The following is a 230,686-nucleotide window of genomic DNA, read 5'->3' as shown; positions in this document are numbered from 1 at the left end:
TGGTCGGTGCGGCGAACGTGGTGTCGGCGGCGGCGGGGCTCGTTGCGTATCTCGATCCGTTTGCGCCCGGCCAGGCTGCGTCGGGCGCGGCGTCGGCGGCGGTGTTGTCGGCGAGTGTCGACGAGATTCGCGCGATCCTGCGCATTGCCGGCGAATACCGCATTCCGCTCTGGACCGTATCGACCGGTCGTAATCTCGCCTACGGCGGTGCGGCGCCGCGTCTCGCGGGGTCGGTGGTGCTCGATCTACAACGCATGAACCGCATCATCGAGGTCGACGAGACGCTCGCGTATGCGCTCGTCGAACCGGGCGTCAGCTATTTCGATCTGCATACCCACTTACGCGAACACGGCCACAAGCTCTGGGTCGATCCGCCCGCCGCGGGCTGGGGCAGCGTGATCGGCAACACACTCGAGCGTGGTTTCGGCTACACGTCGTATGGCGATCACGCGGCACAGCAGTGCGGCATGGAGATCGTGCTGGCCGACGGCACGGTGGTGCGCACCGGCATGGGCGCGCTCGGCATGGGCGAGGGGCCTGGTTCGGCTTGGCAGTTGTACAAGGCGGGCTACGGTCCGTCGTTCGATGCGATGTTCATGCAGTCGAATTACGGCGTCGTCACGAAGATGGGCGTGTGGCTGATGCCCGCGCCACCGGCGTGGCTGCTTGGCGAGATCCAGTTTCGTCGCGAAGAGGATCTCGAAGCGATCGTCGAGATTCTGCGGCCGTTGCGCCTCGATGAAACGATTCGCAACCAGGCGGTGATCGAAGGCGGTTTGCGTCGGGCTGCGGGCCTGTCGACACGCAAGCAGTGGTACGACGGCGATGGGCCGATGCCCGAGCACGCAATTGATGCGATGCTCGACGCGTTGCACGTCGGTCGATGGAATCTGCATTACGCGATCTATGGCGAGCCCGAGCTTATCGAGGTACGGCACAGGCGCATCGAGCGCGCGTTTTCTCGCATACCGGGGGCGGTTTTTTCATCGGCGAACTATGCTGGCGATGCACAACCTGCAGGCGGCAGCGATCGCAATCTTTCCGGCATTCCTGCGATGAGCGCGTTCCGTATGCTCGACTGGCGCGGCGGTGCAGGCGCGCACGTCGATTTCTCGCCGCTGTGTCCGGCCACCGGCCGCGACGCGATGCGTCAGTACACGATGACGAAGGCACGTGCCGCCGAATACGGCTTCGACTACTACGGCGGCTTCACTGCGGGCGTACGGCATCTGCATCATGTGTTCGCGGCGATTTTCGATCGCAACGATCAACGTCAGACCGAGAGCGCAGGTGATCTACTTCGCGCATTGATGAGCGACGCACATGCAGCCGGGTACGGCGAATATCGCGCGCATCTTGCGTACATGGACTATGCAGCGGCACAGTACAGCTTCAACGACGGCGCGCTGCTCAAGCTATCGGAGACGATCAAGGACGCACTCGATCCGGCCGGTATCCTGTCGCCGGGCAAGCAGGGCATCTGGCCACGTGCGTGGCGGGACCGGCGCGGTTATACGACGTAACCGGGTTTCACGATCAGAGGAGTGAGACGTTGGATCGACGGACCTTCGTTGCTAGCAGTGCGTGGCTTGCAGCCACTGCGGGTTACACGTGGCCCGCGTTCGCGCGCGTTGGCGCTTCAAGTGGCACGCTCGCGGTGGTTGACATGAACTTCGCGCATGGCCGCGCATTTGCACAGCATGCAGCGCATGTGGGTATGACAACGCTGGAAATCGGCGACGACATCGGCGCGTTGTGGCACAGCGTGCTGGCTTCTCATCTCGCCAGCACACGCGGTTCGCTTATCGGCATTGCGCGCGCATCCGACAGTTTCGTCCTCGCACACCTCGCGAGCCGTACATGCCGAATCTCGCAGCAGACGCTAAAGCAAAACGGCGAGCACACATCGCTCGCCGTCTTCATGATCGTGCCTGCAACAAACTGCGCATAACCTGCGCACGTACCCGTCGTCGCAGACCTCGCAAGTTAAAACTTATACGCCGGATTCTTCGGATCGAACGTCGAGTCGTCGAAGGTCTTCGGCTCGATCGATTCGATGATGATTTTCTCGAAGATCTTGCCGTCGTTATCGTAGGACTCGACGGTGCGGAACCACGGATGCCGCAAATCGAGCCCCAGCGTTTCCTTCTTCGCATAGAACGCAGGGCGACCGGTCGGCGTATCCCACGTGAATGCGACGACACGCACACCGTCGATCGTCTTCACCTCGGTCTGGTTCGGCTTGATGAGACCGGCTTCCGCGTACTTCTTGCCCTCGGTCAGGTACTGGTTGACGATGTATTCGGTGCCGAGATCGCGCACCGTGTGGTTCGATTGCGCACGCGCGAGAGAGCCAGTGATCGATGTCCACAGCGGCATCACGTTCAGCAGGCCGCCAAGGTGGCCATACATTTCATCGGTGCGCTTCGACTCGTCGTAAATAATTTCCTGACCCGAGTGGGCGCCGTCGGGCAACCACTTTGCATAGACGCGCAACGGATCGTGCGCGACCCGCACGAGCATATGGTCCGGCTTGTCGGGCCAGTTGCCGCGAATCCGCTCCGTGCGCGACATCGTGAACTCGTACGACGGATAGCCGTTCGGCCCTGCATGAATATAGGCCGGCACCGTGAGCGGATCGAGCGACTGGAACAGCGACACGAGCTGCGTGTCGTCGAGTTTTTCGAGCGTGCCGCTTTGTGCTGCTTGTTGCAGCCATTGCACCTGTTTCTCGACCGGCAGCTTGCCGACCTGCGCGGCTGGTGTGCTGGGCGCGCTAACAGTCGCGCTTTCGGCGGGTGCCGGGGCACTCGTTTGCGCGCTCACGCCGCCGGCCGCACAGCCGATGGCGATACAGGCGAACAATTGCGTCAGGATACGGGTACGGCGGGGCATCGAAGGCAAAGGGTGCGTCATTACGCGTTCTCCGGAATCGTAGAAAATCAGGCAGCGTTCTGTTTGGCAATTTCCTCGTCGCGCAGTGCGCGTCGCAGGATCTTTCCGACATTGGTTTGCGGCAGCTCGTCGCGGAACTCGACCACTTTCGGCACCTTGTAGCCGGTCAGGTTCTTGCGGCAATGCTGGATGATCTGCTCAGCGGTGAGTGACGGATTGCGCGAGACGACGAAGACCTTGATGCGTTCGCCCTGCGCGACATCGGGCACGCCGATCGCCGCAACTTCGCGCACGTCCGGATGCATCGCGATCACGTCTTCGATCTCGTTCGGATAGACGTTGAAACCCGACACCAGGATCATGTCTTTCTTGCGATCGATCAGACGGATAAAACCGCGCGTGTCCATCACACCGATGTCGCCGGTCGCAAGCCAGCCTGCTTCATCGAGCACCTTGGCGGTTTCATCGGGGCGATTCCAGTAGCCTTTCATCACCTGCGGTCCTAGCACGCACAGTTCACCCGGTTCGCCGATGCCTGCCCAACTGCCATCTTCCTTGCGAAAGCGCACCTGGGTCGATGGCGCAGGCAGGCCCACCGAGCCTTCGAAATCGCGCATGTTTTTCAGGTCGACGGGGTTCATCGAGACGATCGGTGAACACTCGGTCAACCCGTACCCTTCGACGATCGGCTTGCCGGTCACCGCCTTGAAACGGTCGGCAACGGCTTTCTGTGTGGCCATGCCGCCCGCCATCGCGAGTTTGAGATCGGAGAAGTCTCGTTTGCGGAATTCTTCGTTGTCGAGAAATGCGTTGTACAACGTGTTGATCGCGGTAATGCCGGTGAATTTCTCGTGGCGGATGATCATCATCACGCGCTTCGTGTCGCGTGGATTCGCGATCAGGATGTTTCTGCCGCCGAGCCCGAGAAAGATCAGCGCATTCACGGTCAACGAGTAGATGTGATAGAGCGGCAGCGGCGTCAGCACCGTTTCGATTTCGCCGCTCAGTTGGCCCGCGGACCACACCTTCGCCTGCAGCAGGTTCGCGATGATGTTCCGGTGCGTGAGCATGGCGCCTTTCGCGACGCCGGTCGTGCCACCGGTGTATTGCAGGAACGCGATGTCACCGTGAGTCGGGCGCACCGGGGAGAGTGGTCGCGCGTAGCCGATGGCAAGCGCGTCGAGCAGCCTGACCGCCTGCGGTATCCGGTACGCGGGCACCATTTTCTTGACATGCTTCAACACGAAATTCAGCGCACGTCCCTTGAGATTCAATCCATCCGCCAGCAGATCGCCGAGCGCCGTGACGATCACGTTCTGCACGCGTGTGCCTGGCAGCGAATCCTCGACGGTCTTCGCGAAGGTCTCGAACACGATGATGGTTTGCGCGCCACTGTCCTTCAACTGGTGCGAGAGCTCGCGTACCGTGTAGAGCGGGTTCACGTTGACGACGATCGCGCCTGCCTTCAGCGTGCCGAACAGCGCGACCGGATACTGGAAGGTATTCGGCAGCATGATCGCGACACGGTCGCCGGGCTTTACGCCGATGCTCTGCAGGTAGGCCGCGAACGCGTTCGCCTTGCGGCCCAGTTCGCCGTACGTGAGGCTCGCGCCGACGCTGACGAACGCGACGCGCTCGCGAAACTGTTCGATGCACTCGTCGAAGAACTGCGGGATCGATTCGTACTGGTCGACGTCAATATCGTTCGGCACATCGGGTGGGTACGACGCGTACCAGATGCCGTCGGTGTTCGGTGCGGCTTGCGCAGCAGTGCTTCCGCCAGGCTGCGTGGCCGCGGGTGCACTGGGTTGCAATTGCGTGGGCTGGTTCATCGGTTGTCTCCCTCATGTTCCTGCATGGTCTGACTGAGCAGTGCGGCCGTACTCTGCCGGTACGGGTGGCCGCAGCTGCAAACATTAACGCTAACGTTCGAGAATCGCGACGACTCCCTGGCCGCCTGCCGCGCAGATCGAAATCAGACCGCGCGCGGTGCCGGCCGGTTTGTCGAGTTGCGACAGCATTTTCGCAAGGCCGCCGACGATCCGTCCGCCGGTCGCCGCAAACGGGTGACCCGTCGCAAGCGAACCGCCATTCACGTTCAGCTTCGTGCGATCGATCGACCCGAGCGGGCCGGGCAGGCCGAGCGTCGTGCGGCAGTATTCGTCGTCCTGCCACGCTTCGAGCGTGCAGAGCACCTGCGCGGCAAATGCTTCGTGAATCTCGTACAGATCGAAGTCCTGCAGCGTGAGTCCTGCACGCGCGAGCATGCGCGGCACGGCATACGCCGGTGCCATCAGCAGGCCTTCTTTCTTGTCGAAGAAGTCGACGGCTGACGTCTCCGACCAGCTGAAATACGCAAGCACCGGCAGGCCGCGCGCGGCGGCCCATTCTTCGCTGGCGAGCAATACCGCCGACGATCCATCGGTAAGCGGCGTCGAATTGCCCGCGGTCATCGTGCCGGCATCGCGATCGAACGCCGGCTTCAGGCTGGCGAGCTTTTCGAGCGTCAGGTCACTGCGCAGATTGTTGTCGCGTGCGAGACCGCGGTACGGCGTCATCAGGTCGTTCAGGAAACCGCTCGCATACGCCGCGGTCAGCTTGCGATGGCTGTCGTAGGCGAGTACATCCTGCGCCTCGCGCGAGATGTTCCAGCGCTTGGCCATCAGCTCGCAATGCTCGCCCATCGACAGCCCCGTACGCGGCTCGCTATTGCGCGGCAGTTGCGGTTTGAACAGCATGCCGGGGCGCAGTTTCGACAGCGCTCCGATGCGCTGGCCTGTGGTCTTGCCGCGATTCGCTTCGAGCAGGATCTTGCGCATCCGCTCGTTGACGCCGATCGGTGCATCGGAGGTCGTATCGACACCGCCCGCGATAGCCGCGTCGATCTGCCCGAGCGCGATCTTGTTGGCGACCAGGATCGCTGCTTCGAGTCCGGTGCCGCAGGCTTGCTGCACGTCGTAGGCCGGAGTTTCTTTTGCGAGTGTGGTCGACAGGACGGCTTCGCGTGTCAGGTTGAAATCGCGCGAATGCTTGATCACTGCGCCGGCCGCGACTTCGCCGAGCCGTTCGCCGTGCAGGTTGTAGCGGTCGATCAGACCTTGCAGCGTGAACGTCAGCATGTCCTGATTCGATGCGGTCGCGTACGCGGTGTTCGAGCGCGCGAACGGAATCCGGTTGCCGCCAATGATAGCGACGCGCCGCACGGCGGGAAGCGGGTGGGACATGCTGGGCTCCTTGAGGTCGTTCCCGGTTAGCGGATTGTGATGTACGGATGAGCCGTGCACGAAGCGCGACCCATCGCATAGCGTATTGCGACAAACCTGTATTGCCTGCTGCGAGCGGCGTGGTTCATTGCAGCACCCACTCAAAGCGGCCGCGTAGATGCGGCTTCTCGCCGGTCTTGTCGCGTGCTTCGAACTCGCGCTCGACGAGCGAAGGCGCGGCGCTCCACAGCGTGGCTTCGCCGGGCAGCAGCATCGGCAGTTTGAATTCGGCGCTCAGCGACGCTTCGGCGAGCGGTTTGGCCGGTTGCAACGCGGCGGCGGCGCGCGCGAGCGACCACATGCCATGCGCGATCGCACGCGGAAAACCGAAGGCCTTCGCGGACAGCGCGCCGAGATGGATCGGGTTGTAGTCGCCGGATGCGCGCGCATAGTCGCGGCCTAGTTGCGCGTGCAACTGCCAGCGCGCCTGGCGCGCCAATGCCTCGCGCTCGATCTCGATCGGTTCGAGTGCCGCGCCGCGTGCGGGAATGCCGCGCTTCAGATACACACTATCGCCGTCCCACACGGCTTCGCCGCGCCGGTACAGCCGTGAGTGCAGCACGAACGCCTGCCCCTTGTCGTGCTTCAGCAGCGCACCGTATTCGACTTCGACGCGCAGCGTATCGCCGATGGCAAGCGGCCGGCGCAAACGCACGTTGTTCGCGAGATGCACGAGCCCGAGTGCAGGCCACGGGAAAGCCGGATCGGTCAGCATCTGCAGATGCAACGGGAAGGCGAGCAGATGGGGGTAGGTGAGCGGCACGCCATGTTCCGGAATGAAGCCGCAGACGCGCGCATAGCGGTCGATATCGGCGGCATCGAGCGCAACGGCCGGCCGCACGAGTCGCTGCGGCGGCAGTTGCGTTGCGCGACCGCGCTTGAAGACTCCCGGGAGCGCACGCGCATAGCGTTTTGCCGGCGCGGGCAGACGCTCGACGACGATCGTCTTCACGCGTGCCGGGTCGCCGGTCGGTTCGCTCATCGTCAGGCTCCGAGCAGGCTTTGCCCGCACACACGGACGATCTGTCCAGTTACGCCCGCGGAAGCCGGTTGCGCAAGCCACGCGATGGTCTGCGCGACATCGACCGGCAGACCGCCCTGGCTCATCGAGTTCATCCGCCGGCCGGCTTCGCGAATCGTGAGCGGGATTTTCGCGGTCATCTGCGTTTCGATGAAACCCGGCGCGACTGCGTTGATCGTGATGCCCCGTGCGCGCAGTTGCGGCGCCATGCTTTGCACGCGGCCGATCACACCGGCTTTCGACGCCGCATAGTTGGTTTGCCCGAGATTGCCGGCAATACCGCTGATCGACGACACGCAGACGATGCGCCCGCCGTCGCGCAAGGTGCCGGCCGCGAGCAGCGCGTCGTCGATGCGTTCCTGTGCGCTCAGATTGATGTCGATCACGTTATGCCACCCGATCTCGCTCATCTTCGCAATGGTCTTGTCTTTCGTGATGCCGGCGTTGTGGACGAAGATGTCGACGCCGGTTTCGTCGAGCGCGGCGGCGATCTGCGCGGGCGCATCGTCGGCGGCGATATCGAACGATAGCGCGGTGCCCGCAAGCGGTCGCATGGTGTCGACGAGCGCATCGTGTGCCGACGGAATGTCGATGCCGATCACCTGCGCGCCTTGCGCGGCGAGCACACTCGCGATCGCCGCACCGATGCCGCGCGCGGCGCCGGTGACGACGGCATGCCGTCCTGCTAGCGGCTGCGCCCAGTCGATTGCATCATCTGCTGCACCGCTGCCTGCATCGATCCGCACCACCTGACCGGACACATAAGCAGAACGCGCCGACAGAAAGAAACGCAACGTGCCTTCCAGCTGATGTTCGGCGTGCGGCGCGACATAGATCAGGTTCGACGTGATGCCGCGCCGCGCTTCCTTGCCGAGCGAACGCACGAGCCCTTCGAGCGCACGCTGCGCGGTCCACTGACGCGGCGTATCGCAGGTCTCGGGCGTGCGTCCGAGCACGACGATCCGGCCGCATTTGCCGAGCGAGCGCAATGTGTCGTGAAAGAAGGCGTAAAGCGCATCGAGCTTTGCGCTGTCTTCGATGCCGCTTGCATCGAACACGAGCGCCGCGACGCGCGCATGCGCGCCGGGTTCGGTCGGTTCGAAGCGGCCCGTCATCAGGCCGTGGCGATTGGCGAGCGCGATCCACAGGCCCGCGCTCTCATGCGCGACGCTCGTCAGGCCGGTGCTCTTCACCACGTCGGCGAGGGCATCGAGCAGTTGCGGCGCACGGCCCGCGCCGATCGCAATCAACCCGTCGAACTCGGGAGCGTCCGCGCGGTAGCGCCGCAACACCTCGGGTTTCGGTAGCCCGAACGAACGCGCGACGCGTCCGCCGAGCGGCGAGTTGACGAACTTCAGGTAAGAATCATTCATCGTCCGCAGCTCCGCTGGCGAGGCTCAATGACGTCAGTGTGCACGGTGCGTGAGTCAGGCGGCAAGTTGCATCGCCTTGTCGAGCGCTTCCTTGCGGCGTTGGAGATCGCCGAGCAGGCCGAAATCCTGATCGAAATCGTCGACCTTCACGACTTCAGCACCGTAGCGCGCATAGTCGTTGAGCACCTTGCGCTCGTCGGCATCGATCAGGCCACGCTGCAAGACGGTTTCGGTCCAGTCGCCGAGATCGGGGAGACTTTGCGGCATCGGTGGGATCAGGCCGCGCTTGACCGCATCGCGCAGCTTCTGGTCGATCTCCGTCACGCGCGGGTTCAACGCGAAAATCAATTCGCCGTAGCCGAGCGGATCGACGTCCACATGCGGCACGTAAGAGTCGGAGACAAGCCGCTCGCGTGCGGCGCTGGGCGTCTGCATCAATTCGGCGATCGCGGTGCCGAGACTGTCGGACGGCGCACGATGCCGCATGCCGAACGGGAACGCACACACACGCACGAAGGCCGCGGCGGCGCGATTCGGATAATTCGCGAGCACGCCGTCGAGTGCCTGTTGCGCCTGGTACAGCGAGTCTTCGACGCCCCAGCGCACGAGCGGCAGGTCTGCTTCCTGACGACCTTCATCTTCGAAGCGCTTGAGCGTCGCGGAGATCAGATAGAGCTGCGACAGCACATCGCCAAGCCGTCCCGAGATCCGTTCGCGGCGCTTCAGATCGCCGCCGAGCACGAACATCGACACATCGGCGAGCAACGCGAATGCCGTCGATATCCGGCTTGCCGCGCGATAGTAGTGGGTGAGCGGCGCATACGCCTGCTGCGGTTTCGCGATCAACGCACCGCCTGTCACACCGTCGACGAAACTGCGCACGACGTTCGACAGCGTGAAGTTCACATGCCCGAAAAACGCTTCGTCGAAATCGACGAGGGCTTTCGCGTGATCGGTCTCGCGCGTCGCGGTCATCTCTTTCAGCACGTACGGATGGCAGCGAATCGCCCCCTGACCGAAGATGATCAGGCAGCGCGTCAGGATGTTCGCACCTTCCACGGTGATCGCGATCGGCACCTGCTGGTAGGCGCGCGCGAGAAAGTTTGAAGGGCCCATGCAGATGCCCTTGCCGGCGGCGACATCCATGCCGTCGTTGACGACTTTGCGGGCGCGTTCGGTGATGTGGTACTTGGCGATCGCCGAGATGACCGAGGGCTTCTCGCCGAGATCGACGGCGTGCGCAGAGAGGCGCCGCGCGGCATCCATCACGTACAGGTTGCCGCCCATGCGACCGAGCGCTTCCTGCACGCCCTCGAACTTGCCGATAGCGGTGCGGAACTGACGTCGCACGGCCGCATATGCACCGGTGCCGCGCACGGCGATCTTCGCCATACCCACGTTCGATGACGGCAGCGAAATCGCACGGCCCGCGGCGAGACATTCCATCAACATGCGCCAGCCGTTGCCGACCTGCGCGCGTCCACCGATCACCCAGTCGAGCGGAATAAACACGTCCTTGCCGGAGTTCGGACCGTTCTGGAACACCGCGTTCAGCGGCCAGTGGCGCCGGCCGATATTCACGCCAGGGTGTCGCGTCGGAATCAGCGCGCAGGTAATGCCCGGTTCATCGACGGAACCGAGCAGATGGTCCGGATCGTGCACGCGGAAGGCGAGGCCCAGCACCGTCGCGATCGGACCGAGCGTGATGTAGCGCTTATCCCAGGTCACACGAAAACCGAGCGTCTCGCGGCCTTCAAAGGTGCCTTTGCACACGATGCCGAGATCGGGAATCGCTGCGGCGTCGGAGCCCGCATACGGATTGGTCAGCGCGAAGCAGGGGATCTCATCACCGCGTGCGAGACGCGGCAGATAGTAGTTTTTCTGTTCGTCGGTGCCGTAGTGCATCAGCAGTTCGGCCGGGCCGAGCGAGTTCGGCACCATCACTGAGACGGCCGCTGCCGAGCAGCGCGTAGCAAGCTTCATGATCACCTGCGAATGCGCATACGCGGAAAACTGCTTACCGCCGTACTGCTTCGGAATGATCATCCCGAGGAAGCCCTTGTCCTTGACGTACTGCCACGCCTGCGGCGACAGGTCCTGCCAGACGGCGGTGGTTTCCCAGTCGTTCGCGAGATCGCACAGCTGCTGGCATTCGTTGTCGAGGAACGACTGTTCTTCGGCGGATAGTTTTGCCGGGCCGTGTGCGAGCAATGTGTCCCAGTGCGGCCGGCCGGAGAAGAGCGCAGCGTCCCACCAGACCGTGCCGGCTTCGATCGCGTCGCGCTCGGTGGGCGACATCTCGGGAAGAATCTTGCGGAAGATGTTGAGTACGCGCTTCGACAGCAACGCGCGCCGCAACGGTTTGATCGCGAGGACGAGCGCGGGCAGGACGAAGACGATCGTGAGCAGTGTCGTGAGGAAGCCGCCGGCGGCGCCGGTCAGATGCGCGGCCGCGACCCAGACGATCATGAACGTCAGCCACCACGACGCGCGGGCCCGAAGATAGACGAGCGCCGCACCGGCGACTACGAGCGCAACGATAAACCACGACATGTCGACTCCTCCTTTCTATTTCTACGGACGTGCATATCCCACACGTCGCCATCCAGCGGATGGCTCGCGGGTTGTTGTTCGTTGACGGGTGCATCGCACCCGTCGGGCATGTTGGACCGGACCGCCGGCACGCGGTCCGTGCGGTAGACGAGCCCGCGCTCAGGCCGCGCCGTGCGCAACCTGCGGCGTGGACAGATTTTCCGCGGCTTCGCTGCGGCGTTCTGCAACAACGGGCACCTGGTTCACGGCCGCCGCGGGCTGGACCGGACATGCGGCGCTCGCAGGCCCGTCCGGCATGCCGACCTCGGATGCATCGCCAAGCACGGCCGCAAAGACCGCCAGTTGCGTCGAGTCGGGCAGCGGCGCTTTCAGCGCAGCCACCATCAACGACGCAAGCCGTGCGATCAGTTGCAGATCGTTCATGTCCTTGCCCTGCGAGAACTCGGAGATCAGGCTGTCGGTATCGGTGCCGGCCAGCACACCCGATAACGCGCCGATGGCGAAATGCAGACGCCAGCCGAGTTCTTCGCGCGGCAGATGCGGCAGCGCGCGCTGGAACGCCTCGAAGAAGCGCTCCGCCACCGACGCATAATGCGCGCCGAGAAAATCGCGGATGAACGATGACGGGTCGGTGTACGCGCGGCCAAGCAGCCGCAAAAACGCCTTGCCGCCTACGCGCGGTTCGCGTGACAGACGCAGTGCCGGAATGAACATCGCGCCGAGCACGTGCTCGCAGGTGAGACGACTACCGAGCAACGCATCGAAACGCTCGAGCAGCTTTAAACGCTCTTCGTTCAGACGATCGAGGCGGCGCGACAGCATCGCGTGGATCAGTGCTTCCTTGTTGCCGAAGTGATAGTTGACCGCGGCCAGATTGACCTCGGCGCGCGAGGTGATCTGCCGCAGCGACATTGCTTCGTAGCCGCACTCGACAAAGAGCGCTTCAGCCGCGTCGAGGATGCGTGACTTCGTATCGCCGGCAGGCCGGCTCAGTGTGCGAACTACCATGTTGCGTCTCCCAATGCCGGTCGCCCGGCCGCAAACGAGCGATTCAAATACGTATTTGAAACAGCTGTTTTTTCAGGATAAGAAGGATAGGGTCGAGCGGGCAAGCATTGTGTGTGGATAGACTCCTCTAAAAGTGCAGCCGCTGCCGTGATGCGCCCTTGCGGCCGCAGACAAAAAAGGCCGTTCCGACAGGAATCGGAACGGCCTCGTATTGCATTGCTGGTAGCCATCGCCGGCAGGTCATGCCTGCCGTCATATTCGTGCCCGGCACGCCGTTAGACGGCTTGCCGGGTCATACCGCGGGTCGCGATCAACTGACGGTCGCGACCTGTTCCGCTGATTGTGTCATATCTATGCCGCGTCGTTCACGACTGAACAAAATCAGCACGGCGATCGCGACCGCCACGATGCCGATCACGGTGGCCATGACCACCGCATAGTTGTTGCCGTGCGTTTCGGCGAACCCTGCCTGCAGCGGCCCGTTGACCGATGCAATCAGGTTGCCGAGCTGGTAGACGAGGCCCGGGAACGTCGCGCGAATTTCGTCCGGCGAGATTTCGTTCAGGTGCACCGGGATCACGCCCCACGCGCCCTGCACGGAGATCTGCATCAGGAACGCGCCGGCCGCAAGCAGGAACGGCGTGGTCGAAAACGCCCACAGCGGCAACACCGGCAACGCGATCAACGCCGCGATGAAGATCGCGCGTTTGCGGCCGATCTTTTCCGACAGCGAACCGAAGAACAGACCGCCCACCATCGCACCGATGTTCAGCGTGATCGTGATCCACGACACCGTGTGCGCATCGAATTGATGCTGGATGCGCAGGAAGGTCGGGTACAGATCCTGTGAGCCGTGCGAGAAGAAGTTGAACGCGGTCATCAGGACGATCGCATACAGCGACAGCGTCACATTCTTCTTCAATGTCGCGACGAGGCCCGGATGCTCTTTTTTCTCGAGCGTCTTGAAGGCCGGCGATTCCGGCACGTGGGCTCGCACGTACAGCACCAGCAGCGCAGGCAGAACGCCGACGAAGAACATGCCGCGCCAGCCGATGTATTGATAGAACACACCGAACACGACGGATGCGAGCAGATAGCCGCTCGGATAACCGGCCTGCAGCAGACCCGATACGAAGCCCCGCGCTTTGGTCGGCACGGTTTCCATCGTTAGTGCGCCGCCGACGCCCCATTCGCCGCCCATCGCGATACCGAACAGCGCGCGCAGGATGAGCAGGGTGGTCAGATTCGGCGAGAAGCCGGACAGCAATTCAAGTAACGAGAAGCAGGCGATGTTGACCATCAAGGTCGGGCGGCGACCATATTTGTCGGCGAGCCAGCCGAAGATCAAGGCGCCGACCGGACGCATCATCAGGGTCAACATGATCCCGAAAGCGACGGACTTGATATCCGTGCCGAATTCCCCCGCGATATCTTTCAGAACGAAAACCATCAGAAAGAAATCGAATGCGTCTAATGTCCAGCCCAGATAGGCGGCAATAGTGACGTTTCTCTGTTCCCGAGTCCAGCTCATTGGTTGTTCTCCTGTCTCCGATAGCCGTGCAATAAATGCCGGACCGCGCCGTGCGATACCGGTATGACCCCGTGCTCCGCCGGTTTGAAGCGAGTGTACGCCGACCGTTAAGCGACTGCATGGATGAAAGCGGTTATCGGTGGTAATCCCTGGTTGAGACCTCTTTGATTCCGGTTTGAATGTTTGCTAAATGAAAGATTTTTATTGTCTGAAATTAATTTTGTATGATTTTTGTAATGTATTTTTGGCAATGATTGGGAGGCTCATCGCTTTAGAAAAACTTAACGATGGCGCAGCGTTACGCCCCTGTTCGTCGTGTTTTTGAGTTCCTAAGCTGGGTCACGGTCGACAACCGGCCGCAGATAAATCACCCCACGTGGAGCGCTCATGAGAAACGCGATTGCTGGTCTGGCATTGCTGTTGGCCGCATTCTGCGCCGACGCTAACGCGAGCGATATGACACGGCTCCGGTTCGGCGTCGATCCGACCTACGCGCCGTTTGAATCGAAAGCCCCTTCCGGGCAACTGGTCGGTTTCGAAATCGACCTCGGCAATGAAATCTGTCGGCGTCTGAACGTGAAGTGCGTCTGGGTCGAGACCGCGTTCGACGGCATTATTCCGGCGCTGCAGGGCAGGAAATTCGAGGCGATTCTGTCGGCGATGTCCGTTACGCCGCAGCGCGAGACTCAGGTCGCGTTCACGACACCGCTCTTCAACACGCCGAGCCGGCTGATCGGTTTGCGTGGACGCGATATCAAACCGACCGTCGATTCATTGCGCGGCAAGCGAATCGGCGTGGCCCAGGGCTCCACGCAGGAGGCGTACGCGAAAGCGTATTGGGCGCCGGCGGGTATCGACATCGTGTCGTACGCGAATCAGGAGCAGGTGTATGCGGACCTGCGGCCGGGCCGCATCGACGCGACGCTCACCGACATGATCGCCGGTAGCCAGGGGTTTCTAAAGACCCCTCAAGGCGCCGACTATGCGTTCCTCGGCGCGCCGGTCAACGACGAGAAAACACTCGGCAAAGGCGGTGCGATCGGTTTGCGTAAAGACGATGTCGCGTTGCGCGAAAAAATCGATGGAGTCATTGAGGCGATGCGCAAGGACGGAACCTATCGGAAGATCGAGCAGCGTTACTTCGACTTCGATATTTCGGGTCCCTGAGCGGAGCCATGAGCCGAGCCGCTATTGCAGCATTGCGTCGTTGATCTGCTGTTGTTCTCGCGCACGCGTCAGTAGCCAGCGATGAAAACTGCGGCATTGCGGCTGATCGAAGGCGCTTTTCTTCCACGTGAGGAAGTAAGGCCACGGCAACGGAAGCCCGAGTTTGAACGGTACGACGAGGCGGCCGGCGGCAACGTCGTCGCAAATCATCGAAGACTGCGCGAGTGCGAAACCATGACCGTCGATGGCAGCCTGGATCGCGACGCTCGACAGCGAGTAGACATGTCGAGGGTTAGGAAGCGTGCTGCAGTCGACACCGTTAGCCTCGAACCAGTCGCGCCACGAAGGTGGCGAGGTGAATTTCGGCAACCAGTCCACGGCGATCAAGGGATGCGGCAAGAGGTCCGCGGGCGCGGTGAGCAGTGTCTTGTCGCTGAGCCATGCGGGACTGCACACCGGTACGACAGTGTCGCGAAAGAGTTCGATGGCGTTTTCGGCTTCCGCTATGCGGTCGCCATAGCTCACACGAAAATCGATCTCATAGCCTTCGGGCGAAGGCTCCGTATGCGTGCCGTCGAGATAGACGCTCAATTCCGGATGCTGCGTTTGCCACGCCATGACACGAGGCGCAAGCCACTTTGACAGCAGCGAAGGTAATGCGCTGACGCTGAGATTGCGGGCGTTTTTTGCGCGTTCTATCTCTGCGTGAGCCACGCGCAGGCTCTCGAATGCGGCCGCACAGCTCTCGTGATAGCGACGTCCAATCGTGGTTAGCCGCAAGCGCTTGCCGTCCTTCTGCATCAGGCTCATACCAAGCGTGTCTTCGAGCAGTTTGATCTGCTGGCTGACGGCGCCGGCCGAAATGCCGAGACGTTTTGCGGCTTCGGCGACACCGCCGCAGCGGCCCACGGCTTCAAAAACCTGCAACGCGCGCAGAGGGGGCAGCGTGCTCATGGCGATTCCTTCGTTGAGGAAGAGGGGCATGGTGAAGCGTGGTGAAGCATTGTGAGTTTAGAAATTCTAAAAGAACCGCCAGTTCCAGACACCTGTTCTTTAATGTTTTGGCCTTTTACTCTTAAGACATGCTGCGAACGCAGAACCGCTAAAGCGCAGACAGGACGAACCCACCGGAGTCAGCGGAGATGTTCTTAAAGAACGCATGGTACGTAGCAGCACGCGATCAGGAAGTGACGCACAGTCTGTTGCCGGTCACGATTCTCGATGAGCCGATCGTGCTTTACCGCAAGACGGATGGCACGCCGGTCGCACTCGAAAACGCGTGCCCTCATCGGATGCTGCCGCTATCGATGGGACGTCTGATCGGCGACGAACTCGAATGCGGTTATCACGGCCTCACATTCGATTGCTCCGGCGCATGTGTGAAAGCCCCTGGCGCACAACGCATTCCCGCGTCGGCACAGGTGCGCAGTTATCCGCTGGCCGAACGCTACGGTCTGGTGTGGATCTGGATGGGCGAGGCGCAGGCAGCCGACCCGAATGAAATCGTGCAGATCGACGAGTGGGACGATCCGGCGTGGGGCATCAATCACGGCGATGCGATGACGGTGGATTGCCATTACCTGTATGTCACCGACAATCTGCTCGATCCGTCGCATGTGGCGTGGGTGCATCGTTCGTCATTCGGCAACGCTGCGTGCGAAGCGGAGACTTTGAAGACCGTCGTGGCTAACAACGGCGTAACGGTTTCACGCTGGATGCGCGATGTAGAAGTCGCGCCGTTCTATGCCAAGTTCGTCAAGTTCGCTGGGCACTGCGATCGCAAGCAGCATTACGAAGTGCGCTTTCCGTCGCACGCCGTCATCAAGGCGATTTTCACGCCGGCCGGCACCGGCGGAGACGATGCGCCGCAGCACCCGCAGGTGTTCCTGATGAATTCGTATAACTTCATGACACCGGTGAACGAATCGCAGACGCGCTACTTCTGGTTCCAGACGCGCAACTTCGATCCGCACGACGAGAACGTTTCCCGTCAGTTCGATGAAGACGTGCGCCATGCGTTCGAGGAAGATCGTGCCGTACTGCAAGCCGTGCATCAAGGTATGGCACGGCGACGCAAACCGAACATCGATCTCGCGATCGACTCCGGACCACTACGCTTCCGGCGTGCACTCGGCCAGATGATCGAGCGCGAACGGGCCGCAGAACCGGCGGCCGTGCCGGTGTATGTGGTCGGCCGGCAGCAAGCGGGAGGTTGAGGTGGCGCTGCCGGATGTGAACGCGTCGACGAGCGCCGGTCGCGGCTTTGAACGCTTTCGCGTGGTTCGGCGGACTCAGGAGAGCGAGTCCATCGTGTCGTTCGAACTGGTTCCTGTCGATGCCGGGCGCTCACTCGCGTTTATCGCAGGTCAGTTTGTCGCGCTACGTCTGACGATGCCGGAGGGCGAGACACTGCTGCGCCACTACAGCTTGTCCGGCGACCCCGCCGACACCACGCATTGGCGCATCTCCGTCAAACTCGAAAGCACACCGCCGGGACGAGCATCGAGCTGGCTTCATCAAAACATCGATGTGGGCGACGAGCTTGAACTGGCTGGACCAGCCGGGGCTTTCATCTGCGATGAAGACAGCGAGCGGCCGGTGATTCTGTTGAGCGGTGGTGTGGGCGTGACGCCGTTGGTCAGCATGCTGCATCGTCTGGCGCGCAGCGCTACGCGACGTGTGTATTTCGTGCACGCGTGCGAAAACAGCGCCGTGCATGCGTTTGCTGACGAAGTCGATGCACTGGCTGCCGTAAGGCCCGGTATCGCTGTCCATGTCTGCTACCGCAATCCGTTTGGCGGCGACGAGGCATGGGGCGCATGCGACAGCAAGGGACTGTTGACGAAGGCGACCTTGCAGGCGCTGCTCCCGCTCGACGATTACACCGTCTATCTGTGCGGGCCACCGGGCTTTATGCAGGCGAACTGGCGACTGCTGTGCGAACTGGGCATTGCGCGCGAACGCATTCACTACGAGTTCTTCGGGCCAGCGACGGTACTGGAAGATGAGGTAAGCGGCGCACGCAGCATGCCAGCAAAAGAATCGGTCGCCCCACCTGTGTCTGACGCAGTTCCGGACACCGGCACGGTTACCGTCCGATTCGAGCCACACGGAGATCCGATCCCCTGGGACCCGTCGTTTCATTCGCTGCTCGAGATGGCCGAGCATGCGGGGTACGCACCGGCCTTCAATTGTCGGGCGGGTCTTTGCAATGCCTGCACGACTCCGCTATTGTCGGGCCGCGTCCACTATGTCGAAGACCCGCTTGCGCCACCCGCCGACGGCGAGTTGCTGCTGTGTTGCACACGGCCGGTCACGCCGGTCACACTGGCGGTGAAATCATCGCCAGCATGATTCACCGAACCCGTGCCGCAGAGGCACTGCGACCATCACGATGAGGATGAAATGAAATACGGTTTTCCAGACCAACCTGGGTTCGATCGACAACGCACACAGTTTCTGCATGCAGCCGACGCAGCGGGTGCCACGGTGACGTCTTATCCGCATCCGCTGAATGGCCCCACTGGCGAGTCGCTTGCTACGGATGTCGCGTGGCTTGGCGAGCCTGACGCACGGCGTGTGCTGGTGGCGATTTCGGGCACGCATGGCGTCGAAGGTTATTACGGATCGACCTGCCAGAGCGAATGGCTGGACGGGTTCTCCGCACGCGACCTTCCCGATGGCGTGGCGGTGATGATGGTGCATCTGATCAACCCGTGGGGCACCGCGTGGATGCGCCGCGTGAATGAAGACAATGTCGATCTGAATCGCAACTACGTCGACTTCGAGGCGGCATTGCCGCCGAATCCGCGTTACGAAACGATTCACGCTATCTATACGTGCCGCGATTTCGACGGCCCACAGCGCCGGCAGGCGGACGGCCTTTTAACCGCGCAAATCGAATCGATCGGTTGGGCCGAATATCACGCGATCGTCGGAGCTGGCCAGTATGTGCATCCCGATGGACTGTTTTATGGCGGTACGCAGGCCACCTGGTCGAATCGGACGCTACGGAGTATTGCTGACCGCTTCCTTCGTCCTACGCAAGTCGCGATTGCTTTCGATCTGCACACCGGCGCGGGCGCCTATGGTCATCCGATGCTGATGGCGATCGCGCAAACCCGTTATGCGGCGCTCGCCGATGCCGAAGCGCTGTATGGCGCGTGGCTTTACACATTGCTCACCGGGGCGGACGCCGGAATCAGCGACACCGGTGTAGTGGCGCGCGCCACGGGGTACACGTCGCAGGCGCTTCTCGACGCGCTGCCCGACACCCACCTGATGCAACTCGTCATCGAATGCGGAACCTACGCTGAAGCACCGATGCACACCGCGTTGCGCGACGATCACTGGCTGCATCTTTATGGCGACCCTGGCGATGCACTCGGCAAGCAGATCAGCCAGACCTTGTTCAACTCGTTCATGCCCGCCGACGAGGACTGGGGCGAGATTGCGTGGCAACGTACGCGACAGGCGTGGGAGCGTGCACTAAAAGCGCTGCCGGAGATTCAACCGGCGGCCGTCGGCTGACTACTACTGCGGGTAACGCAGCAACACCGCTATAGTGCCGGCACCCACTCAGGAATGTTATTCGCGGAGAGATTCCGTATGCTGCCGTCACTCGATACCGCCCGATTGCTCTTGCGCCCGCGCACGCTCGACGATCTCGAAGCCTGCATGGAGATGGACCGCGACCTGGAGGTCACGCGTCACATTCCAGGGCCATGGCATGACCCGGTTGCGCATCGACGGTTTGTCGAAGAACGCACGACGTGTGCGTATCCGGCCGGTCTCGGTTACTGGTCGATCTTCGAGCGGCAGGCGCCGGGCCGCTTCGTGGGTTGGGTACTGCTGATTCCCGAGAATGCTGTTGGCCCCGATGTCGAGATTGGCTGGCGCCTCGTACGCGACGCGTGGGGGCGGGGGATTGCGAGTGAGGCCGCAGCCGCAGTGATTCGGCACGCGTTCGAGACGATGGGGTTAAACGAAATCGTCGCGGGTATTGCGCAGGGCAACGCAGCATCGCGGCAGCTTGCCACGAAACTGGGCATGCGCTGTGCGCCGGATGCCACACCCGATGCCGAGGGCTACATCTACTACCGTCTTGCACGGACGTTGTCGCGTTAAAGGAATCCTGCCTTCGATCAACCGTCCAGGCCTCGCTTGCGCGCGGCATCCTGCAGACATGAAATGAATCGCGCAATAGCCGGTGTCGGCAGCAGATCGCGCCGCGAAATGATCCGCAGATCATAGGCGGGCATCGCTTCCTCGATGTTCGCCACGTGGACGCCGAGTGGCGCCACCATCGTCGCGAGTTCCTTCGTGAAGCAACCGATCATGTCCGTCTGCGATATGAGTCCGAGCGCCACTGCAAACGACGACGGTGCGTGCAGCACGCGTTTGGGCACGGGCAGGCCGTGCGCGGTGAACATCGTAGTCAGGAGGCTTTGAGAGAAATGATCGAAGCCCCCCGGGGCGATCCATTCCGCGTCGAGCAAATCGTGTAACCGCTGCGCGTTGGCGAGCGGATGACCGGTCCGCATTCCGATGACGAACTTCGTCGAATACAGCGGCATCTGCACCAGATCGCTTTCGAGGTCAGGGACGTGGCGAATCGCCGCGATATCGATCTTTCCGGTGCGCAGTTGCGCGATCGCGTCGAGCACCGTGATTTCCTGAAAGTGCAACCTGACGAGCGGCATGGCATGACGAAACGCTGCTGCAGCCTGCGGCAAGACGGTGAGCGCGATCGACGGCATGGTCCCGACGCTGACCCTGCCGGCCAGATCTCCCTTCACCTGTTCCACCGCCTCCAGTGTGCGTTGCATGTCGTTCAGCAATTGCTCGGCACGCGGCAACAGCGTGCGCCCGCATTCAGTCAGTTCGATACCGCGTATGCCGCGTGTCATCAGCTCCGCATTCAGCACGCTTTCCAGTTCATGGATCGTCCGTGTGATCGCCGGCTGGGTCAAACCGAGTTCGCGCGCCGCGCCTCGCAGGCTGCCGTGGTGGGCCGCGGCGACGAATGCCTGTAGCTGTTGAGGTTTCATAGGGTTAACGAGGGCGATAAGAGGCTGTGATCGGGATAAACAAAAAAACATCTTATTTGAAAAAATCGTCGCCGATATATTGAGCGCCAATCTTCCTGTCACCGCCCCCGATGTCCCATTCAACGAACGATCCGAGCATGTCGACCACAATGAAAAAAACAGTCATCGCAATCGCCGCGCTGGGAATACCGCTCACGTTCGCCATGTCCGCGTTCGGACAAAGCAGTATGTCGTTGTCAGGCGTGATCGACGAAGGTTTCGACATCACGAACAACACTAATCCGCACGGCGATCCCCTGTATCAGTTTCAGAGCGGCTATCTGCAGAGCAACATCATCACGCTGGGCGGAGTCGAAGATTTAGGCGGTGGGAAAAAAATCACGTTCGTGATCAAGACGACTTTCGATGTCAACAGTGGCCGGTCCGCACCCGGTCGCTCGTTTATCGGCTTGTCGGACGAGAAGCGGGGGACCGTGACCGTGGGCCGTCAGTACGACTCGATCATCGACTATCTCGCGCCCACGACCGCCAACGGCAACTGGGGTGGTTGGCTGCTTTCGCATCCGATGGACAACGACAATACCGACGGTTCATTTCTGGTGAACAACGCGATCAAATACGCGAGCCCGGAGTTTGCCGGCTTCAAGTTTGGCGGCATGTACGCGTTCAGCAACAACACGAAATTTGCGAATGACCGTTTGTACAGTCTCGGTGCGCAATACCTGAACGGTCCACTTCTGGTCGCGGCAGCCTACCTGCAGACCAACAATCCGGGTGCACCGAACAGCGGCGCGACGCCAGCCGGTAACGCCAGTTTCACCGCCGCGCGCCTGCGTATCTTCGGCGCTGGCGTCAACTATACGATCGGTTCCACGACACTCGGCTTCGTGTATTCGAATACCGATGTGCGGGACCCGGTGAGTTCGAGCTATCTGAGCGACCCGTCGGGCAATCCGCTGCCATTGGAGATCGCCGGTGTCGCGTTGAACCGGTTGAAATTCCAGAATCTCGAGGTCAATGGCATGGTCCAGGTGACGCCGTTTTTCTTCCTGGGTGCGCAATACGTCTACACGCTTGTCGAAGGCGATGCGTCCGGAGCAAGCGTGAAACCGCGATATCACACCGTCGGCCTGATGGCGGATTACATGCTGTCGAAGCGCACCGACATCTATGTGCAGGGCGCGTATGAAAAGGTGACCGGTGACAGGAGCGGCAACGTGCTCGATAGCGCCGCTATCCCTGGGGCAGGCGGGATCTCCTCGACGGCGAGTCAGCTCGCGTTCCGCACGGGGATTCGCCACAGATTCTGAATTGCATGAAACAGCTCGCTCGCGACATTCACGACATTCCCGACAACCAGAATTTCAGAAGATCCCATGAATCGCACATTCGCTACTTCTTTACTGCTTGCTTCCTCGGCGCTCGCCACCGGCTGTGCGCAGACGCCGCAGCCTGACCCGATCGCGGCTCAAAAGGTGCGTATCGATCGCGATGCGATGGGTGTGCCCCATGTCTTCGGCAAGACGTCTGCCGCGGTCATGTTCGGAGCGGGCTACGCCGAAGCGCAGGACCGGCTCGCGGACATGGAAACGTTTCGCCGTCGGGCGTTGGGACGTACTGCCGAGATACTCGGTGCGTCAGCGGTTCAGTCGGACATCATTTCGCGCGACCGGAAACTCGACGGCGCCGAATTGATGCGCATGTATCGCGCGATTCCGCTCGAGCACCAGCGCATGATGCAGGCCTATGTCGACGGTATCAACCGCGTGATCGACGAGATCGACCGCGACCCGCAGCATAAGACGCCTTATGAATTTACACGCTGGGGTGTGACGCCGGAGCATTGGTCGCTGCTCGATTTTCTCTCGATGGCGGCGGGTTTTCCGCGCGATCGCGGCGGCTTCGAGCTGCAGAATCTGGCTTTCTACAACGCTATGGTGACGCGTTACGGTGAGACGACCGGACGCAAGATCTTCGACGACGTCGTGCCTGTGAGCGATCCCGATTCGCCGACTGCGATACCGGCGGGAGAGGATCTTGCCCCGGTACGTCCGATGCCGAAAGCGACCTATCTGACACTGGCTTCAACGCAGCAGGGTATGCCGCCCACGGCGGCACCCGCACCGAGCAACAATCACAGCCGATGCCTCGTGATCGGACCGCAGCGATCCGCGAGCGGTAGGGTGCTGATGCTGGAATCGACGGCGGATGGCCCAGAGATTCATCTGCATGGCGGGGGTTTTGACAGCGCGGGTTTCACCATGCCGTCGTGGGGCATTCCGATCATGGGACGCGGCCCGAATCATGGCTGGCTCGTGACTTCTGGCCAGGAAGATACGACAGATACCTTTGCCGAACAGCTGAATCCGCTCGATCCTCATCAATACTGGTACCAGGGCAAGTGGCAACAGATGGACGTGCATAACGAAACCATCGTGGTCAAAGGCGCCGCGCCCGTCGAGCACGAAGTCGCGCGCACGATACACGGCACCGTGGTCAGTTGGGACAAACCGCACGGCGTAGCCTACACGCAGCGTTTCGCGGAACGCGGTCACGAACTCGACAACTGGGTGGCGGTCGTCGAGATGCAGCGGGCACGCACGCTCGCCGATTTCGAGAGCAAGGGGATTGCGCGACTCTCAACCGATTTCGGTGTGTGCTACGGCGACGAGAGCGGCCAGATCGGCTTCTGGGAGACCGGTTTGCAACCGAAGCGTGCGCCCGGGGCCGACCCGCGTCTGCCTACACCGGGCACGGGCGACTACGAATGGCGGGGCTTCCTGTCGCTCGCCGAGCGGCCGCACATGCTCAATCCGAAGCAGGCCTATATCCATAGCTGGAACAGCAAGGCGACGACGTGGTCGCGTGAAGGAGACGAAGGACGATTCGGCGCAACCTTCCGCACGTGGTTGGGCAATCGCCAGGGCGCGTCGTCCTCGTCGACGACGCTGCTCGACATGGAGGACTACAACGGACAAATCTGGAATGCGTTTGGCGCGCGCGACCGTAGCCAGACATCGCCTGACTTCTTTGCACCGTTCCTGAAGGCTGCGGCGGCCGAAGCGCACGATCCGCAGATATCGCAGGCCGTGAGCCTGATGGTTTCATGGAACGGCCTCTACCAGGATCGCGATGGCGACGGCTACTACGACAACGCTGGTCTGACGCTGTTCAGGACATGGCTGGAAGTCGCGCCGAAGATGATCTTTGACCACGCCATCGGAAACACGTGGAAGACGATCGATGACGATCGCTATCTGAAGTATCAGACGAGCTTGTTGTATCGCACGTTGCAAGGACCGCAAGCGGGTTTGCCGGTGAAGTTCGACTACTTCGACGGTCGGCCGCGCGATGCGGTGGTTGCCGACACGATCCGGCAAACCATCGAGTTGACTCGCAAGAAATTTCCAGGTCGCCCGATGGAGACCTGGCGTATGCCCATCTACTGGAAATATTTCACCGACGCGGCCGACGACCCGGCGCGTCCGTCACTTCCCGACGACGATGAGCGCAGTAGCACGACGTGGGCAGAACTCGGTCTCGGACCGAAGATGGTGCCGTTAAACGGCGGTGAGGAGTGGACCGGACTCATGGAACTCGGCGGCGGTCACCCGGTGCTGTACACCGTTACCGAGGCCGGCGGACAGAATCAGTTCATCGATCCGTCTGGACATGGCACGCCTCATCTCACGGACCAGGTGCAGATGCATGCGCAGAATCATCTCAAGCGCATCGATCTCGGGCCGGAGGATAGTCAGCGCGATATCAGCTCTTCGGTAACGCTTGAGTACGGTGGGGCAGAGTCAACGCTTCCTTGAGATGGCGAGGTGAGGGCGACGGCCGCCTTACTTCACCTCTGGCCAATCTCAGCTCACTACTTGAGCGGCGAGAAATCCGTCGGCCGCACAATGCGCGATTCCATCTTCACGAAGATATCGAGCGCTTTCACCTTGCGGCCGAACTCCTGCCAGCGGCTATCCTCCGCCATCCGGTCGCGACGCTGGATGCGGTCGTCGAGGCCCTGATAGCCCCAGATATGCACGACCTCACTCAGATTGCCGATCTCGGTGGTAAAGAACCCAATCAGTTCGCCGAGATATTCCTGCTGGATCGGCAGGCCCTCGCTCTTGTATAAGGCGATCCATTCGGCGGCCCGTTGGGGCTTGAACGTGTAGGTGCGGATTTCGTAAAGCATGGTTGTCTCCGTGGCGCAAGGGTGCGGACAGGTCTAGATTATCGCTAATGCGTGACGCTAAGTTGCCGACCGCATATGGTTGTGCCGATTTATTCGTGGCGCAATGCAAGGCAACGGATGAGAATCGTCCGGTTCATCACCTTCCGGAGTGCCGTCTGTCATGAGCCGCGACCTTCTTTTACTGCTTGAACCGGGCTTTGCCGATCCGAAGTATCCTGGCGAGCGTTTTGTGTGTCCGCACGGCGTGCCGATCGAGGGACTGCTTGCAAGCGATCCCTCGAAGGCTGCCAGCCTCGATATTCAGCGTTTGCCATTTGCGCGTCCGCGCGAGGTAGTCGTCAAGGCGCTCGACGCGGACCATCAGGGCTTGCCGGTATTGATACTCGGCGACGAAGCGCCGGTGCCCGCCGATGCGCAGACGCTAGGCGACAAGCGTTTCGTCACGGACACTAAGCGTATTCTTGCGTTACTGGCCGAGCGCCACGGGTTTCCGAAAGTCCACTGACACTGCCCGGAATGACCACCCTCCACAATGAAATCGACCTCGATGCCGATGGGCGTCACGTCGGTTACCTGCGTCTGCCGTATTCGGTCCATCGCTCTGCGTACGGATGGATCCCGATTCCGATCGCATCGATTCGCAACGGCGATGGCCCTGTCGTGCTGCTCATGGGCGGCAATCACGGCGACGAGTACGAAGGGCAGGTGCTCGTTTCCAGCCTGATCCGCGAAATCGAGCCGCAATGGGTGCGCGGACAACTGATCTTCCTGCCGATGGCGAATTTCCCCGCCGCAGCTGCGGGCCTGAGGACATCGCCGCTAGACGGCGGCAATCTGAACCGCAGTTTCCCGGGTGATTCGCAAGGCTCGCCGACCGCGGCGATCGCCGACTATATCGAGCACACGTTGCTCGCCCGTTCGCAGTATCTGATCGACATACACTCGGGTGGCAGTTCGCTTCTCTACGATGGCGCCAATATGCTGGCTATCGCGCCACGCGACCCCGACGAAGAGCGCCGACTTAAAGCGCTGCTTGCTGCGTTCGGATTGCCGCGTGCGTTTCTGCATCCGCCGAATCCTGTGCATGCGGCGACCGCAGCACGTCGTCAGGGCGCGCTCTCTATCCTCACGGAACTCGGTGGCGGCGGTACCGTGCAGGCGCGGCTGCTGCGCGATGCGCGACACGGTTTGCTGAATCTGCTCGGGTTCATCGGGCTGTTGAGCGGACCGCTCGTACCGGATGGTCCGCCTGCGCAGACCCGCTTCTTCTCGGTGTCCGGTTCGCGCCATTACGTCTATGCCTATGACCGCGGCGTGTACGAACCGCTAGTCGAGCTGGGCGAGCAGGTCGTGGCCGGTCAACCTGCTGCGCGGATTCACTTTCCCGATACACCCTTACGTGAACCGGTCACGACGTTTTTTGCAGCAGCGGGGGAGGTGGTCTGCAAGCGCGTACCGGCCTCAGTTGAACGTGGCGACTGCCTGTTTCATCTTGCCGAACCCGTTTGAACGCCATACGGATTGAATCGATGGTCAATATCGCGGCAGTTTCCATGCTTTATTCGCGGGCGAATAGCGTGACGAATGGTGTGACCCATGGCGTTGCTGGATCGTAAGCATGACGTGAATTAAGTATGCGGAATTCACGTCATAACGATACGCAAAATGTTTGGTTCGATCCTCATTAAGCGCCTGCTATCTTGGATCTGGTTCGACAGTGACTAAGGTCGGACGCAATAGCGACTCCACGATACGATCAACGGGAGCAGGTGCGCTCCCCATCTGCCATGACCTACGAAATCATTGATACCACTCTGCTGGATCCCGTTGCGCGACCGCTACTGGATGCGCTCGAGGTCGAATATGCAACCCGCTATCGCGAGTTTCGCCCGGACAGTTCTGCTTCGGCGAGTGAAGAGATGGCGCGTTATCCGGCTGAGTTATTCGCGCCGCCCGAAGGCGCTTTCATCGTTGTCATACGCGATGGAGAGACGGTTGGCGGCGGCGCATTCAAACGCTATGACGCGACGACGGCAGAACTCAAGCGTATCTGGACGCATGCGAGCCAGCGTCGTCAGGGGCTGGCGCGCCGCGTCGTGCAGGAACTCGAGGAGCGGGCGTTGCGGCAGGGATATCGCCGCGTTTATCTGACCACGGGCTTCAGACAGCCCGAGGCAACCGAACTCTATCTCAACGCGGGCTACGAAGCGCTGTTCGATCGCTCGATCGCACCCGAGGTCCATTTCCGTCTGCCGTTCGGCAAGGACCTGCTGGAGCCGGGACGCACCGATTCATTGCAGGATCTGATCCAGCACGAGCCGCTCGGCGTTCGCTAATAACGCATGCAACGCACGTAACGCATCGAATCAACGGTCCATTTCAACGGGGCACAACAAGTCATGAAGCAAGGTCGGCATATTCTTTCGGCGGTTGCCGGGACGTTGTTCGCACTGGCGATCGGCGTAGCAGGCACAGTGTGGGCAGCGAACATCACCACGTTCAATCTGAGCCCGGATCAGCACGACCGCGTGCGCACCACGCCCGATGCCGCAGCAATCAAGGGCGTACCCGCTGCCTTTCCGTTCGCTGAAAAGGGCGAACTGGTCGTCGGTATGACACTGGCGGCACCGCCGCTCGGCACCTACGCGACCGATGCGAAGACGGCCGTGGGTTTCGATCCGGACCTCGCACAACTGGTCGCTGACGGCCTCGGGCGCAAGCTGAAGATCGTCGCGCTCGCGTGGGCAGACTGGCCGCTCGCTCTGCAATCAGGCAAGGTCGATGCAGTGCTGTCGAACGTGACGGTGACCGAAGAGCGCAAGCAGAAATTCGACTTCTCGACCTATCGGCGCGACGTGATCGGATTCTATGTAACCGATGCGAGCCCGATCAAGACGATCCGTGAACCGAAGGATGTTGCCGGGTTGCGCGTGATCACCGACTCGGGGACGAACCAGGAAAAAATCCTGCTCGAATGGGATCGGCAAAATGTCGCGCATGGATTGAGGCCGGTGCAGGTTCAGTACTACGACGACCTGGCCGTAAGGGCGTTGGCGCTCAGTTCGGGGCGTGCCGATGTGATCCTGAGCGTCAACTCGCAACTTGCCTACGAGGCTGTGCAGAAAGGCAAGATACGCGCAGTGGGCGCGATCAGTGGCGGCTGGCCGATTCTGGCCGATGTCGCGATCACGACACGCAAAGGAAGTGGGCTCGCCGCGCCACTCACGTTGCTGCTGAACAATCTGATCAGCAGCGGGAAATACACCCAGGTGCTCGACCGCTGGAGTCTCGGTAGCGAAGCAATCGATCAGGCCAGAACGAACCCGCCAGGGTTGCCAAAGAGTTAAGCCAGTCGCGCGGATGTGAGTCCGCCGCATCTCGCAGTCAATACCAGGAAAGCACGATCCACACTGCTCGTATCGAGCGGTGGGAGCAGTGCTGTGTTCGCCGACCATCAACGGGGCAGTCGATGCGCAGGAAGAGCGGAAAGAATCAGATCGGTTACACCGACACGGGCGTTCGCAGGACGATGTTATCGGTCGCCGCGCTGGCGATCACATGCAATGGCACGGCGTGGGCGCAAAGCGCGACTGTGCCGGCTGCGGCGACGGGAGCGACAGAGGTTAAGCCTGCGGAAACATCCGCGACGACTGCACCCTCCGCGCCAACGCGACCACCCGAACTGCAGCTTGCGTCGAGGCAGGCTGGCGCGACCAGCGTCGTGCTGCAGGATGCTGTGGTCGTGACCGGCACACGTACCAGCACGAAGGCGAGCCAGAGCCTGACGCCGATCGATGTGATCAGCGGTGCGCAGTTGCAGGCCACGGGGCAGAGCAATCTGCGGGACGCGCTCGTCAAACTGTCGCCGTCGATCACACGTGAGGCCTATGCCGGCGATACGGCGCAACTGACCGACGCGCTGTCGCTGCACGGCCTGACGCCGGACCACGTGCTGGTATTGATCAACGGCAAGCGTCGCCACACCACGGCCAATATCGCGCTCGACGGCGGCCTGAACCAGGGGTCGACCGGTGTCGACATCGACATGATCCCGATTGGGCTCATCGATCACATCGAGGTCCTGCGTGACGGCGCGTCGGCGCAGTACGGCTCGGATGCGATTGCCGGCGTGATCAACATCATCCTGAAGACCAAGGCGCACGGCGGCGCACTGCAGACGACAAACGGCCAGACCTATGCAGGCGATGGTTTCAGGAATGGCGAGTCTGCCAATCTCGGTCTGAATCTCGGCGACCAGGGCTACCTCGATCTGGCCGCAGAATACGACCGCCAGAATCATACGGTGCGCACCGGTCCCGACGATTACTTCGGGACCTTTAAGCCGGGGCATGGCTACTACAACCCGATCGAAGGTAATCCGGCCAGTACGCGTGAATCGGTGGGTTTTAATGCTGGCTACCATCTGAACGACGACGTCGAACTGTACGGCTTCGGGACCTATGCGCATCGCGATGCACAGGCCTATCAGAACTATCGCCCGCCTTCAGTTCTTCCACAGATTTATCCAGGCGGCTTCGTACCGACAGAGACCGTCAGCGAGAACGACTATTCGATTACGTCCGGTATCAAAGGCCAGCAGAACCTGTTTGGCTGGTCGTGGGATCTGAGCACGACCTATGGCGGCGACCATGAGCGCATCGGAATGAACAATTCGGCCAACACCGGGTTGTTCGCCGCGCAAGGCTACACGCCGACCAGTTTTCACCTGGCAACTATCAGCAACACGCAACTGACGAATAACCTCGACTTCTCGCGCGCATTCAACGTTCCGCTGCTGCCGGCGCCGGTGAATGTATCGGTAGGCGTCGAGCAACGACGTGAGACCTACAGCGTGGGCGCCGGTGACGAAGCGTCGTATCTGGATGGCGGTTCCCAGGCGCTCCCGGGTCTCGCGCCCGTCAGCGCGAGCGACAACTCGCGCAATGTGCTCGGCACGTATATCGATCTGTCGACCCACCTGACACCGAAGTGGACCGTCGATCTGGCAGGGCGCTTCGAGCACTACAGCGACGTCGGCGATACGACGAACGGCAAGGTCTCGACACGCTACGACTTCACCCCGCAGATCGCGGTGCGCGGCAGTGTGAGTACGGGATTTCGTGCGCCGTCGCTCGCCGAGGAGTACTACAGCAACGTCAGCGAATCGCCGGCATCGGTCTTTGGTCTGCTCGCGGCCAATTCGGCGGCGGCGAAGCTGATCGGCGCGCAGCCGCTAAAACCAGAACAGTCGACCAACTACAACGTCGGTCTCGTGCTGACGCCGACCAGAGACCTGCATCTGACGATCGATGCTTACCAGATCAACATCCGCAACCGGATCGTCGAAGGCGGTACGGCGTCGGGCGCGTCCGCGATTGCAGCGATGGAGGCCGCAGGGCTGTCGGTGCCGGGTTCGATCCCGGCGTCAGCGGTGTCCGCGAGTTACTTCACGAACGGCGCGAGCACGCGCACGCGTGGCATCGATCTGTCAGGGACCTGGCACACCAGTTTCGGCGTGTATGGCCAGGTGGACTGGGATCTCGGCGTGAACCTGAATACCACTTCAGTCACGCAGGTGGCAACCGGTGCGAACGGCCAGCCGGAACTCAACGCGCAGCAGATCAACTGGCTGAGCACGTCGACACCGAAGAACAAGATCATCGTGGGTGGTACGTGGCATCTCGACAAGTGGGGTGTGAGCCTGCACGAAACGCGCTTTGGTTCGACCTCGAGCGAGCAGACCTACATTGTCGGACCCAATGCGTTTTCGACGACGCAGTTCCTCCATTTCGACAACGCAGCGAAGTACATCACCGACGTCGAGGTTCGTTACGACGTAACGAAGAAGTTCGAGATCGCCGTGGGCGCGAATAACCTCTTCAACGTGTACCCAAGCAAATTGCCATATCAGGCGCAACTCGAAGGGAGCCAGTACAGCGCCTATGCATCGACGATCGGCGAGGACGGCGGTTTCTATTATTTGCGGGCACGCTACGTGTTCTAGGCGTGTTCCAGGCGCGTGCTAAGCGTTCCGGAATTCTTGTCATATGCATAGCAAAATTTGCTCGAACGATGCGGCGTTTCGCTAGCGATAATGGAACGAGCGGGTGTCACCCGGCAAATTTCCCACCACTCTTTCCTACGTGCCTTCCGGTGCGGCGGCAGGTATCGATATGTCTTATTCCCTTTCGATTCTCGACAAAAGTCCGATTGCAGAAGGCACGACTGCGCACGATGCGTTGCGCTTCACGATCCGGCTCGCACAGCGCGCAGAGGCCTTAGGCTACCAACGTTACTGGATCGCCGAGCATCATGGCGCGTCGGCGCTTGCAAGCTCTGCGCCGGAGATCGTCGTATCGCATCTGCTCGCGCATACGTCGCGGATTCGCGTCGGCTCCGGTGGCGTGATGCTGCAGCATTACAGTCCTTTCAAGGTGGCCGAATCGTTCCGGGTGCTCGCGTCTCTCGCGCCGGGGCGGGTCGATCTTGGTGTCGGCAAGGCGCCGGGTGGATTGCCGCTCACCACGCGCGCGCTGCAGTGGTTTCACGACAAGGCGAAGAAACCCGATTTCGCTAACCAGCTTGCTGAACTCGATGCGTTCCTCAAAGCGGGTGTCGCTGTGGATCATCCTTTGGCAGGCGCAGTCGCATTGCCTACGCCACCTGAAGCACCGCAAGGCATTTTGCTCGGCGGCAGTCCTGAAAGCGCAGCGCTCGCCGCGAAACATGGCTGGCAGTTCTGCTATGCCGGTCACTTCAATGGCGATAGCGACAGCATCGAGCGCTCGATTGACGTGTATCGCAACGCGACAGGGCGCACGCCGCTGCTCGCGCTCTACGCGTTTACCGCGCAATCGAAGGCCGAAGCACAACGCCATGTCGGTCCATTGCGCATTTTCAAGCTGCGACTTGCCACGGGGCAGAGCGTCAATCTGCCGAGTCCCGAAGCCGCTGCGGAGTTCGCGCGGCAAACCGGCGTGACCGACTATCGGCTCGACGAACTGCACCCGCATGTCATCACCGGCACACCGGATGAGGTGCATCAGGAACTCGACACGTTGCACGAACGCTTCGGCATCGAGGAGTTCGTGATCGATATCCCCGTAGCGGACTACGCGTTGCGCCTTGCTTCGGTTGAAGCACTGGCCGTTGCGCAACAGGACGCGCGCGTCTGATCTTTTCGCTCCTTACTTTTTTTACCGGATCCCATCATGACCCAGCGAAACCTTACTTTCGGCATCATGCTGCACGGCGCAGGCGGTCACATGAATTCCTGGAAGCATCCCGCCGGACCCGCCGATGCCAGCGTCAACCTCGATTTCATCACCGGTATCGCACAGAAGGCGGAGGCCAACGGCGTGGCGTTCGCGTTCGTGGCCGATGGTCTGTATATCAACGAGAAGTCGATCCCGCACTTCCTGAACCGCTTCGAACCGATCTCGATCCTGTCGGCGCTGGCGGCCTCGACGTCGAAGATCGGTCTGGCCGGCACACTCTCGACGTCGTACAGCCATCCGTTTACGGTGGCGCGACAGTTCGCATCGCTCGACCTCATTAGTGGTGGTCGTGCGGGATGGAACGTCGTGACTTCGCCGCTCGAGGGTTCCGCGAAGAACTACGGGGGTGAGCACCCCGATCACGAACTACGCTACGAAATCGCCGACGAATATCTGGAAGTCGTGCAGGGGCTCTGGGATAGCTGGGACGACGGCGCATTCGTGCGCGACCGCGAAAATGGCCGTTTCTTCGATCGCGAGAAACTGCATACGCTCGATCACAAAGGCCGGTTCTTCGAAGTTGCCGGACCGATCAACATCCAGCGTTCCCCGCAAGGGCAACCGGTGATCTTCCAGGCTGGCGCGTCGGATTCTGGCATCGCGCTGGCCGGCAAGTATGCGGATGCGGTGTTCACGCATTCGCCGTCGCTCGAAGAAACGCGCGCGTTTTCGGAGAGCGTGCGGCAGAGCGCAGTTGAGCACGGGCGGCTCGCCACCGACGTCAAGATTTTCCCGGGCATCGGCCCGATTGTCGGCGCAACGGTGGCCGAGGCTGAAGCGAAGTATCGCGTGATCCGCGATCTGCTCACCATCGATGAAGCGCTCGCGTATCTGGGCCGCTTCTTCGAACATCACGACTTTACGCAATATCCGCTCGACGAACCGTTCCCGGATCTCGGCGATCTCGGCAAGAACAGCTTCCGTTCGACCACCGACCGCATCAAGGCCGAGGCGCAGAAGAAGGGCTCGACGCTGCGCGAAGTCGCGCTGGAAGTCGCGACGCCGAAGACGCAGTTCATCGGCACGGGCGAGCAGATTGCAGATGAACTGATCCGCTGGTTCGACGCGGGCGCGGCCGATGGTTTCATCCTCGGTTTCCCGGTACAGGCCGAAGGTTTCGACGATTTCGTCCGCTACGTGATCCCCGCGCTGGAGGCGCGCGGTCGCTATAGCCGCACGCTGGCCGGAACGACGCTGCGCGATCATCTCGGATTGCCGCGACGCGAGAGCCGCTACGCGACTGCAGAAACGGCGTAACCCACAGCTGGCACCGCAGGAAGACAGACCATGAGCGATACCACGCACCAGTTTCCCGGCACGGTCCATGTGGGCCGCCCAGGTCACCCGGGCCACCCCGGCCACCTGACCGACGATACAGCCGGTCCGGAATACGCGCACTACCGGATCGTTCCAGCAAAGCACCATGCACGAACGGCGGGAACCGTGCTCGCAATCGTGCTGATCGGGATCGTGCTGAATTCCGTGCTTGGCAATCCGCGTTGGGGCTGGGGCGTTTTCGTGGAGTGGTTTTTTGCCGCGCCGGTGCTCTCGGGTCTCGCCCGGACGCTCGTGCTCACGGGGCTGGGTGCGCTGTTCGGTTTTGCGCTTGCCGTCCCGCTCGCACTGGCGCGCGTATCGCGCTCGCCATTGCTGGCCGGTTGCGCGTGGGCGTTCATCTGGCTATTCCGCTCGATTCCGCCGATCGTGCTGCTGCTTCTGCTCAACAACCTCGGCTATCTGTACGAGACGATCTGGATCGGCGTGCCGTTCACCCACATCACGCTACTGAATCAATCGACCACCGACCTGATCAGTCCGTTCTTCGCAGCGGCGCTCGGACTGACGCTGAACCACGCGGCGTTTTCTGCCGAGGCGATTCGCGGCGGGATTCTGTCCGTCGACCACGGCCAGCGTGAAGCGGCTGCTGCGCTCGGTTTGCCGGGGACGCGTCAGGTGCGTCGCATCGTGCTGCCGCAAGCGATGCGCGCGATCCTGCCGACCGCGTTCAACGACGTGATCGGACTTGCGAAGGGCACGTCGGTGGTCTACATCCTCGCGATGCCGGATCTGTTCTACACGGTGCAGATCATCTATCACCGCAATCTCGAAGTCATTCCGTTGCTGATGGTCGCGACAGTCTGGTATCTGATCATTCTCACGGTGTTGTCGGCGATCCAGGTTCACATCGAGCGGTACTACGCGCGCGGTGCGACGCGCGAGCAGGTCGCGGTGTCGCCGTTGGCGGCGCTGTTCAAGCACTGGCGTAACGTGCGCGCTGCGGCACGAAGCGAAAGCACTGCGGCTCGACTGGCGGCACACGCGCGAACGACATCCGATGCGGGCACAACAACCGGCTGGGCGCAGCGGCGCGTAGGCGGCAAGGTGGGTATTCACAACGTATCGAAGAGCTTCGGAACACTGAAGGTACTCGATAACATTTCGATCGCGTTTCCGTCGGGCAGTGTGACCGTGATCCTTGGGCAATCGGGCTCGGGAAAATCGACACTGCTGCGTTCGATCAATCACCTCGAGCGTGTCGACGACGGTTTCATCGACATCGATGGCGATCTGATCGGCTATCGCCGCGAAGGACGCACGCTCTACGAGCTCAAGGAGAAAGACATCCTGCAACGGCGCCGTGCCGATGTCGGCATGGTGTTCCAGAGCTTCAACCTGTTCCCGCACCTGAGCGTGCTCGACAACCTCGTCGAGGCACCGTTGGCATCAGGTGTGCCGCGTGAACAGGCGCAAGCCGAAGCGCGCGAATTGCTCGCACGGGTGGGGCTCGCCGATAAGGCCGATGCGTGGCCGCGCCAGTTGTCGGGTGGCCAGCAGCAGCGTGTGGCAATTGCGCGCGCACTGGCGCTCAAGCCGAAGGTGTTGTTGTTCGATGAACCTACCTCGGCGCTCGACCCAGAGCTTGTCAATGAGGTACTCGACGTGATTCGCCAACTCGCGCGGTCGGGGACGACGCTGATCATCGTGACACACGAGATCGGTTTTGCACGCGAAGTCGCCGACACGATCGTGTTCATGGAAGGCGGACGTGTCGTCGAATCGGGTCCGCCGGCGAGTGTGCTCGGCGACCCGGCTCAGGCTCGTACGCGTGAGTTTCTCTCGAAGGTCTTGTGAAACGTATGCGACGTGGACAACGCTATGACCTGGGGCGGCCTGTAATTCAACGGCGTACGTTCCTGCTCAATATGACCGCGCTGGCTGCAATACCGCTTGCGTGGCCAGTCGGGAATGCACAAGCCGCAACGCAGTCTTTCGACTTCAGCGCCGAGCAGAAAGGGCGTGTCCGTGCGCCGAAAGATTCCGCGGCATTGCAGGGGCTTGCAGACTATCGCTTCGTTACACCCGGCGTGTTGACGGTGGCGATCGCGCCGTTCGCCGCGCCTATCGCTACGTATGCAACCGATGCCCGGAGCATCGTCGGCTCCGATCCTGACTATGCGCAACTGGTCGCCGATGCACTCGGTCTGCATTTGCAACTGGTGCCCGTTGCATGGGCAGACTGGCCGCTCGGTCTCGCATCGGGCAAATTCGACGCGGTGATTTCGAACGTCGGCGTCACCGAGAAGCGCAAGCAGAAGTTCGATTTCACGACCTACCGGCTCGGACTGCATGGCTTCTTTGTGCGGACTGACAGTGCGATCAGGTCGATCCGCGAACCTCGGGATATTGCGGGGCTGCGCATCGTCACGGGCTCCGGGACGATCCAGGAGCGCATCCTGCTCGAATGGAACCGGCGCAACGCGGCGCTAGGGTTGAAGGAAGCGACGCTGCAGTACTACGACGACGATGCGTCGGGGCGCCTCGCGCTGCTGTCGAAGCGCGTGGATGCGATCTTTAATCCGGATGCACCGCTTGCCTATGAAGCCGCGACACAAGGACAGATTCGCCAGGTGGGTACCGTCAACGCGGGCTGGCCGTTCAAGGCCGATGTCGCAATCGCGACGCGTAAGGGTAGTGGTCTTGCGCCGACGTTGACCGTTGCGACCAACGGGTTGATTCATGGTGGGCAGTATCGCGCCGCACTGGCGCGCTGGGGTCTGCAGACGGAAGCCATCGATCGCTCGGAAACCAATCCTCCGGGCTTTCCGGATGCGTGATCGAAGGTACCTCCGGCCAGTACCACGCTGCCGGTTGCCGATGCATCGCCAGCACAACCTCAGAGGCAAAGTATGTGTGCCATCCGCATCGATCACCTTGCTTTCCTGATGCCGGGCAATTACCCGGACGACGCGCCGCTCGCCGGCTTCGAGCAAACGCTTGAACTGTTCGGGGTGGGCGAGGCACTCGGTTACGACAGCGCGTGGGTGCGTCAGCGGCATCTGGAGCGTGCGGTGTCCTCGTCGGCGACGCTGCTCGCTGCGGCGAGCCAGCGCACGACGCGAATCGGACTCGGTGCCGCGGTGATCCAGATGGGCTATGAGAATCCGTTCCGGCTTGCCGAAGATCTCGCCACTGTCGATGTACTGTCTCGCGGGCGCCTGAATGTCGGACTGAGCGCCGGTACGCCCGCACATGGCATCCTGCTCGGCGACCGGCTGTTCGATGCGAATCCGGAGCTGATCGATTTCTCGCACGCGCGCATCGAGCGTCTGCGGCGCAATCTTGCGGGGGAATGGCTCGGTGATGAAGACGCGTTCATCGAATCGGCGGCAGGTCGCGTGCGGCCGCGCGTGACGCCCTACGCGGCAGGGCTCACCGAACGGCTCTGGTATGGCGGCGGCTCGCAACGCTCGATCGAATGGGCCGGTCGTAACGGGTTCAATCTGCTGCTCGGCAATATCACGTCCGGTGAAGGAACTGACGATTACCGCGCCGCGCAGTTACGGCAACTCGATCTGTTTCGCTCGCTGTGGAGCGAAGCGCGAGCGCCGCGGATCGCGTTGGGTCGCGTGATCGTGCCGATCGACGGCGCCGATGCATCAACACGGCAGCGCTATCGCGAGTTGGCTGAAAGGCGCCATGCGCGCACGCTGACACCGCATGGCGAGCGGCGCACATTGTTTGCGCCCGATCTGGTCGGTACCGCCGATGAAATCGTTGGTCGCCTGCTCGACGATCCGGTGGTGGGGCAGGTGCGCGAACTGCGACTTGAGCTGCCGTACGACCTGCCGTTTGAGAATTATCGGCAGATTCTTGAAGACTTCGTTACGCGGATCGCGCCGGAGCTGGGGTGGCGGCCGGAGGTTGTGCGTGAGGCGGTCGCGGCTGGGTAGCGTGGCGAAAGTTTGACGCAGACGCCTTCCGCGCGACCCAAAAACAAAACGCTCGCCTTTGCGAGCGTTTTCATCAACACAAGTTCGGCAACTGATCTGAATCTATTTCGCTGGTGCCCAGGAGAGGACTCGAACCTCCACGGTGTTGCCACCGCTAGGACCTGAACCTAGTGCGTCTACCAATTCCGCCACCTGGGCATCCTTCAGGCCAAGCCGTAATTTTAGCGGGATGATGCATTGTGTCAATTGGAAGTTGAAAGCGTCCAACGCAACTCAACACATCTGCCGCACGCGACGAAGTCAAAACCCGAATTCAAAAACAAAACCGCAAACAGAAAAGCCGCCCGAAGGCGGCTTTCCGATGTCTGGTGCCCAAGAGAGGACTCGAACCTCCACAGTGTTGCCACCGCTAGGACCTGAACCTAGTGCGTCTACCAATTTCGCCACCTGGGCAGGTGTCTGTCTTTGCCGTGTTACTCAGTCAGTCGTGTTGCTTGTGACCAGCAGCAAAGAACGCAATTATAACCGTCGGGCGAACGCTGTCAAGCGTTTCGAACACGACTCAAGGTGTCGTCCGGCTCCGCCGGTTGCCACAACGACTACCGCCGCGTGGCGCGGAATACGGGTGTTAGAATGCCTCGCAGAAGTCTTTGGGTCGGCGCGCGGGCGCCTTGGGCCCACCTCCGGGCGAGCCGGTTCGGTTGAGCGCTGTAACGAGCCGCGTCATCTCGCCACGACGTTCACGCAACGAGAACAAGATCATCGACAAGCCCTTGAGCAAATATCCGTACCCGATTCCGAGCCGCGAAGAAATCCTCGGCGTGCTGCGCACGAGCGAAACACCGCTTGCCGCGAACGACATCGCCGAAGCGCTGTCGATCAAGCGCCAGGAGCGCGAAGGATTTTTCAAGCGCCTCGGCGCCATGGAGCGCGACGGCCAGATCCGGCTCGACCAGCGCGGTCATTACCAGCTAACCCATCCGTCCAACTTCGTCGCCGGCCGCGTGCAGGGGCATCGTGACGGTTACGGTTTCCTCGTGCGCGACGACGGCCAGGACGATCTGTTCCTGCCCACCGGCGAAATGCAGAAGGTCATGCATAACGATCGCGTGCTCGCACGCATCGTCGGCTACGACCGGCGCGGGCGGCCCGAAGGCCATATCGTCGAGGTCACCGACCGCGCGAACCGTCGCGTGATCGGCCGTCTGCTGAGCGAGAACGGCGCCTTGATCGTCGCGCCGGAAGACAAGCGCATCGGCCACGACATCCTCGTCACGCAGAACACGAAGAAGGCGAAGGTCGGGCAGGTGGTGGTGGTCGAGCTGACCGATTTCCCAAGCCGTCATTCGCAGCCGCTCGGCCGCGTGGTCGAGGTGCTCGGCGATATCGACGACCCCGGCATGGAGATCGAGATCGCGGTGCGCAAGTATGGTGTGCCGCACGAATTCGATCGCGCCGCACTCGACGAAGCCGCCAAGCTCCCCGACGAAGTCCGCCCCTCAGACCTGCGCCATCGCGTCGATCTGCGTGACGTGCCGCTCGTCACGATCGACGGCGAAGACGCACGCGATTTCGACGACGCCGTGTACTGCGAGCCTGTCACGGTCGGACGCGGCGAGGGCTTCCGCCTGATCGTTGCCATCGCCGACGTGTCGCACTACGTGCGGCCCTTGGGCGGCCTCGATGCCGATGCCATCGAGCGCAGCACGTCCGTGTATTTCCCGCGCCGCGTGATTCCGATGCTGCCCGAGAAGCTGTCGAATGGGCTCTGCTCGCTGAATCCGCACGTCGATCGTTGCGTGCTGGTCTGCGACATGATCATCACCGAGCGTGGCGAGATCAAGGGTTACCAGTTCTATCCGGGCGTGATGCATTCGGCCGCGCGGCTCACCTATACCGAGGTGGCCGCCGTCCTGAAGAACACGAAGGGTCCCGAGGCGACAAAGCGCGCCGCGCTGCTGCCGCAGCTGCAGAACCTGCACGGTGTCTACAAGTCGCTGTTCGCCGCGCGCCAGAAGCGCGGCGCCATCGACTTCGATACGACCGAGACCTACATCGTCTGCAATGCGCAGGGCAAGATCGAGCAGATCGTGCCGCGCACGCGCAACGACGCGCACAAGCTGATCGAAGAATGCATGCTGGCCGCGAACGTCTGCGCGGCCGACTTCATGAAGCGCAACAAGCACCCCGGTCTGTATCGCATCCACGCAGGACCGACCGCTGAACGGCTCGAAAACCTGCGCACGTTCCTGCGCGGCATGGGGCTGGCGCTCGGCGGCGGCGAGTCGCCGCATGCAAGCGATTACGCGGCGCTGATGGCACATATCCGCGACCGCCCTGACGCGCAGATGCTGCAGACGATGCTGCTGCGCTCGATGCAGCAGGCCGTCTACAGCCCCGACAACATCGGCCACTTCGGGCTGGCTTACGAGGCGTACGCGCACTTCACGAGCCCGATTCGCCGCTACCCCGATCTGCTGACGCACCGCGCGATCTACGCGATCCTGCAAGGCAAGAAGTACAACCCGGAAGCACCGGAAGGCGTCGTGCTGAACACGGCGCTGTCGCCGCGTGCCCGCGCGATGCAGCAGGCTGACGACGAGAAGCGCGGCAGCCGCCGTCGCGAGAACACGGCGATCTGGGAAGAACTCGGTCTGCATTGTTCGGCCAACGAGCGGCGCGCCGACGAAGCCTCACGCGATGTCGAAGCCTGGCTCAAGTGCTACTTCATGCGCGACAAGCTCGGCGAGGAATACGGCGGGATGGTGAGCGGCGTGACCTCGTTCGGCATTTTCGTGCAGCTCGATGCGCTCTTTATCGAAGGGCTCGTGCATGTCACCGAACTCGGCTCCGATTACTTCCAGTACGACGAGATCAAGAACGAACTGCGCGGCGAGCGCACGGGCATTCGTTACCGGTTGTCCGATCGCGTGCGCGTGCAGGTGAGCCGCGTCGATCTCGACGCACGCAAGATCGATTTCCGGCTCGTCCGCGACACGCCGGTCAAGCCGCAGGCAAGCCGCGTGGGACATGCGGAGAAAGCGGTGCTCGAATCGGGTGGTGGGGCGCGTGTGCGTTCGTTGCCGCCGGTTGAAGGGGCGCGTCGCAAGAAGCCCGCACCCGCACAAACGGCCGAGGTGAAAGAAGCACGTGCCGCACGCGGGGCCGCGAAGAAGCGCGGCGTTGCGCAGAAGTCCGCACCGAAGTCGGCGCCGAAGCCGCAGACGCGCAAGAAGCGCTGAGGTTGTTTTCAGTTTCACCGCGCGCAGCCGGTATTCGTACCGCGCTGCGCGCGTTGTGCATTTTTCAGCAGGTTTTTTACCAGAACTAGAAGCGCATCGTCGATCGCTTAATCAAAGGTTGTTCAGTCATGTCACGTCTCAAGGTTCTATACGGTTTCCATGCAGTGACCGCGCGTCTGCGGCACGACGCGTCGACGGTCGAAGAGGTCTATTACGACGCGACGCGGCGCGATCGCCGCATGCAGGAGTTTCTGAATGTGGCGAAGGAGGCGGGCGTCCGTCTGATCGCCGCCGATGAAACGCGTCTGTGGGGGCTCTCGCATACCGAGCGCCATCAAGGCATCGTCGCGCGCGCCGGCGATCTGCCGCTCGCGCAGAATCTCGCGGAACTGCTCGACAGTATCAATGGGACGGCGTTGCTGCTGGTGCTCGACGGCGTGACCGATCCGCACAATCTCGGCGCGTGTCTGCGCGTCGCGGATGCGGCCGGTGCACATGCGGTGATCGCGCCGCGCGATCGCGCCGTCGGACTCAATGCGACCGCTGCGAAAGTCGCGAGCGGCGCTGCGGACACGGTGCCATACATCACGGTGACCAATCTCGCGCGTGCCTTGCGTGAACTGAAGGACGCGGGCGTGTGGGTGATCGGTACGGCCGGCGAGGCAACCAAGAGCCTCTACCAGACCAAACTCGATGGACCGGTCGCGCTCGTGGTCGGCGCCGAAGGCGAGGGGATGCGGCGTCTGACAGGCGAAACCTGCGACGAAGTCATGCAGATTCCGATGGCGGGAAGCGTGGAGAGTCTGAATGTGTCGGTGGCGAGTGGGGTGTGTCTGTTTGAGGCGGTCAGGCAGCGGGCGGTGAAGCCCAAGGTCTGACGGATCGGCCACCTACGTTCGCGCCAGAGCGGCAACAGTGCGATGGGCCTGCCCGAAAAATCCAGGCAGGCTGCACCGCACTCTTATTACCTCGCGTCCTACTTTTTAGTCACATCGAACAGATAACCGGTCTTGCGGTCGCTCGTCGTCAGCATCCCTCTGAGCGACCGATCGGTGCTGTTGAAGTACGCCATACCGCTCAACGACTGCCCGGCGAGTGCACAGTCAGCACCGGCGAACGTCGCCGTGACGTTGTACACGTTGCCGCGTGCCCGGGTCGCCACCGTCCCGGTAGACGAGCACAGCACGCCGGAGAAATTCGCCGCGCCGCCTCCTGCCAGCGTCAAACTCACCGGCGCAAGACTGCCTCCTTGCCCGAAGCTCGCCACAAAGAACCCCGAGTACGATCCAGCGATCGACGTGAGCGTCGGCGCTTTCTCATAGTCGGCATCGTAATTCCCGGTGAAGGTCGCGCTTCCTGTGCCGTTCGTGTACGCGATCGTGCCGTTCAGCGACTTCTTCTGTGTGTACGACGCGCTGACGTTACCGGGCACGATACCCAGCCCTTCCAGGTTGAAGTCGCGCGCATTGTCCGACGAGAACGATCCGCTCTTCGACGTGCCGCTGCCCACCACGACGCCGCCAGGCATTTCGTTGTGGCCGGACACCGAGTACATGACGTAGTACGAGCCGTCATCGAGTACGAACGCATCGATTTGCCGGTTGTTCGAGGTGGTCCCGTGATACATCCCTTCGGCGCTGGTTGCAGGAGCAGGGCTGCTGTTATCGCCACCGCCACCGCCGCCGCATGCCGTGAGCGCAACGGCTATCCCCAGTGTGGTTACTGCTGTTTTCATGCTTCCCTCGTTATAGGAATGTAATTGCCGCGTAATCTCGGCGGAAGCATGTTAGCCGTGGCGAGCGATTCCCGTGAAGAGGAGCAGGTCTAATTTAGTTTTAAATTTTCGCCAGGTCGTTAAATGGCCAGCGGTGGCACGCTCGAAATCCGGCGACGAGCCGCGACTCCGGTAAACTCGATGCTTTTCCGCCTCCCGCTCTCTCCATGACTCAAGACGAACTCAAGCAACTGGTCGGCCGCGCCGCCGCCGACTACGTCAACGCCAACGTGCCCGAAGGCGCCATCATCGGTGTCGGTACCGGGTCGACCGCGAACTGCTTTATCGATGCGCTCGCCGCTAGCCGCCCGCGTTATCGCGGCGCGGTGTCCAGTTCGGTCGCGACGACGGCGCGTCTGCAGTCGCATGGTTTCAAGGTGTTCGATCTGAACGAGATCGATTCGCTGCCGGTCTACGTCGACGGTGCCGACGAAATCGATGCGAGCGGCGCGATGATCAAAGGCGGTGGCGGTGCGTTGACACGCGAGAAAATCGTCGCGTCGGTGGCCGATGTGTTCGTCTGCATTGCGGACGCGTCCAAGCGCGTGGCCGTGCTCGGCCAGTTTCCGCTGCCGGTCGAAGTCGTGCCGATGGCACGTACCGCCATCGGTCGGCGCGTCACGGCGCTCGGTGGCGTGCCGGTGGTGCGCGTCAAGCAGGACGGCACGCCGTTCATCACCGACAACGGCAACGAGATCATCGATGTGAAGGGTTTGCAGATCCACGATCCGCGCGCGCTCGAAGCGCAGATCAACGCATGGCCCGGTGTCGTGACGGTGGGTCTATTCGCGGCGCGCGGCGCCAATCTGTGTCTGATCGGTGCCGAACACGGCGTCGAGACGATCGAATACGGCCAGCGTTAAGCGTATTCGCGGGTGCCTGCAACGGACGCTAGTTGCAGGACGTCGCACTGCCGACCGTCGTGCAGTGATGCTCGGACCAGCGGCTCACTGCGGACAATCCCTCCCGCGGACGCGATCCGAAACGCAGGTCGATACGCGATACCGGTGCGCCGGTCGGCGCATGCGGCAAAGGAGACGCGGCAGCGATCGCCTGCGCGGCCAGCGTGTCCCATGCAGCGTCGCCGGTACTGTGCAGCAACTGCGCCGACACGACGCTTCCATCCGGCGCAAAGCGTACCGATACGATCGACTCCGGATACCCGTCACGATCCTTCGCGGCAACTTGCAGATTGCGGCCGATCAGGCAGCCGGTATAACGCGACCACTGCGGGCGACTGAGCTGGTCGAGCGAGTCGGGTGCGGGTTGACCTGTCTGGCTTAGGCCCTCGCGGCATAACCGCGCGATGGTCGCGCTGTCGGGCACGCTCGGTCCATCGTTTGCGCAGGCGGCCAGCATGACTAGCCCGAACGCCAATATCATTCCCCTCAACGCGTGCTGTTTCATTGTCGTTCTCATCGCCGGTTGATCGATGAGGCGATTATAGGCGCTGGATTGACAGGTGTAGCGTGGGCGGGGTGCAGAGCCGGATGGGCCGCCTATGCGCGGTGTGCGCTTATTGCGCCGCACGCGTAGCGCGTGCGGATGCACAACTCCGTCGTATCGTCAGTGCACGGTATCCGCGATCGCGGCGATCATTTTCCGCACGTAGGTGCCAAGCGAAAAATCGCGCTGCGCATCGACCTGCGCCTTGTCGGCGAGACGTTGTGCAAGATGCGGTGACGCACGCAACGTCCGCATCGCTCCGGCAAGCGCCTCGACATTGCCGGGTTCGACGAGCCAGCCGTTGCGCAGGTGTCGCACGATCTCGATGACGCCGCCCGCCGCGGTGGCGATGACCGGTCGCCCAGCCGCCATCCCTTCGACGATCACGCGACCGAACGGCTCCGCATCCGTCGACGTATGCAGCACAACGTCCATCGCTTTCATCCATGCCGCCATGTCGTCGCGAAAGCCCATAAAGTGCACGCGCTCGCTTACGCCGAACTGTGCTGCTAGTTCATGTAGATGCCGGACATAGTCATTCTCGCCGAACAGCGCCGCGCCAACTAACACGAGGTGCGCATCCGGCACACGGGCGAGCGCAGCGATCGCGACATGCTGGCCTTTCCACGGCGCAAGCCGGCTAAAGAGTCCCGCGAGCCACGCGTGTTCGGGTAGCCCGAGGCGCTGGCGCAACGCGACGAGATCGTCGGCATTCAATCGACCCGCTACATTGAACGCATCGGTGTCGATGCCGTTGTGCACGACCGGCGGCAGATCGGCGACGCGTCCGGTGAGCAAAGCAAGCGATTGCGCGGACGCATGCGAATTCGCGACCACACGATCGACCGCCAACCGCACGAGCCACTTCACCACTAGCCGTTGCACGAACCCGAAATGCTCGGGCGACATGATGTCGTGCAGATGCCAGATCACGGGCCGCCGATGCAGCGGCTTGCCGAGCGCGCCGATCACGAGCGCCTTCTGCGTATTCAGAAACAGCACGTCGAAGCGTTTCGCCTCGGCTGCGACCGCATGTACCTGACGCACGATGCCGGGCAATGCACGCAACCACCCGAGCCGCAGCGACTGCCTGCTAATACCCGACACACGCGCATTGCCGATGACTTCAACAGTTACGCCGAGTGTTTCGAGCCGCGTGAGAAACGGGCCATCCGACAGCAGCACCACCTTGCCGCGCGCTGCACACACTTCCGCGAGCGGCAACATCGAAAACTCTGCACCACCGAGTTGACCGCTTTGATCCACAAATAACACCGACGGTGCGTCGGTGTCGTCGCGAACGGATGCGTCGCGATCGGCGGCACGGGCGAGTGGAAACGGCGAAGCGATGCGAGGACTGTTCATCGTTAGATAAATTTAGCCAATGAGAAAAGCGAGAGAGACAGACGAGTGCCGGATCGTTCGACAAATCGGCCCACCCAGGCGACCAGTGAGTCCTCATTATTCGCGCGTTGTCTCATGCGCAGTGTGGCCGCGCGCACGCACGGCCACAGACGTGCCCCGTACACTCGGTTGCGTGGCGAGGGGTTTGTCCGTGCGCCGTCCTACAGGTACCGAGATGATGAGAGTGGCGATCGTGCATGACTGGCTCGTGGCGCCCGGCGGTGCGGAGAAAGTGCTGGAGCAGATCATCCAGTGCTTTCCCGACGCCGATCTGTTCAGCCTGGTCGATTTTCTCGAGGACCGGACACCGGTGCGCGGCAAACCGGTCACGACGTCGTTTATCCAGCGTCTACCGTTTGCACGGCGCCGCTATCGCGGCTACTTACCGCTGATGCCGCTTGCCATCGAGCAGTTCGATCTGTCGAGCTACGACCTGATCATCACGAGTTCGTATGCGGTGGCGAAGGGCGTGCTGGTCGGCCCCGATCAAACGCACGTGAGTTACGTGCACTCGCCGATGCGCTACGCGTGGGACCTGCAGCATCAATATTTGCGCGAAGCGCACCTGATACGCGGACCGCGTTCGTGGGCGACCCGCGCGCTGCTGCATTATCTGCGCGGCTGGGATGCGCGTTCGGCGAACGGTGTCGATTGCCTGATCGCGAATTCGCATTTCGTCGCGCGGCGGATGCTCAAGACATATCGCCGCAACGCCGTGGTGATCGCGCCGCCCGTCGACGTGCACAACTTCGAATTGTGCGAGCAGAAAGACGATTTCTATCTGACCGCCTCGCGGATGGTGCCGTACAAGCGCATGGATCTCATCGTCGAGGCATTCACCGCGATGCCGCAGCGCAAGCTGGTCGTGATCGGTGATGGCCCGCAGATGGCCGAGCTGCGCGCGAAGGCCGGCCCGAATGTGCAGATACTCGGTTATCAGCCATTTGCGGTGCTGAAGGACCATATGCAGCGTGCGCAGGCATTCGTGTTTGCCGCCGAAGAGGACTTCGGCATCGCAGTCGTCGAGGCGCAAGCCTGCGGCACACCGGTCATCGCTTACGGCAAGGGCGGGGCGCTTGAGACCGTTGTGCCGCTCGGCGAAGCGCAACCGACCGGTGTGCATTTCGCGCAGCAGAGCGTCTCCGCAGTACTCGATGCCGTCGATCGTTTCGAGCGTCACCGTGCGGCGATTTCACCGGCTGCGTGCCGTGCGAATGCCGAGCGGTTTTCGGCCGCGACATTCCGGCGCGCGTTCATGGTCGAAGTGACGCGCACCATCGCGGCCGCGGGTGCCCGAGAGCGCAACAGTGCATCGCGGCCCGCGGACCTCGCGTGGCCACGCGATTCCGCACCGGGGAGCATGTGGGGCCGGTGAGCGCGGGCACCGAAAGCAGGTTCATTAATCAAGTAATCTAGACCAACAGACAGCCGTCATTCGTTCGTGGGGAGACTCAAGTGGACTGCAGGCGGCGCGTGGACGAGGACGAATCGACGCATATGAATGCCGATCGCATTGCGGGACCTGCGGGACCGCTTTCCGCCATCATCGAAGCCTGGGCCGCATTGCAGGCCCAGGTGCCGTTAAAAGCCGTGCGCAGCGAGACAGACTTCCAGAGGATGACGCGGCTCGCAAGCGAACTGAATGATCATCTGCAAGGCGACGCACAGCATCCGCTTGCGGATCTGCTTGGCGTCGTCACCGATCTCGTGGGTGTGTGGGGCACGCGACACGTCGTGGAACTACCGGAAGCCGCGCCGCGCGACGTGCTGCGTCATCTGCTCGAGACGCACAAGCTGCGGCAGAAGGACCTGTCCGACATCGCTTCACCGACCGTGATCAGCGACATCCTGGCGGGCCGGCGCGCGATCAGCAAGAACGTTGCGAAGGCGCTCGCTGTGCGTTTTCACACGGACGTGGCGCGGTTTCTGTAACTGCGCGGTCCATCAGAGCAGCAGCATAGCCAACCACAGAAAATGAATTCGCCGGCAGTACACGCCTGAAAGCGTGTGCTACCGGCGTTCGTTCGATGCGTGCCTGAACTGAAAACTAGCCAGGCCTATTCGTGCCGAGCGGATCGCTTGCCGTGTACGTATAAGCGTACGCATAGTCGTACGTGCCGTAGCGCCCACCGCTTTTCAGCGGCACGGCATTCATCACGCCACCAATCAAACGCGCCCGTGCGCGTCGCAACTTCTTCAGCGATTCGTCGATATTGCGTTCGCTGTGCGCGCCGGCGCGCATCACGAGCACGGTCGATCCGGCGATGTGCGCAATGATCGTCGCGTCGGCGACCGCGAGCAACGGTGGCGTATCGATCATCACGATGTCGAACTGCTGCTCGAGACGTTGCAGGATCTCGCCGAAGCGCGCCGAGGTCAGAATCTCCGATGGATTCGGCGGATAGGCGCCGGCCGCGATGAAGTGCAATCCCTCCACACCGGTCGGGCGCGCGACCACATCGAAATCGGCCTGACCGGTCAGCAGTTCGGTGAGGCCGCCGTGCGGCGAGCGACCGAGATACTGCGCGAGCCGGCCGCGTCGCAGGTCGGCGTCGATCAGCAGCACACGCTTGCCCGATTCTGCGAGCAGCACGGCGAGGTTCGCGCACAGAAAACTCTTGCCGTCCGACGGCGCAGGGCTCGTGATCGCGACGATGCGGTTCGGTGCGTCGATCAACCCGAACTGCAAGGTCGCGCGCAAGCCGCGCAGACCTTCCACCGAAATATCGAATGGCCGGGTCGTCGCGAGCAGCGAACGGGTCGGCGGTTTCGCACGCGGCACGACGGTTTGCGTGCCGGTTTTCACGCGCGTCGGCGCGTGCGGTGCGGCGGACGTCGCGCGCGGGCGTATCAACCGCGCGAAGCTGCCGGGTAGCGCCGGTAGCCCGACGCCGGCGCCGGCGCGTCGCGCGGCGACGCCCGGCAACGCAGGACGTGCGCTTGCCGAGAGCCGGTCGCTATGCGCCTGCTCCGCGCTGAACGGAATCGACCCGAAGATTGGCATCTGAAAGCGCCGCTCGACGAATTCCGGATCGGTGACGCCGGTAAAGAACGTGCGTCGGCAGAACGCGAACAGAATGCCCGCGATCACACCGAGCACCGTCCCCGCCGAGATAATCAGCGCTGCTTTGGGCCGCACCGGCGCGGCTGGCAGCAACGCTTCGTCGATGATGTGCACGTTGCCGATCGTCCCGGCCCGCGAGATCGACAGTTCCTGGGTTTTGTTGAGCAGCGCGACGTAGATTTCTTCGGCGACTTTCGCGTTACGCTGTAACGCGACCGCGTCGCGTTCGGAACTGGGCAGCGTCTTGAAGTGATCCTCGAAGCGGTCTTTTTCACCGGTCATCGCGGCGAGTTGCGCATCGACGGTTTTCACTTCGGGACTTTCGGCGGTGAAGCGTTGTAGCAACTGCGCACGCGTAATGCGCAGCGCCGCGATCTGCTTCTCGTAGTCGAGCCCACCCGACAGATACACCGAGGCTTCCTGGGTCGGCTGGAACGACCCGACGCGCGCCTGGTACTCAGACAATGCAGTTTCGGCGTGATGCACTTCGTCGCGCAGGCGCGGCAGTTCGCTGTTAAGGAACGACAGCATGCGGCTCGCTTCTTCCTGCGCACGTTCGGTGCGTTGCTGCAGATACGACGCGGTGATTGCATTCGCAATCGCGGTGATCGCGTGCGGATCGGTGCCCATGTACGACAGCTGCACGACGCCCGTGTCGCGACCTTTCTCGGCCACCTGCAAACCGGACGACAGACGCGCCACTGCGTCGAGCGGGTTATAGCGCGTGATGAAGAACTCGGTGCCGGGCCGCGCGATCAGCGTGCTGACGCGCATCGTGATGCCGCTGCCGCTGGCTGTGACGCCCACAATGCCGGTCACGAGCGACTGGCCGTACGGATCGAGCAGCATGTAACGCCCATCGCCGAGTGCACGCAGGACGAGCTGCGCCCCTTCGAGCGGCTTGGGCACGCTGATCGAATCGAGCGAGAGCTGTTCACCACCCCATGCGTAAGCGTGCATACCAAACAGCGCGGGCAACGGATGGCCCGGCTGCGCGAAGAGGGCGGTGAGCTTGCCGAGCAGCGGCATCGTATGCGGCCACGCAGCGATGTTCAGCTTGAACTGCTCGACGACGGGCTCGACCACCGCACGGCTCTTGATGATCTCGATCTCGGCGTCGGTGTGCATCGCCCCCGCCGACGGCACGAGCGCAGCCAGCGCCTGGCTGGCCGAATTCGTGCTGGTGCCGGTCTGCGATTCGACCTGGATCAGCGCGTCGGCGGAATAGATCGGCGTGGCGATCTTCGTATAGATCACCGACGCGACGATGACGCACGCCGCGATGCCGATCACCCAGCCGATCTGATCGAGAATCAGCCGCAGCAGATCGCGCGTTACGGCGTCTTCGTCGTTGCCCGAAGCAGGGGAGTGCTCGAGCATGTCATAGGTACTCATTGTGTTACTCCGTCCGGTAGGGTGACTTAGCGGCCCAGCTCTCGGGTATAGAAAAGCGTTTGCAGCGTCGGCGAGATCTGGTCGAGCGCACGGTTAAAGCGCGCGGAACTCGCAACCTGCACGTACACGACATCCTTCGCCTGCAATTCGAATTTGGTCATCAGCATCAGCGCGTCGACCTGGGTCATGTCGAGGCGATAGACGTCGGGGTTGAGCGTCTTGTCGGCGCCGCGAATTACGTAGACGTAGCGTGGATCGCCCGTTTTCGGATCGAGGCTGCCCGCGCCGGTCATCGCGTCGGCGAGCGTGAGACGGCCGCGATTCATCGGTAACGAGGTGGGTTTCATCACTTCGCCGAGCACGAAGATGCGGCTGTTCGAGCGGTCCGGCACATCGATGATGTCGCCGTCCTGTAGCAGCACGTTCTGTTGCGTGTCGCCTGTCTCGAGCAGGGCGGCGACGTCCACCGTATAGCGCCTGCCGTCGCGCGTAACGCCGACGTTCTGCAAATCGGCGTCCGGCAGTGCACCGCCCGCGCGATTGATCGAATCGAGCACGGTGAGCGGCGCATCGCTGATCGATTCGAGCGTCGGGTTGCGCAGGTTGCCGGTGACCTGCACGGTCTGGCTGTTGTAGCCCGACACGCGCACGTCGATCTGCGGCGCGCGGATCGTGCGGGCAAGCGAACGCGCCAGCATCTCCTGAACCTGCTGCGCGGTCCTGCCGGTCACGCGCAGTCGCCCCACACGCGGAAAGAAGATCGTGCCGTTGTTCGCGACACGCACGGTCAATCCGCCTTCCGCAGCACCGTTTCCTGGCGTCGTCGCACCAGGCCCGGTCGTGCCGCTCGCGCCCGCGCTCGCCGTGCCGTTCACGCCCGCGCTCTGTCCGACCGCCGGCAGCGGCGGCAGCGTGACCGCATTGGCGAAGCCGGAGCCGGTCAGCTCCGGATGGTCCCAGACGATGATCGACAGCTGGTCGCCGATACCGACGCGGTACTCGTACTGCCTGCGCGTCTGCTGCGTGAGACACGTGAGCGGACAGATAGCCGGCTTGTACGCCGCACGTTCCGCCCGAAAATAACCGACGTCGATTGGCCGCACGACGTAGCGTGCCGCGCTGCGCTGCGGGATCGCCGTCGTGTCGAGCCGGTCGTTGTCGAGATACGGTCCTGGTGCCAGCGAGCATGCGCCAAGCGATACGCTCGCAAGCATGCCGGCAAGTATTTTGATGTTCATGTCGTAATCCCCCGCGTGAGCCTCCACGCTGTCTGTTTCTAGCGGATTGCCTCCTGCCAGGCTCCGCGCATTGCCTGCAAGCCGACCCACCATTTGCGCAGTGCAAGCCCCGGTCCGTCGCCGCGAATGGCTAGCGACAGGGCTCGCGCGAGTCCAGGATCGGCCCGGTTGCCGATCAATGCGGAGTACGCGACGAACGCCCATCTGCCTGGCGGCGACAGGTGTTCGCACATGATGAGACGGAGGTTGAACGACGCGTTGTAGAACGCGGCGTCATTGAACGTGTAGCGCTGGTCTTCATCGACGCGCGGCGCCGGGTAGTGCTCGACAAGCAGCGTCGGGTCGTACACGAGGGTCCAGCCGCGCCGCAGGATGTCGAGACTGAAGGCCATTTCGCAGTGCACCTGCGCGCCGCTGCCGCGCAGGCGCGGATCGAAGCGCAGCGTGCCGATCGCTTCGCGGCGAAACGCCATGTTGACGCCCTTCAGTACGTGCACTTCGCGTGGTGCGCCATGGCCGATGTGGTGGTTGCCGATCGCGCGTCCATACCAGCGCACGAGGCCGACCACGGGCTGTTGCCCCTGCAGGATGCCGTTGTGCTCATGGACGATGTCGCGGCCGCCTAGACCACCGAGCGCGTGGTCCGCTTCGAAAGCGAGTGCGATGCGCTCGATCCAGTCGGCGTGCGGCGCGGCATCGTCGTCGGTGAAGCAGACGAGGTCGCCGGTCGCGGCATCGATGCCGTGGTTGTAGGCGGCCACCACGCCCGGTCGCTGCACGAGCGCGACGACGAGGCGCGCATCGGGCCGCGTCGCAGTGCGTGCACGCAACCACTCGATCGTCGCGCGGTCTTCGTCGCGCGCGATCACGATCACTTCGTCCGCACGCCGGCGCTGTGCATCGAGTGCTTCGATGCAGCGCGCGAGGTCGGCGGTGCGCCGGTAGGTCGGCACGATCACGGACACTTTCACGATCGGATCCCCGAAATGCTGGCGTGGTTCAGTAGGCGTTGCGGCTGACGAAACCCTTGAAGATCGTGATGAGCACGATCCGCATGTCGAAGCCGAACGACCAGTTGTGGATATAGAACAGGTCGAACTTCACGCGCGTTTCCATCTTCTCGACTTTCGTCGTCGCGCCGCGATAGCCGTTCACCTGGGCCCAGCCGGTAATGCCGGGCTTGATGCGATAGCGGTGCATGTAGCCGTACACCTGGTCCTTGTACAGATCGTCGTGTTCGAGCGCGTGCGGACGCGGACCGACCACCGACATCTGACCGAGCAGCACGTTGACGAACTGCGGCAACTCGTCGAGGCTTGTGCGGCGCAGGAACGCACCGAGCTTCGTCACGCGCGCGTCGTGACGCGAGGCCTGAGTCAGTTGTCCGTGCGCTTCGCGATGCAAGCTCATCGAGCGGAACTTGTAGATGCGAAACGGCCGCCCATCGACACCCTTGCGCACCTGCGTGAAAAACACCGGCCCACGCGAGCTCGCCTTGATCGCCACCGCGAGCACCGCGAACAACGGCGCGAGCAGCATCAGCGCGACGAAAGCAAACAGCCGGTCGAAGATCAGCTTCGGCCACATCTGCACCGGCGACACCGGTGGCGCCGTGAGGTTGATAGTCGGCAGACCGAGTACGTCGACGAGCGAATGATTGAACAGCGACAGGCTGCGCACGTCCGGCATGAAACGAAGATTGACGAAGTCGTGGCGAAACGCGCGCGTGAAGCGATAGATCGTGTGCTCTTCGGAGAGCGGCAACGCGAGCCAGACTTCGTTGATGCCATCGCTGCGCACTTTTTCCGCGAACGCATCGATATCGGTCAGCACCGCGAGGCTGCCCATGCGCGCTGCTGGAGAATGGGCGGTTTCCGCACTCGTGTCGAATATGCAGACGGGTTTGAAACCCGCTTGTGGCGCGTTTTTCAGGTGCACGAGCAGCGTGCGGGCGAAACCCGGGGCGCCGACGATCGCCACTGTCCGGTAGTTCATGCCGCGGCGCCGCGCCACTCTCAACAGCAGATGCGCAATCAGCTTGGTCACGACAATTAGTGCGCCGGAAATCAAGGTCGCGTAACCAAACCACAACCGCGACAGCGCATCCATCCTATGCAGCGTGAACACCAGCACGAGTCCCGCTGCGACCACCACGAGCCATGCGCTGGCGACGCGCGCGAGCATCGACGGTAGCGGCTTGCCGCGCCAGGTGTCGTACACGCCGAAGCCCGGAAACAGCAGCAGCGTGAACACGCAGTTGAAGGCGATCAGCAGCTTCTCCTCGTCGGAGAGTTCAATCGGCGTGGCAAAGCGTAGCCAGTGAGCGATCAGCGCGCCGGCGATGACGAACAGGGCGTCGAGGCAACGCGCAGTGTTGCGGAACATGATGGGTCTCTACGTTGGGTTACCGTGGCAGCGGTCGGGATGCCCGCGGAGGTGTCCGCGGCACAGCGCTGTTTAGTTCACCGCGGTTCAGTTCACCGTTTCCGACTGGTGCAAACGCGGCAGCAACCGGTCGAACTCGCGCTTCACGAGCCCGTAGCATTCGCACGCACGCGCTTCGAGACCCTTGCGATCGAGCACCTTGATGTGACCGCGGCTGTGATGGATCAGGCCTTCGTCGTGGAGCTTGCCGGCCGCTTCGGTGATGCCTTCGCGACGCACGCCGAGCATGTCGGCGATCAGTTGCTGCGTGACTGTCAATTCGTTCGACGCGACACGGTCGATCTCGATCAGCAGCCACCGGCACAGTTGCTTGTTCAGCGAGTGATGGCGGTTGCATGCGGCAGTTTGTGCGACCTGGGTGAGCAGGGCGTGCATGTAGAGCAGCATCAGACGACGCAGGAAATCGGAGCTGGCGAACTGCTGCTTGAGCACCTGGGCGCTCATCCGGTACGCGAAGCCCGAGCATTGCACCTGCACGCGGTTCGGCATGGTTTCGCCGCCGGTCAATACCGGCACGCCCGTCATGCCTTCTCGGCCGACTGCGGCGATCTCGACGGAGCCGCCGTCTTCCATCGTCGACAGCATCGAGATGATGGCGGTGGTGGGGAAGTAGACGTGGTGGATGCGTTGTCCCGAATCGCAGAGCAGCTGTTCGGTACGCAGATGAACCAGTTCCAGGTGGGGGGCCAGTGCCTGCCACTCATACGAAGGCAGTGCACCTAGCAAATGATTGCCGTGCAGGTCTGATTGAAGCATCAACATGATCGGTCCTCGCAAAGAGCCGCCTTTGAACGGCTCCGTTCCTAACCCCCGGTTACCGCATCCGTTTGCATATGCCGCCTGGCAAGCGGCGATGGATTGCAGTACCGGCCTCGTATTGCTCTGTTTGTATGTCTTTGCGTTTATGTCGCGGAAGACCACATAGCGAGGACTGTGCCAAAGGGGCTGGAAGTCAATACTGGTGCGGTGCAGCGAAAGATCCGATGTTTCGATACGCGGCAAATCGTGCGTTTTTGTTTCAAATCTGTACAACAGGTCAGGATTCGCGCGGCACCCGAAAAGCGTTTTTTTCTTCGATGCAAGTCCTTGATCGGATTGGATAAGGACCGTTTAACACGATGCATTCCAGATGGCAGTTGACGTTTGAAGCACCTTCGCAGACTGGCCTGGCAATGCTGCGTCGATAACGCGGAAATGATTCAGATGTGTTCAACGGTCTGCGTGTGTTGTCGAACAGAAGGCATTTTGCGAAGCGCGCGCGAGATGTTCGACGCGGCATGACGACATGTGTGCGCACGCGTGCGAGCCCCACGGCGCGGACCTCTACGCATATTGCGAAGAACAGTGGGAGGTAACGGAATGCAGCGGCGTGGGTCAGCGATAGAAAATAGTTGCGTGCGCATTGATCGCGCGCACTTCGCCTTCAGGTGCCGGAGTTGTATCGTTCGCGTTCAGCGGATCGCGCGCGATGAGGGGAATGGCGAGCGGCCGATGCGGAGCGAGATGAAACCAGTCTCGCATCGCGCGATAGTTCTGATCGGCAATGTGCACGAAACGCGAGAAACGGCGTGCTTCGACGATCAGTTGCCAGCCCGACACAGTGCGTTCGGGACGTGCTGTCAGGCCCAGATCGTGACGCTCGTGGACCTGCCGGTCGGGCAGATGAAACGCTTCGGACCAGACCTCGCCGGTGTTCGCGTCGCGCAGCGTCACGATAGTGACATCGTGCGCGCGCGGGCCGAAGCGATACGCATAGGTGAAGTCGAAGAACTGTCCGACGCAGGTCGCGGCTTCGATGCGTTGTCGGCTGTGGGGTGCCAGTTCTACTGCGCAACTGCCTGATGCGACCTGTACCGCACCGTCGCGCAGGCAGACCAGATCCAGTTGTCCGTGCAACGTTTTCGCAGTGTCGTTGATGACGTGCAGATCAAGGCCGTTGAGGCCCTCGTCGGTGATCACTACCTGGACAGGCTTTAGTACGGCAGCGAGCGCGTGCCACGCGCTTTTGGGCCGCCCCAGCGCATCCACGAGGCCCCAGCCGGCCCCGGCTCGCAGGTCCTGAAACTGCCAGACCAGCGCACCGCCACACGACGAATGCGTGCTGCGCCATTCGGCGAAGGTGTCTGTCATGAGTTCGGCTACGACCGCACGCGACAGATCCAGATAACGTGATGGATCCGCATAGCGCAACTGCGCCGGATCGACACCGTAGAGCGTGCGCAGGTAGTAATCGCGGACGTCGTCGAAATCCCAGCCCGCGCCAGGATCGCGCGGCACGGCCGCTTTCCAGCGCGGATCGTGAACGTGAATCGTGCCGGTTGCATCGTGCAGCGTCGCATCGTCGGGGACGTTGGCGAACGCGAGGCACTCCGCCGCGAAGCGCACATTCGCGCGCCGTACGTCTTCAAGCGGGCGCTGATAAGCCCCGACGCCGTAGTAGTGCGTGATGCCGGTGCGCGTCGAGAACGGCCAGATGCCGCCGCTCGGGGAATGCGCGACATAGGGCACATCGGGCCGCTCTCCGGCGACGATGGCGGGCAGCTGCTCGGTGAACCACGGCTGGGTTCGCAGCGCCGGCGGCAGACCGAACATCGCTGCCTGCTGCTCGATCTCGCTGCCGCCGCAAAGCACCGCAAGCGATGCGAAGCGGCGTGTGCGGGCAAGAAACTGTGTGGCCTCGCGCGTGATCGAGGTGATGAAATCCGCATCGGTCGGATAGTCGAAATTGGCGAACGCGAAGTCCTGCCAGACGAGGATGCCGTAGGTATCGGCGAGCGCGTAGAACGCGTCGGACTCGTAGACCATCGTGCCACCGATACGCAGCATGTTCATGCCCGCATCGCGCGCCAGTGCGAAGGCATGTGTCAGTTGTGTTTCCGTGCCCGCTAGTGTCGCGAGGTCGGCGCTCGTCCAGCACGCACCGCGGCAGAATACGGGCGTGCCGTTGATGCGCAACGCAAAACCGGCGCCGTCGCCGCCGTGATTGACTTCCAGTGTGCGGAAACCAACCCGGCCCAGTTCGCAGGCGCTGCCGTCGAGTTCGAGTGTGACCGCGTGTAGAGCCGGTGTGCCATGCGTATGCGGCCACCAGCGCGGCGCGTGCGGCACGCGCAGGGTGCCGGTGAGCGTTCGCGCGTCGCGCCATGCGAGCGGTGCGCGTGCGTCGCTGCAGGCGAGCGACGCTGGGTGGGTGTCGTCCTGCGGTTGCACGAACGTCAACGTCAGATGTACGAGGCCGTCGTCGCCGTCGACTTCGGTACGTAGATCGACGGCATCGAAAGCGCTGGGCGTACCGCCGAGCAGTTCGACGGGCCGCCACGGGCCGACCGCCTGCAGTGGCGGGCACCAGCCGGGCATATGGCCGAGCAGCGTCGTGCGGACGTTGCGCAACGTCGCGGGCGATGCCAGACGTGGTCGCCAGCGTGCACGCGTGCGGCGCGCCGCGAGCGCAGGCGCGAGTGAACGGAAGCAGAGCGCGAGCGTGACGGTTCCGTGCAGCTCGATGTCGAGATCGTGCGCGATGAACATCGAGTCCGATTCGAGGCGCTTTTCGCCATCGAGCCACACTTCCGCGAGCGTTGCGAGGCCATGCAGCCGTAAACGCCGCGGGCCGTCGCCGGTGAGCTGCAGGCGATACCAGTGGTCGTCGAACGCGAACGGCGGCGGGCGGTCGGGATCGAGCCGGCCGGCCGCGCGCCATGCCGCTGCGACGGTACCTGGGACGATCGCATCGAGCCAGCCGCTCTTCGGCCATTGTGTCGGCGAAGCATAGGCTCCGGCTGGCGTGCTCAGGCATTGCCAGCCTTCGTCGAGGCGCAGCGGCCAGAAGGGGTTCAACGCAGCGTCTGTACGCTCCGCACGCGCTGCTGTCGGCATCGCGTTGGCGACTGCGGTCGCATTCGTCGTGATCCAGGCAAGCACACCGACAGCGGCATCTGCAATCACATCGGCGGTTACCGCGGCAGTTGCGCCGGCAATCACGTCGGCAGTCGCATCCGCAATCACATCGGCGGTTACCGTGGCAGTTGCGCCGGCAATCGCACCGACGCCCGCCCCGTCAACCCCAGACACCCGTGCAGTCACAGCACCAGCGCGGCAAGCGGCGTGATCGTGTCGTCGTAGGCCGCTTCGAGCACGTCGAAGCAATCGTCGCACCGATCGCGCCGGCCGCGCGCAATCGCGCGTACGAGACGGAACTGCATCACCATCGCCTCGGAGGCGATCGTCTGCGCGGCCGCCGGAATCGAGGCGGGGATATTGAAGCCCTGCGCATTGAGCCACAACAGATACTTCGACAGAAACTCGAAGTTCGCCCCGAGCTGCCGCATCAGATTGAACGAGTACGGATGAAAGTACGCTTCACCGCGCGCCAGCAGCCTGTCGAGATGCGCGGGAAACGCGGCGCGCCACTGTGTGACCGGATTGCGCAGCGGCCGGCGCGCGAGATGCGCACACAGCAACTCCGCCGATGCATCCGCGAGCGCGGTACCTTCCAGCGCCGGTCTTGCCTGTTTTGCGAACTCGACATACGGGAACAGCAGATCCGGCTGATGCGCGAACTGCGGCAGCTTGCGAAACACGCCGTCGTAGTCCTCGCCATCGAGGCGGTGATAGCCGGTATTGTGGAAATAGCCGAGCCGGCGCGCGTCCGGGTCGATGAAATCGACGCCGATCGTCGTCTTCGGATGTTCGCGCCGGTACGACGTCGCACGCGTATTCGGCAGATAGTAGCCATCGACTTCGACGAGCACCGTGTGGTTGCGCTGCGTCTGCGCGAGCACGCGGTCTTCGAGCGAGTCGTAGATGGCGAGTTCCTGCACCTGGGTGCCGTACAACCGGTCGAGGTCTTCGAGCGGAAATTTGAAGAACGTGAACTGATCGCCTTCGAAGTCCTGCGTCACGGTAAAAGCGAATGCCGCGCGCGGATCGAGCCCGAAGCCGTGCAGCAGTTCGATCCACAGATCGACGTAGCAGTTGGTTTCCTGCCAGACGCGATCGCCCTGGTGGAGCGCGTGCGGTGCGTGCTGGCGCGGCTGCGTGGGCATTGGCGGCACGAGCGGCATGACGAGCCCCGCGACACCCGCCGTATGGCCGCCAGCCGCACCAGATGAACCGATAATCGGCGCCGACTCCGCTTCGCCGTTCCAGACAGTCGTGAGCGGCGGGTTCATCGCGCGGCTCCGCGTCCGCGTGCCTGCTGCGCAAGCCCTTCGGCAACACGTGCATACGTATCGCCCCACAGCAGCGCACGCACATCGTCGGGCCATGCGTTGACATCGAGCCCGTGATGCCGGAACAACGCGAGCGTGATGCGCTCCATGCCGAAGCCGACGCAGCCCGTGTGCGCCACCGAGCCATCCGCACATTCGATCTTCCAGATCGCGCCGAAGTGGTCCATGTGATAGTTGAACGACAGGCAGGCGGTCTTGCTGTCCGCATTCGCAACGGGGATCAGCAGTTCGAACTTGAGCGCCTGGGCGCGCTGGCTGTCGGCGATGATCTTGCCGCCGCGGCCGAAGAACGGATCGTTGGCCAGATCGACGTCGACCGGCAGGTCGAGCAGTGTGACGAGCAGCGAACCGCGCTCGATCCACATCTCGCGGAACGCCATCACCTGGTCGGGTGTGCCGAGGCGCACGTATTCGCGCTGGCGGAACATCTGCATGCGAGCGGGATCGAGCGACGGTTCGTGGCGGAAGCAGTACGACAGCACATCGATCGTGCGGCCGTCGGCGGGTAGCGGTCCGCGTCGCGCCATCACCGGGTAGATCGGATAGCACGCGGCGGGTGTCAGCACGACGCGCGTCGGCTTCTGCTGGGCCATCCATTCGTCGCTGCGGTCGTCGTCGCGTTCCGCGATTGCATCGTCGAGGCAGCGCAGCAGCCGCTGGTGCCCCATGTCGTTGCCGCAGAACGAATGAATCGTCCCCGCGAGGTTGGGGAAGCTCTTCAGGTACTCGCTGTCTTCGAAATCGGTGCGACGCATCGCCGGTGGAAAGCGCAGCACCTCAGGCGTCTGGTCGGCGCCGAGATGCGTGATCGCGACGTTCAGGCGGTCGACGACGTCTTCGAATACCTGGCTGCGTCCGTACAGGCCGTTTTCGCCGGTATCGATCAGCAGGCCCTGGGCGAGTAGTGCGTCGCGAAAGGTCGGGGCAGCGGTGTCCCCGTCGGGAACGGCCGCGAGTGCGGCCATGTCGGTCATCGTGTTCATCTCAGGCTCTCCCCGAAGCGGTCGGACGCTGCGCCAGCAGCAGGCTCGCCGTGTTCTGTGCAATGCGGTCGTTGTTGATCATCAGCGGCGCCGAGTACAGGTCGCGCAGGTGGCGCCCGACGCTGTACTCCGACCCGTTCTTGTAACCCGCCATGCCGCAGATCATCAGCACTTCCTGCACGACCTGCAGCGCCGTCGACGAAATGCTGGTTTTCAGCGTGTTCATATCGGATGCAAAGCCGAGCAGGGCAGACAGCGGTGCGTCGGCGCGGTTGCCGCCGTGTCTCGCCTGATGGGCGGCACGCGCAGCGTCGAGCGACACCGACAGACGCGCCTGCATCATCTGCAGCAATCCGACTGCTTCGGCGAGTCGCCGGCCCGAGGGCGGCACGGCGCCAGGTTTCCCGCGTGCCTGCGCGCGAAAGAATGCCTTCGCGCGATTCACGGCGTCGCTGGCGATGCCGGTCCAGACCGCCGCCCACAGCGTGTGCGACACGGGCAGCATGGTCTGGTCGGCGATATCGGCGAACGGTACGGACAGAATCTGTTCGACCGCACCGCTCGCGACGAGGCGAAAGCCTTCGCTGCAGGTGCCGCGCATGCCCATCGAATCCCAGCCGCCGCGCCGCTCCAGTTGCGTGTCGGCGCGTAGCGCGACGATCAGCACCTGGTCCGCAGCGGGCGATTCCGCTGTGCGACGCGCCGTAACGAGAATGCCGTCCGCGTGCGCGCCGTAGGAGATGGTCGGTGCGAGCTTCTCGATGCGAAAACGGCCCGCGTCGATTTCGACCGCACACGCACTGGTGCGCATATTGCCGCCGATGGTTTCCTCGGAAGTCGCCGATGCGAGCAGCCACTGATGCTCGACCAGCTGCGCAAGCAGCGCGCGTTGCCACACTGAATCGCTGCCATGGGCCTCGATACACGCGACCTGGATCTGGTGCATCGCATACACCATGGCCGTCGACGCGCAGGCCTGGGCCAGCGTTTCGCAGATCGCGGCGATATCGGCAAGCGATAGTCCGGCACCGCCTGCTTCAACCGGCACGAACGCGGACAACAAACGCTCGCGACGCAGCGCGTCGAATGCTTCGACCGGAAAGCGTGCTTCACGATCGACCGCATCGGCGTGTTGTGCGGCCACTGTGGCCACGCGTTGCGCAGCCGCGCGCCAGGCCGGTTCGGATTCGACGGCAGCGAGGGCGACTGGCGTTGCCACCTGCAACGCCGTTGGGTCAGGCGCCGAGGCGGCGGCGCCGTGCAGCAGCGGCGCGTTCATGCTGCCGCCTTTGCCTGCTGCAATTCGCCGACCGCGGCCGCGAGCGAATCGATACTCGAAAAGAGTCGCCGGGTCAGCATCCGGTCCGGGATCTCGATACCGAACTCATCTTCGATCGCGAGCATCAGATGCACCGTCGCCAGCGACGAGAGTCCCGCCGCATAGAGATCGGCGTCGTCGGCCAGCGTATCGGGCGGCACATCGAGTCGTGCCGATTCGGAAAGAATGCGTCGTAATGCGTTTTTCATGAAATGTTGCCCCCTTTATTGGTCATGTCTTCGGAGTTGGCCCCGCCACCTCTGTCTGCTACCTGCTGTCCCGTCTCTGTCGCCTCGGTTCTGTTCGCGCATTCTGGGGCGCACCTGTCTGCAGTGCGCCTCGCTTGACCGTATTTAACGAATTGCCATGCACCAGCGTCAGTGCGATGCCGCACGGAAATACGCGGGTTGGCGACGTAACGTGTCGCCATGGGAACGGGCCATGCCCGTCGAATGAATCGCTGGGGGCGCCTGGGGGAAGTGGCAATGAACTGGAAAACGCTGGAGTTCGAAGCGCTCACTGCGCGGGAGATGTATCTGATCCTGCGAGCACGCAGTGCGGTGTTCGTGGTCGAACAGTCGCATGTGTGCCTCGATGCGGACGGTCACGACGACACCGCGCTGCACGTCTTCGCCACCGAAGACATGTCGCGGCCGATGCCGGTGCTCGCGTATGCGCGCATCAAGCCAGGCGACGCCGAAGATCCTGAGGCGACGATCGACAAGGTACTGACGAGCCCCGCGCGGCGTGGCGACGGCACGGCGGAAATTCTGATCGAGCGGGCGTTGCATGCGATCGCCGAGCGCTGGCCCGGATGGGTCGCGCGCGTCTCCGCTCCGGTTGGGTTGCGTGGTTTTTACGAGCAGTTCGGTTTTCGCAAGAGCGAGGGGCCGTTTCTCGAGCACGGTGTGCCGTTTATCGGGCTCACGCGACCGGCGCGTGGTGTGCCGCCGCGCTTGCGTGGCCCGCGTCGTGAGCGCGATGGTCTCGTGCTCGTCAATACGTTCGAACTGCTGTGACGGTGCGCGCCGATCGTGGGGAGGCACGCCGTCCGGGCGCGCCGCAGACGGAGTGCTGCCGCCGATGAATACACCCTCTACATGGCTGGGTGCATCGGCTGCGCCGCTTGTGACACCTTCTGGTGTTGCCGGCCGCGGTGAACCCGCACCCACAACCGCGCGGCGAGCAAGAGCGGGATCGGGAGCAACCGCACCGCGCGGCATGCGCTACCCGCTACCTTTGCCACTCGCCTTCTTCGGCATCACGCTGCTACTGATCCTCGCCCATCAGGGCCGCGCGATCGAGCTGTTCTACCCGTGCGGTGCGTTCCTGATCGCCGTGTATTTCTATCGACGCTCACCCGCGCATCATCTCGGGTTCGTCTGCTGGCTGTTCTTTCTCTCGCCGGAAGTACGGCGTCTCGCGGATTTCATGAACGGGTCGTTCAATCCGCAGAGCTTCGTGATGGTCGCACCGATGCTCGCCGTCGCGCTATGCGGTTTCTCGCTGCTCAGGCATGTGCATGTGCTGGGCCAGCGTCGCGCCGCACCGATCGTGCTGATCGTGCTTGCACTGTTCTATGCGTACATCGTCGGTATGGTGCGGGCCGGTCCCGCGGCCGCGACGTTCACGCTCGTCAACTGGCTGCTGCCGGTGCTGATCGCGTTTCGGCTCGTGGTGACGTGGCGCGACTATCCGCTCTATCGGCGGGTGCTGCTCAGCACGTTCACGTACGGCGGTCTCTTTATGGGCGCCTATGGTGTGCTCGAATATATATCGCCATTGCCGTGGGACGCGTTCTGGCTGATCGCGTCGCAGATGGAGTCGGAAGGGCGCCCGGTGCCGTTCGCGATGCGCGTGAGCAGCACGATGAATTCGTCGGGTGTCTTTGCGATGACGATGATGTCCGTCTTGCTCATGCTGCTGGGCGCGCCCGGCAAGATGAAGATGGCGACCGGCCTCGTGGCGATTCCCGCGCTGCTGTTCACGTCGGTGCGCGGCGCGTGGGGGGGCTTCGTGATCGGCCTGATTTATCCGCTTGCGATGCTCGACGGTCGCAGCCGACTGCGGATGATCGGCGGGTTGCTCGGTTTCGCATTGCTCTGCGCGCCGATCGCGATGATCGGCGATGTGTCGGACAGCATCGTGCAGCGTTTCGATACCGTGCAGAACCTCGGCAAGGATGACAGCTACCAGGCGCGCGCCGAGTTCTATCATAACTTTCTCGCGGTGGCGCTCACCGATATCGCCGGTCAGGGGCTCGGTACGACCGGTCTCGGCACCAAGCTCTCCGACGATTCATCGCAACAGAACCTCGTATTCGATAGCGGCCTGATGGAAGTGCCGTTCGTGATGGGCTGGCCGGGCACGTTGCTGTATACGACCGGCATTTTCATGCTGATCTGGCGCGCAGTCCGCGCGAGCCTGTCACGCTCGCACGACCGCTTTGCGATTTCGGGTGTTGGGCTCGCACTGGCGATCTTCGCGATGATGATCCTTGTCAACACGCTGATTGCGCTGCCGGGCATGTTGTTTTTTATCGGAGTCACGATGCCGGTAATCGGTCTGCGCCATGCGCGCGAAACGCGTGCGGTGCAACAGCGAACGCTGCGCGCAGCCGGAGCAACGCGATGAGCGGCCGTGCATTGCGTATCCTGATCGTCACGCACGTCGTCACGAACAACGACGGACAGGGCCGCGTCAACTATGAGATTGCGCGTGCGGCACTCGCGGCCGGGCACCATGTGACGTTGCTGGCATCGAAGGCGGCGCCGGAGCTGGTTGCCCATCCGCACGCGTGCTTCGTGCGCATCGACGCGAGTCGGCTGCCGACGCGTCTGCTTCAGTACCAGCTGTTTGCGTGGCGCTGCGGCGCGTGGATCCGCGCCCATCGCGACGCGTTCGACGTCGTGCACGTGAACGGCTTTATCGCGTGGGCACGCGCCGACGTCAACGCGGTTCACTTCGTGCATGACGGCTGGTATCGATGCGGCTTCTATCCGTTTCGTTTCCTGCGCGGTCCGTATGACGCCTATCAGGTCCTCTATACGCGGCTCAATGCCTGGTGTGAGCGCTGGGCGTTACGGCGCGCGGACACCATCGTGCCGGTATCGGAGAAGGTCGCGCAGGAAGTGCGTGCGGTAGGTGTCGGCCGAGCGAACCTGCGCGTCATTCACAACGGTGTCGACGTCGATGAGTTTGCGCCGGGCGCGTCGCAACGTGCGCGTTTCGCTTTGCCGCAGGCGCCGTTCATGCTGCTGTTCGCGGGCGATCTGCGTGTGTCGCGCAAGAATCTCGATACCGTGCTGCGCGCCTTGACGCAGACGCCACCGCATGTGCATCTCGTGGTAGCGGGAATTCTGCGCAACAGTCCTTATCCGGTGCTGGCCGCGACGCTCGGCGTTGCGCAGCGGGTGCACTTCACCGATCTCGTCAAGGACATGCCCGCGTTGATGCGTTCAGTCGACGCGTTCGTGTTCCCGTCGCGCTACGAAGCGATGAGCCTCGTGCTGCTCGAAGCACTTGCCACTGCGTTGCCGGTCGTGACCGTGCGCACGGCGGGCGGCGCCGAAGTGATTGGTTCCGACTGCGGCATCGTGCTCGATCAGCCCGACGACGACATCGCGCTGGCCGCGGCAATCTGCCGACTTGCTGAGCATCCTGTCGATGCGCGCCAGATGGGCGACGCAGCGCGCGAACTGGCGCGCACGCTGAGCTGGCAGACGATGGCGAACCGCTATCTCGCGCTGTATGGGGAGATTGCGGCGCGCAAGGGCTCGCGGAGGCCGTTGCCGGGTGAATACGTGCACGAGCACGAACTCGACGGAGCCGAACCTTCCGCAACCCGTACGACTGTCGTGGCGGAATCGTGAGCGCGACAATCGATTCATTGCAGATCGGCATGCACTGGTTCGGCGAGCGCCCCGGCGGACTCGACCGGATGTTTATGGCGCTTGTCGATGCATTGCCCGCGCAAGGCGTGAACGTGCGGGGACTCGTGGCCGGCAGCCCGGCGGTACTCGATGCGTCGGGTGGTCGCGTGCATCCGTTTGCGACGACTCAGGATGGACTCGGCACACGCCTGTGGCGCGCCCGCACGCGTTCGCGCGAATTGAGAACGGCGCGCATGCCCGATGTCGTTGCGACGCATTTCGCGCTCTATACGGCGCCGACGGTCGGCGTGTTCGGCAGCGTGCCGCGGGTCGTCCATTTTCACGGGCCTTGGGCCGAAGAGTCCGGGTCGGAAGGACGTGGCAGCGTATCGCGGGTGCTGCGTCGAACGCTTGAACGCTTCGTGTATCGCGGCGGTACGCGGCATATCGTGCTGTCGCAGGCATTCGCACACGTTCTGCAGACCCAGTACGGCGTGCATGACGACAGCATTCGCGTGGTGCCGGGCTGCGTCGATGTCGGCCGTTTCGATCGCGATGGTTCGAAGCGCAGCGCGCGCAAACGGCTTGGTCTGCCGCTCGACCGGCCATTGCTGTTCTGCGTGCGCCGGCTCGTGTCGCGCATGGGTATCGAGGATCTGATCGATGCGCTATTCGTGGTCCGGCAATCAGTGCCCGACGTGCTGCTAACGATTGCGGGTAAAGGGCCACTCGAAGCGCAACTGCAGGCGCGCATCGTCGCTCGCGGGCTCGAGCGGCATGTGCAGCTTGCAGGCTTCGTTCCCGATGATGCACTGCCGCTGTGGTACAAGGCCGCCGATATCACGGTCGTGCCGACCGTCGCGCTGGAAGGCTTCGGACTGACGACGATCGAATCGCTGGCGGCCGGCACACCGGTGCTGGTTACACCGGTGGGTGGATTGCCCGAAGCGGTGGCGCCGTTGTCGCCGGATCTCGTGTTGCCGTCCGGTGGCTTTCAGGCGCTAGGCGGCGGTATCGCCGACGCGTTGCTCGGTCGTCGCGTGCTGCCTTCGGCCGCCGAGTGCAGTGCGTATGCGCGTGCGCACTTCGACCATCCTGTCGTCGCCGCGCAGGTCGCGCAGGTCTATCGCGAAGCGATAGACGCGTTCTAGAGCCTGTGCGACGACCATGTCATTTCGCTCGCAGGCGCGGCGCAGGTTCGAGCGGCTTGTCTGTGCGGCGGTACTGCTGTTGCCGGTGTTTGCACTACTCGTCGCGCTTGATCAAGGCGGTGTGACGATCGGACGTGCAGCTTCGGCGGAAGTGGAGCAAGGGGCGGGTGCCATGAGTGTTTTGACAAGCGCGCTCGCCGAACCGGCCGCACAACATCCCGCGTTGAACTATCGCACCTCATGGATTGGCAACACCTGGGGCTATGCGAAGCAGCGCTGGATGCAGATCGACGTGCAGGCCATTGCAGTCGCGCCCGATGGCGATATCTACACGAATGCGCTGTGGGACGAAGGCGGCGGCGAGATCGGCCACTATCGCGACGGCCAGTTGCTCGGCTACGGCGGGCGCTCGCATGGTTGGGGCATGCTCGGCGGCGACGCGATCGCGATTAACGACCGTTACGTGTTCACCGCACAGATTGTGGAGAGTATCGGCAATGCACTCGCCGCGCAGAAAAACCTGCCGCCACAAGGCACGCGGTGGTATGGCGTGGCGCGCCGCAGCCGCGCGGACTTCACGCAAGGCGTGCCGTTTGCCGGCCAGGTGCATTGGCCCGATAGCACGCTCGCATTTCGTCTGATCGCGCAATCGTCCGATCACGACGACGAGGCGATCCGTGGACTCGCCGCGGACAACCGGACGCTTTTCGTATCGAATCTGCGCGACAACCGCATCGAAGCCTTCGATGCAGACTCGATGCAGCCGGCCAGCCAGTTCCCTGCGCGCGAACCAGGCCGGCTTGCGATCGCACCGGACGGCTCGTTATGGATCATCGAGCGCAGCCGCACAGACGGCGCGCGACGCATCGTCCACCATGCACGCAACGGGACGCGTCTCGGCGCATTGACGCTGCCGGCTGGCAGCGTGCCGGTCGATCTGACCTTCGATGCGAACGGGCGTCTGCTGGTGGCCGACAACGGGCCGCGTCAGCAGGTACTGATTTTTAGCGCGTCGCGCGACGCGGGCGCGCAGGTCGGCGCGGCTCCACTTACACGGCACGACAACAGGGATGTTTCCATGCAACTGACCGCGACGCTCGGCGAAGCGGGCGGCCTCTATGCGGGCCGCCGCGGCGCGCCGGGGCCACTGCGCTTTAACGGGCTCACCGGTGTCGGTGTCGACCGCGTGGGCAATGTGGTTGTAGCGATGAACGGCACCGGGCTGCGTGGTGATCGTGGTGACGGCAATCGTGGGCCACAGAACGGCGATGGTGCGGTGCTAGAGAGCTATACGCCGGATGGCGCGCTGCGCTTTAGCCTGCAAGGGTTGCTGTTTGTCGACGCGGCGCAATTCGTCGATGGGGAGTCGCCGTCGTTACCATCGGTCTATAGCGGCAGTAAGCGCTTCACGCTCGACCTGTCGCGTCCCACTGGCCACGAATGGTCGTACGCTGGCTACACCGTCGACCGTTTCCGCTATCCCTACGATCCGTTCCTGCATCTGAAGCAGGGGCAACGGGGCACGCCGATCGTGCGTGACATCGACGGGCGGCGCCTGCTGTACACGCTCGATATGGAGTCGTCGTATCTGCGCATCTATCGCTTCGAGAAGACGAGTGAAACGGCGATTCCGGCGGGATTTTTTGCACCTGAGCACATCGATGGCGCGTGGCCGCCGGGGCAGCCGTCACAGGGTGCATGGATCTGGCGCGACACGGCGGGCAAGGGCCGCTTTGCTTCCATCGATTTCGATCAACCGGTTGCGCACGATTCACCGCGCGTGACAACGTGGTGGGTCGATACGCATGGCGACGTGTGGCAGGGCACGCTATCGCAAGGCATTCGACGTTTTCCGCGGCAAGGGTTCGACAACAGCGGCAACCCCGTGTACCGCTACTCGGCGATGCAGCGCTTCGCGGTACCCGCACCGCTTACGCGCATCACACGCGTCATCTACAACCCCACCGACGACACGATGTTTCTCGCCGGATCGACCGCGGCGCGACCGTTCAACGAGCATAACTGGAACAGCGCGAGTTCGACGCTCGCGCGTTACGACCACTGGCTCAAGGGATCGCCTGTGCTGCGCTACACGATCGATCTGCCGGACAGTGGCCCACCGGACACGCAGGCGATCAACGGCATCGCGGAAGCGGGCGACTACCTGTTCGCCGCTGAAACGATGACCGGCATCGTGCGCGTCTACGACCGCGACACGGGCCGCGACGTCGGACGGCTCGCGCCAGGTCCGGAAGTCGGTGCGGCGAGCGGAATGATCGACGAATCGATGCCGATCACCGCGCACCGGCTTGCCAGCGGCGAATACCTCGTGCTCGTCGAAGAAGACTGGCACGGCAAGGTGTTGATGTATCGCTTCACGCCACCTGTGCGTGCGTCTTCGACTGTGTTCGCTTCACCTTCTTCGTCACTCCATTGAGCTTGTCCACAATCATGAAAATCGTTCACCTTGCGAATCACGCGCTGAACGCCGGCAACGGCATCGTCAACATGATGGTCGATCTGGCCTGCACGCAGGCACGCGCCGGTCACGAGGTGACGGTGGCATCGGCGGGCGGCGAGTTCGAGCCGTTGTTCGCGCAGCATGGCGTGCGTCATGTGCTGCTTGCGCAATCGCGCAAACTGTCGCAGGTGCCGTCGATGATCGCCGGCTTCAACCGGTTGCTCGCACAATGCGATCCCGACGTCGTGCACGCACACATGATGACCGGCGCATTGATCGCGCGATTCGGCACGCTGCGGCGCCGCTATGCGTTGATCACGACGGTTCACAACGAATTCCAGAAGAGCGCGTCGCTGATGCGCTTCGGCGACCGCGTCGTGGCGGTTAGTGCGGCAGTGGCGGCATCGATGGCGCGGCGCGGCGTGCCGCGCGAACGGCTGGTGGTGGTGCGCAACGGGACGATCGGTACGCCGCGCTTCGCGGACCTGCCTGCCGCGGTTTCCCCGCAACTGGCACAGCCTGGCATCGTGACCGTGGCGGGGATGTACCGGCGCAAGGGGATTCAGGATCTGCTGCACGCGTTTGCGCGACTGAGCGAGCGCTTTCCGGCGGCAATGCTGTATCTGGTCGGCGACGGGCCCGATCGTGTGGAGATGGAAGCGCTCGCGCAGGAACTCGGTGTTGCGGCTCGCACGCAGTTTACGGGCTTTGTCGCGAATCCACGCGCGTATCTGGCCGAGGCTGAAGTGTTCGTTCTGGCGTCGCATCGCGAGCCCGGTGGTCTCGTGTTGTGCGAGGCACGCGAAGCAGGTTGCGCGATCGTGGCGACTCGTGTGGACGGCAACCCGGAGATGCTCGACGACGGTGCAGCTGGTCTGCTGGTGCCGCCAGCAGACCCGGTAGCGTTAGCCGATGCAATCGAACTCATACTCACCGACCGGGCTGCGCGTGCGTCGCTGGTGGCAGGCGCGCGTCGCAACATCGGGACTTTCCATGTGCAACATGTGTGCGATGCGTACCTGGCGGTTTATGAGCAGGCGTTCGAAGCGGTGCGGTCGCGTCGCCGTGTCGCAGGGAACGCTCAGGGTGTGGCGGTGGATGGGATCGTGCGTTGAAGAGGAGCCAATCGCTTTCTAGCAACGACGGATGACAACCCACCCCGGTGCTGTATCACCCCATCCGCAATCCCAACCGCCCCCACACCCGCCGCACCAGCTCGCGCAGCATCGCCGACTCATACAACGACCACGCGAGGTTCGCCGCGACCAGCACCCACGCAGCGGCGACCATCGCGGGCAGCGTCGACAGCTCGCTCGCGAGAAACAGCGCCGCGCCAAGAAACGCGATATGCGTGACCATATTGCCGGCGATCGAGCGCAGGTGCAGCTCCGCGAAATACAGAAACGCGGCGTAATCGCACAGCGCCTTGATTACGACGACCACGGCCGCGCCCATCACACCGAACTGATGGATGCCGAACCATAGCCCGGCGGCGAAGAACGGCAACTGCACCCAGCTGACGCGGGCCGCCTGCGCCGGATGCGACTGCGCCTGAATCAGGATGCCGAGTATGCTCGATTGCCCCGCGAGCCACACGCCGACGATCAGCACGCGCCCGAACGGCGCGGACATCGTCGCCATGTGCGCGCCGAGCCATACGTGCATGAACGGTTCGAGTGCGAACATCGCGACGATCACGCAGGGCGTGAACACGCCGTTCAGCAGCGCCAGCGCGCTGCGGGCAAGTTCGTCCGCATCTTCGCGCGTTGATGCCGACAGGCGCGGAAACAGCGTGCGCAGCATTGCGCCGGGCAGGATGTTCAGGCGTGTGACGAGGTTCTGTGGTGTGGCGTAGTAAGCCACTGCGCGCGCGCCGAGCAGCGTACCGACGAGCATCCGGTCGAGCGTCTGCGCGATCATCCCGGCGCCGCTAAACAGCAGTTGCCAGCGGCCGTAGCGAAACAACGAGACCACGGTTGGCCAGTCGGGTTTGCGCACACACCGGATGTGCAACGCACGGAACGTCGCGACGCCGAGCAGCACGCCAGCAATCACGCGCGCGCATACGGCCGCTGGAATCACCACCGCAAGCGACGGCGAGAAACACCAGATCGCGCCGAGCGGCAACAGTTGAAACAGCAACGTGCCGATCGTCTGACTGGTATTGAAACTCGTAAAACGCTCGACTGCGGTAATCGCGCCGGCAAAGACCCACGTGACGTTTGCAAGCGGTACGGCCGCTGCAATCCACGGCAGGCTCGCGATCACTTCGTGCTGGAACTGCGGGTCGACCTTCGTACCGTGCGTGACGTACACATACGCCGCGACGTAGATGATCGCGCCGCCGATCACACCGCTCACGAAATTCAACGCGCACGCGCTCCAGAAAATGCGTTCGACCGAACCATCGTTGGCATGGCGCACGCGGGCGATCTGGTTTTCGGTGGCGATGCTGGTGCCGAGTTCGAGCACGCTGAAATAGCCGATCAGCGCCCACACGAGGTTGAGCACGCCATATCGCTCGACGCCCATCGAATGCAGATACGCCGGCACCGTCGCAAGCGAAATGAAGACCGGCACGACCGAGCCGACGAAATTGATGGCGATGTTCTTGACGATCCTTTTTTCCATGGCGGGGAGCAGGTGCGGGCAAGGGGCAGCAGGCGCGGCTGCCGCAGCGCGGTGTACGGACAGATAAGCGGGACGGGGCAGCAACGGGGCGCAACGGTGAGCGCGGCGATCAATCCACGAAAGACGACAACGTTATCGACAACGCCCCGATAGTGCCTCGAGACGGCTTTTGAATGTGTGCGGGCCCGTACAGATTCGCACGACGGCCGTTGATTAAATGACCGTCAAGATCAGGCGTGACACGCCTGGACTAACTAATCAACTATTCAACTATTGCGTGGGGACCATCAATGAGACCAGTCGTCTTCGACGGCTGCTTCGGCTGGCTGCATCCCGCGGCCGGCGAGCAGGGCGTCGTCCTGTGCAATCCATTCGGCTACGACGCGCTATGTACGCATCGCGGCTGGCGCAAGCTTGCGGAACGGCTCGCCGCAGCCGGTATGCCGGTGCTGCGTTTCGATTACCCGGGTACGGGCGACTCCACTGGCTTTGAAGACGATCCGCAGCGGGTTGCAGCCTGGCTCGATAGCATCGTGGCTGCGACGCGCCGGCTGCGCGAGAGGACTGGTGTAACGCGCGTGTCGCTGGTGGGGCTGCGCCTCGGCGCGACGCTTGCAGCGCTGGCCGCGCAACGGGCCGGCGATATCGATGCACTTGTGCTGCTCGCGCCTGCAATGCTCGGGCGTAACTATTTGCGTGAGTTGCGCGCACATCGGCAAAGCTGGTTGAGCACGCCCGCTGGCATGAACGCCGATCCGCTCGACGAGCGCGATAACTACGTCGAAGCGTTCGGATTCGGTTTGCATGGCGACGACATTGCGCGGCTCGGCGAGATCGATTTGCAACGCGACACGCACGCGCCCGCCGCGCGCGTGCTGCTACTCGAGTCGAACGATCGTAGCCGTACGGCAGCGCTTGCCGCGCACTATGCACAGCATGGTGTCGAGGTCGAACGGCAGGGTTTCGACGAATGCGATCGCTTCATGATCGAAGCGCTCTACAGCGAAGAACCCGTCGATGCGTTCGCGCGTGTGACGGCATGGCTCGCACAGGGCACGTCGTCGCGTGCGCTCGATCATGCAGTTGGCACCGATGCAATCAATGAACCACTACTCCAGCTCCCCACCGAAACCGCCACCGAACGCCCAGTCGTCTTCGGTCCGTACTTCGGCATCTACTGTGATCCCACGGTGCCGCGCACCGACGCACCCGCCGTGCTGTTCTTCAACACGGGCGCGAGCCACCACATCGGTGACGGCCGCATCTTTGTGCTGTTTGCGCGGCAGCTTGCTGCGCTCGGCATTGCTTCATTGCGGATGGACCTGGGCGGCCTTGGCGATGCACAGCCCGCCGCCGACACCATCACACTCGACTCCGTCTACTCGGAAGCCGCCTGCCGCGATGCGATGGCCGGTGCCGACTGGCTCGTCGCACACGGTCACGCGAGCGTCGCGACGTTCGGCGTTTGCGGCGGCGCGTTTGTCGGATTGCAGGTGTGCGCACGGCATCCGCGGGTGGTGGGTGCGTTTGGCGTCAATCTGCAGAAGTTCGTTTGGGATGGGACCGCGCGCATGCCCGGTGCGCATCAGTTCGCTTCATCGAAGGTGTACTGGCGCGCCGCGCTGACGCCCGGAAAGTGGCTGCGGGCGTTGCGTCGGCAGAGTCATCCGTTGCGTGTTGCCGCTGTGATCGGCAAACGTATCGCGCGCCGCGGCTGGCTTGCGGCGTCGGGCTGGATCGAAGATCGCACCGGCTGGCCGGTTGCGGTCAACGAGGTCAGAACGCTGCTGCGGACGATTCACACCAAAGGCGTGCAGTTGCGCCTCGTGTACGGCGAATACGACGTTGGGCTCGACGAGGCGCGCGTCCAGTTTGGTCCGCGGCTGGGCGGGTTGCGCCGCTATCCGCGGGTAAGAGCGATGACGCTGCCGAAGCTCGATCACGCGCTGTTCACGCGGCCCGCGCGCGAAGCCGCGATGGCCGATGCGCAACGCTGGCTGTTCGCCGATGTGATCGGCCATGCCGCTCCGCATACGGTGCCTGTGGTCCGGCCTGGCGCGCGGACCGCCCAGGAAGGACCATCGGCTACCGCGCCCAACTGGTTCGACGGAGTCAGCCCATGAATCTCCGCACGACTCCCCGTCGATCACACACCGGCTTCGCGCCGCGTGACGCGACCGACCCACGTACCCAGACACGATGGAACTCAAGATGAACCGGATCGCAGAACCCTCTACGCTCGAACTCGACGACCCGACCGATGTTGCGCAACTGGTCGTGCAGCCGGTCATTCTGGCGGGCGGTTCGGGCACGCGGCTGTGGCCGTTGTCGCGGGAACGCAGCCCGAAACAACTGATCGACCTGCTCGACGACGAGTCGCTGCTGGAGGCGACCGTGCGCCGCGTTGCCGAGGCCATGAGCACCACCTGCGCCGGCATGACCGGAGCCAAAGAGGGACCCACGCAGCTACCGATGACGTTATGCGCGCCGCTCGTCGTCTGCAGCGAAGCGTTGCACCTGTTGACCGCAGACCGGCTCGCGCGATGCAACGCCGGTGCGCGCATTGTGCTCGAACCGGCCGCGCGCAACACCGCGCCTGCGCTTACGGTTGCAGCGCTTACCGCGCTCGCGGCACAGGCAGAACGCGGTCTGAGAGACGACCCTGTGCTGGTCGTGACACCCGCCGATCACCTGATCGCCGATCGCGCGGCGTTTGCCACCGCACTCGCGCAGTCGGTCGTACACGCGGCCCGCGGCGCAATCGTCACGCTCGGCGTGCCGCCAACACACGCCGAAACCGGCTACGGCTATATCCGCACCGGCAACGCGCTCGATGCAAACGGAGCGCGCACGATCGGGCGCTTCGTCGAGAAACCCGACAGCGAACTGGCGGCCCACTACGTCGCATCAGGCGAATACTGGTGGAACAGCGGCGTGTTCGTTGTGCGCGCATCGGTCTGGCTTGCCGCAATCGACGCCTGCCGCCCGGCACTCGCAGCCGCATGCGCAGCAGCCTGCCGTCACGCGTCGACCGATCGCGACGGCACACTGCATCTGGATCGCGCGGCCTTCGCTGCATGTCCATCGGATTCCATCGACTACGCCGTGATGGAGCGCATCGGCACCGACGCGCGGCTAGCGGGTGTCGTCGTTCCGCTGGTGGCCGGCTGGTCCGACGTCGGTGCGTGGGACGCCGTGTGGCAGGTATCGGAGAAGGATTCGGCCGGGAACGCTGCGCGCGGACCGGTACTGTTCGAAGGCACCACGGATAGCTTCGTGCATTCCGACGGACGACTCGTGGCCTGCGTTGGTCTCACGGACGTCGTCGTGATCGAGACCGCGGACGCGGTCCTTGTCGCCGCGAAGGACCGGGTGCAGGACGTGAAGGCGATCGTCGGCAGGCTGAAGGCGGAGCAGCGCAGCGAAGCGCAGGACCATCGCAAGGTGCAGCGGCCCTGGGGCTATTACGATTCGCTCGAACACGGAAAACGCTTCCAGGTGAAGCGCATTGTGGTCAATCCTGGCGGCCGGCTGTCGCTACAGATGCATCATCATCGCGCGGAGCATTGGGTCGTCGTGCGCGGCACCGCGCGTGTGACGCGCGGCGACGAATCGTTCCTGCTGTCGGAAAACGAGTCCACCTACATCCCGCTCGGCACCACGCACCGGCTCGAGAATCCGGGCAAGACACCGCTCGAAATCATCGAGGTGCAATCGGGCTCGTATCTCGGCGAAGACGACATCGTGCGTTTCGACGATCAATACGGCCGCGCCGAACACGACCAGGGGAGCGGCAATGAACGCCAGGCTGCTACCCGCCAGTGATGTGTGCATGGATGTCGAGCCCGGCGGCGAGGATAGCGCGGCCGGATTCGACGAACGGCGCTTTCGCCATGCACTGGGGCGCTTTGCGACCGGCGTCGTGGTGATTTCCACGGGCAGCGGCGACACGCTGCACGCGATGACTGCGAACGCGTTCATGTCGGGCTCGCTGAAGCCGCCGCTGATCGTCGTGTCGGTCGGTACGCGGGCGCGTATGCACGAGCGGCTCATGCGAGCGACGAGTTTCGGTGTCAGCGTGCTGTCGAACGAACAGGAGCCGCATAGCCGGCATTTCGCCGGCGAGCTTCAGAGTTGTTTCGCGCCGCGTTTTGCAGCGGTGGATGGGATGCCGGACGTTGCGCTGCTCGAACATGCGCTCGCCCGGTTTGCCGCTCGCGTTGTCGACCGGCATCCGTGTGGCGATCACACGCTGTTTGTCGGCGAGGTGCGGCTGTTTTCGCTCGGTGAGCAGGCGCCGCTGGTTTTTTTCGGTGGGCGTTACGCGTCGGTGGCACATCCGGTGGGTTGAGCGGCGCCTGGGCCGCAACAGCGTGTGGCGCGCGCGAGACACACCGCCGCACCGCGCGGTGCAATTTTCCCCGCCGCGGTGCGCTTGCCACGCCAGTTTGTGCGTTTTACAGGCAAGGACGTTACATAGACGAAACAATTCCTCAGAGGGATAACCCTGTCAGGAAGTTTCCCAACTGGCGCAACGGTATTTGTGCAAGCAACGTATCGACAAGCGGCATGAGACATAGCGAGGGCGCAGGGATTAGCAGGACTACACAGGCGACAGCGCCGCATCGGGGAGGGTGTCATGGAACACAGCAATAAAGACCGCTCGCTGGTTAGCAGGGTGATGGATGGACTGGTCACCGGCATTGTCGAGGAGAAGTACGGGGCGGTGCTGCCGCCCCAGGATGTGCTGTCGAAAGAGTTCGACGTGAGCCGGACGGTGATGCGCGAGGCGCTGTCGATGCTGCTCGCGCGCGACATGCTCGATGTACGCCCGAAGGTCGGCACACGTATCAAGCCGATGCACAACTGGCGGATGATTGACGAGGATGTTGTCAACTGGCGCTTTCGTGCGAAGCCCGATCCGCTGTTTCTGCGCGATGTGATCGAATTCCGCATCCTGATCGAGCCGCGCGCGGCGGCGCAGGCGGCCGCGCGTGGCAGCGCCGCCGATATCGCGGCGATTCGCGATGCGTACGATGCGTTCTGCGCAATCCGTCCGGGCGAGCCCGGGTATCAGTCCGCGGACGAACTGCTGCACACGCGTATCGTGACCGCGAGCGGCAACCAGTTTTTCGGGCAGATGGCGGCGATCGTTCGCGGCGCGTTGTCCGCGGTCGGTCAGACCATCTATCACAAGGATCGCGTGTGGGAGACCGCAGTGCGCTCGCACGGTCGCGTCGTTGAAGCGATCGAGCGGCGCGATCCAGAAGAGGCGGAAGCGGCCATGCGGGCGCTGATCGACTCTACGGTGGAGGAAGTGGGGAGTGCATTGGCGGCGGATCCGCTGCATCGTTGAGCGTAGCGATCGATCGAGCGTGAACTGGCGGCGGCGCAAATGCCGCCCCCGGGATGCGCGACAATACGGGCCTGCCACTAATCGCACCAGGACCCGAACGATCGATGAATGACACTACCGTAATCCGCTGGGGCATTGTCGGTACCGGCCGCATCGCGCGCCGCTTTGCCCAGAGCCTCGCCCATGTGCCGGGCGCACAGCTCGCCGCCATCTGGTCGCGCCGCCCTGAACCGGCGGCCGCGTTTGCGCAGGAGTTCGGCGGCGCAGCGTGCGCGAGCTTCGCGGCACTACTCGACAGCGGCATCGACGCCGTCTATATCGCAACGATGCAGGACAGCCACGCCGACTACGCGATCGCCGCGCTCGAAGCGGGCCATCACGTGCTGTGCGAAAAACCGGCAACCATCAACGCGGCGCAACTCGAGCGCGTCGTCGCGACGGCGCGCCGCACGCAACGGCTCTTCATGGAAGCGATGAAGCCGCCGTTCTATCCGCTTTACCGTCAGTTGCGCGCGCATCTAGCCGCCGATCCGATCGGCGTGCCGGGACTCGTGCGCGCCGGCTGCTCGGTGCCGGGTGTGCCCGACGATCATCCGTCGCTATCGTTTGAACACGCGGGCGGCGCACTGCTCGATATCGGCATCTATGAAATGTTTCTCGCCGTCGACTGGCTCGGTGCGCCGCTCGATGTGCAGACGCTCGGCCGGGTCGGCGCGACGGGTGTCGATCTGTTCGCGAGTCTCAACAGCCAGCACGAACGCGGCATCTCGCAGCTCTTTTGCGGGCTCGATCTGTATGGCAAGGGCGATGCGCTGATTGCCGCGCCGGGCGGTCACGTGACGATTCACGAGAACTGGTGGAACCCGACGCGCGCGACGATTCGTTATGCGGATGGACGGGTTGTTGAACTCGATGCGCCGTTCGAAGGCGGCGGCCTCAACTACGAAACCGCACACTTCTGCGAATTGATCCGTGCAGGAGAAACCGAAAGCCCGGTGATGACGCATGCGGTGTCGCTGCAGATGATCGCGATGGCCGATGCTGCGCGCGCGGCGCTCGGTGTGAAGTTTGCGGGGGAGTGAGCGTGCCCGCGTGGCGGCGCAACGCCACGCGCGATGATACGATTTGCACCGGCAGGGGCATTGGTCGCGATGCTTTCAATTGCCTTGTGCCGTTCATATTCTTGCAGGAGCTGTCCCTGATGCGCATGCTGGCCAGGTTGTGGCGCGAGTACCGGAGTCTCGTCGCTTTTCTCGTTCTGATGGTGCTGTTTCGCAGCGCAGTGGCCGACTGGAATGTCGTGCCGAGCGGGTCGATGCTACCGACCATTCGTTTAGGCGACCGCATCTTTGTCGACAAGATGGCCTACGACTTGCGCGTGCCGCTCACGCATATCGCGATTGCACATCTGCACGATCCGCAGCGCGGCGATATCGTGACGATCGATTCATCGGCCGCGCACGATCTGATCGTCAAGCGTCTGATCGGTTTGCCTGGCGACCGCATCGCGCTGCGCGACAACGTGCTGTATGTGAACGGCGTGCGCGCCGATTACCAGCCGCTTGGCATCGGCCCGCTGGCTAGCGACGCGGGTTCGCCGGGCGAATACTACGTCGAGCGCTTCGACGGCGTCGCGCATGCGATGCGGTTATCTGAAGATGCACCGAGCCCGCGCCGTTCGTTCGGTCCGCTGGTCGTGCCGCCCGGTGAATATCTGATGCTCGGCGACAATCGCGATGACAGCGCCGATTCGCGTTACTTCGGGTTTTTCCCGCGCAGGGAATTGATGGGCCGCACGCGCCGGGTGGCGTTTTCGCTGGACCCGGATCATTTCTACAAACCGCGTTTCGATCGTTTTGGCGTTGCGCTCGATGCGGTTGCGGCCAACGCGCCGCTAGCTGCGCGCTAGCGCCTGCGCGCACTCGGCCACGAGTGACGGCCCACGATAGATGAACCCCGTGTAGAGCTGCACCAGCGATGCGCCCGCGGCCAGTTTCGCGCGCGCATCGTCGCCGGAAAAAATACCGCCGACACCGATAATCGGCACAGTCTCGCCGACTTCGCTACGCAGCTTGCGGATCACTTCGTTCGATGCATCGAACACCGGCCGGCCCGAGAGGCCGCCCGCTTCATCGGCGTGCGGCAGACCAGCGACAGCATTGCGCGCAAGTGTCGTATTAGTCGCGATCACGCCTTCGAATCCATGTTGCAACAACGTGCCTGCAATCGACTTGATCTGCTCGTCGTCGAGATCGGGCGCGATCTTCAGGGCGAGCGGCACGAGCTTGCCATGCAGATCGGCAAGACGCTGCTGCTTGTCCTTCAGCGCGGCGAGCAGTGCATCGAGTTCACCGGCGCCCTGCAACTGGCGCAGGTTCTTCGTGTTCGGCGACGAGATATTGATCGTCACGTAGCTCGCAAACGGATACACGCGCTCAAGACAATACAGATAGTCTTCGGCCGCACGCTCGATTGGCGTGTCGGCGTTCTTGCCGATGTTCAGGCCGAGCACACCGCGATAGCGGGCAGCCTGCACGTTCTGCACGAACTGGTCGACCCCGGCATTATTGAAGCCCATCCGGTTGATCAGGGCGTTCGCCTGCGGTAGCCGGAACATGCGCGGCCGCGGGTTGCCTGGCTGTGCGCGCGGCGTGACCGTACCCACTTCGATAAAACCGAAGCCAAGCGCTGCGAGGCCATCGACACACGCGCCGTCCTTGTCGAGCCCGGCTGCGAGACCGACCGGATTGCGGAAGTTCAGGCCCATCACTGTGCGCGGTGCATCGGGTACGTGCGGCGCCAGCGTGCGGGCGAGGCCGGTGCGACCGGCGGCGCCGAGCAGCTTGAGCGTCAGATGGTGAGCGTCTTCCGCGTCCATGCGAAAGAGTTGGGCGCGTACGAGCGGGTAGAGGGAACTGAACACGGGGCGGAGCCGGAGCGGCTGGAAAATGGGAACCCGCCATTTTACCGGGATTGGTGTACCGGCCCGCCGCGCGTGAAATTAGAAGCGCACCGGACCGCGCCGTCCGTGCAACGCCGCATCGACGGGCGGCAATTCGACGTGCGCGGTATCGAGCGGTTTCCACACACCATCGAAGAGCCCTTCGAGCGGCCGGAAATTCGCCTTGTACGCCATCTTCGGACTTTCGCGTATCCAGTAGCCGAGATACACATACGGCAGCTTCAGGCTGCGTGCCTGTTCGATCTGCCAGAGGATGTTGTAGGTGCCGAAACTCGTGTGCGGTGTGTCGGGCTCGAAAAACGTATACACCGACGACAGCCCGTCACCGAGGATGTCGATCATGCTGATCATCCGCAGGATGCCCGGCGCCTGCGGATGACCTGAAATCGGTTCGCGGAATTCGACGAGGCGCGAGTTAATCCGGCTTTGCAGCAGAAACTGTTCGTACTGGTCGCGGCTGTCGCGATCCATGCCGCCGCCCGCGTGCCGCGCAGACTGATAGCGCATGTACAGCGCATAGTGCTCTTCGTCGTAGTGCAGCGGCGCCACGCTGGCGACGAGTTCGCCATGCTTTTTCCATATGCGGCGCTGCGTGCGGTTCGGCTCGAACGCGTCGACCGGCACACGCACGGGGACGCACGCACGGCAACCGTCGCAGTAAGGGCGATAGGTGAAGACACCGGAGCGCCGGAAACCGGCCTTGACGAGATCGGTGTAGACGTCGGAGTTGATCAGATGGCTGGGGGTGGCGACCTGCGAGCGGGCGATACGTCCTTCCAGATAACTGCAAGGGTAAGGCGCCGTTGCATAGAATTGCAGCGCGGAAAGCGGTGAAAGCGGCAGCTCATTGGGGTGAGTCACGTTGGCAGCTCTCGAAGCGTCTCGGTCTAGTGCAAAACCCGCCGCCAATCCGTCATTGCAGGCGGTCCGGTCATATGCCGGCGCGGATTCGTCCATCACGCCGCGTGCGCGACGACGTCGGACAGTACGGTCTTGTCGAAACGCCAGGGAATCGGCGGTGCATCGACAGACGCGCGAACATGTGCGACGAACGCCTTGCGCGCTATCTCGCGGCCGCCCAGCGACGCCAGATGCGACGTGTTCTGCTGGCAGTCTATCATTTCTATATCGTGACGTCGCAAGTGCGCGACGAGCGCGGAGAGCGCGATTTTCGAGGCATCGGTGACTTCGGCGAACATCGATTCACCGAAGAACATGTGCCCGAACGACACCCCGTAGAGCCCACCCACGCGCCGGCCGTCGTGCCAGGTTTCGATGCTGTGCGCGTCGCCCCGACGATGCAGCGACGCGTAGGCGTCGACGACATCGGCGGTAATCCAGGTGCCGCGCTGGTCGCGCCGCGGTGTCTGCGCGCAGGCACGCATCACGGCGACGAAATCGTGATCGACGCGAATTTCCCATGCATCGTCGCGTAGCACGCGGCGCAGCGTCTTTTTGAGCGAGGGCGAAACCTTGAATTCCTGCGGATGCAGCACCATCCGCGGATCGGGGCTCCACCAGAGCACCGGCTGGCCGTCCGAATACCACGGGAAGATGCCGCGCCGGTAGGCGTCGATGAGCCGTGAGGGCAGCAGATCGGCGCTTGCCGCAAGCAGGCCCGGCGCACCGCTCGTCGCGCCGAGCGCGCGCTCGACGGCAGGAAACGGATCGTCGGGTCCGAGCCAGGGAACCATGCGCGCGCCGGTCAGCCTTCGCGCAGCGAACGGAAGATGTCGCCGGTATGCAGACCGTAGTTGCCGGTCGTGCGATCGGCGAAGAAAAAGCGCAGTGTCTGGCCGACCGTCGGAAACGCGATGTCGTTCCAGGGGATTTCGTGTTCTTCGAAGAGGCGCACTTCCAGACTTTCCTCGCCGGCCGCAATGTCGATATCGAGCAGCCGCGCGAGATAGAACAGATGCACCTGGTGGACGTGCGGCACGTTGAGCAGCGAGAACAGTGTCTGCACTTCGACGCGTGCGCCGGCTTCTTCGAGCGTTTCGCGTGCGGCGGCTTCGGAAGTCGTTTCGCCCATCTCCATGAAACCGGCTGGCAGCGTCCAGTAGCCGTAGCGCGGTTCGATCGCGCGGCGGCATAGCAGCACCTTGTCTTCCCATACGGGAACGGTGCCCACCACGTTGCGCGGGTTCTGATAGTGCACGGTGCCGCACTGCGGGCAGACGAAGCGTTCGCGGTTGTCACCGGGCGGAATGCTCAGACTGACCGCGTGACCGCAGACGGAACAGAATTTCATAGGGAGACGGCAGAGAAGGGTGACGCCGAGTTTATCATCCGGCGGCGTTCGCCGATAAGCGGCGTGTGGCGAGTGAGTGCGGCGCAGGAACGATGCAGAAAATCTGACGCACAAAACAAAAAAGGCCTGCCGGAGTGGCAAGCCTTTGCTGTGGTTTCGACCTGAGTTTTCGACGTAAGCGCTGCTTGGTTGCGGGGGTAGGATTTGAACCTACGACCTTCGGGTTATGAGCCCGACGAGCTGCCAGACTGCTCCACCCCGCGTCCGTCGAAGAAAAGATTATAGGACAATTCGCATACCCGTGCAACACCTTTGACACGAACGTACGATCGGGCACGCTTGTTCTCGTGCCATGTGGCGCCAGAAACCATACAGGGGGCCGATCTGCGCAAGACACATCGAGTGGCTGCGCTAGAATCGCCGTTCCGTTCATCTGCGATCGACAGATCGTTTTTCTGATCGTGTCATCGCAGCGCATTCTTCTTCGAGTTCCCGGTGCCCATGGATATCGCTCACGATCTGCAGTCGATTGCCGCGCAGGAAAAAGCGCTTGTATTCCCCCATTTCGATACCGATCGCGCGTGGCAATTCGGCGTCGCGCTGCGCGAGATGGCGACCACGCGCGGGCTGGCCCTCGTCATCGATATCCGGACGTTTGGCCAGCAGCTGTTTTTCAGCGCGCTCGAAGGAACGACACCGGACAATCTCGACTGGGCACGCCGCAAAGGTAATGTCGTGGCGCAGTTCCGGCGTAGTTCGTACTCGGTTGGTTTGCGCATGCAGCAGGCGGGCTCGACGCTCGCCGAGAAGCACGGTCTGTCGTTTGCCGATTACGCGTCGCATGGCGGCGCATTTCCATTGACGGTGAGTAGCGCCGGTGTGATCGGTTCGGTGACGGTATCGGGTCTGCCGCAGCGAAGCGACCACGAGCTGGTTGTCGAAGCGCTGTGCGCGCACCTCGGTCACGACTACGGCAAGCTCGCGCTTGCAAAGGTCTGAGCCGATGCGCCTGCCTCCCTATGCGTGGCTCGCGATCGCCATCGTGGCCGAAGTTATCGCGACCTCCGCGCTGCGTGCGTCGGAGGGATTCTCCCGTCTGGTGCCCGCCGTGTTCGTCGTGATTGGCTACGGCATCTCGTTCTACTGTCTTTCGCTGACGCTGCGTAGTGTGCCGGTCGGGATCGTGTATGCGATCTGGTCGGGTGTCGGCATCGTGTTGATCACGTTGGTCGCCATGGTGATGTACCGGCAGGTGCCGGATCTGCCGGCGATCGCCGGGCTGGGTCTGATCGTCGCGGGGGTGGTCGTGTTGAACCTGTTCTCGAAGATGCAGGCTCACTGAAGCCGCGCTTATTTGCAGCGGACGATCATCGAGCGGTTCTTGACGTTTGCCGACACGACGTTGGTGACGCCGCCGCCCGAGGCACCCCCCTGGTCACCGTCTTTCGACACGACATCGTAGCCGCCCGCGCCGCACGCCGTGCCGGCCTGCACGTAGCAGGAAGCCCAGCTCGATCCTGCATCCGCGCCGCTGCAATTCACCGCGAAGCCGGTCGTGCCGTCCGGCAGATTGATCAGCGAGGTCGTATTCGACGATGCGCATGCGGTGAGACTGCAAGCAATGACGATCACCGCGCCGAATGCGCCGTTGCGCACGCGCGCGGCTGTGTCAAAGTCAAACCGGGCAGGTGGATGAAAGCGCTGTGTAAGGTGCTTCATGATTCGTCCTCTTACTTGATCGATCCCGCGACGTTGCATTCGATACGGATACCCGCACGCTCGACGATATCGCGGCTTTCGGTGCCCGCATCGGTGGCTGCGTCCTCCCAGATGTTGATCGCTCGCGAAATCTCGATGCCGTGATTGCCGGCGTAGGTAAACCACAGCGTCGCAGCTTGCGGTTCCGGCACGGCGTGATCCTTAACGAAATAGGTTCCCATATCGCAATCTCAGGTTAGATTTGACTTTCAGTTTGTCAACCGGACAATGCCCGACATGGGCACCACCGAACGAAAACGCCGTCAGAAGCAGCCGCTGCGCGAACGCATCCTCGATGCAGCGCGACTCATCGTGACGCGCGACGGTTTCGCCGCGCTGTCGATGCGCAAGATCGCCGATGCCATCGGCTACGCCCCTGCGACGCTGTATCTGCACTTCGACAGTCGCGACCAGATCGTGCGTGCGCTGTGCGCCGAAGGCTATGCGCAATTGCTGGAACGCTTCGCACCGCTTGCAGCAATCGCCGATCCTGCTGAACGCCTCAAGGGTCTGTGTCGCGCCTATGTCGCATTCGGCATCGAGCATCCGCAATCCTACCGGCTGATCTTTATGGAAGATCAGTCGCATACCGATGCTGCGTTTGCCGGTACTGCGCAGGCAGTAGACGATTCCAGCGACACCGCATCTGGCCTGATCGCCAGGTCGCTCGCGCAGATGAAGACGGCGGGGCGCCTACCGGCGTCGGCGGACGCCGCGGCCTGGGCCGAGGCGCTATGGGCGACGCTGCACGGCATCGTTGCGCTGCATCTCATGGATGCGACGTTTCCGCGCACGCCGCTCGACACGCTCGTGGATACCGCTCTCGACGCGTGGTTCGGATCTGCGCGCGAGCCGACTCCTGCAGCACCCTCTGCTGCAGGAGTAGCACTTGACGTGCCCGCTGCGCCGGCGCCGAAGCGCCGTTCCACGAAGCGTCCGGCGGTGAAACCGAAAGCCGTGCAGCCGTGATAACGTTCTGCTTCCGCCGTTCGCCGGTCACCCGCTTTTTCAACGATTCTTTCCGTCATGTCCTCCGCCGCCCCCGTCACGCCCAGCGACGAAATTTCCGCCTACGTTGCAAACCGCATCGGCTTCATCGAACTGGAGCGCCCGAAAGCGCTGAATGCTTTATCCACGGCGATGATCCGCGCGATTCGCGCCGCGCTCGAGCGCTGGCGCGACGACCGCGAGGTGCTCGCGGTGGTGGTGCGCAGCCAGCACGCGCGCGCGTTCTGTGCGGGCGGCGATATCCGCTTTCTGTATGACGCGGCCCAGCGCGGTGAGCGTGCGGCGCTCGATACGTTTTTCATCGAAGAGTACCAACTCAATCACGCGATCTTTTCCTATCCCAAGCCTTACATTGCCTTGATGAACGGCGTCGTGATGGGCGGCGGCATGGGTATTTCGCAAGGCGCGTATCGCACCGGCGGTCTGCGCGTCGTGACGAACTCGACAAAAATGGCGATGCCCGAAACGCGCATCGGGCTCTTCCCGGATGTCGGCGTGGGCTGGTTTCTCGCGCGCACACCGGGTGCGCTCGGACGCTATCTCGCGGTAACGGGCGAAACGATCGGCCCCGCCGATGCGCTGTATGCCGGTCTCGCCGACGCGTACATCGACGATGCGGCACTGCCCGCACTCATCGATACGCTGAAGAGCGAGTCGTTTGAACGTGGTGCCGACGTGACGGCCTGTGTGTCGCGTGAGACCGCGTCGCACAAGGTCGCGCCTACTCCGGACACGTCGACGCTGGCGGACGCACGTGCGTTGATCGACCGGCATTTTGCGAAGCCCGACGTGGCGGATATTCTCGCGTCGCTTGAAGCGGAGCCGGAGTGCGAAGGGGCCGAGTGGGCCGAACAGACGGTCGGTGTGCTGCGTGAGCGCTCGCCGCTGTCGATGGCGGTATCGCTGGAAATGGTAGTGCGCTCGGAAGGCACGATGGCCGACTGCCTGCGCCGCGATCTGGATCTGACGCGCTCGACCTTCGAGCAGGGCGATGTGATGGAAGGCATCCGCGCGCGGATCATCGATAAAGATAATCGTCCGCAGTGGCGCTTCGCGCGCATCGAAGACGTTTCGGCCGTGGACGTCGAGCGGATGTTCGAAAGCCCGTGGTCGCCGGCGGATCATCCGCTGCGGGATCTGCAGGGCTAGATCACCGCTCACGGCGCGCCGCGTATGTTGCGCGGCGCGGGACGGAGCTCAGTCTTCGTCGTCGAACGCCATGAACGCGCGCATGAACACGAGCGCGCCCCAACCCCACATCGCATAGGCTGCGAAGCCGACCGCCAGGCGCGGCAGCATGTTGCCGCTCGGCCAGATACCGCGCAACGGATCGATCAGGAAGACGCTGGCCGCCGTCAACACGATCCCGCCGAACACGAACGCCTGAACCCAGGGCGCGGCACGTTCCGGCGAAACCCGCAGCAGCCACGCCATCAACACCGCCAGCACGGCACTCCAGAGCGCGTTCACGATGAACTCGGGCATCCCGAGCGGCAGGAACGGCGCGGTCGAGAAGCCGCTTGCATCGATTAACGCCGCGGCGTGCAGTAACGCAAGCGTCGATTCACGAAAAAACAGCGAAGCCAGAAAACCGGATACGAACGGCAAGATGATCTTTTGCATGCATTGCACCGCCAGAGGCACCGGCGGCGCAGCGTGCGCGGCCGGGGCGGATTATCGGAAAACGTGCGTCATTATATAGACCGGCCGCACCCACAGACGCGGCGCACGGTTGGGCGGGCCGTATGCTAAAGCGTCGGGCTAATCACGAAAGTGGAAAACCTAAGCTTAAAAAAATCGTTCAAAAGCGAAAGCCCCGTCCATAGACTGTTTTCCCATGTAGACGGCATTGCCGTTGCCCCGTCACCGGGCGCGCACTGCGCGCATGTCTCGCCGAGGAAGCTGTCGCGATGTCCTGCCTGTTTTCGAGTGTCGTTCAGAGCGTGAATCCCCCTGCGACGCCGCGTCCCATGTGTTCTGCCGTCTTGCCGACGCGCTGTCGGTCCTGAGCGCGCCGTCCCGCCTCGTCGCCTGTCGTGCGGCCCGCTGCCCGTCACCGCGGCCGCGGGTGTTGTGCATGCGCGCAGTGTGCCGCGTGCCGCGGCGCGATCGACGGGCGCACCCGTCCACCCGATCCATCCAGTCTCGAACAAGCAGGAGCAGCAAATGAATGTGTTCTGGTTCATCCCGACCCACGGTGACAGTCGCTATCTCGGCACGTCACAGGGCGCGCGTGCAGCCGACTACGACTACTTCCAGCAGATCGCCGTCGCAGCCGACACGCTCGGCTACGAGGGCGTACTGCTGCCCACGGGCCGCTCGTGCGAAGACGCCTGGGTGGTCGCGTCGAGCCTGATCCCGGTTACACGACGTCTGAAGTTCCTTGTCGCGATCCGGCCGGGCATTGCATCGCCGGGACTGTCGGCGCGCATGGCCTCGACGTTCGATCGTCTCTCGGGTGGACGCCTGCTGATCAACGTGGTGACGGGCGGCGACCAGGCCGAACTCGAAGGCGACGGACTGTTCGCCGACCACGACACGCGCTACAAGATCACTGACGATTTCCTGCATATCTGGCGCAATCTGCTCGCCGCGTCGCACACCAACGAAGCGATCAACTACGACGGCGAGACGTTGCAGTCGAAGGGCGGCAAGGTGCTGTATCCACCGGTCCAGCATCCGCATCCGCCGCTGTGGTTCGGTGGATCGTCGCCGGCGGCGCACGAGATGGCGGGGCAACATATCGATACGTACCTGACGTGGGGCGAGCCGCCCGAAGCGGTGGCGAAGAAGATCGCCGACATTCGCGCGCGTGCAGCGGCGCATGGCCGGCAGATCAAGTTCGGCATTCGCCTGCACGTCATCGTGCGCGAAACCGAAGACGAAGCATGGGCCGCCGCCGACAAGCTGATCAGCAAGCTCGACGACGAAACGATCACGCGCGCGCAGGCATCGTTTGCGAAGATGGATTCGGAAGGGCAGCGTCGCATGGCTGCGCTGCACGGCGGCAAGCGTGGCGGCCGCGAGCAACTCGAGGTGTATCCGAACCTGTGGGCGGGCGTGGGGCTCGTGCGCGGTGGCGCGGGCACGGCGCTCGTCGGTAATCCGGAGCAGGTGGCTGCGCTCATGAAAGAGTACGCGGACCTCGGCATCGATACGTTCATCCTGTCCGGCTATCCGCACCTCGAAGAGTCGTACCGTTTCGCCGAACTCGTGTTTCCGCTGCTGCCGAACCGCAAGCGTGCAAGCGCGAGCGGTCCGCTGTCCGGGCCGTTCGGCGAGATCGTCGGTAACAACTATCTGCCGAAGGCCAGCGAGAGCTGAGCCATACATAGCGCTGACGAATCGAGGAGCAGCCCGTCATGGCCCAGTTCAACGTGAATCCAACGAAACAAGGTGTGCTGCGCCGGCTGGCCACGCACGCGGCGCCGTGGATCGCACCGCTTGCCATCCTGCTCGCGTGGGAATTCGCCGCGCGCAGCGGCGTGCTGTCGACGCGCGTGTTGCCGGAACCGATTGCGGTCGTGAAGGCCGCGTGGTCGCTGATCCAGTCGGGCGAAATGTGGGCCGACGTGAAGGTCAGTACCTGGCGCGCGGTGTCGGGTTTTGCGATCGGCGGCAGCATCGGCCTCGTGCTCGGACTCGCGACCGGTCTCTTCAAACCCGCGGAAGTCGCGCTCGATTCGACGGTGCAGATGATCCGCAACATCCCCGCGCTCGCGATGATCCCACTCGTGATTCTCTGGTTCGGCATCGAAGAAGAGGCGAAGGTGTTTCTGGTCGCACTCGGCGTGTTTTTTCCGATCTACGTGAACACGTTTCATGGCATCCGCTCGGTGGATGCGAACCTGATCGAGATGGCGCGCAGCTATGGCGTGAAGGGGCTCGCGCTGTATCGCCACGTGGTGTTGCCTGGTGCGTTGCCGTCGATACTCGTCGGTGTGCGTTTCGCGTTCGGCCTGATGTGGGTCACGCTGATCGTGGCCGAAACGATCTCCGCGCAATCGGGCATCGGCTATATGACGATGAACGCACGCGAATTCTTGCAGACCGACGTCGTGGTGGTCGGCATCCTGCTGTATGCCGGGCTCGGCAAGCTCGCGGACATGCTCGCGAAGACGCTTGAGCGCGTTACGCTGCGCTGGCATCCCGCGTATCAACGAGGAGCGAAGACATGAGCGCGACTACATGGGCGTCGTCGTGGGGCGGGATTGCGGGCAGCGATCTCGAAGCCGAACTGGCGCAGCCGCGCACGCACGATACGCACGATAGCGACGCGGGCGAGGTTTCTGCGCCGCACGCGCATCGTTATGAGCCTGGGCCACCTACGCCACTCACTCGCGATGCTGCCAAGCCCGCCGATCACGCGGTCGAGTTGCGCGGCGTCGGCAAGCGCTACGGCGAACGCACCGTGCTCGAGAACTTCGATCTGTCGATCGAGCGCGGCAGTTTTGTTGCGATCGTCGGGCGCAGCGGCTGCGGCAAGTCGACACTGCTGCGCCTGATTGCCGGACTCGAAGCAACCAGCGCGGGCGTGCTCGAAAAGCGCTCGGAAGACGGTGCACCGCTCGACACGCGGATCATGTTTCAGGACGCGCGATTGCTACCGTGGAAAACGGTCATTCAGAACGTGATGCTTGGACTCGGCCGGGGTGCCCGCGATACGGCGCGCGCCGTGCTCGCAGAAGTTGGCCTCGAAGCCCGTGCGGACGACTGGCCTGCGCAACTTTCCGGTGGCCAGCGACAACGTGTTGCGCTGGCGCGCGCGCTGGTTCATCGGCCGCAACTGCTGTTGCTCGACGAGCCGCTCGGCGCGCTCGATGCGCTGACGCGCATCGAAATGCATGCGCTGATCGAACGGCTGTGGCACGAACATCGTTTCACCGCGTTGCTCGTCACGCACGACGTGCACGAGGCCGTAGCGCTCGGCGACCGGATTCTGCTGATCGAAGAAGGGCGCATCGCACTCGATCAGCCGGTGCCGCTCGAGCGTCCGCGGGCGCGGGCATCGGCTGGTTTTGCGGCGCTCGAGGAGCATGTGCTGCAACGGGTACTGAAAACGACCGTGCACGACGACGCACTGCCTTACCACGCATATGACGCACACGACGCGCGCCGTACGGACCGCATCGCGCGCCCGACCGAGGTTCGTTGGGCAGTTTGATGCGCTGTCTTACGCGTTGTCTTATGCGCAGTCACAGGATGGCAGGGGACGCCTCGTCTACCTGACCTTTTATCGATCCACTGGAGTCACACGCTATGAGCATTTCCGCAATCAACGTACGCAATCAGTTCAAGGGCAAGGTCAAGGAGATCATCCGTGGGCCGGTGGTGTCCGAGGTCGACGTCGATACGCCGTTTGGCGTCGTCACGTCGGTGATCACGACGCGCTCGGTCGACGAACTCGAACTCAAGGTCGGTGCGGAAGTGGTCGCGCTGGTCAAGTCGACTGAGGTGTCGATCGCGCGGCTTTGATGCCGCTGACGGGTGCCACCTGGCACTCGCCGTGGACCACAAACGATAAAGCCCGGTGTTCGTCATGAACACCGGGCTTTATCGTTAATACCCTGTGGCTAACCGGTCATCATCGACCGGCCATTTGCGTACTGCCTGTGCAAATTAATGGCCGAAGAACACTGCGCCCGGGCCGCTTTGCTTGACGTACGCACCACGCGTACCGGCTTGCGACGACGTGTCGCTGACACCGCCGTACGAATTCGCGACGCCGCTTTGCTGTTGCTCAGCAGCGACCGTTTGTGCGCTCTGGCCTTGTTGCGAAGCCGGCGCGCCAACTGCGGGGCGATAGAACGGTGCCGGGCCGTAGCCGCTAGCGAAAGCAGGAGCGGCGAATGCAGCGGAAGCGGCGATCAGTGCAGCAGCGATAAGTTTGGTCTTCATGATGTGACTCCAATCAGGTTTCGTTCGGGATGGCGCTGCGACTAAGTTTTGTTTCCGGTTGCAGCGTCGATGGAACTCAGTGTATTCCCTTACTATCAAAAATCTATGCCGATTATCTGAAATTACTTTTCTCTAAAACGGAATAATGCTGGGGGCCGGATCGGGAGGGCCCGGTGGGCGGTTGAACCCGGGGAAAGGGGGCTGGGTTGGTTTGCGGTAAAATCGCGTTTTGAGTCACCCCCGCCCCGCCCGGCAGTCCCTATGTCTCCAGTTCTACCCGCCAGTCCTCGTCGCGTCTCGGTAGCCCCGATGATGGACTGGACCGACCGCCACTGCCGCTCGTTCCACCGCGCGCTCTCGCGCCACACGTGGCTTTACACGGAAATGGTCACGACTGGCGCGCTGATCCACGGCGATGTCGCGCGCCATCTCGCGTTTACCGCCGACGAAGCGCCCGTGGCGCTCCAGCTCGGCGGCAGCGAGCCGGACGACCTCAAGCGAGCCGCAAAGCTAGGCGAGCAGTGGGGTTACGACGAGATCAATCTGAACTGCGGTTGCCCGTCGGAGCGCGTGCAGCGTGGCGCGTTCGGCGCATGTCTGATGAATGAGCCGACGCTCGTTGCAGATTGTGTGAAGGCCATGCGCGACGTCGTGTCGGTGCCGGTCACGGTCAAGCATCGGATCGGCGTCGACGCCGTCGAGGACTACAGCTTCGTGCGGGACTTCGTCGGCACGATCGCCGATGCCGGGTGCGATGTATTCATCGTGCACGCGCGCAACGCGATTCTCAAAGGATTGAGCCCGAAAGAGAATCGCGAGATCCCGCCGCTCAAGTACGACTACGCGTATCAGTTGAAGCGCGATTTTCCGCATCTGGAGATCATCCTCAATGGTGGTGTGAAGACGCTCGATGAAGTGGACGCGCATTTGCAGCACGTCGACGGTGTGATGCTGGGACGCGAGGCGTATCACAACCCGTACGTGCTCGCGGATGTCGACGCGCGTTTTTACGGCGCATCGACCGAAGCGCTGACGCGCGAGCAGGCCGAAGCAAAGCTCATCGAGTACTGCGCGAAAGAAGTGGCGCGCGGCACGCCTCTCGGTTCGATCACGCGCCATGCCCTCGGTCTTTATCGCGGTGTCGCCGGCGCACGCGGATGGCGAAGAGTGCTGTCCGACAACAAAAAGCTGGCCACCGGCGATCTCGCGATTTTTGACGAAGCGCGGCAGTATTTGCGCGAGTCCGCTGAAATGTGTGAATAAAGGGCTAGGCAAACACGAATCATGTTTGTATAATCTCGCTTCTTGATCGGTAAGCCAGTTCTTGGCAAGCCAGACAGATGTTTCCAGTGGTGGCTGTAGCTCAGTTGGTAGAGTCCAGGATTGTGATTCCTGTCGTCGTGGGTTCGAGTCCCATCAGCCACCCCATCTAGCCTTTCCGAATCAATTCCCCTTCAGCGTCTATTTGTTTCCGCATAGCGGCGCGGTGCTTCGTCTCGCTTGATGTTTTCCGCTTTCGTCAATCGTGGCGTTGTTGAGTCGCGTCCATCTTCATGCGAATCCCGCGTTGAATTGACACGTCAGAACGAGCGAGACTCGCGCCGTGTCACGTGCGGATTGCCGCGACCCATTACGCGCAATCGGCCATGATAGGATCAAAAAAATCCGGTCGAGAGCGTGATGAACACCAACGAACGCCGAACCTCGAAGCAAGCAAGCGTCCACCAGCGGCGCGATGCGATGATCGCGTTGGCTGGTTTCGCGCTTGGCCTGGTCCTCGCGGCGGCGCTGACGCACATGCCCGGTGAGTCCACCGCATGGGCTGCCTGGATTCAGGCGTTTGGTTCGATCGCGGCGATCATCGGTTCGTTTGCGGTGGTTCGTTATCAGTTGAAGCAGGAGCGCGCGCGTGCGCTCGAAGAGGCTGCAGACCGGGATCAACGCAAGAAGAACGGCATCCTCGAACTCTGCGATCTGGCGCAGGAGCAGGCGGACGCGGCGGCCGCCGGCTTTCAGGGACACGTCGTCGACGAACTGCTATTGCTTGGCTCTTACAACGAACGCTTCTTCAACGAAACGCTGCACGCGCTCAATTCCCTCAATCTGTATCAGTTCGGTTTTCCCGAAGCGGTGTCCGATCTGATTCGGTTGAAGCTTGCGTACGGTGCGATCGGGCGGGCGATCAGCGCGTCGCGCTTCGGCGACGGCACCGAGCAGATGACCGACGAGGCGCTGTGCCTCGATATCCAGGCGAGCCAGCGTCTGGTCACCGAACACATCCAGGCGTTGCGTCAGATCCTTGGTTAGGCGAAGGCGCATCAATGCGCTGCCGATCACTCAGCGCCTGCGCAACGGCTCCAGCAAACTCTTCAGTCCGTTGTGATCGATCTCGTGCATCAGTGCAATCAACCGCCCGATTTCGCCGGGCGGGAAACCCTGACTCGCGAACCAGTTGAGGTAGTGTCCCGGCAGATCCGCGATGACGCGTCCCTTGTACTTGCCGTAGGGCATCACGCGTGTCAGGAGCAGTTCGAGGTGTTCGGGATTCATCGTGCGTCCGGATGAAGGTGGCGCGGTAGTGCGGCGTATGTCATGCGCTACGCCCGCCGTGTCCGCTGACATGCGCGCCAGCGTCGCGATCGAGTGTGAACACGTCGACGATCGCCACGATGCCGACTGCGGCGACCAGCAGGAACGCGACGCTGAAGTCGGCGGGCGTGATGGATTGCGTGCCATGTCCATGCAGCCAGGCCGCGACGCGCAGCGCGATCGCGCCGAGTGCAACGCCCATTCCCATCGTCATCTGACTGAGTGTGCTCGATAACGTCGAGGCGTCGCTCATCTGCGGTTTCGGCACGTCGACGAAACTCAGCGTGTTGATCGCGGTGAACTGCAACGATCGCGCAAGCCCACTGACGAACAGCACGATCACGATCCACGCATACGGCGTAGTGGGCGTGAGCAGGCTCATCGCCGCCAGCGACAGCGCAGCAAACGCACCGTTCACGAGCAGCACGGACCGGAAGCCGAAGCGGCGCATCACGGGCGTGGTGACGACTTTCATCGCGAGATTGCCGGCGAAGACCGCGAGCGTCAGCAGCCCGGAGCGGAACGCGTCCATGCCGAAACCGACCTGGAACATCAGCGGTAGCAGGAAGGGGACCGCGCTGATCGAGATGCGAAACAGCAGACCGCCGCTCATTGCTACTGCAAAAGTTTTCACACGAAACGCGGTCAGATCGACAACCGGGTGCGAAGTGCGCCGCAAATGAAACAGCGCCGCCGCACCGGTCACCACGCCGGCGAGCAGGAAGGCGAACGTTTCGAGCCAGGATGCGTCCGTGCGCCCGGTCAATTCCATCGCGTACATCACGGCCGTACCGGCGATTCCGCACAACGCGAAACCAACGCCATCGAACGGACGTTTTTCCGGATCCCTCGCCGTATCGAGAAAGCGCCATGCGAGCACGATGCCGATCAGTCCGAGCGGCAGATTCAGATAGAAGATCCAGCGCCACGATGCATGCGTCGTGATGAGCCCGCCGAGCGGCGGCCCGATAACCGGCGCGACGAGACCGGGCCACGTGATGATCGAGATCGCGCGCATCAGGTTGTCTTTGGAAGTCGCGCGCAATACCGCGAGCCGCCCGACCGGTACCATCATCGCGCCGCCGATCCCCTGGACGATCCGCGCCGCCGTGAACGGGACCAGCCCATCGGTCATCCCGCAGACGACCGATGCGGCCGTGAACACCGCGATCGCAGTCGTGAACACCGCACGCACGCCGAACCGGTCCGCCACCCAGCCGCTGGCCGGGATGAATACCGCGAGCGTCAGCAGGTACGAGGTGATGCCGATGCTCAGTTCGACCGGCTGCACGCCGAACGAGCGGGCCATCTGCGGCAGCGCGGTCGCGATGATCGTGCCGTCGAGGTTCTCCATGAAGAACGCGGCGGCGACCAGCGTCACGATCAGCGACGAACCACTGGGGCGGGCTGCAACGGATGGCGAACCTGACATCGGGATAACACTCCGGAAACGGCACTGCGTCGGAACGAAGGCACAGACAAGAAAGATATGCGCTCGTGATACCGAGCGACATTCTAGCGGTGCTGCACGTGTCGCGCCGTCATGTTAATTTCGACGTTTTCCGATTGACTCAATCAACAGGGACCGTTCGATGGAATACCGCAGACTTGGCAATACGGATGTACAGGTCAGTCTGATCGGCCTTGGCACGATGACGTGGGGCGAACAGAACACCGAGCAGGAGGCGCACGCGCAAATCGACTATGCGCTGGCCCAGGGCGTCACGCTGATCGACGCGGCCGAAATGTACCCGGTACCGCCGCGACCGGAGACGCAGGGCTCGACCGAGCGTTTCATCGGTACGTGGATCGCACAGCACCGCAGCGCACGCGACAAGATCGTGCTGGCCACCAAGATCGCCGGGCCGGCGCGTCAACCGCACAACCCGCGGCACATCCGCGGCGAGGGCAACCAGTTCGATCGCAAGAATCTGACCGAGGCGCTGAACGACAGCCTCAAGCGCCTGCAGACCGATTACGTCGATCTGTACCAGCTGCATTGGCCCGATCGCAGCACGATGACCTTCGGTCGCAGCGCCTACCCGTGGATCGACGATGCCTACACGGTACCGATCGAGGAAACGCTGGCGGTGCTGGCGGATTTCGTGAAGGCCGGGAAGGTGCGGCATATCGGTGTGTCAAACGAAACGCCGTGGGGTGTCGCGCAGTTTCTGCGCGCCGCAGAGAAAGCGGGACTGCCGCGTATCGTCACGATCCAGAATCCCTATAGTCTGCTGAATCGAACGTTCGAAAGCGGTTTGTCGGAGTTCAGCCATCGCGAGCACGTCGGTTTGCTCGCGTATTCGCCGCTGGCGTTCGGCTGGCTGTCGGGCAAATACGAGGGCGGCGCACGGCCGGCCGGTGCGCGCATCACGCTGTTCGAGCGCTTCCAGCGCTACAGCAAGCCGCATACGGTGCAGGCCACCACGCGTTATGTCGAGCTGGCGCGACGTCATGGGTTATCACCGGCGCAGCTCGCACTCGCGTTCATCAACAGCCGGCCGTTCGTGACGAGCAACCTGATCGGCGCCACTTCGCTCGAGCAGTTGAAGGAAAACATCGCGAGTATCGATGTGAAGCTCTCGCCCGAGATCCTCGCGGAAATCGACACGCTGCACGAATTGCAACCGAATCCGGCGCCGTAGTCGCACTTGTACGGCATGGGATCGGAAGGCTCGGGATCCCATGCCGTCTGCTGGATTTTCGGGTGCCCGGTACCTGCAAATCTCCATGGGCGATCGCTGAATCACGACCTAAACTGATGAAGGCGGTAACGCGCAGGTCGCACGCTGGCAGCCCACAGGCAGGGCACAGCGCGGCTGCCTGCAGCGGCTATGGTTCGCACCGATGGTACGATTCACCCCGCGAAACGTATCACCGGGCCGTGCCTGGCGCCGGGCTGCGTTTCGCTGCTGCCACATAGCCACAGGACTCAGGACATCGAATGGCCCAACAAAAAACGAATCCGAAACTCGAACAGGCGCTGACGCGCGGCGATCTTGCAATCCGCCACGCGAACTCGGCACGGGCTACCGCGCTGCTACGCGCATTGGGCAAGATGATCGTCGAAGCATCGGCGACGATCGGCGTCGAGGCGTTCACACTGATACAGGATGGGGATCGCATTTACGATCCGGCCGACGGCCTCTGGCCGCAGGCGCTGCTGATTTCGCTCGACGGTCCGGTCGAAGAGAGCGATCCGGACGAGTTGCGTACGATCCGTTTGGTCGCCGACGACCCGTCGACCGTGTTTCGCGTCGAATGGCAACGGGCGGATGGGAAGCTCGGTCGCCAGGACGGCGGACCCTTCGCAACCGTCGCGTTCATTTCGGACGTCGACATTCCGTGGACCGACGACGAAGACTGACCCACCGCACACCGGCGCCGCGCGCGGCTGGCGCTAGCGCATCATCCGCCGTTTGAACAGCATCGCCGAGATGCAGAACGGCACGATGACATAGCCTGTCAACACGGCGATGTGCAGTACCGCGTGCTCGGCTGGCCGGTCGAGCATGGCAGGCCGGATCAGCTCAACTGCATGCGAGAGCGGCAGTAACTGTGTGATCAGCCGTGCAGCAGCCGGCAATTGTGCGATCGGAAAGAACACGCCGGAGAGCAGTAGCATTGGCGTGATCACGAGCGTCTGATAGAACATGAAAAAATCGTACGACGGCGCGAGCGCCGTCACGATCATCGCGACGCTCGAGAACGCCATGCCTGCGAGCACGATGACAGGCAACGCGAAAAGCATCGACGGAAAGCTCGCGTAGCCGAGCGCGCCTGCCACCAGCATGATCGCGACACCCGACAGCACCGACTTGCTGCCTGCCCAGATCACTTCCCCGAGCACGATATCGCCGAGCGTGAGCGGCGTGTGCATGATCGCCTCCCAGGTGCGCTGCACGTGCATGCGCGAGAAACCCGAGTACATCGATTCGAAGCTCGCCGACATCATCACGCTCGATGCCACCGTGCCCGCCGCGAGGAACGCGATGTACGACACACCGTCGACGTGCCCGACCATCATCCCGAGGCCGAAGCCGAGACCAAACAGATAGATCATCGGATCGGCGAGGTTGCCGAACATCGAGGCGAGCGCGAGCTTGCGCCAGACCAGATAGTTGCGGCGCCATACGGCGACCCAGTTCACGGCGTTGGCGGGGAATGCGGCGAAACGTTCGCGGGTCGGCGTCGTTTTGCTCGCAGAGTCCTGGCTTCGTGCATCCATGGTGCGGTGTTGTCCCGGTGTCGGTTGCGGTGCGGGCGGGCCGCCTGCATCCGCTTGTTGTTGTGTTGGGTAGCTGATCTAGTCCTGCATCTCGCGACCCGTCAGGCGCAGGAACACATCTTCGAGATTTGCGGGCCGGTGCAGGTAGCGCAGATCAGTGCGTTGCTTGAGTTTCGCGTGGACCGGTTGCGGATCGTCGACATAACAGAACAGCGTCTCGCCGCTGATCTCGGTACGCACCGCGAGTGGCGCGAGTTCGTCGCGCAGCGCGAGCGGCTCGGGACCATAGATCTCGATCACGTCACAACCGATCTCCGAGGCGATCAACGCAGCCGGCGCACCTTCGGCGATCTTGCGTCCATCCTCGATCACGCATAGCCGGTTACAAAGCCGCTCGGCTTCTTCCATGAAATGGGTGGTCAGCAGGATCGTCTTGCCGCGTGCGAGTAGCGAGCGCAAGCGTTCCCAGATCAGATGACGCGCCTGCGGATCGAGGCCCGTGGTCGGCTCGTCCATGATCAACACATCGGGGTCGTTGACGAGTGCGCGTGCCAGCGTCAGACGCCGGCGCATCCCGCCCGACAGCTCGCTGACACGCGCGTGAGCCTTGCTTTCCAGCCGTGCGAATTCGAGCAGCGACGGCACCAGTGCACGCGTCTCTGCTGCGCTCAGGCCGAAGTAGCGGCCGAACACCAGCAGGTTTTCGCTGACCGTGAAATCCGGGTCGAGGTTATCGAACTGCGGCACGACGCCGACGCGCATCCGCGCAAAGCGCGCGCGTTCGGGGATCGGCTCGCCGCACAGGCGGATCGTGCCTGCATCGGGCGACGCGATACCGAGCAACATGCGGAGCGTGGTCGTTTTGCCGGCGCCGTTCGGTCCGAGCAGACCGAAGCATTCGCCGGCCCGAACATGAAACGACAGACCATCGACGACGATCTTGTCGCCATAGCGTTTTTCAACCTGCTGAAACTCGATTGCAGCATCTGACATGGACGACGAGGGCTCCGGCAACAGAAACTGGAACGGCGAGTGGGCGATATACGCGCGATGCAGGCCATGCGTAAGGCATGGGGGCCTATTCTAGGGTATCGATGCGTTCGTCGTGGCCGCATTGGTGCTGTTTTTGCATCGTTTTGCACCGCCGCGTGCCCCATGACAGGGCTTCGGATACCTGGCGTTTTCCATCCCTTGCAACCTGAATTGCGGTGCACCATGATTGAATCGAACCCCGCGATGGGCGCGGATGGGAGATGACGATGGCGAGCTACCGAAAGATTCTGTTGTGCTACGACGGCTCGCGCGAGGGCCGCAAGGCGTTGCGTTGCGGCGCGGACCTGGCACTGGACCTGAAAGCGGAAACGCATTTGCTGTCGGTGGTAGACATGCGCTCGAGCATCGCGCAAAGCGCAGGGTTGCTAACCGATGTCGCGTGCGGCAGCTTCGAGAAAACTGCGCGCGACATTCTTCAGGAAGGCGTCGACTGGCTGACCGAGCGTGGTGTGAATGCGCAAGGGCATTTTGCATTCGGCCATCCCATCGATGAGATCGCGAATCTCGCGAACCAGTTACAGGTTGATCTGCTCGTTGTAGGACATCGATGCCGCACTGGCCTGTCGCGCTGGTGGATGGGTGCAGGCAATACACCGCTGCTCGATCGTGTGTCGTGCAGCATCCTGGTGGCGTGTTCATCGGTGCAGGAGCAGCAGCAACAAGAGGCTGCCTGAATCTCAGGCGGCACTAGCGTCCGTTCAGATCGACAGCGGACAGCTTCCACGAAAACAGACCGTCGCGATGCAGAATGGCTGAATAACGCGTATCGCCGACACCGTGCTGATACGTGACGACGAATTCATTCAGCCCACGATAGCCGGCAGTGGTTTGCGGCGGTTGGGGAGGCTGAGTGGGCTGCGGCGTTTGCGTTGACGGTTGCGGCGCTGTTCCGGGCGCCGGTGCAACGTCGTTTGCCGCACTCGATGCCGCTTGCGACGGCACAGGGGGCCGCTCTCCAGGTTCACCGCGCGGCGGTATACCGTTTAGCAACGCGGCAACGCCATCCGGCGTTGCATACGCATCGACCAGCGGACCAATCAACGCCACTCCGATCATCGCGCCCAGTGCGGCGAGTGGATTGCCGTTGCTCTTCGCATCGAGCCGCTGGGCGAGCAGGGCGGTGACCTGCTGTTTCAGGCTGTCGCGCAACGCGGGGAAATCGACGTATTGATCGACGGTTGCCGCATCGCGAGCGTCGGCAGCGCGCTTTAAGCGGTCGAGCGTCATATAGGGCGACGCGTAGCTGAATCCCAACGTTACGACGATCGCAATCACGATCACGACGATGACCAGTGGTTTGCGGATGCCGCCTTGCTGCGATCTGCGTCTGCTATTGATTGTCCCTGCCATTGCCTGTCGTTCTCCCTTCAACACGATCGCCCGTAACAGTGTGGACAACGCCGGCTGCGAAACGATCCCATATCGATCCCATCTCAATCCGATATCGCCCGTCGAGAGTCATGTCGTATTGTGCAGTCGATCGTCAGGCAGTTATTCGAACAGCGCGCCCTGAATGTCGGCGCGTTCTTCGGCGATTGCGCGATCGATCATCCGGCATACAGCGTCCATCGTACCGACCATGATGAGCCGCTTTGGCCCGTGATAGACGCGCACCGGGGCACGGCGCGCCGGTTCGGTGTTGAGACCGGCGTTCAGCGACACACGCGCGAACGCCGGCAACGATGACGGCAGCACGGACGAATCAACCGGGTTCTCATCGAATAGCGAGGGCGCGCCGTCTGCTTCGAGCGGGGCACACGGGACGACACCACGCAAATGGCGCAGACGTCCGAACTGGCGGAAAGGCAGCAGGCGGGCAAGGCGTTCCATGAATCTCTCCAGGCGACAAGTTCAGAATTCGGTAGGCCGGATCAGCCCTACCGCGATGCCTTCGAGCGCGAAGTCGTCGCTCCCGGCTTCGACAAAGATGTTTTCGTAGTCGGGGTTCTCGGCGATCAGCTCAATACCGTTCGGTCGCCGCTTCAGACGCTTCACCGTCACATCGTCGCCAAGCCGCGCGATGATGATCTGGCCGTCTTTCGCCTCGCTTTTTTTCTGCACCGCGAGCAGATCGCCATCGAAGATGCCGGCGTCGCGCATCGACAGCCCGCGTACCTTGAGCAGGTAGTCCGGCTTGCTCGAGAAGAGCGCCGGGTCGCAGGCGTAGTGCTGAGAGATATGTTCCTGGGCGAGGATCGGGCTACCGGCCGCGACGCGGCCGACCAGCGGCAGCGACAGTTGCATCAGGCTCGCATGCGGCAGCGTGAACTGATGCGGTGCGTCGTCGGGGCTGCGTACCAGGCGGATGCCGCGCGACGCGCCCGCCGCCAGTTCGATCACGCCTTTGCGCGCAAGCGCCCGCAGGTGCTCTTCGGCGGAATTGGCCGAGCTGAAACCCAGCTCGGCGGCGATCTCGGCCCGGGTAGGCGGGAAGCCGGTGCGCTCGATGGCGCGCTGGATCAGTTCGAAAACCTGTTGCTGTCGTGCGGTGAGTTTGGTCATAGCGCCACTGTATGGATAGACAGGTGACTGTATTTTTATACAGTATTCGGCACATATCAAGCGTTACTTTAAGTTCGTCCTCTAGAGGGGCCGCTGCAGCACCGCAATTGGCTGTCAAAACACCCGTTTGCGTGCCGCAACGCCGCGTCCAGCCGTCATTACCACTTTTGAGTATTAAAGAATGAGGAAACATTATTTTTAATGATGAAAGCCGTTCGATAGACTGGCCTCGACCTGATCGTCATCAGGCGCACAACAACATAGCCAGCACACCACACCGCACGGAGAAACTGGATGGTCTATCGCATCACGGGGTTTGCAGACAGGACGAAACATCTCGTTGCCGCACTGGCGCTGGGCGCCGCAGCGGCAGTCGGCATCGTGTCGCACGCGCAGGCAGCAGATACCACGCTGCTGAACGTGTCGTATGACCCGACGCGCGAGCTGTATCAGGACATCAACCAGGCATTCGGCAAGCAGTGGAAGGCACAGACCGGCGAAACGATTACCTTCAAGCAGTCGCACGGCGGCTCGGGCGCCCAGGCGCGCTCGGTGCTGGACGGTTTGCAGGCAGACGTCGTGACGCTCGCGCTGGCCTACGACATCGACGCGCTCGCGAACAAGGGCCTGCTCGACAAGAACTGGCAGAAGCGTCTGCCCGACAACGCGTCGCCGTACACGTCGACGATCGTGTTTCTCGTACGCAAGGGCAACCCGAAGCAGATCAAGGACTGGAACGACCTGACGAAGCCGGGTGTATCGATCGTTACGCCGAACCCGAAGACCTCGGGTGGCGCGCGCTGGAACTATCTCGCCGCGTGGGCCTATGCGCTGCATCAGCCGGGCGGTAACGAGCAGACCGCGAAGGAATTCGTCTCGAAGCTCTATAAGAATGCGGGTGTGCTCGACTCGGGTGCGCGCGGCGCGACGACGAGCTTCGTACAACGTGGGATCGGCGATGTGCTGATCGCATGGGAAAACGAGGCGTTCCTGTCGTTGAAGGAATTTGGTCCGGACAAGTTCGAGATCGTCGTGCCGTCGGTGAGCATTCTGGCCGAGCCGCCAGTTGCCGTGGTCGACAAGGTCGTCGAGAAACACGGTACGCGCAAGCTCGCCGAGGCTTACCTGAACTTCCTGTATAGCGAAGAAGGTCAGGAGATCGCCGCGAAGAACTTCTACCGTCCGCGTTCGAACAAGGTGCCGGCCGCGCTGACCGACAAGTTTCCGAAGCTGAAGCTGTACACGGTCGACGATACGTTCGGTGGCTGGACGAACGCGCAGAAGACGCACTTTGCCGACGGTGGCGTGTTCGATTCGATCTATGCGCCGCAGTGAAGAGCAGGCAGGTACCTGAGCGTAGAGCACAAAGACAGGCAGATCGCGGAGAACTGGCGCAAGCCGATGTAACGACGCGGTGACATCAGCCAAGCGCGCCCCCGGGCGCGCTTTTCGGCCAGATGGAACCGGACCGTCGCATCGCTAGCCGGACCCGACAGGTCTGCAGCGGATAACCCTGACAGAGCATTCAGCATGACGACGTTCACCTTCCGCAAACCGAGCGCGTTGCCCGGTTTTGGCGTGACGCTCGGCATCACGGTGGCGTATCTGAGCCTCGTGGTGCTGATTCCGCTCGCGGCCACTTTCCTGAAAACCGCGACGCTCGACTGGGCGCAGTTCGTGCGCGCCGTCAGCTCGCCGCGTGTGCTGGCCTCATACCGGTTGACCTTTCTTTCCGCATTCGGCGGTGCGCTGATCAATGCGGTGTTCGGCTTTCTCGTCGCGTGGGTGCTGGTGCGCTATACGTTCCCGTTCAAGCGGATCGTCGACGCTATCGTCGATCTGCCGTTTGCGTTGCCGACGTCGGTGGCGGGTATTTCGCTGGCGGCCGTGTATGCGGGCAATGGCTGGATCGGTCAGTTCCTCGAGCCGCTTGGCATCAAGATCGCGTTTACGCCGGCTGGCGTGCTCGTTGCGTTGACGTTTATCGGTTTGCCGTTCGTCGTGCGCACGGTGCAGCCGGTGCTCGAAGAGTTCGAACGCGAACAGGAAGAAGCGGCAGCCTGCCTCGGTGCTTCGCGCTGGCTCACGTTTCGGCGCGTCGTTCTGCCCGCCGTGTTTCCCGCACTGTTGACCGGCTTCGCGCTCGCTTTCGCGCGTGCGCTTGGCGAATACGGCTCGGTGATTTTCATCGCCGGCAATGTGCCGATGAAGTCCGAGATCACCTCGCTCCTGATCATCACGAAGCTCGAACAGTACGACTATGCGGGTGCGACTGCGCTCGCGGTCGTGATGCTCGTCGTGTCGTTCCTGATGCTGCTGCTGATCAACACGCTGCAATGGTTCTTGCAGCGGCGCACGGGGCGCGGTACCGCTGCGCCGCGCGCACCGCTTGCAACAGTCACAACGGTCGCAGGAGGCACGCCATGAGTCGCGCTTCTACTCCGTCAAACGTCCGCCCGGGCGCACCGCGCCGTCCCGATCCGGTCACCGAATCGCGCGTCGTGCGCTGGCTGCTGACCGGCATCGCGCTGCTGTTTCTCGTGCTATTTCTCGTCGTGCCGCTGGCCGCCGTATTCGTTCAGGCGCTGAGCAAGGGCATCGGCTTCTATTTCGAATCGCTTGCCGATCCCGATGCCATCTCCGCGATCAAGCTCACGCTGCTGACAGCCGTGATCGCCGTGCCGCTGAATCTCGTGTTCGGGCTCGCGGCATCGTGGGCGATCGCGAAGTTTGAATTCCGCGGCAAGGCGCTATTGACCACGTTGATCGATCTGCCGTTCTCGGTTTCGCCGGTGATCTCGGGTCTCGTCTACGTATTGCTGTTCGGTGCGCAGGGCTGGTTCGGCCCGTGGCTGCAGGCGCACGACGTACAGATCATCTTCGCCGTGCCCGGCATCGTGCTCGCGACGGTCTTCGTCACGTTCCCGTTCGTCGCCCGCGAACTGATTCCGCTGATGCAGGCGCAGGGCAACGACGAGGAAGAGGCCGCACACGTGCTCGGCGCATCGGGCTGGCAGATGTTTCGCCGCGTGACGCTGCCGAACGTGAAGTGGGGTCTCCTGTACGGCGTGATCCTTTGCAATGCGCGGGCGATGGGCGAGTTCGGCGCGGTATCGGTCGTGTCGGGCCACATTCGCGGGCAAACCGACACGATGCCGCTGCACGTCGAGATTCTCTATAACGAATACAACTTCGCGGCGGCGTTCGCCGTGGCGTCGGTACTGGCGTTGCTCGCACTCGTGACGCTCGGCCTGAAGCTGCTTGCGGAACGTCATCTGTCGGCAGAGCGCGACGATGCGCAGGTCGTGCCGGCGCATGCGGGTCCGGCGAGCCAGCCGGTCAGCGCGCGAGCGGCCGCGAGCTCGGCGACATCGCTAAACAAGGTCACGCCGCAACCGGTTCAGCAAGGGGAGTGGTAACACATGGGCATCATCGTTCGTAACCTGCAAAAGCGCTTCGGCGATTTCGTCGCGCTAGACGACGTTTCACTCGATTTCCCGCCCGGCGAACTCGTCGCGCTGCTTGGGCCGTCCGGCTGTGGCAAGACAACGTTGCTGCGTGTGATCGCCGGCCTTGAATATGCGGACGCGGGCCAGGTCGTGCTGCAAGGCCAGGACGTTGCAACGGTTGGCGCACGCGAACGCCAGGTCGGTTTCGTGTTCCAGCATTACGCGCTGTTTCGTCACATGACGGTGTTCGAGAACGTCGCGTTCGGCCTGCGCGTGAAGCCGCGCAAAGAGCGTCCCAGCGAAGCCGTGATTCGCGAGAAAGTGCATGAACTGCTGAAACTGGTGCAGCTCGACTGGCTTGCGCAGCGCTATCCGTCTGAACTGTCGGGCGGCCAGCGGCAGCGGATCGCGCTGGCGCGTGCGCTTGCGGTCGAACCGAAGGTACTGCTGCTCGACGAACCGTTTGGGGCGCTCGATGCAAAGGTTCGTAAGGAACTGCGCGGCTGGCTGCGGCGCCTGCACGACGATCTGCACATCTCGACGATCTTCGTCACGCACGATCAGGAAGAGGCGCTCGAAGTCGCCGATCGCATCGTCGTGCTGAATCACGGGCACGTCGAACAGGTAGGCAGCCCGCAGGAGGTGTACGACCATCCGCAGACTTCGTTTGTCTACGAGTTTCTCGGCGCGGCAAACCGGCTGCATGGCAATGTCGCGCAGAGTGGCTTTGTCGTCGATGGAGCGGCGCAGCCGATCGCGATCGACGCGGAATTCGAAGGCCCCGCGTTTGCCTATGTGCGTCCGCACGATCTCGTGCTGTATCCGCAGGCATCCGGTCATCGCGACGGCATCGTGGTCGACGTGCGGCGCGTGGTGACGCTCGGCGGCTCGGTGCGCGTCGAACTCGAAAGCCGTGCGGGCAATGTGCTCGAAGCGGAACTCGACCGCGAAACGTGGCGCGAACTGCAACTCGGTGTCGGCGACGGCGTCACCGCTGTACCACGTGCGCTGCGGGTGTTCCCCGCACAATGATGAGCAAGGATATGATTTCGCTTAATTACACTCTGGCTGACCCGGAGACACACACATGAACTTCCAGCAATTACGCTTCGTGCGCGAGGCCGTGCGCCAGAACATGAACCTGACCGAAGTGGCGAACGTGCTGTACACGTCGCAGTCGGGTGTATCGAAACAGATCAAGGACCTCGAGGACGAACTCGGCGTCGACATCTTTATTCGTCGCGGCAAGCGCTTGACCGGCCTGACCGAGCCGGGCAAGGCGGTGCATCAGCTGATCGAGCGGATGCTGCTCGATGCGGAAAACCTGCGCCGCGTCGCGCGCCAGTATGCGGACCAGGACAGTGGTCACCTGGTTGTTGCGACGACCCACACACAGGCGCGCTACGCGCTGCCGAAGGTGATCCGGCAGTTCACCGAGGTATTCCCGAAGGTGCATCTCGCGCTGCGCCAGGGTAGCCCGCAACAGATCGCGCAGATGATCATTAACGGCGAAGCGGACATCGGTATCTCGACCGAAGCGCTCGATCGTTACCCGGATATCGTCACGTTCCCGTGCTATTCGTGGCATCACATCGTCGTCGTGCCGAAGGGCCATCCGCTGGTGGGCCGTCCGAATCTTTCGCTCGACGAAATCGCGGAATACCCGATCGTCACCTACGACCAGGACTTCACGGGTCGCTCACATATCGATCAGGCGTTTGCGAAAGCGGGCGCCTTGCCCGACGTCGTGCTGACCGCGATCGATGCCGACGTGATCAAGACCTACGTCGAACTCGGTATGGGGATCGGCGTGGTGGCGGCAATGGCCTACGATCCGAAGCGCGACAGCGAACTCGTTGCGCTCGACACCCAGCATCTGTTCGAGGCGAGCACGACGCGCGTCGGGTTGCGCAAAGGTGCGTTCCTGCGTGCTTACGCGTACCGGTTGATCGAGATGTTCGCGCCGCATCTGAACGAAGCTGAAATCGCCGCGCAGTTGCGCGAAGTGGCGTAACGGCGGCGGTGGGCCGCGACTGACCGGGCCGCGGCCCGGTAGTCCGTTACGGTGGAGCTGCGCATATGACGGCGCACCCGTGACTATGTGAAGCGCGCAGCGCTTCGCTTACAATCGCGGCCATGAACTCATCGACTTCCTTTCCCTCCCACGCAGCGCCGGACGCGCTGCCGTGCATCGCCGTGCTCGCGACCGGTGGGACGATCGCCGGTTCGGCGGCCAATCCAACCAATACCTCCGGCTATCAGGCGGGTGTGGTCGGTGTAGAGCAGCTGCTGTCCGCGGTGCCCGCCTTGTCGTCCGTGGCACGCGTGCAGGCCGAACAACTGGCGAGCGTCGACAGCAAGGACATCTCGCTCGCGTTGTGGAGCACGCTCGCACAACGTGTGAACGCCTTACTCGCCACCGACGGTATCGACGGCGTAGTCGTGACGCACGGCACCGATACGCTCGAAGAAACCGCTTATCTCCTGCATCTGACGGTGAAAAGCACGAAACCCGTCGTGCTGACCGCAGCGATGCGACCGTCAACCGCGTTGTCCGCAGACGGCCCGCTCAATCTGCTTAACGCCGTGACCGTTGCGGCGAGCGCCGCGGCACACGGGCAGGGCGTGATGGTTGCGTTCAACAACCGGATTCATGGCGCGCGCGATATCACCAAGACGAGCACCTATACGGTCAATGCGTTCGAATCGCCGGAAGTCGGTGTGCTCGGCTGGGTGCAGGACGGTCGGGTCGAGTTCCAGCGCAAGGTCGTGCGGCCGCACACCGTCGATACCGAATTCGTCATCAGCGCGAACTGGCCGCACGTCGAGATCGTCGCGAGTTATGCGGGTGCGTCGCGCATCGCGGTCGATGCACTGGTGACCGCCGGTGTACGCGGCATCGTCGTGGCGGGCACCGGCAACGGTTCGATTCATACGACCGTGCAGCAGGGCCTCGCCGATGCAGTCGCGCATGGCGTTGCCGTCATACGGGCATCGCGCGTGGGGTCGGGCCATGTGATGCGCAACGGTGCGGCATCCGACGATGCGCTCGGCTTCGTCTCGGCCGGTACGCTCAATCCGTACAAGGCGCGCGTGCTGCTGATGCTGGCGTTAGCTGCGGGTGCGACGGGGCCGGTGGCGTTGCAGCGCGTGTTCGATACGTATTGATCGATGCATTTGCGCAACGCAAGACCTGCGGCTAAAAGAAGGCTTTGAAATCCGACAGCCGGACACCCGACGACGACGTCTGACCGACCAAGGCTTCCCCGGCGCCGCCGGGTGCCGCTGCGGACCCCACTGACCGCTCTCAGCCCAGAGCGGTCCGATTTACCCGTTGCGCCATGCCTGACGGCTAGCCGCAACGGGCGCCCCACCTGTCGCTCCAAAGGCGCGATGCGCCAGCGGAACATACCTATAGTCGATCGCTCCGCTCAGGCCGCCTTCGCTTCCTGCGGCGCCTGCGCGATCTCAAAGTTGCCCATCAGTTCGAGCGCACGAATCATCGCGGAGTGATCCCACGCCTTGCCGCCGTTCGCTGCGCACACGCTGAACAGCTGCTGCGCGCTCGCAGTGTGCGGTAGTGCGATGCCAAGCTTGCGCGCACCATCGAGCGCAAGATTCAGATCCTTTTGATGCAGCTCGATGCGAAAGCCCGGATTGAACGTGCGCTTCGTCATGCGCTCGCCGTGAACTTCGAGAATTCGCGACGATGCAAAACCACCCATCAGCGCACGGCGCACGCGTTCCGGATCGGCACCCGAGCGTGCGGCGAACAACAAGGCTTCCGCAACCGCTTCGATGTTCAGCGCAACGATAATCTGGTTGGCGACCTTGCAGGTCTGGCCCGCGCCGTTGTCGCCAATCAGCGAGATGTTCTTGCCCATCAGATCGAACAGCGGCTTCGCTGCGTCGAACGATTTTTGCGGGCCGCCGACCATGATCGTCAGCGTCGCTTCGCGCGCGCCAACTTCGCCGCCCGACACCGGCGCATCGAGGTAGTCGCAACCGAGCGCGTTGATCTTCTTCGCGAAAGCCTGGGTGTCGAGCGGCGAGATCGAACTCATGTCGATGACGAGCTTGCCCTTCGTCAGACCCTTCGCGACGCCGTCGTCGGCGAACAGCACGTTCTCGACATCGGGCGTGTCCGGCACCATCACGATGACGATGTCCGCAGCCTGCGCGACAGCCGTCGAATCCGCGACGACGGTAGTCGTTGCACGCAGATCGTCGGGCACCGGATACGCGCCGTTGACGAACAGCGTGTGGCCGCCCTTCAGAAGATTGCGCGCCATATGCGCGCCCATGATGCCGAGTCCGATAAAACCGATTGTTGCCATGTGTCTCTCCAGGAATAGGTTCGTGCCGATCCGTTACTTGACGGCTCGATGACGGTTCGACGGCAGCGCATGCGCCGCGCGTTCACGCCGTAGCATGTGTGCGGCCGGCGATGTGTTGCAGCCAGCCGAGGCCCTCGGATGTGGTCGTGCGCGGTTTGTACTCGCAACCGACGTAGCCGTCGTAGCCGAGCGAATCGAGCAGATCGAACAGGAACGGGTAGTTGATTTCGCCGGTGCCCGGTTCGTTGCGCCCTGGGTTGTCGGCGAGCTGGATGTGGGCGATCTGCGGCAGGTTCTTTTTGATCGTGGCCGCGAGTTCGCCTTCCATTCGCTGCATGTGATAGATGTCGTATTGCAGGAACAGATTGTCGGAGCCGACGGCGCGGATCACATCGAGACCTTCCGCCGAACGGTTCAGCGCAAAGCCCGGAATGTCGTACGCGTTGCATGGCTCGACGAGCAGTTTGATGCGCTCGTTCTTCAACGCCTGCGCGGCGAAGCGCAGGTTATCGACGATCGTCGCACGGGCGGTGTCGCGATCGACGTCGGCGGTCGGGATGCCGACGAGGCAGTTCAGTTGCGGGACCTTCAACGCTTTCGCGTATTCGATCGCGCGGCCGACGCCTTCCTGAAACTCGGCGATGCGTGCCGGCAGACACGCGATGCCGCGCTCGCCCGCTTCCCAGTTACCCGCTGGCAGGTTGTGAAGGACCAGCTTCAGCCGATGCTGTTCGAGACGTTCGGCCAGTTCCGCGGCCCGGTAGGGATACGGAAACAGGAATTCGACTGCACTGAAGCCGGCATTTTCCGCGGCCGCGAAGCGGTCGAGGAACGGGACTTCGTTGAACAGCATCGTGAGGTTGGCTGCAAATTTCGGCATGTTGCGGGTTCTCTGTGGTCGGTCAAGGGTAGTGCGGGCGCTGCGCTCAATCTTGCAAGGCAACAGCGGTCGGTGCGTCTTCGCGAGTGGTGGCCAGTTCCTCGAACTCATTGATCGCGTCGATTTCAGCGCCCATCGAGATATTGGTTACGCGCTCCAGAATCACCTCGACCACCACCGGCACGTTGAACTCGGACAACATCGATTGCGCCTTCTTTAGCGCCGGCGCGATCTCTTCGGGTTTGAACACGCGCAGTGCCTTGCAACCGAGGCCTTCGGCCACTGCCACATGATCGACACCGTAACCGTTCAATTCCGGCGCGTTGATGTTCTCGAAGGCGAGCTGCACGCAGAAGTCCATATCGAATGCGCGCTGTGCCTGGCGAATCAACCCGAGGTACGAGTTGTTTACGACAACATGCACGTAGGGCAGCTTGAACTGCGCGCCAACCGCGAGTTCTTCGATCATGAACTGGAAGTCGTAATCGCCGGACAGCGCGACGATGGGCCGCTGCGGATCAGCAGCACGTACGCCGAGTGCCGCCGGAATCGTCCAGCCGAGTGGGCCTGCCTGGCCGCAGTTGATCCAGTTGCGCGCCTTGTACACGTGCAGAAATTGCGCACCGGCGATCTGCGACAGACCGATCGTGCTGATATAGCAGGTGTCGCGACCGAATACCTTGTTCATCTCTTCGTACACACGCTGCGGTTTGATCGGCGCGTTGTCGAAATGCGTTTTGCGTTGCATCGTGCGCTTGCGCTGCTGGCATTCCTCGGCCCATGCACGGCGGTCTTTCAGCTTGCCGTCACGCTTCCATTCCTCACCGATCTGAACGAACAGTTCCAGCGCGGCCTTCGCATCGGACACGATGCCGAGATCTGGTCCGAACACGCGACCGATCTGTGTCGGCTCGATATCCACGTGCACGAATTTACGGCCCTTCGTATAAACCTCGACGCTGCCGGTGTGACGGTTGGCCCAGCGGTTGCCGATGCCGAGCACGAAATCCGACGCGAGCATCGTCGCGTTGCCGTAGCGATGCGATGTCTGCAAACCGACCATGCCGGCCATCAACGGATGATCGTCGGGAATCGCGCCCCACGACATCAACGTCGGCACGACCGGCACACCGGTGAGTTCGGCGAAGCGCACGAGCAGGTCTTCCGCGGCGGCGTTGAGCACGCCACCACCAGAGACAATCAGCGGGCGGTCCGCGTCGTTCAGCAGCGTGAGCGCCGCTTCGATCTGCTTGCGGGTTGCCTGGGGCTTGTAGATCGGCAGCGGTTCGTAGGTGTCGATGTCGAATTCGATCTCGGCGAGCTGCACGTCGATCGGTAGATCGACCAGCACCGGGCCGGGTCGGCCCGAGCGCATCAAATGGAATGCCTGCTGGAAAACACGCGGCACGAGCGCCGGTTCGCGCACGGTGACCGCCCACTTGGTCACGGGCTTGGCGATCGATTCGATATCGACGGCCTGGAAGTCTTCCTTGTAAAGCCGGGCGCGCGGCGCCTGGCCCGTGATCGCGAGGATCGGAATCGAGTCGGCCTGCGCCGAATAGAGGCCCGTGATCATGTCGGTGCCGGCCGGGCCGGAGGTGCCGATGCACACACCGATGTTGCCCGGCGCGGCCCGCGTATAGCCCTCGGCCATATGCGACGCCCCTTCGACGTGGCGCGCCAGCACGTGGCTGATACCGCCGGCCTTGCGCAACGCCGAGTAGAACGGGTTGATCGCGGCGCCGGGCACGCCGAACGCGGTGTCGATGCCTTCTTTCTCGAGCACCAGTACGGCTGCGTCGACGGCTCTCATCTTGGCCATGAAATGTCTCCTTCCTGAATGTCGCGGATGGTGCAAATACCGGGAATGCCTGCAAAGGCTGGTGGAGCGACTTTAGGCTCCACCGAAAGGTTTGATAAGATCAGCGCGGGTCGCTTGTTTCGAAACAAAAAGTATTGAATGATGGCGGCACTCCGGCAGCCGGTTCAGGTAGACACGGGCGCCAGGGCACACAGGAAGAGGAGACGACGATGGACCGCTTCAAGCAGATCGAAACCTTCGTGCGTGTCGCAGACGCCGGCAGTCTCGCGGCGGCGGCGCTGGAGGAGGGTGTGTCGCCGGTGATTCTTGGGCGGCGCATCGATGCGCTCGAACAGCGGCTCGGCGTGAAGCTGATGTACCGGTCGACGCGGCGGCTCGTCGTCAGCGAGGAGGGCGCGGCGTTCCTCGAACGCTGCCGGGGCCTGCTGACGGAATGGGATCAGGCGGAAAACGAGCTGACGGCGGGGCGCCGCGCGGTGAACGGTCATCTGATCGTGTCGGCGCCGGCCGCTTTCGGGCGCAAGCACGTCGCGCCGCTCGCGCCCGCATTTCTGGCCGACAAACCGGATTTGCAGGTGTCGTTCAACCTGACCGATCGCGTGGTGGATCTGGTGCGCGAGGGCTACGACCTGTCGATCCGGATCGGCGGATCGGTCGATCCGAATTTCGTGGCGGTGAAGCTTGCGTCGAACCGGCGCGTGGTGTGCGGCACGCCGGCGTATTTCAGGAAACACGGCAAGCCGAAAGCACTCGATGACCTGCCGCAGCACAACTGCCTGGCGTTTAACCTGCAAGGCGGCCAGAACCGCGGCTGGTATTTCCGGCGCAACGGCAAGCTGGTGACTGTGCGGGTGGGCGGGACGCTCGACTGTAACGATGGCGAGCTACTGCACCGCTGGGTGTCCGAAGGGCTCGGGCTCGGCTGGCGCTCGACCTGGGAAATCCAGCAGCAGCTTGCGCGCGGCGAACTCGAAACCGTGCTCGACGACTACGCGCTGCCGGACTACGACATCCTCGCGGTCTACCCGCAGCAGCGGTACGTACCGGCCAAAGTGCGGTATTTCATCGACTACCTGAAGGCGGCCTACGCCCGGGCCGACTACTGGAGCAGCGTCGAATAACCGGGTTCCGATCGCATAAAACCCGCAAGTCGTTGAAAATACGGCCGAATTCACCGTCGATTTGGGGATATCAGTTGCATCAGCCCCCCGATCCGGTTAAACTCTCGGGCTTCTCTCTTGCTACACCGGTTCGACGCCCGGGTGGCTTTAATCCACAAGGAGTGTGTATGCGTCATTACGAAATCGTCTTTATCGTGCACCCCGATCAGAGCGAGCAGGTGCCCGCCATGATCGAGCGTTACAAGTCCACGATCACGTCGCACGGTGGCCAGGTCCACCGCATCGAAGACTGGGGCCGCCGTCAGCTGGCCTACATGATCGAGAAACTCGCGAAGGCTCACTACGTCTGCATGAACATCGAGTGCGACCAGACCACGCTCGACGAACTCGAACACGCGTTCAAGTTCAACGATGCCGTTCTGCGTCACCTGATCGTCAAGATGAAGAAGGCCGAAACCGGCCCGTCGCCGATGATGAAGGAAGTGCAGCGCGAAGAAGCCAAGAAGGCGGCTGCCCAGCCGTCCGAAGCGCAGGCTTAAAGAACCAAGCCATCAGGGAAGCATATCGCTGACGTGAACAGGCTGCAGCTCAAGGCGAGCGTCGTTGAACGCGAACCGGTGCGGTACACCCCCGCCGGCGTTCCGATCGCAAGCTGTACGCTGCACCACCGTGCCGAAGTCGTCGAAGCGGGCATTGCCCGACAGGTTGAACTGACGATGCAGGCGGTGGCAGCCGGTGAAGCGAGCGGCAAGCTGGAAAACTGCGAGATGGGCGTCGAAACGCTCTTCACCGGTTTCCTGGCGAAAAAAAGCCGCAATGCGAGAACCCTGGTGTTTCACATCACAGAATTGCAGGACACAGGAAAGGACTAATCATGCCCCGCCCGACTGGTAAGAAATTCGACAAGCGTCGTCAGCAACAAAACCCGCTCTTCAAGCGCAAGAAGTTCTGCCGTTTCACGGCTGCTGGCGTCGATCAGATCGACTACAAGGACATCGAAACGCTGAAGGACTTCATCGGCGAAAACGGCAAGATCACGCCGGCGCGTCTGACGGGTACCAAGGCCCACTATCAACGTCAGCTGGATACGGCTATCAAGCGCGCGCGTTTCCTCGCGCTGGTGCAGTACACCGACCAGCACAAGGCCTAACCCGACGACGCTACAAGGAGCATCCGAATGCAGATCATTCTTCTCGAAAAAGTCGTCAACGTGGGTAACCTCGGCGACATCGTCAAGGTCAAGGACGGTTACGCACGTAACTTCCTGATCCCGAAAAAGCAGGCTCGCCGTGCCACGAAGACCGCGATCGCTGAATTCGAAGTCCGCCGCGCGGAACTCGAAAAGGTCGCCGCTGAAAAGCTGGGCGCCGCTCAGGCTCAAGGCGAAAAGCTGGCCGGTTCGACCGTCCAGATCGCACAGAAGGCTGGCGTCGACGGTCGTCTGTTTGGCTCGGTCACGAACGCCGACATTGCCGAAGCACTCGGCAAGCAAGGCTTCGCTGTCGAAAAGTCGCAAGTGCGTCTGCCGGACGGTCCGCTCAAGCTGGTCGGCGACCATCCGGTGCAAGTCTCGCTGCACACCGACGTGCTGGTCGACGTCACGGTGTCGGTGCTGGGCGAACACGTTTAAGCCGGTTCTGGCTGGCGCGCGCCGACCGGGCAGTTTGCCCGGGCCGTGCGGGCGTAGCTGGGTGCGGTAAGCAGTAATAGCGTTGGCCTCAGGCTGGCGCAGAGGCAGGGGCCGGGAAACCGGCCCCTGCCTTTTTTGTTGGTTGCAAGGCCTGGAACCGTTCCGCGCGGCGCCCGTTTGCCCGATAATTCCTCTCCATGAACGCACCGAAAGATCCCCAAATCGAATCGCTGAAGGTTCCGCCGCATTCGATCGAGGCCGAGCAATCGGTACTCGGCGGTTTGCTGCTGGACAACGCCGCATGGGACCGCATTGCGGATTTTCTGTCGCAGGGCGATTTCTATCGCTACGACCACCGGATCATCTACGAACATATCGGACGCCTGATCGCGGCGACCCGTCCCGCGGACGTGATCACCGTCTACGAGGCGCTCGGCACGGCCGGTAAGGCAGACGACGTTGGCGGGCTGGCCTACCTCAACGCGCTGGCGCAGAACACGCCGAGCGCTGCCAATATCCGGCGTTATGCGGAAATTGTGCGCGACCGCGCGGTGTTGCGCCGGCTCGTGTCGGTGGCGGATGAAATTTCCGCTGATGCGTTCAATCCGCAGGGCAAGGAAGTCCGGCAATTGCTGGACGAAGCGGAATCGAAGGTGTTTTCGATTGCCGAAGATGGTGCCCGCGGTACTCAGGGTTTTCTCGAGATCGGGCCGCTGCTCACGCAGGTCGTGGAGCGGATCGATACGCTTTATCACACGGCGAATCCCAGCGACGTGACCGGTACGCCTACCGGCTTCGTCGATCTCGACCGGATGACGTCGGGGATGCACGGCGGGGAACTGATCATCGTGGCGGGTCGACCGTCAATGGGAAAAACCGCATTTTCCATGAACATCGGCGAATACGTCGCAGTCGAGTACGGACTGCCGGTCGCCGTGTTCTCGATGGAAATGCCGGGCACGCAACTGACGATGCGGATGCTCGGCTCGGTCGGCCGGCTCGATCAGCACCGCATGCGCACCGGCCGGCTGACCGACGAAGACTGGCCGAAGCTTACGCACGCTGTGCAGAAGATGAGCGAGGCGCAAATGTTCATCGATGAAACCGGTGGTCTGAACCCGATGGAATTGCGCTCGCGCGCGCGGCGTCTGTCGCGGCAATGCGGCAAGCTCGGGTTGATCATCGTCGACTACCTGCAGCTGATGAGCGGATCGTCTTCGGCGGGCGAAAATCGCGCGACTGAAATCTCCGAGATCTCGCGCTCGCTGAAGAGCCTTGCCAAGGAGCTCGACGTACCGGTCATCGCACTGTCGCAGCTGAATCGCGGACTCGAACAGCGGCCCAACAAACGCCCGATCATGTCGGACCTGCGCGAGTCGGGCGCCATCGAACAGGATGCGGACATCATCCTGTTCATCTATCGCGATGAAGTCTACAACCCGGACAGTCCCGACAAAGGCACGGCCGAAATCATCATCGGCAAGCAGCGGAATGGTCCGATCGGTCCGGTTCGCCTGACGTTCCACGGTCAATATACGAAGTTCGATAATTTTGCGGGTGCGCAGAATTTCTACGGCGGGGACTAGCCAGCGCGTCGAGAGCGGCGCGAACAGCCGCTATGCAGGGTGAATGGCCACGATGGAGTGACACAGAGCGTGCCGCAACCGGCTCACACCGGTACAATGTTGCGGTTTTATGTCAGCCATCACGTGACCATTTACCGGGATTTCCATGTTCGGTCGATTTATGCCCACCGAGGGCAAGTTCTTTGAAATATTTAATGAGCACGCCAAGTACATCGTTTCGGCGAGCCGCGAACTCGAACTGCTGATCGACAATCTCGCTGACGCGGAGATCCACAAGCAGAACGTCCAGACCGCCGAGAAAGCCGCCGACAAGCTCACGCACGAAACCATCGACCTGCTGCACAAGACCTTCATCACGCCGCTCGATCGCGACGAAATCCACAAGCTGATCACCACGATGGACGACATCCTCGACTTGATGGAGGACGTTGCCACGACCATTTCGCTGTACGACGTGCAGGCGGTCACCTCTGAAGCGAGCCAGCTCGCGCACATCTGCACGGCGACGGCTGAGCGTGTGCAGGCCGCGGTCGCGATGCTGTCCGACATGAAGCAGGCGAGCCAGATTCTCAAGGTTTGCGAGGAGATCGACCGGCTCGAATCGGAAGCCGACAGCGTGCTGCGTTCCGCGATGTCGAAGCTCTTTCGCGAGGAAGACGACGTCAAGACGCTGATCAAGCTGAAGGCCGTCTACGAACTGCTCGAGCTGATCACCGACAAATGCGAGGACGTCGCGAACATCCTTGAAGGCATCGTGCTGGAAAACGCCTGATGCATTCGATTCAACTCGCCATCGGAGTGGTGGCCACGCTCGTCGTCGTCGCGCTCGTCTTCGATTTCATGAACGGTTTCCACGACGCGGCGAATTCGATCGCGACAGTCGTGTCGACCGGCGTGCTGAAACCCCAGCAGGCCGTGGCGTTTGCAGCCGCGTTCAATGTCATCGCCTATTTCGTTTTCCACCTGAAAGTCGCGCAGACCGTCGGCAAAGGGACCATCGATCCCGCCATCGTCGATCACTACGTCGTGTTCGGCGCGCTGATCGGCGCGATCGGCTGGAACATCGTCACGTGGTACTACGGCATTCCGTCGAGTTCGTCACATGCGCTGATCGGCGGCCTGGTCGGTGCGGCGCTTGCCAAATCGGGGTGGGGCGCGCTTAACGTTGACGGTCTGCTGAAAACCGTTGCGTTTATTTTCCTGTCGCCGCTGCTCGGTTTTGTGCTCGGCTCGTTCTTCATGCTGGCGGTCTCGTGGATCTACTTCCGCACGCCGCCCAGCAAGGTCGACCGGCGGTTTCGCCGGCTGCAGCTCATTTCTGCGGGCCTCTACAGCCTCGGCCACGGTGGCAACGATGCGCAGAAAACCATCGGCATCATCTGGATGCTGCTGATCGCCACGGGCTACGCGGCAAGTACCGCCGACGCGCCGCCGTTGTGGGTGATCGGTGCGTGCTATCTGTCGATGGGGCTCGGCACGCTGTTCGGCGGCTGGCGCATCGTGCGCACGATGGGGCAGAAGATCACCAAGCTGAAACCGGTCGGCGGCTTCTGTGCCGAATCAGGTGGCGCGATCACGCTGTTCCTGGCTTCGTGGCTTGGCATTCCGGTGTCGACGACGCATACCATCACCGGCGCTATCGTCGGTGTCGGCGCAACGCGGAAGCTGAGTGCGGTGCGTTGGGGAGTTGCGGGCAATATCGTCTGGGCCTGGGTGCTGACGATTCCCGCGTCTGCGCTGCTGGCGGCGGTCGGGTGGTGGCTCGCGCACCGGTTGCTGTGAGTTTCCCGCGGGTTCAGTAAGGCGGTACGGTAGCGGACCGGCGTCCTGTCCAGGGCGCCGGCCACCATCAACATCAGATGAGCGGCGTACTCCCGCCATCCATTGGCACGATCGCACCGGTCACGTAACTCGCGCGGCGGCTCGCGAGAAACAGCGCGACGTCCGCAATTTCCTCCGGCTTCGCATAGCGCCCGAGCGGCACACGTGCTTCGCTGCGCGCCTGGGCCTCCGCGACCTCGATGCCTTGCTTGTCGGCGTCCATCTTCAGTACTTCTTCGACCCGCTCGGTCAGCGTGGCGCCCGGGTTGATCGCATTGATCCGGATGCCGTAGCGCGCGTAGTAATGCGCGAGCCCGACAGTCGCGAGCATCAGTGCGGCATTCGCCGCGCCGCCCGCGATGTGGATATCGCTCGCGACCTTGCCGCCCATCCCGATGATATTGACGATCGTGCCAGGCTCCTTCGCCTGGCCGCCCTTGACCCGCTCGGCCATCCGGCGCAGCACTTCCTGCTGCGGGTAGATGTAGGGAAAGTACTTCGCCTCCATCGTCGCGCGGAACGCGTCGGCATCGAGCGATTCTGGATCGTAGCGGCGCGCGGCACCGGCGCTGTTAATCAGGATGTCGATTGGACCGACCGCGGTCGTCGCGTCTTCGACGACATCGGCGGCGCTGTGCGGGTCGTGCAGGTCGGCGCGCGTGAGGTGTACGTGCAGCCCTTCGCTCGCGAGTTGCTCGCGGGCCCGTGCGAGATTGGCGGGATCGCGCGACACGATCGCGACTTTGGCGCCTTCCAGTGCGAAAGCGCGCGCGCATGCGAGGCCGATGCCCTTGCTGCCACCGGTAATCAGAACCACTTTGTTTGTCAGCCCGAGATCCATCGCCGTTGCTCCGCAGTCTAGGGGAATAACGAAAACGATAGCAGAGCTACGGTGAGTCCGTACGCCAACCAGTCGGCCAATCGGCCGGCTGCGCGTCAGTCGCTGCCGTTGGCGAAGCGGGCGATTGGGTCGTCGCCGGTCTGGGTGGGAGCGGGGATCGGGCGCGAGGCCGTCGATGCACGCATGATCTGTACGCTTTCTGCTGTACCGGCCCGGCGCGCTTGTTGCGCCTGGCGGACTGCGACAGAGGCGGGTGGGGGTGGCTCGAATGCGTCGGCGGCGGCGTTGATCGGATCGGTGGGTTGCTGAGCAGCGGTGGCCAACGCCGGACGGGCTTGCACCGCCGTGCTGGCGGCAGGTGTGGTTTCCGCGGCGGCCAGTGCGTTGCTGTTCGGCATCGAAGAAGGCTCAACTGGCGGTGCAGATGCCGATGCCGTCGGCGGTGTCACGGCACCCGCAGCACGGGCCTGCATCTGCGCAGCACTCATGCCCGGAGGAGGCGGCTCGAATGGATCGGCAGATGCTGATGCGGATGCCGTGGCGGCAGTAGGCGCCACACTCGCTGTCAGCGGTTGCGGGCTGGACACGGCACGCATCGTCGGCGCAGCGGGTGGCAGAACCGCTTGCGGCACGGCGGCAGCCACCGTAGCTTGCGCCACCGGTGCGACACGCTCCGGTACCGTCGATGCCTGATACACCGGCGTATCGAACGGCGCAGTCTTCGCCGGCGCAACCCGGCGGATGCCGTCGAAGTGCTTGGCCCAGTACGGATTGGTCAGATAGTCGATGCGCACCGTGCCGCCCGTCGACGGCGCGTTAACGAAGCGCAGCTTGCCGACATAGATGCCCACATGCGAATGCGGGCGGCCGGTCGTATTGAAGAAGATCAGGTCGCCGGGCGCGACTTCGTCGGGTTCGATCGTCTCACCGCGGCTGCTCATATCGGCCGTCGTGCGCGGCAGATTCACCGAGGCGGCTCGATCGACCACATAGCGCACCAGCCCGCTGCAATCGAACCCGGCCTCCGGCGTGTTGCCGCCCCAGCGGTACGGAATGCCGACGAGGCTCATCGCCTGGATCGAGATTTCCTCGCGTCCGACGCTGTGATCGACGAAATTAGGGAAGCCGGGCGGGGTGGTGCGGTAGGCGTTGCCGGCTACCGGCGCACTGGATGGGCTGCGCGAAATCCGCTGCGGTGCACTGGAGCACGCGGCGAGCAGCACGACGATCAGCAGCGAAAATCCGAGTCGGCGCATGAAAAGCACGGGCGAGCTAAACGCTCGCTTAAGGCGGACGATGAGCGGATGGTAGCCCGTCCGGGGCGGCTCCGGCAAGAAAAGTTGATAAATTACTTGAAGTTTACGCGCTAAGTGTTGCTCGGTGGTTGGTCAAATCGGCGGCTGTAAACAAAAAAACCGCGCCCGGCATCACACCGGGCGCGGTTTTGCATGGCTTTCCAGCCGCGACTACAGGATGTCGGACGCGTAATCGGCCAGCCGCGAGCGCTCGCCGCGGGCGAGCGTCACGTGACCGCTGTGCGCCCAGCCCTTGAAACGATCGACCACGTACGTGAGCCCCGAACTACCTTCCGTCAGGTACGGCGTATCGATCTGCGCGATATTGCCGAGGCAGATGATCTTCGTCCCCGGACCGGCCCGCGTGACCAGCGTCTTCATCTGCTTCGGCGTCAGGTTCTGCGCCTCGTCGATGATCAGGTACTTGTCGACGAAGGTCCGGCCGCGCATGAAGTTCATGCTCTTGATCTTCAGGCGCGAGCGGATCAGCTCCTGGGTGGCGGCGCGGCCCCATTCGCCGGCGGCATCGTCGGTTTTCTGCAGGACTTCGAGGTTATCGTCGAATGCGCCCATCCACGGCTGCATCTTCTCTTCCTCGGTGCCCGGCAGGAAGCCGATGTCTTCGCCGACGGGCACCGTGGCGCGCGTGACGATGATCTCGTTGTAACGCTTCTCGTCGAGCACCTGCGCAAGACCTGCGGCCAGCGCGACCAGCGTCTTGCCGGTGCCCGCCTGGCCGAGCAACGTGACGAAATCGATGTCCGGATTCATCAGCAGGTTCAGCGCGAAGTTCTGTTCGCGGTTACGCGCCGTGATGCCCCACACGTTGTTCTTGTGGTGGCCGTAGTCACGCAGCGTCTGCAGCAGCGCGGTCTTGCCGTTCAGTTCGCGCACGAGCGCATGGAAGGCCGGTTCGCCGTTCTGCGGTTCGAGAAAGACGAACTCGTTGACCAGCATCGACGCGCACAGCGGGCCGGTGACCCGGTAGTAGGTCGTGCCGGTTTTCGTCTCCTGCCAGCTCTCCATCCCCTTCGCGTGCTTGGTCCAGAAGTCCTGCGGCAGCGCGCGGATACCCGTATAGAGGAGGTCCTTGTCTTCCAGAACCTGGTCGTTGAAGTAGTCTTCGGCGGGCAGGCTGAGCGCGTGCGCCTTGATGCGCATGTTGATGTCTTTCGACACCAGCACGACCTGGCGATCGGCCCGGTCGCGTTGCAGCGCGCGCACGACACCGAGAATCTGGTTGTCAGCCTTGCCTTCCGGCAGACCTTCGACCGGCTCGATGTGCGTCAGCTCGGTCTGGAAGTACAGATTGCCGGCGGCTTCGCGGCTACCGAGGCGCGACAGCGGAATTCCCGCGGAAATCTCGCCCGAGTTGGCCACCAGCGCATCGAGCGTGCGGCTCACCTGACGAGCGTTGCGCGCGACTTCCGACATCCCCTTCTTGTGGTTGTCGAGTTCTTCGAGCGTCATCATCGGTAGATAGACGTCGTGTTCCTCGAAACGGAACAGGCAGGTCGGATCGTGCATCAGCACATTGGTGTCGAGCACGAACAGCTTGCGGACTTCGACTGCGCCAGTCTGCTTGCCGTTTTTCTTCTCGGTGCCGCGCGGGGCCGGGGCCGGTGCGCGGGCCGCCGGCGCTTCAGCCGCCGGTTGCCGGGCCGAGCGCGCGACGACGGGTTCAACGGCCGGTTCGGCTTCCGGGCGTGCAGCCGGCACCGGTTGCAGCAAGGCGGCGGTCTGGCGGGATTTCCGCCCGCGAGCCTGCGTGGCCGGTTCGGCTGCAGCGGCGGGTACCGGGTGCAACGTGGTAGCGGCGTTGGCCGCATGGGTCATCGGAGCGGCGACGTTCGCCGGAGCGTATTCGGCTGACGTCACGGACGTGGCCGGCTCGGCGGCGTTGCCCGGCTTTCTGGCGGATTTGGCCGGCTGGGCTTTGGCCTTGTATTCGTCAGGCGGCAACAGATTGCCGAGCTTGCTGGGCGGGGTAGGCAAAGGCATGGTTTCCCTCGAAGAAATCGGGTCGCATATCGTGCGCCGCCTGTCGCATTCTGCCGGTGCCCATGATGCGCACGCAGTTTGCGCCCGGAGGCGCGCTTCGGTTTAGAGATGCCGGTTCGCCTGGTCTTCGATCGTCTCCTTGACGAAAGTGCGCTGGCGCATGAAAGAACGGCTACGCACAATTAAAAAAGCCGCCGTCCCGGCAACCGGGACCAGCGGCTCGACTTCGATCATCACGGTGCGCCTCGTAGTTCCAGCGCTATCAGCGCGAAACCTGGCGCAGCGGAGAAGAGAATAGGGTAGACAGGCACTCATTGCAGCCCAATATAACGCGCCTCATAGCGCTTGTACAGCCTCCAGAATAGCGTCGACATGGCCGGGTACCTTGACGCCGCGCCATTCTTGACGCAGTACGCCGTTGCCGTCGATCAGAAACGTGGAGCGTTCGATTCCACGTACCTCTTTGCCATACATTTTCTTCATTTTGATGACGTTGAAGAGCGTGCACAGCGTTTCGTCGCTATCGGAGACGAGCGGAAACGGCAATTCCAGCTTGGCCTTGAAGTTGTCATGCGAGCGCACGCTGTCGCGCGATACGCCGATGATTTCCGCGCCGGCCTTCTTGAATTTCGGGTACAGATCGCGAAACTGCAGACCTTCGGTCGTGCAGCCCGGCGTGTTGTCCTTCGGATAAAAATACAGCACCACCTTTTTGCCCCGCAGACCGGACAGCGTGAAATCTCCGCCGGTTGCCGGTGCGGTGAAGTCGGGGACGGGTTGGTCGACTGCAATGGGCACGAGGTTCTCCGTTTGTTATGGTCTGCGCCGTCGTCTGCGTGCGACAGCACTGGACCTGAGCGTCGAGGCGGGGAGGGTCTGCCCGGTAGCGGATGGCTGAGCGATCAGCCGGGCTGCACGATCAGTTCGCCGGAGCGGCCGGGAATTTCACCCCACGTGACAGGGTACGTTGGCAGCGAGTCGCGGTCCAGCGCGGCATGATAGTCACCCATCGTGGCAAACGTGTGGCCCTGCGCGCGCCAGCCGTCGAGCAACTGTTCGAAGATGGGCGCGAGCTTCTGTCCTTCGAGTTCCGCATGCAACGTGAACACCTGGTCGTGCGGATTGTTCTCGGTGCGCTTGAGGAGCCACGCGGCCACCGTGTCGGTGTCGACACCATCCACGCCGAGCACTTCGTCGAGCGTGGGCAGCGTGGTCGGCATCTGCACATGGTTCAGCGTCTTGCCGTCGACCACCGGAAAATACGGCGTATGGCCGCGCCCATCGGACGCGTAGCGCATGCCCCATGCGTCGATCTGCTCGAATGCGTGGCCGTTCATCTGCCAGCCGGCTGCGCCGTGCGTGACGGGCGGCGTACCGAAGATCTCGACGAAGCGCGCATGGCTCTTCTGCATCTGCGCGACGGTCCATTCGCGCGTTCGGGTACGGACGTTATCTTGCCAGTACACGTGGTCCCACGTGTGAATGCCGCATTCGAAGCCGGCTTCGTGGATCGCGCGCATGTTCGACGCCGCGCGCGCACCGATATCCGGACCGGGCAGCAACACGCCGTACATCAGCTGTTTGAGCCCGTAGTGCTCGACCACCGACGTGCGCGACACCTTCTGCAGAAAACCCGGCCGCAGCACGCGCCGCATCGCCCAGCCGGTATGGTCCGGCCCGAGGCTAAAGAGAAAAGTGGCGCGCGCCTTGAAGCGGTCGAAAATACGCGCAAGGTTCGGCACGCCTTCGCGGGTGCCGCGCAGCGTGTCGACGTCGATCTTCAGAACGATACGGGCCAAGAGTGCGCTCTGACGGTTACTGTTCGACGAGTGCGCGTGCTTCGGCAACGTGGCCGCGATACGCTTCGAAGATCTTGCGCAGCGCTTCGTCGAAGGTCGACTTCGGCGCCCAGCCGAGTTCCTGCATCGTGTTGTCGATCTTCGGTACGCGGTTCTGCACGTCCTGATAGCCGGCGCCGTAGTACGCACCCGAAGTCGTCTCGACGAGTTGCACTTTCTTCGCCGTTTCCGCGTACTCGGGGATGCCTGCCGCGAGCGTGAGCATCTTGTTGGCGAGTTCGCGCACCGAGAAATTGTTCTTCGGATTGCCGATGTTGTAGATCTTGCCCGAAGCAACGCCGTCGCGGTTTTCGATGATCTTCATCAGCGCGTCGATGCCGTCGTCGATATCGGTGAACGCGCGTTTCTGTGCGCCGCCGTCGACGAGGCTGATGTTCTCGCCACGCACGATATGGCCGAGGAACTGCGTGACCACGCGCGAGCTACCTTCCTTCGGCGTGTAGATCGAATCGAGGCCCGGGCCGATCCAGTTGAACGGACGGAACAGCGTGAAGTTGAGCCCCTCCATGCCGTAGCCCCAGATCACGCGGTCCATCAACTGCTTCGAGCACGCGTAGATCCAGCGCGGCTTGTTGATCGGACCGTAGGTGAGCGGCGACGCGTCCGGGTCGAACTCTTCGTCGGGGGACATGCCGTAGACCTCGGAGGTCGACGGGAAGACCAGGTGCTTGCCGTACTTCACGGCCGAGCGGACGATCGGCAGGTTCGCTTCGAAGTCGAGTTCGAATACGCGCAACGGCTGCTTCACGTAAGTCGCGGGCGTAGCGATCGCGACGAGCGGCAGGATCACGTCGCACTTCTTCACGTGATACTCAACCCACTCCTTGTTGATCGTGATGTCGCCTTCGAAGAAATGCATCCGCTCGTGGTTGACGAGATCGCCGAGACGTTCGGTCTGCATGTCCATGCCGAACACTTCCCAGTCGGTCGTTTCGAGAATGCGTTTGGACAGGTGGTGGCCGATGAAGCCGTTGACACCCAGGATCAGGACTTTTTTCATGAATGACGGGGGGAGTGAGTGAGCTGCGTAAATTCGGCTGGGGTGACGACGGTCTTGCTGCCGTCGTGCGGCAGTTGCCGTTCGCGCCAGAGTTCGTGGATTGCGATCGACCGGCCATCGCCGCATATCGCAAAAAGCGCATTATCGCTTACGTGCAGGCCGACGGGCAAATCTGCGCGGAGGGCGCCCGGCGGCACGAGGCGGGCGCGCGCGACGATGAAGCGCTCGGTGCCAGACGTTGTGTCGACCTCGGTAAACGCGCCGGGATAGGGCGGCGCGACCGCGCGGATCAGGTTGTAGACCTGCTGCGCGGGCTGCGTCCAGTCGATCCGGCCGTCTTCGGGTTTGCGTCCGCCGAAGTAGCTGCCGTGCGCGAGATCGTTGGGCAGATGCGGCGCTTCGCCGGCGAGCACGGCTGGCAGCACGCGCCACAGTGTCTGTTCGGCGGCGACGGTGACCTTGTCGAAGACCTGTGTAGCGGTGTCGTCGGGCAGGATCGGCACCGGCGTCTGCGCGATGATTGCGCCCGCATCGGGCTTCGCGGCCATCTCATGCAACGTCGCGCCGGTTTCCGTTTCGCCGTTCAGCACGGCCCAGTTGGTCGGCACACGGCCACGGTATTTCGGCAGCAGCGACCCGTGCATGTTGTACGCGCCGCGTGCGGCGAGCGCGAGCAGATCGACGGGCAACATGTGGCGGTAGTAAAACGAGAAGATGAAGTCCGGGCGCGCGGCGCTGACTGCTGCGCGCAATTCGGGGCTGCGCGGATCGGCCGGTGTGATGGTCGCAATGCCGTGTTCGGCGGCCACCGACGCGACGCTGCCGAACCAGATGTTTTCTTGCGGATTGTCTTCGTGCGTGACGACGAGTGCGACGTCGACGCCGCGTGCAAGCAGCACCTGCAGGCAGCGCACGCCGACGTTGTGATAGGCGAAAACGACCGCACGCGGTTTCATCGCGGCGGCTCCGAGTCGAGCACCTGGGCGGCTTGCACGCCCTGCACGAACGACTGGCGTGGCGCGCTCGCCACCGCTTCGCCGTCGCGTTGCTCGAGGATCGTCTGCACGAGGTAGCGTGGCCGCGCGCGCACCTGCTGATAGATCCGCCCGATGTATTCGCCGAGCAGACCCAGCGCGAAGATGATCACGCCGAGCAGGAAGAACGTGATGGCGAACAGCGTGAACACACCTTGCACTTCCGCCCCGACGATAAAGCGGCGGATCAGCAGCAGGACGAACAGCGCGGCCGAACCGATCGACAGGATTACGCCGATAAACGACAGCCATTGCAGCGGCACAACCGAAAAGCCCGTGACCAGATCGAAGTTCAAACGGATCAGGCTGTACAACGAATACTTCGATTCGCCGGCGAAGCGCTCTTCGTGCGCGACGTCGACTTCGACCGGATTCTGCGCGAAGGTGTACGCGAGCGCCGGAATGAAGGTATTGATTTCGCCGCAGCGGTTGATCGTATCGATGATGTGGCGGCTGTAGGCGCGCAGCATGCAGCCCTGGTCAGTCATCTTGATGCGGGTGATGCGTTCGCGCAGCCGGTTCATCACCCGCGATGCCTTGCGGCGCCACAGGCTGTCCTGCCGCTGCATGCGGATCGTGCCGACGTAGTCGTAACCCTCACGCATCTTGTTGACGAGCTTGGCGATTTCTTCGGGCGGGTTCTGCAGATCGGCGTCGAGCGTGATGACGATCTGGCCACGCGACTGCTCGAAGCCCGCGAGAATCGCCATGTGCTGGCCGTAGTTGCCGTTCAGCAGGATCGCGCGAGTGGTATCGGGTCGCGCGCGGAATGCATCGGCGAGCAGCATCGCGGATTTGTCGCGGCTACCGTCGTTGATGAAGATCACTTCGTAGGGCGTGCCGAGTGCATCAAGCGCCGGATAGAGCCGGGCAAACAGCGCGGGGAGCCCGGCCTCCTCGTTGTAGACCGGGATGATGACCGAGACCTCGGGTTGCGTTTGACTCATATCCGCTTATTTTCCGTATTGTTCGCAAATTTCGTTGACGGCGCGACAGACGCGTGTGACATCGCCTTCGTTCATCAATGTGAAGAGCGGCAACGTGACCGTCGTTGCGCCGAAACGCTCTGCATGCGGGAACATGCCTTCCTTGAAACCGCGTGCGCGGTACAGCGAAAACAGGTGGATCGCTGGATAGTGGACGCCCGAACCGATGCCGCGCTCCTTCAGTTGCGCCATGAAACCACCGCGGTCAAGCGAGAGTTTCTCGAGCGGCAGCGTGATCTGGAACATGTGCCAGTTGCTGTTCTCGAAGTCCGCGAGCGGCAGGCCGATACCGAGCCGCACGGCGGCACCGCCTTCGAGACCTGCGAAGTAGGCGCGCGCGAGTTGTTTGCGCTGCGCGAGAAAGCGCTCGAGATGTTTGAACTGGCCGAGACCGACGCGCGCGGCGACATCGGTGAGGTTGTACTTGCCGCCCAGCACATCGCAATCCATACCGTCGTAGCCGGTGCGCGTCACGCCCTGAAGACGGTACTTCTGTGCGAGCAGCGCTTCGTCCTCGTTGTTCAGCACGAGGGCGCCGCCTTCGATCGACGTCAGGTTCTTGTTCGCGTGGAAGCTGAACGACACGATGTCGCCAAGCCGGCCGATGCGCTCGCCGCGCCACGTCGAACCGAACGCCTGCGCCGCATCTTCGATCACGCGCAGCTTGTGCGCGCGCGCAATCTCGTACAGCCGGTCCATATCGACGGGCAGGCCCGACAGGTAAACCGGAATGACCGCCTTCGTGCGGCTCGTGATGGCTTTTTCGAGCAGATCGAGATCCATGTTGCGGGTACGCGGATCGATGTCGACGAAGACCGGCGTCGCGCCCGTTTCGAGGATCACGTTGCTGGTCGCGACCCAGGAGGCGGGCGTCGTGATGACTTCGTCGCCCACGCCGACGCCTGCGATCCGCAGACCGACTTCGAGGGTCGCCGTGCCCGAGTTGAACGTGCGCACCGGACGGCCGCCGCAGAACGCCGACAGCGCAGCCTCGAACTGCTGGTTCTGCGGGCCGGTCGTGATCCAGCCTGAACGCAGCACCTCGGCGACGCCCTCGATGGTTTCCTCATCGATTTCGGGGCGGACGAACGGCAAAAACGGAACGGTTGACTCGGACATGAAGGCTTCGCTCAATGAAAAGGCTGCAATGTATATGGATGCTTAAGTCGCGTCGGCAAGGGCGCAGTTCGTGCTCAGTTGCGTGCTCAAGTGTGTGCTCAACTACGCGCCAGCACGAACACGCCGATAAGGATGATGCCGATGCCGATCAGCCGCTGCATCGACAGCACTTCGCCGAATAAATACCACGCGGCGAACGCGTTGACGACATAGCCGAGCGAGAGCATCGGATACGCAATCGATACGTCGACCCGCGACAACCCGACCACCCACACCCCAACGCTCACCACATAACAGGCAAGCCCGCCGATGATCGGCAACTGCGTCGCGAGGCGAAAGCCAATGGGCAGGATGTTCGCACGGGTGAATTCAAAGTGTCCAACGGCATTCGTGCCGGCTTTCAGCAGCAATTGCGCGCAGGCATTCAGCGCGACGCCTGCGAGGATGCAAAAAAGGGAGATCGGATTCATCGAAGGTTCGTATAAAGGGTCATGGCGGCGCTTACGGCTGCGGCTTCTCGACGATCACGCGGCGCGGATCGCGCACTACGACCTGCATCGGTACGTGCTGCGCGAGCAACTGGTCGTAGCGCGCCGGCGACATGAGCGCTAACGCGTAGCGGTCGGCTTCCCAGCGCGGGATCCAGGCCTCGACCGTCGGTACCCACTTCTGCGGCTCAACCGAGATGCCGAAGGCCAGTTCGTCGGCATGCTGGACCATGATCATCGTGTGATCGATATAGAACGGCAGTGTATGGTCGAGCACGTCGACCGAATAGAACGGTGTGTCGGGCGGCAGTTTCGCGATTGCCGCCTTGATGGCCGGCGCGATCGGCGCACCTGAACTCAGGCGGCCGAACACCTCGTGCCCGGTGCCCCCAATGGTGCCGAACAGCAGCCACGCGAACCCGAACGTCGCCGTCGCACCGAAGATGCCGGCCCGGCCGCGGCGATTGATCCAGAGCGCGACCAGCGTCAGCACGAACGCAACGCCGAGCGCTGCGTACACCCAGAGCTGGAACTCGCGATACAGCGCGTTCGGGTTACGCGCATCGCCGGCCCAGTGCAGGAAGATCGCACCGAACGCCGCGACCACCAGGAACACCGCGTAGCCGGCGAGATGCCGGCGGAACGTCGCGCGTGGCACGAGCGGCAGATACATGCCGATCAGCAGCGCGAGCGCGGGCGCGATCGGCAGCGTGTACGAGACGAGCTTCGAATGCGACACGCTGAAGAACACGAAGATGAACGCGGACCACACGAGCATCGCCAGCGCGGGCGAGAAGCCGTTCGGCTGGCGCGGCATGCGCAGCGCATGGCGCACGCTCTGCACGGCCACCGACAGCCACGGCAGGAAGCCGACCAGCATCACGGCCGCGAAGTAGTAGATCGGGCCCGGGCGATTCTGTTCGGGCGTCAGGTAGCGGTCGAACTGCTGGACGATGAAGAAGAAATTGAGGAACTCGGGGTTGCGTTGCTGCACTAGCACGAACCACGGCGTCGCGACCGCGAAGAACAGGATCAGGCCGCTCACCAGATAGAGGCGCTTCCATAGCGCCCAGTCGCGGGCGACGAGCGTGTAGATCACCAGCACCGCGCCGGGCAGGATCACGCCGATCAGCCCCTTCGACAGCACCGCGAGCGCCATCGAGATCCAGCACACCCACATCCAGAGCCGCGCGCTCGAGCCCGGCAGGTTGGGCCGCTGCGCGAGCAGCAGCGCGCACAACGTCAGCTCCATCCAGAACGACAGGCCCATGTCGAGCGTGTTGAAGTGGCCCATCAGGTTCCAGTACGGCGAGCTGGCGAGCACGACGGCTGCGAACACGCCGGTCGCGGCGTTGAACACACGCGCGCCGGTAAAGCCGATCAGCAGCACGCCGGCGAAGCCGGTCAGCGCCGTGTACAGCCTCGCCTGCCATTCGCCGATGCCGAACCACGCGAACGTGAGCGCGTTCGCCCAGGTCTGCAGCGGCGGCTTTTCGAAGTATTTGTAGGCGTTGTAGTGCGGCGTGATCCAGTCGCCGGTCACCAGCATTTCGCGGGCCATCTCGGCGTAGCGGCCCTCGTCGCTGGGAATCAGGTGGCGCAAGCCGAGCGGCACGAACCAGATGACAGCGAGTGCAAGGACGAGCAGCAGGATCGTCGTACGGTTGAGCGGTAGCCTCGACGGCGTATCGTTCATGGGTTTACCTGTTCTGTCGACGCCGCCTCACGCGGACGTACGGATGTTGTTGAAAGCATGGTCACTGCCTGCAAACGCACGATCGGCACGACCGGCGCGCTTGTGGGCGCTGCATACCGCGGGCCTTGCGACCTGGCCCGGCGCACGCAGCCGCGCAGTGTACTGCATCGACCTTAGCCCGGCCTTAGGGCTTCGGGTTCTGCGTTCCGTGTTCGTGCGGCGTTGCGTCGCTGTGGGGGGCTCCGTGGGTTTACCAGCGCAGCCAGCCCCGGTTCAGCCTTCGATCAGCAGCGCGACCGCTACCTTGCGGCCCTCGGCCATCAGAATGTTGTAGGTTCGGCAGGCGGCCTTGAAATCCATCGTTTCGACGCCGATGCGCTGTGCGGTGAGCGCGGCTGTCAGGCGCGGATGCGGAAAGCGCAGCCGGCCGCCGCTGCCGAATACCACGACTTCCGGGGCCGGTTCGACCAGCAGGGCGAAGTGTTCGGGGGTGAGCGCGTCGAACGATGAAACCGGCCACGCGATGACCGGTGCGGCTGGCATCACGATGATGCTGCCCAGATGGCGCTCAAGATTGATTTCGACATAGTCGGCGCCGTAACCGGTGACGGTGTTGAGCGCGCCGCTGGAATCCTGGTGTAATTTCAAATCGCTGTTCCGAGATCGTCGTGAGGCGTCGCGTGCGAGGCGGCTCGTTAACCGGGTACATACGCGGTACACGCGCGGTACGTGTGAAGCGGGTCAGGGCGAGCGAGCCGTGCGCAGCGGACACGGACAGGGCCGAAAAGGCTTGCCGATGCGGTTGGTGCATTGCGGAAGTCGGCCAAAATCCGCTAAATTATAGCTTTTTAGCCGCCCTGCGGCGCCCCTCGCACCTGCGCTGTCACGAGCCGCGCGCAAAATGCCGGCAAACCCGCCCGCCGGCGCTCCCGCGAGTCGCTGGCGCCAGTGGCGGATCTGCAGGTGCCGGATCGCCTTGCCAGGGCCCCGGCACACCGGTCCTGGACCCCGGAGTTCATATAAGAGCGCGCTGGGCGCGCCGCTCCTCACGCTGTGTCCGTCCTTCGGCAATGCCCGGCCCGACTTGGCCAGGGCGAGTCGCCGAACGATACGCTGAACGCTTACCCTAGATGAATCACCTGGATGAAGTGCCCGCCGTGAAACCGATCCTTAAATCCAACAAGCTGCTGAATGTCTGCTACGACATCCGTGGGCCCGTGCTCGAACACGCGAAACGCCTCGAAGAAGAGGGCCACCGCATCATCAAGCTGAACATCGGCAACCTCGCACCGTTCGGCTTCGAGGCACCCGACGAGATCATCCAGGACATGATCCTGAATCTGCCGGGCTCGTCCGGCTATTCGGATTCGAAGGGCGTGTTCGCCGCGCGCAAGGCGATCATGCATTACGCACAGCAAAAAGGCGTGCAGGGCGTCGAACTCGACGACATCTACATCGGCAACGGTGCGTCTGAGCTGATCGTGATGGCCCTGCAGGGTCTGCTCAACGACGGCGACGAGGTTCTGCTGCCCGCGCCCGACTATCCGCTCTGGACAGCGGGCGTGAGCCTGTCCGGCGGCACTCCGATTCACTATATCTGCGATGAAGCCAACCGCTGGATGCCGGACCCCGACGACATCCGCGCGAAGATCACGCCAAACACCCGCGCGCTCGTCGTGATCAACCCGAACAACCCGACCGGCGCGCTGTACTCCGACGATCTGTTGCGCGAGTTGATCGCGATTGCGCGTGAACACGGTCTCGTGATCTTCGCCGACGAGGTCTACGACAAGATCGTCTATGACGGCAAACAGCACACGGCGATCGGCTCGCTTGCCGAGGACGTGCTGACGGTCACGTTCAACAGCCTGTCGAAAAGCTACCGCTCGTGCGGCTACCGGGCCGGCTGGATGTTCGTGTCGGGCATGACCGGCGAGAACCGGCGCCGCGCGAAGGACTACCTCGAAGGGCTCGGCATTCTCGCGTCGATGCGGCTGTGCCCGAACGTGCCGGGCCAGTACGCGATCCAGACCGCGCTCGGCGGCTATCAGAGCATCAACGAGCTGATCATGCCGGGCGGGCGCCTCTACCGGCAGCGCGAACTCGCGTACGACATGCTGACCGCGATTCCCGGCGTGACCTGCGTGAAACCGGAAGCGGCGCTCTACATGTTCCCGCGACTCGATCCGAAGATGTATCCGATCGAGAACGATCAACAGTTCATTCTCGATCTGCTGCTCGCGGAGCGCGTGCTGCTCGTGCAGGGCAGCGGCTTCAACTGGAAGACGCCGGACCATTTCCGCGTCGTGTTCCTGCCGAACGTCGACGATCTCGCGGACTCGATCAACCGGATCGCGCGTTTTCTCGACGGCTATCGCAAGCGTCACGCGGCGTGACGACGGGGCTGACGGAACGTCTATTCCGTCAGCCTGGTTTCCCTTAATTCATTACTCGAGCACACACGCTGCATGGAACCGATCAAAGTGGGACTGCTGGGCTTCGGCACGGTGGGCAGCGGCGCCTTTACGGTATTGCGCCGCAATCAGGAAGAAATCAAACGTCGCGCGGGTCGCGGCATCGAGATCGCGCGCATTGCAGTGCGTAACCCGGCCAAGGCTGCGGCTGCGCTTGGCAGCGAAGCCGGCAGCGTCGCGATTACCGACGACTTCAACGCGGTCGTCGACGACCCGTCCATTTCGATCGTTGCGGAAATGATCGGCGGCACCGGGCTCGCACGCGAACTCGTGTTGCGCGCGATTGCGGCCCGCAAGCACGTCGTGACGGCCAACAAGGCACTGCTCGCGGTGCACGGCACGGAGATTTTCGAAGCGGCAAGCGCAAACGGCGTGATGGTCGCGTTCGAAGCGGCGGTCGCAGGCGGCATCCCGATCATCAAGGCGCTGCGCGAAGGGCTCACGGCGAACCGCATCCAGTACATCGCGGGCATCATCAACGGCACGACCAACTACATCCTGTCCGAGATGCGCGACCGCGGTCTCGATTTCGCGACCGCGCTGAAGGCCGCGCAGGAACTCGGTTATGCGGAAGCGGACCCGACTTTCGATGTCGAAGGCGTCGACGCCGCGCACAAGGCGACGATCATGAGCGCGATCGCGTTCGGCGTGCCGGTGCAGTTCGACAAGGCGTATATCGAAGGCATCAGCAAGCTGGCCGCCATCGACATCCGCTACGCGGAAGAACTCGGTTACCGGATCAAGCTGCTTGGCATCGCGCGTCGTTCGGACCGCGGCATCGAACTGCGCGTCCATCCGACGCTGATCCCGGCCAAGCGTCTGCTTGCCAATGTCGAAGGGGCGATGAACGCCGTCGTCGTGCATGGCGACGCGGTGGGTACGACGCTTTACTACGGCAAGGGCGCGGGCGCTGAGCCGACGGCATCGGCGGTGGTGGCCGATCTGGTCGACGTGACGCGGCTGCATACCGCCGACCCGGAACATCGCGTGCCGCATCTGGCGTTCCAGCCGGACCGCCTGTCGAACACACCGATCCTGCCAATCGACGAAGTGACGAGCGGTTATTACCTGCGTCTGCGCGTGGCCGACGTGACCGGCGTGCTGGCCGATGTCACGCGGATTCTCGCCGACCGCGGCATTTCGATCGATGCGCTGCTGCAGAAAGAATCGGAACGCGTCGACGCGTCCCACGCGGGCGAAACCGACATCATGCTGATCACGCACGAAACGGTCGAAAAGAACGTCAACGCCGCGATCGAAAGCATCGAGGCGTTGCCGACGGTGGTATCGAGCGTGACCAAGCTCCGTATGGAAGCACTGAACTAGGCCAGACTGATGAACTACATTTCCACCCGCGGCGCCGGTGCCGGCGAACGCCACACGTTTTCGGACATCCTGCTCGGCGGTCTCGCGAAAGACGGTGGCCTGTATCTGCCGGCCGACTATCCTCGCGTGTCGGCGGACGAACTCGCGCGCTGGCGCACGTTGTCGTATGCGGACCTCGCGTTCGAGATCCTGTCTAAATTCAGCGACGATATTCCGGCGGAGGATCTGCGTGCGCTCACGCGCCGTACCTATACCGCACAGACGTATTGCCACGTGCGCGATGACGACGCTTCCGGCGCACTCGCCACGCAGATCACGCCGCTGAAAACGCTCGGTGTCGAGAACGGCGCAACGCTGTCGCTGCTCGAACTGTCGAACGGACCGACGCTCGCGTTCAAGGACATGGCGATGCAGTTGCTCGGCAACCTGTTCGAGTACACGCTCGCGAAGCACGGCGAAACGCTGAACATTCTCGGGGCGACTTCCGGCGACACCGGCAGCGCCGCCGAATACGCGATGCGCGGCAAGCAGGGCGTGCGCGTGTTCATGCTGTCGCCGCATCTGAAGATGAGCGCGTTTCAGACCGCGCAGATGTACAGCTTGCAGGATCCGAATATCTTCAACGTGGCGGTGGAAGGCGTGTTCGACGACTGCCAGGACATCGTGAAAGCGGTGTCCAACGATCACGCGTTCAAGGCGCAGTACAAGATCGGCACCGTCAATTCGATCAACTGGGCGCGCGTCGTGGCGCAGGTCGTTTACTACTTCAAGGGCTATTTCGCCGCGACGCAATCGAACGATGAGCGTGTGTCGTTCGCGGTGCCTTCGGGTAATTTCGGCAACGTCTGCGCGGGACATATCGCGCGGATGATGGGCTTGCCGATCGAAAAGCTCGTTGTTGCGACCAACGAGAACGATGTACTCGACGAGTTCTTCCGCACGGGCATCTACCGGGTGCGCAAGGCCGCCGAGACGTATCACACGAGCAGCCCGAGCATGGACATTTCGAAGGCGTCGAACTTCGAGCGTTTTGTGTTCGATCTGCTCGGTCGCGATCCGGCTCGCGTGCTGCAACTGTTCCGCGATGTCGAAGAGAAGGGCGGCTTCGACCTGGCGGCGAGCGGCGACTTTGCGCGCGTGCAGCAATTTGGTTTCGTGTCGGGACGCAGTAGTCATGCGGATCGCGTCGACGCAATTCGTGACGTGTTCGAGCGTTACGACACGATGATCGACACGCATACCGCCGATGGCCTGAAGGTTGCGCGCGAACATCTGCAGCCGGGCATTCCGATGGTCGTGCTCGAAACCGCGCAGCCGATCAAGTTCGGCGAAACGATTCGCGAGGCATTGCTGCGCGAGCCGGAACGTCCGGCGGCGTTCGCGGGGCTCGAGGCGTTGCCGCAGCGTTTTGAGATTCTGCCAGCGGACGTGCAGCGGGTGAAGGACTTTGTCGCTGCACATACGGGCGATTGAGCGGGCATTGGAGTGTGTGCGGTGATTCGTCGATAACGGTGTAGGCGGTTCGGGCGGTCATGATGCGATTCCCATTCAAAGGGAGCGCGCCATGACCGCCTTGTCGTTTGAGCGGCCACCTTCGAGCCATTTAATCCCGGCAGTCGCCAGCCCAACAAAAGGCGCGCATAACGCGCCTCGCGCCCGCCTTGCGCTGTCGACCGCTACAATAGTTCTTTCAGTCCCCGCCTACCTCCGATCGATGTCCACACCTACGTCTTCGGCGCCTCCCGCGCCGCGTGCACCGATGCTCTCGACCGCCGAGGCGCTCGCCACATTGCTCGGCGCCGCGGCGCCGGTAACGGACACCGAATCGTTACCCACGCTCGATGCACTGAATCGCGTGCTCGCCGCCGAGGTCGTATCGCCACTCGACGTTCCGCCGATGAACACCAGCGCGATGGACGGCTACGCGGTACGGATCGCCGATCTGTCGCACGGCGACCGCCGTCTGCCGGTCTCGCAGCGCATCCCGGCCGGCCATGCACCAGGCCCGCTCGCAGCGGGCACGGCCGCGCGCATTTTCACCGGCGCGACGGTGCCGCCCGGCGCGGATGCGATCGTGATGCAGGAGCAGACCGAAGTCGCCGGCGACGAGGTCACGATTCTTCACGCGCCCAAAGCCGGCGAATGGATCACGGCGCAGGGCGCGGACATTCGCAGCGGCGCCGCGATCTTGCCCGTGGGCACGCGGCTTACGCCGCAGGCGCTTGGGCTCGCGGCATCGGTGGGATGTGCGGCGCTGACGGTGGTGCGGCGCGTGAAAGTAGCCGTGTTCTTCACCGGCGACGAACTGACGATGCCCGGCGAACCGCTAAAGCCCGGTGCGATCTACAACTCGAATCGCTTCACGCTGCGCGGACTGCTGGAGAAGCTCGGTTGCGAAGTGACCGACTACGGCATCGTCCCCGATCAACTCGACGCGACCCGCGCGACGTTGCGTGAAGCGGCACAGGCGCACGATCTGATTCTTACATGCGGTGGCGTTTCGGTGGGCGAGGAAGATCATGTGAAGCCGGCGGTTGAAGCAGAAGGCCGGCTGTCGATGTGGCAGATTGCGATGAAGCCGGGCAAGCCACTCGCGTTCGGCGCGGTGCGGCGAGCAGGTGCTGGTGAGCCCGCTGGTGGTCCCGCCGAAACGTTCTTTATCGGCCTGCCGGGCAACCCCGTATCGACCTTCGTGACCTTCCTGCTGTTCGTGCGGCCGTTCGTGCTGCGTCTCGCGGGCGTGCGAACGGTGGCGCCGCGGGCGTTATCGCTGCGCGCGGATTTCTCGCAGCACAAGGGCGACCGGCGCAACGAATTTCTGCGCGCACGGGTCAATCCGGCCGGCGGGCTCGACCTGTTTGCGAACCAGAGTTCGGCGGTGCTGACGTCGACGGTGTGGGGTGACGGGCTGATCGACAATCCACCGAATCACGCGATCAGCGCTGGCGAGACTGTGCGCTTCATTCCGTTTTCCGAGCTGCTGAACTGAGCGGGCTCGGCGAGACACAACCCAGGCGGCGAACACCGCCGATAGTGCAGATGAAAATCCAGCTGAAATATTTTGCGAGCGTGCGTGAAGCACTCGGTACCGCGGATGAATCGGTCGATCTGCCCGACGGCATCGCGACGGTCGGCGACGTGCGCGGATGGTTGCGCGTGCGCGGCGGCGTGTGGGCCGACACGCTGGCCGAAGGCCGCGCGCTGCGGATGGCCTGCAATCACGTGATGACCGATGCGGGCACCCGCATCACCGACGGTTGCGAAGTTGCGTTTTTCCCGCCCGTGACGGGCGGCTGACGAGCCACGGAGAAGACCCCATGACCGTGCGCGTTCAAACCGCAGATTTCGATCTCACCAGCGAGGTCGCGGCGCTGCGCGCGCGCAATCCGAAGATCGGCGCGGTGGCGTGTTTCGTCGGTACGGTGCGCGATCTGAACGACGGCAGCGCCGTCGAAGCGCTGGAACTCGAACACTATCCGGGGATGACGGAGAAGGCGCTCGAAGCGATCGTCGAGACGGCGCGCGAACGCTGGCCGGGCACCGACGTGCTGATCGTCCACCGGGTCGGCAAACTGATCCCGCTCGACCAGATCGTGCTGGTCGCCACGACGTCCATGCATCGCGGCGACGCGTTCGCATCGTGCGAGTTCGTGATGGACTACCTGAAGACCCAGGCGCCGTTCTGGAAAAAAGAAAAGACGGAGCAGGGCGAGCGTTGGGTCGATGCCCGCACAAGCGATGAGGCCGCGCTCGCGCGCTGGAATACCACAGACGGTAACGTCGACAAACGCGGCTAAACACAGGTAGCTGCAACGCTCTCTCTCGCGCCGCCATCACCGCCTGATCATTCGTCGGTCGAGCGACCGATGATCCGGGTCGGAAAAGGTTCGCCGCGGGTGTTCGCGGGCACGTGACGTTCCGCATCTTCGCCCGTGCGCGGACGCCTTGGCGCGACACGTTCCAGCAGCGCCTGTTGCTCGGGCGGAATCGGATAATCCCAACCAAACCGGCTCAACTGCAGGCTCTGCGCGATGCGCAATGCGGGCTCCATGAAGCGAACCGCGGCGGCGGGTTCATAGCGCGACTCGACGGTATCGAGAAACAGATACAGCCAGTGGCTGAAATGCTTCGGCTCGATGCCCGGCAACGGTTGATGAGCCTGCTGCACATTGCCGCGATACTGCTTCGCGCCGAGCACGAGGCCGGCCCAGAACGCACACATCTTCGGCAGATGTTCGTCCCAGCGCCCCGCGAGCTTTTGCTCGAAAACCGGCCCGAGCAGTGCGTCCGCCCGAATCCGGTCGTAGAACGCGTACACGAGCGCGCGGATATTCGCTTCGGTCGGTTCGGCGTCGCGTGGGGCGGGAGTGGGCGTGGCTGAGGTCATTGCCTGTTACACAGAGAGAACGGATCGTGCCCGGCAGTCGCACGCTGTGCGTGCAGGCGGGTATCAAAGCAACCGACAGGCAACCCGCAAGCAACCCGGACGGGCTGCACTAAAGTACGACACAATAAGCGGCAGCCGGGCGGCTAACATGCGCGAATTCTGCATGTTATGAGCAAGTCCCACGGCCGGCAACCCTTGCGGCGGTGCGGTCATGTCGCGGTCCGTACTTCCGCTGTTCGTTTTTCGCGAGCCACAGCGCCCATGAGACTGACCGACTATACCGACTACTCGCTGCGCGTCATGGTTTATCTCGCCGTCCGCCGCGAAGGGCTTTCGACGATTCAGGACATCTCCGACGCGTACGGCATTTCAAAGAATCATCTGATGAAGATCGTGCAGCGGCTCGGCGACCTCGGCTGGGTCGAGACGGTCCGCGGGCGCAATGGTGGCTTGCGGCTCGGGGAGCACGCGGACGCGGTAACGGTCGGCGAGGTGGTGCGCGCGATGGAGGGCGATTTCGCGCTCGTCGGCTGTTTCCCCGACGAGACCGGCCTGCATCGCCCGTGCGCGATCCAGGCCGAGTGCCGGCTGCAAGTCGCGCTCGCCGCCGCCCGCGACGCGTTCTTCGCCGAACTCGACCGCCATACCATCGCCGACGTCGCGCAACCCGCGGCACCGCTCGCGGTGTTGCTGGGCATCCCTTCGGTCATCGCGATCGCGCCCGTGGCAGCCGACGGCTGACGATGACGCTGCCACGGCCATTGCCGGGTCAGATGGCAGAATTTCATTAGAAACGCAAAAAAGCGCTTGAAACCGGCATAAAACGCCTCATTTTGGTGATATTCGAAATTGGAGTCTCTTGATGAGAATCGACAAACTCACCACCAAATTCCAGGAAGCGCTCGCGGATGCGCAGAGTCTGGCAGTCGGTCACGACAATCAATATATCGAACCCGTTCACCTGTTTGCGGCGCTCGTCGCCCAGCAGGACGGTTCGGCTCGCTCGCTGCTGTCGCGCGCGGGTGTGCATGTGCAGGCGCTGCAAACCGCGCTCAACGACGCGATCACGCGTTTGCCGCAGGTGCAGGGCACCGACGGTAACGTGCAGATCGGGCGCGATCTGACGGGCCTGCTGAACCAGGCCGACAAGGAAGCACAGAAGCTCAACGACAGCTACATCGCCAGCGAGATGTTCCTGCTCGCCGTCGCCGACGACAAGGGCGAAGCGGGCCGCATCGCACGTCAGCACGGCCTGACGCGCAAGTCGCTCGAAGCGGCGATCGTCGCGGTGCGCGGCGGCTCGCAGGTGCATAGCCAGGACGCGGAAAGCCAGCGCGAAGCGCTGAAGAAGTACACCGTCGACCTGACCGAGCGCGCCCGCGCTGGCAAGCTCGATCCGGTGATCGGTCGTGACGACGAAATTCGCCGCTCGATCCAGATCCTGCAACGCCGGACCAAGAACAACCCGGTGCTGATCGGCGAACCGGGCGTCGGCAAGACGGCGATCGTCGAAGGGCTCGCGCAGCGTATCGTCAACGGCGAAGTGCCGGAGTCGCTCAAGGGCAAGCGCGTGCTGTCGCTCGACATGGCGGCGTTGCTGGCCGGCGCGAAGTATCGCGGCGAGTTCGAGGAACGCCTGAAAGCCGTGCTCAGCGATATCGCGAAGGACGAAGGCCAGACCATCGTCTTCATCGACGAAATCCATACGATGGTCGGTGCCGGCAAGGCCGAAGGCGCGATGGATGCGGGCAACATGCTGAAGCCGGCGCTGTCGCGCGGTGAACTGCATTGCGTCGGTGCAACCACGCTCGACGAATACCGCAAGTACATCGAAAAGGACGCGGCGCTCGAACGCCGGTTCCAGAAGGTGCTGGTCGACGAGCCGTCGGTTGAAGCGACGATCGCGATCCTGCGTGGTCTGCAGGAAAAGTACGAGCTGCATCACGGCGTCGACATCACCGATCCCGCAATCGTCGCGGCCGCCGAACTGTCGCATCGCTATATCACCGACCGTTTTCTGCCGGACAAGGCGATCGATCTGATCGACGAAGCAGCCTCGAAGATCAAGATGGAGATCGATTCGAAGCCCGAGGAAATGGACCGGCTCGATCGTCGGCGCATTCAGTTGAAGATCGAACGCGAAGCGGTGAAGAAAGAGAAGGACGAAGCGTCGCAGAAGCGGCTGCAGCTGATTGAGGAAGAAATCGACCGGCTCGATCGCGAGTACGCGGACCTCGAAGAAATCTGGACCGCGGAAAAAGCGACGGTGCAGGGCAGTGCGCAGTTGAAGGAAGAGATCGACCGTGCGCGCGCCGAGATCGTCCGGCTGCAGCGCGAAGGCAAACTCGAGAAGGTCGCTGAACTGCAGTACGGCAAGCTGCCGCAACTCGAAGCGCAACTGAAGCAGGTCACGCAAGCCGAAGCGCAGGAGCAGAGCAATCCGACGCGGCGGCGCCTGCTGCGCACCCAGGTCGGCGCGGAGGAAATTGCAGATGTCGTGTCGCGCTCAACCGGCATCCCGGTCTCGCGCATGATGCAGGGCGAGCGCGAAAAGCTGCTGCAGATCGAAGAGAAGCTGCATGCGCGCGTGGTCGGTCAGGACGAAGCGATCAGCGCGGTCGCCGATGCGATTCGCCGTTCGCGCGCGGGTTTGTCGGACCCGAACCGGCCGTATGGCTCGTTCCTGTTCCTTGGCCCGACCGGTGTCGGCAAGACGGAGCTGTGCAAGGCGCTCGCGTCGTTCCTGTTCGATTCGGAAGATCATCTGATCCGTATCGACATGAGCGAGTTCATGGAGAAGCACAGCGTCGCGCGGCTGATCGGCGCGCCGCCGGGCTATGTCGGCTACGAGGAAGGCGGTTACCTGACCGAAGCGGTGCGTCGCAAGCCGTATAGCGTGATCCTGCTCGACGAGGTCGAGAAGGCGCATCCGGACGTGTTTAACGTGCTGCTGCAGGTACTCGACGACGGCCGCATGACCGACGGGCAAGGACGCACGGTGGACTTCAAGAACACGGTGATCGTGATGACGTCGAACCTCGGGTCGCAGGTGATCCAGTCGATGGTCGGCGAACCGCAGGAAGCGGTGAAGGACGCGGTGTGGGAGGAGGTCAAGCTGCACTTCCGCCCCGAGTTCCTGAACCGGATCGACGACGTCGTCGTGTTCCATGCGCTCGACCGCGCGAACATCCAGTCGATCGCGAAGATCCAGTTGCAACGGCTGCACGAGCGGCTCGCCAAGCTCGACATGCAGCTGGTCGTGTCGGATGCGGCGCTCGAGCAGATCGGTAAGGTCGGTTACGATCCGCTGTTCGGCGCACGGCCGTTAAAGCGGGCGATCCAGCAGGAAATCGAGAATCCGGTCGCCAAGCTGATTCTGGCCGGCAAGTTCGGTCCGAAGGATGTGATTCCGGTTGAACTGAAGGACGGGAAGCTGGTGTTCGACAGAGTCGTGCACTAGGCGCGGAAGGTTTCCGGCCAGCCTCTTCGGAGGCACGGTGAAGCGGGCAACGAAGTCATTGATTCGTTGCCCGCTTTTTTATGTCCTGCATGGAAGACGCATGGGCTGCGCCTTCCGTTTCCGCACTTACGACGTCTTGCCAGCGTCGCCGCCCTTGCCGAACAGCGACGTGAGGCCGCCCAGCGCGCCGAGCACGGTTTCGGTGTTCAGCTGTCCGCCGGCAGGTACTTCACCCTGCGGCGTAGCGGTATTGACGATGTGCGGCAACACCTGCGACAGCAGCCCGGCAGCCTGTTCCGGTTGCACGCCCACTTTCGCGGCGAGACTGCTGACCACGTCCGAACCGAGCACGCTGTGCAGCGCGTCAGCCGAGATGGCCTGATTTTCGCCGTTGCCGACCCAGGACTTGATGACGTCGCCTGCGCCGTTTGCCTGGAACTGCTGGATCAGGCCGTTCAGGCCGCCCGGCTGTTTGTTGACGAGTTCGAGTGCTGCGGAGATCAGGGCTTGCTGGCCGCCGCCGCCGTCGGGCGACTTGCCAAGCAGGGAACCGAGAGTGTCGAGTAGGCTCATGGCGGTCTCACTGGATATCCGGCTTGCAGGTTTCGCTCTGCGAAGTGCGAGCCGGCGGGGGAAAACGCCGCGCGGATGCGCGGCACGGGTGATTCGCGGGGCTAACCGGATGGACCGCAACGCGCCGCCGGTTCGCCCCCTTGATGCAGTTTGCAGTGGCTACGTGTCAGGCGCCTGAAGCGGCTGCCGCCGACGCTGCTTTGCTCTTCTTCGACTTCTTCGTTTTCGCGGGCTTGGCGTCCGATGCAGCTGCGGCGGTTGCCGGCGCTGCGGCCGGAGCGGAAGCGGCGGCGGCTTCCGAAGCTGCGGCCTTGCTCTTCTTCGAACGCTTCGTCCTGGTGGCCTTGCCGTCCGAGGCCGCTGCTGTGGTTGCTGCCGGCGGAGCCGCTGGTGTGTTGGCGGCCGGTGCTGCCGGGGTCGTTGCGGCCGGTGTCGTGGACTTCGTCGATGCGGCTTTGGCGCCGGTCGGTGCGCTTGACGAGCCGTTGATGGTCAGACCCGCTGCTTCGAGATTCACCACGGATTTCGTGCCGATTCCCTTGACGCGGGTCGCGAGATCGTCAGCGTCCTTGAACGGACCGTTTTTCGCGCGCTCGTCGAGGATCGCTTTTGCATGAACCGGGCCGATGCCCTTTACCGATTCGAGTGCGGTTTGATCGGCGGTATTGACTTCGACAGCCGCCGCAAAACCTGCCGATATCGACAGGACCAGGGCAACACACAGCATCAACAGCTTTTTCAGCATGGCAGGCACTCCATTGAGGGCAAAGAAAGTTAGCCGGGAACGGATCGCGCATCCAGTCAGCAAGCGCTGCGCTTAAGCATAGGACAAATTGCGCGCCCTTTTTATGAAAAGGCCGTCGATTTATACCGATCGATTAATCGTAAGTAAATCACTTCGCGCGATATTTAACATTCGTTGAATCTTGGGGTTTATGTTTTTCAGAGGTTTCCTGCGATTCCGCATACGCGCTTTTTCTTTTTAATCTGTGCGGTGCAAGCCAGTCCGGGCGGGCGTTTCGACGCGCTGCGGGCGCACAGCGCGTATCAAACGGCTGTATCGGCGCGCGCGATCGCGGCTTCGCGCACCGAGCGAGCGCTGACGTTGCGCCAGTACAGCAGCAGCCCGCTACCGGCGATCGCGAGGCTCGCTGCGTTAGCGGCCCAGAAACCGCGCGCGCCGGTCAGCCACTCCGGTATCGCCCCGCCGACATCGAAGCCCAGCAGATACCCGCCGCCGAGACCGACGCCCCACAACGCAACTGCATAGATCACGGTGGGCACCACCGCGACCTTGTAGGCGCGCAGCACGAATGCCGTTGTGACCTGCAATGCATCGAACAGGTGGTAGCACACGACGATCAACACCAGCGGCAGCGCCGCTGCCGCCACCTGCGGATTGGTCGTATAGCCGTCGACGATAAACGGCCGCAGAGCCAGCACGATGACACCGGAGCCGCACGCGATCGCGCAGGCCATCGCAATGCCGTGCCGCGACAACGTGCGGGCCGCCTCGTAGCGACGCGCACCGAGCGCCTGGGCGACGAGCGTCGACGAGGCGATGCCGATCGACAGTGGCGTCATGTACAGCACCGCGCTGATGTTGCCCGCGATCTGATGGCCTGCGAGCGTCGTCGTGCCGAAGCGCGCAATGAAAAGCGCCATGAACGTGTACGACGTGACTTCGATCAGATACGACAGCCCCATCGGAATACCGAGCTTCAACAGTTCGATCTGCCTGCGCCATACCGGCCAGCAGAAGCGCGCGAAGGTTCCGAACGGCCGGAAGATGTCGAGCTTCGTCAGCAGCGTCATGCCGACGATGGCGAGCGTCCAGTTGATCGCCGTGCTGGCGAGCGCGCACCCCGGGCCGCCGAGCGCCGGTATGCCGAGCCCGCCGAAGATCAGCCAGGTGTTGAGCGGCACCTTGAGCAGCAGCGCGCCGATCTGCAGGATCATCACGAGCCGCGGTTGACCCACCGCATTGGTGAGCGAACTGTAGACGCGAAACGAGAGGCTCGCCGGGAGTCCGAACGACAGGATGCGCAGATAGGCGATCGTGCGCTCGCTCAGCGCCTCGGGCGCGTGCGCGATACGCAGCAGCGGGCCGGGAAAATAGAGGATCGCGAAACCGAGCAGCGCCAGTGCCAGCGCGAGCCACAACGCCTGCCGCACTTCCTCGCCGATCTCGCCGTAGCGCCGCGCGCCATAGAGCTGCGCGACGATCGGCTGCAGGGCAGTGAGAATGCCGGTGAGACCGATGAAGACCGAGATGTAGATCGATGCGCCGAGGCCGAGCGCGGCGAGATCGAGGGCGGAGTAGCGGCCGACCATCGCCGTATCGATCACGCCGAAGGCGACGATCGCAAGCTGGCCGATCAGCACGGGCCACGCAAGCCCGGCGATTTTCCGCACGTCCGCGAACATGATCAGTCCGTCTGGCGACGGATGGTGCGGCGCTTGACCGGCGGCTTCGGCCGGTCGATCCGAACGTACAGGCGGAAGCGCTCGTCACGGTCGGCGACGCGGCGGCCTTCCCACACCAGCTTCCAGATGTAGGTGGGCATCGAACTCGGTTCGCCGAAGTCCTGGCGGTCCTGACGCAGGATCACGTCGCAGTCTTCGTTGAACGAGAAGTGCATGTCGCCGAAGTAGGCGAAGGTGGCGATCTGCGCATCGCCGAGCCGTACCGGCGAGATACAGCTGTAGTCGTCGGGCAGATGACTCGAGATCTGTTCGGCGACATCCTTGTAGGTCCGGCTGTAGTTGATGAGCGGCAGCCACAAGGTCATCAGCAGCACCCACATCAGCGTGGTGCCGGCGCTCGACAGTACGACGCTGCGCCACAGCACTTTCGGATGCCGTGACATCCGCCAGCGCGCGAGCGCGAACCAGCAGACGGTGACCGCCACCGCGCAGACGAACGACAGGATCTTGAACTGCGGCGTGAAACCGGGCGCATAGCGCGCGAGATTGCGTGCGAGCGGCTGCGGAAACCCGGTCAGACCCGCGAGCCAGAAGAGCCACACCGCGGAACCGATGATCGTGAAGCTCAGCATCGCGAACCAGTCGATCGCATTGATCGCGCCGCGCTTCAAGGTGGGCAGTGCGAACGTGGCGAGCACCGCGAGAGCCGGCAGCAGCAGCATGTAAAGCCGGTTCGACTCATGGCTTTGCAATACCACGAGGATCAGCAGCGGCGTAATCACCGACAGCGGAATCGCGACGTGCGGCGCGCGGCGCAGGCCGGCCCAGCTGAAGAACGCCCACAGCGCGAGCGGCCATGCGGGCCAGGTGAAGAGCGGCAGGTTCTTCAGTGCGTAACGCAGCACCGGGTCGGGCGAGCCGCCGAATGCGTTGATACTGCCGCGCATCCACTGGTTGAGGAACCAGACGGCATCGTCGGGGAAGGCCGACAGCACGGCGAGCGGCCACGAGACCGCTACCACGAGTGCAACCGGCAGGCCTGCGAGTAGCAGCCAGCGCGAGCGCGTTTCGCGGACGATCAGCGTCATCGCGAGCGTGCCGACGAGCAAGGCGCCGACCAGTACCGGCGTGCTCGACAGGGCGACGAGGCCGATCGAGAGTCCCCAGACCAGTGCACCCTGTAGCGGCTTGTCGATCATCCGCACAAGGCCGTAGACGAGCATCGCGACGCAGACGAATTGCACGATCTGCGGCGTGGTTTCGTGGCCGCGCTCGGCGAGACCGAAGCAGGCGAGGAGAATCAGCAGGGCGCCGTCCGCGAGCGTGCGACCGAAGTCGCGCGGCTCCGGCTCGCCGCCGAACGCATATTTGAACGGCTGGACTTCGGGGCGGCGGCCGAGCAGATAAGCGGCGTACCAGACGAACGCGCAGGCAACGCAAAACAGCAAGCCGGTGAAGACGCGCGACGCATTGCTCGCGTCGACCCACGGCGCCAGCATGCGGATGGCACTGGCGCCGAGCCAGTAGCCCAGCGGCCCTTCTGCGGTCATGTACTTGCCAACCAGATTCGGCAGCAGCCAGTCGTGCAGGTGGCCCGTCGCCATCGTCCACATGACGCCGAAGCCGGCTGCATCCTCGTTTTTCCACGGATCGCGGCCGAACAGGCCGAACGAAGCGTAGATGATGCAGATAGCGAGCAGCAGCCAGCGAGGTAATGCACTGGTCGCGGAGGCGGTGAGGCGAACGGCAGGTCTCATGCAGGTGTCTGGGTATCGGAGAGGCAGTGCGGCAGGCAGCGTGAACCGTGGCCCGGGTCGACGGCCGGTCTGGAGCATCCGGCATTGTAGACGTGCCGCGCGTTGGCCGTCACGGCTGGCTGTCTTGCCGGTGCTTACGTGGGGCTATCGGGTGCCAGGCGATAAAAAAGGGCAGCTTACGCTGCCCCTTGGTGCCTTGCTTCGGCCACGAGATCAATCGAGGCCCGCAATGCCGCCCGCTTACTTCGCGGCGACCTTGCCGATGGCGCGTGCGCCGAACTTCTTGTTGAACTTCTCGACACGGCCGGCCGTGTCCATGATCTTCTGCTGACCCGTGTAGAACGGATGCGATTCCGACGACACTTCGATCTTCGCGAGCGGGTACGTCTTGCCGTTGAATTCAGCGGTTTCGCGAGTCTGGATGGTCGAGCGCGTCACAAACTTGAAGTCGATCGACATATCGACGAACAGGACTTCGCGGTAATCGGGGTGAATGCCTTCTTTCATGGTCGTTCCTTTAATCTGGCGGTAGCCAACCCGCGTGCCGCCGCGTTAGGCGCGAACGGCATTTTGGCGCGAGCCACTTGCCTACGGTCGAAAAACGGCGATTATGCCAGAAAATCAGTTGGTTGACGACTTTTTAGGTGCCTGCGTGTGAAGAGCGCCGGTGCGCGCCGGATCCTGCCGGTAATAGCGCGCGAGCAGCCGGTACAGCTCGGGGTACTCGGCCTCGAACGCGTGCGGCTGGACGAACAGCGCTTCGCTGCAAACGGCAAAAAATTCCGATGGATGGTCCGCGGCATAGGGATCGATCAACGACTCCCGCTCGAAGCGCGACCAGCGGCGCTGCGGCACCGCATCGATTTTCGCGCAGAACTGGTCGTAGGCATGGTCGAACACGCCGGCCCAGGCCGCTGCGTCGAGCGGCGCGTGCCAGCGGCGAAAGAGCGGCGGGTGGCCGTCGGCTTCGCCGCTCAGCATGTCGATCTTGTGCGCGAATTCGTGGATCACGACGTTGTATGCGTCCCGGCCGTCGGTCATCTGCGCGTCTTCCCATGACAGCACTACCGGGCCGCCTTCCCATGCTTCGCCACTGGCGTCGTGTTCGACTTCGTGGACGACGCCGTCTTCGTCCTCGACGGTTTTGCGGATCACGAATTCGCCCGGATAGACGATCACGCCGACCCAGCCGCGATACAGCTCGAGCCCGAGATTCAATATCGGCAGGCTCGCCTGCGCGGCGATCGCGACGGTGATCGCATCGGTCAGTTCGAGGTCGTGTGCCGTCGAGAACTGCTTCTGCGCGATGAACAGGCTGGTCAGCTCGCGCAGGCGGACGAGATCGGCGGCGTCGAGATGGGCGAGGAAGGGCAGGCCATCGAGCGTCTGCTGCCAGAGCGCATCGGGAATCGCGTGGAGGCGCAGCGCGCGATCGCGGCGGCGGGAATCGAACCAGTGAGTGAGTTTCGCAAGCATCGGTCAGTCGATCTGTTTTTGCCACGCGGCGAAGATGCCGCCGCAGACGGCCACGCCGATCAGGAAGTAAAAGCCATCCAGCGAGGTCAGGAAGCTGGCCTGCCGCGCCACCGTTCTGCTGACTTCGACGATAGCCAGCGCGTGCGCTTCGGCGAGCGAGCGTCCGGTCGAGACGAAGTCGTTCGTCAGTGCCGCGATCGTACTCTGGAATGCGGGATTGAACGGGTTCGCGTATTCGGCGAGCCGCGCCTGATGTAGCGCCTGACGATGCTGCTCGATGATGATGACCGATGCTGTCGCGAATGAAATGGTCAACTGTCGAACGATGTTTTTCAGGCGATAGCCGTGCGTGAATTCTTCGATCGCGAAGATCCGGAAGGTCAGGTTGGCGACCGGTAGCACGATGAACAGCAGCAACAGTCCGCGCAGCAACAGCGGCACGATCAACGCGGCTTCGCCGACGTCGGGCGACATCCGCGTCATCCATGCAGCGGCGAAAGCGGCAATCGCAAAGCCTGGCACGATGATCCACTTCTTGCGCGGCAGCAGTTTCGCGTAGCGCAGATAGACGAACAGCGCGCTGGCGGAAATGAGCGACGTCACGCCGACGAGTTGCCCGGTGTTTTCCACCGGATAGCCCAGCCCGCCTTCGAGAAACCGCGCGATCAGATAGCTGAACGCGGTCGACTCGTAGTAGTAGAACATGTAGAGAATCAGGCCCATCTGGAAGGTCTTTTCACGCAATGCATGCAGGCGCACCAGCGGCGAAGGATGATGCCATTGCTGCCAGGCGAACCATGCAAGCGCGCCGATGCCGGCGACGGTCAGCACAACCAGTTCCGGCGACGCGCTAAAGAGCTTGAAGCGGACCTGCTGCATCACGATCTGCAGCGCGCCTTGTGCGAACGCGAAGATCAGGTAGGGCCAGAAATGTGTCGCGCCACGTTCCTCGGGTTGCACGTCGCCGGAGTTGGGTAGCGCCAGCAACGCGAGGATCGCGAACAGCACACCGACCGGCGCCGTACAGGCAAACAGCGCGCGCCAGTCGAAATGCGCGACGAGCTGACCGCCCAGCAGCGGCGCCAGCGCGGTGCTCACGACGATCAGGATCAGGAAGGCGCGCGTGGCGGCGGGGCGTTGTTGGGGCGTGAAACTGAGCTGGATCAGGATACGGCAGGTGCCCATCATCGGGCCGATGAAGTAGCCCTGAAAGCCGCGTGCAAACGCGAGTTCGACGGAGCTTTCGCAGAGCGCCGCCGCGACCGCGCCAGCGGCATAAAGCAGCATGCAGCCTGCGACGTAGCGCCGATAACCGATCCGCTCGACCCACCATTGCTGCTGCAGGATGCCGAGCACCGCAGCGACGGCATAGGCGCTCGATGACCAGACGAGCTCATCTGGCGACGCATTGACGCCGCCCGCGATATAGCTCGTGAAGAACGAGAAGATGGCGTTGTCGAAGTAATCGAGGCCGGTGACGACCGCGAGTACCCATGGGAAGAAATCGCCGCGCAGCTTTTCGGCACTGAAAAGCGGGACACGTGATGGCGCAGCGTTCATGCAGACCGGTTCCGCGCGGTGGTTCGCTTTGCCGCCTTTTTCGCGGCCTTTACCGGTTGGGTCTGGTCAGTTTGCTTTGCGGTCGTAGTCCGCTTTCTGGCAAGCGCATTGCGCCGCTGTTCGAGCAGCACATCCACGCTTTCTCCCGCGACGCGCCGCTCCACATATTCGAGATCTCGACTCAGCTCGGCTTTCAGCGTTTGCGCTTCCTTCAGTTCGCGCCGGACGGCGCCGATGCGCGCATCGAGCGCGTCGATCTGCTGCGCGAGCGCGTCGCGGACTTCCCGCAGCGATTCGTCCGACAGCCGCGCGCGACCGTTCTCATGGCGTTCGAACGGGCGCTTCAGCATCTCGGTGATGCCTTCCAGCGAGAAGCCAAGCGAGCGCAGACGCAGGATTCGCGCGAAACGTTCGAGGTCGTCGGCGTCGTACAGGCGATAGCGGCCTTCGCTGCGTGTCGGTGTGACCAGACCGCGCTCCTCGTAGTACTTCAGGGTGCGTGGCGTGACCTGCAACTGCTTTGCTGCGTCCTGCACGGTCAGCAAGGGGGACACGGGATCTTTCGTCATGGCGAATGGGGAGCATGAAGCGATAGTCCGGATTATAGTACAACGTGAACGTGCACGTACAGGTTGGTGGGCGACGATACAGCAAGACGGCAAGATAATCTCGTGCATCACAGACGAAAAAAAACCGTCCGCGGGAAGCGGACGGTTTTTCTGTTGCGACGCAGGCTTTGCCGAAGCCGCTGCGCAGCGTGACGTTGCGGCGCGCTAGCTGCCGCGTCGCATCATGTCGAAGAACTCGGAATTGTTCTTGGTCTGGCGAACCTTGTCGAGCAGGAATTCCATTGCTTCGACTTCGTCCATGTCGTGGATGAACTTGCGCAGGATCCAGATTTTTTGCAGGATTTCCGGCCGGATCAACAGTTCTTCGCGACGTGTGCCGGACTTGTTGAGGTTGATCGACGGGTAGACGCGCTTTTCGGCGAGACGGCGCTCGAGGTGCACTTCCATGTTGCCGGTGCCCTTGAACTCTTCGTAGATCACGTCGTCCATGCGGCTGCCGGTTTCGATCAGCGCGGTGCCGATGATGGTCAGCGAACCGCCTTCCTCGATATTACGAGCGGCACCGAAGAAGCGCTTCGGGCGCTGCAGTGCGTTGGCATCGACACCACCCGTCAGTACCTTGCCTGACGCCGGCACAACCGTGTTGTACGCCCGCGCGAGACGCGTGATCGAATCGAGCAGGATCACGACGTCGTTCTTCATTTCGACGAGGCGCTTCGCTTTCTCGATCACCATCTCGGCGACCTGCACGTGACGTGCGGCGGGTTCATCGAACGTGGACGCGATGACTTCGCCGGCCACCGAACGCTGCATTTCCGTCACTTCTTCCGGGCGTTCGTCGATCAGCAGCACGAACAGGATGACATCGGGATGGTTCTGCTTGATCGCGTGTGCGATGTGCTGAAGCATCACGGTCTTACCGGACTTGGGCGAGGCGACCAGCAGGCCGCGCTGGCCCTTGCCGATCGGCGCGATCATATCGATGACGCGGCCCGTCACGTTCTCCTCACCGCGCATTTCGCGCTCGAGCAGCAGCACCTTGTTCGGGTGCAGCGGCGTGAGGTTTTCGAACATGATCTTGTGCTTCGAGGCCTCGGGCGCCTGCCCGTTGACCTTGTCGACCTTGACCAGTGCGAAGTAGCGCTCGCCGTCCTTCGGCGTGCGGACTTCACCTTCGATCGTGTCGCCGGTATGCAGATTGAAGCGGCGGATCTGCGACGGGCTGATGTAGATGTCGTCCGTGCTCGCGAGATACGAGGTTTCCGGCGAACGCAGGAAGCCGAAGCCGTCCGGAAGCACTTCGAGCGTGCCGTCACCGAAAATTGTTTCGCCCGTCTTGGCGCGCTTTTTAAGAATAGCGAACATCAGTTCCTGCTTGCGCAGGCGGTTCGCACTTTCGATCTCGAGGCCATTGGCCATCTCGATCAGTTCGGACACGTGCTGTGTCTTGAGCTCGGATAAATGCATACGGAGAACCCGCAGGAGAAGGTGCGACGAAATGAAATCTGGGAGGAGAGTTGAGCGGAACCGCTCAAGGACTTACGCGTTACACGTCTTTTCGACGTTTTCTAGATTCTAGCATAGCACACGCCAGCATCCGCCAACGTGACGGAGCGGCATCTAACGATCGGGCGTGTTGTCGGTCGACAACACGCCCGATTCAGGGCGCAGCCTGCGCGCCGTGCAAAAACAGGTTACAGGTTGCCGTCGAGGAACGCGGTGAGTTGCGATTTCGACAGGGCGCCCACTTTCTGTGCAGCGACCGCGCCGTTCTTGAACAGGATCAGCGTGGGGATGCCACGCACGCCGAACTTCACCGGCGTCGATTGATGTTCGTCGACATTGATCTTGGCGATCTGTACACGACCGTCGTATTCCTTCGCGACTTCGTCGAGGATCGGCGCAATCATCTTGCACGGACCGCACCATTCGGCCCAGAAGTCGAGTAGCACGGGTTTATCGGATTTGACGACGTCCGCTTCAAACGATGCGTCGCTAATATGCTTGATTTGTTCGCTCATTGTATGAATACCTCTTTCGGATCGAGGCCGGCCTGAATTGCTCGCCACGATACACCAAAACCGGAAAAACTTCTGTTCGTGTTGCCGCGAGCCGGGCCCCGTCGAACCCGTTCGATAATCCGCGTAAGCGGCCTCGAAGGGTGCTGGGGTGCCAAGTATTGCGGGACATCTGCACGCCAGTTTAGCTTAAATCACTATGTGTTGCCCGCCGTGATAGTAGTCATCAGGGCAGTGGGGTTTCATCCTGCCGACGTGCTGCCACGTCCCTTATCTGGTGATTCCGGAGACAAACACAAGAGGCACGCGACGAGCGTTGACTCAATGGTCTTCGTAGAATTGCCGCCATTTACTGTCGCGTTGTCGGGGTACCGATGATACAATTCAACGTGACGGGCCTCCTCGCATGGAGGGGCGGTCAACCTGGTCAGGTCGGGAACGAAGCAGCCACAGCCGTTTTCCACCAGTGCCGAGGGTCAGGCTCGTCACCTTCCTTTTTCCGCTTTCTTTTCCTCGCAGTTTTTCTGCCATTCCCCATCTCTTCAGATAGCGTGTGCGCGCGCAGTTTTCTGTCTTTTCCGGTTTCGAACTATCTTTCCATTAGTGAAAATCAATGGCGCGGCGACGTATGCCTGTCCCCGCAGCTGACCGTTCTCGATTCGTCTTTGCCCGGCATCGTTACTGATACAATTTCTCGATGACCTATCAAGTTCTCGCACGCAAATGGCGGCCGAAGGATTTCGCTTCGCTCGTCGGACAGGAGCACGTGGTGCGCGCGCTCACGCACGCGCTCGACGGCGGCCGGCTACATCACGCCTATCTGTTTACCGGAACCCGCGGGGTCGGCAAGACGACGCTCTCGCGGATCTTCGCGAAGGCGCTGAACTGCGAGACCGGTGTTACGTCCACGCCGTGCGGCGTGTGTCGTGCGTGCCGTGAGATCGACGAGGGCCGTTTCGTCGACTATGTCGAGATGGATGCGGCGAGCAATCGTGGCGTCGATGAGATGGCTGCGCTGCTCGAGCGCGCGGTTTATGCGCCGGTCGATGCGCGCTTCAAGGTCTACATGATCGACGAAGTGCACATGCTCACGAACCACGCATTCAACGCGATGTTGAAGACGCTGGAAGAACCGCCCGCACACGTCAAGTTCATTCTCGCCACGACCGATCCGCAGAAAATTCCAGTCACTGTGCTGTCGCGCTGCCTGCAGTTCAATCTGAAGCAGATGCCGGCTGGCCACATCGTGTCGCACCTGGAACGGATTCTCGGCGAAGAGCAGATCAGCTTCGAGGCGCAGGCGCTGCGTTTGCTGGCGCGTGCCGCGGATGGATCGATGCGCGATGCGCTGTCGCTGACCGATCAGGCGATCGCTTACTCAGCCAACCAGATCACCGAGGACGCCATACGCGGCATGCTTGGCGCGCTCGACCAGAGTTATCTGGTGCGTTTGCTCGATGCACTGGCCACCGGCGACGGTGCCGCAGTGCTCGCAATCGCCGATGAAATGTCGCTGCGCAGCCTGTCGTTTTCGACGGCGCTGCAGGATCTGGCGAGCCTGTTGCATCGAATCGCATGGGCACAGTTCGCACCGGCGTCGGTGCTGGACGAGTGGCCGGAAGCAACCGATCTGCGTCGCTTTGCCGATGCGTTGAGCGCGGAGCAGGTTCAGTTGTTCTATCAGATCGCAACGATCGGACGCAGCGAACTGGGCCTTGCACCGGATGAATACGCGGGCTTTACGATGACGCTGCTGCGCATGCTTGCATTCGAGCCGGCACCGGGTGGTGGTGGCGGTGGCACCGTGCCGACGGCGCGCGTGCCGTCGGGTGACGCGGCAGGTGGTCGGCGCGCGTCTGCACCGGTGGTCGCTGCGCAGCAGGGTGTCGCGCGTTCAGCCGAGCCCGCTGCGCCGGTTGATGCGGCGCGGTCCGTGAGCGTAGCTGCGGCCGCAGCTGCAACTTCACCAGTGGTTAACACTCCGGCTGGCAAGATCGAGCGGATCTCCGTGCCGGACGCGCCAGTTGCGTCGCCGGAAGCCGCAGCCCCAATCGTGGCAGCCGCCGCGGCACCCGCAATCGTGCCGACGGACAGCGCGACGACACACACTGTCGCGGCAGAATCGATTGAAACTGCGTCCGTCAGTGTCAAATCGGAATCGCAAACTGCTCACGACGATGCAGTTGATTCTACGCAGGGCGTAGCCGCCAGACCCGTATCGCAACTGCAACCGGTCGAGCTACCCGCCGCTGCTTCGGCCGCGGCACCCGAAGCAGCGCCCAATCTCCCGCTCGTTGCAGCAGAAAGCGCATCGGAAACCGCAGCCGCCGGTGCCGCACGCCGCGCAGGTGGTGCCAGCGCCGCGCTCGATGTATTGCGTAACGCGGGCCTCAAGGTTTCATCGGGACGCGATCGCTCAAACGCCGCTGCGACCCAGCCGGCATCGCCTGCCGCAGCAAAGGTCGCTGCGCCACGCGTGAACGTTCCGGTGCCGACGCCGCGACCGGCTGCACGCAGTGCTGCGTCAGGTGAACCGGCTGCGCGTCAGCCGGCCACTGGACAGGGCGCCACCGGACCACGCTCAGCATCGACACCGCCGTGGGACGACATGCCGCCGGACGATTACGTCCCGGTCTCGCTGGACGATGCGTACTTCGCGCCGCCCGACGACGGCTTCGTGCCCGCGTTCGACAACGGCCCCGACGATGTCCGCGTGACCACGGCCACACCCGCGCCCGCCGTCGATACGCGATCACTGCCACCCGCAGTCGCGCTCGATCCGCTCGGCTTCAATGGCGACTGGCCTGCGCTCGCCGCGGGCCTGCCGCTGAAGGGCATCTCGTATCAACTGGCGTTCAATAGCGAACTGATGGCGCTCGACGGCACGACGCTGCGCCTGAATGTGCCAGTGCCGCAGTACGCGGAGGCATCGCAGGTCGCGAAGCTCAAAGTAGCGCTGGCCGAACGGCTCGGCCAGGCTGTCGATGTGCAGGTCGAAGTCGGACCGGCGCGGCGCACTGCTGCGGCGTTCGATGCCGCAGCTCGCGCGCAGCGTCAGCAGGAAGCCGAGCGTGAAATCGGCACTGATCCATTCGTGCAATCGCTGATCCGCGAATTCGGCGCGAGCATCGTGCCCGGCTCGATCCGGCCGATTGCGCAGGATACGGCCGCGGGCACGCCGCCGTCCGTCCATTAACTGCAGGTACGCCGCTAGATAGAGCGTCCGCGAATTTCTTTTCCGCCGGTAACCTGACCCTCCGTGCAGCGTCGAGCGCGCAGGCAGGCAAACCCGAATCACGATTTCATACGATCCAGAAGGAGCACACCCATGATGAAAGGCCAACTCGCCGGGCTGATGAAGCAGGCCCAGCAGATGCAGGAAAACATGAAGAAGATGCAGGAGCAACTCGCGCTGATCGAGGTCGAGGGCCAGTCGGGCGCCGGTCTCGTGAAGGTGACGATGACCTGCAAGAACGACGTGCGCCGCGTATCGATTGATCCGAGCCTGCTCGCCGACGACAAGGACATGCTTGAAGACCTCGTCGCCGCAGCGTTTAACGACGCCGTACGCAAGGCCGAAGCCACCGCGCAGGAAAAGATGGGCGGCATGACTTCGGGCCTGCCGCTGCCGCCGGGCTTCAAGTTGCCTTTCTGACCGTGCGCTGAATAGCACGTCGCCTTCTGGACCTCGAAACGGCGCCGTGCGATTCAACCCTTGCGCTTTCTTCCCTCCGACGCCGCCGATACCGCATGAAACAACCTTCCGCCCTGTCGGCGCTCGTCGAGGCGCTGCGTGTATTGCCCGGCGTCGGGCCGAAATCCGCGCAGCGCATGGCGTATCACCTGATGCAGCACGACCGCGAAGGCGCGGAGAAACTCGGTCGCTCGTTGATGTTCGCGACCGAGCATCTGCAGCATTGCGAGAAGTGCAACACGTTTACCGAAGCGCAGATCTGCGAGGTCTGCAGCGACACGGAGCGAGACACAACGCTGCTGTGCGTGGTCGAAACACCGGCTGATCAGATCATGCTCGAACAGACCATGACCTACCGTGGTCTGTATTTCGTGCTGATGGGGCGGCTGAGTCCGCTCGACGGGATCGGTCCGAAGGAGATTCATTTCGATCGGCTCGTCAGGCGCGCCACCGACGGCATCGTAAAGGAGGTCGTACTTGCGACTAACTTCACGAACGAAGGCGAGGCCACCGCGCACTATCTCGGGCAGACGCTCAAGGCGCGCGGCCTGAGCGTCACGCGTCTTGCGCGCGGCGTGCCAGTGGGCGGCGAACTCGAATACGTCGACGCCGGCACGATTGCGCGCGCGATGCTCGACAGACGCTCGCTATAACGGCTCCACCGGTCGTTACGTGAGACCCGGAAGACCCGCACAACAGACACAGGAATCCAGACAGATGAGCGCGACGAACGCCACGGGCGGCCCGCTTGCGGGCGTGAAGGTACTCGAACTCGGCACCTTGATCGCGGGTCCGTTCGCGGCGCGTTTTCTCGGCGAATTCGGGGCGGACGTGATCAAGATCGAAGACCCGAAGGGCGGCGATCCGCTGCGCAAATGGCGCAAGCTTTATCCGGAAGCGGGCGGCACGTCGCTGTGGTGGGCGGTGCAGGCGCGTAACAAGAAATCGGTGACGGTGAATCTGAAAGCCGACGAGGGCAAGGAGATCGTGCGCCGGCTCGCGCAGGAAGCGGACATCGTGATCGAGAATTTCCGGCCCGGGCTGCTCGAAAAACTCGGGCTTGGCTACGACGTGCTGTCGGCTGAGAACCCCGGGCTCGTGATGGTGCGGCTCTCCGGTTACGGTCAGAGCGGGCCGTATCGCGATCGGCCTGGTTTCGGTGCGATCGCTGAATCGATGGGGGGCTTGCGGCATATCACTGGCTATCCCGATCTGCCGCCGCCGCGCATCGGTATTTCGATCGGCGATTCGATCGCGGCGCTGCATGGTGTGATTGGCGCGCTGATGGCGCTGCATCATCGCCAGGTCAACGGCGGCAAAGGGCAGGTCGTCGATGTCGCGCTGTACGAAGCCGTCTTCAACATGATGGAAAGCGTGGTGCCCGAATACGGCGTGTACGGCATGGTGCGGGAACGCACCGGCGCGTCGTTGCCCGGCATCGTGCCGTCGAACACGTATCCGTGCCGCGACGGCAGCATTGTGATCGGCGGCAACAGCGATCCGATTTTCCGGCGCCTGATGCTCGCGATCGAACGCGACGATCTCGCGAACGATCCATCGCTCGCGCATAACGACGGACGTGTGCCGCGCACGGCGGAAATCGACGGTGCGATTGCAGCCTGGCTCGCGTCCCGCACGATCGACGAAGCGCTCGCCGTGCTGAACGCCGCTGACGTGCCGGTTGGGCGGATCTACAGCGTGGCCGACATGTTCACCGACCCGCAATACATGGCGCGGCACATGATCCAGCATTTCAAGTGGCAGGACGGCCGTGATATTGCGTTGCCTGGCGTCACGCCGAAGCTCTCGGACACGCCCGGCGAGACGCGCTGGCTCGGACCGGCACTCGGTGAACATACCGACGAGGTCTTGCAATCGCTGGGTTACGACGCGGAGCGCATTGCGCGGTTGCACGCGCAACAGATCGTTTGAGTGGTGTCGGCGCGGGTTGCGTCGGGCGTCTGGCTGCTACGCGACGCGCAGCCGACCGGACACTAATCCGCGACGACAGGAATCACAATCCTGGACTCTACGAACTGCGCCGTAGCTTCCCCCTACGGCACGATCACAATCTTGCCCGTCACACGCCGCTCAGCCATATCACGCAGCGCGCGCCCGGTATCCTCCAGCGAATAACGCGCCGAAATGAAAGGCCGCAGCTTGCCTTGCTGCATCCAGCCCAGCAGTTCCTTGAACGCGGCAGCGTTGCGCTGCGGTTCGCGCTTCGCAAAATCGCCCCAGAAAACGCCAACGAGGCTCGCGCCTTTCAACAACGTGAGGTTGAGCGGCAGCTTCGGAATCTCGCCGTTCGCGAAGCCGACCACCAGATACCGCCCGCGCCAGCCGATGCTGCGAAACGCCGGCTCCGCATAGACACCGCCGACCGGATCGTAGATCACGTCCGGCCCCTTGCCGTCCGTCAATGCCTTGATGCGCTCGCGCAGGTCTTCGCGGCTGTAGTTGATGGTTGCATCCGCACCGTGTTCGACACAGGCAGCGAGCTTTTCATCGGTTGATGCGGCAGCGATGACACGCGCGCCAAGCGCCTTGCCGATCTCGACGGCCGCGAGTCCGACGCCGCCCGCCGCACCGAGCACGAGCATGGTCTCGCCGGCCTGCAGCGCGGCACGATCGACCACCGCGTGATGCGAGGTTCCATAGACGAGCGTGAAGGCCGCGGCCTGCGCGAAATCGATTCCATCGGCGAGCGGAATACACGCGGCGGCAGGGGCGACGGCCTGCTCCGCAAAGCCTCCCGAGCCGGTGAACGCCACGACGCGCGCGCCCGGGCGAACATGCGTCACACCATCGCCGACCGCACGCACGATACCCGCGACTTCGGAGCCCGGCGTGAACGGCAGCGCCGGCTTGAACTGGTATTTGTTTTCGATGATCAGGACATCGGGAAAATTGACACTTGCGGCCTTCACGTCGATCACGACTTCGCCGGTTTTCGGTTGCAGGTCCGGCAGATCTTCGACGACCAGGCTCTCCGGCGGCCCATACTCGTTGCAGCGAATCGCGCGCATGTTGTCTCCTCAGCGGGGTTCTGTTGCCAGCGGCTGGCAAGGTGGATAAAGCGGGTATAGCGAATATAAGCAGGTATGCGGAACGACACGGCGTCGTATGAAATACCCGACAGGGATCGAGTGTAAAGCAAGCCGAACGACCGTGCGTTTTTATCGTGCGAAGGGTCGGGCGCGCATCGTGCAGGCCCTGTCGTTCGCGTGCCTTCCTTCCTCGGTTACAATCGCCGGATGCGAATCCTACTCAGCAATGACGACGGTTATCTGGCGCCCGGCCTTGCTGCGCTCTATGAAGCGCTGAAGCCGCTCGCCGACGTCACCGTGATGGCACCCGAGCAGAACTGCAGCGGCGCGTCGAACTCGCTGACGCTGTCGCGGCCGCTATCGGTGTTGCGCGCACCGAACGGCTTCTATTACGTGAACGGCACACCCACCGACTCCGTGCACGTCGCGCTGACCGGCATGCTCGACCACACGCCCGATCTCGTCGTATCCGGCATCAACAACGGCCAGAACATGGGCGAGGACACGTTGTACTCGGGCACGGTCGCGGCAGCGACCGAAGGCATCATGTTCGGCGTGCCGGCCATTGCGTTTTCGCTTGTCGACAAAGACTGGGTGCATCTCGAAGATGCCACTCGCGTCGCCGCGGAAATCGTTGCGCATTATCTGAAAGCGCCGTTGCCCGGTCATCCGCTGCTGAACGTCAACATCCCCAATCTGCCGTACGCACAACTGCGCGACTGGCAGGTGACACGGCTCGGCAAACGCCATCCGTCGCAGCCGGTGATCCGCCAGACCAACCCACGCGGCGAGCCGATCTACTGGATCGGTCCTTCCGGCAGCGCGCGCGATGCCAGCGAAGGCACCGATTTCCACGCAGTCGCCAATGGCCACGTGTCGATCACGCCGCTGCAACTCGATCTGACTCACACTCATATGCTGCCCGCGGCGCGCGAATGGGCGCGCGCCGGGAGCGGCGCTTCATGAGCGGCGAACGCGCGAAGCGCTTCCCGCTGGGGCTCGAGGATCTGGTGCGCGAGCCGCGCAAGCCCGAAGGGCGGTCCGGCGAACTGCGCGCGTCCGGCGCCTCGGGTGCATCGGTTACCTCAGGTCACAGCGCGACGGACTCGCGCCCGGGCACGGCACGCACACCGGTCGGTACGCGCGCCGACACCACCGGCCATCGCGCTGCCCGCCATCCGGCGAAAACGCCGGAGCGCAGCACGGCCCCGAATGTCGCCTTGAACGGCGCACTGGCGCTGACCTCGGAACGGGTGCGCGAGCGCATGGTCGAACGCCTGCGCACGAATGGCGTGACCGATCCGCGTGTGCTGCATGCGATGTCGGTGGTGCCGCGCCACATGTTCATCGATCCGGGGCTCGCCACGCAGGCTTACGAAGACGCCGCGCTGCCCATCGGTCATCACCAGACGATCTCGAAGCCTTCGGTGGTGGCACGGATGATCGAACTCGCGGCAGCAGGCCGTACGCTCGCGAGCGTGCTCGAGATCGGTACCGGTTGCGGTTATCAGGCGGCGGTGCTGAGCCAGGTAGCGCGCGACGTGTATTCGATCGAACGCATCAAACCGCTTTACGAACGCGCCAAGATCAATCTGCGTCCGCTGCGCATTCCGAACATCCGGCTGCATTACGGCGACGGGCGGCTCGGTTTGCCATCGGCCGCACCGTTCGATGCGATCGTGATTGCCGCTGCAGGACTCGATGTGCCGCAGGCGCTGCTCGAACAACTGACGATCGGCGGGCGGCTCGTCGCACCGGTCGGTACGCAGAGCGGGCCGGCGCAGGTGCTGACGCTCGTCGAGCGCACCGGGCCCGCGCAATGGCGCGAATCGCGGCTTGATCGCGTTTTCTTTGTACCCTTAAAATCCGGAGTGATTTGATACCGATGAGTATGTTGCGCGCGATGCAAACAATCAGCTTGAATGTCCGCCTGACCTTAGCCCAGCGTACTGTGTGCGTGGTCGCGCTCTCCCTGTTGACGGCCTGTGCGACACGGCTCGATCAGGCGCCCGTCGTCGATCGTTCCGGCGCGCTGGCTACGCAGGGCGCGCAGCCTGCCGTGCCGCCCGGTCCGCCGCCGCCCGGTTACTACCGTGTGAAGCCAGGCGACACCCTCTACCGGATTGCGCTCGAGAACGGTCAGAACTATCGCGATATTGCGACGTGGAACAATCTCGCCAACCCGAACCAGATCGAAGTCGATCAGTTGCTGCGTGTCGCGCCGCTGGGTGCGAACGTCGCCGGGTTGACGCCGGGAGTCGCGACCGCGCCGGTGACGGGCGGCAGCGTACAGAGCGCGCCGCTCGGTGGTACGGGCGCAGCCACGACCGGTGCCGCGGCGGGCGTCATGCCGGCGCCGCCGCTCTACAGTTCCGATTCGGGCGCCACCGCGACGGTGCCGCCAGCCAGCGCAGGCGCGAGCGATGCTACGGCGTCGAGCGGTCCGATCGCCTTCGCATGGCCGGCGCGCGGTCCCGTCCTCGGTACGTTTGATGACGCCAAAAACAAGGGTGTGAATATCGGCGGTGCAGCGGGCGATCCGGTGACAGCCTCGGCCGACGGTCGCGTGGTTTATGCCGGAAACGGGCTGCGCGGATACGGCAATCTAATTATCATCAAACATGACGCAACTTATCTCACCGCGTATGCACACAACCGTGCTTTGATGGTAAAAGAGGGAGACGCGGTGACCAAAGGGCAGAAGATCGCCGAAATGGGTAACAGTGATTCGGACCGCGTGATGTTGCACTTCGAAGTTCGCCGGCAGGGCAAACCTGTCGACCCGCTGAAGTATTTGCCGCCTCAATAAGCGACACGACCATGCCGAAACCGAAGCGCCGTACGCAGCAAGCCGGGACTGAGAAGGTCAGCCGCGTCACGCGGGTGCCGGCGGATAGCGGCGCCGTTTCGGAGCCCGATGACGACAGCGTCGAGGATCTCGATAACGCACGGGAACCCGACGAGGCCGCGGGCGGCATCGACGACGCAGAAGAAACACGTGAAGGCGCGAGCAGCCCCGCGGCGGACGCCGACGATTTCCGCGCAATACTGCAGGCCGAACTCACGGCCGACACCATCCAGCACTACCTGAATCGCATCAGCGTCAAGCCGCTCCTCACCGTCGAGGAAGAGCAACGCTACTCGCGGCTCGCCAAAGCCGGCGAGTTCGAAGCGCGCCAGGTCATGATCGAGCGCAATCTGCGGCTCGTGGTCAGCATCGCGAAGGGGTATCTGAATCGCGGCGTGCCGCTGCTCGATCTGATCGAAGAGGGCAACCTCGGTCTGATGCACGCCATCGAAAAGTTCGATCCGACGCGCGGCTTCCGCTTCTCGACCTATGCGACGTGGTGGATTCGTCAGAGCATCGAGCGTGCAATCATGAACCAGGCGCGCACGGTGCGACTGCCAGTGCACGTGATCCGCGAACTCAACCAGGTGCTGCGCGCGAAACGCCATCTCGAGAAAAACTCGATGAACTCGGGCGAAGCGGCCGAGCGCCGTGACGCGAGCATCGACGACATTGCCTACCTGACCGGCAAGACCACCGAGGAAGTCACCGACATCCTCGCGCTGAACGAACACACTGCATCGCTCGATGCGCCGCTCGATCTCGATCCGGCGAGCAGCCTGCTCGACCTGCTGTCCGACGATCAAAGCCAGTCGCCCGATGCCGAGGTGCAGCACCGCGAGCTGGAGACGCTCACGCGCGCATGGCTCGCGCGGCTCTCCGACAAGCATCGCCACGTGATCGAACGGCGTTTCGGCCTGAATCACATCGAGCCGGCCACGCTCGAAGAACTCGCCGACGAAATGGGCCTGACGCGGGAACGCGTGAGGCAGATCCAGCAGGAAGCGCTGGTCCGGCTCAAGCGCTTCTTCGCATCCAACGGCGTGCGCAAGGACGCCGTTCTGTAAACACCGATGACACCGATTCTTGTTTTCGACATCGAGACGATTCCCGATGTCGCCGGCATTCGCCGCCTCGAAGACCTGCCTGCCACGCTGACCGATGCCGAGGTCGCCGAGCATGCGTTCGCCGCGCGCCGCGAGAAGACCGGCGGCGATTTTCTGCAGCACCATCTGCAGCGCATCGCGGCGATCTCCTGTGTGTTTCGCGACAACGCGGGCTTTCGGGTGCGTTCGCTCGGCTCGCTGGAGGACGGCGAGGCTGCGCTGATCCAGTCGTTTTACCGCACGATCGAGAAATACACGCCGCAACTCGTGTCGTGGAACGGTGGCGGCTTCGACCTGCCGGTACTGCATTACCGCGCACTGGTGCACGGCGTGCGCGCGTCGCGCTACTGGGATCTCGGCGAAGACGATCGCGAATTCAAGTGGAACAACTACATCAGCCGCTACCATTCGCGTCACACCGACCTGATGGACGTGCTCGCGATGTACCAGGCGCGTGCGAATGCGCCGCTCGATGCACTCGCGAAGCTGTGCGGCTTTCCCGGCAAGCTCGGGATGGACGGCGGGCAGGTGTGGCACGCATACCAGGAAGGGCGTCTCGAAGAAATCCGCAATTATTGCGAGACTGACGTCGTCAATACGTACCTGCTGTACTGCCGCTTCCAGTTGATGCGCGGTGGGCTTTCGCAGGCGGAATACGACGACGAGATCGTTCTCGTGAAGAATTCGCTGGCACTGGAGCCGGCAGCGCATTGGGCCCAGTACCTGGCTGCGTTCGAAGCCTGATTGCGCCTCTGCGTGCCGCGCTGCCCACTGGCCGCGCGCACCGCCAAATCCCCGGCGCCGCTTGCCGTTCGTCTACAATCTCGCCTTCCCCATCCGTCTGTCAGGAAGCCGCAGGTGTCCGAAACTGCTCCTCACCGCATGCGTAAAGGCAAAAGAAAGCCTGCGCAGGCAGCCCCCGCTGCTGACGTCGCCAAAGTCGACAGGGCTGCCGCCCCCATTCTGGAAATTCACTCGCTCGATATGGAAGCGCGCGGCGTCGGCCGCACGGTCAACGAAGACGGGACGCCCGGTAAGGTGATCTTCGTCGAAGGCGCTTTGCCAGGTGAGCGCGTCACCTATGCGAGCTACCGGAAGAAGCCGAGTTTCGAACAGGCGGAAGTCGTCGAGGTGTTGCGCGAAAGCGTGATCCGCACGAAACCGAAGTGCAGCTTCTTCGGTACCTGCGGCGGTTGTTCGATGCAGCACCTCGATATACGTGCGCAGATCGCCGTGAAGCAGCGCGTACTCGAAGACAACCTCGCTCATCTGGCGAAGCTGCGTGCGGAGACCGTGTTCCGGCCGATTCACGGGCCGTCGTGGGGCTACCGCTATCGTGCGCGGCTGACGGTGCGCGACATCGAGAAGAAGGGCGGCGTGCTGGTAGGGTTCCATGAACGCAAGAGCAGCTACGTCGCCGACATGACGAGCTGCGAAGTGCTGCCGCCGCACGTCTCGGCGATGCTCGTGCCGCTGCGCCAGCTGGTCGGGTCGCTGTCGATTCGCAACCGCATGCCGCAGATCGAACTCGCGGTCGGCACATCCGTGACCGCGCTCGTGCTGCGCGTGCTCGAGCCGATCAACGCCGACGACGAACAGCATCTGCGCGACTTCGCCGATGCGTACAAGGTGCAGTTCTGGCTCCAGCCGCAAGGGCCGGAGTCGGCTGTGCCGTTCTATCCGCTCGACGTCCCGCTTGATTACACCCTGCCGGAATTCGATATCCGGATGCCGTTCCGGCCCACCGACTTCACCCAGGTGAATCACCAGATCAACCGCGTGCTGGTGGGGCGCGCGCTGCGTCTGCTCGCGCCGGCGCGCGGCGATCGCGTGCTCGATCTGTTCTGCGGGATCGGTAATTTCACGTTGCCGCTCGCGCGGCTTGCGCGCGAGGTGGTGGGCATCGAAGGCAGCGAGGTGCTGACCACGCGTGCGCTCGCGAACGCGCAGGAGAACGGCGTGGCGGGGCATACGTCGTTTGCGTGCCGCAACCTGTTCGACGTCACCGCCGACGACATCCGCGCGCTCGGCGCATTCGACAAGTACCTGATCGATCCGCCTCGCGAAGGCGCGCTGGCGATTGCGAAGGCGTTGGCGGAGATCGCACAGAGTGGCACGGGTCCGCTGCCGCAACGAATCGTCTACGTGTCGTGCAACCCCGCGACGCTGGCTCGCGATGCCGGTCTGCTGGTCCATGAAGCCGGTTACCGGCTCAAAGGGGCGGGCGTGGTGAATATGTTCCCGCATACGTCGCACGTCGAATCGATTGCGTTGTTCGAGCGCGCTTAGCCTGCAGCAGGACCGGCAAAGAAAAACGCCACGGTGATTGCCGTGGCGTCTTGTTTTGCGGGCGGACTACGTGTGGCCTAGAACTGCCACCACGATTTTTCCTTACCCGGTCGCGCATGCCCGGTGATATACGGGCTGTCGGGGAAGGTCCCGGCCAGGATGCGCTTCGTGTCGTCGGCCAGTTGCGGCTGGTCGAGCCGCTGGTACGACAGCATCATGATGTGCAGTGCGTCCTCGATAGCGGGCGCGTTCTTGTATTCCTGAATCGCCAGCTGTGCGCGGTTGATCGCCGCCACGTAAGCGCCGCGACGATAGTAGTAATCGGCTGCGTGGACTTCGTGCGACGCGAGTGCGTTGACGATGTAGCGCATGCGCTGCGCGGCGTCCGGCGCGTACTTGCTGTTCGGGAACCGGTCGACCACGACCTTGAACGCGTCATACGACTCGCGCAGCGACTTCGGATCACGCTCGCTCATGTCCTGGCCGGAGAAGCGGCCAAACAGACCGAGGTCGTCGTTGAAGTGGATCATGCCCTTCAGGTAATACGCGTAAGGAATGTCCGGGTGATCCGGATGCAGCTGGATGAAGCGGTCGACGGCCTGGTCGGCAGCGTCGGTTTCGCTATCCTTCCAGTTACAGTACGCGACGTTGATCTGTGCCTGCTGGGCGAAATGGCCAAACGGATCGCGACCTTCGAGTGCTTCGAAATATTTCGCGCACTTGCCCCAGTCGCTGCCGTTCATTGCATCCTCGGCCTCCGTATATAATTTGCTATTCGGCCATGCGGCTGTTTCGTCGGTCTTTTGCGGCAGGCCATGACAGGCCGCCACCAGTGCAACGGCTGCAGCGCACGCAATATAGCGGGCCACGTTCATGATCGTCTTTCGGGCCGTAGTCTTCCGGACAACCGCTTCAGCGGTTGCCGTCCCCAGGCCCGTATTCATAATGGTGTTCAAGGCTCGCATTTCCCAGTCTAGCTTTACGTCCAGGTGACCCAGACTCGATGACCCGCTCTTATACTCCGGTAACCGCTGCCGGCGTCCAGAATAGCAACGAAGATTATAGCCCAGGTGCAGAGGCCGCCGACGCAGCAGGGGTGGATTCGCTCGACGACGACCTCGCGGGCGACGCGCTGGCGCCGCTTGCGATGGCCTCGACGGCGGCCGGATCGGCGGAAACGGCGCCGCGCGTGGTGGCGGTGCCGCCCGAACTTGCCGGCGAACGGCTCGACAAGGTCCTCGCAAAAGTATTTCCGGAATTTTCCCGCAATCGCCTGCAAAGCTGGATCGAGGCGCAGCGCGTGCGGGTGGATGGCGCGCCCGCGAAAATCCGTCAACCGGTGCCGCTCGATGCGGTCATCGAACTGATTCCCGATCTGCTGCCCGAACAACTCGCGTTCACGCCGGAACCCGTGCCACTGTCGATCGTGTACGAAGACGACACGCTCGTCGTCATCGACAAGCCCGCGGGTCTCGTCGTCCATCCGGCGGCCGGCAACTGGAGCGGCACCGTGCTGAACGGTCTGCTGCATCGCTATGGCGCCGCTGCGGCGGGGCTGCCACGCGCAGGCATCGTGCATCGACTCGACAAGGAAACGTCCGGCTTGATGGTGGTCGCACGCACGCTCGAAGCGCAAACCGACCTTGTGCGTCAGTTGCAGGCGCGTACGGTGAAGCGCAGATATCTCGCGCTCGTGTGGGGCAACGTGCGGGAAGAGGGCACCATCGATGCGCCGATCGGTCGCGATCCGCGCGAACGCACGCGCATGGCGATCGTTACCAGTGCGGCGGGTAAGGCAGCGCGCACGCACTTCCGGCGTATCGATAGCGCGGTGTGGGAGCGCCAGCCGGTATCGGCGATTCATTGCGATCTGGAAACCGGACGCACGCATCAGATTCGTGTGCATTGCGCGCACATCGGCCATCCGTTGCTCGGCGACCCAGTTTATGGCCGTGCGCGTGGCAAGCGTTCGGTGACGCCGCTGCCGGGCGACTTCGCGCGTCAGGCGCTGCACGCATGGCGCCTCGGCCTGATCCACCCGAAGACCGGCCGTCCGATGCAATGGCGCGCGACCGTGCCGGACGATATCGCGGCGCTGTCGGAGGCGCTTGGTTTCGGTCAAGGCAATGCGGACGAATACGACGACATGGACGACGACGTGTACGACCAGGACGACGCATCGTTCGATACGCATGACGGCGAGGACGATCACGCATGACGCTGCCCGACCTGACGCAGGCCGATATTCTGCAACCCGAGTGGCATGTCGCGTCGCGCGTGCGCGCGCTGGTCACGACGCGTAACGGTGGGGTGAGCGCGCCGCCGTTTGGTCGCTGGCGCGATGGTGTCGACAGTCCGGGTGGATTGAACCTTGGTTTGCGTGCAGGAGACGATCCGGCGGCAGTTCTCGAGAACCGTGCGCGTCTGAAGCAGTTTGCGGGTATCCAGGACACCGCGCAGGAGCCTGCGTGGCTTCAGCAGATTCACGGCGCAGACGTTGTCAACGCCGACGATGTGCTCGCGCGCCAGCGCGAAGGCGGCGCTCCGACACTAGCGGATGCGAGCGTCAGCAACGTGCCCGGCACCGTTTGCGTCGTGATGATCGCCGATTGCATGCCGGTGCTGCTGTGCGACCCGGACGGCCGCGCAGTCGGCGCGGCGCATGCCGGCTGGCGCGGACTTGCGGCGGGTGTCATCGAGAACACCGCGCAGCGGATTGCGCAGCTTGCGGCCGTAGAGACGACAGTGCTGCACGCATGGCTCGGTCCGTCGATCGGACCCGCCGCGTTCGAAGTCGGCGCGGATGTTCGTGACGCATTCATGAACGAGGCCACACCCGATGAACGCGGCGCGACTGCGCAAGCGTTCGTCGCGCATCCCGATACGCCGGGCAAATATCTCGCCGATCTGCCTGCGCTCGCACGCATACGATTGCGGCGTATCGGCGTCACGCAGATTGTTGGTGGAGAACACTGCACGGTCACCGAACGCGAGCGTTTCTTCTCATATCGCCGCGATCGCGACACGGGCCGCATGGCTGCATTGATCTGGCTTGCGAATTGAAATCTGGCGTCGGGGTATAGGCATCGGCGGTGCGGTGGTTTTGCTGCATCGCGTGGCTGCCATGCGCTTTGGCGGTTTCGCGCGCCACGTACACATGCGATTCGCAAAATGCCTTGTTTCAACACCACTCGAATGGCCGCATTTTTATGCGCACGAGATTGCCCATCGCCCGGAAAGCCGCGCCACAAGCGGCACATGGGGAAAACGATAATTAAAAAAATATCGCACTGCGGCAAAATCCGGGACAAGCATTGACATGCCTTGCGATGGGGAGCAAGAATGTTTCCCACACACGGAACAGGGCGTGACGAGGTCGCGAGCAATCGCCCACGTGCGCGAGAAACCTGCCTCTCAACCGTCCGCAAGGACTCACCGGTCTAAAGCAGGTATGGCTGCATCACAACAATCCCCGAATTCTTCCCGTACGGATACATCAGGCCGCGAGCCACAACTGCAGCAACCGCAACAACCCGCGGGCGCACAGCAATGGTTCGACGCCTGGACGAAAGCATGGCAGTCGGTCGCTGTGCAGGCTGGGGCGAACGGTGCCTCACCCATGTCAGCGACGTCCCCCATGTCGCCATTTGCAGCGATGCCCGATCTGAGCCAGTTCGCCGCTACATTGCAGCCGTTCATGCAACCGCTCGCGGGACTGAAGCTGCCTTCCGCATCGATTCCGCAGGAGCGTCTTCAGCAGTTGCAGGGCGATTATTCGCGCGAAGCGATGCAACTGATCCAGCAGGCGTCGGAAGCGAAGCCACAGGTTCCCGCATTGAAAGATCGCCGCTTCAGCGCACAAGCGTGGAGCGAGACACCCGCGTATGCGTTCACGGCCGCATGGTATCTGCTGAATGCGCGCTATCTGCACGAGCTCGTCGATGCGCTCGATGCTGAACCGAAGACCCGCGAACGTATCCGCTTCGCAGTCCAGCAGTGGACCGCGGCCGCTTCGCCGAGCAACTTCTTTGCGCTCAATCCTGAAGCGCAAAAGACCTTGCTCGACAGCCAGGGCGAGAGCTTGCGGCATGGTGTGCAGAATCTGCTCTCCGATCTGCAACGCGGCAAGATTTCGCAGACCGACGAATCGGGTTTCGTGGTCGGCAAGAATCTGGCGAACACCGAAGGCTCGGTGGTATTCGAAAACGATCTCATCCAGTTGATCCAGTACAAGCCGCGCACGGCGACCGTGCGCGAACGGCCGCTGCTGATCGTCCCGCCGTGCATCAACAAGTTCTACATTCTCGATCTGCAGCCGGAGAACTCGCTCGTCGCGCACGGGCTCGACTCCGGTCATCAGGTGTACATGATTTCGTGGCGCAATGCGGACGCATCGATTGCGCACAAGACGTGGGACAACTACGTCGACGAAGGCGTGCTCACCGCCATCGAAACCGTGCGACGTATCAGTGGACGCGAGCAGATCAACACGCTTGGGTTTTGCGTCGGCGGCACGATGCTCGCTACGGCGCTCTCGGTTGCGGCGGCGCGTGGGGAACATCCAGCGGCGTCGATGACGCTGCTCACCGCGATGCTCGACTTCTCGGACACCGGTGTGCTCGATGTTTTCGTCGACGAGGCGCACGTGCAGATGCGCGAACAGACGATCGGCGGAAAGAACGGTACGCAGCCGGGCCTGATGCGCGGCCTTGAATTCGCGAATACGTTTTCGTTCCTGCGACCCAACGATCTCGTGTGGAACTACGTCGTCGACAACTATCTGAAGGGCCGCACGCCGGTGCCATTCGATCTGCTGTACTGGAACAGCGATTCGACCGGACTGCCTGGACCGATGTACGTCTGGTATCTGCGCAACACGTACCTCGAAAACCGCTTGCGCGAACCGAACGCGCTTACCGTGTGCGGCGAAGCGGTCGACCTGTCGCGCATCGACGTGCCGACCTTCGTCTACGGTTCGCGCGAAGACCACATCGTGCCGTGGAAGACGGCCTATGCTTCGGTGCCGCTACTCACCGGGCCGCGGCATTTTGTGCTCGGCGCGTCGGGACACATCGCGGGCGTGATCAATCCGCCGGCAAAGAACAAGCGCAGCTACTGGGTGGTGAAGGACGCTGACAACGAAACAGCGAAGAGCACCGGGAAGACCGCCGCGAAAACGGCGAAGGGTAGCCGTAAGACGCTGCCCGCCGCCGCCGATGACTGGTTCGACGCTGCTCAAGAAATCCCTGGCAGCTGGTGGCCCGAATGGACCCAATGGCTCGATCAGTACGGCGGCAAGAAGGTGAAACCGCCTGCACAGGCCGGTTCCGCCGACTACCCGGTCATCGAGGCGGCGCCTGGCCGCTATGTGCAGAAGCGCGATTGAAGCAACGGAATGTTTGAGCGCCGACTGCATGCCGACGCGGACATAAAGAAGTGGGTGGTTTTTTAACTTGACGGGTGGCGGAGCGACTGGCCGCAGCACCCGGAGGAAACGGAAATGACTGATGTAGTGATCGTATCGGCCGCCCGTACGGCAGTCGGCAAATTCAGCGGTTCGCTTGCGAAAATCGCCGCACCCGAACTCGGCGCCACGGTGATCCGTGCTGTTCTCGAACGCGCGGGCCTGAAGCCCGAGCAGGTTAGTGAAGTGATCCTGGGCCAGGTGCTGGCAGCGGGCTCCGGCCAGAACCCGGCGCGGCAGTCGTTGATCAAGGCGGGCTTGCCCACATCGGTACCGGGCCTGACGATCAACAAGGTGTGCGGCTCCGGCCTGAAAGCCGTGATGCTTGCAGCCAACGCGATCATTGCCGGCGACGCCGACATCGTGATTGCCGGTGGTCAGGAAAACATGAGCGCGGCACCGCACGTGCTGCCGGGTTCGCGCGATGGTTTCCGCATGGGCGATGCGAAGCTGATCGACACGATGATCGTCGACGGGTTGTGGGACGTGTACAACCAGTACCACATGGGCATTACCGCGGAGAACGTCGCGAAGGAATACGGCATCACGCGCGAACAGCAGGATGCGTTCGCGGCGCTGTCGCAGAACAAGGCGGAGGCTGCGCAAAAGGCGGGCCGTTTCGACGCGGAAATCGTTCCGGTGGAAATCCCGCAACGCAAGGGCGAACCGCTGCGCTTCGCCACCGACGAATTCGTGCGCCACGGTGTCACGGCCGAATCGCTCGCGGGCCTGAAGCCGGCGTTCACGAAGGAAGGCACGGTGACGGCGGCGAACGCGTCGGGGCTTAACGACGGCGCGGCCGCGGTCATCGTGATGTCGGCGAAGAAGGCAGAAGCGCTCGGGCTTACACCGCTTGCGCGGATCAAGGCATACGCCAACGCGGGCGTCGATCCGAAGGTCATGGGCATGGGCCCGGTGCCGGCTTCACGTCGTTGTCTGGAACGTGCTGGCTGGACACCCGGCGATCTCGACCTGATGGAAATCAACGAAGCGTTTGCCGCGCAGGCGCTGGCGGTGCATCAGCAGATGGGCTGGGACACATCGAAGATCAACGTGAACGGCGGCGCAATCGCGATCGGCCATCCGATCGGCGCATCCGGCTGCCGTATTCTCGTGACGCTGCTGCACGAAATGCAGAAGCGCGATGCAAAGCGCGGCCTCGCGTCGCTGTGCATCGGCGGCGGGATGGGTGTGGCGCTGGCCGTCGAACGCGTGTGATTCGATGAAGAGTGCGTCCGTGCACTGCGGGCGCACTCGAAGCAGGATGCAGCCGCGCCCCTGAAGCAACGGGGAGTGGCTGGGCAGTAAAGGCGAGGACGGAGGTTGCCGGGCGGCAGCCTCGCAAAACGATAATGGAGTGTGGTTTATGTCTCAGCGAATTGCGTACGTAACAGGCGGTATGGGCGGCATCGGCACGAGCATCTGCCAGCGTCTGCACAAGGAGGGTCTGAAAGTCGTGGCCGGCTGCGGTCCGAACAGTCCGCGTCGCGTCAAGTGGCTCGAAGACCAGAAGGCGCTCGGTTACGATTTCATCGCGTCGGAAGGCAATGTCGGCGACTGGGATTCGACCAAAGATGCGTTCGACAAGGTCAAGGCCGAAGTCGGTGAGATCGACGTGCTCGTGAACAACGCCGGCATCACGCGCGACGTCGTGTTTCGCAAGATGACGCGTGAAGACTGGACGGCCGTGATCGACACGAACCTGACGAGCCTCTTCAACGTGACGAAGCAGGTAATCGACGGCATGGTGGAGCGCGGCTGGGGCCGCATCGTCAACATCTCGTCGGTGAATGGCCAGAAAGGGCAATTCGGGCAAACCAACTATGCAACGGCGAAGGCGGGCATCCACGGTTTCACGATGTCGCTGGCGCAGGAAGTGGCCACCAAGGGCGTGACGGTGAATACCGTTTCGCCGGGCTACATCGGCACGGACATGGTGAAGTCGATCCGCCCCGACGTGCTCGAAAAGATCGTCGCCACGATTCCGGTGCGCCGCCTCGGGCAACCGGAAGAAATCGGTTCGATCGTCTCGTGGCTGGCATCGGACGAAGCGGGTTTCTCGACGGGTGCCGATTTTTCGCTGAACGGTGGCCTGCATATGGGCTGATCCATACGGTGCCCGTCGTGGGTGGGCATTGAATGGTTCAGATGTTTCCGGCGGCGTCTCGCACACGCAATGATCCATTGCGTATGGCAGGGCGTCGTCATTGCGCTTTATCGGCGCTCAAGGGCGTTACATGACGACTACTACAAAGAAGACGGCCGAACGACTCATCAAGAAATATCCGAACCGTCGGCTGTATGACACGGAGACGAGCACGTACATCACGCTGGCCGACGTCAAGCAACTCGTGCTCGATCAGGAAGACTTCAAGGTCATCGATGCGAAGAGCAACGAAGACCTGACGCGGGCCATCCTGCTGCAGATCATTCTCGAAGAGGAAAGCGGCGGCCTGCCGATGTTCTCATCGTCGATGCTGTCGCAGATCATCCGCTTCTACGGCCACGCGATGCAGGGCATGATGGGCACCTACCTGGAGAAGAACATCCAGGCGTTCATCGATATTCAGGCAAAGCTCGCCGACCAGTCGAAAAACCTGGTCGAAGGCAAGGCGATGAACCCGGAGGTCTGGTCGCAGTTCATGAACATGCAGGCACCGATGATGCAAGGCATGATGACCAGCTACATCGAGCAGTCGAAGAACATGTTCGTGCAGATGCAGGAACAGATGCAGACCCAGGCGAAATCGATGTTCAGCAATTTTCCGTTTACGCAGCCTGTGCCGAATAGTACGGAGCCTGAGAAGAAGTAGTGGTGTGGCGCTGTGCTGATGTCGGTCCAGCGCGGCTGCGGTGGGCCGCGTGCAACTCCGGTTGGGCGTGATGCGCCCATTCTTCTCCTTCCGTGAGTGCCTTGGGCGGACATGACGCGCTGGATTGCGCGCGTCATGCTTCGTGGTGTGGATGGAAATCAAATAGCAAACCCGAGTCCGCTTCCCCGCCGAAAGTGGCATGCGTTAGCTTCAACTGGCCTTAATAAGGCAGTCGAAATAAGTCAACTCGACGTTGTAAGGGTGAGGAGGGGCCGGTGGATTTTCTTGTGGCCAGTGCAGCTTGACTGACATCTGGTTTATTTTTCTCAAAAAAAGATCACTCTGGGTGGTCTTTTTTCTTCCCCATCAAACCTCCACGACTTGGCGAAAGTTTAAAGAAAGTGTATTTTGATCACTATGAGTGATCAAAATACGGGAAAGTTAAACCCGCTGTTGGCCGAACTGGGCGATACGAGCCTGGTGTCGAGTCGCTGGTTGAGGGTTCATGGCTACTCCAACAGCCTCGTCGCGCGCTACGTGCGCAGCGGCTGGCTGGTGTCGCCGACGCGCGGCGTCTACATGCGCAAGGGTGGGCGCCTGCAGTGGGAAGGCGTGGTTCGCAGCCTGCAGGTCAGCGAGGGCATGCCGCTGCACGTGGGGGGCCGCTTTGCGCTAAGCCTGCAGGGACACGAGCACTACCTGCGTCTAGGCGATGCCGGCACGATCACCCTGTATGGGGGGCAGCGACCACCGGCATGGCTGGGCAATCTGTCTCTGGCGCAGCGCTTCGAGTATCTGGGCAAGGGGCCATTCGATTGGCCGCCGGTGTCGTTCACGGCGGAGGTACTGGCGACGGCGCTGTCCGACCAGGGGCTGGCGTGGCATCAGGCCGCGCCCGGTGCCGATGCGCTGGTTTGTTCCACGCCGGAACGCGCCATGCTGGAGTTGTGCGATGACGTGTCGGACGCTGCCTTGATCTACGAGGTGGACGCGCTGATGCAGGCGATGACCACCCTGCGGCCGCAGCGGGTCGGTTTGTTACTGCGCCATTGCCGCAGCATCAAGGCCAAACGGCTGTTCCTGGCGTTGGCCGAGCGCCATCGGCATGCATGGCTGTCGCATGTGCCGCTGGATAGCGTCGATCTGGGGCGGGGAAAACGCGCGCTAGTGCCTGGCGGCCGCTTGCATCCGATTTACCAGATTACCTTGCCGGGGGACCTCGATGAACACCTGGCTTGACCGCTGGGACCGGCGTTACACCGACCGCGTACGACTGCTGGTCGAGATTTTGCCGGTGCTGGCGCAGGAGCCATGCTTTGCACTCAAAGGCGGTACGGCGATCAACCTCTTCGAGCACGACCTGCCCCGGTCTGCAGCCCCAAGCCTGCCTGGGAGATGCTGGCGCCTCGCGTGCCTGCAGATTTTTCAGCGACCTTCGAGGCGCACTTCAGGGGTATGACGGCCGAACCCGTCGAAGCCGATGTCTTGCTGACCAATCATCGGCACCTGTTGTTGCGGGTGGCCGGGTGGCTGGATGAGCCGTCGTGCGCGTTTCTACGATCCATCGAGGATGAGCGGCCGGACTTCGATCTAATCGGACTTCCGCACGTTGCAGAATTACCGGCCGTGCGGCACAAACTGGGTAACCTGGTACGGCGCAGCGACGCCAAGCGTGCCGCGGATCGGAGTCTGCTGGAAGAAACGCTGGTGCGGATCGTCGGCGCCAGATGAGGCGAGGGGCACACGCGATCACTCACGACGCACAGGTGCCGACAACCTGTCAAAAAATCCCGGCACGATGCTTTTCCTGATTCGACGGGTCCCAGGGCGCCGCGAAGGTAAAATAGCGCAACTCCCCAGCCACCGGCATCGCCGGCCGGCCCCCCGTACAGAACTGGAAGTGACCGTTGAAAACCCACCTGGAATCCAATACCAAGCCCGTTTCCCCGCCGAAAGTGGGGTTCGTCAGCCTCGGCTGTCCCAAAGCCCTGGTCGATTCGGAGCAGATCATCACGCAACTGCGCGCCGAAGGCTATGAAATCTCCGGTACCTACGACGGCGCCGATCTCGTCGTGGTCAACACCTGCGGCTTCATCGACGAAGCCGTACAGGAAAGCCTCGATGCAATCGGCGAAGCGCTGACCGAGAACGGCAAGGTAATCGTAACCGGCTGCCTCGGGGCAAAAAAGAGCGCAAGCGGTTCGGGCCTGATCGAAGAAGTTCATCCGAAGGTGCTGGCCGTGACCGGCCCGCACGCGCTCGGCGAAGTGATGCAGGCAGTGCATAACCATCTGCCGAAACCGCATGACCCGTTCGTCGATCTCGTGCCGGCCGCCGGCATCAAGCTCACGCCGCGCCACTACGCCTACCTGAAAATCTCCGAAGGCTGTAACCACCGTTGCACGTTCTGCATCATTCCGTCGATGCGCGGCGATCTCGTCTCGCGTCCGGTTGCCGAGGTGATGCTCGAAGCGGAGAACCTGTTCCGCTCGGGCGTGAAGGAACTGCTCGTCATCTCGCAGGACACGAGCGCATACGGCGTCGATGTGAAGTACCGCACCGGTTTCTGGAACGGCCGTCCGCTGAAGACGCGCATGACCGATCTGGTCGGCGCGCTCGGCGAACTCGCCGCGCAGTACGGCGCGTGGGTCCGTCTGCACTACGTGTATCCGTATCCGAGCGTCGACGAAGTGATTCCGATGATGGCAGAGGGTCCGCTGAAGGGCCACGTGCTGCCGTATCTCGATGTGCCGTTCCAGCATGCGCATCCCGACGTGCTCAAGCGTATGAAGCGCCCCGCGAACGCGGAAAAGGTGCTGGAGCGCGTGCGTGCGTGGCGCGAGATCTGCCCTGATCTGACTATTCGAAGCACGTTTATTGCGGGTTTCCCGGGCGAGACCGAAGCGCAGTTCGAGACGCTGCTCGACTTCATCCGCGAGGCTGAACTCGATCGCGTAGGGTGCTTCGCCTATTCGCCGGTGGAAGGCGCGAGCGCGAACGAACTCGACGGTGCGTTGCCCGACGAGGTGCGCGAAGCTCGCCGTGCGCGCTTCATGGAAGTCGCAGAAGAGGTGTCGGCGCAGCGCATTGCCCGCAAGGTCGGCAAGACGCTGAAGGTGCTCGTCGATGAACTGAATGCAGAAGGCGGCGTGGGCCGGACCGCGGCCGATGCGCCCGAGATCGACGGCGTGGTGTATATCGAGCCGGCGAAGAAAGCATCGAAGCGCTACAAGGTCGGTGATTTCGTGTCGGTGAAGATCACCGGTGCGGATGGCCACGATCTGTGGGGCGAGGTCTGACACGATCGCGTAATCGTCGAGCGGACGCTGGCATATACACAACACGCTGTGTTTCAGCGGGCGAGACACGGTGTTCGAATCGACGAAGCGAATCAACCAAGCGAATCAACCTGAAACTGAGAGAGCGAGGAGCGAATCATGCAACGTGACGTGGTAGTGGCAAGCGGCGTACGTACCGCAATCGGCGACTTCGGCGGTCGCCTGAAGGATTTCTCTCCCACCGATCTTGGCGCACGGGTCGTGCGCGAAGTGCTGTCGCGCGCGAATGTCGCGGGCGACGAAGTCGGCCACGTCGTGTTCGGCAACGTCGTGCATACCGAACCGAAAGACATGTACCTTGCCCGCGTGGCCGCGATCAACGGTGGCGTGGCGCAGCACGCGCCCGCGCTCACGGTGAACCGTCTGTGCGGTTCCGGCCTGCAGGCCATCGTGTCGGCGGCGCAGGGCATCCTGCTAGGCGATGCGGATATCGCGATCGGCGGCGGCGCCGAGAATATGAGCCGTGCGCCCTACACGATGCCGGCCGCACGCTTCGGACAGCGCATGGGCGATGCGCGCATCGTCGACATGATGCTCGGCGCACTGAACGACCCGTTCCAGTCGATTCACATGGGTGTGACCGCCGAGAACGTCGCGCAGAAATACGGCATTAGCCGCGATGCGCAGGACGCCCTGGCACTCGAATCACACCGCCGCGCAGCACACGCAATCGAGTCCGGTTATTTCACCGAGCAGATCCTGCCGGTCTCGCTCGCCTCGAAGAAGGGCGATACGCTTTTCGCGACGGACGAGCACGTACGCATGAATGCGACGGCTGACGATTTTTCGAAGCTACGTCCGGTGTTCGCAAAAGAAAACGGTACGGTGACGGCCGGCAACGCATCGGGGATCAACGACGCAGCCGCAGCAGTCGTGCTGATGGAGCGCAGCGTGGCTGAGCGCCGCGGCATCAAGCCGCTCGCGCGACTCGTTGCCTATGCGCATGCCGGTGTGGACCCGGCCTACATGGGCATCGGCCCGGTCCCGGCCACGCGCAAGGTGCTCGAACGCGCGGGGCTGACGGTTGCCGATCTCGACGTGATCGAAGCCAACGAGGCGTTCGCTGCGCAAGCGTGCGCGGTGACCCAGGAGCTCGGCCTCGATCCTGCGAAGGTCAATCCGAACGGCTCCGGTATTTCGCTCGGTCATCCGATCGGTGCGACGGGTGCGCTGATCACCGTGAAGGCGTTGTACGAACTGCAGCGCATCGGTGGGCGCTATGCGCTCGTGACGATGTGTATCGGCGGCGGGCAGGGCATTGCTGCGATATTCGAACGGCTCTGAGCGGTTGCGTAGTCACGCAGGGCAATCACAAGCAAGCAAGGAAGACAGGCATGCAGGATTCACAATCGATGAAGCACGCGGTAGCTCGACGCGGACGGACGGTGAATGCGACGGCTGCTGCGTGCGTCGCGTGTGCCGCGCTCGTTGCGCTCGCCATACCAGCCCACGCATGGGCGCAGAGCGACGCGGTCAAGGAACTGGCCGCTCCCGCACCAATCCAGTTGCCGCTGAAACCAGGCGCAGAATTCGCAAAGTTTCCGCGCTATGCCGGCACGCTGGGCAAGCGTCAGATCGTGCTGCGGCTCGGCCCGAAAACCGACGATCCATCCGGTGTGCACGGCGAATATCAGTTCGCCGATACGGGCGAAGTAATCCTGATCGCCGGTGACCGCGACAACGATACGCTCGAAGTCGAAGAGTCCAACGACGGTACCCATATCACCGGCAACTGGGTCGGCAAATTCGCCGCTGACGGGTCGCTGGCCGGCGATCGCATGAATGTCGACGACTCCGATCCGCAACCGTTCGATCTGCGCCCGCTTGCGGCAGGGCAAACCGCGCCGTCACCGGCAACTGCGAGCGCGCCCGCAGCCGCAGCTGCAGCGAAAACAGGCGGCCAGCCGGTCGGCGGCATCAGCAACCTGACCACCGGCGAATGAACCCGCGTTTTACACGCCGCGCTACATCGCCTGCAGTCTCCGAAGAAGATCCAACCCAGATTCCATCATGACGAAATCCCATTCCAGCCACGAGTTGCAAACGCGCATCGTGCATCCGGAAGACGATCTGCCGCCGGGCTACGCATCGTTCTCGGTGCCGGTGACCCGCGCATCGACGGTCGTGTTTCCCGATCTCGCAACGATGCGCGCACTCGACTGGCGCAACGATGCCGCGTGGCGCTATGGCCTGCACGCCACGCCGACGTCAATGACGCTCGCACAGCGTCTTGCCGCTCTCGAAGGCGGCAAGCATGCGCTGCTGCAACCGTCCGGACTGTCGGCGATCTCGAACGTGTACTTCGGCCTCGTCAAGGCCGGCGATGACGTGCTGATTCCCGACAACGTGTATTCGCCGAATCGCGATCACGGCGACTGGCTCGCGAAAGATTTCGGCATTACCGCGCGCTACTACGATCCGATGATCGGCGCCGGCATCGCCGACCTGATCCTGCCGAACACACGGCTGATCTGGATCGAGGCACCCGGCTCGGTGACGATGGAAGTGCCCGACGTGCCGGCCATTACCGCCGCCGCACGCGCACGCGGCGTCGTGACTGCGATCGACAACACGTGGTCGGCGGGGCTTGCGTTCCGGCCGTTCGATCACGGTGTCGACATCTCGGTGCAGGCGTTGACGAAGTATCAGTCGGGCGGCGCCGACCTGCTGATGGGCGCGACGATCACCGTCGATCGCGAGCTGCATCTGAAGCTGAAGCTCGCGCGGATGCGCATGGGCATCGGCGTGTCGTCCGACGACTGCTCGCTGGTCCTGCGCAGCCTGCCGAGCATGAAGGTGCGCTTCGAGCAGCACGACCGCACCGCGCTTGCGCTGGCACACTGGCTGAAGACGCGGCCGGAGATCGCCGCGGTGTTACATCCCGCGCTGCCCGACTGTCCGGGCCACGAATTCTTCAAGCGCGATTTCAGCGGTGCGGGTGGGTTGTTCTCGGTGGTGTTCGATGAGCGCTATAGCGCCGCGCAGATCGATACGTTCTGCGAGTCGCTCGAACTGTTTGCGATAGGCTGGAGCTGGGGTGCCGCGCAGAGTCTTGCGATGCCGTACGACATCGCCTCGATGCGCACCGAGGCGCAGTGGCCGCATCGCGGCACGCTGGTGCGTTTCTTTATCGGTCTTGAGGAAGAGGCCGATCTGCGGGCGGATATCGAAGCGCGTCTCGCCGCGCTGAAGTAGGTCGACACGCGAGGTCCCGGCATGCGGACCTGTACGCATGCAGGCGCGCTGCATCAGAACAACCGCAGCAGCCCGTCGAGCCCAACGCGATCGAACGCGACGCTAGCCGCTTCGCGCACGATCGGTTTGGCGCGAAACGCAACCGACAGTCCGGCTGCCGCCATCATCTCCAGGTCGTTCGAACCGTCGCCCATCGCGATCGCACGTGACGGCTCGATGCCGAGTTGCGCACAGGTTTCGCGCAGCGTGCGCGCTTTCACTTCCGCGTCGACGATCTCGCCGGTCACACGTCCCGTCAGCTTGCCGTCGACGATTTCAAGCGTGTTCGCGTGTGCAAAATCGAGGCCAAGGCGCGTACGCAGTTTCTCGGTGAAGAACGTGAATCCGCCGGACACGAGCAAGGTTTTCAGGCCGGCGGCTTTCGCACCGGCCAGCATCCGTTCCGCACCCAGGGACAGTTGCAGCCGCTCATCGTAGACACGTTCGAGCGCACTCGCGTCGAGCCCTTTGAGCAACGCGACACGGCGCGTCAGGCTCTCGTTGAAGTCCTTGATCTCGCCGCGCATCGACGCTTCGGTAATGGCCGCGACTTCTGCCTTCACGCCGCAGAAATCCGCGATCTCATCGATGCATTCGATCGTGATCAGCGTCGAATCCATGTCCATCGTCAGAAGCCCGAAGTCGCGCAGTTGCCGGCCCGGCTCAACGAATGCGTAGTCGAGGTCGTGCGTGTGGCAGTACACATCGAGATCGCCGCGTTGTGCAGGGTCGGCGCCGTCGATGCGGATCGCGTGCGTATCGATGACCGTCGCACGTTTGCCGCGCGCGAGCCCGACGAGCGGCTTGTGATGTTCCGGACCGATTGGCGTGAGACTTTGGATGACGAGGTTCATGAAGACGCGGGGCAGGGACGCGGAGTGGGCCAGCCTCGCGCGGGATGCGCAGGGCAACAGGCAATCCAGCATTGTACCGGGTCGGCACGGCGCAACCGGGCCGCGCCTAGGTGCCAGGCTCGCGATCCCAGTACGGCGGATCGCCGAAATGCGCGGCGAGGAAATCGATGAATGCCACTGTCTTGGGCGGCACGAATGCGCGGCTCGGGTAGACGGCCCAGAGCGCGACCGTCTTCGCGAGCGGGTAGCTGTCCAGCACGGTGACGAGTTCGCCGCTGCGCAGGTAGGGCGCGACGTCCCATGTCGATCTCAGCGCGATACCGAAGCCCGCCAGCAGCGCGTCGCGGAGCACTTCGCCGTTATCGGCGTCGAGCCGGCCGCCCACACGGACATTGAGATGACCTGCCGGTGTGACGAAGCCCCAGTCGCGCTGGTTCGATAGCACGATGCATTCGTGCGCGGTGAGGTCCGACGGATGATGCGGCGTGCCCCGCTCGGCCAGATAGGCGGGCGAGCAGCAGATGACGCGCCGGTTCTCGGCGAGCCGGCGCGCGACCAGCGACGAATCCTTCAGCGCGCCGATCCGGATCGCGACATCGACGCCGGCGTCGATCAGATCGACGAGCTGATCCGTGACACGCAGATCGATGCTCACGCCCGGATGACGGCGCAGGAATTCGGGTATGACCGGCGACACATGCTGCCGCCCGAACGACGACGACATCGCAACGCGTAGCCGCCCCTGCGGTTCGGCCTGCGCCCGCCCGACCGATGCGCGCGCCGCGTCGGCCGCGTCGAGCAGCGTCTGCGCCTGCACCATGAAGACTTCACCGTCCTGGGTGAGACTGATCCGGCGTGTGGTTCGATGCAGCAGCCGCGCGCCGAGCAGCCGTTCGAGCTGCGCGATCCGCGCGCTAGCCACCGCCGCCGACAGCCCGAATTCCCGCCCCGCCGCCGAAACGTTGGCAAGCAGTGCGGCACGCATGAACAACGCGACATCGAGCAGATCGAGCCGGTCGCGTTGGGTGTGGGGAGCAGGAGAAAGCGCCATTTTTCTGAAAATCAAAAAGATGTTTCAGTCATTATGACTGTTTTCAAAGAATAACCAAGGTTCTACGATGGCATTCATCGGATCGGCCAGTCGCACCGTGATTACGGGCGCTGCCGGTCCCGGAGTCCTCCATCTTCATCGATCCGTATCAAGAAACAGGAGCTGTCATGAAAGCCATCGGTCTGCATCGCTATCTGCCCATCGATCATCCCGAAGCACTGCTCGACGTCGAGTTGCCGCACCCGCAGGCAAGCGGCCGCGATCTGCTCGTGAAGGTCGAAGCCATTTCCGTGAACCCCGTGGATTACAAGGTGCGCTCGCCGAAGGACGCCGTCGAGAAGACGCCGCGCGTGCTCGGCTGGGATGCGGCCGGCACGGTCGCCGCAGTCGGTCCCGACGTGACGCTGTTCAAGGTCGGCGATCCGGTGTTCTACGCAGGCAGCATCACGCGGCCTGGCGCGAACAGCGAATATCACCTGGTGGACGAGCGCATCGTCGGGCGCAAGCCGGCTTCGCTCGATTTTGCGCATGCTGCCGCGCTGCCGCTCACCGCGATCACCGCATGGGAAGCGCTGTTCGACCGGCTCGGCGTGTCGCCGCAGGGCGAGGATGAAGGGCGCTCGGTGCTGATCATCGGCGGGGCGGGTGGGGTTGGCTCGATCGGCATCCAGCTCGCGAAACAGCTCGGCAAGCTGAAGGTGATTGCGACCGCGTCGCGGCCGGCGTCGGCGAAGTGGGCCACCGAACTGGGCGCGGACCATATCGTCGATCACTTCGGCGACATGCCCGCACAGCTGAAGCAGCTCGGTATTGAACAGGTCGACTATGTGCTGATCTTCAACGATACGGACACGCATTTTCCCGCCGCGGCAGCAATCGTGAAACCGCAGGGCGGCATCTGCACGATCGTCGAGAACAACAAGCCGGTCGAGATCGAACTGTTGAAGGCGAAGAGCGCAGCGTTCCATTGGGAATTCATGTTCACGCGCTCGATGTTTGGTACACCCGACATGATCGAACAACACAAGCTGCTGACCGAAGTCGCGCGGCTCGTCGATGCCGGCACGCTGCGCACGACGGTTGGCGAGAACCTGGGTCCGATCAATGCTGACAACGTGCGGCGCGCGCACCGGATGCTCGAGGAAGGGCGCGCGATCGGCAAGCTGGTGCTGAGCGGGTTCTGATGCAGAACGGCTAGCGTGCTTACGGCAGGACGTCGCGTACCGGTGAAAGGAAAACGGGAAACGACGCCGCCGCAAGCGGGGTAACACCTGATCCACGCGAGGCGCGCAAGCCGTCGCTTGGCGGTAGACTGGCAGGGCTTCATGCTTAGAACGGCTGCGCGACCTCGACGGACCGCGCAGCGGCACAACAACGAGGTGACAGTATGAGCCCGAGCTTCAGACTTTCCGCCGTTGCTGCTATTTCTGCCGCCTGCCTTGCCTGCGGGCTTGTCACGATTTCGTCTTCCGCGCTCGCGGCGACACCGATCAAGATCACGTCCCAGGCCGCGCTCGATGGCCCGATCCGCTACACGCTGAAGATCACCTCGAAGCAGTTCGGCAACGCCCAGGACACGCGCACGATCCGCTCCGGCCAGTCCGACGACTACACATGGAAGACCGTGCCGCCAGGCGGCCCGATTGCGGCCCCTGAGTCCTGTCCCGATTACGCGTCGCTACCGCTCGACGCGAACGGCGCGATGATCCGGCAGATTCAGGTGCGCCTCGCGCCGGTCGTCGGTGCTGACGGTACCGCGACAGTTCAACTGAATTTTCAGGCGCAGACGCCGCGTGGCACGAAGAACGTGACCCAGGCGGGCAAGACGCTGAAGTGTCCGAGTGCGTTGATGACGAGTCAGATCGTTCGCTTCACAATGCCGACCAGTGGCAGCACGAAAACGGTCACGCTCAGCGACGGCACAGAGATCGTGTTGTCGGCGAAGCGCTGACGCACACACTGGATCAACGGCGCGCTGATGTATTGCGTTCCACCAGCCGCGACGCAAGGAAGCGGTGCTCCGGCGAAAACACGCGCCGGTACGTGAGCAGCACGGCACCGACGGTGCCGAGCGCCGACGATGCGGCGATCAGAAACATGATGACGATCTGGTAGCGAACCGCCTGCAATGGCGACTGGCCCGCCAACACCTGGCCCGTCATCATGCCTGGCAGGCTCACGACGCCGACGACAGCCATCTGGTTCAGCGTCGGCATCATGCCTGCGCGTACGGCCTGGCGTGCCGGTTCCTGAGCCGCTTCCCAGCGCGTCGCGCCGAGCGCGAGCGCCATCTCGACGCGGTCGCGCCGCGCGGTCAGTTCATCGATCATCCGCTCGATACCCAGCGATACCCCGGTCAGCGTATTGCCGAGAATCATGCCGAGTATCGGAATCGCATATTGCGGCTCGTACCACGGGCGAATCCGGATCACGGCGAACAGTCCCACCGCTGCCACCAGCCACGAACTGACCCAGATCGACACGATGCTGTCGGCACGCTGACCCACGTAGGTACGCGAGCCGCGCTGCGCGCCTGCGAAGCCGGCGATCAGCGTCATCAGCGCCATCAGCGGGAGCACGACGAACCAGCGGTCGTAGCTGAAGACCCAGCCGAGTACATAGCCAATCGCGAGCAACTGCACGACGGTGCGCAACGCGGCCCACGCGAGCTTGCGTTCGAGATCGAGCTTCAGCGCCACCGACAGCGCGCCGTTCACGACGATCAGCAGCACCGCGATGCCGAGGTCCCAGAGACTGAGGTTCTGCAGCATCATCGTGTGGTGTTCTCGCGGTCGAGGGAAGCTTGGGGCGCTTCATCGAGCACACCCGCTTGCATGGTCAGGTGCCGTTCGCTCATGCGTTCGGCCTGGGCGGGATCGTGCGATACCCATATCGAGGCGCGTGCTGCGCCGGCGTCGAACCATGCGCCGATGAGTCCCTCGATCGCATGCGATGATGCCGGGTCGAGCGAAGCGGTAGGCTCGTCGAGCAGCAGCACATCGGGGTCGAGCTGCAACACGCGGATCAAGGCCGCGATCTGCGCTTCGCCGCCGGACAGCTCGCTTGCCCGCCGGTCGAGGAAATCGCTGTCGCGACCGGCCTGTGCCGCGAGCGATGCGACACGCTCGCGCTCGAACTGCAGGTCGCGGTAGGCACGCAATGTGAACGGATAACGCAGGTTGTCTTCGACGGTGCCGTCGAGTAGCGCCGGCCGTTGACGGATATAGGCGATGCTGCGGCGATAGCGCGGAATGGCTGGACGCGCGACGCGTTTGCCACGCCACTCGACGTGGCCGCCATCGAGCGGATCGAGCAGTGCAAGCGCACGCAGGAACACGCTCTTGCCCGAGCCCGACGGCCCGGTGATCGACAGGCGCTCGCCGCCATGTAGCGCGAGGCGGGCTGGATGCAGGAGCCAGCGGCCATGCTGTGGGTCGCGGCGCGCGATGTCGGTTGCGGCAACAAGGGGGAACGCGGAAGTCATCGGGGCTGGGCTGGTGCGCCTTTTGCAGTGTTTGACGGATATCGTTGCGAACCGGGCACGGGCTGTGCTGTCCTACCGGTATCAGAAAAACAAGGGAGTTTTCATGGTGTCGTCGCTCAACCTCGGAAAAACGGTTGGCAAGATCATCGCATGGCTGCTGGCGATTATCGTGGTTCTGGTGGCTGCGTTGGCCGTTTTCATCGTGACCTTCGACTGGAATCACGCGCGGCCTTGGGTGAACGATAAAGTGAGTCAGGCTATCGGCCGGCCATTTGCGATCGAGGGCGATCTGAAGGTTGGCTGGCAACACCCGGCTGGCGAAATCGGCTGGCGTGCATGGGTGCCATGGCCGCGCTTCTCGGCGGCCAATATCACGGTGGCCAATCCGGACTGGACGAAACAGCCGCACTTCGCGACGCTCGATGAAATCGATTTTCAGGTCGAAGTGCTGCCGCTCCTTACGCATGACATCGTCATTCCTTCAATCAACCTCGTGAATCCGTCCGTGGATCTCGAGCGGCTTGTCGATAACCGCAATAACTGGACCTTCAATCTGCCGGCGTCGTCCGGGCCATCCGAGTGGAAGCTCAATCTGCACGACATCGCGTTCTCGAAAGGTTATGTCGCACTGGCTGACCAGAAATCGAAGACCGATGTGAAAGTGACGATCGATACGCTCGGTCAGCCGATCCCGGTCGGCGAAGTCATGAAGCAGCAGGAAGCGGCATCGCGCAGTGCGTCCGCGCAGGTGGTCGGCAAGCAGGGCGCGCGGCGGCTTGCGGCGCAGTCGGCGGCGGCTTCCGCGGCGGCCGCGGCTTCGGAGGCATCGGCTGCCGCTGCGGCTGCGGCTTCGGCGGTGTCGGAGCCCCTGGCAGTGTCGGAAGCCACAGCGGCCTCGGGGGTGTCCGACGCCACGACGGGCGCGCAGACGGCTTCGGCGTCTTCAGCCGTGTCCGGCGCAGCAGCCGGAGCGCAGACAGCGTCCACGTCTTCTTCCGCAAGCGCAACCACGGCGCCGCGCGTAGCGAAACCGGACGTGCAGGCCTATTCGCTCGGCTGGACCATCAAAGGCACTTACAACCACACGCCGCTCTCCGGCAGCGGCAAGGTCGGCGGTGTGCTGGCGCTGCAGGATGCGGACCGGCCATTCCCGATCCAGGCCGACGTGAAGGCGGGCGACCTGCGCGTCGCGCTGGTCGGCACGCTGACCGATCCGGCGCACCTCGCCGCGCTCGACCTGCGCCTGTGGCTGCAAGGCACGAGCATGGCGCATCTGTATGCGCTGACCGGCGTGACGCTGCCCGATACGCCGCCTTACGCAACCGATGGCCGCCTGATCGGCCAGTTCCGCCGCAGCGCCAGCACGTTCCGTTATGAAAACTTTACGGGGCGGGTGGGTGGCAGCGATCTGAACGGTACGCTGAGTTATACGCAGCGCGAGCCGCGGCCGCTGCTGCAGGGCGAACTGGTATCGAACCTGCTGCAATTCGCCGATCTTGCACCGATCATCGGCGCCGACAGCAAGGCGAGCAAGGCCAAACGCGGCGATACCACGCAGCAGCCGGCCGGCAGGGTACTGCCGGTCGAGCCGTTCCGCACCGATCGCTGGAAAGCGATCGACGCCGACGTCAAGTTCACGGGCCGGCGCATCATCAAGGACGCGGATCTGCCGATCACCGACCTCTACACGCATATCGTGATGACCGACGGCGTGCTGTCGCTGACGCCGCTGCGCTTCGGCGTGGCAGGCGGGACGCTTAGCTCCGACATTCACCTCGATGGCAGCTCGACGCCGCTGAAAGGCCGCGTATCGACCTCGGCGCGTCACCTGAAGCTCAAACAGCTGTTTCCGACCTTCAAGACGATGCAGAGCGCGCTTGGTGAAATCAATGGCGATGCGGCGCTGTCGGCCACCGGCAACTCGCCGGCGGCGCTTGCTGCGACGTCGAACGGCGAGGTGAAGACGCTCGTGACGCAGGGCACCGTGAGCCGCCTGCTGATGGAAGCAGCGGGGCTGAACGTCGCGAATGTGGTCTACGAGAAGATGTTCGGCGGCAAGGACGTGAAGATCAATTGCGCGGCGGCGGATTTCGTCGCGACGAACGGTGTGCTCGATGCGCGCGTATTTGCGCTCGATACCGACGATGCGGTGATCAATATCGACGGCCACATCGACCTGCGCGACGAGTCGCTCGATCTCGGCATTCATCCGCACACGAAGGGCTTCCGCATCTTTTCGCTACGTTCGCCGCTGTATGTGAAGGGCACGTTCAAGGACCCGCATGTCGGCGTGGACGTCGGCGCACTGGCGTTGCGCGGCGGCGCGATGGTCGGACTGGGGCTGCTCAATCCGTTCGCCGCGCTGATTCCGCTGATCGCGCCCAGCAACAACAAGGCCTTGCCATGCAGCGAATTGCTGGCTCAGGTGAACAGCAAGCCGAGCGCGCCGCCGCCGGGGCAGAAGGAAAAGCCCCAACCGCCACTGAAAGGTGCGCCCGGAGCGTCGCCGATGTCGCCTGCGTCGGCGGCTGCCAAGGACAAGCCCGCCACGGCTCGCACACTGGCGCCCGCCGACGCTGCCGCATACAAGGGAAGTTGATCTCCGCGGCGTAGCACCGCAGCAGATGCAGATGCGACGACGCCCCAGTAACGGGGCGTCGTAATTTGAAGCATCGGAGAACTGTACCTGACCTGGTGGCCCCGGAGGCGGGGCCTGGCGGAGGGGCTAGCGGCAGGCGATACGCGATAGCCCGGGCACCTCAGCGCAGCGATCGCGGTGTCGCATCACCCGACGCATTGCGCCGCACACCGCGCCGCGCGCCGCCACCGCCGGCCGCGCGGGTTGCACCGAATTCGGGCAGCACCCGGCTGCGCGCACGGCTCGCGAACACCAGAAAACCGAAGCCATCGGCTTCGTACCAGTACCCGCCGTTCTCAAGGCCATCGAGCGGCTGTTCCAGCGCATTGGCAATCGATTCAATGCAGCGGCGGCGCAGTTCCGCCACGGCCGGATACGGAGGCTGTGCGCCGCGGACGCTGCACAACAGCACGTCGAGCCCCGGCAGCACGTGTGCATAAAGCACCGGCTCGTCCTGTGCACGGGCCCGCGTGATCTTCGTGTCGAGCTGGCCGAACGGCTTGAAATGCTTCAGCACGGCGAGGAACGACTCATCGCCGTCCACCTTCGCGCGCCTACGCTTCTTCGGGAAGGACATAAAAATTCGCCTGAAAAAGAATTGCAAAAAACGCAGCGTCCTCATGCGACCACTCCCGGCTTCGCGCGCCGCACGTCGATCTTTTATAGCATACGAAAATGCCGGATTCACGACGATTCGACGGCTCGCGGCGACCCAACCGGACTACTGTCGCCGTGCGAACCATGCCGAACCGGCACCCCGCACACCCTCGCATTCCCTGTACCGCTGTCTTCATCATAGACTCACGCGCCGAAGTATGTCTTCCGTCACCGATAAAAAAGCGCGGCTTCTGTGCTCCAGCGCCCGTCCGGCGCACATTGAAATATCTCAAATTCGCGTCGATAATTGGCGTCGTCCCGACGGCGCTGCGCAAGGTGCCGCAGCGCGACAGGGCTTCGAGCTCCGCCTTCGGCGCGCGGTCATGTCGCCGCGGCCGACAAACGGCTAAAAGGTCTGTCAGGCGTACATGAAACTTTTCACGAAGGGTCTGCTGCTGATCGCAGTGCCAAGCGCGGTCGAACTGGCGCTGCTCGGAGTCGTGTTCGACGCGCAGGAGCAGACGACGCAGGCCGCGCAGTGGTCGAACAATAGCAAGCAGATTCTCTACCAGGCGGCTTCGGTGATCGACCCGCTGCTGCGTCAGGCCGCGCGGGTGAGGACGGGGATCGTGGTTGGCGATGCATCGTTCATCGATCGTCATGCGGTATGGGTCGATCTGTCCGACCGCCTGACCCATCTGGAACAACTGGTGGCCGACACGCCGCAGCAGACCGCGCGGGTCCAGCGGATGCGCGCTGCTATCGAGGCGTATCGCAAGCAGGCCAACGAAATCTCGCAGGCGCTCCATGACGGCCGCAACATCGGTCCGTTCACCGCCGACGAAGGCCGCGACATGCCGGCGCAGATCGGTATCTTCAATGACGAGCTGAACGCGCTGATTGCCGAGGAATCGCGGCTCGATGCGCAACGCAGCGAGTCGCTGAACGAAACCCGCACGCGCCAGCAATATGCGCTGATCGCCGCAGTGGTCGGTTCGATGCTGATCTGGGCGGCGACGGCGGCGGCTTTCGCGCGCAATATCGGTCGCCGGCTCGATGTGCTGACCGGCAATGCGGAGCGTCTCGGCGACGGCGAACCGCTGATGCCACCGCTCTCGGGCAACGACGAAATCGCTTCGCTCGACGCTGTGCTGCATCGCACCGGCGCGCGGCTGCGGGTCGCCGAGCGCGACCAGGCGGTGTTGAAAGCACGCCTCGAAGCGCGCGCCGCCGAACTGGCCGGCGTCAACGAAGAGTTGCGCCAGGAAACCCAGGACAACGAGATGTTCATCTACAGCGTGTCGCACGATCTGCGCTCGCCGCTCGTGAACCTGCAAGGGTTTTCGAAAGAGCTACAGGTATCCTGCGATGAGCTGAACAGCGTCGTCGATGCGGCGCGACTGCCGGAGAGCGAGCATCGGCGGCTCACGCGGGTGCTCGACGGCGATATCCGCGAATCGCTGCAGTTTCTGCGCACGGCGGTGACACGGGCCGCGGCGATCATCGATGCGCTGCTGCGCATTTCGCGCGCCGGGCGGCTTGAGTACCAGTGGCAGCGCGTGAGCGTCGGACGGGCGGTGGCCAAGGTGGTCGACGCGCTGCAGGCCGCGATCGGCGAGCGCGCGGCGCTCGTCACGGTGCGCGATCTGCCGCCCGCGTGGGGCGACCCGTCGGCCATCGAACAGGTTTTCACCAACCTGATCGGCAATGCAGTGAATTACCTCGACCCCAGCCGGCCCGGCCGTATCGAAGTGGGTGCGCTGGATCAGGGTCTCGCCGACGCGCCGCAACCCGGCACGCCGCGCACGCGCACGTACTATGTGCGCGACAACGGGCTCGGCATTCCCGCCGCCTATATGTCGAAGACGTTCCGCGCGTTCCAGCGTCTGCACGGCGATGTCGCCAAGGGCGACGGCATCGGCCTCGCGCTGGTGCGGCGGATCGTCGAGCGGCATGGCGGGCGGGTGTGGGTGGAATCGGCGGAAGGGGCGGGCTCGACCTTCTTTATCGTCTTGCCAGAACAACCGGTGCGTATCGCATGACCTATTCAACGACGATCGTGACGCAAGCAGACAGCAGTCCTGGAGGCAGCATGGCAACAAACGGGGAAACCGTCGGCATCATCCTGATCGAGGACGACGACGGACATGCGACGCTGGTCGAGCGTAACCTGCGGCGTGCAGGCGTTTCGAACGGTTTCCTGCGTTTCTCCGACGGCCAGGAAGCGCTCGATTATTTCTTCGGCGATCCGGCCGCGGCCGATGACACAACCGGGCGTCCCGCGCCGCGCGAGTTGACCAATTTCGTCGTGCTGCTCGATCTGAAGATGCCGCGCGTCGACGGTTTCGAGGTGCTGCGCCGTCTGAAGACGTCGCCATCCACGGCGGCGGTGCCGGTGATCGTGCTGACGACTACCGACGATCCGCGCGAAATCGCGCGCTGCTATGAACTCGGATGCAACGTCTACATCACCAAGCCGGTCGAGTACGACGCGTTTATCGAGGCCGTACGCCGCCTCGGCTTTTTCCTGCAGGTGGTGAAGCTGCCGCCCGGGCATCCCCTTTCGAGGCCGTAAGCGCAAGATGGAAGAATCCGCATGACCGAAGATGTTTCCACGCAATCCGCCGCTTTTGTGCTGGTCGTCGATGACGACGAGGGCATCCTGCGGCTGGCGCGCAAGTCGCTCGAGCGAGCAGGCTGTCGCGTGGCCGCGAGCCGCTCGGTAGGCGACGCCCGCGCGCGGATCGCCGAAGGCGAGCCCGATCTGCTCGTGCTCGACTACCAGCTCGACGGTCCCGAGACGGGGCTCGATTTCTTCCGGCGCCTGCGTGCCGAGGGTATCCGCATTCCAGCCATCCTCGTGACCGGTTTCACGGACGAATCACGCGTGATCGAAGCGTTGCGTGCCGGGGTATCGGATGTGGTGCCGAAATCGGGCGATTACCTCGACTACCTGCCCGAAGCGGTCGAACGTGTGCTGTTGCAGGTGCGGCTGCAGAAGGCATCGGCAGAAGCGCTGTTGCTGCGCGATCGCGAAGCGCACTACCGCACGTTGTCCGAAGCGCTGCCGCACCTTGTGCTCACCTGCAATGCCGATGGCAATTGCGATTTCCTGTCGAAGCAGTGGCTCGAATACACGGGCCTCACCGAGAGCATGTCGCAAGGGCTCGCATGGCTCGATGCAGTCCATCCGGAAGATCGCGATGAGATTCGCCGGACGTGGCTGAAAACCGTGCGCAGCGGCGCCGTCGATTACCGGCACGAACTGCGAATCCGTCGCCATGACGGCGCGTTTCGCTGGTTCGACGTACGCATCGTCGCGATGCGCGACGCGGACGGCGTGGTCAGCAAGTGGTTCGGCAGCTGTACCGACGTTCATCAGCAGCGCGAAGCGATCGAAGAGCGCGAGCAGCTGCTGGCCTCCGAGCAGGCCGCGCGGCAGAACGCCGAAGAAGCGAACCGGGCGAAGGACCGCTTTCTCGCGATGCTCTCGCACGAGCTGCGCACACCGCTCACACCGGTGCTGGCCGGCACACGCATACTCGAAATGCTCGCCGAGTTACCGGACAGTGCGCGTTCCAGTGTGCGCATGATTCGCCGCAACATCGAACTCGAGGCACGGCTGATCGACGATCTACTCGATCTCACGCGCGTCGCGAACGGCAAGCTGCGTCTGTCGCTGGAAACCGTCGATGTGCATGAAGTTATCGACAGTGTGCTCGAACTGTTCCGCAGCGAAATCCAGGTCAAGGAGCAGGACGTGCATGTCGAGAAGCATGCGCAACATCACTACGTGCTCGCCGATCGCGCGCGGCTGCAGCAGATGCTATGGAACCTGATTCGCAACGCCGCGAAATTCACGCCGGACGGTGGCCATATCTACGTGCGTACATCCGATGAGCGCATGCATGTGCAGATCTCGATCGAGGACACCGGTATCGGTATCGAACCCGAACAGATCGGCAAGCTCTTCAATGCCTTCGAGCAGGGCAGCCAGAACATGACGCGGCAGTTCGGCGGTCTCGGTCTTGGACTCGCGATTACCAAGGCGTTGACCGATGCACACGGCGGTACCGTGACCGCACGCAGCCCCGGTGCGCATTGCGGCGCCACGTTCGCGATCACGATGCCGACCGCCGAGCCGCCGGTCGAGGAGCCCGTCGTGGCGACGACAAGCGAGGAACATCCGCCGGAGCTGCTGACCATTCTGCTCATCGAAGATCACGTCGATACCGCCGAAGTGATGGCGCAACTCATACGCGGGTTGGGACACGACGTGACCGTGGTCGGTTGCGTGGCCGATGCGCTTGCTGCGACGCGTACGGGGGTGTTCGATCTGGTCATCAGCGATGTGGGGCTGCCGGACGGTACGGGGATCGATTTCATCAAGGCGTACCGCCAACATTCCGACGTGCCCGCGATCGCGTTGACCGGCTTCGGCACGGATGAAGATGTGCGCCGCTGCCTCGCGGCCGGTTTCAACGCGCATCTGACCAAACCGGTTAACTTCTCGCAACTCGAACAGCTGATCGAAAGCACGGCGAACCTGAAGGCAGGGGAGACCCACGCACCGGCAGCGGCTGGCGGCGCGTCGCGCTGACGTTATTTCATCCCAGCGAGTGCACGACGCTCGCACTTGTTAGAAGGCCCGCTGACGCATCGCGTACAGCGGGCCTATCTTTTTTGCCTGTGTGTCTGTCGACCAGCGACTAGACAGACTCAGCGCGACTTATTTAACGATTCTTCAACGAATCGCGAATCTCGCGCAGCAGCAGCACGTCTTCCGCAGGAGCCGGCGGCGGCGCATCCGCAGCGGGCTTGCGCAGGTTGTTGATGAACTTGACCATCAGAAAAATGATGAACGCGAGGATGATGAAGTTGATCAGCACCGTGATAAACGAGCCGTAGCCAAACGCAGCGACGCCCGCTGTTTGCAGGTCCTTGTATGAGTCGGGGTTGCCCTTGAAGTTGTCCGGAATGTGGCCGAGCAGGATGAACTTGTTTGAGAAATCGAGGCCGCCGGTCACGACGCCGACAACCGGCATGATCAGGTCTTTAACAATTGACGTGACGATCGTCGAGAACGCAGCGCCGATGATCACACCAACCGCGAGGTCCATTACGTTGCCCTTGAGGGCAAATTCCTTGAACTCCTTGAACATGCTCATTGGGATTCCTCCTTGATGTCGATGGCGCAATAATAGCCAACGATCAGGAGAACGGGTAGTTTTTTGTTGCTACAACCTGTGTGCGCTTCTTGCGCTCGATGCCCACTTAGTGTTGCGTGCGGGCGCGTTCGATGTGCGTAGCGAAGGTCTGTGGATCGGTATTCGTACCGCACAGTAACACCCCGACACGCTTGCCCTGCAAGGTTTCGCGCAGTGGTCCGAGCAACGCTGCTGTCGCGGCGGCGCAGGCCGGTTCGACTGCGAGCTTGAGTTGCGCGAACAGCGTGAGCATCGCTGCGCGCAGTGCATCGTCGCTAACGGTGACGATGCGATCGATATGACGCCGGCACAATTCGTAGCTGTACTGCTCGGTGTGCGGAGCCATCAACGAATCGGCGATGCCTTGCATCGGACCCATCTTGATTGTGTGATTGGCCGCGAAGCTGCGGCTCATCGCGTCCGCGCCTTCGGGCTCGACACCATACACGTGGATGTGCGGATTCGCGAGGCGCAGTGCGGTCGAGACACCGGCCGCGAGTCCGCCACCGCCGATCGGTACGATGACCGCGTCGAGATCGGGTGTCTGCGTCGCCCATTCGTAACCGAGCGTCGCAGTGCCGAGCACCGTGCGATAGCCGTTGAACGGATGCACGAAATAGCGGCCTTCTTCGGCCTCGATGCGACGCACGAATTCGAATGCTTCGGCCGGGTTGTCCGCCATCACGATCTCGGCCTTGTAGGCCTTGCACAGAGCGATCCGTGCCGGATTCGCCGAGCGGAACAGCACGACCTTTGCACTGACGCCGAGGCGCATCGCCGCGTATGAAACCGCGATCGCGTGATTGCCGGCCGACACGCAGGTTACGCCCGCATTACGCTGCGCTTCGTCGAGTGCGAGCAGATTCGTGAAGGTGCCACGCGCCTTGAAGCTACCTGCCGCCTGCAGCAACTCGAACTTGAAGTTGATGACCGTGTCTTCCAGCGACGGAAAATCGAGCCGGTCGAACACCGGTGTGCGCACCACCCAGGGTGTCAACGCGAAGTGCTGGGTGGCGATGTCGTCGAGCGTCGGGATCGGTTCGCCGTCGATCGTGTGGTCGGTGTGCTGCGGCGTAGTGGTGGACATGGTGCGGATAGACGAGAGAGCAGGTGAGCAGGGCCGACCGCCGGTCGTGACCGGTGGTTGTGTGTTTAGTGAGAATGCGCGTCGACAGACAGGCTGTGCACGAACTTGCCCAGAAAACGTTCGCAGGCGACGAGCTGTTCGAGTTCGACGAATTCGTTGGCTTTGTGGGCCTGCTGGATGTCACCAGGCCCACAGACGATGCTCGGAATGCCCGCCAGCGAGAACAGGCCGGCTTCGGTGCCGTAGGCGACCTTGCGGCGGTCCTGATCCGCGGTCAGTGCGCGCACGAGCTGCGTGATCGCGGCCTGTTCGGTTGCGTCGAGACCCGGTGCGGCCGCGAGCTTCGTGAATTCGATGGCAGCGGCCGGATGTTCAGCGAGCATCTTCGGCAGCAGCGTCTCGCGTGCGTATTGCTCGATGCGCGCGAAGATCGGTTCTGGCGCGAGCGTCGGCAGATTGCGGAATTCGAACTCGAAGTGACATTCGGCGGGCACGGTGTTGATCGCGTTGCCGCCTTTGATCGTGCTGGTTTGCGCCGTCGTGAACGGGACGTCGTAGAGTTCGTCGAACGGACCTTCTGCGCGGAACCGGTCTGCGATGTCGCGGATATGGCAAATGAGGCGCGCCGCGTATTCGATCGCGTTGAGTCCCTTCGGCGTCAACGACGAATGAGCGGCGTGACCGCGGATGCAGCACTGATACGCGTTGACGCCCTTGTGCGCGATGATCGGGCGCATGCTGGTCGGCTCGCCGACGATGCAGCCGTCCGGCTTGATGCCGCGCTTGAGCAGGTCAGTGATCATCAGCGGCGCACCGACGCAACCGATCTCTTCATCGAACGACAACGCGAGGTGAATCGGCTTCGCGAGTTTCGTTTCCTGCATCTGCGGCACGAGCGTGAGCGCTGCGCCGATAAAGCCTTTCATGTCGCAGGTGCCGCGCCCATACAGCTTGTCACCGCGAATCTCCGGCTTGAACGGATCGCTGTCCCATTGCTGCCCGTCGACCGGCACGACGTCGGTGTGGCCCGACAGCACGATGCCGCCGTTGGTCTCGCCATCGTGCGCGGGAATCGTGGCGAACAGGTTGGCCCATTTGCCGCTGTCGTCGTGCGTGAGGGTGGCTTCTACACCGCGTGCGCGCAGCGCGTCGCGTACGGTTTCGATCAGACCGAGATTCGGATTTCGGCTGACCGTATCGATCGACACGAGCCGCGTGACCCATGGAAGCGAAACGGGAGACTGCGTGGAGGAACTGTCAGAAGCGGGGGAAGAAGACGCGGGCTTCGCTGATTCAGCGACCTGGGACATGACGGAGACTCCTGCATAGGGTCTTTCGATCATACCCAAAAAGCGTCGGGCGAGCTATGTAGCGCGCATGCTGCTGCGCCGGATGGCGCGTCGCAGCAAGTGTTTGAAACGTTACCGCGCGTTACTGTTCATCCGGCCCGAAGTGCAATCGAACGAAGCAACCTGGCGGTTCGCTATCGGGCCACCGCCAGGTATCTACAACACTCCGTCAACGCGCTGCCGCCGCCGCGCTACGCGCCGGCGCACCGAGCGCGCGCAGCGTCTCCTTGACCGTTGCGACGCGCACCGACAGATCGGGGCTGCGCGTTTCGATGCGAAGCTTGTCCTGACCCGCGAGCTTGATGTGTTTGTGCTTCTGCACCATCTCGATGATCCGCATTGCGTCGACGGGCGGATTCGGCACGAACTGCAAACCGATCACCGTTTCGCCTGCATCGATCTTCGAAATGCCGAGCGGTTTTGCGGCGAGCCGCAGCCGATGCGTTTCGACGAGTGCCTGCGCCTGCGGCGGCAGTTTGCCGAAGCGATCGATCAGTTCCTCCTGGATACCGTCGATTGCGTCGTCGTAGTCGCAGCTCGCGAGCCGTTTGTACAACGACAGCCGTTCCTGCACGTCGACGCAGTAGTCGGCGGGCAGGATCGCGGGGGCGTGCAGATTGATCTCGGTCGTCGCGGCGAGCGGCGCAGTCAGGTCCGGTTCGCGACCTTCCTTGAGCGCTTTCACAGCGTCGTTGAGCATGTCCGTGTAGAGCTGGAAGCCGATCTCCTGGATCTCGCCCGACTGTTTGTCGCCAAGCACTTCACCGGTGCCGCGAATTTCGAGGTCGTGCATCGCGAGGTAGAAGCCCGCGCCGAGTTCTTCCATCTGCTGGATCGCTTCGAGCCGGCGCTGCGCCTGCTTCGTCAGGCCCTGCGGATCGTGCACGAGCAGATACGAGTACGCCTGGTGATGCGAGCGACCGACGCGGCCGCGCAACTGGTGCAACTGCGCGAGACCGAACTTGTCGGAGCGGTGGATCAGGATCGTGTTCGCGGTCGGCACGTCGATACCGGTTTCGATAATCGTCGTGCACAACAGCACGTTCGCGCGCTGGGCGACGAAATCGCGCATCACGCGTTCGAGTTCGCGCTCATGCATCTGGCCGTGCGCCACGGCAATACGTGCTTCGGGGACCAGCGCTTCGAGCATCGCGCGACGATTCTCGATCGTCTCCACCTCGTTGTGCAGGAAGTACACCTGGCCGCCGCGCTTCAGTTCGCGCAGCATTGCTTCGCGGATCACGCCGTCTTCTTCGCGTCTCACGAACGTCTTGATCGCGAGCCGTTTTTGCGGCGCGGTGGCGATCACCGAGAAATCGCGCAGCCCTTCGAGCGCCATCCCGAGCGTGCGTGGGATCGGTGTCGCAGTGAGCGTCAGCACGTCGACCTCGGCGCGCAGCGCTTTGAGCGCTTCTTTCTGGCGCACACCGAAGCGGTGCTCTTCATCGATGATGACAAGCCCGAGCCGCTTGAACTGCACATCCGACGACAGCAGCTTGTGCGTGCCGATCACGATATCGACGCTACCGTCGTTGATCAACTGGATCGATGCGTTGACTTCCTTCGTCGACTTGAAGCGCGACAGTTCGGCAATGCGCACGGGCCAGTCGGAGAAGCGGTCAGTGAAGGTTTGCGTGTGCTGCTCGGCGAGCAGCGTGGTCGGCGAGAGCAGGGCGACCTGCTTGCCGCCCATCACCGCGATAAACGCCGCGCGCAGCGCCACCTCGGTCTTGCCGAAACCGACGTCGCCGCACACCAGACGATCCATCGGTTTGCCACTCGTCATGTCGCCGATCACGGCGGCGATCGCGGCGGCCTGATCGGGCGTTTCCTCGAAGCCGAAGCTTTCCGCGAATTTCACGTAGTCGCGCGGTTCGAGTGCGAACGCATGACCTTCGCGTGCGGCGCGGCGGGCGTACAGGTTGAGCAGCTCGGCGGCCGTGTCGCGAATCTGTTGCGCGGCCTTGCGCTTCGCTTTTTCCCACTGACCCGAACCGAGCGAGTGCAACGGCGCGCTTTCTGGATCGGCGCCGCTGTAGCGCGAGATCACGTGCAACTGGGCGACCGGTACGTAGAGCTTGCTGTTGCTCGCGTATTCGAGGTGCAGGAACTCGGTGTCGCCTTCACCGAGGTCCATCGTCACGAGCCCCATGTAGCGGCCGATGCCGTGTTGCGAATGCACGACCGGGTCGCCGATCTTCAGCTCGGACAGGTCGCGCACCATCGAATCGACGTTGCTCGCCTGTTCCTGGCGACGGCGTCCCGCACGGCGCGCGAGCGGTCCGTACAGTTCGGTTTCGGTAACGATCGCGAAGCCTTCGGCCGGCACCGTGAAGCCGATACCGAGCGGCGCCACGCCGAGTGCAAAACGCGTGTCCGAGGTCAACCAGTCTTCGTAGCTGTCGCTCGAGCCCGGTTGCAGATGATTGTCGATCAGCAACTGCGCGATGGTCTCGCGGCGGCCTGCGGATTCAGCGGCGAACAGCACGCGGTTCGGCGTCGTGGCGAGATACGCACGCAGCGCGGCAACCGGATCATCGGCGTGACGATCGATCGCGAGGTTCGGCAACGGCGTCGACCAGCCACCGCCGGCGTTCGACGGCAGTGCGAGCCGCGCGAATGGTTTCGCGAAGGTGTAGAAATCGTCGTCGGAGAGGAACAGTCGCTGCGGTTCGAGAATCGGCCGCTCGCGATCGTGCGAGAGGAAATTGAAGCGCTGTTTGGTATCGGCGGAGAAACGCTTGATCGCCGTGTCCAGATCGCCGACAAAGGCGAGCTGCGCGTTGTCCGGCAGGTAGTGAAAGAGCGTCGCGGTTTCGTCGAAAAACAGCGGCAAATAATATTCGATACCCGCCGACGGCACACCGTTGCCCATGTCCTTATAGATCGACGCGCGGCTCGGGTCGCCTTCGAACACCTCGCGCCAGCGGCTGCGAAACGCGGTGCGTGCCGCTTCGTCGAACGGAAACTCGCGACCGGGCAAGAGGCGCACATCGCGCACCGGGTAGAGGCTGCGCTGCGTATCGGGATCGAATGCGCGGATCGAATCGACCTGATCGTCGAACAGGTCGATCCGGTAAGGCAGCGGCGAACCCATCGGGAACAGATCGATCAGCGAGCCGCGCACGCAGTATTCGCCGGGCCGCACCACCTGGCTCACGTGATCGTAGCCGGCCAGCGTCAACTGGGCTTTGAGCTTCGCTTCGTCGAGGCGCTCGCCTTGCGAAAACGAAAACGTATAGGCGGCCATGAACGATGCGGGCGGCATGCGGTACAGCGCCGTGGTGGCGGGCACGAGCAGGATGTCGCAACGTCCTTCGCCGAGGTCGTGCAGGGTCGCGAGCCGTTCCGACACCAGGTCCTGGTGCGGCGAGAACGAATCGTAAGGCAACGTTTCCCAGTCGGGCAGCAGACGCACGCGCGCTTCGGGCGCGAAGAAAGCGATTTCCTGCGTGAGCCGCTGTGCGTCGACGGCATTGGCGCACACCACCGCCAGCAACGGCACCTGTTGCCGGTATGCGAGGTGGTAGCGGGCGATCAGCAGCGCATCGGACGAACCGTGCGTGCCGTCGAAAACGAACCGCTGGCCGGCCTTGACGAGGGCGACCGGCGACGGGGAAGGCGAAGAAGCAGCGGTGTCTGGCATGGAAAAAAGCGGCCGGTGGGCATCGAATGTGCGGGAAGTCTACGCGTGTTGCCTGTGGATTGCCCATCTTCGGGCGTCGATTTTCGGGTGTCCACCTTAGCCACCTATTATAAAATCCGTCCTTCACTTTCATTTCGCGGCGTCCGCCTTCGTGACTTCACGCCTCTTTGCCCTGATCCCGTGCGCGGGCACCGGCAGCCGTTCCGGCTCCGCGATGCCCAAGCAATATCGCACTGTCGCTGGCCGCGACCTGCTGCATTACACGCTCGCCGCGTTCGATGCCTGCAGCGAATTCGCGCAGACGCTCGTCGCGATCGCCCCCGACGACCCGCACTTCGACGCACGCCGCTTCGCCGGGCTGCGCTTCGCGGTACGCCGCTGTGGTGGCGCGTCGCGCCAGGCAACCGTGCTGAACGGGCTGCACGCGCTCACCGAATTCGGCGCACACGACGACGACTGGGTACTCGTCCACGACGCTGCGCGGCCCGGTATCACGCCCGCGCTGATCCGCGCGCTGATCGGTGCGCTGAAGGACGATCCGGTAGGCGGGATCATTGCGTTGCCGGTTGCGGACACGCTCAAGCGCATTGCGCCCGACAGCGGCGGCCGGATTGCGCGCACCGAGCCACGCGACGGGCTCTGGCAGGCACAGACGCCGCAGATGTTCCGCATCGGCATGCTGCGCGAAGCGATTCTGCGGGCTCAGCAGGACGGCCACGACCTCACCGACGAAGCGAGCGCGATCGAATGGCTTGGCCATGCGCCGCGGCTCGTGCAGGGCAGCCTGCGCAATTTCAAGGTCACGTGGCCGGAAGACTTTGATCTGGCCGAGGCAATTCTGAGCCGGCCGGCGTCGTCATAGGCCGCGTAGGCCGCATAACACAGCACACTCATCTTCAATAGACGGACTCAGGCATATGGACTTCAGGATCGGACAAGGCTACGACGTGCACGCGCTGGTACCGGGGCGGCCGTTGATTATCGGCGGTGTGACGGTGCCTTACGACCGCGGGTTGCTCGGCCATTCGGATGCGGATGTGCTGCTGCATGCGATCACCGATGCGCTATTCGGCGCCGCCGCGCTCGGCGATATCGGCCGTCATTTTCCTGACACCGACAAGCAGTTCTTTGGCGCCAACAGCCGTGTGCTGCTGCGCGAATGTGTGGCACGGATCGTGAAAGCGGGCTTCTCGATCGTCAACGTGGACAGCACGGTGATTGCGCAGGCGCCGAAGCTCGCGCCGCACATCGATGCGATGCGTGCAAATATCGCCGAAGATCTTGCGCTGCCGCTCGATCGAGTCAACGTGAAGGCGAAGACCAATGAAAAGCTCGGCTATCTGGGCCGCGGCGAGGGTATCGAAGCGCAGGCCGCGGTGTTGTTGAATCGCGTTTGAGCGGCGGCTGCGATGAGGCGCATTGAGTACGTCGCACGCAGCGCATAAGACAAAGCCCTGCTTTCGAACGAAAGCAGGGCTTGCAAAATGAACTGCCACAGAGCCGTAACGGCGACCGCCTGCAGTTTATTTCCCTTCAGCTTCGATAACCTGAGCCGCCGCATTGACCACTGCCGCGATGCGACCAACGTCACGCACCTGGGTCGAGCTCATCCCTTCGGCGAGCAGCGTATCGAAGTGCGACTTCACGCAGAAGTGGCACTTGCCGATGATCGACGCGGCCAGCGCATACATCTCGAAGCGGCGCTTGTCGACGCCGCCGTGCGACGCATAGGCATTCATCCGTAGACCAGCCGGCTGCGACTTCAGGTCGGCGTTGCCGGTCATCTCGACGTACGGGTACCACACGTTGTTCATGCCCATCAGCGCGGCTGCCGTCAGCGCGGCATGGGTTTCTTCCGGCGACAGCACGCCCGCATTGCGGATCGCGTCGATCAGCGTCTTGCTCTTCGCCGCGAACGCAGCAGCCAGCGCGACGCCGACCGCATCGCTGCCTTCCAGCGACGAACGGCCAATCGTGCCGTCGATATTCAGGCGAATGTCCTTCGCGTAGTCGGGGATGAGTTCCTTAATCGCGTTCAAGAATTCCATTAACTTCTCCTATCAATCTGTCGCAAAAAAAGCCCGCCGGCTCTTTCAAGCATGCGGGCCTCGGGAGCACCACGCTTACAGCGTTGCGCCGCCGACCGAACGGTTGCACGGGCAGAGTTCGTCCGTTTGCAGACCGTCGAGAATACGCAGGACTTCGTCCGGGTTACGGCCGACGTTCAGGTTGTTCACCGACACGTGCTGGATCGTGTTGTCCGGGTCAACGATGAACGTTGCACGCAGTGCCACGCCGGCTTCGCGGTCGCGCACGCCGAGCTGGTCGATCAGCTCGCCCTTGACGTCGCCGAACGCGTAGTGGTTCAGCTTGTCCAGATCCTTGTGTTCGCGACGCCATGCCAGCTTCACGAACTCGTTATCCGAGCTGCCGCCGAGCAATACGGCATCGCGCTCTTCGAAATGCTTGGCAAGCTTGCCGAATTCGACGATTTCCGTCGGGCACACGAAGGTGAAGTCCTTCGGGTAGAAATAGATGATCTTCCACTTGCCCGGGAACGACTGTTCGGTGATTTCTTCGAACGCCGACACGCCGTTCTCTTCATGATTGTTGAAGCCCGGCTTTGCTGCTGTGACGGTGAAAGCTTCGAGTTTATCGCCGACGGTTTTCATGCGGATGCTCCTGTGAGAGGGTTGCGAATGGGTTGAAAAAACAGTCTGATCAAGCTACCTGCCTGCTGTAACGGAGGCGTTACACAGCGGCAACTATAACTCTATTAAGCAATCTATTCAATAGTTTTTAACTAACGAAGCGGATAGATTTTCTTCACTGCGGCGATAGTTTGCGTCTACGCAGCGGTTTGCAGGGGGTGTCAGCGGGATTCTTGCGGTTTGCTCGAAGACGTCGGGCTCTTGACTGCCGGGAATTCGATCGTCACCTCAAGCCCGGGGCCTGGCGCGCGGTTGCGCAGGCGCAGCGTGCCGCGATAGCGGCTGACGAGCCGCTGCACGATGGCCATCCCGAGGCCGGTGCCGTTTGCCTGGGTGCGCGCCGAGTTGACGCGATAGAACGGCCGCGTGACGAGCGCGAGCTGATCTTCGGGAATGCCGGGGCCTTCATCGACCACCGACAGTTCCACGCGCGCATGCGACACCCGTGTTTCGAGAATCACGTGCGGAATGCCGTCGGCTTCGCTCAAGCCGTACTTGCGCGCGTTTTCGATCAGGTTGCCGACCACGCGGCGCATATCGGTTTCGTCGGCTTCGATCATCGCGGTCGGCGCGAGGCGGGTGATCAGGCGCATGCCGTCTTCATTCGAGAGCCGCGCGGCGAGTTCTCCAGCGACCACCGAGAGATCGACGGGCTCCGGCATGCGCTGCACCGGGCGCGCGTAATCGAGGAAGCGGCCGATGATCATATCCATCTGCTCGATGTCGTCGACCATCGCATCTTTGGTGGTCTGATCGGACGGACTCATTTCGGTTTCGAGCCGCAGCCGCGCGAGCGGTGTGCGCAGATCGTGCGAGATACCGGCCAGCATCAGCGCGCGGTCGGCCTCGAGCTGATCGAGGTCCTGCACCATCTGGTTGAAGCTGCGATTGGTTTCGGCGGCGACGCCCATGCCGCGCTCGGGCAGCGGCTCGGGCGACTGCCCCGAGCCGACCTTGCGCGCCGCCAGCGCGAGCCGCGCGAACGGACGGTTCACGAGGCTCGTGATAAATGCGGCGCCGAATAGCGACAGCGTGAGCGCAAAGACCCCCCAGCCTGCCCATTGCAGCCCGGTTGCGTTATCGAGTTGATCGCGATCGAGCGCGACCCAATAGTCGTCGTCGTCGATCTTGAAGCTGATCCACACACCTGGGATATCGTTGACCGATTGCGCGATCACGGTATCGTCGCCGAGCCGGCCGCGGATGTCGTGTTCGATCAGCCGGTTCAGCGATTCGTCCGGCTGCAGGCGGTATTTGTCGGTGGTCTCGCGCGGGTACACGCGCACGCCTTCATTGCTCTCGAGATCCTGCAGCAACGCGCGCCGCAAGTCAGGATCGGAATAGAGCAGGGCAGTGCGCGTGAGCTTCACGATCGCGACGAGCTGCAACGCGACGCGCTGTGCACGCGGTTCGCGCTCGATCACCCGGAAGCTCTGGAACCACGCAGCCAGGCTCACGGCGATCAGCAGCGCGATCAGCAGGAAGGTCCGCCAGAAAAGGCCACCGAACGCAAGCGTCAGGAGGCGCCGGTCAGTCCGCATGGGCCCTTCATGTCGAAAGAAGCAGGATCAAATTCGAGAATCAACCGCGAGAATCAAACTCAGGCTGCACCGTCGGGAATGAACACGTATCCCAGACCCCAGACGGTCTGAATGAAACGAGGGCTACCCGGATCCGGTTCGATCAGTTTGCGCAGCCGTGAAATCTGTACGTCGAGACTGCGGTCGAACACTTCGTATTCGCGCCCGCGTGCGAGCTCCATCAGCTTTTCACGCGAGAGCGGCGCGCGCGGATGGCGGGCAAATACCTTCAGCACCGAGAACTCGCCGGTAGTGAGCGGAATTTCCTGGCCAGCCTTGGTGAGCGTGCGCGTCGCAAGATTGAGTGCGAAGTCGCCGAACTCGAAGACCTCGGTGGTCTCGGACGGCGCACCCGGCAATTCGGAAGGCGACTGGCGGCGCAGCACGGCATGAATGCGCGCGACGAGTTCGCGCGGGTTGAAGGGTTTCGGCAGATAGTCGTCGGCGCCCATCTCGAGACCGACGATACGATCGACGTCTTCACCCTTCGCGGTCAACATGATGATCGGTGTGCGGTCGTTGCTGCCACGCAGACGGCGGCAGATGGAAAGACCGTCTTCGCCTGGCAGCATGAGGTCGAGCACGAGCAGATCGAAACGCTCTCGCACCCACAGCTTGTTCATTGACGGAGCGTTTTCGGCGACGTAGACGTTGAAGCCCTGTTCTCCGAGGTAGCGGCGCAGCAGGTCGCGCAGACGCGGATCGTCATCGACGACGAGGATTTTCGAAGGGTTTTTGGTTTCCATGGTCGGCATCTTAGCGCGATTAGAAAGGGGTGCGCGATTGCAGCAATTGGGGGGTTACAGTCAGTTACAAAATTTACCCGCATGGTGGCACGGCGTAAAGCGGTCACGCGTAGACTCCTTTACTGAATGCGGTAGTTCGGTGGATACTTCAGCCGGTTAAAACTCTCGCACCCGGCTTTGCAGCGGGGTCTGCATACGCATTTGAGGTAGCCGGTTGCCGCGCGACGAAGGGAACAAGATGAAGGGAGGGGTTTGGCCGAACGTCCGGCTAAGCATGATCGCGCTGGCTGTGGCCGGTACGCTCGCAGGCACCCTTGGCCCGCAACCCGCCTGCGCCCAGCCTTCTGCCGATAACCCCGCCAACTCACACAAGCCGCCGCGCTTCAAATCGCTGAAGCAGCCGCGCAATCCCGAGCGTGCCGTGCCCGAAGAGCCGATGCGTCCCGCCGTTCCCCCCGATCTCGACCAGCGTCGCCGCGACGGCCATATGACGCCCGAAGAAAGACGACTGTTGCGTCAGCATATTGAAGACGCCGTGCGTGAGTTGTACAAACGCTAGGTTTTTTTGCTGGTGTGCGCTCAGCGCTTTGGCACGTCGACGTGTCGCTGCCTCGTGAAAGTTTCGGTTGCAATTCATCCGTCAACGCGTGCACTCGACGCCTCGTTGAATCGCAGGAGATGCCTGCGCTATCGTCTCAGGCTCGCGGTGCCCGACAACGTGGATGGAACCCGGACGATGAACCCGTTTCCCAGGCTCGCTCGATATCTTTCGGCAGGTGTGCTCGTCGCGATCTCGAGCGTCGCGGTGCTCGCTGCGCAGCAGGACGCGCTTCATCCGGTGCGGCCGAAACATCGGGCAAGCGCGAGCGCAAGGGCAAAGGCTTCCACCGAAGACGAAGCGCTCCTCGATGCAAACGATGCACGCTTTTTTCTGACACGCGTGGGCTTTGCGCCCGATAGCACGGAGGTCGTGCAGTACGTCGGGCTGACACGTGAGCAGGCGGTTGACCGTGTGCTCGCGTCGACCCGCACCGACGCTGTGACCCCGCTGCCCGTATGGGTCGCCGAGCCGATTCCGACACGCGCCGAGCGCAATGCATGGACACCCGACCAGCGACGCGACGAGCAGCGCATGCGTAGCCAGCGTTACGACGAGTTACGCGCATGGTGGGTGCGCGAAATGGTGGCGACACCGTCGCCGCTGACCGAGCGCATGACGCTCTTCTGGCACAACCACTTCACGTCGGGACAGGACAAGGTCGGCTATCCGCAGATGATGGCTCGACAAAACATATTGCTGCGACAAGACGCGCTCGGCAATTTCGGCGACATGCTGCATGGCGTTGCCAAAGATCCGGCGATGCTGCTGTATCTCGACGGAGCCGGCAGCCGCAAGGGCAAGCCCAACGAGAATTTCGCCCGCGAAGTGATGGAGCTGTTCACGCTCGGCGAAGGGCATTACTCGCAGCAGGACGTATCGGAAGCGGCGCGTGCCTATACCGGCTGGACACTCGATCCCGATACGCAGGCATACGTGTGGCGCGCTGCCGTGCACGACGATGGCATCAAGACCGTGCTCGGGCAGAGCGGTCCGTTCGACGGCGATCAGACGCTCGACATTCTGCTTGCGCGCCCTGAGACCGCGATCTTCGTCACGACGAAACTGTGGCGCGAGTTCGTCTCCGATACACCGAACCCCACCGTCATCGCACCGATCGCCGAACGTTTTCGCGCGAGTCATTACGACATCAAGGTGGCGCTGCGCGGACTCTTTCTATCCGACGCGTTCTGGGACGACAGCGATCGCGGCGTGCTCGTGAAATCGCCGGCTGAGTTTGTCGTCGGCACGTTGCGTGCATTCGATATCGGCTACGACACGACGATGCCGTTCGCCGGCGCGATCCGTAATTTCGGCGAGAACCTGTTCTATCCGCCGAACGTCAAAGGGTGGCCCGGCGGCGAAACGTGGATCAACAGCACGACGCTGCTCGCGCGCAAACAGTTCGTCGAGCAGTTGTTTCGCGCGACCGAAGCCGCGCGACCGCATCCGGGCGCCAAAGGCGCAAGTGCTGGCATGCAGGCGAGCGCGCCGCTTCAGCGTGTAGCTGCGCGCACCGGCGAGGGGGGCGTACGCTTCGATATCGACGGCTGGCTCGCACGCTACAACACTGTGCCGGCTGCGAAGGCAGGCCTGTCGACTGAGCTGCAACTGCAGCACGCAGTACTGCCAATAGCACCGGTCGATGCGATCGAAACCGATTCGACGGCGAGCGCGTATCTCGAGGCGCTGCTGATGGACCCGGCGTATCAGTTGAAGTAGAACGACGCTTACGGATGAGGTGCAGCATGAAACGACGCAACTTTCTCTCGATGACCGCAGCCGCTGGCACGTCGCTCTGGTTGCCGCGCGTATTCGCAGCACAGGGGCCGGCGTCCGGTGCTTTCGATGGCGCATCGGTGTCGGCATCGGCATCGGCATCTGCAGCAGCGCATGGCTACGCGAACCTGCTGATCCTCGTCGAACTGAAGGGCGGCAACGATGGCCTGAATACGGTTGTGCCTTACGCGGACCCGACGTATTACGCGCTGCGCAAGAACATCGGCGTGAAGCGCGAACAACTGATCCAGCTCGATGAACGCACCGCGCTACATCCCGCGCTACAGCCGCTGATGCCGCTCTGGCAAAACCACCAGCTGGCGATCGTGCAAGGCGTCAGCTATACGCAACCGAACCTGTCGCATTTCCGTTCGATCGAGATATGGGACACCGCGTCGCGCTCCGATCAGTATCTGCGCGAAGGATGGCTCACGCGTGCGTTTGCGCAGCGTCCGGTGCCTGCGGGGTTTGTCGCCGATGCTGTGGTGATTGGCAGTGCGGAGATGGGGCCGCTCGCGAACGGTGCGCAGGCCATCGCATTGGTGAACCCCGCGCAGTTCGTGCGCGCGTCGCGGCTCGTGACGCCGGTGTCGCTGCACGAACGCAACCCTGAGCTGGCTCATATCCTCGATGTGGAGAACGACATCGTGAAAGCCGCCGATCGTCTGCGGCCGCGTGCCGGCCAATACACGCTCACGACGCACTTTCCGAACGGCGCGTTCGGGACCTCGGTGAAGACGGCGATGCAGGTGCTCGCGGCAAGCGGCACGCCGCAGGGCGCGCCGGTGGCGGGGCAGGGTGTCGCAGTGATTCGCCTGACGTTGAACGGTTTTGATACCCACCAGAATCAGCCCGGTCAGCAGGCGGCGTTGCTGAAGCAACTCGCCGACGGTCTCGTTGCAATGAAAGACGCGCTCACCGAGCTAGGCCGATGGAACAACACGCTCGTCATGACCTACGCCGAGTTCGGCCGGCGACCCCGCGAGAACCAGAGCAACGGCACCGATCACGGTACGGTCGCGCCGCATTTCGTGACGGGCGGACGGGTGCGGGGCGGTTTGTATGGCGTGCCGCCGGTGTTGGCGCGGCTCGATGGCAACGGCAACCTGCCGGTCGGCGTCGATTTCCAGCAGCTGTACGCGACGGTGCTAGGGCCGTGGTGGGGGCTCGACGCGACGTCGATTCTTCAGCAGCGGTTTGAAACCTTGCCGCTGCTTCGGGTGTGATGATGGGCTGCTAGCTGCTGACGAGTCGAAGGTGCGATGTGTAATCGCTATGCAGCACGCCACGCAATCCACAGCTTGCGGATCGGCGTGAGTGCGATGCGCTGATGCAGCACCTGATAACCGTCGCGTTCGATCTCGTCGAGCAACGCTAGCGCCAGCGCGACGAGTGCGCGCAACGTCCGCTGCGTGCGGTGCTCCTGAGCGGGAAGGTTGGCGAACGCCTCGCGTAACGCGTTGCGTGCGCGGTCGGTCTGAAAGCGCATCAGCTCCGTGAACGCATCGCTGTAGCGCCGGTTGATCAGATCGGCGGCGGTCACGTTGAAGCGCTGCATCTCGTCGATTGGAATATAGATGCGACCGTGCCGGGCATCGTCGCCCAGCTCGGCGACGATCTGCGCGAGCATCAGCGCGTTGCCGAGCGGCGCGGCCCACGTCGATGCCTGGGCAGGATCGACGGCGCCCGCGCGCGCAACCATCGACGCAAACGTGCCGCCGACGCTTTCTAAATACCGCCGCAGGTTCGGATAGTCGAGATAGCGGGCCTGGTCCAGGTCCATTTCGAAGCCGGCGAGCAGCGCCTCGAGCGCGGGCGCTTCTGCGGAAGCATCGCCGAGATGCGCCGCCAGCGCTTTCGACACCGGATGCGACGGCGCACCTGCAGCCAGCGAGGCCAGTTCCTTTTGCCACCAGGCGAGCCGCGTGCGACCGATGGTCGGGTCGCTGGTCTCTTTGACCGTCTCCTCGAACTCTCGACGCAACGCGAAGAGGGCAGTCAACAGGGGCTGGCGTGCGGCGGGGGCTCGACGGAGCGCGTAGTAGGTGCTCGATCCGGGCGGGGCCGCCTTTTGCTGGCAATAGTCGTCGAAATTCACTTGATGGGGCGTGTGGGGAAGCGGACGGGACGCGAGGCGTGTGGTCTATCGGTTGCCAGGCTTGGGCTACTTTGGCATGGCGGCCTCAGCGAGCGCGAAATTGTAGCACCGCGTCGCATGGGCACATGCAGACAAGCGGATGACGATCAGTTAGAATCTCGCGCTTACGCTTTCGGGTGCCGCTTCTACAAGAGTGCGCAGCCGCTGGCGAGGCAGACATCGGGTGGTGCGTGATCGGAACGTTGCGCGTATCGCCCGGCTGCGAGGATGGCGAAATTGGTAGACGCACCAGGTTTAGGTCCTGACGCTCGCAAGAGTGTGGGGGTTCGAGTCCCCCTCCTCGCACCATTAATTCCTTATGAATTAATGGTTGATATGTTTCCGGCTGTCGAAAATCACTATGAAATACGACGGCTTTCCACTATTTTTGCCACGGAATTTGCCACCATTTCTGGTGGGCTTCCCGGCGACCAGCCGGTGGTATAAGAGCAGCGGCTTTAAGTGTGTGCCGGTGTCGCGTGCAGCTCGAGGCCGAGCGCGCGGATTACCTTGATGATCGTCGCGAAGCTCGGATTCCCGTTTTCCGACAAGGCTTTGTACAGCCCTTCGCGCGAAATCCCCGTATCGCGCGCCAGTTGCGCCATGCCACGCGCACGCGCGATCACGCCGAGTGCATGTGCGAGGTATGCAGGGTCGTCGCCGCCTTCCAGAAGACAGGCCTCGAAGTATTCGGCCATGTCCTTTTCGGTCTTCAGGTGTTCGGCCGAATCCCACGGCCGCGTTTTGATCTTTTCCATGTTCACTCCAACTCGAGGTTCGGCAGCATTCTGTGTGCTGCCTTGATATCTGCTGTCTGCGTCGATTTGTCGCCGCCACACAGCAGAATCACCAGGACCGCGCCGCGCTGTACGTAGTAGACGCGATAGCCGGGGCCGTGGTCGATCCGCAATTCTGTAATCGGCGAGCCGGCGGAATTCGTGTCGCCGGGGTTTCCCAACGCCAATCTGTCGATACGGGCCTGAATGCGGCGCCTGGCAATCCGGTCTTTCAGGCCGTCGAACCAGACGTCAAACGTCTCGGTGGTGCGGATATTCAACATGCGGAAAATGTAATCTATGGTTCACATATATGTCAACTGCAGATTACATATCCCTGTTGCCTGGAGGCCCGGCAGTGTGCGTCAATCAGCGCTTTTTTTGAACGATCCAGACTTCGATTGACATCATTTTAAGCAATAGTGATTTCCGGTTTAGGTGTTTACCCTATACGGGTATTTCCGTAGAATGCTTCCATCGATTCGTACCAGTACGCGTGCGACGCCATACAAAACGATCTTCGGAGGTATCAACCGTGAAGTCTCTGTTCGAAGCAATTGCCATCGCTGTCCTGATCACCGTGCCCCTCGCTGCGTTCGCGCAGTCCAATCAGCCGCTGACGCGCGCCCAGGTCCGTGCGGACCTCGCTCGCCTGGAGAAGGCCGGTTACAACCCGAACGACTGGATGAACTATCCGGCCAACATTCAGGCCGCCGAAGCGCGCGTTGCCGCTGAGGATGCAGCAAAAGCGAGCGGTTACGGCTCGTCGACGAGCGGTTCTTCGCAAGCTGGTCAGTAAATGATGTAGCAGGGCGCGGCTGCCCGCTGCGCCCTTTGACCAATGGGCCCGCGCTTCTCTGGAGGCGCGGGCCCATTGTTTGTCTGCGATCCCGGTGCGGTGCCTCGAAACATCCGCGGATCCGGTCATCGCATGCGAAATTCCAGCAATGCGGCATAGCACGGAAATCTCCCGTTTTTACCGATGATGCCGGCTCGAAGCACGGTACGAAGGCGTTTTGTCTACGTATTGTGCATTTTTACCGTTGCTTCGATGCAACATGAAAAGATGTCCGTATTTATACCCGTTGCTGTGAAATTGCTTGCCATGCAATCTCCTATTGCCTTCCGAGGGCTACGGGCATCAGGAAAAGAAGCGTAAAGCCGTTCCGCCCAGATTGCTGCACCCGGCGTTCGAGAGAAGCGAAAACGCACCTCGACGCACATCAAGCCCGCTTATGCGGGCTTTCTTTTTTTGCAGCATCGATCTGATGTTTGCTGTTGCTGCCCGGTGATCATGTGTTTGCCCGACCGTGCCGGTGGCCCGCCAATCTCGTTGCGCGCGCAACTAGATCTGCCGATTGGGTAGAATGGCGAGGCTGGCCATCCGTTGCCCGCCATCAAGAACCAGGAGAGCGCCGTGCAAGCAGTCGACACCCCTCATCCCGAGACTGCCGCGTTGTCAGATACCGCGGACGTAGCACAAACCGAGCGCGCATTGCGCATTCAGCTGGCCGGCACCTATCGCATCTTTGCGATGCTCGGCTGGAGCGAGTTGATCTACAACCACATCACGCTGCGTGTGCCCGGCCCGCAGACCCACTTTCTGATCAATCCGTTCGGCTTGCACTACACCGAGGTCACCGCATCGAATCTGGTCAAGATCGATCTGGAGGGTCGTGTGATCGGCGAGTCTGCTTATCCGGTGAATCCGGCGGGCTTCGTGGTGCACGCGGCAATTCATCGTGCGCGGCCCGACGCACATTGTGTGATGCACACGCATACGACCGCCGGCCTTGCCGTTGCATGTTCGCAGGCGGGGCTCGAGAACTCGAACTTCTATTCGGCGCAACTGGACGGCATGGTCGCGTATCACGACTTCGAGGGCATTACGATTCGCGCCGACGAAGGTCCGCGATTGCTTGCCGATCTCGGCGACAAGTCGCTGCTGGTGTTGCGCAATCACGGTCTGCTTGCGCTCGGCACGACGATTGCCCAGGCGTTCGCACGGCTCTGGACGCTCAACCGAGCCTGCGAAATCCAGCTTGCAACTGCGGCGCTCGGGCCGGCCCTCCGCATTCCGGACGACGTCGCGGCACGGTGCACGCGAGATTCGCTGCAGTTCGATCCGCGTCACGGCGCAGGCCGCGATGTGCTGGACGCGTTGCTGCGGCAGGTCGACCGGATCGCCCCTTCCTATCGCGATTGAGGTACGTATGAATCAGCATTCTCCTCGTACGACCATTGTGGGCGCCGGCGCGATAGGCAGCCTGATTGCGGCCGCGCTCGCGCGTGCTGGACACACGGTCAGCGTGCTCGCCCGCGGCAAGACACTTGAGGCAATCCGCGCGAACGGTATCCGCGTGATCGACGGGGCCAGCCAGTCGAGCGCAGCGGTCGCGGCAAACGACGATGCCGCTGCGCTCGGTGTACAGGACTTCGTTGTCGTCGCGCTGAAGGCACAGGTGCTGCCGACAATCGCCACGAGCCTGCGTCCACTCGTAGGACCGCATACCGTGATCGTCGCTGCGATGAACGGCTTGCCCTGGTGGTTTCTCAATGGTGCAACGGGCGCGCTCGCTGGCGAGCACATCGAAGCGGTCGATCCGGCCGGCGTGGTCTCGGCGGCGTTGCCGCCTGCGCAGTCGATCGGTTGCGTCGTGCACCTGTCGTCCTCTACCGATGAACCTGGTGTCGTGCGTCGCGGGCGCGGCAACCGGCTGATCGTCGGTGCCGTTCATCAGGCGCTGGCGGAGCGCACGCGATCGTTCGCCACATCGCTCAAGGAAGGGGGCTTCGATGTCGAGGAGCCGGATGATATCCGCACGGAGATCTGGGCGAAGCTGTGGGGCAACATGAACATGAATCCACTGAGCGCGCTTACTGGTTCGACGGCGGATCGTCTGCTGGACGATCCGTACACGCACGCGCTCGTGCTGCGGATGATGGAAGAGGCCGATGCGATCGGTGGGCAACTGGGGTTGTCGACCGGCATGAGCGCGCCGGCGCGTGTCGCAGTTACGCGTGAACTCGGTGCGTTTCGCACATCGATGCTGCAGGATTTCGAAGCGGGGCGCGCGCTGGAAATCGGACCGATCCTCGGTGTGTTTCCCGAACTCGGGCGCCGGTTGAATGTGCCCACGCCGTTTTGCGACGCAGTGCTGGGTTTGCTACGGCAGCGCGCCGCGAATAGCGGACTTTGAAGCCGGACTTTGACGCGATGCGTTCGAGATGCAAGCCCGCGAAAGCGGGCTTTTTTATGGCTTGTGAAGTACCTCCGTATCCGGCCCGAGGATCAGCCTGAAAATTCACCGTACAGGTTTATTCCGCTACCAAAGAATCCATCGAAGCGCTCGCTAAAACCCGATATGGACGTTTCCGATTAAATCGGTCATATTCTGCGCACGAGAGACGGGGGCGTTCAAACATGATTACGCCGGGTTCTCCGCGGTGAGTCACGATCGAACACGTAAGAGCAACGTTGAATAATGCGTGCAATCACGGAGGTGACCCGTCCATGCAGAAATCATTCAACAACCGGATCCCTGGTTTCACACTGTCCATACCGCTGTGCTTTGCGCGTTGATTTCACATTAAGCGTTACGCATGCCTACCTGCATGCATGTGCAGTTCGAACAGTGTCAATCGAATTTTAATTTCAGTATTCGACCGGCAACTTCGTTCTTAACGGGGTGGATCCATGCCGAGAACTGAAAACAGGGTTGACCGGATATATCGAGCTCCGGCATATCAACCGGCCCATACAGAAGTAGCCGGCAAAGGGGAGAGGGAATGATCTGGGTTCTGGGTGTGATCGGCTTCGTGATCGGCGTCGCGGTGGGATTCGTGAACGACTGGTGGATCTTTGGCTGCGGGGTCGCTGGTGCAATAGTGGGTGCGGGGGCAGGCGGTCTGCTATCCAGCAGGAAACCGCGGACCAGTCAGGCGGCTGGACAAGCGCCGGGGCCGGCTACAGCATCGGCCGCTGCGCCGCCCGCATCTGACGACAGGACCGGCGCGGATTCACTAGCGGGGCGCGTCGAGCGGCTCGAGTGGGAGGTTTCCACACTCAAACGTGAGCTTGCACGGCTGCGCGGACAGCCTGATGTTGCTGCCGAGAGCAACGTTGCGCCCGTGCCGCGACCGCTGGATACCAGACCTCTCGCGATTCCACCCGTTACTGCGGCCGCGACGAGCGCTGCGCCGCTTCCCGGACACGAGACTGCGTTGCCTGCGCAACTGCCTACCGCAGACAGCGGGTCGATCGTGCCGGCATCGGCATCAACATCCGCAGCGACAGACAAGCCGCCGGTCGCGAAACCGGTTACCGCACCGGCCGAACCACCCAAGCCGCCGCAGCCACCCCAGCCACCAGTCCCGCGCGAGCCCGACTTCATCGAACGCCTGTTCAAGGCAGGCCGCGACTGGCTGGTCGGCGGCAATACGGTCGTGCGTGTCGGCATGATCGTGCTGTTTTTCGGCCTCGCATTCCTGCTCAAATACGCCGCCGATAACAACATGCTGCCGATCGAGTTTCGTCTCGCCGGCGTGGCGCTCGCTGCGACAGCGTTGCTCGTGATCGGCTGGCGCGTCGGCGATCGCCGTGGCGCGTATGGGCTCGTGTTGCAGGGTGGCGGCGTCGGTGTGCTGTATCTGACCGTGTTCGCCGCGACCAAGCTCTATCACCTGTTGCCTGCCGGCGCGGCGTTTCCGTTGATGGTCGCGATATGCGCATTGAGTGCGTTCCTTGCGGTTCGCCAGGATGCACGCGCGCTTGCCTTCATGGGCAGCGCAGGCGGCTTTCTCGCACCGATATTGCTGGCGAGCGGCGGCGGTAGCCACGTGCTGCTGTTCAGTTACTACGCGTTGCTGAACGCGGGCATCTTTGCGATCGCGTGGTTCAAGGCGTGGCGGCCGCTCAACCTTCTTGGTTTCGTCTTCACGTTTTCGATCGGCACGGCATGGGGCGTGACGGCCTACCATCCCGGGTTGTTCGCGAGCACCGAGCCGTTCCTTATCCTGTTCTTCCTGATGTACGTGGGCATCGCGTTGCTCTACGCGGTGCATCGCGAGCTTGCGTTGAAGCACTACGTCGACGGGACGCTCGTGTTCGGCACGCCGGTCGTCGTCATGGGTTTGCAGGCCGCGCTGCTCAAGGATGTCGAGTTCGGTCTCGCATGGAGCGCGGTGGGGTTCGCCGCGTTCTATCTGGTAGTGGCGGCATGGTTGATGCGCCGGCGCGACCGGCTCGAACTGCTGTTCGAGGCGATGCTCGCGCTCGCCGTCATCTTTGCGACGCTCGCGATACCGCTCGCGTTCTCCGGTCCGACCACCAGTGCCGCCTGGGCGATCGAAGGCGCGGCGATCGTGTGGCTCGGCGTACGTCAGCGACGGCTCGCGCCGTTCTGTTTCGGCATTGCGATGCAGATTGCCGCGGCCGGCGCATTCGTCACCGGGCTGGCGATCGATACGCCGACGCACGGACTGCCGGTCCTCAACAGCGCCTACATCGCGACACTGCTGATCGCACTGGGCGGTCTGTTCACGGGCTGGTGGTTGCACGGACGCGCCGAAGCGCGCGCATGGCACGACTGGATGCCGCAGATCGGTCTTGCGGCAGCAGCGTGGGGACTTGCGTGGTGGATCGGCGGGGGTGTCAACGAGATTCTCGCCTACATGCCGCAACAGGCAGCGCTGGGCAGCTATATGCGTCTCACGACCGAGGCCTTCGTACTCTTCGCGGTACTCACCGCGTGGCTTGCGCATGCGGCATGCGGAAGGCTCAAGTGGCCACTCGCCGAATGGCCCGCGCTCGCGTTGGCGCCCGTGCTATCGCTGCTGGTTTTCAGTGTGTTCTCGTTGAACCAGGCGCCGTTCGCGGCTTTCGGGTGGGGCGTATGGGTCGTTGCCGTGGTGGGTGCATACCTGCTGCTGTGGCGCGAGCAGCGCACGATCGGCGAGAAGATTCTTGCACCGCTGCATACGCTGATGTTCTGGAATGGCTGCGTGTTGCTCGCACTGGAAGGCTACTGGCGTCTGAGCAGCTACGTGCCTGAAGGCGCATGGAGCTGGAGTGCGTGGGCCTACGGATTCGGCTTGCTGCTTCTGCTGGTGGCCGGTGTGGGCCCGCGGGTGCGCTGGCCGATCGCACGGTTCGCGGCCGCGTATCAGGTGTGGGGCGCGGCGCCGCTCGCTGCGTTGCTGTGGGTGTGGAGTATCGCCAGTGTGACGAGCGACGGCAACGCGGCGCCGCTCTTCTGGCTGCCGATTCTCAACCCACTCGATGTCGCGCAGTTGCTGGCATTGATGGCAGTCGTGGTCTGGTTGCGTCGCCTCGCCGCGCTCGGTGTGCGCTGGCATCCGCGTGCCCTCGATTACGCGGCGCTCGCCACGCTGTTCCTGTGGTTCAACGCGCTGCTGCTGCGCACGCTGCATCATCGGTTCGGTGCAGCGTACGACGTCGACGCGGTGTTCGAATCGTTCGGTTATCAGCAGGTGTTTCTCGTCGGCTGGAGTGCGTTCGCGTTTGCGGGCCTATGGCTCGCACGACGCGACAGCATCGTGAGGCTGTGTGCGATCGCCTCGACGCCGCTCGTCGCCGTGATGTGGCTATGGACGTTCTACGCGAACCTCACACAGGACGGTGGCAGCTGGGGTCGCCTGCCGCTCCTCAATCCGCTCGATCTCGTGCAGGTCGTGATCTACGGTATCGCCGCACTGTGGCTCGTACGCGTGAATCGCCTCGGTGTGCCGGTGCGCAACTATCGGTTGCCGCTGCAGATTGTTGTCGGTGCAACCGCGTTCCTGTGGCTCAACACGATGCTGCTGCGCACGTTGCATCACTGGACTGGCATCCCGTACGAGTTCGACGCGATGGCGCAATCGACGCTCGTGCAGGCTTCGGTATCGGTATTCTGGACGGTGTGTGCGCTCGCGACGATGATCTGGGCCACGCGCAGCGCGACGCGTACGCTGTGGTTCGTCGGCGCTGGACTGCTGGCGCTGACGGTGGTCAAGCTGTTCCTGTTCGATCTGTCGCACGTCACGGGCATTGCGCGCATCGTGTCGTTCATCGGCATCGGCGTGATGCTGTTGCTGATCGGTTATTTCTCGCCGCTGCCACCTAAACGCGCGGTGCGGGCCGAGAGCGGAGAAATCGGAGAAGGTCGTCAATGAAGCGTTTTGTTGCCATGTTGATGCTGGGGGCGCTGTCCTCGTGGGCCGCCGCGGACACGGATCATTTCGCGCAGCGGTTCGCGCTCGACCTCGACGGTAATGCTGCGTACTACGCGGTGACGTTGCCCGATGTCGTCTACGCGGCGAGCCAGCGTACCGATCTCGGCGACGTGCGCGTGTTCAACGGTGCAGGGGAGCCGGTGCCGTATTCGCTCGATGGGCGTCGTGCAGCCGCGCCGGTGCCGACGCTGCATGCGGTGAAATGGTTCGCGCTGCCGATGCCCGATGCAACGGCACCAACGGCTGCGCTCGGTGTAACGATCGCGTCGGACGGCTCGCTACGCGCCGCGCCGGCCACGAAAGCCGCCGATGCTGCTGCGGGCACGCAGGCCGATCTGATTGATCTTGGCCGGCTCGACGGCAGTGCCGACGCGCTGCAGGTTCATCTGGGCAACGACAGTTACCAGGGGCGCGTGAGCGTCGACGCCAGCGCCAATCTGCGCGACTGGCAGGCATTGCCCGATGCGCAGTTGCTCAAGGTTGGCCATGACGGCGACACGCTGACCCAGGAGCGGATTGCACTCGACGGTTTGCGCGTGCGCTATGTTCGTCTGCACTGGCTCGATCGTGCGCCGCAGATTGCATCGATCGATGTCGTCGTGCAGGCGGGCGACGCGGCGGCAACGGCGGATGCAAATGCACCGCGTCAGTGGCGCGAAGGAGTCGCGGCGAAGCCTGGGGCCGCAGCGGGCGAGTATCTTTTCGACACCGGCGGTGCGTATCCGGTAGACCGGCTGCGCCTGAATCTGCCGCAACCGAACACGGTCGCGCACGTGTCGATCTACTCGCGGCCCGATGCGCAGACGCCTTGGCGCGAGCTCGCGCAGGCGACGCTGTATCGCTTGCATGGCGCGACTGGCGAACAGGTCAACCCACCGCTCGACGTAGAAGCGGATTCGGATCGCGAATGGCGTGTGGCAGTCGATATGCGCAACGGCGGACTCGGCGCGGGTGCATTGACCGTCGCTGTAGGCTGGCGCCCCGCCGTGCTGACGTTCGTGGCGCGCGGCGAGGCGCCGTTCACGCTGGGCGTGGGTAACGGCGCGCTGACCTCGGTGGCCGCGAAACGTGAAGACATCGTGATCGACGAATCATCCAGCACCGCGTCCGCGCGGGTGGGCGCCGCGCTGCCCGCGTTGCCGCGGGACGCGTCCGCGCCGCCTGCCGCAGACAGCGACGCCAGACGTCGTTACGTACTGTGGGCGGCGCTGATTCTCGCAGTCGGGTCGCTCGGCGCGATAGCCTGGCGGTTGGCTCGAGGCGCCAGCCGCGGATAACAGATGGGCGCTAACAGGCGAACGAAGAGAAACGAGCGCCGGATTTCCCGGCGCAGCCGTTATGCGCGCGCCTCGACCTCACCCGCCATGCGGGCGAGCGCGCTTTCGATTGCCTTGTCCAGCGCCTGACTGAGCAGCACCTTCTCTTTTTCATCGAGGCAGTCGAAGAAATCCTCGTTCCACTTGCGCGCGATCGGCATCACCTTGCGGTACAGAGCCCGGCCTTCGGTGGTGAGCGACACCAGTACGACGCGCCCGTCATCGTCGCTAGCTTCGCGCTGCACGAGGCCCTGTTTGATCAGCGCCTCAGCGGCGCGGCTCGCCTGGCTCTTGTCGAGATTCGCGTGACGTGCGAGATCCATGATCGAGAACGGTCCGAACGATCCCACCGAGGCGATCACGCGCGCTTCGGGCACCGTGATGCCGAGCTTCGCCTGATACCGTTCGCCGATGCCGCGCTCGGAGAGTTTATTCAGTACGTGCAGGCGGTATGTCAGAAACTGGTCGAGTCCGGCTTTGTCGGCGGCCTTCATGGTCTTCCCTGTAGTAGGTGGATGCGGCTTGGCGGTGTGATTGTTGCCGCATCCGTCGACCGGGTCAACGCGTGCCGTACTTCAGGCGGGTCAGTTGCTCGGCTTCGTTGGCGAGCAGCGTCGCGGCATCGCGGATCGCGACCTCGAGTGTGATTGGACCGGGCGCCGGCGAGAAGCAACCGCTGAAATGCTCGGCGAGTCGCGGCAATGCGGCCGGATCGACCGCACCGGAGAGCAGGGTGGCGGGCACCTGCGCTGCCTGCGCATGACGGCACGCGATGAACGGCGCCTTGCCATGCAGCGTCTGCACGTCCGAGCGGCCTTCGCCGGTGATCAACCAGTGCGCGCCGTCGAGTGCGGCATCGAGACCGATCTGCCGCGCGACGACTTCCGCGCCCGGTTCGAACTGTGCGCCCAGCATGCGCAGCGCGAAGCCCAGGCCGCCGGCCGCGCCCGCACCGGGTTCGTCGCGTGCGGTGCGGTTCAGCGCCGGCTCGAGCAGATCGGCGAAGTGCGCGAGCGCGGCATCGATGGGCGCGATCTGTTCCGGTTGCACGCCCTTTTGCGGACCGAACACGGCGGTGGCGCCATGTTCGCCGGTAAGCGGATTGTCGACGTCGGACATGCCGATAAAGGTCGCCTCAGCCACCCGCGGATCGAGTTGCGACGCGTCGACTCGCGCGAGCCGCGCGAGCTGGGCCGGCGTCGGCTCCAGTGTCTCGCCTTGCGCGTCATACAGCTTCAGACCGAGCCCGACGAGCAGGCCGGCGCCGCCGTCGTTGGTACTGCTGCCACCGAGCGCGACGAAGAAACGTCGCACGCCTGCGTCGAGCAGGGCGAGGATCGCTTCACCCATGCCGCGTGTGCTGCGTGCTTCGACAGGCACGCCCATGCCGACCGGATCGGTGATGCCGACCACCTCCGCGGTTTCGACAATTGCGCTGCCGTCCACCAGCACGCCGACCGTCGCATCGCGCAACGGGCCTGCCGCGCCTCGCACCGACACGATGCGTCGCTCGCCACCCTGCGTGAGCATGGCGTCGAGCGTGCCTTCGCCGCCGTCGGCCATCGGGCAGATCCGCACGACCGCGTCGGGACGGGCCCGGCCAATACCGGTGGCGATCGCCTGGGCGACCTGCTCGGCGCTCAGCGAACCTTTGAACGAATCGGGAGCGATAATGACGACGGGCGCGGACTGCGGACTGGGCATGGTGTCTCGAAGGTCTCTGGAGGGTTGAAATCGTGACGTGGCACGCGATGATCTTGCGCGTGCAGCGCGCCCGCTAGCTTATCAGCATGCCGCACGCCGCTGAATATGTGGGACGGCATGACCAGCATGGGGCGGTGGCCGAGTGATCGCTGAGTGGTCCATGCGTCGCCAAAGCAGGAAAAGTCCGCCGGAACGGCCCGAAATTGGGCGGGAAAGCAGACAAAAAGCCCGCCAAACATCGATTCCCAGTTAGGCGCGCGAATAGTTTGCTAAAATATTCGGCTCTTTTGACCCAAACCGTGCTGCAGGCGGCCTGAGAGCCCGCGGCCGATTGCTCCTGGGGGCAACCCCACCCAGGTGGCGTTCAGACAGGGCGCGCATCGGGCCCGGACGAACCTCGACAGACGGCACGGCAAAGATAACTGATTCGCTCGAATAATTTTAGGACGATTGAAGCCATGGCTAACGTTGTTGAAAACCTCGGCAAGCTCGAACGCCGTGTGACGATTTCCCTGCCGAAAGACACCGTGCAGAAGGAAGTGGATTCCCGTATCCGTCAGCTTGCAAAGAACGTGCGGATGCCGGGCTTCCGGCCGGGCAAGGTGCCGCTCAAGATGGTCACCCAGCAATACTCGGGTCAGGTGGAAGCCGAGGTTCTGAGCGACAAGGTCGGCAAGGAATTCTTCGACATCAGCCGCGCGGAAAACCTGCGCGTGGCCGGTCAGCCGAGCTTCGCCCCGAAGGTCGACGCACCGGAAAGCGACTACGCTTTCGACGCCACCTTCGAGGTGTATCCGGAAGTGAAGCTGGGCGACGTCGCCACGGCTGAAATCGAACGCACGAAAACCACCATCAGCGAAGCCGAAATCGACCGTACGCTCGACATCCTGCGCAAGCAACGCGTGCACTACCACGCACGCGGCGAAGCGGGCGAGCATGGCGACGGCGGTGCCGACACCGCAGCGAAAGACGGCGACCGCGTCACGGTGGACTTCGTCGGCAAGATCGACGGTGAAGTGTTCCAGGGCGGTAGCGCTGAAGACTTCGCGTTCGTGCTCGGCGAAGGTCGCATGCTGCCGGAATTCGAAAAGGCAGCGGTTGGCCAGAAGGTCGGCGAAGCGCGCGAGTTCGACCTGACGTTCCCCGAGGACTATCACGGCAAGGATGTCGCCGGTAAGACCGCGCAGTTCACGATCACGATGAAGAAGATCGAGTGGCCGCATCTGCCGGAAATCGACGCGGAATTCGCGAAGTCGCTGGGTATTGCGGACGGCGATCTGACGAAGATGCGCGCTGAAATCAAGGACAACCTCGAGCGTGAAGCGAAGCGCCGCATGCAGTCCATCGTGAAGAACCAGGTGATGGACGCGCTCTTGAAAATCTCCGAACTCGACGTGCCGAACGCGCTGATCGAACAGGACCAGCAGCGTCTCGTCGAAATGGCGCGCCAGGACCTCACGCAACGTGGCGTGCCGAACGCTGAAACCGCGCCGATTCCTGCTGAAATGTTCAAGGAGCAGGCTGAGCGTCGCGTCAAGCTCGGCCTCGTGCTGGCCGAACTCGTGAAGGCGAACGAACTGCAGGCGAAGCCGGAACAGATCCGCGCCGAAGTCGACGAATTCGCGAAAAGCTACGAGGACCCGAAGGAAGTCGTCCGCTGGTATTATTCCAACCAGCAGCGCCTTGCCGAGATGGAAGCGTACGTCGTGGAAGCCAACGTCGTCGATTTCGTGCTCGAGAAGGCCAGGGTGACGGACAAGGAAGTGAGCTTCGAAGAACTGGCAAGCGCGACCGCGCAAGCGTAAGCATCGCTGAAACGGCGTGCCGGCTGTCGGAGCAGACAGTCTGCACGCCGTTTTTTCAGGTTGCGTGTGCTGGGTTGCTGTCATGTCCGCCGCAGTGTTTGCGGCGTTTGCGAAGCAGGTCCGCAGCGGGTATCGGAGTCGAGCGGTCGTGCGGTTTCGTGTACTTGAATACGGCGTTACCGGACCCACCTCGGACTCACTTCGCACTCACCTGTCCAGTCCCGAACAGATATTCCCAGACAAGGATCCATTGCATGACCTTTCGCGCCCAAATGCTGGACACGTTGACTTCCCAGTCGTCGCGGGATCTCGAAGCACAGGCGCTCGGCCTCGTGCCGATCGTCGTGGAGACGAGCGGTCGCGGCGAGCGTTCGTATGACATCTACTCGCGGCTGCTGAAAGAGCGCCTCGTGTTCCTCGTCGGTGAAGTGAACGACCAGACGGCGAATCTCGTCGTCGCACAGTTGCTGTTTCTCGAAAGCGAGAATCCGGACAAGGACATCAATTTCTACATCAACAGCCCGGGCGGTTCGGTTTCGGCGGGCATGGCGATCTACGATACGATGCAGTTCATCAAGCCTGACGTGTCGACGCTGTGCATGGGGCTCGCGGCCAGCATGGGCGCGTTCCTGCTGGCAGCTGGTGCGAAGGGCAAGCGGTTCGCATTGCCCAATTCGCGCGTGATGATTCACCAGCCGCTCGGCGGCGCACGTGGTCAGGCATCGGACATCGAAATCCAGGCGCGCGAAATCCTGTACCTGAAGGAGCGCCTGAACGGTCTGCTCGCGCACCACACCGGCCAGCCGGTCGAACGGATTGCCCGCGACACCGACCGCGACAATTTCATGTCCGGTGAAGATGCGCAAGCGTACGGTCTCGTCGATCAGGTGCTGCACAAGCGCCCCTGACTGGTCGAACGGATTTGATCTGGCACGGGTTGCCCCGTTTTGGGGCGCCCGGCCGGAAAAAGCCGGCAAACCAGCGAATCCCGCCCTGAGCGCCCGCGGCCCACGCCGTTCCTGCCATTGCCCTGTCATCCCCGCCCTGACTGCGAGGGAGGGGCAAACGGCGTATCATGTCACTCGAGTGTCCGGAGGCTCATACATCTATGGCGGACAAAAAAGGTTCTAACAGCGAAAAGCTGTTGTATTGCTCGTTCTGCGGCAAGAGTCAGCATGAGGTCAAGAAACTCATTGCGGGCCCGTCGGTGTTCATCTGCGATGAATGTATCGACCTGTGCAACGAGATCATCCGCGATGAAGCGGCAGGCGCAGGTGTCGAGGCCGGGTTGTCGCGGTCCGATCTGCCGAGCCCGCAGGAAATCCGTGAAATCCTCGATCAATACGTGATCGGCCAGGAACGCGCGAAGAAGATTCTCGCGGTCGCGGTGTACAACCACTACAAGCGGCTCAAGCATCTCGAGAAGAAGGACGAAATCGAGCTGTCGAAGAGCAACATCCTGCTGATCGGCCCGACCGGTTCGGGCAAGACACTGCTCGCGCAGACGCTCGCACGCCTCCTGAACGTACCGTTCGTGATCGCCGATGCGACCACGCTGACGGAAGCGGGCTATGTCGGCGAGGACGTCGAAAACATCATCCAGAAGCTCCTGCAGAACTGCAACTACGAAGTCGACAAGGCGCAGCGCGGGATCGTCTACATCGACGAAATCGACAAGATCAGCCGCAAGTCCGACAACCCGTCCATTACCCGCGATGTATCGGGCGAAGGCGTGCAGCAGGCTCTGCTGAAGCTGGTCGAAGGCACGATGGCGTCGGTGCCGCCGCAAGGCGGGCGCAAGCATCCGAACCAGGACTTCATCCAGGTCGATACGACGAACATTCTGTTCATCTGCGGCGGTGCGTTCGACGGCCTCGAAAAGGTCATCGTCGACCGGACGGAAAAGACCGGGATCGGCTTCGGCGCGAGCGTGAAGAGCAAGCAGGATCGCGATGCGGGCGAAGTGCTGCGCGAAGTCGAACCGGAAGATCTGATCAAGTTCGGCCTGATTCCCGAGCTGATCGGCCGTCTGCCGGTCGTTGCGACCCTCGGCAAGCTCGATGAAGTCGCGCTGATGAAGATTCTCGTCGAACCGAAGAACGCGCTGGTGAAGCAGTATCACAAGCTGTTCAACATGGAACGGGTCGAGCTGGAAATTCGTCCGGCCGCGTTGCAGGCTGTGGCGCGCAAGGCGATTCGCCGCAAGACCGGTGCCCGTGGTTTGCGCTCCATCCTGGAACAGGCTTTGCTCGACGTGATGTACGACCTGCCGGCGATGAAAGGCGTCAGCAAGGTCATCATCGATGACAATGTCATCGACGGCGATGGAAAGCCCCTGCTGATCTACGAAGACGCGCCCAAGGTGGCAGGATCGAATTGATCGGCTTAAAGAGTTCCGGAAAAAAGCCGTTCATACGAGTGATGAACGGCTTTTTCGTTTATCTTGTGGTCAGGCAGTACTTTTTGTGGTCACTGAACTTTTCCCACCCGCGGAGGCTTGCAATCTTTTCTGCTGGCCTCAACTATCGAACGAACTGATTCCATTAATGGGGAAATGAAATGTCAGGAACCCAACTCCTCCCGCCGGAACGCATTACGCTCCCGCTGCTCCCGCTGCGCGACGTGGTGGTTTTCCCGCATATGGTCATTCCGCTCTTCGTAGGCCGGCCCAAGTCGATCAAAGCACTTGAAGTGGCAATGGAGGGCGGCAAGCACATCATGCTGGTTGCCCAGAAAACGGCGGCAAAAGACGAGCCGACCGAAAAAGACATGTACGAAGTAGGGTGTATCGCCAACATCCTGCAAATGCTGAAGCTGCCTGACGGCACCGTGAAGGTGCTGGTCGAAGGCCTGCAGCGCGCGAAGACGCTTTCCATCGAAGAACAGGAAACGCAGTTTTCGTGCGAAGTCATGCCGCTCGAACCCGACATTGCCGACAGCGCCGAAACTGAAGCGCTGCGCCGCGCCATCGTGTCGCAGTTCGATCAGTACGTGAAGCTGAACAAGAAGATCCCGCCGGAAATCCTGACCTCGCTGTCGGGCATCGACGAAGCCGGGCGTCTGGCCGACACGATCGCGGCGCATCTGCCGCTGAAGCTCGACCAGAAGCAGCACATCCTCGAAATGTTCCCGGTCATCGAACGGCTCGAGCATCTGCTCGCGCAACTCGAAGCCGAGATCGACATCCTGCAGGTGGAAAAGCGCATCCGTGGCCGTGTGAAGCGCCAGATGGAAAAGAGCCAGCGCGAGTACTACCTGAACGAGCAGGTCAAGGCGATCCAGAAGGAACTCGGCGAAGGCGAAGAAGGTGCGGATCTCGAGGAACTCGAGAAGCGCATCACCGCTGCGCGTATGCCGAAGGAAGCCAAGAAGAAAGCGGACGCCGAGCTGAAGAAGCTCAAGCTGATGTCGCCGATGTCGGCCGAAGCGACCGTCGTGCGCAACTACATCGATACGCTGATCGGCTTGCCGTGGCGCAAGAAGAGCAAGGTCAACAACGACCTCGCGAATGCGGAACGCGTACTCGACGAAGACCACTTCGGTCTCGAGAAGGTGAAAGAACGCATTCTCGAATATCTCGCGGTCCAGCAACGCGTTGAAAAGGTCAAGGCGCCGATCCTGTGCCTGGTTGGGCCTCCGGGTGTCGGCAAGACGTCGCTGGGCCAGTCGATTGCGCGCGCAACGAACCGTAAGTTCGTGCGTATGGCACTCGGCGGCGTGCGCGACGAGGCCGAAATTCGCGGCCATCGCCGGACGTACATCGGTTCGATGCCGGGCAAGATCCTGCAGAGCCTGACCAAGGTCGCGGTGCGCAATCCGCTCTTCCTGCTCGACGAAGTCGACAAGATGGGACAGGACTTCCGCGGCGATCCGTCGTCGGCCTTGCTCGAGGTGCTCGATCCCGAGCAGAACCATACGTTCGCCGACCACTATGTGGAAGTCGACTTCGACCTGTCGGACGTGATGTTCGTCGCAACGTCGAACTCGCTGAACATCCCGCCGCCGCTGCTCGACCGGATGGAAGTGATTCGTCTGTCGGGTTACACGGAAGACGAGAAGGTCAGCATCGCGCAGCGTTACCTGTTGCCGAAGCAGAAGAAGAACAACGGACTGAGCGCCGGCGAGATCGATGTCGCAGAGACGGCGATCCGCGACATCATTCGTTACTACACGCGCGAAGCCGGTGTGCGTTCGCTCGAGCGTGAAATCTCGAAGATCTGCCGCAAGGTCGTGAAGATGCTTCTGCTGAAGAAGGCGGAAGGCGCGGTGAAGGTCGACGGCAGCAACCTCGACACGTTCCTTGGTGTGCGCAAGTTCGACTTCGGTCTGGCCGCGAAGGAAAACCAGATCGGTCAGGTTACCGGTCTTGCGTGGACGGAAGTCGGTGGCGACCTGCTGACGATCGAAGCGGCGGAGATGCCTGGTAAGGGCAACGTGATTCGCACGGGTTCGCTCGGCGACGTGATGAAGGAATCCGTCGAAGCGGCGCGCTCGGTCGTGCGTTCGCGTTCGCGCCGTCTTGGCATCAAGGACGAAGCGTTCGAGAAGCGGGATATCCACATCCACGTGCCGGAAGGTGCGACGCCGAAGGACGGTCCGTCCGCCGGCGTGGCCATGACGACGGCGCTGGTGTCGGTGTTGACCGGCATCCCGGTGCGCGCGGATGTGGCGATGACCGGTGAAATCACGCTGCGTGGCGAAGTGCTGCCGATCGGTGGGTTGAAGGAAAAGCTGCTTGCGGCGCACCGTGGCGGTATCAAGCTGGTGCTGATTCCGGAAGAGAACGTCAAGGATCTGACGGAGATTCCGGATAACGTGAAGAACGCCATCGAAATCATGCCGGTCCGCTGGATCGACAAGGTGCTCGAACTGGCGCTCGAACGCACGCCGCAGCCGTTGCCCGAAGAAGAAGCGAAACCGGCAGCAGCTGCTCCGGTCGCCGAGCCGGCGAAGGATGCTGGCGCAAGCGAGTTCGTGAAGCACTGACGTTCAGGCAGTTTTCTGCCAGCAAAACCCGCGGCCTTGTCCGCGGGTTTTTTATTGCCCGAACGATTATCGACGCGCAAACGGGCGACTGCTGCACCATTTAATGGGTCGTCTTCGTCCGATGCGGTTTTCCGGTTGATCAGGTCGTTGCACACGCATCGACTCCGCGCAATATCCTGTCATGAAGCGGTACCGCGCCAGCCGGGCTTATCAGGCTCAACCCCGCTTGACACAAGGGTTTCGGCCCATTCTAATGAGTTGGCCCGGCGTTCTGTCGGGCCAAATGGATTCCTGTTCGGCGCTTTCTTGCGCTGTCACGATTACGCAAAACATTCTCGGGGGTTGGAATGAACAAAACGGAATTGATCGACCATATTGCGCAACAAGCCGACATCTCCAAAGCAGCGGCAGGACGCGCGCTCGATGCGGTGATCGGTGGTGTGAAAGGGACATTGAAGACGGGCGGTTCGGTCACACTGGTCGGTTTCGGTACGTTTGCCGTGGGCAAACGCACTGCACGTACCGGACGCAATCCGCGCACGGGCGCCGCGATCAAGATCAAGGCCGCCAAGGTACCCAAATTTAAGCCTGGCAAGGCGCTGAAAGATGCGCTAAACTAGCGGGCTCTTGTTACCTGATTGAACGATTTCAGCGCTGAGTGTTTTATTAGCGCGAATCAATCGGGTAGCGAGTGAAGTCGCGGGACGGGTGCTTAGCTCAGTTGGTAGAGCGGCGCCCTTACAAGGCGTAGGTCGGGAGTTCGAGCCTCTCAGCACCCACCAACCGTTTCGCGACCAGGCTTCCAGGCAGTTCCGCAGTGATCTGCTGTCGTACCCCGAAACCCGCGTGGCTATTTGCTCCGCGGGTTTTTTGTCGTTCTCGTCAGGCCCGGAGCGGCTATTGGACGGGCGAGACGCACGTCAAGATGCGGTCAATACTGAACAGACACCCACCAAAATCCGGCAGTGCAAGTACCTGAACAACATCGTCGAGCAGGTTCACGGTGCCGTCAAACTCATCGTCAAACTAATGATGCGTTTTAAGGCTTTTGGTTGCGCCCGCAACATCCTGTCAGGTATCGAGATCATGCACATGATCCGCAAAGAATAGAGTTAGGCGAAGAATGCAACGCGACTTTCCGTCACGTGGAATTTTTACTCGATTGTGACCTGAGGATTACTGATTATTTCAAGCTGAATTGTCTAGTCTATGCAATCGCGATGGAACCTGTGCCGCATACCCGTCGCGAGGCTCTCTCGTGGTGCGCATTGCACGCTCGTGGACGTTAGAACCTCTTTCAGACTTATGCAGGTTCAGCCTGAATTTGCATGACGTACCGGATTTCGTGGACAGACAGTCCCTTCGATCAATGTTCAAATGAAATCGCTTAGAAGCCGTTGCGAAATGAGTTGAGCAGGTGCGTTAGGCGGGTCCAGCGAATCAAGGTGCAAGCTGACGAGAGGAATGCCTCGTGAATATGGGCATGGTGTTGGTAGCGAATCTTCAAGTGTCGAAACGAGTGGCGCCAGGCAATCGTGTGCGCGACTTGCCAACGTGTTTTGCCAGGTCCGCTGCCATGGGGCGAACCGATCTGTGCGGGCAAGGGTGCGATGCCACGTTCACACAGATGGTGCCCGTGTGGCTCGGAACTGTCCCCCCAATCTCCCTGAGCGACTTGCGGCTTGTGTCGGCGCCATTCCCGAATACGCGGAATGGCCGGGGCCTGAGCATCGAGTTGCGCAGTGTCGTGTCGATTCGATGAGTGACGACCGTCGTCTATGCGCTCTTCAGACATTGCTTCCTGTCAGGCAAAACAAGGCACGAAGTTAACACCAGATCACGAAACCAGGGAACGGGCCGGCTCTGTCGATATTTCGAATGTTGCCGCTACGAGACTTCATCCCTTGACCTGTTCTCAAGGCGCAGTTTTTTTGCGGCTGCACCCGTTTGTTTCCGACTTGAACAGTCGCAGCGAGAGTCGCGGAACCTGGCGTTGCGTTCCTCAGTTGTCGACGAGGACGAAAGCTTGTTGATTGGTGTGCGGCTATCGATCGCTCCCAGATGAACGAAGGTATGTGAAGTCGTAGGGGCATGCAGGACGTCTGGTTTTTCATTTGCAGGTGCGACCTCAAGTGACCGAAATCCAGAGCGCATGCCAGGTGTTGTCTTATGACCTTAAGGAGCGTTGCCCTATGCCGTCAGTAAACCTCGTCGGTGAGACGGAGGGGGCATTGCGGCTGTTGCGAAATCTGGTTGCGCGCGAACTGGATCTGGCCACGGACGACGTACCCGTGGCACTGGATTACCTCAGCATGGGTTTTAGCTCGCGCGGCTTGATTGGATTGATCCAGCAACTGAGTCGTCTGCTGCGTACGAAGCTAAGCCCGTCACTCCTGTTTGACTATCGGACGCTGGCGGACTTTGCCGCCTATCTTGCTGAACATCATGCGGAGCAGCTAGCGGCTCTGGCGATGGAGCAAGCATCCTCCGATGTGCAAGAGGAGCGACCCGCACCACGTGCGCAAGCGGCCTTGAGCGAAGCGCAACGCGGTCTGTGGGCCTTGCAAAAAGCCTGGCCGCGGATGGCGGCCTACAACGTCCCACTGTGTCTGCGGTTGTCGTCCAGGGTGCAACGTGCACGCATGCTGGAAGCGTGCGCGTGGTTGTTGCGGCGCTGGCCGATGCTGGGTGCGTCGGTGCAGCGTGCGGACGGACGCCTTGTCATGCAGGCACAGCCGGGACATGACCTTGTCCTGGAAGAACACCATGCCGCGGACTGGAGCGAGGCGCAGCGACTGCGCTGGTTGCGCGAACGCGTCGAGCAGCCTTTCGATCTGGATGCGGGTCCCCTGTTGCGTGCGTATTGGCTAGGTGGCGGCGAGGGTAGCGAGAGTCGACTGCTCCTGGTGATTCATCACCTCGTCATCGACGCTGTGTCCGTTGGCATCTTGCTGGCCGGTCTGCGCAAGGCTTACGAGGACCTGGAGGCAGGGCGCAGCCTCGATGGCCCTGTTGATCATGCCGGCTATGGCGCTTTTGCCGCGGCCGAAGCTGAGAGGCTGGCTGACATCGATAGCGCGGCGTGTCTCAGCTACTGGCGCACGGCGTTGTCCGATGCACCGACGAGTCTGGAGCTGCCACTGGACCATCCACGCGGGGCCACCCCGGGCTTTGCTGGCCGCACGCTGCGCCATGAACTTCCGGCAGCACTGGGCGAAGCGGTGCAGGCCTGGTCGGCGCGGCACGGGGTGTATCCGTCGACGTTGCTGCTGGCCGTGTACCAGGGACTGCTGAGCCGTCACAGCGGACGCGACGACGTGGTGGTGGGCATGGCGCTGGACGAGCGCGATGCGTCGTGCGCGGGTCTGGTGGGGATGTTCGTGAACATGCTGCCGGTGCGCGCACAGGGGCTGGGCCAGCGCAGCTTCGTCGAGGAGGTGCAGGCGCTGCAGCGGCAGGTGGTGGACGCGATGGCGCACAGCTACCCGTTCGCAGCGCTGGTGCGCGAACTGGGCCTGAGCGGGGGCGAGGCGGCACCGCTGTTCCAGGCGGCGTACCTGTACCAGGACACGCTGGACACCCAGGCGCTGGCGGGGGTGGCCGACTGGACGTGGGAGGAGTCGCTGTACCAGGAAGGCGAGTACGAGCTGGTGCTGGAAGTGCGCCGGCGCGCGCAGGGCTACGGGCTGTACCTGAAGTACGACCCGACGCTGTGGGACGAGGCGACGCTCGCGCGCTGGCTGGGGCACT

General features: G+C 62.8%; 202 protein-coding genes, 6 tRNA genes, 1 other RNA gene and 2 pseudogenes (1 of these 211 cut by a window edge). 120 read left to right on the top strand and 91 right to left on the bottom strand.

Annotated elements, in window-relative coordinates; translation table 11 throughout:
- Together BWP39_RS08770 and BWP39_RS08765 are read left to right on the top strand one after the other, a co-directional pair.
- Window positions 1–1,523, top strand: partial view of an FAD-binding protein gene (locus BWP39_RS08770; protein ID WP_096718974.1) — the 3' portion only. The gene continues 70 nt to the left of window position 1, outside the view; only the last 1,523 of its 1,593 coding nucleotides appear in the window; its start codon lies beyond the left edge, outside the window; its stop codon occupies window positions 1,521–1,523.
- A gap of 29 nt (window positions 1,524–1,552) precedes the next feature.
- Window positions 1,553–1,951 carry a hypothetical protein gene (locus BWP39_RS08765; RefSeq protein ID WP_096718973.1) on the top strand — a complete coding sequence of 133 codons (399 nt, stop codon included), beginning with the start codon at window positions 1,553–1,555 and terminating at the stop codon, window positions 1,949–1,951.
- A 35-nt stretch (window positions 1,952–1,986) separates the two neighbouring features.
- Here the strand turns inward: BWP39_RS08765 and BWP39_RS08760 are convergent, their stop codons facing one another.
- The 8 genes from BWP39_RS08760 to BWP39_RS08725 all read right to left on the bottom strand — a co-directional run bounded on the left by BWP39_RS08760 (window position 1,987) and on the right by BWP39_RS08725 (window position 13,644).
- On the bottom strand, window positions 1,987–2,916 hold the full coding sequence (locus BWP39_RS08760; RefSeq protein ID WP_096718971.1) for a DUF1571 domain-containing protein: 930 nt from the start codon (window positions 2,914–2,916) through the stop codon (window positions 1,987–1,989).
- Between the two features lie 26 nt (window positions 2,917–2,942).
- Window positions 2,943–4,727, bottom strand: coding sequence for an AMP-binding protein (locus BWP39_RS08755; protein ID WP_096718969.1), 1,785 nt, complete (start codon window positions 4,725–4,727; stop codon window positions 2,943–2,945).
- 90 nt (window positions 4,728–4,817) lie between these two features.
- Complete coding sequence (locus tag BWP39_RS08750) at window positions 4,818–6,119, bottom strand: acetyl-CoA C-acetyltransferase (RefSeq protein ID WP_096718967.1); 1,302 nt, start codon at window positions 6,117–6,119, stop codon at window positions 4,818–4,820.
- Between the two features lie 124 nt (window positions 6,120–6,243).
- A complete protein-coding gene (locus tag BWP39_RS08745) occupies window positions 6,244–7,140 on the bottom strand; it encodes a MaoC/PaaZ C-terminal domain-containing protein (protein WP_096718965.1) in 897 nt (298 codons plus the stop codon).
- 2 nt (window positions 7,141–7,142) lie between these two features.
- Window positions 7,143–8,552: a 3-oxoacyl-ACP reductase gene (locus tag BWP39_RS08740; RefSeq protein WP_096718963.1), complete on the bottom strand. Its 1,410-nt coding sequence runs from the start codon at window positions 8,550–8,552 to the stop codon at window positions 7,143–7,145.
- 54 nt (window positions 8,553–8,606) lie between these two features.
- Complete coding sequence (locus BWP39_RS08735) at window positions 8,607–11,105, bottom strand: acyl-CoA dehydrogenase (protein ID WP_096718961.1); 2,499 nt, start codon at window positions 11,103–11,105, stop codon at window positions 8,607–8,609.
- 159 nt (window positions 11,106–11,264) lie between these two features.
- Complete coding sequence (locus BWP39_RS08730) at window positions 11,265–12,113, bottom strand: TetR/AcrR family transcriptional regulator (RefSeq protein WP_207556690.1); 849 nt, start codon at window positions 12,111–12,113, stop codon at window positions 11,265–11,267.
- A 310-nt stretch (window positions 12,114–12,423) separates the two neighbouring features.
- Window positions 12,424–13,644 carry an MFS transporter gene (locus BWP39_RS08725; RefSeq protein WP_096718959.1) on the bottom strand — a complete coding sequence of 407 codons (1,221 nt, stop codon included), beginning with the start codon at window positions 13,642–13,644 and terminating at the stop codon, window positions 12,424–12,426.
- Between the two features lie 387 nt (window positions 13,645–14,031).
- Here BWP39_RS08725 and BWP39_RS08720 point away from each other — a divergent pair, with 387 nt between their 5' ends.
- Entirely contained in the window at window positions 14,032–14,811 is a 780-nt protein-coding gene (locus BWP39_RS08720; RefSeq protein WP_096718957.1) for an ABC transporter substrate-binding protein, read from the top strand.
- A 21-nt stretch (window positions 14,812–14,832) separates the two neighbouring features.
- Here the strand turns inward: BWP39_RS08720 and BWP39_RS08715 are convergent, their stop codons facing one another.
- Window positions 14,833–15,765: a LysR substrate-binding domain-containing protein gene (locus BWP39_RS08715; protein ID WP_096718955.1), complete on the bottom strand. Its 933-nt coding sequence runs from the start codon at window positions 15,763–15,765 to the stop codon at window positions 14,833–14,835.
- Between the two features lie 188 nt (window positions 15,766–15,953).
- Here BWP39_RS08715 and BWP39_RS08710 point away from each other — a divergent pair, with 188 nt between their 5' ends.
- The 4 genes from BWP39_RS08710 (at window position 15,954) to BWP39_RS08695 (ending at window position 19,938) form a co-directional block, all read left to right on the top strand.
- Window positions 15,954–17,027: an aromatic ring-hydroxylating dioxygenase subunit alpha gene (locus BWP39_RS08710; RefSeq protein WP_096718954.1), complete on the top strand. Its 1,074-nt coding sequence runs from the start codon at window positions 15,954–15,956 to the stop codon at window positions 17,025–17,027.
- 1 nt (window position 17,028) lies between these two features.
- Window positions 17,029–18,165 carry an FAD-binding oxidoreductase gene (locus BWP39_RS08705; protein WP_235851399.1) on the top strand — a complete coding sequence of 379 codons (1,137 nt, stop codon included), beginning with the start codon at window positions 17,029–17,031 and terminating at the stop codon, window positions 18,163–18,165.
- A gap of 51 nt (window positions 18,166–18,216) precedes the next feature.
- Entirely contained in the window at window positions 18,217–19,341 is a 1,125-nt protein-coding gene (locus BWP39_RS08700; RefSeq protein WP_096718950.1) for a DUF2817 domain-containing protein, read from the top strand.
- Between the two features lie 78 nt (window positions 19,342–19,419).
- On the top strand, window positions 19,420–19,938 hold the full coding sequence (locus BWP39_RS08695; RefSeq protein WP_096718948.1) for a GNAT family N-acetyltransferase: 519 nt from the start codon (window positions 19,420–19,422) through the stop codon (window positions 19,936–19,938).
- A gap of 17 nt (window positions 19,939–19,955) precedes the next feature.
- On the opposite strand, the gene BWP39_RS08690 is transcribed toward BWP39_RS08695, so the two are convergent.
- Window positions 19,956–20,861: a LysR family transcriptional regulator gene (locus tag BWP39_RS08690; RefSeq protein ID WP_096718946.1), complete on the bottom strand. Its 906-nt coding sequence runs from the start codon at window positions 20,859–20,861 to the stop codon at window positions 19,956–19,958.
- 149 nt (window positions 20,862–21,010) lie between these two features.
- On the opposite strand from BWP39_RS08690, the gene BWP39_RS08685 reads away from it, so the two are divergent.
- Together BWP39_RS08685 and BWP39_RS08680 are read left to right on the top strand one after the other, a co-directional pair.
- Complete coding sequence (locus BWP39_RS08685) at window positions 21,011–22,171, top strand: porin (protein WP_096718944.1); 1,161 nt, start codon at window positions 21,011–21,013, stop codon at window positions 22,169–22,171.
- A 66-nt stretch (window positions 22,172–22,237) separates the two neighbouring features.
- Entirely contained in the window at window positions 22,238–24,679 is a 2,442-nt protein-coding gene (locus BWP39_RS08680; RefSeq protein WP_096718942.1) for a penicillin acylase family protein, read from the top strand.
- 56 nt (window positions 24,680–24,735) lie between these two features.
- Here BWP39_RS08680 and BWP39_RS08675 read toward each other — a convergent pair whose 3' ends face one another.
- On the bottom strand, window positions 24,736–25,056 hold the full coding sequence (locus tag BWP39_RS08675; protein WP_096718940.1) for an NIPSNAP family protein: 321 nt from the start codon (window positions 25,054–25,056) through the stop codon (window positions 24,736–24,738).
- Window positions 25,057–25,216: 160 nt separating this feature from the next.
- Here BWP39_RS08675 and BWP39_RS08670 point away from each other — a divergent pair, with 160 nt between their 5' ends.
- The 10 genes from BWP39_RS08670 to BWP39_RS08625 all read left to right on the top strand — a co-directional run bounded on the left by BWP39_RS08670 (window position 25,217) and on the right by BWP39_RS08625 (window position 37,564).
- On the top strand, window positions 25,217–25,561 hold the full coding sequence (locus BWP39_RS08670) for a DUF3088 domain-containing protein (RefSeq protein ID WP_096718938.1): 345 nt from the start codon (window positions 25,217–25,219) through the stop codon (window positions 25,559–25,561).
- Window positions 25,562–25,572: 11 nt separating this feature from the next.
- A complete protein-coding gene (locus BWP39_RS08665; RefSeq protein WP_096718936.1) occupies window positions 25,573–26,565 on the top strand; it encodes a succinylglutamate desuccinylase/aspartoacylase family protein in 993 nt (330 codons plus the stop codon).
- 278 nt (window positions 26,566–26,843) lie between these two features.
- Window positions 26,844–27,392 carry a GNAT family N-acetyltransferase gene (locus BWP39_RS08660; RefSeq protein WP_096718934.1) on the top strand — a complete coding sequence of 183 codons (549 nt, stop codon included), beginning with the start codon at window positions 26,844–26,846 and terminating at the stop codon, window positions 27,390–27,392.
- 63 nt (window positions 27,393–27,455) lie between these two features.
- A complete protein-coding gene (locus tag BWP39_RS08655; RefSeq protein ID WP_096718932.1) occupies window positions 27,456–28,403 on the top strand; it encodes an ABC transporter substrate-binding protein in 948 nt (315 codons plus the stop codon).
- A gap of 122 nt (window positions 28,404–28,525) precedes the next feature.
- Window positions 28,526–31,060, top strand: coding sequence for a TonB-dependent receptor plug domain-containing protein (locus BWP39_RS08650; RefSeq protein ID WP_096718930.1), 2,535 nt, complete (start codon window positions 28,526–28,528; stop codon window positions 31,058–31,060).
- Between the two features lie 169 nt (window positions 31,061–31,229).
- On the top strand, window positions 31,230–32,231 hold the full coding sequence (locus tag BWP39_RS08645) for an LLM class flavin-dependent oxidoreductase (RefSeq protein WP_096718928.1): 1,002 nt from the start codon (window positions 31,230–31,232) through the stop codon (window positions 32,229–32,231).
- Between the two features lie 36 nt (window positions 32,232–32,267).
- Window positions 32,268–33,590 (top strand): LLM class flavin-dependent oxidoreductase, encoded by a 1,323-nt coding sequence (locus BWP39_RS08640; RefSeq protein WP_096718926.1) that lies wholly within the window; start codon window positions 32,268–32,270, stop codon window positions 33,588–33,590.
- Window positions 33,591–33,620: 30 nt separating this feature from the next.
- Window positions 33,621–35,465, top strand: coding sequence for an amino acid ABC transporter permease/ATP-binding protein (locus tag BWP39_RS32530; protein WP_096718924.1), 1,845 nt, complete (start codon window positions 33,621–33,623; stop codon window positions 35,463–35,465).
- 5 nt (window positions 35,466–35,470) lie between these two features.
- Window positions 35,471–36,448 carry a transporter substrate-binding domain-containing protein gene (locus tag BWP39_RS08630; protein ID WP_235851398.1) on the top strand — a complete coding sequence of 326 codons (978 nt, stop codon included), beginning with the start codon at window positions 35,471–35,473 and terminating at the stop codon, window positions 36,446–36,448.
- A gap of 72 nt (window positions 36,449–36,520) precedes the next feature.
- Window positions 36,521–37,564, top strand: a complete 1,044-nt coding sequence (locus tag BWP39_RS08625; protein WP_096718920.1) for an LLM class flavin-dependent oxidoreductase — start codon at window positions 36,521–36,523, stop codon at window positions 37,562–37,564.
- Between the two features lie 111 nt (window positions 37,565–37,675).
- Here the strand turns inward: BWP39_RS08625 and BWP39_RS08620 are convergent.
- Together BWP39_RS08620 and BWP39_RS08615 are read right to left on the bottom strand one after the other, a co-directional pair.
- Window positions 37,676–37,762, bottom strand: a tRNA-Leu gene (locus BWP39_RS08620).
- Between the two features lie 168 nt (window positions 37,763–37,930).
- A tRNA-Leu gene (locus tag BWP39_RS08615) sits at window positions 37,931–38,017 on the bottom strand.
- 272 nt (window positions 38,018–38,289) lie between these two features.
- On the opposite strand from BWP39_RS08615, the gene rnr reads away from it, so the two are divergent.
- The gene (gene rnr, locus BWP39_RS08610; protein WP_407944787.1) at window positions 38,290–40,806 is read left to right on the top strand and encodes a ribonuclease R; all 2,517 of its coding nucleotides are present in this window, start codon (window positions 38,290–38,292) and stop codon (window positions 40,804–40,806) included.
- Between the two features lie 128 nt (window positions 40,807–40,934).
- A complete protein-coding gene (rlmB, locus tag BWP39_RS08605) occupies window positions 40,935–41,684 on the top strand; it encodes a 23S rRNA (guanosine(2251)-2'-O)-methyltransferase RlmB (protein ID WP_096718918.1) in 750 nt (249 codons plus the stop codon).
- A 98-nt stretch (window positions 41,685–41,782) separates the two neighbouring features.
- Here the strand turns inward: rlmB and BWP39_RS08600 are convergent, their stop codons facing one another.
- On the bottom strand, window positions 41,783–42,541 hold the full coding sequence (locus BWP39_RS08600) for a hypothetical protein (RefSeq protein WP_133116841.1): 759 nt from the start codon (window positions 42,539–42,541) through the stop codon (window positions 41,783–41,785).
- Window positions 42,542–42,747: 206 nt separating this feature from the next.
- Between BWP39_RS08600 and rpiA the strand changes: the two genes are divergently transcribed.
- Window positions 42,748–43,443: a ribose-5-phosphate isomerase RpiA gene (rpiA, locus tag BWP39_RS08595; protein ID WP_091016230.1), complete on the top strand. Its 696-nt coding sequence runs from the start codon at window positions 42,748–42,750 to the stop codon at window positions 43,441–43,443.
- Window positions 43,444–43,471: 28 nt separating this feature from the next.
- Here the strand turns inward: rpiA and BWP39_RS08590 are convergent, their stop codons facing one another.
- Both BWP39_RS08590 and BWP39_RS08585 read right to left on the bottom strand, forming a co-directional pair.
- The gene (locus BWP39_RS08590; RefSeq protein ID WP_157915131.1) at window positions 43,472–43,963 is read right to left on the bottom strand and encodes a TonB family protein; all 492 of its coding nucleotides are present in this window, start codon (window positions 43,961–43,963) and stop codon (window positions 43,472–43,474) included.
- 183 nt (window positions 43,964–44,146) lie between these two features.
- Complete coding sequence (locus BWP39_RS08585; protein WP_096718912.1) at window positions 44,147–45,391, bottom strand: glycosyltransferase family 4 protein; 1,245 nt, start codon at window positions 45,389–45,391, stop codon at window positions 44,147–44,149.
- Window positions 45,392–45,563: 172 nt separating this feature from the next.
- Between BWP39_RS08585 and BWP39_RS08580 the strand changes: the two genes are divergently transcribed.
- Complete coding sequence (locus tag BWP39_RS08580) at window positions 45,564–46,805, top strand: glycosyltransferase family 4 protein (protein ID WP_456238522.1); 1,242 nt, start codon at window positions 45,564–45,566, stop codon at window positions 46,803–46,805.
- Window positions 46,806–46,927: 122 nt separating this feature from the next.
- Window positions 46,928–47,362 carry a helix-turn-helix domain-containing protein gene (locus BWP39_RS08575; protein ID WP_096719687.1) on the top strand — a complete coding sequence of 145 codons (435 nt, stop codon included), beginning with the start codon at window positions 46,928–46,930 and terminating at the stop codon, window positions 47,360–47,362.
- A gap of 115 nt (window positions 47,363–47,477) precedes the next feature.
- On the opposite strand, the gene BWP39_RS08570 is transcribed toward BWP39_RS08575, so the two are convergent.
- From BWP39_RS08570 to BWP39_RS08525, 10 genes are all read right to left on the bottom strand, one after another.
- Entirely contained in the window at window positions 47,478–49,889 is a 2,412-nt protein-coding gene (locus BWP39_RS08570) for a polysaccharide biosynthesis tyrosine autokinase (RefSeq protein WP_096718910.1), read from the bottom strand.
- Between the two features lie 26 nt (window positions 49,890–49,915).
- Window positions 49,916–51,127 carry a polysaccharide biosynthesis/export family protein gene (locus BWP39_RS08565; RefSeq protein ID WP_096718908.1) on the bottom strand — a complete coding sequence of 404 codons (1,212 nt, stop codon included), beginning with the start codon at window positions 51,125–51,127 and terminating at the stop codon, window positions 49,916–49,918.
- A gap of 38 nt (window positions 51,128–51,165) precedes the next feature.
- Window positions 51,166–52,098, bottom strand: coding sequence for a glycosyltransferase family 2 protein (locus tag BWP39_RS08560; RefSeq protein ID WP_096718906.1), 933 nt, complete (start codon window positions 52,096–52,098; stop codon window positions 51,166–51,168).
- Between the two features lie 28 nt (window positions 52,099–52,126).
- A complete protein-coding gene (locus BWP39_RS08555) occupies window positions 52,127–53,512 on the bottom strand; it encodes an undecaprenyl-phosphate glucose phosphotransferase (protein ID WP_096718904.1) in 1,386 nt (461 codons plus the stop codon).
- Window positions 53,513–53,599: 87 nt separating this feature from the next.
- Window positions 53,600–54,334 (bottom strand): Crp/Fnr family transcriptional regulator, encoded by a 735-nt coding sequence (locus tag BWP39_RS08550; protein WP_091016245.1) that lies wholly within the window; start codon window positions 54,332–54,334, stop codon window positions 53,600–53,602.
- 612 nt (window positions 54,335–54,946) lie between these two features.
- The gene (locus tag BWP39_RS08545; protein ID WP_235851406.1) at window positions 54,947–57,448 is read right to left on the bottom strand and encodes a glycosyl hydrolase 2 galactose-binding domain-containing protein; all 2,502 of its coding nucleotides are present in this window, start codon (window positions 57,446–57,448) and stop codon (window positions 54,947–54,949) included.
- Between the two features lie 203 nt (window positions 57,449–57,651).
- The gene (locus BWP39_RS08540) at window positions 57,652–58,743 is read right to left on the bottom strand and encodes a DUF1839 family protein (protein ID WP_096718902.1); all 1,092 of its coding nucleotides are present in this window, start codon (window positions 58,741–58,743) and stop codon (window positions 57,652–57,654) included.
- Entirely contained in the window at window positions 58,740–59,786 is a 1,047-nt protein-coding gene (locus BWP39_RS08535) for an amino acid--[acyl-carrier-protein] ligase (protein WP_096718900.1), read from the bottom strand. Before BWP39_RS08535 ends, BWP39_RS08540 begins: the two co-directional genes overlap by 4 nt.
- Window position 59,787: 1 nt before the next feature.
- Complete coding sequence (locus BWP39_RS08530; protein WP_096718898.1) at window positions 59,788–61,065, bottom strand: acyl-CoA dehydrogenase family protein; 1,278 nt, start codon at window positions 61,063–61,065, stop codon at window positions 59,788–59,790.
- Window positions 61,062–61,313: an acyl carrier protein gene (locus BWP39_RS08525; RefSeq protein WP_091016250.1), complete on the bottom strand. Its 252-nt coding sequence runs from the start codon at window positions 61,311–61,313 to the stop codon at window positions 61,062–61,064. The genes BWP39_RS08530 and BWP39_RS08525 overlap by 4 nt, the downstream gene beginning before the upstream one ends.
- A gap of 276 nt (window positions 61,314–61,589) precedes the next feature.
- Between BWP39_RS08525 and BWP39_RS08520 the strand changes: the two genes are divergently transcribed.
- From BWP39_RS08520 to BWP39_RS08495, 6 genes are all read left to right on the top strand, one after another.
- The gene (locus BWP39_RS08520; protein WP_096718896.1) at window positions 61,590–62,123 is read left to right on the top strand and encodes a GNAT family N-acetyltransferase; all 534 of its coding nucleotides are present in this window, start codon (window positions 61,590–61,592) and stop codon (window positions 62,121–62,123) included.
- Window positions 62,124–62,187: 64 nt separating this feature from the next.
- Window positions 62,188–63,738, top strand: coding sequence for a hypothetical protein (locus tag BWP39_RS08515; protein ID WP_133116840.1), 1,551 nt, complete (start codon window positions 62,188–62,190; stop codon window positions 63,736–63,738).
- Between the two features lie 11 nt (window positions 63,739–63,749).
- Window positions 63,750–64,976, top strand: coding sequence for a glycosyltransferase family 4 protein (locus BWP39_RS08510; protein WP_096719683.1), 1,227 nt, complete (start codon window positions 63,750–63,752; stop codon window positions 64,974–64,976).
- A gap of 29 nt (window positions 64,977–65,005) precedes the next feature.
- Entirely contained in the window at window positions 65,006–66,127 is a 1,122-nt protein-coding gene (locus BWP39_RS08505; RefSeq protein ID WP_170043849.1) for a glycosyltransferase family 4 protein, read from the top strand.
- A gap of 16 nt (window positions 66,128–66,143) precedes the next feature.
- Complete coding sequence (locus tag BWP39_RS08500; RefSeq protein WP_096718890.1) at window positions 66,144–68,564, top strand: NHL repeat-containing protein; 2,421 nt, start codon at window positions 66,144–66,146, stop codon at window positions 68,562–68,564.
- 14 nt (window positions 68,565–68,578) lie between these two features.
- Entirely contained in the window at window positions 68,579–69,703 is a 1,125-nt protein-coding gene (locus BWP39_RS08495) for a glycosyltransferase family 4 protein (RefSeq protein WP_096718888.1), read from the top strand.
- Between the two features lie 55 nt (window positions 69,704–69,758).
- On the opposite strand, the gene BWP39_RS08490 is transcribed toward BWP39_RS08495, so the two are convergent.
- A complete protein-coding gene (locus tag BWP39_RS08490) occupies window positions 69,759–71,219 on the bottom strand; it encodes an oligosaccharide flippase family protein (protein ID WP_096718886.1) in 1,461 nt (486 codons plus the stop codon).
- Window positions 71,220–71,509: 290 nt separating this feature from the next.
- Here BWP39_RS08490 and BWP39_RS08485 point away from each other — a divergent pair, with 290 nt between their 5' ends.
- The 6 genes from BWP39_RS08485 to lepB all read left to right on the top strand — a co-directional run bounded on the left by BWP39_RS08485 (window position 71,510) and on the right by lepB (window position 78,484).
- The gene (locus BWP39_RS08485) at window positions 71,510–73,342 is read left to right on the top strand and encodes an alpha/beta fold hydrolase (RefSeq protein ID WP_096718884.1); all 1,833 of its coding nucleotides are present in this window, start codon (window positions 71,510–71,512) and stop codon (window positions 73,340–73,342) included.
- 88 nt (window positions 73,343–73,430) lie between these two features.
- Entirely contained in the window at window positions 73,431–75,044 is a 1,614-nt protein-coding gene (locus BWP39_RS08480; RefSeq protein WP_096719681.1) for a mannose-1-phosphate guanylyltransferase/mannose-6-phosphate isomerase, read from the top strand.
- Window positions 75,045–75,051: 7 nt separating this feature from the next.
- A complete protein-coding gene (locus BWP39_RS08475) occupies window positions 75,052–75,570 on the top strand; it encodes a flavin reductase family protein (RefSeq protein ID WP_096719679.1) in 519 nt (172 codons plus the stop codon).
- A 288-nt stretch (window positions 75,571–75,858) separates the two neighbouring features.
- Window positions 75,859–76,575, top strand: coding sequence for a FadR/GntR family transcriptional regulator (locus BWP39_RS08470; protein ID WP_096718882.1), 717 nt, complete (start codon window positions 75,859–75,861; stop codon window positions 76,573–76,575).
- Between the two features lie 104 nt (window positions 76,576–76,679).
- On the top strand, window positions 76,680–77,657 hold the full coding sequence (locus BWP39_RS08465) for a Gfo/Idh/MocA family protein (protein ID WP_096718880.1): 978 nt from the start codon (window positions 76,680–76,682) through the stop codon (window positions 77,655–77,657).
- A 119-nt stretch (window positions 77,658–77,776) separates the two neighbouring features.
- Window positions 77,777–78,484: a signal peptidase I gene (gene lepB, locus BWP39_RS08460; RefSeq protein ID WP_096719677.1), complete on the top strand. Its 708-nt coding sequence runs from the start codon at window positions 77,777–77,779 to the stop codon at window positions 78,482–78,484.
- On the opposite strand, the gene BWP39_RS08455 is transcribed toward lepB, so the two are convergent.
- The 5 genes from BWP39_RS08455 to BWP39_RS08435 form a co-directional block, all read right to left on the bottom strand.
- Window positions 78,470–79,498, bottom strand: coding sequence for a quinone-dependent dihydroorotate dehydrogenase (locus tag BWP39_RS08455; protein WP_096718878.1), 1,029 nt, complete (start codon window positions 79,496–79,498; stop codon window positions 78,470–78,472). The genes lepB and BWP39_RS08455 overlap by 15 nt on opposite strands.
- A 78-nt stretch (window positions 79,499–79,576) precedes the next feature.
- Window positions 79,577–80,398 (bottom strand): arginyltransferase, encoded by an 822-nt coding sequence (locus BWP39_RS08450; RefSeq protein WP_096718876.1) that lies wholly within the window; start codon window positions 80,396–80,398, stop codon window positions 79,577–79,579.
- 95 nt (window positions 80,399–80,493) lie between these two features.
- Complete coding sequence (aat, locus tag BWP39_RS08445; RefSeq protein WP_170043844.1) at window positions 80,494–81,231, bottom strand: leucyl/phenylalanyl-tRNA--protein transferase; 738 nt, start codon at window positions 81,229–81,231, stop codon at window positions 80,494–80,496.
- Between the two features lie 11 nt (window positions 81,232–81,242).
- Window positions 81,243–81,788 carry an NUDIX hydrolase gene (locus tag BWP39_RS08440; RefSeq protein WP_091016288.1) on the bottom strand — a complete coding sequence of 182 codons (546 nt, stop codon included), beginning with the start codon at window positions 81,786–81,788 and terminating at the stop codon, window positions 81,243–81,245.
- Window positions 81,789–81,974: 186 nt separating this feature from the next.
- Window positions 81,975–82,051 (bottom strand) — tRNA-Met (locus tag BWP39_RS08435).
- Window positions 82,052–82,289: 238 nt separating this feature from the next.
- On the opposite strand from BWP39_RS08435, the gene BWP39_RS08430 reads away from it, so the two are divergent.
- The gene (locus BWP39_RS08430) at window positions 82,290–82,787 is read left to right on the top strand and encodes a heme-degrading domain-containing protein (protein ID WP_096718874.1); all 498 of its coding nucleotides are present in this window, start codon (window positions 82,290–82,292) and stop codon (window positions 82,785–82,787) included.
- 10 nt (window positions 82,788–82,797) lie between these two features.
- Window positions 82,798–83,130 (top strand): DMT family transporter, encoded by a 333-nt coding sequence (locus BWP39_RS08425; RefSeq protein ID WP_207556721.1) that lies wholly within the window; start codon window positions 82,798–82,800, stop codon window positions 83,128–83,130.
- Window positions 83,131–83,138: 8 nt separating this feature from the next.
- On the opposite strand, the gene BWP39_RS08420 is transcribed toward BWP39_RS08425, so the two are convergent.
- Entirely contained in the window at window positions 83,139–83,507 is a 369-nt protein-coding gene (locus BWP39_RS08420) for a hypothetical protein (RefSeq protein WP_207556684.1), read from the bottom strand.
- An 11-nt stretch (window positions 83,508–83,518) separates the two neighbouring features.
- Complete coding sequence (locus tag BWP39_RS08415; protein WP_096718870.1) at window positions 83,519–83,728, bottom strand: hypothetical protein; 210 nt, start codon at window positions 83,726–83,728, stop codon at window positions 83,519–83,521.
- A 55-nt stretch (window positions 83,729–83,783) separates the two neighbouring features.
- On the opposite strand from BWP39_RS08415, the gene BWP39_RS08410 reads away from it, so the two are divergent.
- The gene (locus BWP39_RS08410; RefSeq protein ID WP_096719671.1) at window positions 83,784–84,515 is read left to right on the top strand and encodes a TetR/AcrR family transcriptional regulator; all 732 of its coding nucleotides are present in this window, start codon (window positions 83,784–83,786) and stop codon (window positions 84,513–84,515) included.
- 57 nt (window positions 84,516–84,572) lie between these two features.
- On the top strand, window positions 84,573–85,703 hold the full coding sequence (locus BWP39_RS08405; protein WP_096718868.1) for an enoyl-CoA hydratase/isomerase family protein: 1,131 nt from the start codon (window positions 84,573–84,575) through the stop codon (window positions 85,701–85,703).
- Between the two features lie 48 nt (window positions 85,704–85,751).
- On the opposite strand, the gene BWP39_RS08400 is transcribed toward BWP39_RS08405, so the two are convergent.
- The gene (locus BWP39_RS08400; protein WP_096718866.1) at window positions 85,752–86,177 is read right to left on the bottom strand and encodes a hypothetical protein; all 426 of its coding nucleotides are present in this window, start codon (window positions 86,175–86,177) and stop codon (window positions 85,752–85,754) included.
- 543 nt (window positions 86,178–86,720) lie between these two features.
- Here BWP39_RS08400 and ssuD point away from each other — a divergent pair.
- The 4 genes from ssuD to BWP39_RS08380 all read left to right on the top strand — a co-directional run bounded on the left by ssuD (window position 86,721) and on the right by BWP39_RS08380 (window position 90,029).
- Entirely contained in the window at window positions 86,721–87,878 is a 1,158-nt protein-coding gene (gene ssuD, locus BWP39_RS08395; RefSeq protein WP_096719669.1) for an FMNH2-dependent alkanesulfonate monooxygenase, read from the top strand.
- Between the two features lie 38 nt (window positions 87,879–87,916).
- Window positions 87,917–88,732 carry an aliphatic sulfonate ABC transporter permease SsuC gene (gene ssuC / locus BWP39_RS08390; protein ID WP_207556683.1) on the top strand — a complete coding sequence of 272 codons (816 nt, stop codon included), beginning with the start codon at window positions 87,917–87,919 and terminating at the stop codon, window positions 88,730–88,732.
- Window positions 88,729–89,718 carry an ATP-binding cassette domain-containing protein gene (locus tag BWP39_RS08385; protein WP_096718864.1) on the top strand — a complete coding sequence of 330 codons (990 nt, stop codon included), beginning with the start codon at window positions 88,729–88,731 and terminating at the stop codon, window positions 89,716–89,718. Before ssuC ends, BWP39_RS08385 begins: the two co-directional genes overlap by 4 nt.
- A gap of 95 nt (window positions 89,719–89,813) precedes the next feature.
- Complete coding sequence (locus BWP39_RS08380) at window positions 89,814–90,029, top strand: TOBE domain-containing protein (RefSeq protein ID WP_091016309.1); 216 nt, start codon at window positions 89,814–89,816, stop codon at window positions 90,027–90,029.
- 144 nt (window positions 90,030–90,173) lie between these two features.
- Here BWP39_RS08380 and BWP39_RS08375 read toward each other — a convergent pair whose 3' ends face one another.
- Window positions 90,174–90,452 carry a hypothetical protein gene (locus BWP39_RS08375; protein ID WP_096718862.1) on the bottom strand — a complete coding sequence of 93 codons (279 nt, stop codon included), beginning with the start codon at window positions 90,450–90,452 and terminating at the stop codon, window positions 90,174–90,176.
- A gap of 261 nt (window positions 90,453–90,713) precedes the next feature.
- Here BWP39_RS08375 and dusA point away from each other — a divergent pair, with 261 nt between their 5' ends.
- From dusA to BWP39_RS08360, 3 genes are all read left to right on the top strand, one after another.
- On the top strand, window positions 90,714–91,715 hold the full coding sequence (gene dusA, locus BWP39_RS08370; protein WP_096718860.1) for a tRNA dihydrouridine(20/20a) synthase DusA: 1,002 nt from the start codon (window positions 90,714–90,716) through the stop codon (window positions 91,713–91,715).
- An 89-nt stretch (window positions 91,716–91,804) separates the two neighbouring features.
- A tRNA-His gene (locus tag BWP39_RS08365) sits at window positions 91,805–91,880 on the top strand.
- A gap of 252 nt (window positions 91,881–92,132) precedes the next feature.
- Window positions 92,133–92,759 (top strand): hypothetical protein, encoded by a 627-nt coding sequence (locus BWP39_RS08360; protein WP_096718858.1) that lies wholly within the window; start codon window positions 92,133–92,135, stop codon window positions 92,757–92,759.
- A 30-nt stretch (window positions 92,760–92,789) separates the two neighbouring features.
- On the opposite strand, the gene BWP39_RS08355 is transcribed toward BWP39_RS08360, so the two are convergent.
- Window positions 92,790–93,002, bottom strand: a complete 213-nt coding sequence (locus tag BWP39_RS08355) for a DUF3820 family protein (protein ID WP_096718856.1) — start codon at window positions 93,000–93,002, stop codon at window positions 92,790–92,792.
- Between the two features lie 40 nt (window positions 93,003–93,042).
- Window positions 93,043–94,473, bottom strand: a complete 1,431-nt coding sequence (locus BWP39_RS08350; protein ID WP_096718854.1) for an MFS transporter — start codon at window positions 94,471–94,473, stop codon at window positions 93,043–93,045.
- 160 nt (window positions 94,474–94,633) lie between these two features.
- Here BWP39_RS08350 and BWP39_RS08345 point away from each other — a divergent pair, with 160 nt between their 5' ends.
- Together BWP39_RS08345 and BWP39_RS08340 are read left to right on the top strand one after the other, a co-directional pair.
- Window positions 94,634–95,686, top strand: a complete 1,053-nt coding sequence (locus tag BWP39_RS08345) for an NADP(H)-dependent aldo-keto reductase (RefSeq protein WP_096718852.1) — start codon at window positions 94,634–94,636, stop codon at window positions 95,684–95,686.
- A 299-nt stretch (window positions 95,687–95,985) separates the two neighbouring features.
- Window positions 95,986–96,408, top strand: a complete 423-nt coding sequence (locus BWP39_RS08340) for a hypothetical protein (protein ID WP_096718850.1) — start codon at window positions 95,986–95,988, stop codon at window positions 96,406–96,408.
- A gap of 33 nt (window positions 96,409–96,441) precedes the next feature.
- On the opposite strand, the gene BWP39_RS08335 is transcribed toward BWP39_RS08340, so the two are convergent.
- Entirely contained in the window at window positions 96,442–97,269 is an 828-nt protein-coding gene (locus BWP39_RS08335) for an ABC transporter permease (RefSeq protein ID WP_096718848.1), read from the bottom strand.
- Window positions 97,270–97,347: 78 nt separating this feature from the next.
- A complete protein-coding gene (gene nodI / locus BWP39_RS08330) occupies window positions 97,348–98,262 on the bottom strand; it encodes a nodulation factor ABC transporter ATP-binding protein NodI (protein ID WP_096718846.1) in 915 nt (304 codons plus the stop codon).
- 266 nt (window positions 98,263–98,528) lie between these two features.
- Here nodI and BWP39_RS08325 point away from each other — a divergent pair, with 266 nt between their 5' ends.
- On the top strand, window positions 98,529–98,996 hold the full coding sequence (locus BWP39_RS08325) for a universal stress protein (protein ID WP_091016877.1): 468 nt from the start codon (window positions 98,529–98,531) through the stop codon (window positions 98,994–98,996).
- Window positions 98,997–99,009: 13 nt separating this feature from the next.
- Here the strand turns inward: BWP39_RS08325 and BWP39_RS08320 are convergent, their stop codons facing one another.
- From BWP39_RS08320 to lexA, 3 genes are all read right to left on the bottom strand, one after another.
- Window positions 99,010–99,672: a DUF2939 domain-containing protein gene (locus BWP39_RS08320; protein WP_096718844.1), complete on the bottom strand. Its 663-nt coding sequence runs from the start codon at window positions 99,670–99,672 to the stop codon at window positions 99,010–99,012.
- A gap of 141 nt (window positions 99,673–99,813) precedes the next feature.
- A complete protein-coding gene (locus BWP39_RS08315) occupies window positions 99,814–100,152 on the bottom strand; it encodes a hypothetical protein (protein ID WP_096718842.1) in 339 nt (112 codons plus the stop codon).
- A gap of 21 nt (window positions 100,153–100,173) precedes the next feature.
- Complete coding sequence (gene lexA / locus BWP39_RS08310) at window positions 100,174–100,824, bottom strand: transcriptional repressor LexA (protein ID WP_096718840.1); 651 nt, start codon at window positions 100,822–100,824, stop codon at window positions 100,174–100,176.
- Window positions 100,825–101,118: 294 nt separating this feature from the next.
- On the opposite strand from lexA, the gene BWP39_RS08305 reads away from it, so the two are divergent.
- From BWP39_RS08305 to BWP39_RS08280, 6 genes are all read left to right on the top strand, one after another.
- Window positions 101,119–102,159: a sulfate ABC transporter substrate-binding protein gene (locus BWP39_RS08305; RefSeq protein ID WP_096718838.1), complete on the top strand. Its 1,041-nt coding sequence runs from the start codon at window positions 101,119–101,121 to the stop codon at window positions 102,157–102,159.
- Window positions 102,160–102,354: 195 nt separating this feature from the next.
- Window positions 102,355–103,251 (top strand): sulfate ABC transporter permease subunit CysT, encoded by an 897-nt coding sequence (gene cysT / locus BWP39_RS08300; protein ID WP_096718835.1) that lies wholly within the window; start codon window positions 102,355–102,357, stop codon window positions 103,249–103,251.
- Window positions 103,248–104,243 (top strand): sulfate ABC transporter permease subunit CysW, encoded by a 996-nt coding sequence (cysW, locus tag BWP39_RS08295; protein ID WP_096718833.1) that lies wholly within the window; start codon window positions 103,248–103,250, stop codon window positions 104,241–104,243. The genes cysT and cysW overlap by 4 nt, the downstream gene beginning before the upstream one ends.
- A 3-nt stretch (window positions 104,244–104,246) precedes the next feature.
- Complete coding sequence (locus BWP39_RS08290; protein WP_096718831.1) at window positions 104,247–105,305, top strand: sulfate/molybdate ABC transporter ATP-binding protein; 1,059 nt, start codon at window positions 104,247–104,249, stop codon at window positions 105,303–105,305.
- A gap of 55 nt (window positions 105,306–105,360) precedes the next feature.
- Window positions 105,361–106,287, top strand: a complete 927-nt coding sequence (locus BWP39_RS08285) for a CysB family HTH-type transcriptional regulator (protein WP_096718829.1) — start codon at window positions 105,361–105,363, stop codon at window positions 106,285–106,287.
- 122 nt (window positions 106,288–106,409) lie between these two features.
- Window positions 106,410–107,441 (top strand): asparaginase, encoded by a 1,032-nt coding sequence (locus BWP39_RS08280; protein ID WP_096718827.1) that lies wholly within the window; start codon window positions 106,410–106,412, stop codon window positions 107,439–107,441.
- 263 nt (window positions 107,442–107,704) lie between these two features.
- Here the strand turns inward: BWP39_RS08280 and BWP39_RS08275 are convergent, their stop codons facing one another.
- The 3 genes from BWP39_RS08275 to gcl form a co-directional block, all read right to left on the bottom strand.
- Complete coding sequence (locus BWP39_RS08275) at window positions 107,705–108,610, bottom strand: 2-hydroxy-3-oxopropionate reductase (RefSeq protein WP_096718825.1); 906 nt, start codon at window positions 108,608–108,610, stop codon at window positions 107,705–107,707.
- A gap of 82 nt (window positions 108,611–108,692) precedes the next feature.
- Window positions 108,693–109,490, bottom strand: coding sequence for a hydroxypyruvate isomerase (gene hyi, locus BWP39_RS08270; protein ID WP_096718823.1), 798 nt, complete (start codon window positions 109,488–109,490; stop codon window positions 108,693–108,695).
- A gap of 46 nt (window positions 109,491–109,536) precedes the next feature.
- Window positions 109,537–111,312 (bottom strand): glyoxylate carboligase, encoded by a 1,776-nt coding sequence (gene gcl / locus BWP39_RS08265; protein WP_096718821.1) that lies wholly within the window; start codon window positions 111,310–111,312, stop codon window positions 109,537–109,539.
- 209 nt (window positions 111,313–111,521) lie between these two features.
- On the opposite strand from gcl, the gene BWP39_RS08260 reads away from it, so the two are divergent.
- From BWP39_RS08260 to BWP39_RS08225, 8 genes are all read left to right on the top strand, one after another.
- A complete protein-coding gene (locus BWP39_RS08260) occupies window positions 111,522–112,433 on the top strand; it encodes a LysR family transcriptional regulator (RefSeq protein WP_091016358.1) in 912 nt (303 codons plus the stop codon).
- A 167-nt stretch (window positions 112,434–112,600) separates the two neighbouring features.
- Window positions 112,601–112,972: a 30S ribosomal protein S6 gene (gene rpsF, locus BWP39_RS08255; protein ID WP_096718819.1), complete on the top strand. Its 372-nt coding sequence runs from the start codon at window positions 112,601–112,603 to the stop codon at window positions 112,970–112,972.
- A gap of 33 nt (window positions 112,973–113,005) precedes the next feature.
- Window positions 113,006–113,305 (top strand): primosomal replication protein N, encoded by a 300-nt coding sequence (gene priB, locus BWP39_RS08250; RefSeq protein WP_091016363.1) that lies wholly within the window; start codon window positions 113,006–113,008, stop codon window positions 113,303–113,305.
- Between the two features lie 2 nt (window positions 113,306–113,307).
- Window positions 113,308–113,583 (top strand): 30S ribosomal protein S18, encoded by a 276-nt coding sequence (gene rpsR / locus BWP39_RS08245; protein WP_091016365.1) that lies wholly within the window; start codon window positions 113,308–113,310, stop codon window positions 113,581–113,583.
- Window positions 113,584–113,610: 27 nt separating this feature from the next.
- A complete protein-coding gene (gene rplI / locus BWP39_RS08240) occupies window positions 113,611–114,063 on the top strand; it encodes a 50S ribosomal protein L9 (protein WP_096718817.1) in 453 nt (150 codons plus the stop codon).
- Window positions 114,064–114,260: 197 nt separating this feature from the next.
- Complete coding sequence (locus tag BWP39_RS08235) at window positions 114,261–115,649, top strand: replicative DNA helicase (RefSeq protein WP_096718815.1); 1,389 nt, start codon at window positions 114,261–114,263, stop codon at window positions 115,647–115,649.
- Between the two features lie 145 nt (window positions 115,650–115,794).
- Window positions 115,795–116,421, top strand: coding sequence for a DUF47 domain-containing protein (locus BWP39_RS08230; protein ID WP_091016371.1), 627 nt, complete (start codon window positions 115,795–115,797; stop codon window positions 116,419–116,421).
- Entirely contained in the window at window positions 116,421–117,431 is a 1,011-nt protein-coding gene (locus tag BWP39_RS08225) for an inorganic phosphate transporter (protein ID WP_096718813.1), read from the top strand. Before BWP39_RS08230 ends, BWP39_RS08225 begins: the two co-directional genes overlap by 1 nt.
- Before the next feature lie 73 nt (window positions 117,432–117,504).
- Here BWP39_RS08225 and BWP39_RS08220 read toward each other — a convergent pair whose 3' ends face one another.
- The 13 genes from BWP39_RS08220 to BWP39_RS08160 form a co-directional block, all read right to left on the bottom strand.
- Window positions 117,505–118,311, bottom strand: coding sequence for an SDR family oxidoreductase (locus BWP39_RS08220; protein ID WP_096718811.1), 807 nt, complete (start codon window positions 118,309–118,311; stop codon window positions 117,505–117,507).
- A 95-nt stretch (window positions 118,312–118,406) separates the two neighbouring features.
- On the bottom strand, window positions 118,407–119,567 hold the full coding sequence (locus BWP39_RS08215; RefSeq protein WP_096719667.1) for a C40 family peptidase: 1,161 nt from the start codon (window positions 119,565–119,567) through the stop codon (window positions 118,407–118,409).
- Window positions 119,568–119,777: 210 nt separating this feature from the next.
- Window positions 119,778–121,607 carry a PhoH family protein gene (locus BWP39_RS08210; RefSeq protein ID WP_096718809.1) on the bottom strand — a complete coding sequence of 610 codons (1,830 nt, stop codon included), beginning with the start codon at window positions 121,605–121,607 and terminating at the stop codon, window positions 119,778–119,780.
- Window positions 121,608–121,709: 102 nt separating this feature from the next.
- Window positions 121,710–121,844: a hypothetical protein gene (locus BWP39_RS32480; protein ID WP_268877168.1), complete on the bottom strand. Its 135-nt coding sequence runs from the start codon at window positions 121,842–121,844 to the stop codon at window positions 121,710–121,712.
- Between the two features lie 99 nt (window positions 121,845–121,943).
- A complete protein-coding gene (locus tag BWP39_RS08200) occupies window positions 121,944–122,405 on the bottom strand; it encodes a peroxiredoxin (RefSeq protein WP_096718807.1) in 462 nt (153 codons plus the stop codon).
- Between the two features lie 104 nt (window positions 122,406–122,509).
- Window positions 122,510–123,406, bottom strand: a complete 897-nt coding sequence (locus BWP39_RS08195; protein WP_096719665.1) for a polysaccharide deacetylase family protein — start codon at window positions 123,404–123,406, stop codon at window positions 122,510–122,512.
- Window positions 123,407–123,422: 16 nt separating this feature from the next.
- Complete coding sequence (locus BWP39_RS08190) at window positions 123,423–124,466, bottom strand: bifunctional UDP-4-keto-pentose/UDP-xylose synthase (RefSeq protein WP_091016390.1); 1,044 nt, start codon at window positions 124,464–124,466, stop codon at window positions 123,423–123,425.
- A complete protein-coding gene (locus BWP39_RS08185; protein WP_096718805.1) occupies window positions 124,463–125,422 on the bottom strand; it encodes a formyltransferase in 960 nt (319 codons plus the stop codon). The genes BWP39_RS08190 and BWP39_RS08185 overlap by 4 nt, the downstream gene beginning before the upstream one ends.
- Window positions 125,419–126,447, bottom strand: a complete 1,029-nt coding sequence (locus BWP39_RS08180) for a glycosyltransferase (RefSeq protein WP_096718803.1) — start codon at window positions 126,445–126,447, stop codon at window positions 125,419–125,421. Before BWP39_RS08180 ends, BWP39_RS08185 begins: the two co-directional genes overlap by 4 nt.
- A gap of 6 nt (window positions 126,448–126,453) precedes the next feature.
- The gene (locus BWP39_RS08175; protein WP_096718801.1) at window positions 126,454–127,605 is read right to left on the bottom strand and encodes a DegT/DnrJ/EryC1/StrS family aminotransferase; all 1,152 of its coding nucleotides are present in this window, start codon (window positions 127,603–127,605) and stop codon (window positions 126,454–126,456) included.
- Window positions 127,606–127,703: 98 nt separating this feature from the next.
- A complete protein-coding gene (locus tag BWP39_RS08170) occupies window positions 127,704–128,075 on the bottom strand; it encodes an EamA family transporter (RefSeq protein ID WP_096718799.1) in 372 nt (123 codons plus the stop codon).
- Window positions 128,076–128,106: 31 nt separating this feature from the next.
- Window positions 128,107–129,789, bottom strand: a complete 1,683-nt coding sequence (locus BWP39_RS08165) for a glycosyltransferase family 39 protein (protein ID WP_096718797.1) — start codon at window positions 129,787–129,789, stop codon at window positions 128,107–128,109.
- A gap of 273 nt (window positions 129,790–130,062) precedes the next feature.
- Window positions 130,063–130,437: an Mth938-like domain-containing protein gene (locus tag BWP39_RS08160; RefSeq protein ID WP_096718795.1), complete on the bottom strand. Its 375-nt coding sequence runs from the start codon at window positions 130,435–130,437 to the stop codon at window positions 130,063–130,065.
- A 482-nt stretch (window positions 130,438–130,919) separates the two neighbouring features.
- Here BWP39_RS08160 and BWP39_RS08155 point away from each other — a divergent pair, with 482 nt between their 5' ends.
- The 6 genes from BWP39_RS08155 to moaE all read left to right on the top strand — a co-directional run bounded on the left by BWP39_RS08155 (window position 130,920) and on the right by moaE (window position 137,386).
- Window positions 130,920–132,185 carry a pyridoxal phosphate-dependent aminotransferase gene (locus BWP39_RS08155; RefSeq protein WP_328590119.1) on the top strand — a complete coding sequence of 422 codons (1,266 nt, stop codon included), beginning with the start codon at window positions 130,920–130,922 and terminating at the stop codon, window positions 132,183–132,185.
- 72 nt (window positions 132,186–132,257) lie between these two features.
- Window positions 132,258–133,589 (top strand): homoserine dehydrogenase, encoded by a 1,332-nt coding sequence (locus BWP39_RS08150; protein WP_096718793.1) that lies wholly within the window; start codon window positions 132,258–132,260, stop codon window positions 133,587–133,589.
- A 9-nt stretch (window positions 133,590–133,598) separates the two neighbouring features.
- Window positions 133,599–135,062: a threonine synthase gene (gene thrC, locus BWP39_RS08145; RefSeq protein WP_096718791.1), complete on the top strand. Its 1,464-nt coding sequence runs from the start codon at window positions 133,599–133,601 to the stop codon at window positions 135,060–135,062.
- 286 nt (window positions 135,063–135,348) lie between these two features.
- Window positions 135,349–136,578 (top strand): molybdopterin molybdotransferase MoeA, encoded by a 1,230-nt coding sequence (locus BWP39_RS08140; RefSeq protein ID WP_096718789.1) that lies wholly within the window; start codon window positions 135,349–135,351, stop codon window positions 136,576–136,578.
- Window positions 136,579–136,628: 50 nt separating this feature from the next.
- Window positions 136,629–136,886, top strand: a complete 258-nt coding sequence (moaD, locus tag BWP39_RS08135) for a molybdopterin converting factor subunit 1 (protein WP_096718787.1) — start codon at window positions 136,629–136,631, stop codon at window positions 136,884–136,886.
- Window positions 136,887–136,906: 20 nt separating this feature from the next.
- Window positions 136,907–137,386 (top strand): molybdopterin synthase catalytic subunit MoaE, encoded by a 480-nt coding sequence (gene moaE, locus BWP39_RS08130; RefSeq protein WP_096718785.1) that lies wholly within the window; start codon window positions 136,907–136,909, stop codon window positions 137,384–137,386.
- 47 nt (window positions 137,387–137,433) lie between these two features.
- Here the strand turns inward: moaE and BWP39_RS08125 are convergent, their stop codons facing one another.
- Entirely contained in the window at window positions 137,434–137,976 is a 543-nt protein-coding gene (locus BWP39_RS08125; RefSeq protein ID WP_096718783.1) for a group III truncated hemoglobin, read from the bottom strand.
- Between the two features lie 261 nt (window positions 137,977–138,237).
- Here BWP39_RS08125 and BWP39_RS08120 point away from each other — a divergent pair, with 261 nt between their 5' ends.
- Both BWP39_RS08120 and clpB read left to right on the top strand, forming a co-directional pair.
- Window positions 138,238–138,717, top strand: coding sequence for an Rrf2 family transcriptional regulator (locus BWP39_RS08120; RefSeq protein ID WP_096718781.1), 480 nt, complete (start codon window positions 138,238–138,240; stop codon window positions 138,715–138,717).
- A gap of 121 nt (window positions 138,718–138,838) precedes the next feature.
- Window positions 138,839–141,436: an ATP-dependent chaperone ClpB gene (gene clpB, locus BWP39_RS08115; RefSeq protein WP_096718779.1), complete on the top strand. Its 2,598-nt coding sequence runs from the start codon at window positions 138,839–138,841 to the stop codon at window positions 141,434–141,436.
- A gap of 126 nt (window positions 141,437–141,562) precedes the next feature.
- On the opposite strand, the gene BWP39_RS08110 is transcribed toward clpB, so the two are convergent.
- The 10 genes from BWP39_RS08110 to trxA all read right to left on the bottom strand — a co-directional run bounded on the left by BWP39_RS08110 (window position 141,563) and on the right by trxA (window position 151,819).
- A complete protein-coding gene (locus tag BWP39_RS08110; protein ID WP_407944785.1) occupies window positions 141,563–142,027 on the bottom strand; it encodes a YidB family protein in 465 nt (154 codons plus the stop codon).
- A 148-nt stretch (window positions 142,028–142,175) separates the two neighbouring features.
- The gene (locus BWP39_RS08105) at window positions 142,176–142,754 is read right to left on the bottom strand and encodes a ComEA family DNA-binding protein (protein ID WP_096718775.1); all 579 of its coding nucleotides are present in this window, start codon (window positions 142,752–142,754) and stop codon (window positions 142,176–142,178) included.
- Window positions 142,755–143,056: 302 nt separating this feature from the next.
- Window positions 143,057–144,436: an MATE family efflux transporter gene (locus BWP39_RS08100; protein ID WP_096718773.1), complete on the bottom strand. Its 1,380-nt coding sequence runs from the start codon at window positions 144,434–144,436 to the stop codon at window positions 143,057–143,059.
- Between the two features lie 2 nt (window positions 144,437–144,438).
- Window positions 144,439–146,193 (bottom strand): ArnT family glycosyltransferase, encoded by a 1,755-nt coding sequence (locus BWP39_RS08095; RefSeq protein ID WP_096718771.1) that lies wholly within the window; start codon window positions 146,191–146,193, stop codon window positions 144,439–144,441.
- 240 nt (window positions 146,194–146,433) lie between these two features.
- Window positions 146,434–146,700 carry a type B 50S ribosomal protein L31 gene (locus tag BWP39_RS08090; protein WP_096718769.1) on the bottom strand — a complete coding sequence of 89 codons (267 nt, stop codon included), beginning with the start codon at window positions 146,698–146,700 and terminating at the stop codon, window positions 146,434–146,436.
- 114 nt (window positions 146,701–146,814) lie between these two features.
- On the bottom strand, window positions 146,815–147,669 hold the full coding sequence (locus tag BWP39_RS08085; protein WP_096718767.1) for a M90 family metallopeptidase: 855 nt from the start codon (window positions 147,667–147,669) through the stop codon (window positions 146,815–146,817).
- Window positions 147,670–147,672: 3 nt separating this feature from the next.
- The gene (locus tag BWP39_RS08080) at window positions 147,673–149,229 is read right to left on the bottom strand and encodes an MFS transporter (RefSeq protein WP_096718765.1); all 1,557 of its coding nucleotides are present in this window, start codon (window positions 149,227–149,229) and stop codon (window positions 147,673–147,675) included.
- On the bottom strand, window positions 149,226–149,798 hold the full coding sequence (locus tag BWP39_RS08075; RefSeq protein WP_096718763.1) for a MerR family transcriptional regulator: 573 nt from the start codon (window positions 149,796–149,798) through the stop codon (window positions 149,226–149,228). Before BWP39_RS08075 ends, BWP39_RS08080 begins: the two co-directional genes overlap by 4 nt.
- A 204-nt stretch (window positions 149,799–150,002) precedes the next feature.
- The gene (gene rho / locus BWP39_RS08070; RefSeq protein WP_091016443.1) at window positions 150,003–151,265 is read right to left on the bottom strand and encodes a transcription termination factor Rho; all 1,263 of its coding nucleotides are present in this window, start codon (window positions 151,263–151,265) and stop codon (window positions 150,003–150,005) included.
- Window positions 151,266–151,492: 227 nt separating this feature from the next.
- Window positions 151,493–151,819 (bottom strand): thioredoxin TrxA, encoded by a 327-nt coding sequence (gene trxA, locus BWP39_RS08065; protein ID WP_091016446.1) that lies wholly within the window; start codon window positions 151,817–151,819, stop codon window positions 151,493–151,495.
- 388 nt (window positions 151,820–152,207) lie between these two features.
- Between trxA and ffs the strand changes: the two genes are divergently transcribed.
- The 5 genes from ffs (at window position 152,208) to BWP39_RS08040 (ending at window position 157,442) form a co-directional block, all read left to right on the top strand.
- Window positions 152,208–152,306: signal recognition particle sRNA small type (ffs, locus tag BWP39_RS08060), an RNA gene on the top strand.
- Window positions 152,307–152,513: 207 nt separating this feature from the next.
- Window positions 152,514–155,012 (top strand): DNA polymerase III subunit gamma/tau, encoded by a 2,499-nt coding sequence (locus BWP39_RS08055; protein WP_096718761.1) that lies wholly within the window; start codon window positions 152,514–152,516, stop codon window positions 155,010–155,012.
- A gap of 132 nt (window positions 155,013–155,144) precedes the next feature.
- Complete coding sequence (locus BWP39_RS08050; RefSeq protein ID WP_007182071.1) at window positions 155,145–155,471, top strand: YbaB/EbfC family nucleoid-associated protein; 327 nt, start codon at window positions 155,145–155,147, stop codon at window positions 155,469–155,471.
- Between the two features lie 95 nt (window positions 155,472–155,566).
- The gene (gene recR / locus BWP39_RS08045; protein WP_096718759.1) at window positions 155,567–156,163 is read left to right on the top strand and encodes a recombination mediator RecR; all 597 of its coding nucleotides are present in this window, start codon (window positions 155,567–155,569) and stop codon (window positions 156,161–156,163) included.
- A gap of 64 nt (window positions 156,164–156,227) precedes the next feature.
- Window positions 156,228–157,442, top strand: coding sequence for a CaiB/BaiF CoA transferase family protein (locus BWP39_RS08040; protein WP_096718757.1), 1,215 nt, complete (start codon window positions 156,228–156,230; stop codon window positions 157,440–157,442).
- 122 nt (window positions 157,443–157,564) lie between these two features.
- On the opposite strand, the gene BWP39_RS08035 is transcribed toward BWP39_RS08040, so the two are convergent.
- Complete coding sequence (locus BWP39_RS08035; protein WP_096718755.1) at window positions 157,565–158,539, bottom strand: NADPH:quinone oxidoreductase family protein; 975 nt, start codon at window positions 158,537–158,539, stop codon at window positions 157,565–157,567.
- Window positions 158,540–158,767: 228 nt separating this feature from the next.
- Here BWP39_RS08035 and surE point away from each other — a divergent pair, with 228 nt between their 5' ends.
- The 6 genes from surE to rlmD all read left to right on the top strand — a co-directional run bounded on the left by surE (window position 158,768) and on the right by rlmD (window position 164,803).
- Complete coding sequence (gene surE, locus BWP39_RS08030; RefSeq protein WP_096718753.1) at window positions 158,768–159,526, top strand: 5'/3'-nucleotidase SurE; 759 nt, start codon at window positions 158,768–158,770, stop codon at window positions 159,524–159,526.
- On the top strand, window positions 159,523–160,440 hold the full coding sequence (locus BWP39_RS08025) for a protein-L-isoaspartate(D-aspartate) O-methyltransferase (RefSeq protein ID WP_096719661.1): 918 nt from the start codon (window positions 159,523–159,525) through the stop codon (window positions 160,438–160,440). The genes surE and BWP39_RS08025 overlap by 4 nt, the downstream gene beginning before the upstream one ends.
- A gap of 5 nt (window positions 160,441–160,445) precedes the next feature.
- Window positions 160,446–161,369, top strand: a complete 924-nt coding sequence (locus BWP39_RS08020) for a peptidoglycan DD-metalloendopeptidase family protein (protein WP_096718751.1) — start codon at window positions 160,446–160,448, stop codon at window positions 161,367–161,369.
- 11 nt (window positions 161,370–161,380) lie between these two features.
- Window positions 161,381–162,475 carry an RNA polymerase sigma factor RpoS gene (gene rpoS / locus BWP39_RS08015; RefSeq protein ID WP_091016468.1) on the top strand — a complete coding sequence of 365 codons (1,095 nt, stop codon included), beginning with the start codon at window positions 161,381–161,383 and terminating at the stop codon, window positions 162,473–162,475.
- 6 nt (window positions 162,476–162,481) lie between these two features.
- On the top strand, window positions 162,482–163,258 hold the full coding sequence (locus BWP39_RS08010; protein ID WP_096718749.1) for a 3'-5' exonuclease: 777 nt from the start codon (window positions 162,482–162,484) through the stop codon (window positions 163,256–163,258).
- A 114-nt stretch (window positions 163,259–163,372) separates the two neighbouring features.
- Window positions 163,373–164,803: a 23S rRNA (uracil(1939)-C(5))-methyltransferase RlmD gene (gene rlmD / locus BWP39_RS08005; protein WP_207556681.1), complete on the top strand. Its 1,431-nt coding sequence runs from the start codon at window positions 163,373–163,375 to the stop codon at window positions 164,801–164,803.
- 77 nt (window positions 164,804–164,880) lie between these two features.
- Here the strand turns inward: rlmD and BWP39_RS08000 are convergent, their stop codons facing one another.
- Window positions 164,881–165,678, bottom strand: coding sequence for an outer membrane protein assembly factor BamD (locus BWP39_RS08000; RefSeq protein ID WP_096719659.1), 798 nt, complete (start codon window positions 165,676–165,678; stop codon window positions 164,881–164,883).
- A 128-nt stretch (window positions 165,679–165,806) separates the two neighbouring features.
- Here BWP39_RS08000 and BWP39_RS07995 point away from each other — a divergent pair, with 128 nt between their 5' ends.
- The 12 genes from BWP39_RS07995 (at window position 165,807) to BWP39_RS07940 (ending at window position 179,613) form a co-directional block, all read left to right on the top strand.
- A complete protein-coding gene (locus BWP39_RS07995) occupies window positions 165,807–167,021 on the top strand; it encodes an RluA family pseudouridine synthase (RefSeq protein ID WP_096718745.1) in 1,215 nt (404 codons plus the stop codon).
- Complete coding sequence (gene pgeF / locus BWP39_RS07990; RefSeq protein ID WP_096718743.1) at window positions 167,018–167,866, top strand: peptidoglycan editing factor PgeF; 849 nt, start codon at window positions 167,018–167,020, stop codon at window positions 167,864–167,866. Before BWP39_RS07995 ends, pgeF begins: the two co-directional genes overlap by 4 nt.
- Window positions 167,867–168,254: 388 nt before the next feature.
- A complete protein-coding gene (gene phaC / locus BWP39_RS07985; protein WP_096718741.1) occupies window positions 168,255–170,189 on the top strand; it encodes a class I poly(R)-hydroxyalkanoic acid synthase in 1,935 nt (644 codons plus the stop codon).
- Between the two features lie 114 nt (window positions 170,190–170,303).
- The gene (locus BWP39_RS07980) at window positions 170,304–171,485 is read left to right on the top strand and encodes an acetyl-CoA C-acetyltransferase (RefSeq protein WP_096718739.1); all 1,182 of its coding nucleotides are present in this window, start codon (window positions 170,304–170,306) and stop codon (window positions 171,483–171,485) included.
- A gap of 148 nt (window positions 171,486–171,633) precedes the next feature.
- Window positions 171,634–172,374, top strand: a complete 741-nt coding sequence (locus tag BWP39_RS07975; RefSeq protein WP_091016488.1) for a 3-ketoacyl-ACP reductase — start codon at window positions 171,634–171,636, stop codon at window positions 172,372–172,374.
- A gap of 130 nt (window positions 172,375–172,504) precedes the next feature.
- A complete protein-coding gene (gene phaR, locus BWP39_RS07970; protein ID WP_096718737.1) occupies window positions 172,505–173,080 on the top strand; it encodes a polyhydroxyalkanoate synthesis repressor PhaR in 576 nt (191 codons plus the stop codon).
- Window positions 173,081–173,497: 417 nt separating this feature from the next.
- Entirely contained in the window at window positions 173,498–174,319 is an 822-nt protein-coding gene (locus BWP39_RS07965) for a type IV toxin-antitoxin system AbiEi family antitoxin domain-containing protein (RefSeq protein ID WP_096718735.1), read from the top strand.
- 171 nt (window positions 174,320–174,490) lie between these two features.
- The gene (locus BWP39_RS32275; RefSeq protein WP_235851397.1) at window positions 174,491–174,811 is read left to right on the top strand and encodes a hypothetical protein; all 321 of its coding nucleotides are present in this window, start codon (window positions 174,491–174,493) and stop codon (window positions 174,809–174,811) included.
- A gap of 176 nt (window positions 174,812–174,987) precedes the next feature.
- Window positions 174,988–176,379 carry a 30S ribosomal protein S12 methylthiotransferase RimO gene (gene rimO / locus BWP39_RS07955; RefSeq protein ID WP_407944782.1) on the top strand — a complete coding sequence of 464 codons (1,392 nt, stop codon included), beginning with the start codon at window positions 174,988–174,990 and terminating at the stop codon, window positions 176,377–176,379.
- A 138-nt stretch (window positions 176,380–176,517) separates the two neighbouring features.
- Window positions 176,518–177,702, top strand: a complete 1,185-nt coding sequence (gene bktB / locus BWP39_RS07950) for a beta-ketothiolase BktB (RefSeq protein WP_096718733.1) — start codon at window positions 176,518–176,520, stop codon at window positions 177,700–177,702.
- Window positions 177,703–177,752: 50 nt separating this feature from the next.
- Window positions 177,753–178,361: a hypothetical protein gene (locus tag BWP39_RS07945; protein WP_096718731.1), complete on the top strand. Its 609-nt coding sequence runs from the start codon at window positions 177,753–177,755 to the stop codon at window positions 178,359–178,361.
- A gap of 67 nt (window positions 178,362–178,428) precedes the next feature.
- Complete coding sequence (locus tag BWP39_RS07940; RefSeq protein WP_096718729.1) at window positions 178,429–179,613, top strand: cystathionine beta-lyase; 1,185 nt, start codon at window positions 178,429–178,431, stop codon at window positions 179,611–179,613.
- A 53-nt stretch (window positions 179,614–179,666) separates the two neighbouring features.
- On the opposite strand, the gene serB is transcribed toward BWP39_RS07940, so the two are convergent.
- Both serB and BWP39_RS07930 read right to left on the bottom strand, forming a co-directional pair.
- Window positions 179,667–180,506, bottom strand: a complete 840-nt coding sequence (gene serB, locus BWP39_RS07935; protein WP_096718727.1) for a phosphoserine phosphatase SerB — start codon at window positions 180,504–180,506, stop codon at window positions 179,667–179,669.
- Window positions 180,507–180,612: 106 nt separating this feature from the next.
- Window positions 180,613–181,557 (bottom strand): LysR family transcriptional regulator, encoded by a 945-nt coding sequence (locus BWP39_RS07930; protein ID WP_096718725.1) that lies wholly within the window; start codon window positions 181,555–181,557, stop codon window positions 180,613–180,615.
- A gap of 167 nt (window positions 181,558–181,724) precedes the next feature.
- On the opposite strand from BWP39_RS07930, the gene BWP39_RS07925 reads away from it, so the two are divergent.
- Together BWP39_RS07925 and BWP39_RS07920 are read left to right on the top strand one after the other, a co-directional pair.
- A complete protein-coding gene (locus tag BWP39_RS07925) occupies window positions 181,725–182,741 on the top strand; it encodes a zinc-binding alcohol dehydrogenase family protein (RefSeq protein WP_096718723.1) in 1,017 nt (338 codons plus the stop codon).
- Between the two features lie 203 nt (window positions 182,742–182,944).
- Window positions 182,945–183,508, top strand: a complete 564-nt coding sequence (locus tag BWP39_RS07920) for a DUF6013 family protein (RefSeq protein ID WP_096718721.1) — start codon at window positions 182,945–182,947, stop codon at window positions 183,506–183,508.
- Between the two features lie 13 nt (window positions 183,509–183,521).
- Here BWP39_RS07920 and BWP39_RS07915 read toward each other — a convergent pair whose 3' ends face one another.
- Together BWP39_RS07915 and BWP39_RS07910 are read right to left on the bottom strand one after the other, a co-directional pair.
- On the bottom strand, window positions 183,522–184,331 hold the full coding sequence (locus tag BWP39_RS07915) for an ABC transporter permease (RefSeq protein WP_096718719.1): 810 nt from the start codon (window positions 184,329–184,331) through the stop codon (window positions 183,522–183,524).
- Window positions 184,328–185,041 (bottom strand): ABC transporter ATP-binding protein, encoded by a 714-nt coding sequence (locus tag BWP39_RS07910; protein ID WP_096718717.1) that lies wholly within the window; start codon window positions 185,039–185,041, stop codon window positions 184,328–184,330. Before BWP39_RS07910 ends, BWP39_RS07915 begins: the two co-directional genes overlap by 4 nt.
- A gap of 103 nt (window positions 185,042–185,144) precedes the next feature.
- On the opposite strand from BWP39_RS07910, the gene BWP39_RS07905 reads away from it, so the two are divergent.
- Window positions 185,145–187,640 (top strand): AsmA family protein, encoded by a 2,496-nt coding sequence (locus BWP39_RS07905; RefSeq protein ID WP_096718715.1) that lies wholly within the window; start codon window positions 185,145–185,147, stop codon window positions 187,638–187,640.
- A gap of 160 nt (window positions 187,641–187,800) precedes the next feature.
- Here BWP39_RS07905 and BWP39_RS07900 read toward each other — a convergent pair whose 3' ends face one another.
- Window positions 187,801–188,301 (bottom strand): hypothetical protein, encoded by a 501-nt coding sequence (locus BWP39_RS07900; protein ID WP_096718713.1) that lies wholly within the window; start codon window positions 188,299–188,301, stop codon window positions 187,801–187,803.
- A gap of 403 nt (window positions 188,302–188,704) precedes the next feature.
- On the opposite strand from BWP39_RS07900, the gene BWP39_RS07895 reads away from it, so the two are divergent.
- Genes BWP39_RS07895 through BWP39_RS07885 form a run of 3 tightly spaced genes read left to right on the top strand, consistent with a single transcriptional unit; the run spans window position 188,705 to window position 192,876 of the window.
- The gene (locus BWP39_RS07895) at window positions 188,705–190,318 is read left to right on the top strand and encodes a sensor histidine kinase (RefSeq protein WP_096718711.1); all 1,614 of its coding nucleotides are present in this window, start codon (window positions 188,705–188,707) and stop codon (window positions 190,316–190,318) included.
- Between the two features lie 50 nt (window positions 190,319–190,368).
- Window positions 190,369–190,851, top strand: coding sequence for a response regulator (locus tag BWP39_RS07890; RefSeq protein WP_096719655.1), 483 nt, complete (start codon window positions 190,369–190,371; stop codon window positions 190,849–190,851).
- 21 nt (window positions 190,852–190,872) lie between these two features.
- Window positions 190,873–192,876, top strand: a complete 2,004-nt coding sequence (locus tag BWP39_RS07885; RefSeq protein WP_096718709.1) for a hybrid sensor histidine kinase/response regulator — start codon at window positions 190,873–190,875, stop codon at window positions 192,874–192,876.
- A 133-nt stretch (window positions 192,877–193,009) separates the two neighbouring features.
- Here the strand turns inward: BWP39_RS07885 and mscL are convergent, their stop codons facing one another.
- The 4 genes from mscL to mfd form a co-directional block, all read right to left on the bottom strand.
- Entirely contained in the window at window positions 193,010–193,444 is a 435-nt protein-coding gene (gene mscL, locus BWP39_RS07880) for a large conductance mechanosensitive channel protein MscL (protein ID WP_096718707.1), read from the bottom strand.
- A 106-nt stretch (window positions 193,445–193,550) separates the two neighbouring features.
- A complete protein-coding gene (locus tag BWP39_RS07875) occupies window positions 193,551–194,570 on the bottom strand; it encodes a threonine/serine dehydratase (protein ID WP_096718705.1) in 1,020 nt (339 codons plus the stop codon).
- Between the two features lie 65 nt (window positions 194,571–194,635).
- The gene (gene argE, locus BWP39_RS07870; protein ID WP_096718703.1) at window positions 194,636–195,880 is read right to left on the bottom strand and encodes an acetylornithine deacetylase; all 1,245 of its coding nucleotides are present in this window, start codon (window positions 195,878–195,880) and stop codon (window positions 194,636–194,638) included.
- Between the two features lie 208 nt (window positions 195,881–196,088).
- Window positions 196,089–199,565 (bottom strand): transcription-repair coupling factor, encoded by a 3,477-nt coding sequence (gene mfd, locus BWP39_RS07865; RefSeq protein WP_096718701.1) that lies wholly within the window; start codon window positions 199,563–199,565, stop codon window positions 196,089–196,091.
- A 151-nt stretch (window positions 199,566–199,716) separates the two neighbouring features.
- On the opposite strand from mfd, the gene ispD reads away from it, so the two are divergent.
- Both ispD and ispF read left to right on the top strand, forming a co-directional pair.
- The gene (ispD, locus tag BWP39_RS07860; RefSeq protein WP_096718699.1) at window positions 199,717–200,427 is read left to right on the top strand and encodes a 2-C-methyl-D-erythritol 4-phosphate cytidylyltransferase; all 711 of its coding nucleotides are present in this window, start codon (window positions 199,717–199,719) and stop codon (window positions 200,425–200,427) included.
- Window positions 200,428–200,482: 55 nt separating this feature from the next.
- The gene (gene ispF / locus BWP39_RS07855; protein WP_096718697.1) at window positions 200,483–200,962 is read left to right on the top strand and encodes a 2-C-methyl-D-erythritol 2,4-cyclodiphosphate synthase; all 480 of its coding nucleotides are present in this window, start codon (window positions 200,483–200,485) and stop codon (window positions 200,960–200,962) included.
- A gap of 126 nt (window positions 200,963–201,088) precedes the next feature.
- Here ispF and BWP39_RS07850 read toward each other — a convergent pair whose 3' ends face one another.
- From BWP39_RS07850 to ompR, 4 genes are all read right to left on the bottom strand, one after another.
- Complete coding sequence (locus BWP39_RS07850) at window positions 201,089–201,613, bottom strand: carboxymuconolactone decarboxylase family protein (RefSeq protein WP_091016544.1); 525 nt, start codon at window positions 201,611–201,613, stop codon at window positions 201,089–201,091.
- A gap of 75 nt (window positions 201,614–201,688) precedes the next feature.
- Window positions 201,689–202,237: a peroxiredoxin gene (locus BWP39_RS07845; RefSeq protein WP_096718695.1), complete on the bottom strand. Its 549-nt coding sequence runs from the start codon at window positions 202,235–202,237 to the stop codon at window positions 201,689–201,691.
- 200 nt (window positions 202,238–202,437) lie between these two features.
- Window positions 202,438–203,817 carry an ATP-binding protein gene (locus tag BWP39_RS07840; RefSeq protein ID WP_096718693.1) on the bottom strand — a complete coding sequence of 460 codons (1,380 nt, stop codon included), beginning with the start codon at window positions 203,815–203,817 and terminating at the stop codon, window positions 202,438–202,440.
- A gap of 59 nt (window positions 203,818–203,876) precedes the next feature.
- Window positions 203,877–204,611, bottom strand: coding sequence for an osmolarity response regulator transcription factor OmpR (ompR, locus tag BWP39_RS07835; RefSeq protein ID WP_372342658.1), 735 nt, complete (start codon window positions 204,609–204,611; stop codon window positions 203,877–203,879).
- Window positions 204,612–204,840: 229 nt separating this feature from the next.
- Here ompR and BWP39_RS07830 point away from each other — a divergent pair, with 229 nt between their 5' ends.
- The 3 genes from BWP39_RS07830 to BWP39_RS07820 all read left to right on the top strand — a co-directional run bounded on the left by BWP39_RS07830 (window position 204,841) and on the right by BWP39_RS07820 (window position 208,205).
- Window positions 204,841–205,161, top strand: coding sequence for a hypothetical protein (locus BWP39_RS07830; protein ID WP_096719653.1), 321 nt, complete (start codon window positions 204,841–204,843; stop codon window positions 205,159–205,161).
- 177 nt (window positions 205,162–205,338) lie between these two features.
- Window positions 205,339–206,922, top strand: coding sequence for a DUF1800 domain-containing protein (locus BWP39_RS07825; protein ID WP_096719651.1), 1,584 nt, complete (start codon window positions 205,339–205,341; stop codon window positions 206,920–206,922).
- Window positions 206,923–206,948: 26 nt separating this feature from the next.
- Window positions 206,949–208,205, top strand: a complete 1,257-nt coding sequence (locus tag BWP39_RS07820; RefSeq protein ID WP_096718691.1) for a DUF1501 domain-containing protein — start codon at window positions 206,949–206,951, stop codon at window positions 208,203–208,205.
- Window positions 208,206–208,252: 47 nt separating this feature from the next.
- Here BWP39_RS07820 and hpnD read toward each other — a convergent pair whose 3' ends face one another.
- Window positions 208,253–209,077, bottom strand: a complete 825-nt coding sequence (gene hpnD / locus BWP39_RS07815; protein WP_096718689.1) for a presqualene diphosphate synthase HpnD — start codon at window positions 209,075–209,077, stop codon at window positions 208,253–208,255.
- 261 nt (window positions 209,078–209,338) lie between these two features.
- Here hpnD and BWP39_RS07810 point away from each other — a divergent pair.
- Window positions 209,339–209,425 (top strand) — tRNA-Leu (locus tag BWP39_RS07810).
- A gap of 149 nt (window positions 209,426–209,574) precedes the next feature.
- Here BWP39_RS07810 and BWP39_RS07805 read toward each other — a convergent pair.
- On the bottom strand, window positions 209,575–209,874 hold the full coding sequence (locus BWP39_RS07805) for an addiction module antidote protein (protein WP_096718687.1): 300 nt from the start codon (window positions 209,872–209,874) through the stop codon (window positions 209,575–209,577).
- 2 nt (window positions 209,875–209,876) lie between these two features.
- On the bottom strand, window positions 209,877–210,176 hold the full coding sequence (locus BWP39_RS07800; protein WP_096718685.1) for a type II toxin-antitoxin system RelE/ParE family toxin: 300 nt from the start codon (window positions 210,174–210,176) through the stop codon (window positions 209,877–209,879).
- A gap of 251 nt (window positions 210,177–210,427) precedes the next feature.
- On the opposite strand from BWP39_RS07800, the gene BWP39_RS07795 reads away from it, so the two are divergent.
- The 5 genes from BWP39_RS07795 to BWP39_RS07775 all read left to right on the top strand — a co-directional run bounded on the left by BWP39_RS07795 (window position 210,428) and on the right by BWP39_RS07775 (window position 218,402).
- Window positions 210,428–210,691: a DUF4148 domain-containing protein gene (locus BWP39_RS07795; RefSeq protein ID WP_096718683.1), complete on the top strand. Its 264-nt coding sequence runs from the start codon at window positions 210,428–210,430 to the stop codon at window positions 210,689–210,691.
- A 657-nt stretch (window positions 210,692–211,348) separates the two neighbouring features.
- The gene (locus BWP39_RS07790; RefSeq protein WP_096719649.1) at window positions 211,349–212,098 is read left to right on the top strand and encodes a class II aldolase/adducin family protein; all 750 of its coding nucleotides are present in this window, start codon (window positions 211,349–211,351) and stop codon (window positions 212,096–212,098) included.
- Window positions 212,099–212,105: 7 nt separating this feature from the next.
- Window positions 212,106–213,092: a 2-dehydropantoate 2-reductase gene (locus tag BWP39_RS07785; RefSeq protein ID WP_096718681.1), complete on the top strand. Its 987-nt coding sequence runs from the start codon at window positions 212,106–212,108 to the stop codon at window positions 213,090–213,092.
- Window positions 213,093–213,681: 589 nt separating this feature from the next.
- Window positions 213,682–217,065 (top strand): DUF2339 domain-containing protein, encoded by a 3,384-nt coding sequence (locus tag BWP39_RS07780; RefSeq protein ID WP_096718679.1) that lies wholly within the window; start codon window positions 213,682–213,684, stop codon window positions 217,063–217,065.
- The gene (locus tag BWP39_RS07775) at window positions 217,062–218,402 is read left to right on the top strand and encodes a DUF3999 domain-containing protein (RefSeq protein ID WP_096718677.1); all 1,341 of its coding nucleotides are present in this window, start codon (window positions 217,062–217,064) and stop codon (window positions 218,400–218,402) included. Before BWP39_RS07780 ends, BWP39_RS07775 begins: the two co-directional genes overlap by 4 nt.
- A 59-nt stretch (window positions 218,403–218,461) precedes the next feature.
- On the opposite strand, the gene BWP39_RS07770 is transcribed toward BWP39_RS07775, so the two are convergent.
- Complete coding sequence (locus tag BWP39_RS07770) at window positions 218,462–218,935, bottom strand: MarR family winged helix-turn-helix transcriptional regulator (protein WP_096718675.1); 474 nt, start codon at window positions 218,933–218,935, stop codon at window positions 218,462–218,464.
- 64 nt (window positions 218,936–218,999) lie between these two features.
- Window positions 219,000–220,145 (bottom strand): glycerate kinase, encoded by a 1,146-nt coding sequence (locus tag BWP39_RS07765; protein ID WP_096718673.1) that lies wholly within the window; start codon window positions 220,143–220,145, stop codon window positions 219,000–219,002.
- Window positions 220,146–220,603: 458 nt separating this feature from the next.
- Here BWP39_RS07765 and tig point away from each other — a divergent pair, with 458 nt between their 5' ends.
- The 7 genes and pseudogenes from tig to BWP39_RS07730 form a co-directional block, all read left to right on the top strand.
- A complete protein-coding gene (tig, locus tag BWP39_RS07760) occupies window positions 220,604–221,950 on the top strand; it encodes a trigger factor (RefSeq protein ID WP_096718671.1) in 1,347 nt (448 codons plus the stop codon).
- A gap of 254 nt (window positions 221,951–222,204) precedes the next feature.
- Window positions 222,205–222,858, top strand: coding sequence for an ATP-dependent Clp endopeptidase proteolytic subunit ClpP (clpP, locus tag BWP39_RS07755; RefSeq protein WP_091016575.1), 654 nt, complete (start codon window positions 222,205–222,207; stop codon window positions 222,856–222,858).
- A gap of 200 nt (window positions 222,859–223,058) precedes the next feature.
- Complete coding sequence (gene clpX / locus BWP39_RS07750) at window positions 223,059–224,330, top strand: ATP-dependent Clp protease ATP-binding subunit ClpX (protein WP_091016577.1); 1,272 nt, start codon at window positions 223,059–223,061, stop codon at window positions 224,328–224,330.
- Between the two features lie 179 nt (window positions 224,331–224,509).
- Window positions 224,510–226,936 carry an endopeptidase La gene (gene lon / locus BWP39_RS07745; protein ID WP_096718669.1) on the top strand — a complete coding sequence of 809 codons (2,427 nt, stop codon included), beginning with the start codon at window positions 224,510–224,512 and terminating at the stop codon, window positions 226,934–226,936.
- 347 nt (window positions 226,937–227,283) lie between these two features.
- Window positions 227,284–227,556 (top strand): HU family DNA-binding protein, encoded by a 273-nt coding sequence (locus BWP39_RS07740; protein ID WP_091016581.1) that lies wholly within the window; start codon window positions 227,284–227,286, stop codon window positions 227,554–227,556.
- An 86-nt stretch (window positions 227,557–227,642) separates the two neighbouring features.
- A tRNA-Val gene (locus tag BWP39_RS07735) sits at window positions 227,643–227,718 on the top strand.
- Between the two features lie 133 nt (window positions 227,719–227,851).
- Window positions 227,852–228,046, top strand: a pseudogene (locus BWP39_RS07730) (DDE-type integrase/transposase/recombinase); the annotation flags it as partial.
- Between the two features lie 277 nt (window positions 228,047–228,323).
- On the opposite strand, the pseudogene BWP39_RS32270 reads toward BWP39_RS07730, so the two are convergent.
- Window positions 228,324–228,698: pseudogene (locus BWP39_RS32270) on the bottom strand (IS5/IS1182 family transposase); the annotation flags it as partial.
- A gap of 430 nt (window positions 228,699–229,128) precedes the next feature.
- Here BWP39_RS32270 and BWP39_RS07725 point away from each other — a divergent pair.
- Window positions 229,129–230,686: condensation domain-containing protein (locus BWP39_RS07725; RefSeq protein WP_133116839.1), on the top strand; the 1,558-nt coding region annotated here is incomplete at its 3' end.

Source organism: Paraburkholderia acidicola, from assembly GCF_002362315.1.
Lineage (GTDB): Bacteria > Pseudomonadota > Gammaproteobacteria > Burkholderiales > Burkholderiaceae > Paraburkholderia > Paraburkholderia acidicola.
The sequence above is the reverse complement of the archived record's forward strand: the minus strand, read 5'-3'. Positions and strand labels throughout refer to the sequence as shown.

What these genes read in the sequence shown, in the direction of transcription:
- BWP39_RS07845 (WP_096718695.1), bottom strand. Translation starts at nt 202,237, where the DNA reads ATGAAAACCGTCGGCGATAAACTCGAAGCTTTCACCGTCACAGCAGCA.
- BWP39_RS08575 (WP_096719687.1), top strand. Translation starts at nt 46,928, where the DNA reads ATGAATGCCGATCGCATTGCGGGACCTGCGGGACCGCTTTCCGCCATC.
- moaE (WP_096718785.1), top strand. Translation starts at nt 136,907, where the DNA reads ATGACCGTGCGCGTTCAAACCGCAGATTTCGATCTCACCAGCGAGGTC.
- ssuD (WP_096719669.1), top strand. Translation starts at nt 86,721, where the DNA reads ATGAATGTGTTCTGGTTCATCCCGACCCACGGTGACAGTCGCTATCTC.
- BWP39_RS08075 (WP_096718763.1), bottom strand. Translation starts at nt 149,798, where the DNA reads ATGACGAAAGATCCCGTGTCCCCCTTGCTGACCGTGCAGGACGCAGCA.
- BWP39_RS08590 (WP_157915131.1), bottom strand. Translation starts at nt 43,963, where the DNA reads ATGATATTGGCGTTCGGGCTAGTCATGCTGGCCGCCTGCGCAAACGAT.
- BWP39_RS08220 (WP_096718811.1), bottom strand. Translation starts at nt 118,311, where the DNA reads ATGGATCTCGGGCTGACAAACAAAGTGGTTCTGATTACCGGTGGCAGC.
- rho (WP_091016443.1), bottom strand. Translation starts at nt 151,265, where the DNA reads ATGCATTTATCCGAGCTCAAGACACAGCACGTGTCCGAACTGATCGAG.
- BWP39_RS08600 (WP_133116841.1), bottom strand. Translation starts at nt 42,541, where the DNA reads ATGAAAACAGCAGTAACCACACTGGGGATAGCCGTTGCGCTCACGGCA.
- BWP39_RS08755 (WP_096718969.1), bottom strand. Translation starts at nt 4,727, where the DNA reads ATGAACCAGCCCACGCAATTGCAACCCAGTGCACCCGCGGCCACGCAG.
- BWP39_RS08660 (WP_096718934.1), top strand. Translation starts at nt 26,844, where the DNA reads ATGACCTACGAAATCATTGATACCACTCTGCTGGATCCCGTTGCGCGA.
- BWP39_RS07775 (WP_096718677.1), top strand. Translation starts at nt 217,062, where the DNA reads ATGAAGCGTTTTGTTGCCATGTTGATGCTGGGGGCGCTGTCCTCGTGG.
- lexA (WP_096718840.1), bottom strand. Translation starts at nt 100,824, where the DNA reads ATGACCAAACTCACCGCACGACAGCAACAGGTTTTCGAACTGATCCAG.
- BWP39_RS08735 (WP_096718961.1), bottom strand. Translation starts at nt 11,105, where the DNA reads ATGTCGTGGTTTATCGTTGCGCTCGTAGTCGCCGGTGCGGCGCTCGTC.
- BWP39_RS07965 (WP_096718735.1), top strand. Translation starts at nt 173,498, where the DNA reads ATGAGTGATCAAAATACGGGAAAGTTAAACCCGCTGTTGGCCGAACTG.
- BWP39_RS08665 (WP_096718936.1), top strand. Translation starts at nt 25,573, where the DNA reads ATGACCACCCTCCACAATGAAATCGACCTCGATGCCGATGGGCGTCAC.
- gcl (WP_096718821.1), bottom strand. Translation starts at nt 111,312, where the DNA reads ATGGCCAAGATGAGAGCCGTCGACGCAGCCGTACTGGTGCTCGAGAAA.
- BWP39_RS08150 (WP_096718793.1), top strand. Translation starts at nt 132,258, where the DNA reads ATGGAACCGATCAAAGTGGGACTGCTGGGCTTCGGCACGGTGGGCAGC.
- BWP39_RS07820 (WP_096718691.1), top strand. Translation starts at nt 206,949, where the DNA reads ATGAAACGACGCAACTTTCTCTCGATGACCGCAGCCGCTGGCACGTCG.
- BWP39_RS07875 (WP_096718705.1), bottom strand. Translation starts at nt 194,570, where the DNA reads ATGTCCACCACTACGCCGCAGCACACCGACCACACGATCGACGGCGAA.
- BWP39_RS07905 (WP_096718715.1), top strand. Translation starts at nt 185,145, where the DNA reads ATGGTGTCGTCGCTCAACCTCGGAAAAACGGTTGGCAAGATCATCGCA.
- BWP39_RS08180 (WP_096718803.1), bottom strand. Translation starts at nt 126,447, where the DNA reads ATGAGTCAAACGCAACCCGAGGTCTCGGTCATCATCCCGGTCTACAAC.
- BWP39_RS07920 (WP_096718721.1), top strand. Translation starts at nt 182,945, where the DNA reads ATGAGCCCGAGCTTCAGACTTTCCGCCGTTGCTGCTATTTCTGCCGCC.
- BWP39_RS08400 (WP_096718866.1), bottom strand. Translation starts at nt 86,177, where the DNA reads ATGCAAAAGATCATCTTGCCGTTCGTATCCGGTTTTCTGGCTTCGCTG.
- BWP39_RS08750 (WP_096718967.1), bottom strand. Translation starts at nt 6,119, where the DNA reads ATGTCCCACCCGCTTCCCGCCGTGCGGCGCGTCGCTATCATTGGCGGC.
- BWP39_RS08470 (WP_096718882.1), top strand. Translation starts at nt 75,859, where the DNA reads ATGGAACACAGCAATAAAGACCGCTCGCTGGTTAGCAGGGTGATGGAT.
- BWP39_RS07995 (WP_096718745.1), top strand. Translation starts at nt 165,807, where the DNA reads ATGACCCGCTCTTATACTCCGGTAACCGCTGCCGGCGTCCAGAATAGC.
- pgeF (WP_096718743.1), top strand. Translation starts at nt 167,018, where the DNA reads ATGACGCTGCCCGACCTGACGCAGGCCGATATTCTGCAACCCGAGTGG.
- BWP39_RS08280 (WP_096718827.1), top strand. Translation starts at nt 106,410, where the DNA reads ATGAACTCATCGACTTCCTTTCCCTCCCACGCAGCGCCGGACGCGCTG.
- mscL (WP_096718707.1), bottom strand. Translation starts at nt 193,444, where the DNA reads ATGAGCATGTTCAAGGAGTTCAAGGAATTTGCCCTCAAGGGCAACGTA.
- lepB (WP_096719677.1), top strand. Translation starts at nt 77,777, where the DNA reads ATGCGCATGCTGGCCAGGTTGTGGCGCGAGTACCGGAGTCTCGTCGCT.
- BWP39_RS08035 (WP_096718755.1), bottom strand. Translation starts at nt 158,539, where the DNA reads ATGCGCGCGATTCGCTGCAACGAGTATGGGCCGCCGGAGAGCCTGGTC.
- BWP39_RS08475 (WP_096719679.1), top strand. Translation starts at nt 75,052, where the DNA reads ATGGATGTCGAGCCCGGCGGCGAGGATAGCGCGGCCGGATTCGACGAA.
- BWP39_RS08695 (WP_096718948.1), top strand. Translation starts at nt 19,420, where the DNA reads ATGCTGCCGTCACTCGATACCGCCCGATTGCTCTTGCGCCCGCGCACG.
- BWP39_RS08260 (WP_091016358.1), top strand. Translation starts at nt 111,522, where the DNA reads ATGGACCGCTTCAAGCAGATCGAAACCTTCGTGCGTGTCGCAGACGCC.
- BWP39_RS08290 (WP_096718831.1), top strand. Translation starts at nt 104,247, where the DNA reads ATGGGCATCATCGTTCGTAACCTGCAAAAGCGCTTCGGCGATTTCGTC.
- BWP39_RS08210 (WP_096718809.1), bottom strand. Translation starts at nt 121,607, where the DNA reads ATGCCTTTGCCTACCCCGCCCAGCAAGCTCGGCAATCTGTTGCCGCCT.
- BWP39_RS08700 (WP_096718950.1), top strand. Translation starts at nt 18,217, where the DNA reads ATGAAATACGGTTTTCCAGACCAACCTGGGTTCGATCGACAACGCACA.
- BWP39_RS08185 (WP_096718805.1), bottom strand. Translation starts at nt 125,422, where the DNA reads ATGAAACCGCGTGCGGTCGTTTTCGCCTATCACAACGTCGGCGTGCGC.
- BWP39_RS08285 (WP_096718829.1), top strand. Translation starts at nt 105,361, where the DNA reads ATGAACTTCCAGCAATTACGCTTCGTGCGCGAGGCCGTGCGCCAGAAC.
- BWP39_RS08440 (WP_091016288.1), bottom strand. Translation starts at nt 81,788, where the DNA reads ATGAAATTCTGTTCCGTCTGCGGTCACGCGGTCAGTCTGAGCATTCCG.
- BWP39_RS08235 (WP_096718815.1), top strand. Translation starts at nt 114,261, where the DNA reads ATGAACGCACCGAAAGATCCCCAAATCGAATCGCTGAAGGTTCCGCCG.
- BWP39_RS07915 (WP_096718719.1), bottom strand. Translation starts at nt 184,331, where the DNA reads ATGATGCTGCAGAACCTCAGTCTCTGGGACCTCGGCATCGCGGTGCTG.
- phaR (WP_096718737.1), top strand. Translation starts at nt 172,505, where the DNA reads ATGACGACTACTACAAAGAAGACGGCCGAACGACTCATCAAGAAATAT.
- moaD (WP_096718787.1), top strand. Translation starts at nt 136,629, where the DNA reads ATGAAAATCCAGCTGAAATATTTTGCGAGCGTGCGTGAAGCACTCGGT.
- BWP39_RS07930 (WP_096718725.1), bottom strand. Translation starts at nt 181,557, where the DNA reads ATGGCGCTTTCTCCTGCTCCCCACACCCAACGCGACCGGCTCGATCTG.
- BWP39_RS08555 (WP_096718904.1), bottom strand. Translation starts at nt 53,512, where the DNA reads ATGTTCCGCAACACTGCGCGTTGCCTCGACGCCCTGTTCGTCATCGCC.
- BWP39_RS08225 (WP_096718813.1), top strand. Translation starts at nt 116,421, where the DNA reads ATGCATTCGATTCAACTCGCCATCGGAGTGGTGGCCACGCTCGTCGTC.
- BWP39_RS08525 (WP_091016250.1), bottom strand. Translation starts at nt 61,313, where the DNA reads ATGAAAAACGCATTACGACGCATTCTTTCCGAATCGGCACGACTCGAT.
- BWP39_RS08515 (WP_133116840.1), top strand. Translation starts at nt 62,188, where the DNA reads ATGAATACACCCTCTACATGGCTGGGTGCATCGGCTGCGCCGCTTGTG.
- BWP39_RS08495 (WP_096718888.1), top strand. Translation starts at nt 68,579, where the DNA reads ATGAAAATCGTTCACCTTGCGAATCACGCGCTGAACGCCGGCAACGGC.
- BWP39_RS08570 (WP_096718910.1), bottom strand. Translation starts at nt 49,889, where the DNA reads ATGAGTACCTATGACATGCTCGAGCACTCCCCTGCTTCGGGCAACGAC.
- recR (WP_096718759.1), top strand. Translation starts at nt 155,567, where the DNA reads ATGAAACAACCTTCCGCCCTGTCGGCGCTCGTCGAGGCGCTGCGTGTA.
- cysT (WP_096718835.1), top strand. Translation starts at nt 102,355, where the DNA reads ATGACGACGTTCACCTTCCGCAAACCGAGCGCGTTGCCCGGTTTTGGC.
- BWP39_RS08170 (WP_096718799.1), bottom strand. Translation starts at nt 128,075, where the DNA reads ATGAATCCGATCTCCCTTTTTTGCATCCTCGCAGGCGTCGCGCTGAAT.
- BWP39_RS08215 (WP_096719667.1), bottom strand. Translation starts at nt 119,567, where the DNA reads ATGCGCCGACTCGGATTTTCGCTGCTGATCGTCGTGCTGCTCGCCGCG.
- rpiA (WP_091016230.1), top strand. Translation starts at nt 42,748, where the DNA reads ATGACTCAAGACGAACTCAAGCAACTGGTCGGCCGCGCCGCCGCCGAC.
- rplI (WP_096718817.1), top strand. Translation starts at nt 113,611, where the DNA reads ATGCAGATCATTCTTCTCGAAAAAGTCGTCAACGTGGGTAACCTCGGC.
- BWP39_RS08125 (WP_096718783.1), bottom strand. Translation starts at nt 137,976, where the DNA reads ATGACCTCAGCCACGCCCACTCCCGCCCCACGCGACGCCGAACCGACC.
- BWP39_RS08315 (WP_096718842.1), bottom strand. Translation starts at nt 100,152, where the DNA reads ATGGAACGCCTTGCCCGCCTGCTGCCTTTCCGCCAGTTCGGACGTCTG.
- BWP39_RS07975 (WP_091016488.1), top strand. Translation starts at nt 171,634, where the DNA reads ATGTCTCAGCGAATTGCGTACGTAACAGGCGGTATGGGCGGCATCGGC.
- BWP39_RS07740 (WP_091016581.1), top strand. Translation starts at nt 227,284, where the DNA reads ATGAACAAAACGGAATTGATCGACCATATTGCGCAACAAGCCGACATC.
- BWP39_RS08025 (WP_096719661.1), top strand. Translation starts at nt 159,523, where the DNA reads ATGAGCGGCGAACGCGCGAAGCGCTTCCCGCTGGGGCTCGAGGATCTG.
- BWP39_RS08040 (WP_096718757.1), top strand. Translation starts at nt 156,228, where the DNA reads ATGAGCGCGACGAACGCCACGGGCGGCCCGCTTGCGGGCGTGAAGGTA.
- BWP39_RS08585 (WP_096718912.1), bottom strand. Translation starts at nt 45,391, where the DNA reads ATGAACAGTCCTCGCATCGCTTCGCCGTTTCCACTCGCCCGTGCCGCC.
- BWP39_RS08095 (WP_096718771.1), bottom strand. Translation starts at nt 146,193, where the DNA reads ATGAGACCTGCCGTTCGCCTCACCGCCTCCGCGACCAGTGCATTACCT.
- phaC (WP_096718741.1), top strand. Translation starts at nt 168,255, where the DNA reads ATGGCTGCATCACAACAATCCCCGAATTCTTCCCGTACGGATACATCA.
- BWP39_RS08720 (WP_096718957.1), top strand. Translation starts at nt 14,032, where the DNA reads ATGAGAAACGCGATTGCTGGTCTGGCATTGCTGTTGGCCGCATTCTGC.
- BWP39_RS08325 (WP_091016877.1), top strand. Translation starts at nt 98,529, where the DNA reads ATGGCGAGCTACCGAAAGATTCTGTTGTGCTACGACGGCTCGCGCGAG.
- BWP39_RS08545 (WP_235851406.1), bottom strand. Translation starts at nt 57,448, where the DNA reads ATGCCGACAGCAGCGCGTGCGGAGCGTACAGACGCTGCGTTGAACCCC.
- BWP39_RS08230 (WP_091016371.1), top strand. Translation starts at nt 115,795, where the DNA reads ATGTTCGGTCGATTTATGCCCACCGAGGGCAAGTTCTTTGAAATATTT.
- BWP39_RS08360 (WP_096718858.1), top strand. Translation starts at nt 92,133, where the DNA reads ATGAACACCAACGAACGCCGAACCTCGAAGCAAGCAAGCGTCCACCAG.
- BWP39_RS08535 (WP_096718900.1), bottom strand. Translation starts at nt 59,786, where the DNA reads ATGAACACGATGACCGACATGGCCGCACTCGCGGCCGTTCCCGACGGG.
- BWP39_RS08375 (WP_096718862.1), bottom strand. Translation starts at nt 90,452, where the DNA reads ATGAAGACCAAACTTATCGCTGCTGCACTGATCGCCGCTTCCGCTGCA.
- mfd (WP_096718701.1), bottom strand. Translation starts at nt 199,565, where the DNA reads ATGCCAGACACCGCTGCTTCTTCGCCTTCCCCGTCGCCGGTCGCCCTC.
- BWP39_RS08740 (WP_096718963.1), bottom strand. Translation starts at nt 8,552, where the DNA reads ATGAATGATTCTTACCTGAAGTTCGTCAACTCGCCGCTCGGCGGACGC.
- nodI (WP_096718846.1), bottom strand. Translation starts at nt 98,262, where the DNA reads ATGTCAGATGCTGCAATCGAGTTTCAGCAGGTTGAAAAACGCTATGGC.
- BWP39_RS07805 (WP_096718687.1), bottom strand. Translation starts at nt 209,874, where the DNA reads ATGGAAAAGATCAAAACGCGGCCGTGGGATTCGGCCGAACACCTGAAG.
- BWP39_RS07840 (WP_096718693.1), bottom strand. Translation starts at nt 203,817, where the DNA reads ATGCGGACTGACCGGCGCCTCCTGACGCTTGCGTTCGGTGGCCTTTTC.
- ompR (WP_372342658.1), bottom strand. Translation starts at nt 204,611, where the DNA reads ATGCCGACCATGGAAACCAAAAACCCTTCGAAAATCCTCGTCGTCGAT.
- BWP39_RS07945 (WP_096718731.1), top strand. Translation starts at nt 177,753, where the DNA reads ATGCAGGATTCACAATCGATGAAGCACGCGGTAGCTCGACGCGGACGG.
- BWP39_RS08680 (WP_096718942.1), top strand. Translation starts at nt 22,238, where the DNA reads ATGAATCGCACATTCGCTACTTCTTTACTGCTTGCTTCCTCGGCGCTC.
- BWP39_RS08190 (WP_091016390.1), bottom strand. Translation starts at nt 124,466, where the DNA reads ATGAAAAAAGTCCTGATCCTGGGTGTCAACGGCTTCATCGGCCACCAC.
- BWP39_RS08105 (WP_096718775.1), bottom strand. Translation starts at nt 142,754, where the DNA reads ATGCTGAAAAAGCTGTTGATGCTGTGTGTTGCCCTGGTCCTGTCGATA.
- BWP39_RS08655 (WP_096718932.1), top strand. Translation starts at nt 27,456, where the DNA reads ATGAAGCAAGGTCGGCATATTCTTTCGGCGGTTGCCGGGACGTTGTTC.
- BWP39_RS07900 (WP_096718713.1), bottom strand. Translation starts at nt 188,301, where the DNA reads ATGAGGACGCTGCGTTTTTTGCAATTCTTTTTCAGGCGAATTTTTATG.
- ssuC (WP_207556683.1), top strand. Translation starts at nt 87,917, where the DNA reads ATGGCCCAGTTCAACGTGAATCCAACGAAACAAGGTGTGCTGCGCCGG.
- BWP39_RS08540 (WP_096718902.1), bottom strand. Translation starts at nt 58,743, where the DNA reads ATGAACCCGCCGCTCACGACTGTCTGGAACGGCGAAGCGGAGTCGGCG.
- bktB (WP_096718733.1), top strand. Translation starts at nt 176,518, where the DNA reads ATGCAACGTGACGTGGTAGTGGCAAGCGGCGTACGTACCGCAATCGGC.
- BWP39_RS08345 (WP_096718852.1), top strand. Translation starts at nt 94,634, where the DNA reads ATGGAATACCGCAGACTTGGCAATACGGATGTACAGGTCAGTCTGATC.
- BWP39_RS07825 (WP_096719651.1), top strand. Translation starts at nt 205,339, where the DNA reads ATGAACCCGTTTCCCAGGCTCGCTCGATATCTTTCGGCAGGTGTGCTC.
- clpX (WP_091016577.1), top strand. Translation starts at nt 223,059, where the DNA reads ATGGCGGACAAAAAAGGTTCTAACAGCGAAAAGCTGTTGTATTGCTCG.
- BWP39_RS07940 (WP_096718729.1), top strand. Translation starts at nt 178,429, where the DNA reads ATGACGAAATCCCATTCCAGCCACGAGTTGCAAACGCGCATCGTGCAT.
- BWP39_RS08385 (WP_096718864.1), top strand. Translation starts at nt 88,729, where the DNA reads ATGAGCGCGACTACATGGGCGTCGTCGTGGGGCGGGATTGCGGGCAGC.
- BWP39_RS08100 (WP_096718773.1), bottom strand. Translation starts at nt 144,436, where the DNA reads ATGTTCGCGGACGTGCGGAAAATCGCCGGGCTTGCGTGGCCCGTGCTG.
- BWP39_RS08050 (WP_007182071.1), top strand. Translation starts at nt 155,145, where the DNA reads ATGATGAAAGGCCAACTCGCCGGGCTGATGAAGCAGGCCCAGCAGATG.
- BWP39_RS08020 (WP_096718751.1), top strand. Translation starts at nt 160,446, where the DNA reads ATGAGTATGTTGCGCGCGATGCAAACAATCAGCTTGAATGTCCGCCTG.
- BWP39_RS08090 (WP_096718769.1), bottom strand. Translation starts at nt 146,700, where the DNA reads ATGAAAGAAGGCATTCACCCCGATTACCGCGAAGTCCTGTTCGTCGAT.
- BWP39_RS08165 (WP_096718797.1), bottom strand. Translation starts at nt 129,789, where the DNA reads ATGAACGATACGCCGTCGAGGCTACCGCTCAACCGTACGACGATCCTG.
- BWP39_RS08080 (WP_096718765.1), bottom strand. Translation starts at nt 149,229, where the DNA reads ATGAACGCTGCGCCATCACGTGTCCCGCTTTTCAGTGCCGAAAAGCTG.
- BWP39_RS08710 (WP_096718954.1), top strand. Translation starts at nt 15,954, where the DNA reads ATGTTCTTAAAGAACGCATGGTACGTAGCAGCACGCGATCAGGAAGTG.
- BWP39_RS08405 (WP_096718868.1), top strand. Translation starts at nt 84,573, where the DNA reads ATGTCCTCCGCCGCCCCCGTCACGCCCAGCGACGAAATTTCCGCCTAC.
- BWP39_RS08055 (WP_096718761.1), top strand. Translation starts at nt 152,514, where the DNA reads ATGACCTATCAAGTTCTCGCACGCAAATGGCGGCCGAAGGATTTCGCT.
- BWP39_RS08490 (WP_096718886.1), bottom strand. Translation starts at nt 71,219, where the DNA reads ATGGAAAAAAGGATCGTCAAGAACATCGCCATCAATTTCGTCGGCTCG.
- lon (WP_096718669.1), top strand. Translation starts at nt 224,510, where the DNA reads ATGTCAGGAACCCAACTCCTCCCGCCGGAACGCATTACGCTCCCGCTG.
- serB (WP_096718727.1), bottom strand. Translation starts at nt 180,506, where the DNA reads ATGAACCTCGTCATCCAAAGTCTCACGCCAATCGGTCCGGAACATCAC.
- BWP39_RS08760 (WP_096718971.1), bottom strand. Translation starts at nt 2,916, where the DNA reads ATGACGCACCCTTTGCCTTCGATGCCCCGCCGTACCCGTATCCTGACG.
- BWP39_RS08715 (WP_096718955.1), bottom strand. Translation starts at nt 15,765, where the DNA reads ATGAGCACGCTGCCCCCTCTGCGCGCGTTGCAGGTTTTTGAAGCCGTG.
- BWP39_RS07785 (WP_096718681.1), top strand. Translation starts at nt 212,106, where the DNA reads ATGAATCAGCATTCTCCTCGTACGACCATTGTGGGCGCCGGCGCGATA.
- ispF (WP_096718697.1), top strand. Translation starts at nt 200,483, where the DNA reads ATGGACTTCAGGATCGGACAAGGCTACGACGTGCACGCGCTGGTACCG.
- BWP39_RS07910 (WP_096718717.1), bottom strand. Translation starts at nt 185,041, where the DNA reads ATGACTTCCGCGTTCCCCCTTGTTGCCGCAACCGACATCGCGCGCCGC.
- rpsF (WP_096718819.1), top strand. Translation starts at nt 112,601, where the DNA reads ATGCGTCATTACGAAATCGTCTTTATCGTGCACCCCGATCAGAGCGAG.
- BWP39_RS07830 (WP_096719653.1), top strand. Translation starts at nt 204,841, where the DNA reads ATGAAGGGAGGGGTTTGGCCGAACGTCCGGCTAAGCATGATCGCGCTG.
- BWP39_RS08120 (WP_096718781.1), top strand. Translation starts at nt 138,238, where the DNA reads ATGAGACTGACCGACTATACCGACTACTCGCTGCGCGTCATGGTTTAT.
- BWP39_RS07980 (WP_096718739.1), top strand. Translation starts at nt 170,304, where the DNA reads ATGACTGATGTAGTGATCGTATCGGCCGCCCGTACGGCAGTCGGCAAA.
- BWP39_RS08725 (WP_096718959.1), bottom strand. Translation starts at nt 13,644, where the DNA reads ATGAGCTGGACTCGGGAACAGAGAAACGTCACTATTGCCGCCTATCTG.
- rpoS (WP_091016468.1), top strand. Translation starts at nt 161,381, where the DNA reads ATGCCGAAACCGAAGCGCCGTACGCAGCAAGCCGGGACTGAGAAGGTC.
- BWP39_RS08340 (WP_096718850.1), top strand. Translation starts at nt 95,986, where the DNA reads ATGGCCCAACAAAAAACGAATCCGAAACTCGAACAGGCGCTGACGCGC.
- rpsR (WP_091016365.1), top strand. Translation starts at nt 113,308, where the DNA reads ATGCCCCGCCCGACTGGTAAGAAATTCGACAAGCGTCGTCAGCAACAA.
- BWP39_RS08530 (WP_096718898.1), bottom strand. Translation starts at nt 61,065, where the DNA reads ATGAACGCGCCGCTGCTGCACGGCGCCGCCGCCTCGGCGCCTGACCCA.
- BWP39_RS08320 (WP_096718844.1), bottom strand. Translation starts at nt 99,672, where the DNA reads ATGGCAGGGACAATCAATAGCAGACGCAGATCGCAGCAAGGCGGCATC.
- BWP39_RS32530 (WP_096718924.1), top strand. Translation starts at nt 33,621, where the DNA reads ATGAGCGATACCACGCACCAGTTTCCCGGCACGGTCCATGTGGGCCGC.
- BWP39_RS08140 (WP_096718789.1), top strand. Translation starts at nt 135,349, where the DNA reads ATGCTCTCGACCGCCGAGGCGCTCGCCACATTGCTCGGCGCCGCGGCG.
- BWP39_RS08350 (WP_096718854.1), bottom strand. Translation starts at nt 94,473, where the DNA reads ATGTCAGGTTCGCCATCCGTTGCAGCCCGCCCCAGTGGTTCGTCGCTG.
- BWP39_RS08640 (WP_096718926.1), top strand. Translation starts at nt 32,268, where the DNA reads ATGACCCAGCGAAACCTTACTTTCGGCATCATGCTGCACGGCGCAGGC.
- BWP39_RS08565 (WP_096718908.1), bottom strand. Translation starts at nt 51,127, where the DNA reads ATGAACATCAAAATACTTGCCGGCATGCTTGCGAGCGTATCGCTTGGC.
- BWP39_RS08550 (WP_091016245.1), bottom strand. Translation starts at nt 54,334, where the DNA reads ATGTTGATGCTTCAATCAGACCTGCACGGCAATCATTTGCTAGGTGCA.
- hyi (WP_096718823.1), bottom strand. Translation starts at nt 109,490, where the DNA reads ATGCCGAAATTTGCAGCCAACCTCACGATGCTGTTCAACGAAGTCCCG.
- BWP39_RS08520 (WP_096718896.1), top strand. Translation starts at nt 61,590, where the DNA reads ATGAACTGGAAAACGCTGGAGTTCGAAGCGCTCACTGCGCGGGAGATG.
- BWP39_RS08745 (WP_096718965.1), bottom strand. Translation starts at nt 7,140, where the DNA reads ATGAGCGAACCGACCGGCGACCCGGCACGCGTGAAGACGATCGTCGTC.
- BWP39_RS08670 (WP_096718938.1), top strand. Translation starts at nt 25,217, where the DNA reads ATGAGCCGCGACCTTCTTTTACTGCTTGAACCGGGCTTTGCCGATCCG.
- clpP (WP_091016575.1), top strand. Translation starts at nt 222,205, where the DNA reads ATGACCTTTCGCGCCCAAATGCTGGACACGTTGACTTCCCAGTCGTCG.
- BWP39_RS08685 (WP_096718944.1), top strand. Translation starts at nt 21,011, where the DNA reads ATGAAAAAAACAGTCATCGCAATCGCCGCGCTGGGAATACCGCTCACG.
- BWP39_RS08675 (WP_096718940.1), bottom strand. Translation starts at nt 25,056, where the DNA reads ATGCTTTACGAAATCCGCACCTACACGTTCAAGCCCCAACGGGCCGCC.
- BWP39_RS08625 (WP_096718920.1), top strand. Translation starts at nt 36,521, where the DNA reads ATGTGTGCCATCCGCATCGATCACCTTGCTTTCCTGATGCCGGGCAAT.
- BWP39_RS08380 (WP_091016309.1), top strand. Translation starts at nt 89,814, where the DNA reads ATGAGCATTTCCGCAATCAACGTACGCAATCAGTTCAAGGGCAAGGTC.
- BWP39_RS07895 (WP_096718711.1), top strand. Translation starts at nt 188,705, where the DNA reads ATGAAACTTTTCACGAAGGGTCTGCTGCTGATCGCAGTGCCAAGCGCG.
- BWP39_RS07890 (WP_096719655.1), top strand. Translation starts at nt 190,369, where the DNA reads ATGGCAACAAACGGGGAAACCGTCGGCATCATCCTGATCGAGGACGAC.
- BWP39_RS07780 (WP_096718679.1), top strand. Translation starts at nt 213,682, where the DNA reads ATGATCTGGGTTCTGGGTGTGATCGGCTTCGTGATCGGCGTCGCGGTG.
- BWP39_RS08275 (WP_096718825.1), bottom strand. Translation starts at nt 108,610, where the DNA reads ATGGCAACAATCGGTTTTATCGGACTCGGCATCATGGGCGCGCATATG.
- BWP39_RS08355 (WP_096718856.1), bottom strand. Translation starts at nt 93,002, where the DNA reads ATGAATCCCGAACACCTCGAACTGCTCCTGACACGCGTGATGCCCTAC.
- BWP39_RS08650 (WP_096718930.1), top strand. Translation starts at nt 28,526, where the DNA reads ATGCGCAGGAAGAGCGGAAAGAATCAGATCGGTTACACCGACACGGGC.
- BWP39_RS07770 (WP_096718675.1), bottom strand. Translation starts at nt 218,935, where the DNA reads ATGAAGGCCGCCGACAAAGCCGGACTCGACCAGTTTCTGACATACCGC.
- BWP39_RS07885 (WP_096718709.1), top strand. Translation starts at nt 190,873, where the DNA reads ATGACCGAAGATGTTTCCACGCAATCCGCCGCTTTTGTGCTGGTCGTC.
- BWP39_RS08500 (WP_096718890.1), top strand. Translation starts at nt 66,144, where the DNA reads ATGTCATTTCGCTCGCAGGCGCGGCGCAGGTTCGAGCGGCTTGTCTGT.
- cysW (WP_096718833.1), top strand. Translation starts at nt 103,248, where the DNA reads ATGAGTCGCGCTTCTACTCCGTCAAACGTCCGCCCGGGCGCACCGCGC.
- BWP39_RS08410 (WP_096719671.1), top strand. Translation starts at nt 83,784, where the DNA reads ATGGGCACCACCGAACGAAAACGCCGTCAGAAGCAGCCGCTGCGCGAA.
- BWP39_RS08155 (WP_328590119.1), top strand. Translation starts at nt 130,920, where the DNA reads ATGAATCACCTGGATGAAGTGCCCGCCGTGAAACCGATCCTTAAATCC.
- argE (WP_096718703.1), bottom strand. Translation starts at nt 195,880, where the DNA reads ATGTCCCAGGTCGCTGAATCAGCGAAGCCCGCGTCTTCTTCCCCCGCT.
- trxA (WP_091016446.1), bottom strand. Translation starts at nt 151,819, where the DNA reads ATGAGCGAACAAATCAAGCATATTAGCGACGCATCGTTTGAAGCGGAC.
- BWP39_RS07925 (WP_096718723.1), top strand. Translation starts at nt 181,725, where the DNA reads ATGAAAGCCATCGGTCTGCATCGCTATCTGCCCATCGATCATCCCGAA.
- BWP39_RS08690 (WP_096718946.1), bottom strand. Translation starts at nt 20,861, where the DNA reads ATGAAACCTCAACAGCTACAGGCATTCGTCGCCGCGGCCCACCACGGC.
- BWP39_RS07850 (WP_091016544.1), bottom strand. Translation starts at nt 201,613, where the DNA reads ATGGAATTCTTGAACGCGATTAAGGAACTCATCCCCGACTACGCGAAG.
- dusA (WP_096718860.1), top strand. Translation starts at nt 90,714, where the DNA reads ATGTCTCCAGTTCTACCCGCCAGTCCTCGTCGCGTCTCGGTAGCCCCG.
- BWP39_RS08175 (WP_096718801.1), bottom strand. Translation starts at nt 127,605, where the DNA reads ATGTCCGAGTCAACCGTTCCGTTTTTGCCGTTCGTCCGCCCCGAAATC.
- BWP39_RS08000 (WP_096719659.1), bottom strand. Translation starts at nt 165,678, where the DNA reads ATGAACGTGGCCCGCTATATTGCGTGCGCTGCAGCCGTTGCACTGGTG.
- BWP39_RS08730 (WP_207556690.1), bottom strand. Translation starts at nt 12,113, where the DNA reads ATGGTAGTTCGCACACTGAGCCGGCCTGCCGGCGATACGAAGTCACGC.
- BWP39_RS08420 (WP_207556684.1), bottom strand. Translation starts at nt 83,507, where the DNA reads ATGAAGCACCTTACACAGCGCTTTCATCCACCTGCCCGGTTTGACTTT.
- tig (WP_096718671.1), top strand. Translation starts at nt 220,604, where the DNA reads ATGGCTAACGTTGTTGAAAACCTCGGCAAGCTCGAACGCCGTGTGACG.
- BWP39_RS07765 (WP_096718673.1), bottom strand. Translation starts at nt 220,145, where the DNA reads ATGCCCAGTCCGCAGTCCGCGCCCGTCGTCATTATCGCTCCCGATTCG.
- BWP39_RS08505 (WP_170043849.1), top strand. Translation starts at nt 65,006, where the DNA reads ATGCACTGGTTCGGCGAGCGCCCCGGCGGACTCGACCGGATGTTTATG.
- BWP39_RS08485 (WP_096718884.1), top strand. Translation starts at nt 71,510, where the DNA reads ATGAGACCAGTCGTCTTCGACGGCTGCTTCGGCTGGCTGCATCCCGCG.
- BWP39_RS08430 (WP_096718874.1), top strand. Translation starts at nt 82,290, where the DNA reads ATGGATATCGCTCACGATCTGCAGTCGATTGCCGCGCAGGAAAAAGCG.
- BWP39_RS08465 (WP_096718880.1), top strand. Translation starts at nt 76,680, where the DNA reads ATGAATGACACTACCGTAATCCGCTGGGGCATTGTCGGTACCGGCCGC.
- aat (WP_170043844.1), bottom strand. Translation starts at nt 81,231, where the DNA reads ATGGTTCCCTGGCTCGGACCCGACGATCCGTTTCCTGCCGTCGAGCGC.
- rlmB (WP_096718918.1), top strand. Translation starts at nt 40,935, where the DNA reads ATGTCACGTCTCAAGGTTCTATACGGTTTCCATGCAGTGACCGCGCGT.
- BWP39_RS08480 (WP_096719681.1), top strand. Translation starts at nt 73,431, where the DNA reads ATGAACCGGATCGCAGAACCCTCTACGCTCGAACTCGACGACCCGACC.
- BWP39_RS07800 (WP_096718685.1), bottom strand. Translation starts at nt 210,176, where the DNA reads ATGTTGAATATCCGCACCACCGAGACGTTTGACGTCTGGTTCGACGGC.
- thrC (WP_096718791.1), top strand. Translation starts at nt 133,599, where the DNA reads ATGAACTACATTTCCACCCGCGGCGCCGGTGCCGGCGAACGCCACACG.
- BWP39_RS08010 (WP_096718749.1), top strand. Translation starts at nt 162,482, where the DNA reads ATGACACCGATTCTTGTTTTCGACATCGAGACGATTCCCGATGTCGCC.
- BWP39_RS08630 (WP_235851398.1), top strand. Translation starts at nt 35,471, where the DNA reads ATGCGACGTGGACAACGCTATGACCTGGGGCGGCCTGTAATTCAACGG.
- BWP39_RS08415 (WP_096718870.1), bottom strand. Translation starts at nt 83,728, where the DNA reads ATGGGAACCTATTTCGTTAAGGATCACGCCGTGCCGGAACCGCAAGCT.
- clpB (WP_096718779.1), top strand. Translation starts at nt 138,839, where the DNA reads ATGAGAATCGACAAACTCACCACCAAATTCCAGGAAGCGCTCGCGGAT.
- BWP39_RS08335 (WP_096718848.1), bottom strand. Translation starts at nt 97,269, where the DNA reads ATGGATGCACGAAGCCAGGACTCTGCGAGCAAAACGACGCCGACCCGC.
- BWP39_RS08085 (WP_096718767.1), bottom strand. Translation starts at nt 147,669, where the DNA reads ATGCTTGCGAAACTCACTCACTGGTTCGATTCCCGCCGCCGCGATCGC.
- BWP39_RS08305 (WP_096718838.1), top strand. Translation starts at nt 101,119, where the DNA reads ATGGTCTATCGCATCACGGGGTTTGCAGACAGGACGAAACATCTCGTT.
- BWP39_RS08645 (WP_096718928.1), top strand. Translation starts at nt 31,230, where the DNA reads ATGTCTTATTCCCTTTCGATTCTCGACAAAAGTCCGATTGCAGAAGGC.
- surE (WP_096718753.1), top strand. Translation starts at nt 158,768, where the DNA reads ATGCGAATCCTACTCAGCAATGACGACGGTTATCTGGCGCCCGGCCTT.